A 230,686-nucleotide genomic window follows, 5' to 3' on the forward strand; every position below is an offset into this window, starting at 1 on the left:
GGGGGGAAAAGGAAACAAGCCCAGGAAAAAAGCCCCCCCCACCCTAGAGAACGGGGGGCGGGGCGGGCCCGCCCCCCCCCCCCGGCGGTCAGTCGGTACGGTTCAGGAACTCCCTGACCCGGGCCCGGACGGGCTCACGGTCGTAGCTGTTGACCATGGCCCCCGCCATCCTGACCGGATCGCCGAAGAAGAAGTACTCGTACAGCGACTGCCGGCCGGAGAATCCGGAGACCGAGGCATCGAACGCCAGCTTGAACAGCCGGACCCGCTCGGGCCCGGTCAGCGACTTGCCCTGCAGGTACATCTCGATGTCGGCCCGGGCGTCGCTGTTGACGTCGGCCTCGCCCGGAAGTGCCATCAGCCCGGAGGCGGAGAATTTCCGGATGATCTGCGGGAACCGCTGGGCGACCTTGGGGTACCAGTTGCGGGCGGCGTTCAGCGTGGACCACTTCGGCAGCATCACGCCCGCGTCGTTGAGCTGGGCATCCGCCTCGGAGGCCCGGACCAGCGCCTTGCCGATCTCGACGTCGACGATCAGTTCGGCGATGTCCTCCTGGATGTGCTGGAAACCGTCGATGCCGATCGAGTCGGCGAGTTCGGACGCCAGGCCCAGGAAGAATTCGCTCTTCGCGATCGTGCGGGTGACGACCTGGTGCGTCATCAGGGCGCCGGCGCCGGTTTCCGAGTAGAAGCCATTGCACAGCTGCGGGTTGCCCAGCATAAAGATGCGCTCGTTGGGAACGAAGACATGGTCGAAGACCGCGACGGCGTCCATTTCCTCATAGCGCGACGCGAGCGGCTCGTCGTGGGTGCTGCCGCCGTTGTACAGCGAGGTGCGGCAGAGGTAACGCAGGCCCGGCGCGTCGTTGGGGATGGCGAAGGCGTAGGAGTACGGTGCATCCTCCGGCGTGCCGCGGAGCACGGTGGAGGGAAAGACCAGGAGTTCGTCCGCGATCGGGGCGATGGTGGCCAGCATGCGGGCGCCCTGGATGACAATCCCGTCTTCACGCTCCTCGACAATCCGGGCCGAGAGCTGGCCGCCGAGCTGTTCGGAGCCGGACACCGATCGGTTCACCTGCGGCGGAATCAGGGTGTGCGTGGCGAGGACATCGTTTTCCCGGGCCCACTCGTAGTAGTTGCGGATATTCTCGCCGAACTTCGGGTCGGCCTGGGAAAACCACTTTCCGGCCGTGCTCAGCGCGGTAAGGGAGGAGTTCATGTAGTCGCCGGAGCGGCCCAGGAAACCGTTGGAGTCCTCGGCCCAGGTGGAGATGGCACGCCGGCGGCGCTGGAGGTCCGCGACCGTCTTCGGCACCAGGAAGGAGGCGTTGACGAGGTCGCCGGTGCTGGGCGAGGTGTACGTCAGCGCGTCCTGGTACCGGGGGTCGTGCTGCATGTCGAAGAGCTTGGCGTAGGAGCGGGCCACGTTGCGGAACGCGGGGTGCTCGGCGATCTTCTCGCTGACAACCTCCCCGTCGATCACCACGTGCGGCGTCATCTCGTTGAGCCTGTCCAGGTACTGCTGTCCGGTACGGATACCCATTACTGTTTCTCCAGTCGTCGTTGAGTCGAGTCGAAAGGGCGTAGGTGGTGTGCGGACGGGGCCGGTGCCGCGCGGCGGGTCAAAGCAGGTCCTCCATGCCCAGCTGGCTTTCCGGGATGGTGGTGAAGGTGCCGTTGGCGAACGCCAGCGCATCTCCATAGCGGTAGTTGAAGTCCACTACCTCGCCGACGTAAAGGGTGTGGTCGCCGCCGTCGTACGCCGCCCAGGGCTTGCATTCAAAGTAGGCGAGCACGCGGGAAAGCCGCGGAGCCGTTTTGCCCTCGACCCAGAGCGGTTCGGGCCCGGGACGGCCGGCAAAGTGCAGCGCGAGCTGCCGCTGCTCCGCGCCGAGGATATTGACGGTGAAGGGCCGCCCGGCGAGCTCGTCGTGCGACTTGGCCGTGCGGGCGATGCTGACGAGCACAAGGGGCGGGTCCATCGAGACGGAGGTGAAGGAATTGACGGTGATGCCGTGGCGCTTCGTGACGCCGTCGAAGGTTACGATCGCGACGCCGGTGGCGAACCGGCCCAGGCCCCCGCGGAAGTGCTGGGCCCCGGGCCCGGACGAGCGGCCCGGCACAACCGGGACAGGTTCGCTGCGGGGCTTGGCAATCATCGTTGATCCCTTGCGGTCGGTGCAGGCCACTTGCTGCCGGGCTGGCGTGCAGGCTCTTGCCTGAGCAGTCGTATGTTCTATAATCGAACACATAGTTCTTATATAGAACGCTAGCGCACCGTAATGCAGAGCACAAGGGCCACCCGGTGCCTCCCTGCAACAGATGACCGCCCGCGCCTAGGATGGACCAATGACCCCGATTGCCGGCAGCGCCCAGGCTTCCCCCTCCCAGACGTTGTCGCGCGGTATCCGCGCCCTGGAAATCCTCGCCGATGCCCAGCACCCGCTCACGATCGCCGAACTCGCCGACGCGATGGGGGTCCACCGCTCGGTCGCCTACCGCATTCTTCGCACCCTGGAGGATCACTCCCTGTTGGTACGCGACGACGGCGGCCGGGTCCAGCCCGGCCCGGGCCTGGCCGTCCTGGCCCGGGGAGTGTCGCGCAACCTGCAGACGGCGGCCCTGCCGGAGCTCACCCAGCTCGCCAACACCTTGACGATGAGCGCCTTTGTTGCCATCTGGGACCACGCCGAATGCGTCACGCTCGTTACCGTGGACCCGCGGCACACCGGGGCCACGGTGGTCCAGCACCCCGGCTCCCGGCATCCGATCAGCGCCGGCGCGCCGGGAATCGCGATCCAGTCGGCCATGTCGGAAGAGGAATGGGCCGCCGCCGCGCCGGGCATCCCGTACCGGGCCGAAGCGGCAGTGGCGCGCCGCCGGGGCTATGCCGCCAGCCATGACGAGGTCATCGCCGGAGTCTCCTCCCTTGCCGTCCCCATCCGGGTTCCGGGCGGGCGGCCGGCGGCCCTTGCCGTCGTGTACATCCGGGCCGACCAGAACCCGGAGGAAGTCGCCGTGGCGCTGTCCGTGAGCGCCGGGCGGATCGAGAGCCAGCTGGGCTGACGCGGCAGCGTCCCGGTTGGCCTATCACTCTGGGTCCTTATGAGGCCCTGGGAGCAACCACACGTGACAGGGCAACTGCCGGCATGCAGGGAATCAGCCGGCAACCGGACTGTTCCGTCGCCGAAGCACGACGGCGGCTGCCGCTCCCAGCAGGAACAGCGCCGCAGCCGCCCACACCGGCACGAGGAAGGCCGTCGGGTAGCCATGGGTCTGCGCCAGCTGCCCGGCTAGGGACGAGCCGATCGCTGTGCCGGCGACGATGCCGCTGGCCAGCGCGGTCATGACGGTGCCGAGCTTGCCGGCCGGGGCCACGCGTCCGCCGACCGCAAAGACCGTGACCATCAGCGGTCCCACCGGCAGCCCCAGGACCAGGAGCACAAGGATCATGGGCAGCGCGGTCGTGGGCAGCAGCAGCAACAGCGCCAGGCCTGCCATCAGCGCTGCGCAGGCCAGCCAGCGGGCATTTGAGGTGAACCCGCGGGGCCAGTACGCGACCGACAGGCCCGCTGCCGCGGAGCTCAGGCCCATCACTGCGTAGAGCAGGCCCGCTGCTTCAGAGCTGGCGAAGCCGGCGGAAAAGGAACTCAGCGAGGTCTGGGTGGAACCGAAGAACGTGCCCATGCAGACCATGGCCAGGACGGGAAGGGCGACGGCGGCAACGGCGCCGGCACGCTGCCCGGCCGTGCGCGTGGCCCGGAGCTGCCGGGTGTGTTCCTTCGCGGCCGCTGTCCGCCCCGGCGTCCGGGGCACCGCCTGATGCGTGGGATGCACGGCGAATGCCGGGACGAGGGTGAGGGTCAGGGCAGCGGCGAGGGCGAGCGGCAGCCAGGGTGTGGTCAGGCTGGCGAGGATTCCCACCAGCGCCGGTCCCAGGACAAAAGTCAGTTCGTCCGCCGTGCCCTCGTAGGACAGTGCGGTGTCAAGGTCCGCAGTGTTGGCGTCGCGCCCGTTTCGGGAGGTGAGTGCCATCCAGCGGACTCTGGCCAGTGGCCCCACCTGCGGGCAGCTTGCGCCGGCGACGAAGGCAGCGGCGAGGACCGGGATTGCTGCCGCCAGGTCCACGTCGCCGGGGATCAGGTAGGCGGCGAGAATCAGTGCGATGACGGCGGCTGCGTTGAAGACGGCGGCGAACAGCAGCACAGGGCGCTGGCCCAGCCGGTCCGCCAGCGCGCCAAGGACCGGGGCGCCGAGGGCCGAGCCGATCCCCACTGCGCCGGCCGCGACGCCGCCGGTTGCGTAGGAGCCGGTGACGGACGTGACCAGGGTGAGGGTTCCCACGGTGAGCATGGCGAGCGGGAGGCGGGCGAAGAGCCCAATCGGGAGGAAGCTGCGGCCGGCGAGCAGCGGGAGCCGGGCATACCGCCCGCCGGTACGTGTCGGCGGCGGGGCAGTGCCGGGACCCGGTGCCGTGGATGACGGGGTACTGGCAGCATCGGGTTCAGGAAAATGGGGCGCCGTGGAAACGGGCGCCTGGGGAGGCGTTGAGAGGGTCATGATTCCGGGTTCGTTCAAGGGTGCGCATCGTCCCTCCTCCCGATGCGCGCGACCCGGTAACGCACCTATTCTAGCCGCACGCGGTGCCGCCCGCGCGGTCCCTGGCGCCGCGGCACGGACCCAGGATGCGGCATGGTCCCTGGCGCCGCCCGGCTGCCGTGGCGCGGCCGGGCGGCGTCAGCCCTCGGCGTCGTCGGAGATGTGCAGGGTGGAACCGTTGCGCCCCTTGACCACCTGGAGCTGGGTGCTGATGCGCTGTTTCATTTCGCCGACATGGCTTACCAGCCCGACGACACGTCCGCCGTCGCGTAGCCCTTCGAGTGCGTCCATGACCTGTTCCAGGGCCTGTTCGTCGAGGCTGCCAAATCCTTCGTCCACAAACAGCGTCTCGATGTCCACGCCGCCGGATTCCTGCTGCACCACGTCCGCGAGCCCCAGGGCGAGGGCGAGGGAGGCCATAAAGGACTCGCCGCCGGAGAGCGTTGCGGTGTCCCGGCGTTGCCCGGTCCACTGGTCGACGACCTCCAGGCCGAGGCCGGATTTCGCGCCGCGGGCCGCCTTGGCGTCCGTGTGCTGCAGGGTGTAGCGGCCGTCGCTCATGCCAATGAGCCGTTCCGAGGCTGCCGCCGCGACCTGCTCGAGCCGTGCGGCGAGAACGTAGCTGTTCAGGCTCATCCGGTAGGTGTTGTCGCCCGCACCGCGCGCCGCGTCGGCGACGGCTGTCAGGAGGTTCGCCCGTTCCCGCGGTTCCCGTCCGGTCTCCGCGAGTTGCGCGTAGTTCGCGGCGATCGATTCCAGGGTCCGCACCGACTTTTCCGCGAGGCCGGCGGCGAGTTCCGCATCCCGGGCCGAGAGTTCGGCTGTGGCGGCATCCGTGCGGAGCTGGTCCACGACCTCCGCGGCGAGGGGGCCTTCCGTTTCCAGTTCGCGCGCCGCCAGTACGAGTTCCTCGCCGGCAAAGAGCTCCACGATCCTTGCCGCTTCGTCCTGGCCGGCGCGGACAGCGGCTTCCAGTGCCGCCGCGTCCGCAGCCGGAAGCAGCACGGCCCGGGCCGCCTGCGCGGACTCGAAGCCGGTGCCCGGAAGCGCCAGATCGAGCTGCTGCCGGGCCTCCGCGGAACGGGCCGTGGCCTGGTCCAGCCGGGTCCGCGCCGCTTCGGCGTGTTCCAGCACGGCGGTCGTGCCGTCCAGTGCCTGGATCCGGTCGGCCAGCACCTGGTGGCCCGCCCGGAGTGCGCCGAGGGCCAGGTCGAGGGTTTCGGCCTGCTCCTGGACTTCGGTGAGGGTCGATTGGGTCTGTAGGATGCCGGACGTCGCGGCGGCCTGGGCCCGCTCGCCGGCGGTGATCTGGTCGTCCAGATCCGCCTGCCGGGCCCGGCTGGCGGCAAGCCCGGCCGCCGCGTCGCGGGCCTCCGCGGCGCGTTCCCTGGCCAGGGCCGCCTCGAGGGTGGCGTCCTCGGGTGCCGTGTTGCCACCCTGGGCCGCCAGCACGGCGACGTTCTGCTGGGCTTCGGAGAGCTCGCGTTCAAGCGCCGCGAGGGCGGCTTCCGCGGCCTCGCAGGCGCGCTGCGCGGATTCCTCGGCCTCGGCCACGATCAACGCGGATGCCGCGGCCGGGGCGGGGAAAGGATGCTCGGGGCTGCCGCAGACCGGGCAGGCGACATCGGGCTGCAGCTGGGACGCAAGTTCCGCGGCAGCGTTGGCCAGCCGTTCCTCGCGGAGATCCAGCCAGCTCTGGCGCCGGTCCTGGTACTCCTCCCGGGCCCCGCGGTGGCGTGCCTCTACGGCTCCGCAGTCCGCCTCGGCCGCGGCGTAGCGCTTGACCAGGACGAGGAGTTCCGCCGCGGCGGCTGCTTCCTTCGTCCGCAGCTGCACTTCGGCGGCCAGTTCTTCGAGCGGACGCAGGCCGGCGAGCAGGGCTTCTGATTCACGGCGCAGACCGGCGAGGGCAGCCGCCCCGGACGTTTGTTGGCCTTCCAGCTGAGCCAGGCCCAGCCGAAGCTCGGCGGTGCGGCTCCGCAGACCGGCGAGCCGGGCTTCGTCGGGCAGCCGCTCCTCCAGCACCGCACGCAGGGAGCGCAGCCCGCGCAGCGCGGACCGCACGGTGTCTCCGTGAACGGCGGAACCGACGGCGGAACTGACCGGCGTTCCGTCCCGGAGGACGGCAAGTTCGGGGTCGGTGAGCGCTGCCGTGCGCAGTTTCTCACCGGCGGTGGCCATCGCGGCCGCAGCCAGTTTCTCCGCCGTCCCGGCGGCGTCGACCGCCTGCAGCTGGCCGCCCAGGACTTCGGCCTGGCGGTGCAGGGCGAGCTGTCCGCTCCTGGCGGCGACTGCGGGAGCGGCGGCGTCGGCCTCCAACCGCCGGCGTTCGGCCGCGGCCAGCCGGGTCTGGCGGGCGGCCCGCGCTGTGGCCGCGTCCCGGGCGGACAGGCGGCCGGCGCGCACCCCTTCTGCCTCCAGCGCGGCCGAGCGGCGCTGGGCCGCGGCCGAGCCGGCGTTCACCCCGAGCCAGGCCAGGAAGGAGTCCGGGTCGGCCCGGTCCGGGGCATCCGCCAGGTCCAGCTCCAGCGCGGCTGTTTCGGCTTCGGCCCGGGCGAGCAGCAGCTCGAGCTGCCCGCTGAGGCTGGCGACCTCGGCGCGGGCAGCCTGCGCCTTCCGGCCAAGTTCCTCCTCCACGGCCTCAAAACGCTGGGTGCCGAACAGGCTTTGCAGCAGGTCGAGACGGTCGGTGGCTTTGGATCGGAGGAAGGCGGCGAAATCGCCCTGCGGCAGCATCACGACGCGGGTGAACTGGTCCCGGTTCATGCCGAGGACTTCCGCGATCTCCGCGCCTGCCTCATCGTTCCGGCCGGACTTCTCGGTCCATTCGCCGTCGACCCGCTCGCGGAGCACGGTGTTGGCCTGCTGGACGGTGAAGCCCTTTTTCCCCCGGGCGCTGGGCTTGTCCCAGGCCGGCGAGCGGGAGACCTCGAAGTGCCGGCCGCGGGCGGAGAACTCGCAGGTAACCCGGGGCTCGACCCCTGCATCGGCGTGGTCGCTGCGCAGCCGCTTTCCGTCCTGCCGCGCACCGGGTACGGTACCGTACAGCGCGAAGCAGATGGCGTCGAGGACGCTGGTTTTGCCGGCGCCGGTGGGACCGTTCAGCAGGAACAGCCCGTGCGCGCTCAGTCGGTCGAAATCGATGTGTTCGGTGCCGGCGAAGGGGCCGAAGGCGGAGATCTCAAGACGGTGGATCCTCACAGCGAAACTCCTTCAAGACGCACGGATTCCAGGGCTTCGGCCAGCGCAGCTGCCTCGCGGTCGTCCGCTGTCCGGCCGCGGACGTGCTCCAGGAAACCGCAGCAGACGGAAAGGTCGTCCGCGGCCTCAGCGAGTTTGCTGCTGTAGCTGGTTTTGGCGGTAGCGCCGGCACCTTCAGGATCGAACCCCAGCACCAGGGTGTCGGGGAACCGCGAGCGCAGCCGTTCCATGGCCTGGGCCGGGCGCTGCGAGTCCGTCAAAGTGATCTGGCAGTAAGCGCCTTCCGCCCACGCGAAATCCTCGGCGGAGAGCAGGTCCTCGAGTTTGCCGCGCAACACGGCCAGGGTCCGGGGAGCCTGCCACAGCACCTCACGGATCTCACTGATCCCGTCCGCGGCGACGTCCAGCAGCCAGCTGCCCTTCTTGTGCTGCGCTTCGGAGAAGGAGTAGGCCAGCGGCGAACCGGAGTAGCGCACGGACGGCGAGAGCGCCTGCCGGCCGTGCAGGTGGCCCAGCGCCGTGTAGCCGAAGCCGTCGAAGAGGTCCAGCGGTACAGCACCGACGCCGCCGATGCTGAGGTCCCGCTCGCTGTCGGAACTGATCCCTCCGCTGGCAAAGGTGTGGGCCAGGACCACCGAATGGACCGTCCGGGATCCGGCCCGGGCCGCGAGATCGGCGCGGATCCGTGCGGTGGCGGCCCGGGTCACCTCAAAGTGGCTGGCGGTGTCGACGCCAAGCTGTTCAGCCACGAGCCGCGGTTCCAGCCAGGGAATGCCGTAGATGGCAAGCACCGGGCCGTCACCGTCACTGTCGGCGCCGGCGTCGAGCGGGAAGAGCACGGGCTGGTCCAGCTCGGCGAGGCGGGTGCGCAGGTGCACTCCCCCGCGTGCCAGCAGCCGGGAGGCGAAGCCGAGCCGGATCGCCGAGTCGTGGTTGCCGCTGGTCAGCACCACCTGCGCGCCGGCGCCGGTCAGGCCCACCAGGGCGTCGTCGAGCAGCCGGACGACGTCGACCCCCGGCAGGGCGCGGTCGTAGACGTCCCCGGCGATCAGGACGACGTCGACCGCCTCATCCCGCACGAAACTGACGAGTTGCTCGATGAACGCGCGTTGGGCCTCGAGCATCCCGACGCCGTGGAACGACCGGCCCAAGTGCCAGTCCGAAGTGTGCAATAACCGCATGCTCCTACGGTATCCGCTGGCACCGACGGTCTTGCGCCACCGCTCCGGGAACAGCAACGCGGGGTCACCTACGGCCCGTTCCACCCCGTGGGATGGGCCGTAGGTGACCCCGCGTTGGGGGTGGCGGGCTACTTGCCGCGCTCTCCGCGTTCGCCGTCGAAGAAGGCGCGCGCTTCCACGCCGCCGGCCGCCGGGACAGTGACGCGGCCGTCCCCATGGTCGCCGACCGCGACGTCGTCGCCGCCCGCTTCCCAGCCGTCCGTTTCGTCGTCCCCCGCAGCCGGGTCGGGCACCGGCCCGGCGGCCGGCGTCGTCAGCGCGAAGCCGCGGAACACGAGTCCCGCGAGGGCCGCGCCCACCAGCGGGGCGACCCAGAAGAGCCACAGCTGCCCGAGGACGTCCGGGCTGCTGAAGAGCGCGGACGCGGTGGCGCGCGCCGGATTAAAGGGAGCATTGCCCGGCGCCTGGCCGAACTGCAGCAGCACCGCCATGGTCAGGCCGACGGCGAACGGGGCGGCCAGCCGTGAGGGGTTCCGGGCGGAGGTGGCGCCCAGGTAGACCGCCACCAGCACGGCGGCGCCAAGCACCTCAATGAGCAGCACCCCGGCCATCGGCACCTGGATGACGGAATTCTCGCCGAATCCTGCGGCCACCGTGTCAAAGGCGGCCCGGGTGTCGGCGATGTTGGGGACGGTCCGCAGAATCCCGAACAGCGTCACCGCGCCCAGCAGGGCTCCCAGCAGCTGCGCTCCCACGTAGGCTGCGGCGTCGGCGAGCCGGATCCGTCCCGCAATCGCGTAACCCGCCGTCACTGCGGGATTGAAGTGGCCACCGGAGACATAGCCGAACGCCAGCATCACGGCGGTGAGCGCCAGCCCGGCGGCCAGGGCGGCGGAGAGCGGGTTCGACTGCGGAATGGTGAACAGCGGAACGCCCAGGCCGGCGACCACGATGAAGAAGGTCCCGAGGGCTTCCGCGGACAACCGGGCTGGCAGCCCGTGCCGCAGGGCACTGTCAGGGGCGGCGTCCGGCGGGACGGCCGGCTCGGGGGCAGACGCAGGCGTGAACATGTTCAGGCATTCCTTTGCTTGGGGGTCAGCGAGCAGTCTGACACCTGAATCTGGATGTTCTCTGGACCATGGCTGAAGACCCGGCTCAAGGCCTGGCTCAAACTCTGGCTGGCCGTCCTGTCCCGGCTGCCGGCGCCTCCGGCGGAGCGGGGTAAAATTGGAAGTCATGAGCACCGAGCCTGTCACCGCCCCCGGCCCCTCCCCCACCCCCTCGCACGCATCCCGGATCCACGGGTGCCTGCTGGGCGGTGCCCTGGGCGATTCGCTCGGCTACGCCGTCGAATTCGACGATATCTCCACCATCCGCGGGAAGTTCGGCGCGGCCGGGCTGCAGGACTTTTCCGCGCTCGACGCCGGCAGTCACTTCTCCGATGACACGCAACTCACGCTGTACACAGTGGACGGGCTGCTGGAGGCGCTGGAGTGGGCGAACTCGGGCGTGGGTGCTGACACCAACGCGTGCCTGTGGCTCGCCTACCTGCGCTGGCTCGGCACCCAGGACGTGCCGGTGCCGGAGGCGGCACCGTTCCAGCCGCCCCGCTGGATCGACTCCCACGCCGTCCTCAGGCACCGCCGGGCTCCGGGAAACGCCTGTCTCAGCGGCCTGGCCACCGGCGAGATGGGGACGTTCTACCGTCCGGTCAACCCGGATTCGAAGGGCTGCGGCACGGTGATGCGTTCGGCCCCGTTCGGCCTGATTCCCTACATCGAGGCGGCCGCCGTGTACAAGCTCAGCGCCGACGCCGCCTCGCTGACCCACGGGCACCCGGCTGCCCGGCAGAGCGCCGGGGTCTTCAGCCTTGTCATCCACGCCCTGACCGCCGGACACGGCCTGCGTGAAGCGGCACAATTCGCACTCGGGGAACTGGACGCGGGCCACCTGCGCAAGGGTGAGGAACCCGACCCGGACCTCGTCGCGCGGCTGGAGGCGGCCCTGCGGCTGGGCGGCGCCGGAGAACGGCTCACTCCTGAAGAACTGGTGCGGGAACTGGGCGAGGGCTGGGTGGCCGAGGAGGCACTGGCCGTCGCGCTGTACGCGGTGCTGGCCACGGCGCCGGATGGTGCGGCGGACCCGACGGCGGCTGCCGGGGACCCCGAGGCGCACTTCCGGGCAGCCATCGCGGTCGCGGTCAACCACTCCGGGGACAGCGACTCCACCGCGTCGATTGCCGGCAACATCCTGGGCACGTTCTACGGCGAGGACTGCCTGCCGGTGCATTGGCTCGCAGCGCTCGAGGCACCGGAGGTCATCCGTGGCATGGCCTCGCGGCTGGCAGCGGTGACCGGCGCCTAGGCGCGGCGGAGCGAAATGTTGTTGCAGGCCTCGCACACGTCCGCGGGGATCAGACCGCGGCGCTGCAGGAAGCCGAAGATGGTGCAGCCCAGGCAGAAGCCGGCGAAGGCTTCCAGGGACGCCGCGACAATCAGGACCGCCAACAGGATCCAGGCGGCCGGCGCGAGCCCCACGGCCAGCAGCACGGCGGCGGTGGTGGACATCGCGGCACCGATCCCTTGTGCAAAGCGCTTCGGCGGACCCGGGACCAGCCGGGTCTTCCCCAGCCGCGGCGTCAGGACCTTGACGGACAGCTGGGCGAGCGGCGAGATCCGCGGGCCAAACAGGACGCGCAGCCAGAATCCGGCGGCGATCACGGCCAGGCCCCAGCCGAAACCGGTCAGCAGCGTCAGCACGGACAGCAGCACCACAAGGGCGGCGGTAATCCGGGCCGCGTACTCGTTGACCGGGTTCGGAAATGCGAAGACCCCGCGCCAGTCGATGCCGCCGCTCCGTGCAGATGCAGATGCAGGTGCAGGTGCCGGTGCCGGTGCCGGTGCAGAAGTCAGTTTGCTCATCGTTCAAGGCTAGGAGCAGGCGTGCCCCGGGCGCACTGTTTGTTGCGCCCTGTGACCCTATGACCGCGCAACCCACTGCACGTTGGGGGGTCAGGAAAGCGCGGCGGAGGCCACATGGCCGCCCACCATCTGCAGGAATTCGCCTTCGGAGAGGACCTCGATCCGCTGGCCCCGATCGTGCAGCTCCAGTACCCGCCGGGCCTTGCCGGTGAGCCTGCCGGAGCGCAGGTCGGCGGCCACAAACCCGTCGCCGACCACCAGGACGGTCGTGCGGGCCGTGACCCGGCTCTCGGGCCGGGCGCCGAACTCGGCGGAGCGGATCTTCGCCTCGGGCCGGGGGATGGCGAGCTCGCCGGTGAACACCACAGTCTGGCCGAACAGCGGGTGGCCGGACTCGGCGAAGGCGTTCGGCGGCGGGTTCGCGCCCTCCTCGGGCCAGCCGGGCAGGTAGGCCCGGACCGGGGCCGTCGCGGCCCCTCCCCCGGCGAGTGCGTCCAGGGCTGACCGGCTGGCCTTGGAGAGCGGATCCCGCAGCGGGTCGAAGGCCGCCTGCCGGGATACTGCCAGGCCCAGGGACAGGAAAAGCTCCGCGATGCTGCCGGCGCCGTTGCGCGCGGCAATGTCAATCAGGATCCCGGCGCAGGCACGCGCGTCCTCGGCGGCGTCGTGGTGGTTCACCAGCGGGACACCGGCTTCCTCGGCCGCGTACGGCAGGGAATTGGACACCAGGGAATAGCAGCGGCGCGACAGCATCACGGTGCAGACGTAGTCGTAGGCCGGTCCCGGCAGGCCGGAGACCTCAAGGCCTGAGCGGATCACGCCGAGGTCGAAGGCGGCGTTGTGGGCGGCCAGCACGTCGCCGCCAATAAAGGCACCGATCTCCGGGAAGAGCTCACCGAAGCGCGGCAGCCCTGCCACCTGCTCGGGCCGGATTCCGTGGATCCGGACGTTGTGGTGGTCGAAGCGGTCGTGGTTCTCCGGCGGCCGCATCAGCCAGGAGGCTTCCTCAACCACCACGCCGCCGCGCACCTTGCTCAGGCCCACAGCGCACGGTGAACCCCGGAAGCCGTTCGCGGTCTCAAAGTCGATCGCCGTAAAGTCCAAACCCACGGTCCAAACTTTACCGCCGGATTCCGGCCCGGCCCGCACCGGCCACGCCCGAGGGCGGCCGACGGCGGCCGTCAAGTACGCTTGATGGGTGAACCTTTTAGCTTTGAGTGACTTTGCCGTGTCCACGATCGGCGGTGCGGGCCCGGTCCAGCCGCAACTGGCCTCCTTCCTGCCCGACTGGCTCAACCCCCAGATCTTCCTGGCCGACCCGGCCCTGGCGCCCTGGGTTGTGCTGCTGGTCTGCGGCATCATCTTTGCCGAGACCGGCCTGCTGATCGGCTTCTTCCTGCCGGGCGACTCGATGCTGTTCACGGCCGGACTCCTGGTGGCCACCGGGACCATCAAGTTCAACATCTGGGCTTTTGTGATGCTGATCATCGTCGCGGCGATCATCGGAAACCAGGTCGGCTACCTGATCGGGTCCAAGGCCGGCCCGGCCATCTTCAACAAGCCCAATTCGAAGCTGTTCAAGCGCGAAAACGTGGAAAGCGCCCACGCCTTCTTCGAAAAGCACGGCGGCAAGGCGCTGATCCTGGCCCGTTTCGTACCGATCATCCGGACCTTTGTCCCGGTGATCGTCGGCGTTGCCCAGATGAGCAAGCGCAAGTTCTTTGTGTTCAACGTGATCGGTGCCGTGCTGTGGGGCGGCGGCGTGACCCTGCTGGGCTTCCTGCTGGGCGATACCTTCCCCTGGGTCCGCGAAAACCTGGACATCATCTTCATCGTGATCGTCCTGCTCTCGGTGATCCCGATCGGCATCGAGGTCATCCGCGGCTTCATCGCCAGGAGCCAGGCCGAGAAGTACGGCACTGACGTCGTCGAGGAGTTCATCGAGGAACACGAACCCGAAGAGGAACGCAAGACGCCGTAGCACAGGCCCCCGGACATACCAGTGACAAGGAAGGCGCCCCGCAGTGCGGGGCGCCTTCCTTATTAACCGGACGGTTTGCGTCCACCGGGCGGTTTGCCGTTAGGCGCTACCTCCCGGCCAGGGCCTCGACAATCGCCGGAAGCAGCGCGCGGAACGCGTGCCCGCGGTGGCTGATCGCGTTCTTCTCCGCGGGGCTCAGCTCGGCGCAGCTGCGGTCCAGCCCGGCGGGCTGAAGAACCGGGTCGTAGCCGAACCCGCCGGCACCCCGGGGCTCGCGCAGCAGCGTCCCCTCAAGCTGCCCGTACTCCACCACCTCCCGGCCCTCCTCAGCGGTGCTGCCCGGGACGGCCAGTGCCGCGGCGCAGACGAACGCGGCGCCGCGGTGCCCGTCGGGAACGTCGGCCAGCTGGTCGAGCAGCAGCCGCAGGTTCGCGGCGTCGTCGCCGTGGCGTCCGGCCCAGCGGGCCGAGAAGATCCCCGGCGCCCCGCCCAGCACATCGACGGCGAGGCCCGAGTCGTCGGCGATCGCCACGAGCCCGGTCGCCTCCGCCACCGCCCGCGCCTTGAGCAGCGAGTTCTCGGCGAAGGTCACACCGGTTTCGGCGACGTCGGGCGCGCCGACAGCGCCCGCGTCCACCACCTGGGTGTCCACGTCGAGGCCGGGCACCTGCCCGCGGAGCAGCTCACGGAGTTCCCGGAGTTTGCCCTGGTTGTGTGTGGCGAGCACCAGCACCGGCGTGGGGCCGTGCTGTACAGCGTTTTGCTGTGCAGCGTTTTGCTGTGCAGCGTTTTGCTGTGCAGCGTTTTGCCGTGCGGCGTTTTGCTGTGCAGCGTTTTGCTGTGCAGCGCCCGCGGTCACGGGGCTTCGGCCAGGGTGTCGCGCTGGATGGCGGCGAGCTGTTCCGTGCCCATCAGGGCCAGGTCCAGCAGTTTGTTCAGCTCGTCCCGGTCGAAGGGGGCGCCCTCGGCGGTGCCCTGGACTTCGACGAACTTGCCGGACCCGGTGACGACGACGTTCATGTCGGTCTCGGCGCGGACATCCTCGACGTACGGCAGGTCCAGCATCGGGACGCCGTCGATGATGCCGACGGAGATGGCGGAGACGGTGTCGATCAGCGGCTGGGCGTTGCGCGCGAGCATCTTGTTCTCGCGGGCGAAGCGGATGGCCTCGGCCAGGGCCACGTAGGCGCCGGTGATGGCGGCCGTGCGGGTTCCGCCGTCGGCCTGCAGGACATCGCAATCCAGCACGATGGTGATCTCGCCCAGGGCCTTGGTGTCGATGATGGAACGCAGCGAGCGGCCGATGAGCCGGGAGATCTCGTGGGTGCGGCCACCGATCTTGCCCTTGACGGACTCGCGGTCGGAGCGGGTGTTGGTGGCGCGGGGCAGCATGGCGTATTCGGCCGTGACCCAGCCGCGGCCTTCGCCCTTGAGCCAGCGCGGCACACCCTCGGTCAGTGAGGCCGTGCACAGCACCCGGGTATTGCCGAACTCAATCAGGGCCGATCCCTCGGCCTGCTTGGACCAGCCGCGGGTGATGCTGATCGGACGGAGCTGGTCGGGGGTCCGGCCGTCGGCGCGGAGAACGGGGGCAGTTAGGGCTTCGGAAGTCATGCCACTAGCTTATCGACCCGGACCGGATCACCCGGTCCACGGACCGTCCGGACGGGACGGCGTTCCGTTCAGATCGTGTAGTGCACGCCGGCGACGGCGACGGCCACGTGCTGGCCGAAGACCCCTTTGGCTTCCGCCATCACGGTGGTCGGCGACGTCCAGACCGGGATGTGGGTCAGCAGCAGCCGGCGGGCACCGGCGGCCACGGCGGCGTCCCCGGCGCGTTTGCCTGTCAGGTGCACGTCCTTGATGCCGTCGTCGCGGCCTTCCTCGAAGGCCGCCTCACAGAGGAACAGATCGGCGTCGCGGGCCGCGTCTTCAAGCCCGCTGCAGGAATCGGTGTCGCCGGAGTAGCTGAGCACCCGGGTGACCGGCTTGCCGTCGTTGTCCGGCTCGGTGACCTCCACGCGGAGCGCGTAAGCCTCCTCCACGGGGTGGTTGACGGAGTACGGCGTGACCGTGAACGGGCCCATGGACACCGGCTTGCGTTCGGACCAGTTGCTGAAATCGAATTCCTCGTGCATCCCGGGATCCAGTTCCAGGCCGTAGGCGGTGGCCATCCGGTCGGCGGTGGCGGCGGGCCCCCAGACCGGGATCCGGCCCCGGCCCCAGCCGCCCGGCTTCCAGCGCACCGCGACGTGCAGCCCGCAGAGGTCCATGCAGTGGTCCGGGTGCAGGTGGGTGAGGAAGATGCCGTCGATGTCCTCGAGGTCCGTGTAGCGCTGCATGGCACCGAGCGCGCCGCTGCCGAGGTCCAGGACGATCTTCCAGTTCCGTTCGCCGTCGTTGGCCGTGAGCAGGTAGCACGACGCCGGCGAGCCGGGCCCGGGGAATGACCCGGTACAGCCCACGATGGTCAGCTTCACAGCAGTGTTCCCCCGCCCGCGGATCCGCCCACGAAGTTGGAGATCCGCGGCCGGCTGGCGCCCGCCTGCGCGGCGGCGATCATTTCCGGCGTGATTCTGGCGAGGCTGCCCGTGGGGTACTGCGCCGCGACGTGGTCGACGTGGCGGACGCTGAGCACTTCGGGTCCGAGGAAGCGGCGGGCCAGGTGCTCGAACTGTGCGGCGTCGCCGGTGGCGATGAAGTTGTGGGTCGGGCCGGCGGCGTCGGTGCGTTCCAGGCCGCGGGAGGCCAGCGCCCGGTACACGTCCTTGGCCGTCTCCTCCGCGCTGGAGACGAGGGTGACGTCTTCCCCCATTACGTAGGAAATGACGCCGGTGAGCAGCGGATAGTGGGTGCAGCCCAGCACCACGGTGTCCACCCCGGCGGCTTTCAGCGGTGCCAGGTATTCGCGGGCGACGGCGAGCAGCTCCGGCCCGGTCGTGATGCCGGCTTCGACATAGGGCACGAACGCCGGGCAGGCCACCGAGGTCAGGTGCAGGTCCGGGGCGGCGGCAAAGGTGTCCTCGTAGGCGCGGGAGCCGATGGTGGCGGAGGTGCCGATCACCCCGACCCGGCCGCTGCGGGTGGCGGCGACGGCGCGGCGCACGGCCGGCTGGATCACCTCGATGACGGGGATCCCGTAGCGGGCGGTGTAACGTTCGCGGGCGTCGCGCAGCACGGCGGCGGACGCCGAGTTGCACGCGATGGTCAGCAGCTTCACCCCGGAATCCACCAGCTCATCCATCACGCCCAGGGCGTTGGCCCGGACCTCGGCGATCGGGAGCGGGCCGTAGGGACCGTTCGCGGTATCGCCGACGTAGAGGATGGATTCGTTGGGCAGCTGGTCGATGATGGACCGGGCCACGGTCAGGCCGCCGACGCCGGAGTCAAACACACCGATGGGACGCGAACCCATCCGGCTGGCGGTCCCGCTGGCGCTGTTGCCCGCCGGGGAGTCCGCAACTGTTCCCGCTGCCGGCTGCTTGCTCGATGCTGAAGTCATGGTTATTCGAGGATAGGGCTTAGCCACCGGTGCGGCCATCTCATTGTGCCGCGCGACTCATGTCTAATGTGTCACACGCGGCGGCAGGCTCCGGCGCCGGGTCCCAGCCGGGGCGGCGGGTCAGGCGCGCGTCTCCAGCGCCTGCAGCATCGCCTGGACCAGGGATTCCTGGAGCCAGGTGGTGAAGTTGTAGACCAGGGCCAGGTAGCTTTCGACGTCCTCGGCCTGGGACCAGTCCTGCATCAGGTGCACGTGCCCGGCGTCCTCGTCGTCGCGGATGTCGAGGCGTTCGGCGAGTACCAGCCTTACATCGTTGAGCGCCGTGGACCAGTGCCGCGCGTCGGCCGGGGTCAGCACCAGTTCGTCCTTGTCCAGACCCAGGGACGCGGCCTTCAACGCGCCGATTTTGTTCTCCCGGAGCGACCGTTCGGTATACCGGCGGAACTCGAGGGAGGCGGCGCCGTCGGTCTTCGAGACATTCGGCAGCAGCCGGCGCAGGGCACGGTCCGTGGGTTCGCGGGCCTCGGAGTCGAGCCCGACAAGAGCGGCGAGGGGATCCTGGTTGGCGCGTTCCGCCGGCTCCAGCATGGACACGACATCGTCGAAAAGGCTGCGCAACAGTTCCCGCTCGGCCGGTTCCAGATAGCCGGTGATGCCCTTGACTCCGTATTTAAATGCCTTAGCCACGTTTTCCTTTGCCCTTGTTTGAACCCGGGCCGCCGCCGGTGGCTTTCTCCACGGTGGCCCAGAGACCGTAGCCGTGCATCGCCACCGCGTGCTGCTCCACCTGCTCCTTGCTGCCGTGCGCCACGATGGACCGTCCCTTTTTGTGGACCTCCAGCATCAGCTTGTTGGCTTTCGCCTCCGAATAGCCGAAGTAGCTGCGGAAAACGTAGCTGACATAGCTCATCAGGTTCACCGGATCATTCCAGATCACGAGGTTCCATGGGACGTCCGGGGCACTCAGGACATCGGTCGACGTTCCTGTTCCGGTCTGGGTGCTCTCCTGGGTGTCAGGGCCGAGCGCAACGCTGAGGGTCATCTGTCCATTCTATGGGGATGCGCACTAGAGTGAATTTGTGACTACCTCAGCTGGCTGGGACCGGCCCCGCACGTCCCTGTACACCGACCATTACGAGCTCACCATGCTGCAGGCCGCGCTGCATTCCGGCGCCGCCCACCGCAAGTCAGTGTTCGAGGCCTTCGCCCGGCGCCTGCCGGACGGGCGCCGCTACGGCATTGTGGGCGGCACCGGCCGGCTGCTGGAGGGCATTGCGGATTTCCGCTTCGGCGCCACCGAAATCGAATTCCTGCGCCGCACCAAGGTGGTCAATGAAGAGACCCTGGACTATCTGGCCGGGTTCTCCTTCTCCGGCGACATCTGGGGTTACGCGGAGGGCGAAGCGTACTTCCCCAATTCCCCTATCCTGATCGTCGAATCCACCTTCGCAGAGGCCTGCATCCTCGAGACCTATATCCTCTCGATCCTCAACCATGACAGCGCGATCGCCTCGGCGGCCTCGCGCATGATCACGGCGGCCGGCAGCCGCCCCTGCGTGGAAATGGGTTCGCGCCGCACGCAGGAGGAATCCGCAGTGTCGGCCGCCCGTGCTGCCATCATCGCCGGGTTCGACAGCACCTCCAATCTGGAGGCCGGGCTCCGCTACGGGCTCAAGACGGTCGGCACGGCCGCGCATTCCTTCACCCTGCTGCACGACACCGAGCGCGAGGCGTTTGAGGCCCAGATCGCCTCGATGGGCGCAGGAACCGCGCTGCTGGTGGACACCTACGACGTCGAGGCGGCGGTGCGCAGCGCCGTCGAACTGGCCGGCGACAAACTCGGTGCGGTGCGCCTGGACTCCGGCGACCTCGTCGCCCAGGCGCAGTGGGTCCGCCAGCTGCTGGACGACCTGGGCAACGAACGCACCCGCATCATCGTCACCTCGGACCTGGATGAGTTCGCCATCGCCGCCCTCCAGTCCGCCCCGGTGGACTCGTACGGCGTCGGCACCTCCCTGGTGACCGGTTCCGGCGCGCCGACGGCCAGTATGGTCTACAAGCTGGTCAGCCGCACCGACGACGACGGCGACTTCGTTTCCGTCGCCAAGGCCGCCAAGAACAAGACCAGCATGGGCGGGCGCAAGTACGCCCTGCGCAAGCTCAACGACCGCGGCACGGCCACCCAGGAGATCGTCGGAATCGGGCACCGCCCGGACGACGACGGCAACGACCGGCCGCTGTTGCAGCAGTTCGTGAAGAACGGCGCACTGCTGCCCGGCTGGACCGGCGCGGAGGGTGTGGTGCGGGCCCGCAAGCGTCACGCGGACACCATGAAGGAGCTTCCCGCTGCCGTGAACCGGCTGCAGCGCGGCGAACCGGCCATCCCCACCATTTACGAGGAGAACTGATGTCCCGCGCCCTGATCATCGTCGACGTCCAGAACGATTTCTGCGAAGGGGGCTCGCTGCCCGTCGCCGGCGGGGCGGCCCTCGCCGGCGCCATCAGCGAATACGTCGACGCCCACCACGGACAGTTTGACCACGTTGTGGCGACCCAAGACTGGCACGTCGATCCCGGCGCGCACTTCTCCGAGGACCCGGACTTCATCGACAGCTGGCCGAAGCACTGCGTCGCCGGAACCCGGGGCGCAGAACTCCACCCGGATCTGGACACCGAATACATCCAGGCCTACTTCCGCAAGGGCCAGTTCACCGCCGCCTACTCGGGTTTTGAAGGGCTCCTCGCCCCGGACGACGCCGTGCCCACCGGCGACCGGAAGCCCGGCGCCATGCCGGCAGCCGGCAGTTCCGCCAGCGGCCAAGGCGACGACGCCGGCGACTTCGCCGCTGGCGAGGAGACCATCGGGCTCGACGACTGGCTGCAGAGCCACGACGTGGAAGACGTCGTTCTCGTCGGCATCGCCACCGACCACTGCATCAAGGCGACAGCCCTGGACGGGGTGCAGGCCGGGTACTCCGTGACAGTACTGCGGGATCTGACCGTCGGGGTTGCCGAGGATCTCGACGACGCCATTGCCGAGATGGAGCTCGGCGGCGTCGATATCGCCTGAGCCTGCCGCGTCGTCGCCCTGGCAGTTCCGCTGCGCAGCGTCTGGGGCAAGAGGCCCCGGCACAACGCAATGTGGCGGCCCGGGGCCGGACCGCTGACGGAAAAGCCGCGCCCTCCCAGTAGACTCGAAATCCCTGCCAGTATTCGTCTGACCCGCTAGAACCCCGGAGTACATCATGAAGAAGACCCTGACCGTCCTGATCGCTGCCGGGGCTTTGCTCGGCGCCGCCGGCTGCTCGGCCGCCCCGTTAGACACCACCGCGGAAACCTGCGCCCGGGTCCAGAGTGTCGGTGCGGGACCCACCTCGAACGAGGACAAGGCGGGGATGATCCGCCTCGCCAACCGGCTCCGCCCCGTCGAGGCCAGCGCCGCCGAGCAACTGAAGACCCCGCTGCACTCCATCATTGAATTCCTGGACGAGTCGGCGAAGGAAACCCCGGACTCCGCCAAGCTGCAGGAGATGCAGGTCGCGTACACCTCCGCCGGGCAGGCCCTCAGCGGCGCCTGCGTCGCCGGCTAGTAGCCGCAGTCCCGCGGCTGGGAAGCCCCTAAAGCTGCAAAATAGTACGAAAAAGGGACCGGGTGACCCCGGTCCCTTTTTTGTGCCCCTTTTTTCGTACCGGCGGCGGTTACTTCCGGCCGATGAACCAGTCCTGAAGCTTCCGCAGCCGGGTCTGCAGCTGCTCCTCATCGGCCAGGGCCACGGCCGGGCCGCCGCAGACGGTCCTGAGCTTGGTGTGGATGACGCCGTGCGGTGTGCCGGTCCGTGCGGACCATGCCGCGACGTTTTTGGCCAGCTCGGTGCGCAGGTCCATCAGCATGCGGTGGTCCGGCAGGGCCGGAGCGGCAGCAGCGGCGGCCGCCGCGGCCTGCGGGGCGCGCGCATTCTTGCGGTTGAGCTGTTCGTGCTGGCGCTGGCGAAGCAGCGTGCCGACCTGCTCGGCGTCGAGCAGGCCGGGAATTCCGAGGAAGTCGAGCTCGTCCTCCGAACCCACCTCGCCGCCGGTGCCGAACTCGCCGCCGTCGAACAGCACACGGTCGAAGGAGGCCTGCGAATCCAGCGCCTCGAACTTGCCCTTGGTCAGCGAATCGGAGGCCTTCTCCTCGCGGTTCGCCTCGTCCATCAGCGAGTCTTCCGGGTTGAAGAGGCCGTCGCCGTCCTCCTTCTCGGGCCGGTCCAGGGCGTGGTCCCGCTCGGCCTCCATGGAGTTGGCCAGTGCCATCAGCTGCGGCACCGAGGGCAGGAAGACCGACGCCGTCTCGCCGCGCTTCCGGGCGCGCACGAAACGCCCGACGGCCTGGGCGAAGAACAGCGGAGTGGAGATGGAAGTCGCATACACCCCGACGGAAAGCCGCGGGACGTCGACGCCTTCGGAAACCATCCGCACGGCCACCATCCAGCGCTTCTCGCTGGCGGTGAACTCCTCGATCTTGCTGGAGGCCTTCGTGTCGTCGGAGAGGATCACCGTGGGTGACTCCCCCGTGATTCTCTTCAGCTGGCCGGCGTAGGCGCGCGCGTCGTCGTGGTCGGTCGCGATGACCAGCCCGCCGGCGTCGGGAACTGTGCGGCGCACCTCGCTGAGGCGCTTGTCCGCCCCGGCAAGCACGGCCGGGATCCATTCCCCGGTGGGGTTCAGCGCGGTCCGCCAGGCATGGGCGGTGACGTCCTTGGTGACCGCCGCCTCGCCGAGGGAGGCCGCCATTTCCTCGCCGCCGCTGGTCCGCCAGCGCATCTGGCCGGAGTAGGCCATGAACATCACGGGACGGACCACGTGGTCCCGGAGCGCCTTGCCGTAGCCGTAGGTGTAGTTTGCCTTGGAACGCCGGATGCCGTCCCGGTCCTCGGCGTATTCCACGAACGGGATCGGCGAGGTGTCGGAACGGAAAGGTGTGCCCGTCAGGGACAGCCTGCGTGCCGCGGGCTCGAAGGCCTCCCGGAGCCCGTCGCCCCACGAGAGCGCCTCGCCCCCGTGGTGGATTTCATCGAGGATGACCAGCGTGCGGGCGGCCTCGGTCTTGGCCCGGTGCAGCATCGGCTTGCTGGCCACCTGGGCGTAGGTGACCGCGACGCCCACGAAGCCGCGGCCGTGCTGGCCGTCGGCGTTCTTGAAGTTCGGGTCGATGGCGATCCCCACCCGGGCGGCGGCGTCGGCCCACTGCCGCTTCAGGTGGTCGGTGGGCGCCACAATGGTGACGCGGTTGATGACGTTGGCCTCGATCAGCATGGACGCCACCCGCAGCGCAAAGGTTGTCTTGCCGGCGCCGGGCGTGGCGACCGCCAGGAAGTCCTTGGGATGGGTACTGAAGTAGCTGTCCAGGGCTTCCTGCTGCCAGGCACGGAGTTTCGGCGCGGTACCCCAGGCGGCCCGCTCTGGATAGGCGGGCGGCAGGACGGGTCCGCCAAAGAGTGTCTCTGTCACTTAGGTGCCTTCCAGTCCGCGCACTGCTGCCCCCGCCGGAGGAACCCACTTAAGCACAAAAAACACCAATCTGTTATGGATGAACCGGAAGCAATCGCCGGCCGGCAGGCCGGGCATCATTCAGGGGGCGAACAGCTCTCCACGGTGCCAGGCAGGCATGCCCGGCGCCGGGGCGCTGGACCCCCGCGCCCGTCCGCACTCCCGCGTCCCGTGGCGGCATTACGTGGCCGCCGCTTTACGTGGCCGCCGCTTTACGTGGGCGCGCTTATTTGTCGCCGGAACCCTTGCCGCCGTCGCCGCCCGCGCGGAGGCCCTCGTAGACCTCTTTGCATTCGGGGCACACGGGGAACTTCTTCGGGTCGCGGCCCGGCGTCCAGACCTTGCCGCACAGGGCGATGACAGGTTCGCCGGACAGCGCGGATTCCATGATCTTTTCCTTGCGCACGTAGTGCGAGAAGCGTTCCCGGTCACCGGGCTCGACTTCCTGGCGCAGTTCCTCGCGCTCGATCGTGGCCGTCGACGCCCCGGCTCCGGAGAGCTCGCGCATCGGGTCGTTTTCGAGAGGATCGGTCATGCTGTTCATGTGACCCATCTTAGCCGCTGGATCGGACAGAGTTGCGACGGGAGGGGTGCGCGAGCGCGCGAACGGGTCGCTACAGCCCCTGCCACGACGGCTTGTTCTCATAGCTGTGGCGGTAGTAGTCGGCGAGCCGCAGCGACGATGCCGCCGCCTCGTCGACCAGGATCGTGGCGTGCGGATGCAGTTGCAGGACGGACGCGGCACAGATGGCGGCCACGGGCCCTTCGATCAGGTCCCGGACCGCCTGGGCCTTCTGCGCGCCGGTGGCGATCAGAATCACATGCCGGGCCGCCAGGATGGTTCCCAGCCCCTGGGTCAGGACGTGGTGCGGGACCTCGGACAGGCTTCGAAAAAACCGGGCATTGTCCCGGCGTGTCTGTTCGATCAGGGTTTTGACCCGGGTCCGGGAGGCAAGTGACGAACCGGGCTCGTTGAATCCGAGATGCCCGTCGGTGCCGACCCCCAGCAGTTGCAGGTCCACTCCCCCGGCCCCGCGGATTGCGTCCTCGAAGGCCCGGCAGGCGGCCGGGATGTCCGCGGCCAGGCCGTCCGGTCCGTGGACGTTGGCCGGGTTGATGTTCACCCGTTCGGTGAATTCGCGCCGGATCACCTCACGGTAGGACTGCGGGTGGCCAGCCGGAAGGCCCACATACTCGTCCAGGGTGAAGGCGCGCACCTGGCTGAAGTCGAGGCCTTCCCGTTCGTGCCGGAGCGCCAGTTCGGTGTAGACCGGCAGCGGTGACGAACCGGTAGCCAGTCCCAGGACGGCGTCGGGCTTGCGCCGCAGCAGAGCCTCAATCGCGTCCGCCGCGAGGGCCGCTATCGGCTTGGTGCCGGACAGAATGACGACTTCCATGGCCTGCCTTTGCGCTTGCTGTGCCCTGGGGCGGAGCTGCCCTAGTGGCAGGCTATCGCAGTCACGGCCACGGCGCGCGGGTCAGCGGTTGACGGCGAGCTGGGCGAGGAGTTCCGGCCCCCGGGCGTCGAGCCACTTCCCGCCCAGCCGTACCCCGACGACGAACAACCCGAGCCCCAGGACCGGGCCGACGACCAGGTTGATCCAGCCGGGCACGGTACTGCCGGTGACAAACTGCGCCACCATCAGCGCCACTTCCGGGACGACCAGCAGCATGAGTGCCGCGATCCCGCCGAACTGCACCGCCATGGTCTGCGCCACATTGCCTGGCGGTTTTTTGAACGGGCTGTCGCCCGGGAGCGGCACCACGACCGTGTAGCGCGCCGAGACCACCGAGGACAGGCCCATCCCGCTGAACAGGACACCGAGGGACAGCCCGAGCACGCCGGGGAGGAGCCGCCAGTCGGCGCCGAACAGGAAGGGCAGGACGCTGAGCGCCAGCACCACCGGCAGGGCGAAAACCAGGCACGCCACCGCACGGCCAAGCCGGTCATGGACCCCCCGCACGCCCGTGGACAGGTGCAGCGCGAAGGCGGTGTTGTCATAGGAGACGTCTGTGGAGATGGACCAGGCCAGCAGGAAAGCGGTCAGCGGACCGATGAAGAGCAGCAGCCCGTAGGATCCCGTCTGGGTGGCCTGGAACAGGAGCAGTACCGGCAGCAGCGGAATGACAACAAGGGCGCCTGCATACCGGGGGTCCCGGAGCCAGTAGGTCAACGACCGTGCGGCGACCGCACCCGTCGGCGTCGCCGGAAACAGCCGGAAAAAACCGAGTCCGCCGGCGCCCTTCTTGGACGTCCCGGCGAAAGGCGGCGTCACGAGGGCCCGCTGCAGCAGGAGCTTCCAGCACAGCGCCAGTCCGGCGAGGGTGGCCACCGCGATCAGGAACTTGAGGGCCGCGGTACCGAAGTTCCCGGCGGCCAGCTCACCGCCGAGAGACCATGCGGCCCCCGCCGGGGTCCACGACAGCGTGCGGGCGAGCCCGGTCAGGAAATCCCCGGATTCCGCAATCCCGGCGGCGACGCTCGCCACAATCGGACCCATCAGGACGAGCGGAATCAGGAAGATCAGCGCGCTGGCGTCCTTGAACCGGCGGGAACTCGCCAGCCCGGCGGTGGCCGTGGTGACCGCCTTGGACAGCACAATGCAGCTCAGCACACCGTGGACGGCGCCGACCAGGGCGCCCGCCGCGCCTGGGACGCTCCGGGACCAGGTCCCGACGGTAGCGAGTGCCACGAGCAGTGTCGCCGCGCCGGGTATTCCGATCAGCCCGCCCAGGGCCAGACCGGTCAGCAGCTGCGGCGTCGGCACGGCAAAGGTGGTGAACCGTGCCGGGTCGAGTGTCAGGTCGGCGGCCGAGGCAGCGACCGGGACGACGGCCCACCCCAGCAGGGCCGCGGCACCGCCCAGCACGACGACGGTCTGCGCCAGGCCGGCGTCCGCGCCGCGGAGGACCAGCAGCCCCGTGACTCCGAACCCAACGAGTCCCAGCGCGTACAGGGTGCCGAGGCCAAGGCCGACCAGCTGCCAGGGGCTGCGCCGGAGGCTGTTGCGCAGCAGGGTCAGCTTGAGCCTTAGAAGGTGCGCAACCATTCCAGTCCCTCCGTGTGGTTGCGGCCGCCGACCAGCTGGACGAAACGGTCTTCCAGGGACTCGCCGGCGCGGACCTCGTCCACCGTCCCGGCAGCGAGAAGCCGCCCGGCGGCGACGACGGCGACGTGGTCGCACATCCGCTGGACCAGGTCCATCACGTGGCTGGAAACAATGACGGTGCCGCCGGAGGCCACATACCGGTCCAGGATGTCGCGGATGTTGGCCGCGGACACCGGATCCACGGATTCGAACGGCTCGTCCAGCACCAGCAGCCGGGGCGCGTGGATCAGCGCCGAGGCGAGGGCGATCTTCTTGGTCATGCCGGCCGAGTAGTCCACCACCAGCGTCCCGGCGTCGGGGCTCAGGTCCAGGGCGGCAAGCAGTTCCCTGACGCGTACGGCCACCACGTCCCTGTCCATGCCGCGCAGCAGGCCGGCGTAGCTCACCAGCTGTTCGCCGGTCAGCCGGTCGAAGAGCCGGACGCCGTCGGGCAGGATACCCATCAGCTTCTTGGCCTCCAGCGGGTGCTTCCAGACATCCACCCCGTGCACCAGCGCCGTACCGAACTCGGGCCGGAGCAGACCGGTGGCCATCGAGAGTGTGGTGGTCTTGCCGGCGCCGTTCGGGCCGACGATCCCGTAGAAGGAACCGGCGGGTACGTCGAGGCTGAGGCCGTCGACGGCGATCTTGTCGCCGAAGCGCTTGGCAAGCCCGCGCAGCGACAGCGCCGGGACGGGCTGCCCCGGCTGGTTCTCAGTGGCTGGCGGATGCGGCTGCTGGAAAGTCATGTCGCTAGACTATCCGTCCCGGTGCCGATTCCGGCTAGAACGAGTGGCGGGGCATTGCCCGGTCGTACTGCGGCGGCCAGGCCAGCTCATGGCCCAGCTCGAAGGCGGCCCGCAGCCACCAGTGCGGATCGCGGAGGGCGGCACGGGCGATGAAGACCCCGTCGGCCTGCCCGGTGGCGACGGCATGCTCGGCCTGGCCGGCCGAGGTCAGCAGCCCGACGGTGCCGGTCTTGATCCCGGTTTCGCGCCGGATCCGGGCGGAGAAGCCGGTCTGGTAGCCGGGGCCCACCGGGATCTGCTGGTACGCCACGGCACCCCCGCTGGACACGTCCACGAGGTCCACGCCATGATCGGCCGCCGCCTTGGCCATCCGTACGGACGCCTCGACATCGATGCCGCCCTCGGCCCAGTCGGAGGCGGAGATCCGGAGCAGCAACGGCATGGCGTCGGGGATGACGCTCCGGACGGCATCGACAACGGCGAGCGTGAGCCGGTTCCTGCCGGCCTCATCGCCGCCCCAGCGGTCGGTGCGGTCATTGACGAGCGGGCTCTGGAACTGGTGCAGCAGGTAGCCGTGGGCGCCGTGGATTTCGATCGTGTCGAAGCCGGCTCCGACCGCCCGGCCGGCGGCGGCCGCGAAGTCGGCGATGACGCCGTCGATCTCCTGCTCCGTCATCGCGGAGGGTGCCTCGTAGCCGTCGAAGGCCGACGTGCCCGGCCCCACGGTGGGCCAGCCGCCGCCGGCTGCGGGCACCGTCCCCTGCTGGCCGGAGAACGGCCAGTAGGAGGATGCTTTCCGGCCGGCGTGCGCCAGCTGAGTGCCGATCTTGGTGTCGGCGGTGCCGTGCCGGTGCACGAAGGAGGTGATCCGTTCCCAGGCCGCCGCCTGGTCGTCGTTGTAGAGTCCGGCGTCCCGGGGACTGATCCGTCCCGCGGCGTTCACGGCAGCCGCCTCGGTGAGGATCAGCGCGGCCCCGCCGGTGGCAAAGGAACCAAGATGCATCAGGTGCCAGTCGTTGGGCACACCTTCCCCGGTTTCCGGCTCACAGCTGTACTGGCACATCGGTGACACCCAGCCGCGGTGCTGCAGGCGCATGGAGCGCAGTTCCAGCGGCGAAAAAAGCGCCGAACCCATCAGAAAAGCACCCGGGCCAGGTTTTGGCGCGCCTTCGCGACACGGGGGTCGCCCGTGCCCACGACGTCGAACAGTTCCAGCAGCCTGACCCGCGCGGTTTCGCGCTCCGGGCCGAAATTCCTGCCGATGAACGCGACGATCCGGCCGAGCCCGTCCTCGACGTGGCCGCCGGAGACGTCGAGGTCGGCCACGGCGAGCTGGGCCTCAAGGTTGTCCGGCTCGGTGGCGGCGCGCTGTCGCAGCGCCTCGGTATCCGCGGCGGAGAGCGGCTGGAGCCTGCCCATCAGCTCCACCTGGGCCAGTCCTGCCTTGGCGTCGGCGTCGGCCGGCATCTCCAGGAGGGCCTGGCGGTAGGCCTCCGCGGCCGCGGTGTAGTCCCCGGCCTCGATCGCGTCAAACGCTTTCTGGTGCAGGGGCGGCAGCGGCGGAGCTTCTGTTTCGGCTTCGGCGCCGGGTCCGCGCGCGCCGATCCGTCCGGTGACGCCGTTGGCGGCGGCGACCTTGAGGAGTTCATCCAGCAGGCTGCGGACCTGCGGTTCCTCGGCGCCGCCCTGGAAGAGGGGCACCGGCTGGCCTTTGACGAGGGCCACTGCGGTGGGAACTGCCTGCACCTGGAAGGCCTGGGCAAGCTGCGGGAACACCTCGACGTCAGCGGCGCCGAGGACCAGTTGGCCCGCATAGCTGTCCACGATCCGTTCGAGGACATCCACCAGTTCGGCGGAGCCGGGCGAGTACGCGGCCCAGAGCGCGACGACGACCGGCACCTGCGCCGACAAATCCACGAGTTCCTGGAAATTCGCTTCGGTAATGTCCACCCGCAGCGGACGGCCGGACGGTGCCGCATCGCCGCTGCCCGCGGCGACTGCCCCGGGTTCGCCGGGCGCCCCTGTGCTTCCCCCCGGGGCCGGCGCGGACGGCGGCGCCGCCGCCGGACGCTGTTTCAGGGCGGAGAGGTCGACGGCGCCCCGCAGGTTCAGCGGGTTGGCGGCAGCCGGCGGGACGGGGCGGGAAGCAGGCGAAGTCATGGTTCCACTCTAGCCACATCGGCCCCGTTGGGTCCTACTTGAAGCTGGCTCCCACGAGGCCGCGGGTGGCGGCCACGAGTTTCATCGGGTCCTGGGACCCTGCCGGCGGGATGTAGACGGCCACGGACTCGGCGAAGGTCAGCACCATGCCGGTGCTGGTCTCCTTGCCGCCGGCGAGGGCAGCTGCGTCGTCACCAATCGTCAGCTTGTCGCCGGCCGCCTTGGGTGTGCCGTCGAACGCGAAGTTCAGGCGGCCAAGGGCCAGTGCCCCGCCGTCGGCGGTTCGGTACACCACGACGCTCTCCGGCACCGGTTTGTGCGTAAAGGAGAACGTGCCGTTGACCCCCGAGTTCACCACGTCGGCCTGGTATGCCAGCGTGTCAGCGATATACGGCGAGGACGCCCCCTCGGTCAGCTTGTCCTTGAACGTGGACTCGGCGGAGTTCAGCCGGTCCCCCAGCGCGCCCAGCGCTTCCTCGCCGCTGTACGGCAGTCCCGATTTGTCCGCGGCTGCCAGCATCTCGGTGCCGCCGCGAGCGATCCCCGGGAAAGTCGTGCCCGGCTGCAGCGGCGTGGTGAGGACCAGCTTGTAGTTCTCCCGGGCGGAGGCCTGGGTGAGGGTGAGCAGTTGCGGAACAACGTTGCCCTCGCCCTGGGTGACCGCCATCACCGTGCGCGGCCAGCTGCGCTTGTCGGTGACCACCGTGGTGAGCAGCTTGGCGGCACGAACGGGCATCCGCGCCTCATAGGTGCCGACCTGGGATCGGATCTCGTAGTTCTGCGTGCGGACCTCAAGTTCGGGTCCGGCCAGGCGCGGCTCCAGCTTGCCCGCGTCCTTGGCCGCATCACCGGCGTCGGCAGCACTGGCCACTTGCTCCAGGATGCGGCGGAACTGGGCGTCGACCAGCACCGGTGTGCCGGCGGCCTGCCCGGCGGCAGCGGAGGAGGAATCGGTCGGCGATGGGGTCGGCGTCTGGCTGGCCTGGGCCGCAACGCCGCTGCCGGCGACGGCAGTGGCGGTCAGCACGGCGACGACAGCGCCGGAACGCCGCAGGCGCTGCGCCATCGTGGCGGGTCCGGCCATGCGCTTTTCGGATGGTTTGAGTTTTTCGGCGGCCTCAGGCTTTCCGGAGGCCTCGCCCTGTCCGGTGGCCTCGGGCGTTCCGGCGGCCTCGCCGCGCGCCGGTTCCTTGCGTGCCCCGGCTTTGGCCTGCGCCCGGCGGGCATACATGCTGCCGCCGGTGGGGCTGTCCACCGGCGTGCCTGTGCCGGCACGGGTGCCGGACTTGGGTTTGAGCAGCAGCAGGGCGGCGCCGGCCAGGATCAGCAGGCCACCAAGAACCATGAACGGGACGGCCCAGGGAGTGGAAGTGTCATTCGGGAAGGTCATGGTGATCGACGTGGGCGCCGGCTTTGTGCCGTCGGTGGCCAGCAGCAGGGCCCAGTCGCCGTCCGCCGGCGGGGTCCAGTTGTACTTGAGCTCGCCGCTGGCGTTTTCCGTGGTCACCCACAGGTCCGAGCCGGCCGGCGAGGGAGCGGTGGCTTCGCCGTCGGCATGCGTCAGCTGCAGCTCTTTGCCGTCCTCGGAGACGCCGGAGACCGTGTTGTGCGCGGTCGCGCCGACCCAGGCCTCGACGTCGTCCGGGCGGCCGGCCGCCAGCATAAAGCTGCCCTCGCCCTTGACGTTGATGGTGACCGTGCCGTCGTGCAGCGTGCGGAGCTTCTCGTCAAAAACGGTCAGCGGCGCGGCGGTGGCACCAGCCGGTGCCGTAGCGGTCACGGTCTCGGGCGGAGCCCAAAACGTATTCTGCCCGATACCGGCCAGCAGTGTCAGGAGGCCCAGCAGCACCAAGGCGACTGCAGTCTTGAAACGCAAAATTTTACCCATCATCAGCGGACGATTAGCTTCAATAGTAACCATTTTGTTACCACAGAGTCAGATCCGGCCTTTTGTCAATCCCTTCGCAAGCGCCGCGGGGAGCCGCTTAACCCCGCCATAACAAGCCTGCTGATAGTGTTTGCGGTGATCATCACACCAGGGCCGCGACGGCGGCCACGCCGGTATATACAGAGGACAAAGGGCTTTCAACGCAGTGACTGGACACACGGATTCGTCTCCCCTAGGACCGGAAGAAAGCCAGGAATCCGGCGGCGCGGCGGGCATTGCGCAGGAGCAGGTTTCCCACCGCCGGAAGGCCGTGGCAGGGATGCTGGTTTCGATGGCCCACCGCCTGCGCCAGCCCCTTCCCGGAGCCCAGCCCCGGCTCCGCTTCGAAATGCCCCCGGAGCAGCAGGAAGACGAGACCGAGCCGGAGTCCGAGACCAGCACCCGCTTCGGCGATCCCGGCCCGCGGATGTCCTCCCAGCACCCCCTCTACGTCGGCTTCATGGGCACGGTCGGTGTTGGTGTTGCCCTGCTCGTCTACTGGATCGGTTCCAATACGACGCAGCTGCTGCTCTGGATTGTGGCCGCACTTTTCATCGCTTTGGGCCTGGACCCGGTGGTGCGCTGGCTGGAGTCAAAGAAGTTCCCCCGCGCCGCAGGCATCGTGGCAGCGGTTTCCGCCCTGGCACTGGCCATTGCCGCCTTTTTTGCCACGCTGATCCCCACCATAGTCCAGCAGGTCACCCAGATCGTCGAGGAGGCCCCGCGCTGGATCACGGACTTCATTAACTCCGACTTCTTCCGCAGCATCGACGACCAGTACGGGGTGCGGGAACGCATCACCCAGGAACTGGAGAAGTTCGTCAACAACCCGGAGGCGATGGGCGGGATCTTCGGCGGCGTCGTCGGCTTCGGCTCCACCGTGGCCAACGGCCTGTTCGGCGCCCTGATTGTGCTGGTGCTGAGCCTGTACTTCCTGGCGGCCCTGCCCGCCATGAAAAAATGGGGCTACCGCCTGGCCCCGCGGTCCCGCCGGGCACGGGTCGAGGCCCTGTCCGAGGAGATCACCGGTTCGGTGGGCAACTATGTCATCGGCCAGGCCGTCGTCGCCTTGCTGAACGCAACCTTCGCGTTCATCGTGATGACGATCGCCGGTGTCCCGTTCGCCGTGCTGCTGGCCTTCGTGGTGGCCCTGCTGGCCTTCATCCCGCTGGTCGGCGGGATGATTGCCGGCATCATCGTGACCTTGATCGCCCTCACGGCCGGCTGGCAGACCGCCGTGGTCTACGCGATCTGCTACTTCGCCTACCTGCAGTTCGAGGCTTACTTCATCTCCCCGCGCATCATGCAGAAGGCCGTTGCGGTGCCGGGCGCCGTCGCGGTGATCTCCGTGATCGCCGGCGGCAGCCTGCTGGGCGTGCTGGGCGCACTGATCGCGATCCCCACCGCGGCCGCCATCATGCTGCTGGTCAAGGAAATCTTCATCGTCCGCCAGGACAAGCACTGACGGGTGCCGGCAGGACAGGCATTCCGCTACGGAAACGGACAGCCGCTACGAGGATCCTCGTAGCGGCTGTCCGTTTCTGTAGCCTTTAAGCGGTCGGCGGTCGGCTTTCAGGCGTGCGCCGAAGCGACCGGGCCGGCCCAGTCCTGCGGCAGCTCAGCACCGGAGCCGCCGGGCAGGCCGCCGGGCAGGACCTCCCCGACGATCTCGTTCAGCACCCGGCCGGCGTACTTCTCCCCCACCCACAGGTGCTTGGCACCGTCCACGCCCACGACCCGGGCCTGCGGCACCAGCGCAAAGCGCTCCGCGGCCTCGGCGGGCTGGAGGTAGTCGTCGTGCTCCGGGACCAGCACCTTGAGCGGCTTGCCGGCGGACGCCCATTCCTTGAGGTGGACGTCCGTGGCCCGGTGCAGCGGAGGCGAGAGCAGGATCGCTCCCTCCACCTCGGAGGCCACAGGTTCCGATGCCCCGTACATCAGCGCGAGCTCGGTGCCGAAGGACCAGCCCACCAGCCAGCGGTTCGGCAGGCCGCGGTCGACGGCGAACCGGACGGCCGCCTCGACGTCGAGCCGTTCGCCAATCCCCTCTTCGAAGGCCCCGTCGCTGGTTCCCCTGGGCGATCCGGTGCCGCGGGTATTGAACCGGAGCACGGCGATACCGGCCAGGGCGGGCAGCCGGTAGGAGGCCTTGCGGTAAATGTGCGAGTCCATGAAGCCGCCGTGGGTCGGCAGCGGATGCAGCGTGATCAGGGTGGCCTTTACCTCGCCGGATTCCGGGAGCGCCAGCTCCCCGACGAGCCGGTGCCCGTCGCTGGTGCGGAGCTCCACGTTTTCCCGGCGGGCCGGGAGGACGGTGGAGGCTCGGATCGCAGTTGGTGCGGAAGGCTGGCTGAAGACGTACGACGCCGGGTCAAAACTCATGCGTACAGCTTAGCGAAAGCGGCCGGCGGGTCGGTCAGCGGTACCGGTAACTGCGGGAGGTCCAGCAGTTTGTATGCCAGTGCCGCCGCTCCGCGAGCCCCGCTGCCGCGCCAAAGAGGTGGTCCTCGGACCACACCACGAGGTGCGCCACGCCGGGCAGCACCGCCGTCGAACAGCCCGGGCAGATATAGGTCTTCTCGGCCCGGCCCGCGGTGATCGGGCGGACCGACCACTCGCCGTCCGGTGCACTCTCCCGGCGGGTGAAGCCGGAGCGGGCGCGTTCCAGGTCCAGCTCCGGCACCGGGCCGCCCTTGGCACCGGGCTTGCCTGCCTTGCCGGCGGCTGGCTTGCCGGGGGTAGCCTTACCGGGGGCTGCCCTGCCTGGAGCGGCTCGGCGGGGGCGGTTGGAACGGGGCATGGTTCCATTCTGCCCCAGTCCGGGTGCTCCGCCTGCCCGCAGACGGTAGTGTGGACCGGGTGCGTTTAGTCATAGCCCGTTGCTCCGTTGATTATGTTGGCCGGCTCAAAGCCCATCTCCCGCTGGCCACCAGGCTCCTGCTGGTGAAGGCCGACGGCTCCGTTCTGGTGCATTCGGACGGCGGTTCCTATAAGCCGCTGAACTGGATGAGTCCCCCGGCGTCCCTGCGGGTCTCCACGCCGGACGAGGTCGACGTCGAAATCGGCGTGGTCGAGCAGTGGACCGTCCAGTCGGCCAAAACCGATGACCGGCTGATCATCAACATCCATGAACAGCTCCATGACACCTCCCATGAACTCGGCCAGGACCCCGGACTGATCAAGGACGGTGTGGAGGCGGACCTGCAGCGCCTGCTGGCTGACCAGATCGAACTCCTGGGCACCGGGTTCTCCCTGATCCGCCGCGAGTACTTCACCGCCATCGGCCCGGTGGACATTCTGGCCAGGGACGCCAAGGGCGCCACCGTGGCCATCGAGCTCAAGCGCCGCGGCGACATCGACGGCGTCGAACAGCTCACGCGTTACCTCGAGCTGCTCAACCGCGACCCGCTGCTGGCTCCGGTCCGCGGGATTTTCGCCGCCCAGCAGATCAAGCCGCAGGCCAAGGTGCTGGCAAACGACCGCGGCATCGACTGCGTCACCCTCGACTATGACGCCATGCGCGGCGTCGACGACGTCGAGTCCCGGCTTTTCTAGCCCGCTGGCGTCCCCGTCAGGATGATCCCATCAACAGGGCCAGTTGTTCACGCAGGCCGGCAGTGTCAACGGGCCGCGATGTGTCCACCGAGAGCGTCGGACCGACGCACAGGGGACCGGGATCTTCCGTCCACTCCGCCCAGGCCTTTGCGGCCGATCCCAAGGAGTGAACCCCATGCCGTCGGCGCGACGCATATCGGGCCCTCGCCAGCTTAGGGTCGATCTGACACCAGATCTCTACCACCGCCGGGCATCCGGAGCGAGCGATACCCGTGGCCACGAATTCCAGGTCGCGCGGCCGGTGCCACCACGATTCCACGATGGCGGTCCCCGGAATCGAAGCCGCCAGCTGCCACATCGTTTCGGACGCAATCTGACCCAGCCGGCCGCTTGCGACTTTCCCTAGAGCAATGTTTGCGAGTGCTTCCTTCAGGTCGTCCTTGGAGATGACCGGCAGGGACAATTCGTCACCAAGCTGCCGACTTAGCGTGCTCTTCCCTGAGCCAGGAAGTCCATTTATCAAAATGAGGGATTGGGCCACACTCCAGTGTCGCCGCCGGGCACAAAGACCTGCAGCAGCGGGTCACCGTGTCGGGCCTTAGGGAAACAGGGGCCGGCAACCCGATTTGAAAGCGTTCATCGACGCTTTGGACAAATTTTAGGGAATTGTGCGCCCTGACCGTTGACCTGCGGCGACGGTCATGAAATTCTAATACGAGTCTTTGTGTAGGTGTTTTTTCATGCTCGCAAGACATGTTGCGAGCGTGAAGCGCCTGCCGCCGAAGTCCGGTTGAACCGGTCCCACGGCCAAGGTTCTTCTCGCGGAGTGACCAAGTCCGGCACGCAGTGTGCCGGACCTAACCGGTATCCATAAATGAGGAGAAATACATGGCACAGGGAACTGTCAAATGGTTCAACGCTGAAAAGGGCTTCGGCTTCATCACCCCGGATGACGCCGATGGCGACGTCTTCGTTCACTACTCGGAGATCCAGACCGGTGGCTTCAAGACCCTCGACGAGAACGCCCGCGTTCAGTTCGAAATCGGCCAGGGCGCCAAGGGCCCCCAGGCCACCGGCGTGACGCTGGTCTAGTTCCCACAGCGGACCTGCCAGCGGCAGGCTCCGCGAACAGATGGTCCCCGGCTTTGATGCCGGGGACCATCTTTGTTAAGTCCGCCCGGGCGGTTACCAGCGAGTCGTTGAAGCCCACCTGCGAAGGGGGCCCTTTAGGTCAGCGGTCGGCGGTCAGCGGTCAGCGTACGAGGGTCCGGAGCAGCCGCGCACTTTGCCGCACGGAGAGGCCCGGCAGATAGGCCCGGCTCAGCGCCCTGCCCATGGCAGGCAGCTGCAGCGGGTCCTGGTAGTAGAGGTACAGGGTCCGGTAGTCGGGCTTGAAGCGGGATTTGAAGCTTGCCAGCGAGCGGAACCCGTACACGGGCTCCAGCGCCTTCCCGACAACGTCGAGGATTCCTGCCAGCCCTTCGGATCCGGCCTCACCGCCGGCGACCCCTGCGGCTTCCGCCGTGTCCTTCGCCAGCGGCGAGCCCGACAGCGAGATGACCTCCACCGAGCTCCGCAGCTCCTGCACCGCGGAGGCGATCAGGAATTCCATGACGCCGGGGAAGGCGTCTCCGCGCCGGCGCATGAAGTCAAGCGTCCAGCTCACCAGACGCCCGTCCGCATACACGGGCAGCCAGCTCGTGACTCCCTGGACCTGGCCCTCGGCGTCCACGGCAAGGCAGCAGAGCACCTCCTCGTCCTGCAGCTCATCGATGCCACCGAGGGTGAAGCCCATCTCCGGGACCGACTTCTGCGCGGCCCACTCCTCCGAGACCTCACTCAGCTGGGCGCGCAGCGCAGGCGCGAAGTCGGCGTAGCGTCCCCACACCGCGCGCACGCCGCTCTTGCCGGCCCGGTTCAGGGCGGTCCGGACGTTCTGCCAGTCCTTGCCCTTGAACTCCAGGGAGCGCACGGCCAGCCTGGTTTCCTGCGCCACGGCGACGCGCCGGAATCCGCGTTGCTGCAGCATCGGCCACAGCTCGTCCGTGCAGGAATAGAAGGTTGGAATGAGGGCATGTTCGGCGCAGTACCGGATGAAGCCTGCCGCAGTCTCCTCGTGGAACTGGGCCGGTCCGAACGGCCCGGCCAGCGTCAGGGCGACATTGCCGTGCTGCTGGTAGGCCACTCCCCCGCGCCCGTCGGGCGCGAACCAATATTTGTTCGGCTCCCACAGCGCCATCCAGGACAGCGAATCGCCGCCCTCGCGGATCAGGCCGCGGGCAACGTCCCGGTCCCCGGCTCCGGCGTCGGTGAGGTGCAGCCGGCGCTGCAGGACCAGCCAGACGGCTGCCAGGGCGACCGTCCAGAAAATTATGCCGGAAGTGGCGAAAATAATCGCCTCGGCAGCGTTGCGGCCCAGGAAGATGCGGCTGTAGATCCCGGGGATGGGCAGCGGAAGGTACTGCCGGGAAAGCTCTGCGGCCAGACCCAGCAGACCGCCGTCGCGGTCCATGCCCCCGGCGGCGAACCAGACCGCGGTGTAGCCCGTGGCCAGCACGAGCCAGGTGCCGCCGACGGCGGCGGCCAGGGCACGCCGGGCGCGCGGGTTCGTTTCCACCCGGAAGTGCCGCCGGTAGGCCACCAGCAACACCACGAGCACCAGCGGAACCACCACGAGGGGCAGCACATGGACGAACCCCGATCCCATCACTCCGGTGCGCGGCCGGTTGGGGTACTGCGGGATCCTGGCGATCAGGGAAAGGTAGACGGCCGCCAGCGCCGTCACGGCGAGCTGCAGGGTAACCGCAATCCGGAGGGCGAGCCGGCGGCCGTGCCGCATGCCGTCCGCGCAGATCAGCAGCAGCACGACAGGGACCACCGCCAGCGCGAGACCCAGCGGTCCCGCGAAGCCGGCCCGGCCGGCCTCCAGACAGGCAACGTCGATGGTGCCCCCGCAGTTCTGTTCCAGCTGGTTGAGCGTGGGCAGCGGGTTCAGGACAACATCCCGCAACAGGGCCAGCGGCCCCGTGGGGGTCCTGACGGTCGCCGTCAGGATGGGTCCGACGGCGAAGATCGCCACGGTGAGGGCGAGCAGGTTGCGGGTTTCACGCCCGGTGGAGCGGTGCCGGTGCAGGGTGCCCTTGTCGCCCTGGATCCACCAGCCTGCCGACAGTCCCGCCAGCGCCCCGGCGAACCCGACAACAGTCTCCGGATGCCCCACATACAGCACCAGCATCAGGGACAGCGAGACCACGCCCGTGCGCAGCCGACGCTGCCACAGCGTGGGCAGCAGTCCGCTGGAGGCCAGCGAGACGGCCAGAACCGCGGCGTACGGGCCCATAAGCCCCGCGTCCACCATCCTGCTCAGCCAGCCATCATCGACGTGGCCGGCGACCTGCGTCAGCAGCATGAACAGTGTGACCGCTGCGAACTGGGCAGCAAAAAAGAACACAGCCGTGCGCCGCGTTCCCAGCACCCGCTCCGCGAGGCCCAGCAGGACCAGGATCAACAGCGCCGCCGTGGCGTACGCCAGCAGATTGGTGGCGAAGAACAGCGAGGTGAACAGCGACCACCAGCGCCCGGCCTTCAGCGCCGGGGCACTGACGGATGCGACGTCCAGCAGGGATTCCGGCGGCCCGGCGAGGAAGCTTCCGGTGGCCGCGCCGGTGATCAGGAAGGCCGCGAGGACCATGAGGGTGAAGGGGATGGCGCGCAGATGGCCCAGCGATTTCCGCAGGCCCACACGGCTCAGTCCGCGAAGGGAGCCGGGCCCGGGCCCCTGCTGCGGTGCAGTTGCTGTCCCGCTCACGGCGCTATACCCCAGCGGGACGCCAGGAACTCAAGCCCGGCGGGCAGCCCCCGGGAACCGGTCTCCCAGGAATGCCCGGCACCAGGCACCAGGCCCGCCTCGACGGTGAACCCGGCGGCGCGGGCGGCCGCGGACAGGACTTCAAGATTGGCGATGAACTCCGGGTCCCGCTCACCGGCTGCGAAGTAGATGCCATGCCCCTCAAAGCGGCGGTCCGTCATGAGCCGAAGCGGTGTCTGGCTCTCAAAGGCCTCGATGTCGCCGCCGAAGGAGGCCGCGATGGTCTTGTCCCGTTCCTTGGCGAGGGCGGGTTCCTGCTCGCTTGAAAACACCAGGGCGGAGCTGTAGATGTCCGGATGCCGGGTCGCCATCTGCATCGCGCAGGTCGCACCGAAAGAGAAGCCCCCGGCCGCCCATTGCCGGTGGTCCGGATCGACATCCAGCGTCCGGCTGATCCAGGCCGGCACATCCACGGCGAGGAAGGTATCAGCCCGCGCAATCCTGCTGTCCATGCAAAGCGTGTTGCCTGCGGTGGAGCCGTTCGGGTCAACCACCGCCACCACCGGAGCCACGCCGTGGTGCTCTGCCGCGAACCGGTCCATCCGGCTCCGCAGCGCCCCGCCAGTGAGCCAGTCGGCCGGAGCGCCGGGCTGTCCGGAGAAAAGGACCAGGACGGGAAGGGCCGGCCGGGGTGTGGCCAGGTAGGCGGGCGGGAGGTAGAGGTAGGCCTCCCGGCTGGCGAAACCGGAGCTGGTGCCTGGTATCACTGCACGCCGCAGCACGCCGGCCTCGGGCAGGCCGGGTGGCGGCTGCCAGCCGGACAGGCTGACGCCCGTGGTGGCTCCGGTGGCGCGTTTCAACCCGTCCTCCAGCGGCTGGATCCGGGCCACGGCGGTGCCCGTCAGATCGCTCACGGTGTGGTTGAGGCCGAAGTAGCCGTTGATCTGGACGGCGGAGAGCAGGACGACGCCGAGCACGGCGGCCGTGGCTGCCGCGGTCGTCCGGGCAGGGTGTCGGCCGGCCGCGGCAGCCGCCGTCGTCCGGGCGTGGTCGGGTCCGAAGGCGTGGTCGGGTCCGGGGGCGGCGTCGGGTCCGGTGACCGGCGGGCGGGCGCCTCGCCAGGTCCGCAACAGGAGCAATATCCACAGCAGCAGCGCCGCGACCGCGGCAAGCAGCCAGGCAAGCACCTCGCGCGGCAATTCGCCGGGGAAGACCGGGAAGACATAGATCATCAGCCACTGCGTCGCGGCGAGCAGCGCGGCGGCGGCCAGCACGGCGGTGGCGACGGGAAGATAGAAAACGAGCACACGGGGGGCTGCGTTGTCCGGGGCGTGATGGCGCCTCCCCTGCCGCAGGAAGTAGGGCAGGCGCAGGAAGTAGAGCAGGCCGGCCGTACCGGCAGCCCAGGCAAGCCACAGGACGGGGCCGTCGACGAGCCGCAGCTCTTCGATGAAGTCCACCGCGGTTAGCGCCAGGTGCCGACGCCAATGACGGGCCCGGCCTCAAGCCAGGATGACAACCCGGTGTAGGCGTCGAACCGCATTGCCAGCAGGACATCCTGCCCCTCGTAGCGGAGTTCAACGATCACGGCGTCGGGCTGGACCTTGACAAGCTCGGATTCGGTGGGCTTGCGGCGGCCGATCAGCTCAAGCGAGCTCCGCCGGAAGGTGTGCTTCGGCCGCATGCTTAGCGAGGCAAGGCGGAACCACTCCAGGTCGTTGTCCTGATAACGACAAACCCCCATCTGCCAGCTGTTTCCAGCCGTGCAAATGGAGGCGTCCACCGTGCCCAGGGCGCGCCGCAAATTGAAGCGGCGCACCCCGGAAAGGCACAGTGCAAATACCAGCAACGCAAATACCGTCGCCAGGACGATGAACGGAAAGACTGTATCGTTCATCAAGGTCGTGCTAGCGGATCCCCGCAGTAGCCGCATCGCCCATTTGGGCGTTGTCGGCGACAATAACGACCCGGTTGTTATCGACGGAGAAGAATCCGCCGTCGACAACTACAGCAATGCGGTCACCGGAGACCGGCTGGATTGCCAGCTCACCTTCGGCCAGAATCGCCAGCAGGGGCGAGTGGCCGGGCAGGATTCCGATTTCACCATCGCTGGTGCGGGCCTTGACCATCGTGGCCGCTCCGGACCACACGAAGTGGTCCGCTGCGACAATCTCAACCTCAAGCTCAGCCATATTACTTGGTCTGTTCCTGGATCTTGGCCCACTGGCGCTCGACATCATCCAGGCCGCCGACGTTGAAGAACGCCTGCTCTGCGATGTGGTCGAGTTCGCCGTCGCAGATCGCCGTGAAGCCTTCCACGGTGTCCTTGATGGACACGGTGGAGCCTTCGACGCCGGTGAACTGCTTGGCGGTGTAGGTGTTCTGGGAGAGGAACTGCTGGATGCGGCGTGCACGCGACACGACGATCTTGTCCTCTTCAGAAAGCTCATCAACGCCGAGGATGGCGATGATGTCCTGGAGTTCCTTGTTCTTCTGCAGGATCTGCTTGACGCGGACGGCCGTGTTGTAGTGGTCGTTGCCGATGTACTGCGGATCCAGGATGCGGGACGTCGACGTCAGCGGGTCAACGGCCGGGTACAGACCACGGGAAGCGATTTCACGGGAAAGTTCCGTGGTCGCGTCGAGGTGTGCGAAGGTCGTGGCCGGGGCCGGGTCGGTGTAGTCATCGGCGGGGACGTAGATGGCCTGCATCGAGGTGATCGAGTGGCCCTTGGTGGACGTGATGCGCTCCTGGAGGAGGCCCATCTCGTCAGCCAGGTTGGGCTGGTAGCCCACGGCCGACGGCATGCGGCCGAGGAGGGTGGAAACCTCGGAGCCTGCCTGGGTGAAGCGGAAGATGTTGTCGATGAAGAGCAGCACGTCCTGGTTCTGCACATCGCGGAAGTACTCCGCCATGGTCAGGGCGGACAGTGCCACGCGCAGACGCGTTCCCGGCGGCTCATCCATCTGGCCGAATACAAGGGCGGTGTCCTTGAGGACGCCCGCCTCTTCCATTTCAACCCAGAGGTCGTTGCCTTCACGGGTACGCTCGCCGACGCCGGCGAACACCGAGGTGCCGCCGAAGTTGCGGGCAACACGGGTGATCATTTCCTGGATCAGCACGGTCTTGCCGACACCGGCGCCACCGAACAGACCGATCTTGCCACCCTTGATGTACGGGGTGAGAAGGTCGATGACCTTGATGCCGGTTTCCATCATCTCGGTGGAACCTTCGAGCGTCGCGAAGGCCGGGGCCTTGCGGTGGATGGGCCAGCGCTCGGTGATCTCGAGTTCGGACTCGGTAACATCCAGCGGCTGCCCGAGGACGTTGAAGATGTGTCCCTTGACGACGTCGCCGACGGGCACGGAGATGGGGGCACCGGAGTCCACGACAGCGGTACCGCGGACAAGTCCGTCGGTCGCCTGCAGGGAGATGGCGCGAATGACGTTGTCGCCGAGGTGCAGGGCAACCTCGAACGTGATCGTCTTGGTCTCACCGTTGAGAGTAATCTCGGTGGTGAGTGCGTTGTAAATCGAGGGGATTGCGTCAGCCGGGAATTCGACGTCGACAACCGGGCCAATAACACGTGCAATACGGCCGGTAGCACCGGTCGTCGCGGCTACGTGTTCGGTAGCTGTGGCAGTCATCTCTCTCACTTCACTCAGTAGATGGCGTTGGGTTAAGTTTCAAACTTTGGTGCAGGTACAGCTGGATCCAAGTCCTGGTGGCTAGGACGCGTTCAACGCGTCGGCACCGGCCACGATTTCGGAAAGCTCCTGCGTAATTTCAGCCTGGCGGGCGGTATTGCGCAGACGCGTGAACTTCTTGATGAGATCCGTGGCATTGTCGCCGGCGGACTTCATTGCCCGCTGGCGGGCAGCAAGCTCCGAAGCAGCTGCCTGCAGCATTGCGGCGAAGATGCGTGATTCGATATAGCGCGGCAGCAGAGCATTAAGAACCTGCTCCGTTTCCGGTTCGAATTCGTAGAGCGGCAGGAGGTCCGATTCGGACGCCGCCTGCTCTTCGACAACTTCAAGCGGGAGAAGACGGACAACCGTCGGTTCCTGCGTGACCATGGACTTGAAGCGCGTGTAGACGACATGGATCTCGTCGACGCCGCCCTCTGCGTAGTCCGTGGCAAAGTCAGCCAGCAGTGCGTTGCCGATTTCCTGTGCGGTGGCAAACTCCGGTGCATCCGTGCCGCCGGTCCAGACGCGGCCGTAAGGACGGTTCCGGAAGTCGAAGTATGCCTGCGCCTTGCGGCCGACCAGGTACATCTTGACTTCCTTGCCCTCCTCGACGAGCAGCTCGTTGAGGCCTTCCGCCTGCTTGAGCACGCTCGCCGAGTACGAACCTGCGAGGCCACGGTCCGAGGTGATTACCAGGACGGCGGCCCGGCGGATCTGCTCCGGCTCGGTGGTCAGCGGGTGGTCGATTTCACTCTGGCTTGCGACAGCAGAAACGGCACGCGTGATGGCGTTTGCGTAAGGCAGTGAAGCTGCTACGCGTGCTCGGGCCTTGCCGATGCGCGAGGTAGCGATCAGTTCCATCGCCTTGAAGATCTTGCGCATCGACGTCGTCGAGCTGATCTTCTGGCGGTAGACCCGAATCTGGGCTCCCATACTTATCCTTTCCTAAGATCCCGGTGGCCGGGACTGCCGGGACCCGGTGAGGTCCCGGCAGTCCCTGCCAGCGAAACTAGCGCTTCTGCTTGACGATTTTTTCCTGGTCGACCTGTGCCTCGTCGATGGGGGCGTGCTCTTCGTGCCCCGCACCAACCAGCAGGCTGTCCCCTTCGCCGAAGAAGCCCTTCTTGAAGTCCACGATCGCGGTCTTCAAGGCTTCTGCAGTGTCATCGCTCATGACGTTGGTCTGGGCCAGCGTCGTGAGGATGGAGGACTTGTGCTTCAGGTGCTCCAGGAACTCGGTCTCGAAGCGGTTGATGTCCTCAACCGGAACCTCGTCGAGGTACCCGTTGGTGCCGGCCCAGATGGAGACGACCTGGTTCTCAACCGGGAACGGTGAGTACTGGCCCTGCTTGAGCAGCTCCATCAGTCGGGCACCACGGGTCAGCTGCTGGCGCGATGCGGCGTCGAGGTCCGACGCGAACATTGCGAACGCCTGCATGTCGCGGTACTGGGCCAGTTCCAGCTTCAAAGTACCGGAGACCTTCTTCATGGACTTGACCTGGGCGGCGCCACCCACGCGGGAAACGGAGACACCCACGTCGACGGCCGGACGCTGGTTCGCGTTGAAGAGGTCCGACTGCAGGAAGATCTGGCCATCGGTAATGGAGATCACGTTGGTCGGAATGTAGGCCGAGACGTCGTTTGCCTTGGTCTCGATGAGCGGCAGGCCGGTCATCGAACCTGCACCGAGCTCGTCGGAGAGCTTGGCACAACGCTCCAGCAGACGGGAGTGCAGGTAGAAAACGTCGCCGGGGTAGGCTTCGCGTCCCGGCGGGCGGCGGAGCAGCAGCGATACCGCACGGTAAGCCTCTGCCTGCTTGGAGAGGTCATCGAACACGATGAGGACGTGCTTGCCGCCGTACATCCAGTGCTGGCCAATGGCCGAACCGGCGTACGGTGCGAGGTACTTGAAGCCAGCGGGGTCGGACGCGGGGGAAGCCACGATGGTCGTGTATTCCAGTGCGCCGTTGTCCTCGAGCGTCTGGCGGACCGCCGCGATCGTGGATGCCTTCTGGCCGATGGCTACGTAGATGCAGCGCACCTGCTTGTTGACATCGCCGGAAGCCCAGTTGGCCTTCTGGTTGATGATCGTGTCGATCGCGATGGCCGACTTGCCGGTCTGACGGTCACCGATGATCAGCTGACGCTGGCCGCGGCCGATCGGGATCATGGCGTCGATAGCCTTGAGGCCCGTCTGCATCGGTTCGTGGACCGACTTACGCTGGGTCACGCCGGGCGCCTGGAGTTCCAGGGCCCGGGTGGTTTCGGCCTTGATCTCGCCGAGGTCATCGATGGGCTCGCCCAACGGGTCGACAACGCGGCCGAGGAAGGCGTCGCCCACCGGTACGGACAGAACCTGTCCGGTGCGGTGTACTTCCTGGCCTTCTTCGATTCCGGTGAAGTCACCGAGGATGATGACGCCGATTTCGCGGACGTCGAGGTTCTGGGCCAGGCCCAGAGTGCCGTCTTCGAAGCGAAGCAGCTCGTTCGCCATGACCGAGGGAAGGCCCTCAACACGGGCGATGCCGTCACCTGCGGTTGTTACACGGCCGACCTCTACGCGCTCGGCGTTTCCGGGTTCGTAGGACGCCGCGAACTCGTTCAACGCATTACGGACGTCGTCGGCGTTGATGGTCAATTCGGCCATCTGCAGTCCCTGCTCTCCTGTTTTCGTGATCATCGTTGCTCACGATGACCGGGGTTTCGTTTCGTTTAGTTGTGCTGGTCCGGCTAGCCGGCAAGCTGACGGTGAAGCTGGCCCAGGCGGGCGAGGACCGAAGCGTCAACCACTTCGTCACCAACCTGGATCCGGATGCCACCGATCAGTGCCGGGTCAACGTTCATGTTGATCTTGAGCTCGCGCCCGTAAAGGGCATTGAGCCCCGCTTGCAGGCGGCTGGTCTGTGTTTCCGTCAGCGCACGGGTGACGCTGACCGTTGCAATCCAGCGCTGCTGGCGCTTGGCTGCCAGTTCGGCGAAACGACGGACCAGCTTGGTCACCTTGAGGCCGCGGGGCTGCGAAACAGCCTGTCCGATGAGGACTTTCGCTTCCTCGCTGGCGCCGGGTACAAGCTTTTCGGCGAAGACAACCTTCGCAGCCGGGCTCGCCTGCGGTTCGGATACAGCACGCTGCACCTCGTGGTTGGACTCAACGACCTGGTTGAAGGAGAACAGATCATTCTCCAGCGCTTCCAGCCCGGAGATTCCTGAGGCAGAGACGGCAGACTTGTTCTCAGCAACGGCGATGACCACCGAAGCAGCAAGAGTCTCGAGGGCATCGCCGATATCCCGAGCAGCAGCCCAGCGTGAGCCGGCCAGTCCGCTCGTGACGTCCACAGCGTCCGCGGAAACTTTACCGCCGAAGAGCTGCTTGATCAGCGCCGACTTTTCGTCAGCACTGCGGGACGGATCGGTCAGGGCACGGCGCAAGCCAGCTGAGCTGTCCACCGTTCCCAGGATTCCGAAGAGTTCCTTGGCCAACTGCAGCGATGCAAAAGGAAGCTTGGCCTCCAGTGCCACCAGTGCCGCGGTCAGCGATTCGCTCGATACACCTGCCATTACTTGGCTGCACCTGCGTTCTGGTTCTCCAGATCTGCCAGGAAGCGGTCGACAACACGTGCCGAACGAGCGTCATCGTCGAGCGACTCGCCCACAATGCGTCCTGCCAGCGTCGTAGCCAGGGTGCCAACCTCCGCGCGGAGCGACACAACGGCCGCCTGGCGCTCGGACTGGATGGCCGCGTGGGCCTGGGCCGTGATGCGGGCAGACTCTGCAGCTGCCTTTTCCTTCAAATCCGCAAGGATCTGAGCGCCTTCAGCACGTGCTTCCTCGCGGATGCGGTTGCCTTCGGCACGGGCATCAGTGAGCTGCTGCTTGTACTCTTCGAGTGCGGCGGAAGCCTCTGCCTGGGCCTTTTCAGCCTTGGCAATGCCGCCTTCAATGGCCTCGGCACGCTCAGCGAAGGTCTTCTCGAACATCGGGACAACAAACTTGACCACGATGAACATGAGGACAGCGAAGCCGGCGAGAACGACGCCCATTTCCCAGACATTGGGAACCAGAGGGTTAACGCCCTCTGCGGCGGCTGAGATGATCAGCTGATTCATAATTCACCCGTCCTTATCTACTCGGTTCTGGATGTTCGCTCGGGTTCTGAAGGTTTACTTGAGAACGAACGCGAAGACCAGGCCGAGGATGGCGAGGGCTTCAGTCAGTGCAAGGCCAAGGAATGCGATCGGCTGGAGAACCCGCTGGGCTTCCGGCTGGCGTGCGACGCCGTTGATGTAAGCAGCGAACACGAGACCTACACCGATACCACCACCGATGGCCGAGAGGCCGTATCCGATGAGGTTGAGGGAGCCGTTGATGGAGCCTTCCATTTTTCTTCCTTTCAAGATGCCACCTGTGTGGCAGGTTGTTTGGGTTGCTTCATCCCCCGGAGGGGAAGTTTGTGGGTGCCTAGTGGCTGTCCGCGTGCAGGGCGCCTTCGATGTAGATGGCTGCCAGCAGGGTGAACACGTAGGCCTGCAGCGCCATGATCAGCGCTTCCAGCATGTACATCGCAATCGCACCGACCAGCACGAGGACCGACGTTCCCTTGAGCAGGATGTTCTCCTGCATCACGAGGTACTCGATGCCCGAACCGGCGATCATCACGATCAGGTGGCCGGCCAGCATGGTCGCGAACAGACGGAGGCTGTGCGTGACGGGGCGGACCAGAAAGTTGGAGATGATCTCAATCGGGATGATCAGCGGAAGGATGTAGATCGGTACGCCGGAGGGAACGGTGGCCAGCTTGAAGTACCTCAGGCCGTTCTTCTTGACGCCGATGGCGATCCAGGTGATGTACACGATTCCGGCGAGCACGTAGGCGCCGCCGACGTGCGAGAAGCTCGGGAGCTGGATCACCGGGATGGCGCCGTAGATGTTGTTCACCAGGATGAAGAAGAACAGGCTGAACAGCAGCGGGACGTACTTCATGAAGTCTTTGCCGCCGATGATGTCCTTGGCAATGCCGTTGCGGACGAAGCCGTAGGCGGCCTCGCCGGCGAACTGCAGTTTGCCGGGAACAAGCTGCCCCTTGCGGGCAGCTAGCAGAAAGAATGTGGCGATAATAACGACCGAAAGGATTACCAGCAGCATCTGCTTGGAGAATCCGTCGACCGCCCCCCACGGCAGGATTGCCGGCAGGTGCATTTCTTCAATTCCAGGAGGCGTAAAGGGTCCTGAATCTTGGGCCGGGAGCGCAAGCGCGATCAACGCGTTTCCTCTCTGCAGTGTCCATCATTGGGCGTTGGTCGGGGAAGGTCGACGTTGCTGTCAGACTTTCCCCATGTGAAATTATTTGGCATTACTGATCCTCGTCCTGGGACGGGCCACGTGCAGGATTGTCCGCGCCAGCCGAATTATCCAAACTGGTGAGACCGTGCATATGAGAAAGATAGAACCCTCCAGCGGCTCCCAGAAGGGCGCCTGCGAGTACAATCCAGCGGGTTCCCCACAGATTATCCAGACCCCACCCTATCAAACTCCAGACCAGGATCCCGCCAACAATGTAGCTGAAGACGGCGATGCCGGCGTTGTATCCGCCGTCGCGTCCGTTGTCCGAAACACCGGGGGCGCCGGCAGTGGTTTTGCGGGTGGGGGGCTTGTTCTCGTCTCGCGCTTTGCGGCTAAACATCGGTGCCGCCTTCCGGGGTCTCGGGGTCGTTGTAGAGCTGGAGCCGTGCCTTGCTGAAACCGTAAATCTCGGCGGCCTGCCACAGCACCACTGTCACGACGGCGCCTGCCAGGAACCAGCTTCCGTTCAGCCAGTCGGGGCTGCCGATCACGAACAGCACCACGGCGAAGCCGACGACTTTGATGAAGTAGGTGCCCGCAAACAGGCCAATGGCTCCGGACGAGTGGTTGCGGCCGCCGAAATGGCCGACCAGGAGGCTGATTGCAAAGAACGCGATCACCAGGGCGCCGCCGAAAAGTGCCGACAGCGCGGCCGCCGTCCCGTCCAGCAGGAGCGCCGCCAGGCTCGTGATGAGCAGGGCGCCGCCGCCGACGGCCGAACTGGTGGCCAGCAGGCGCAGCCACAAGGATTTTGTGGGACCTGAGACACCAACGTCTCCGGCGCCGGACGTTGGTCCGGGTTCGGCGTTGGAGGTCATGGAATCCCAATCGTCGAGGGTGTGGCTGGTGGCAGTGGCGCGGCGAAGGACCGCACATGAATTCTACACGAGATAGAACATGGCGGCGTCCGGGTGGACATGGCGCCGCCTTCGGCCTAGGACACCGGTACCCGGGTGACCTTCCGGCGCCGCCGGAAATGCCGGATCAGGTCTGGCGACGCCAGATAGAGCGCCAGGACGGCAAGACTTCCGGCGACACAAAGCACCACGACGGGCAGCGCTGCTGTGGCGGCGATGAAGCTCAGCACCGTGACCGCAGCCGTGCACACTGCGACCGTGGCGGACGACTGCAGGTGCGAAAAGCCGACGTCGGTCAGCCGCTGGTAGACGTGCTCGCGGTGGGACGCGTACCACCGTTCGCCCGCGGTGATCCTGCGCAGCAGGGTATAGCCGGTGTCGGCCACGTAGACCAGGATCGGCGCCAGGACGTATTCCACATAAACCCCGCTGAAGAAACCTGCCACTGCCAGGGCCGCCACCGAGGCGCCCAGCAGGTAGCTGCCGACGTCGCCCAGGAAGACGGAGCCCCGGGACAGGTTCCAGGGCAGGAAGCCCAGGAAGGCCATGGCCAGCACTGCGCCCCCTGCGGCGAGCCAGGGTTGTTCGGACAGCTGCCCGGCCACGGCATAGGCCGCACCCGCGAGGACTCCGTGGAAACTGGAAATTCCGTTGACACCGTCCATGAAGTTGGCGATGTTGATGTAGGCGGCAATGGCCAGCGCAGCCAGCGGCAGCCACCAGAAGGACTGGCCGGTGAGGGAGATCAGCGCGGCAGAACCGGCGGCACCGATCCCCAACTGGGCCGCGGCGCGTCCACGGATGGAAAGGCCACGGAGGTCTTCGATCCAACCAACCGCAGCGCTTGCCGCGATGATCGCCAGGACCACCAGGAAAACTGACCGGTCCACCGTCACTGCCCCCAGGATGACGGCGGCCGCGTAGCCAACCGCGGTGGCCAGGAACACGGCCACCCCCATGCCACGGATCGTGATCCGGCCGTGCGATGACCGGGCCGACGGAACGTCCACAACGCCCATCCTGACCAGCCACGGCTTGACCGCGAACGGAAGCAGGACGCTCGCCAGCAGGGTGATCGCGGCAGCGAGCAGGACGGGCATCATGACGCCACCCTCATGTTGTCGCCCGGTTCGTCGGCTTCCTCGTCGGGGATCAACGCGATGTCGATGCCCTGCTCGGCCTCGCAGCGGGCCAGCCAGACGTCGACGTCCAGCCCGGCCGGATCCTGTTCGTGGGCCCTGGTATGCGAAATCTTGGGATGCAGGGGGCGCTCGTCCAGCTCGCCGGTGCCGACGAGTTCCTCGTGGAGCTTCTCGCCGGGCCGGAGGCCGGTGTAGACGATCTCAACCTTCTTGCCGGACATCGCGATCATGCGCTGGGCGACATCCAAGATCCTGACCGGCTCCCCCATGTCAAGGATCATGACTTCGCCGCCGCGTCCGATCGCGCCGGCCTGGATGACCAGCTGGCAGGCCTCCGGGATCGTCATAAAGAACCGGGTGACTTCGGGATCTGTGACGGTCACGGGTCCGCCGACCCGGATCTGTTCAGTAAAAAGCGGCAGCATCGAGCCGCGGCTGCCCATGACATTGCCGAACCGGACGGACACGAATTTGCGGCCGGTCTGGCCGGCCATCCAGGCGGCCAGCTTTTCGGCGACCCGCTTCGAATGGCCAAGCGCCGTCGTCGGGTTCGCTGCCTTGTCGGTGGAGATATTCACAAAATGTGACACACCGGCGCGCTCGGCCGCCCGGAGCACGTTCAGGGTGCCCAGAACGTTCGTTTTCCAGGCCTCGATTGGATACTGCTGCAGCAGCGGCGCGTGTTTGAGGGCAGCGGCGTGGAACACCACCTCGGGGCGGCGGTCCGCGAAGATTTCCTGGAGGGCTGCCCCGTCGCGGATGCTGGCCAGGACCGTGTCCCGGCCGGCGAGCAGTCCGCGGCCGGTGATGGAGATCTGGGTGTGCTGCAGCCCTGTTTCGTCATGGTCAAGCATGATCAGTTCGGCCGGTGAAAACTGGACGATCTGCCGGCACAGCTCGGAGCCGATGGAGCCCCCGGCTCCGGTGACGAGGACCCGCTTGCCCTTGATATAGCCCGCAATCTCGTCGACCTTAATATCGACCGGCCGTCGCCCGATCAGGTCCTCGACCGCCACATCGCGGAAATCGGAGAAACCCTCGGGGGCGCCGCGGCCGAGCATGTCCCGCAGCGGGGGAAGGACCAGCACCCTGACATTCATGCCGGCGACGGCATCTGAAATCCGCCGGACGACGGAAGCCTCGACATTGGCGAAGGCCAGCACCAGCACGGTGGCGCGGGTGCGGCGGATGATGGCCGGCAGATCGTCGCCGCGGCCCAGGACCTGGACGCCGGTGAGGCGCAGGTGCTTCTTGGTGGGATCGTCGTCAATCAGCCCGACCGGGAAATACGGCGAATCGGCGTCCTGCAGCATACGCGTCAGCAGGGAGTTCCCGAGGAAGCCTGCACCGTAGATCAGGGTGTTTTGGGCGCCATCGCTGGGACGGTTCTTGCCCTCGACATAGAGCCTCTTGACGTAGCGGGCGGCTCCCATAAAGAGGCACGCGAACGGGAAGGCAATGAGTCCGACGCTGCGGCCGATCCCGATGGCCTCATAGAGCACCAGCAGGCTCAGTGTGATGGAGGCCGCCACGATGACGGTGACGAAGACGAGGGCCTTGGCTTCCTGGAAGCTGCCGAAGGGATACCGGCCGCGGTACAGCGCCAGCGCATAGCCGGCGACGGCCTGCACCACGATGGCAACGGCCATGATGGTCATGGCACTGACGAGCTGTTCTTCCCGGATGCCCATTTCGTAGCGCAACAGCAGGGCAAGGACGATCGCCACGACCCACGACATCGAGTCGAGCAAAAGCTGGATCCAGATCCAGAGCGGGGGCTTTTTCTCGTCCAGTGCTGCGGCGGGTTCGCGCGCTTCAGATTTTGTAGTCAACAGAGATTGCAACCGACTTCCACTACCACGGCGGCCATGCGCCTGTTTCAAAAATTACCCGGCGTACGCTGTCGGACAGTACACGGGTCTCCCACGATACTAATCGCTGTCGCGCCGGAAACCGGGTCCGTGCCGGCCGGACGGGGATGGTTACGCGTCCCGGAGCCTGCGTCAGGCCGGTTCCGGTCCCGCCGCAGGGGGTACCGGCGGCATCGGCTGCCAGCTCCGGTCGGCGAGGATGACGCGCGATTCGCGCCAGCCCTGCCACAGCGCACCGGCGCCCTTCAGGCTGCGTTCTACCAGCACCAGTCGCGCAATTTCCTTCAAATACGTCAAGGCCGTCCCGGCGCCGAAACCGAGCCGGTTGTATTTGCCGTACCCCCGCAGGTAGTGCGCCACGTGGCCCCTGTTCCGCATCACGTAGCGCCGGCTCAGGTCCGAAGAATCGTTGAGGTGGCGCAGGCCCAGATCCACCTGGCGCTGGGCCCGGACTTTTTTGATGACAAAGGCGTTCACATAGACCACCGGCGTCTGCTGCGCCGCGAGCCAGCCGTAGATGAGGTCATCCCAGGTAATGAAGAACCGCGGGTCCGGCAGCCCGATGCTCCGGGCCAGGGGCGCCTTGATCAGCATCCCCTCGAAATTCCCCACGTTGGTGCGGAAAACATCGGAGTTGCGGAAGACATCACCCGAGACGGGCAGGAAGACGCCGAGCGCCTCGACGAAATGGTGCTGCCAGAAGAAGGGCTTCCCTGCCGCATCGTAGCGGCGGCCGATCATGCAGGAGTAGTCGGGGGTGAACCTGTCCAGCGCCTCGACGGCCCCCGGGAGCACCTCGACGTCGTCGTCCATCAGCCACAGCCAGTCGGCACCGGCCGCGAGGGCCAGCTCGACGCCGCGGGAGAAGCCGCCGGAGCCGCCCGCGTTCGCGGGCAGCCGCTCATACTGGATCGGCAGCTCCCCGGCGGCCATGGCGCGGGCGACAACCTCGCCGGTGTGGTCGCTGCTGGCGTTGTCCACCACCAGGATCCGGTCCGGCCGGGTTGTCAGGCGGCTGAAGGAGTCGAGCAGGTTCTCCAGGAAGTCGGCACGGTTGTAGGTGACGACGACGGCAAACAGGTTCTTCACGCCGGCCTAGCTGTTGCTGGACATCAGTTGGGCGGGTGAGCCGAAGCCCTTTCCGCGGAAACCCATCGAATAGGCGCGGAACCAGTGTGCGAGGCCCTTGAGGTCGCCGGTCTTCAGGAAGTAGTACGGGAACCCCACGATGTCCGCCCCGAACCAGCGCAGGTTGCGGTACTTCCGGGTGAGGTAGCCGCGGTTGCGGAAGTAGCAGTACCGCTTGAAGTCGCCCTCCGGAATGACCGGGGTGATGAAGCCGCCGAAGACGGGCTTCATTTCGGTCCAGGTGGCCGGGTGCTGGACGGCGACGGTGGCCAGCGTGCCGTACTTGAGGCCGGCCTTCTTGACCCGGGACAGGAAGTCGACCTCATCGCCGCGGATAAAGAACTTCACGTCGGGGATGCCGATCTTGTAGAAGACCTCCGTGCGGATCAGGGCGCCGTTGAAGAAGTGCACCATGTCCGGAAGGTAGCCCATCGGGGCCAGCCGGGAGCGGTCGTTGGTCAACAGTCCGTTGATCCGGAAGTTGAACGAGAGCCGGTTGGGGTCGGCCGTGGCGGCGACGAGCGGGCTCACGATATCGAGCTGGTGCTCCTCGGCGGTCCTGAGCAGCTCGGCGAGGCAGCTCGCGTCCTCGGGGTGGCCGTCATCGTCCATCATCCAGATCCACTCCGCGCCGCTGGCCATGGCAGCCAAAATCGCGTAGGCGAATCCCCCGGCGCCGCCGAGGTTGGCCTCGGAGCGCAGGTAGTTGATGTTGTCCCCGCCGGCGTTCACGACGTCGGTCGCCGGGACGGTGCCGGAGTCCACGAGAGCGATGGAGTGGATGGGGGCGGTCTGTTCGGCCAAACCCTTGAGCAGAAGGGTGAGTTCCTCGTGGCGGTCGAAGGTTACTGCCGCGACGGCGACTTTAGGCTGCATGTCAGTTCCTCGGGAGATCGTCGGCTGCGGTATCGCCGCTGCTGGCAGTGGTGCTGACAGTGTCGGCTGCGTCGGCAGTGTCAGGGTCGGTGTCGGCGCTGTCAGGGTCAGCGTCAGTGTCGGCTGCGGTTTTTTCGGGCTTTTCGGGTGTCGCGGGCGTTTCGACGGCGGACGGTTCCTCGCCGACGCCAAGCAGTTCCGGGACGACCTCGCGGAGCCGCGCCAGGCTGATGGCGCCCTGCCGGACCACGCGCAGCGGGAGAGCGGTGGCATCAACGATGGTGGACGGCAGCGCGTCGGCTCCCTCGGCCGGGCGCGGCCCGCCTTCAAGGTAAACCTCCACGGACTCCGCCAGCTGGGCCTCGGCCTCGGCGGCGGTCTGTGCCGCCGCCTGGCCGGTGCGGTTCGCCGAGGAGACCGCCAGCGGCCCGGTCAGCGTCAGGAGGTCCTGGGCGACGTCGTCCGCCGGGATCCGCAAGGCGACGGTGCCCTTGGTTTCGCCGAGATCCCAGTCAAGGGACGGCTGGGCGTGCAGAATGAGGGTCAGTCCGCCGGGCCAGAACGCCTCGGCGAGGCGGCGGGCCTCGGCCGGAACGTCGGTGGCGAGACCGTCGAGGGCGTTGAGCCGGGGAATCAGGACAGGCGGCGGCATCCTGCGGCTGCGGCCCTTCGAGGCCAGCAGCAGGGTCACTGCGAGCGGGGAAAACGCATCGGCGGCGATCCCGTACACGGTGTCCGTCGGGAAGACGACGCACTTGTGCTCCCGGATGGCCCGCTGGGCGTGTTCGAGTCCTGCAGCGCGTTGCTCGGCTGCCGTGCAATCGTAGCTAGTCGTCACTGGCCTATTCTTTCATCACGTTGGGCGTTGCCCCGGTCACCGCGGGCCGGCCGGGTCGGCGAGGACGGCACTGGTGGCCCGGTCCTTGCCGTTGAGATCCTGATGCGTAGCCACCGCGGTCCAGAGCCCGGAGCGCTCCAGCAGCGCGGCAATCGCGCCGGCCTGGACTTCGGCGTGTTCCATCACGAAGTAGCCGCCGGGCAACAGCAGCCTGGCTGCGGAGGCAGCGGCCGCCGTCGGGAGTTCCATGCCGTCCGCTCCCCCGCCGTACAGCGCCTCGGGCGGATCGTGCAGCGCCACCTCGGGTTCGGTGGGAACCGCTTCGGCGGGAATATAGGGGGGATTGGAGACCACGACGTCGAACGTCCCGTTCTGCCCGACGAGGGCATCGCGCAGGTCACCGCGGATCAGCCGGACACCGAGGGGCAGCAGGTTCCTGGCAGCCCAGGCGTGGGCGAACTCGCTGAACTCGACGGCATACACCTCGGCGCCGGGAACCTCATGCGCGATCGAACCGGCGATGGCCCCGGAACCGGTGCCAAGATCCACGACCTTGGGATGCGCCATGCCCTGCAGCCGGTCAATCACCAGCTGCACCACGGATTCGGTTTCCGGCCGGGGAATGAATACTCCCGGCCCGACTGCCAGCTCCAGGTAGCGGAAATGCGCGACGCCGGTGATGTGCTGCAGTGGTATACGCTCGGCCCGCTCGGCAACGAGATCCCGGTAGCCGCCCGGGGCGGGGGTGTCGCCGAGCATCAGGGCACGCAGCCGGCCGAGCCCCACGCCCAGCAGGTGCTCGGCGAGGAGTTCGGCGTCGTTCCGTGGACTCGGGACGCCCGCGGCGGCCAGGACGGCGGTGGCCTCGCGGACGGCGTCCGCGAGGCTTTGCCCGGTTCCTTCTGTCATCACAATCCGGGATCAGTCGCCGATGGCGTCGAGTCGGGCCTGTTCGTCCATCTCGATGGCCGACTGGATCACCGGTTCCAGGTCGCCGTTCATGACCTGGTCCAGGTTGTAGGCCTTGTAGCCGGTCCGGTGGTCCGCGATCCTGTTTTCCGGGTAGTTGTAGGTCCGGATCCGCTCCGAGCGGTCCATGGTGCGGATCTGCGACTTGCGCTGCGCCGAGTTCTCGGCGTCGATCTGCTCCTGCTGGTGCGCGAGGATGCGGGCGCGCAGGACGCGCATGCCGGCCTCGCGGTTCTGCAGCTGCGACTTCTCGTTCTGCATGGCCACCACGATTCCGGTGGGGAGGTGGGTGATCCGGACTGCGGAGTCGGTGGTGTTCACGGACTGGCCGCCGGGGCCGGAGGAACGGTAGACGTCGATTTTAAGATCGTTCTGGCTGATCTCCAGTTCTTCGGGCTCATCCACTTCCGGCAGCACCAGCACGCCGGCGGCCGAGGTGTGGATGCGGCCCTGGGACTCCGTCACGGGAACGCGCTGCACACGGTGCACGCCGCCTTCGAACTTGAGCCGCGCGTACACGCCTTCCGCCGGATCGTTGGAGTTGCCCTTGATCGCGACCTGGACGTCCTTGTAGCCGCCCAGGTCCGATTCGTTGGCCGAAATCATCTCGGTCTTCCAGCCGCGGGATTCCGCGTACCGGGTGTACATCCGGAGCAGGTCGGCCGCGAACAGCGCGGCCTCGTCGCCGCCCTCGCCGCCCTTGACTTCCAGGATCACGTTGCGGGCATCGTCCGGGTCGCGCGGGATCAGGAGCCGGCGCAGCTTGGCCGCTGCCGTTTCCAGCGCCGCCTCCAGCTCGGGCACTTCGGCGGCGAACTCGGGGTCCTCCCCCGCCATTTCCCGGGCCGCCGCAAGGTCATCCTGGATGGCGTGCCAGGCGTGGTACGCCTCGACAATGCCGTTCAGCTGGGCCGAGCGCCGCCCCAGCTTCCGGGCAATCTTCTGGTCAGCATAAACAGCAGGATCCCCAAGCTGCGCCTGGATGGCATCGTGCTCATCCAACAGGCCCTGTACGGACTCAAACATTTTCCAAACCCTCTTTCGACTCTCTCAAGTCTAGTTACTGCAACGCGGGGTCACTTACGGCCCATTCCAGCGGCCCTGATGGGCTCAAGGTGACCCCGCGTTGCGTGTGCAGCGGAGGGGACCGGTTAACGCAGGAACCGCCCGGGGAATTGGCGGCCCGGGAAGGGCCGCCAATTTCCGAGCGGTTACGCGTCGCTACTTGTCGTTATCGGACTTCGCACCAAGCGTGGTCTTCTGTACCTGCATGAGGAACTCGACGTTGCTCTGGGTCTCCCGGATCTTGTTGGTCAGCAGCTCAAGGCTCTGCTGCGTTTCGAGTCCGGAAAGGACACGGCGCAGCTTCCACATGATCTTGACTTCCTCGGGGGACAGCAGGTTTTCCTCGCGGCGGGTACCGGACGCGTTGACGTCCACGGCCGGGAAGATGCGCTTGTCCGCGAGCTGGCGGGACAGGCGCAGTTCCATGTTGCCGGTGCCCTTGAACTCTTCGAAGATGACCTCGTCCATCTTGGAGCCGGTCTCGACGAGCGCGGTGGCCAGGATGGTGAGCGAGCCTCCGTTTTCGATGTTGCGGGCTGCACCGAAGAAGCGCTTCGGCGGGTACAGCGCGGCGGAGTCGACACCACCGGAGAGGATACGGCCGGACGCCGGTGCCGCCAGGTTGTAGGCACGGCCCAGGCGGGTCATCGAGTCCAGCAGGACCACAACGTCCATGCCCATTTCCACGAGGCGCTTGGCACGCTCGATGGAGAGTTCGGCCACGGTCGTGTGGTCATCGGCGGGACGGTCGAAGGTGGAGGCGATGACCTCACCCTTGACGGTGCGCTGCATGTCCGTGACTTCTTCGGGGCGTTCGTCAACGAGCACCATCATGAGGTGGACCTCAGGATTGTTGATCGTGATGGCGTTGGCGATGGACTGCAGGATGAGCGTCTTGCCGGCCTTCGGCGGCGAAACGATCAGGCCGCGCTGGCCCTTGCCGATCGGGGCAACCAGGTCGATGACGCGGGGGCCGATCTTCTTGGGGTCCGTCTCGAGGCGCAGGCGCTCGGAGGGGTACAGCGGGACGAGCTTCGCGAACTCGACGCGGTCCTTGAGTTCCTCGGGGGTCTTGCCGTTGACCGAGGTGACGCGGACCAGGGCGTTGAACTTCTGCCGGGCGGTCTGCTGCTGGTTCGCCTGCTGGGACTCGCCTTCACGCGGTGCACGGATGGCACCGACGACGGCGTCGCCCTTGCGCAGGTTGTACTTCTTGACCTGGGCGAGGGACACGTAGACGTCGTTCGGGCCCGGCAGGTAGCCGGAGGTGCGGATGAACGCGTAGTTCTCCAGCACGTCCAGGATGCCGGCGACGGGCAGCAGGACGTCGTCCTCGGTGACCTCGACGTCGTCGACGTCCGGTCCCTGGACGCGTCCGCGACGGCGGTCGTTACGGTCGTTGCGGTCACGGAAGCGGTCGTTGCGCGAGGTGTTGTCGCGGCTGTCCTGGCCGCCGGAGCGCTCGGGACGGTCATTGCGGTCGCGCCGGTTGCGGCGGTTCCGGCGGCTGCCGCCGTCGCTGTCATCTGTGTCGCGGGTGTTGTCGCGGCTCGGAGCGTTGTCGCGGCTGGGAGCGTTGTCGCGGTTGCCTGCAGCCTCGTCGCGGCCGCCACGGGCGCGGGTGTTCTCCCGGCGCTGGCCGTCTTCGCTGCCCTGCTCGGCCTGGCGCTGCTCGGTGCGCTGTTCGGAACGCTGTTCCGTGCGCTCGGCCTGGCGCTGTTCGCCGGAGGCCTGTTCGGCCGGGGCCTCAGCGGCCGGTGCTGCACCCTGGCCGGCGGTCTGCTCGGCAGCTTCGCCGCGGCGGCGGTTGCGGGTCCGCGGCTGGCGGGTGCGGTCGCTGCCTTCCGTGCCGGCAGAGCCGGCCGGGGAAGTGCCGTTCTCGGCCGAAGCCACGGGAGCCTCCACGGCGGGAGCGGCTGCGGCCGGAGCTTCGGCGGCGGGGGTCGTGATGACACCGTCGCTGCCGGCGCGGCGGCTGCGGCCACGGCCACGGGCACGGGGGTTTTCCTGGGCCGGGGCTTCGGGCTCGGCGGCGGCAGGCAGGGCTGCCGGAGCGGCGGAGTGGGCGACGGTCCCATTGTCGGTCGCCTTTTCCGCAGCACGGGCCGGGGCCTTGCTCACGGGAGTACCGGCGCGGTGAGCGGAGATGGCAGTGACCAGATCGCCCTTCCGCATCCGGGAACCGCCGGAAATCCCCAGCTGGCTGGCAAGAGCCTGGAGCTGGGCGAGCTTGAGGCCGGCAAGGCCACTGCTCTTGGCGGGTGCAGCCGTTGACGATCCGGCAGCAGAAGATGATGTTTCCACAGCTGAAGACAGCTCAGTGGTTTCGGTCACGAAGGATCCTTCCCCCTCGACGGCGTCCAGACTAGGAGCTGGACGCGATGATTTGATCTGGGCTGCAGTTCAGATCTGCAGCCGGGATTTCGGCCTTGCCGGATGGATATTGGCCAGCACGGCCGGATGGAGCTTCACCTGGCGCGTTCCGATAGAGAAGGAACGGCGGACTGACGTTTCAGGGGTGCAGATAATATTCTGCGGATTCCTGCGTCAGACCAAAAGCAGGTGGCACCGAAAAGTATTGCGCAGTGAAAGATGAGAGAGGCAACTAGGCCAACATCGCGGTCTTTTGAACAGTAACTGAATTACCGCCTGCGTGATTACCGCCGGTGCACTTCCACTTTAGCACCTTCGACGTCCACAGCCAGCTTCATCACACGCCAGCCGACGTCGGGCGTGTTGCCGGCAGTGAAGGCGCCGATGAAGTCGACGGCGGCCGCGGCCTGGGCCTCCCCGTTGGCCAGAACCAGCACGGTCGGGCCGGCCCCGGAGACGACGGCGGCAAAGCCGGACTGCCGCAGGGCGGCGATGAGGTCCGCGCTGGGCCGCATCGCCTCGGCGCGGTAGCTCTGGTGCAGGTAGTCCTTCGTGCCGGCCAGCAGGAATTCCGGCTTCTGCGTCAGGGCGTGGATCAGCAGGGCCGCCCGTCCGGAGTTCATCGCCGCCGCGTGGTGGCCCACAGAGGCGGGCAGCAGTGCCCGGGCGGCTTCGGTGGAGAGTTCAAAGTCCGGCACTGCGACCACGGGGATGACCGCGGAAGCGACAGCGGCGCAGGTGCTGCTGTACTGGTCACTGTCCTGCCAGGACAGCGCCAGTCCGCCGAAAATCGCGGGTGCGACGTTGTCGGGGTGGCCTTCCATTTCACTCGTGAGCTGCAGGACCCAGTCCCTGTCCCGGCGTGAGCGCTCCGGAACGAGGGCATTGGCGGCGGTCACCGCGGCAACCACGGCACAGGCCGAGGAGCCCAGTCCGCGGCCATGCGGGTTGACATTGTCGGCCGTGATCCGCAGGCCGCTGTGCCGGAAGCCCAGCCGGTGAAGTGCCTCCGTAATCGCCCGAACCACCAGGTGGCTGGCGTCGCGGGGCAGGGATTCCGCCCCCTCGCCGCTCAGCTCGAATTCCAGCTCGCCGCTGTCCAGGGTTTCCACCGTCAGGGTGTCGAACAGCGTCAGCGCCAGGCCGAGGCTGTCATACCCGGGGCCGAGGTTCGCGCTCGTGGCCGGCACGCGGACCGTCACGAGCTGCCCGGCCGGAACCGCCGGCGTGTCGGCGGCGGACTCGGCCGGGATGGTGAGGGTGGTTTCCACGGTTACTTTTCTTCCAGTCCCAGGGCTGTGGCGACGGTGACCACGTCGTTCGAGACCTTGACGGGCTCCACTTCGCTGCCGTCCTCGGTGCGGAGCGCCCACTGCGGATCCTTCAGCCCGTGGCCGGTGACCGTAATGACGATGGTTTTGCCGGACGGCACTTCGCCGGCCGCGTGTTTCTTGATCAGGCCCGCGACGCCGGCGGCGGAGCCGGGTTCGACGAAGACGCCCTCGCGGGCGGACAGCCAACGGTGGGCGGAGAGGATTTCGTCGTCGGTCACGGCCTCAATCAAGCCGCCGGACTCGTCGCGCGCGGCGATGGCGGAATCCCAGGACGCGGGGTTGCCGATCCGGATGGCGGTCGCGATCGTGTCGGGTTCGGTGATCGGGTGGCCGGCGACGAAGGGGGCCGCGCCGGCGGCCTGGAATCCCCACATAACCGGGGTCCGGGTGGAGACCGGCGCCAGCGTGCCTGCCGTGGCGGACTCGAACGGCGCGCAGTACTCCTTGTAGCCCTTCCAGTACGCGGTGATATTGCCGGCGTTGCCGACGGGCAGCACGTGGAAGTCGGGAGCGTCCCCGAGGCTGTCCACCACTTCGAAGGCGCCGGTTTTCTGGCCCTCGATCCGTGCCGGGTTGACCGAGTTGACCAGGAACACCGGGTAGGACTCCCCCAGCTTGCGGGCGATGTCGAGGCAGTCATCGAAGTTGCCGTCGACCTGCAGCAGGGTGGCGCCGTGGGCGATGGCCTGGCTCAGCTTGCCCATCGAAATCTTTCCTTCGGGCACCAGCACAACGCACTTCAGCCCGGCAGCAGTGGCGTACGCGGCGGCCGAGGCGGAGGTGTTGCCGGTGGAGGCGCACACCACGGCCTTGGCGCCGGCGGCAACCGCTGCCGTCATGGCCATGGTCATGCCGCGGTCCTTGAAGGAACCGGTCGGGTTCATCCCCTCGACCTTGAGGTAGACATCGCTGCCGGTGAGCGCGGAGAGCTGCTGCGCGTATACGAGCGGGGTGCCGCCCTCCCCGAGGGTGATGACCTTGGTTGCCTCGGTGACCGGCAGTCGTTCAGCGTATTCGCGGATGACGCCGCGCCATTGGTGAGCCACTTAGACTCCTTCTACCCGCAGTACGGATGTAACGGAATTGATGACGCCCAGGCCCTTGACGGCCTCGACGGTTGCTGCCAGTGCAGCCTCGCTTGCGCGGTGGGTAACGATCCGGAGCTCCGCAGATTCGAGATGGGAATCCGTATCGCGGTGGATCGTCTGCCGCATGATTTCAATGGAAACGCCGTGATCGGCGAAGAGCCGGGCGATCTTGGCCAGCACACCGGGCTGGTCGGCGACGTCGAGGCCGATGTAGTAGCTGGTGACCGCGTCGGTGATGGGCAGTGCCACCACCTGGCCCGTCGTTGTCTCGGCGCGGCCGGGACCGCCCAGGACGATGCTGCGGGCCGCGGAGACGAGATCGCCCATCACGGCTGAAGCGGTCGGCTTGCCGCCGGCGCCCTGGCCATAGAACATCAGCTCGCCGGCGTTTTCAGCCTCGATGAAGACGGCGTTGAACGCGCCGTGAACGGCAGCCAGCGGGTGTTCACGCGGCAGCAGCGTGGGGTGCACGCGCACGGAGACACCGGTGTTTCCGTCGGCATCCGTCTCCTTTCCTGTTCCGCTGCCTGTGGCCCCCAGCTTCTCCGCAATCGCAAGCAGCTTGATGACAAAACCGGCGTCCTTCGCCGCGGCGATGTCCGCGGCGGTGACGGCGCTGATGCCTTCGCAGTACACATCGTCCAGGGAGAAGCGGGTATGGAAGGACAGCGAGGCGAGGATCGCGGCTTTGGAAGCAGCGTCATAACCCTCGACGTCGGCGGTGGGGTCTGCTTCCGCGTAGCCGAGCCGCTGGGCTTCGGCCAGCGCATCGGCGAACTGCGCCCCGGTGGTATCCATCTGGTCCAGGATGAAGTTGGTGGTGCCGTTGACGATGCCCAGCACGCGGGTGATCCGGTCGCCGGAGAGGCTGTCCCGGATGGGCCGCAGGATCGGGATCGCACCGGCGACGGCGGCCTCGTAGGACAGCTGCACGCCGGCCTTGTCCGCTTCCTCGTGGAGGATCGGGCCGTCCGTGGCTACGAGAGCCTTGTTGCCGGTGACCACACAGGCGCCGTTCCGGATGGCAGTGAGGATCAGGCTCCGGGCGGGTCCGATCCCGCCCATCAGCTCGATGACCAGGTCGGCGTCCTTGACCAGGCTCTCGGCGTCGGTGGTGAACAGTGCACGGGGCAGCTCGACCTCCCGGGGGGCGTCGAGGTTGCGCACGGCGATGCCGGCCAGCTCCAGCCGGGCGCCGGCGCGCGACGCGAGCATCTCGGCGTCGTCAAGGAGAATCCGCGCAACCTGGGCCCCGACATTTCCACAGCCCAGCAGGGCCACTTTCAGGGTTCGCAATTCGGTCATTCAGACTCCCATGTCGCGGTTGAGCAGATCTTCTTCGGTTTCCCCGCGGACAATGAGCCGGGCGGATCCGTCGCGCACAGCGACAACGCCCGGCCGGGCCAGATAGTTGTAGTTGCTTGACAGGGCCCAGCAGTAGGCGCCGGTCCCCGGTACAGCGAGCAGATCACCGGCTGCCACGTCCTCGGGCAGATATACATCTCTAACAACTATGTCGCCGCTCTCGCAATGTTTGCCCACCACGCGGGACAGCTGCGGGGCCGCGTCCGACGTCCGGGAGGCCAGAATCGCCGAGTAATCCGCGTCGTACAGCACCGGGCGCGGGTTATCGCTCATCCCGCCGTCCACCGACACATACCGGCGCGGGTACGTAACGTTTTCGGTCGGTTCGCCAGCGGCCGCTGGGGCATCGACCCGGACCGTCTTCAGGGTGCCGACCTCATAGAGCGTGAAGGTGCTGCTTCCGACGATCGCGCGGCCCGGTTCAATTGAAATCCGCGGCGCGGAAATACCCAGCTCGGCGCATTTGGAGCGGACGACGGCGGCCATCGCCTGCGCGATTTCGGCGGCGGGGCGCGGGGTGTCCACGGGCGTGTAGGCGATGCCGTAGCCGCCGCCGAGGTCGAGCTCCGGGAGCACGATCGAGTACTTGGTCTGCATCGCAGCGAGGAAGTCCAACAGCTTCTGGGCGGCGAGGGCGAAGCCGTCCGGCTCGAAGATCTGCGAGCCGATGTGGCAGTGCAGACCCAGCAGTTCGATGCCGGGGTAGCCCGACGCCGCGGCCACGGCCTCCTCGGCGGCCGACAGGCCGGCCTGCTCGGTGGAATCCGCGGCCATCGAGAGGCCGAACTTCTGGTCCTCGTGGGCGGTGGCAATGAATTCGTGCGTGTGCGCGTGTACGCCAGGGGTCAGCCGGAGCATCACCCTGGCGGTTTCGCCGCGGGCCTCGGCAATCTTGGCGACGCGTTCAAGTTCGGCGAGGCTGTCCACCACGATCCGGCCGAGTTTCATATCCAGCGCACGGTGGATCTCGCCGTCGGACTTGTTGTTGCCGTGGAGGGCTACGTCGGCGCCGGGGATCCCGGCGCGGGCGGCAACGGCGAGTTCCCCGCCGGAGGCCGTGTCCAGCCGCAGCCCCTCTTCCTCCACCCAGCGGACCACCGCGGTGCACAGGAAGGACTTGCCGGCATAGTAGACGTCCACTCCCCCGCAGATGTCGGCGAATGCGTCGTTGAAGGCGTCGGAAAAGGCGCGGGCCCGGGCCCGGAAATCGTTCTCGCTCATCACGAACAGGGGTGTGCCGAACTGGCGCTGCAGTTCGCTGACGGGGATGCCGTCAATGGCGAGTTCGCCGCCGTCGTTCCGGGCGACCCCGCCGGCCCACAGCGGCTCGTGCAGGGCGTTGAGGTCGGCGGGGACCTGCAGCCATTCCGGCGCGAGCGCGGAGGCGGCGGTGGACGGGTTGGTGGTCATGGCGGTTACATCCGTTCCGGCGCCGAGACGCCCAGCAGTTCCAGCCCGTTCGCCAGCACCTGGCTCGTGGCGTCGTTGAGCCACAGCCGGGTGCGGTTAAGGTCGGTAATCGGTTCGTCGCCCTGCGGGGCCACGCGGCAGGCGTCGTACCAGCGGTGGTAGGCGCCGGCGATGACCTCAAGATGGCGGGCCACGCGGTGCGGCTCGCGCAGTTCGGCGGCCCGGGCCACAATCGAGGGGTAGCTGCCGAGGTAGGAGAGCAGCTCGTTTTCAGTCGGATGCTCCAGCAGGGACGCCTCGAAGCAGTCTTTGCCGTCCACACGGCGCTCCACCCCGGCCGCGACGGCGTTGCGGGCCGTGCCGCGGGACCGGGCGTGCGCGTACTGGACGTAGAACACCGGGTTTTCGTTGCTGTGCTTCTTCAGCAGCTCCGGGTCCAGGGTCAGCGGCGAATCGGCCGGGAAACGTGCCAGCGAGTAGCGGACCGCGTCCTTGCCCAGCCAGGAGATCAGGTCTTTGAGCTCGATGATGTTGCCGGCGCGCTTGGAGAGCTTCGCACCGTTGACGGAGACCAGCTGGCCGATCAGGACCTCGATGTTGACCTCGGGGTCGTCGCCGGCGGCGGCCGCGATGGCCTTGAGCCGGTTGATGTAGCCGTGGTGGTCGGCGCCGAGCAGGTAGATCTTTTCGGTGTAGCCGCGGTCCTTCTTGGACAGGTAGTAGGCGGCGTCGGCAGCGAAGTAGGTCGGCTCGCCGTTCGCTCGGATCATCACCCGGTCCTTGTCGTCGCCGAAGTCCGTGGTGCGCAGCCAGACCGCGCCGCCGTCGTCGTACACGTGGCCCTGTTCCCGGAGCCGCGCGACGGCGTCCTCGATCGCGCCGGCGTCGTGCAGCTCCTGCTCGGAGAAATAGACGTCGAACGCGACGCCGAACTCGGCCAGGGTGCGCTTGATGTCGTGCAGCTGGGCCTTGTAGGCCGCACCGCGGATCACCGGCAGCGCGGCGGCGTCGGTCAGTTCGCGGATGTCCGGATGCTGCGTCAGCACCTCGTGGCCCAGCTCCGCGATGTACTCGCCGGGGTATCCGCCTTCGGGCACCCCCCGGCCGTGCAGCCGGGAGAGTACGGAGTGGGCGAAAACGTTCATCTGCGAACCGGCGTCGTTGATGTAGTACTCGGCGGTGACGTCGGCGCCGGAGGCCCGGAGGACGCGGGCGATCGCGTCGCCCAGGGCGGCCCAGCGGGTGTGGCCGATGTGCAGCGGGCCGGTGGGGTTGGCGGAGACGAACTCCATGTTGACCGTGTGGCCGGCGAGCGCGGTGTTGGTGCCGTAGTCCGGCCCTGCCTCGACGATGGCCTTGGCCAGGGCACCGGCGGCGCCGGCATCGACGGTGATGTTCAGGAACCCCGGTCCGGCGATGTCGACGGCGGAGACGCCGTCGATCGACTTCAGCCGGGCACCCAGGACCGAGGCGAACTCCCGCGGATTGGTGCCTGCCGTTTTGGCCAGCTGGAGGGCGATGTTGGTGGCCCAGTCGCCGTGGTCCCGGTTCTTCGGACGCTCAACGCGCACCTCATCCGGAATGCCGGAGGCGGGGAGGGAGATTTCACCGGCGGCGACGGCGTCCTTCAGGCAGGCGGAAATGGCGAGGGAGAGTTCTTCAGGGGTCACGGTTCCAGCCTACCGGTGGGCCGCAGTGCGGCGGAATTGGCGCCTGACATGACAGCGGGCTGCCCACAGCCCGGGGCGGGTGGGCTCACAGGATGAACCACTACGCTGATTTAGACGTTGTCCAGGTTGGATCCGGGGCGGACCTCCCGCCCGCGGATTACGGACTTCCGTCCCACCCCCCAGATCGCCCCCACCCGATCTCGAGAGAAATGAGCCGCCGCATGAATACCTCTTTCCGCAAAAGCGTAGTCGTCGGCATCGCCGGCCTTTCCCTGGGGTCCGCGGCCGGTTGCGCGCCCGGACAGGCTGCGGACAGCCAGGCCACCAGCGGTGCTCCAGCAGCGGCTGGCAGCACCAGCTACAAGGACGGCACCTACAGTGCGGATGGCAACTACGTCTCACCGAACGGCACCGAGACGGTGGGAGTGACCCTGACGCTTGCCGGCGGAGCCGTGTCGGACGTGCAGATCACCCCGCATCCGTCCAATCCCAATACCAAGAAGTTCCAGGGCGAGTTCTCCGGCGGCATCAGTTCCCAGATTGTCGGCAAGAAGCTCAACGAGATCAAGGTCTCCAAAGTGGCCGCTTCATCGCTGACCAGCGGCGGCTTCAACCAGGCCGTGGAGAAGATCAAGTCCGAGGCCAAGTAGCCACGAACCAGCAGCCACCAGGAGGAACCGTGCCGCATCCCGGCTGGACGGATTTCAGCTTCGACGGGATCGGTACCCGTTGGGAGATTTCCACACCGGTCCCGCTCTCCGGCGCGCTCCGCGGCCGTCTCCTGGCTGCCGTGGCGGACTACGACGCCGCCTGGTCCCGTTTCCGGCCCGACTCCCTGATCGCGGCAGCCTCGCGGCAGCCGGGACGCCACGTGTTGCCGGCCGGGGCAGCTGACCTGGGGCCGCTTTACGAAACCCTGTACCGGCTCAGCGGCGGGGCGATGACCCCGCTGATCGGCGGCAGCCTGGAACAGCTCGGCTACGACGCTGGCTACTCGCTCCGCCCGGGCGGACCGCCGATCCCCGCCCCGCCCTGGGACGAGGTGCTGGACTGGCAAGGCACGGTCCTGACCACCCGCGCCCCTGTCGTGATCGACGTCGGGGCGGCCGGAAAGGGGCAGCTGGCGGACCTGCTGTCCACTGAACTGCGTGCTGGCGGCGTCGGCGAGCACGTCATCGACGCAAGCGGGGACCTGGTCAACGCCGGATCCATGCCGGTCGACGTGGGCCTGGAGCATCCTTATGACCGGACCCGGGCCATTGGCATCGTCACCCTCGGCGCCGGGGCGCTCTGCGCGTCCGCTGCCAACCGGCGCGTCTGGGGCGACGGGCTGCACCATGTGCTGGACGGCACTACCGGGGCGCCGGTACGCACTGTCGTCGCCAGCTGGGCGATGGCGCCGACCGCAATGGTGGCCGACGCGCTGGCAACCGCACTGTTTTTCGTCGAAGGGTCCCGCCTGCGGGAGGAGTTCGAGTGTTCCTGGCTCACCGTCCACTCGGACGGCCACGCGGAATATTCGGCCGATTTTGAAGGGGTGTTGTTTTCATGACCGACATAACCTCCGCACCGGTCAGTTCCCGGCTTGACACGGCGCTGGGCCGGTTCACGATGTACCGGCTGGTCCTCTGGGTCCTCGCCGTGCTGGCCTGCTACAGCCTGCTGCTCGAACTGCTTGGCTGGCTGACGTTCGGCCTCCCGGAGATGCTCGCGCACCTGGCGCTCTGCCTCGGGCTGACCTACGCCTCCAACCGGGCGATCGCGGCGGTGTTCCACGTTCGTCCGCATGCTGAATCGTCCCTGATCACCGGCCTGCTGCTCTATTTCCTCTTCTGGCCAACGCAGTTCTCGGCGGGGTTGCAGTACCTGGACCTGGCCGGCGTTGCCCTCGCCTGCGTGCTCGCGTCGGCGTCCAAGTACGCCCTGGCCTGGCGCGGCCGGCACATCTTCAACGCCGCGGCGGCCGGCGCGTTCATGACCGGGCTGACCGGACTGAACATTGCCACCTGGTGGGCTGCAACCCCCGCGATGCTCTGGCTGGTGCTGCCCGGGATCCTGCTGGTGCTCTACCGGGTCCGGAAGCTCCTGATGGCTACGGTGTTCACGGTCGTGGCCGTCGTCATTGTCGCCGTGGAACTGCTGCGCACCGGGATGGGACTGGGCGACGCGCTGTGGCAGACCCTGGCCCAGCGCCCGGTCCTGTTCTTCGTCGGCTTTATGCTGACCGAGCCGCTGACGCTGCCGCCACGCCGGCGGCAGCAACTGGTGCTGGCCGCCGTCGTCGGGCTGCTCTTCGCCATCCCCTACAACTTTGGCTTCGTGGCCAATTCCCCCGAGCTGGCGCTGCTCGTGGGGAACGCGCTCGCCTTTTTTGCCGGGCAGCGTGGCCGCGTCCTGCTCCGCTTTAGTGGCTCCCGGCCGCTGACGCCGACGACGACGGAGTTCAGCTTCCAGCCCGGGCGCCCGCTCCGGTTCGCCCCGGGGCAGTCCATCGAGTTGAACCTGCCGCATGGGAAGGCAGACCACAAGGGCCGGCGGCGGGTGTTCAGCCTGACCAGCGCGCCGGACGCTGCGGAACTCACCATCGGGGTGGGAACGGCCGAACCGCGGTCCACGGCAAAACAGTCGCTGCTTGCCCTGCAGCCCGGCGAGGAGCTGACGGCAACCACCGTCGGCGGCGATTTTGTCCTGCCGCGGAAACCCGACGTCCCGGTGCTGCTGATAGCCGCCGGGATCGGCATTACCCCGTATCTGGCCCAGCTGTCCGGGCGGCCGGCCCGGGACCGGGACGTGGTCCTGCTGTATCTGGCCAAAAACGCCGCCGAGCTCGCCTACGCCGGGGAACTCGAACGCGCCGGTGTCCGGGTGATCGCCCGGCTTGCCGACGGATCCGCGCCGCCGCCGTTTATGCAGGATGCGGGCCCCGCCCGGATCGACGGCGACACCCTCAAGAAACTCGTCCCCGACATTGCGGGCCGGCATGTCTACATCTCGGGCTCCCCGGCAAGTGTCCGCTCACTCCGCGCCGCCGCCCGCCGGGCCGGGGCGCGCCGGATCCACGTGGACTCCTTTGCCGGCTACTGAACACGTTCGCGGGTCACTGAACACGCCGATTTTCCCTTGGACCCCACCTTCCTGCTAAGCTCTAGGACGTCCCGCCGGTAACGGCAGGAACCCTGACTGCCCTCGTAGCTCAGGGGATAGAGCGTCTGCCTCCGGAGCAGAAGGTCGTTGGTTCGATTCCAATCGAGGGCACAACCAAGAACCCCGCCACTTCATGAAGTGGCGGGGTTTCTCGTATGTTCGACAATCGGCATTGAGAGGCATGGGCATCCGTTCGACCACGCGGTACAGGCGCGGGCCGAATCCTTGGGTGCCGAAACGTAATCTGTACACCGTCAATTGGTGCCTGGCTCCAGCCTGCCCTAGATCGCTGAAAATGGTCATGATGGGGCGGCATTTTCTGAACACGTCACTGATCGCCGGCTACCTTTTCCTGTCTGTACGCAGTGACCGGAGGGCGCTTCGACATGCGGAACTGCGGCCGGTCGCTGCCGCCTCAAATTGTCTAGCTGGTCCGAAGGAAGTGCAGCGTGCGCGCGGGACCGCATGTTGAACGCGGTATCGCCATAACAGCAAGAGACCGCACGGCGTCCTGCGGATTGGTCCACAGGCAGTTGTGGAGCGCTTCTTGGCCTGATGGGATCGCCCTCGTCAGCCTGCAATAACGCTCTCAGCTCGAGGTGGACTGGGCCCCACGACAGTGTGCGAGCGGCGGACCGCTGGCTCCGGCAACCACGTCAGAAAGTTCCGGGACTTCTTGCAGCTGGCATCGTAAAGTGAGCAAGAAATAAATCGATCAACAACTCATAGCTTGGGCTCTGTTCGTTGCGTCGTAAGTGTTGGAAGGGGGCTCCATGACTGAACGAGATTTGACCGAGACTAAGAAGCCGACTTTTTGGAAAAGAGCTTTGACGGCTTTGGGGGGATTCGCAGGTTTAATTACGCTCCTGGCCTTACTTCAGGCAGTGACAGGGTTCACCATCGGCGGCCCTGGAGCAACCCCCTTGGATGCGCAGGTAACCGAGACACAAACAACTACTGTGAATCCAACTGCCCCCGTGGAATCTTCAGACGGCAAACCCCAAAGCCCGTCCTCACTCGGCCCAACAATCACGACCAGTCCGCCTGGTGGATCACCTACTCCGATACCGCAACCAGCCCGGAGCATCGTTCCATCGGACGCGTTGTCCTCGCTAGTGGTGGTGTCTGAGATGACGACCACTACCTATGGGAAAGTCGTTGGACTCAAGGAGAATCTGTACCAGATGGCGAACGGATGGGGTCATATACAGGTCGCCTATGGATGGTCGGGTCTACGCGCGGACGGAACAGAGATCAAAAGCAACGCTTGTCAGATATTGGTGACCATCAGGGGGCCCCAACCCATTCCGTCAGAGCGGTACGGTCAGTGCTCCAACTTTGAAACCAGCTTTTTCAAAGCCGACGACAACAAGCTCAAAATCAGCGTTCCGGGTGTGTACGAAGTGACCGTGAAGGACGAAAATACCGGGACATCCGGCACCGGCAGCTTCACGATCCTAAGTGAGTAGCCGGGGTACTCGGCACCCTTTGGCCTCTACAAGAAACACGGTACCAACCCGTTCTCAGCCTGCCTGCCCGCGCTGGTCAGGTGCCGTTCTTCTTCGCGCTTTTCACCCTTCTGTCCGGTATCACGACGGCGGACAACAGCGGAAAGGGCATTGGCATGGGCATGGGCATGGGCGCCATGAAGCACGAGCAGATCGGCGTCCCTGATCTACTGGACCACCACAAATTTATGGACCGTGGTGCAACACTTCATCGTTGACTCGCGGTCCCCCTTAACTCCTTGACCTGCGGTCCCCAATGGGCCCGGCAGGAGATCGGCCGGCTCAGATCCGGGACTCCACGATCTGCTTGAGTTTCGCCAGCGCCAGCGGCCACGCGTCGTCGAACATGGCGACAAACTCGTCCTCGCTGTCGAGCTCCACGTTCACTGTCGTCACTCCGCCGTCGCCGCTGAACGCGTATTTCTCATGGGTTCCAATGAATGCCTTCGCGGCCTCGCTCGTGGTGTCGTCCTCCCCGTTGACGATCTGCCCGATGTAGCGCAGCGCGACCAGCTCATGGGGCCGGTTTTCCTCGACGGTGGCGATCAATCCCGCGAATGAGCCGTCGCCGTCGGACCCGAGGAACCGGATCTCGCTGCCCTGGTTCCAGTCCCCCTCGTAGTAGGAGTCGCCGAAGGCGCTGGTCCACTCCCGATAGGTGGTATCGGCCAGCATCGTGGTCCAGACGTCCTCCACGGGGGCGTTGATCGTCACGGAGTACCTTAATTTTTTCATGCGTGATTGTACGTCCGGGCTGCTCCGCGGAACAGCCCGGGGTGCTTGTCGCGGAAGAAGAAGGCGTGCCACCCTGCCAAATGTCGCTGCCCGCTCGTAGGCTGTCTGCATCGGCAGCGGGGTTCCGGCGGCCGGGTGGCTGGACTGGGTGCCGGCCGCAGCACCACCCCGGGACCCCGCAGAAGCACTAAGGGGTCTCACATGTTCTGTTCCATCATTCCGCCGTACATGCTCCGGCGTCTGGCAGCCCAACGAGAACCGGAGCTCTCCCAGGCCGCCCGCGCGGCGAAGGAAGCCCTCCTGCACGTCCCGAGCTTCCAGGCCTCCCGCGCCGTGCCCGGGCCGGGCAGCCACCCCGGCCTGCGGGAGCCCAAGCCGTCCGCGCCGGAACGGACGGTCTACGACGCCAAGTTCGCCGAACAGCTCCCCGGCAGCGTGGTCCGCAAAGAGGGTGAACCGCCCACCGGCGATCCCGCCGCCGACGAGGCCTACGACGGTCTGGGACACACGCACCGCCTCTACGCCGAAGCGTTTGGCCGCAACTCGATCGACGGCAACGGCCTGCACCTTGACGCCACGGTCCACTACGGGCGCCTGTACGACAACGCGTTCTGGGACGGCCGGCAAATGGTCTTCGGCGACGGCGACGGGCAGGTCTTCCAGCGCTTCACCAAGTCGCTGAGCGTGATCGGCCACGAACTCGCCCATGGCGTCACCCAGTACTCTGCCGGGCTGGTCTACCGCAACCAGGCCGGCGCCCTCAACGAATCGATGTCCGATGTGTTTGGAGCGCTCGTCGAGCAGTACGTCCGGAAGCAGTCGACGGCGGAGGCCAGCTGGCTGATCGGCGAAGGGCTCTTCACGGACAAGGTCCAGGGGTCCGCGTTGCGTTCCATGAAGTCCCCGGGCACGGCGTACGACGACGACGTGCTCGGCAAGGATCCGCAGCCGGACTCCATGGACGGCTATGTGCACACAACCGCCGACAGCGGCGGCGTGCACATCAACTCCGGGATCCCCAACCGGGCGTTCTGCCTGGCTGCCACGAGCCTCGGCGGCCAGGCCTGGGAGGCGCCGGGCCGGATCTGGTACGAGACGCTGACGGGCGGCAGCCTGGCCCCGACCGCCACGTTCGGGGCGTTCGCCAAGGCCACGGCGGCGTCCGCCAGGGAACTGTACGGGGAGGATTCGCCGGAGCATGACGCCGTGCGGTCCGCGTGGGAAACTGTGAAGGTAAAGCTCCCCGGAGCCCGACGATCAGCACGCTCATGAAGATCCGAGACCCCTGAAAGGGACTGTCTCATGAAGCACCGAGTTCCATGAAAATCACCGTCCAGCGCAGCGGCGGTATTGCTGGCATGAAGCGGACGTGGACCGTGCAGCCCACGCCGCCGGAGGACACCGACGTCTGGCAGCCGCTCATTGAGGCCTGCCCGTGGGACGCCGTCCCCAAGTCGGGCAGGGCGGCGGCGGCCGGCCAGCCGGACCGGTTCCTGTACAACATCCGGGCCGGGCAGCACCGCGCCACCCTGCCAGAGCAGGCCGTCACCGGACCATGGCGGGACCTCGTGGAGACGGCCAAGGCGGCGGCCGAACCCGGGCCGCCGCCGGACGGGCTGCCGCTCCGCTGACGTCCGCGGGGCTTACTTCCGCTGGGCTGACTTCCGCGCCGACGGCTCCGCCGGCTGCCGCCACCTACACCGCGGCCAGGTGGCCGCGGAAGGTGCGGCGGTAGGACTGCGGGCTGGTGTCCAGCACTTTGCCGAAGTGGTGCCGCAGCAGCACCGAGTGGCCGAAGCCGGATTCGCGGGCAATTTCGTCGATGTTCAGATCCGTGGTCTCAAGCAGTTCCTGGGCCCGCAGCACCCGCTGGGAGTTGAGCCAGGCCGCCGGCGTCGCTCCCGTCTCGGAGCGGAAACGCCGGGCGAAAGTACGCGGCGACATGTGCACGCGCGCAGCCAATTCGTTGACCGAATGCTCCTCGCCCAGGTGGCGCACCATCCACTGCAGCAGTCGCTCCATCGGTTCGGAGCCGCAGGCCGGGATCGGCCGGTCGATGAACTGGGCCTGGCCGCCGTCGCGGTGCGGCGGAACCACCATGTCCCGGGCGATGGCTGCCGCCACGCTGGCGCCGTATTCCTCCCGGACCAGGTGCAGGCAGGCGTCGATTCCGGCGGCCGTTCCTGCGCTTGTAATGATCCGGCTGTCCTCGACGTAGAGGACGTTTTCATCAACGTGCGCTGCCGGGTACTTGCTGGCGAGCTCCTGGGAGTAGTGCCAGTGGGTGGTGCAGCGGCGGCCGTCAAGCAGCCCGGCCCGGGCCAGGGCGAAGGCCCCGGAACAGATGGACATAACCCACGCGCCGCGGGCGTGCGCGGCGCGCAGCGCCTCGAGCACGGATTCCGGGACGTCCTCGTCCCGTCCGTACGGAGCCATGATGACCAGGTCCGCGTCGGATGCGGCATCGAGTCCGAGCCCCACGTTCAGGGACAATCCGGACTTCATCGGGACGTCGCCCGGCGCCGGCGTGCAGACCCGGAAATCGAAGGCAGGAACGCCGGTCCCCCGGTCGGACCGGTCCACACCAAAAACCTCAAAAGCGGTGCCGAACTCAAAGACCGAGAAGTTGGGCACCAGGATCATTGCGACTGTTTTGATCATGACTCCAGTCTGGCAGAATTGTGGCAGAAATTATAGCTTTTTGGGCATTTCTGCCACTTCTTTTGGCTCTGATCCCGGAGAACCATGGAGGTATGGAACTCCTCGGAATCGCAGTCATTGTCCTCATTGTCATCGGCCTCGCGGCCACCATCGCCGCTCTCCGCAAGGACGGGCTGGGCCACAACCCGCCGGTCCGCTCGGAAGACTCCTGGTCCGCGCTGGACCTGCCCAGCGTCAACTACACCTTCCGGATCTTCTGAGCCTCCTGGCAGCGGTCACGCTGCACCCCGAAACTCCACCCGCCGCCCGGCCCCGCAAGGGACCGGGCACTTCTCTGTTCCGGAACCGCCGCAGGAACACTTCCCAGTAGACTAAGTGCAGCCATGACAATGCATATCTCCTACCCCGCCGAGCTGCCGGTATCCGAGCGCCGCGAGGACCTGATGGCCGCCATCGCCGCAAACCAGGTCACCATCATCGCCGGCGAGACCGGCTCCGGTAAGACGACCCAGATTCCCAAGATGTGCCTGGAACTGGGCCTGGGCGAAAACGGACTGATCGGCCACACACAGCCGCGCCGGCTTGCCGCACGCACCGTGGCCGAGCGCATCGCGGAGGAACTCGGCGTCGAGATCGGACAGGAAGTTGGCTTCCAGGTCCGTTTCACCGGGCAGGTCGGCCGCGACACCAAGGTCAAGCTCATGACCGACGGCATCCTGCTGGCCGAGATCCAGCGCGACAGGCTGCTGCGCAAATACAACGCGATCATTATCGACGAGGCGCACGAGCGCAGCCTCAACATCGACTTCATTCTCGGCTACCTCAAGCGGATCCTGCCGCAGCGGCCGGACCTGAAAATCATCATCACCTCGGCCACCATCGATCCACAGCGGTTCGCCAAGCACTTCGGCAGTGAGGACGAGCCTTCGCCGATCATCGAGGTCTCCGGGCGCACCTATCCGGTCGAGATCCGCTACCGGCCGCTGTCCCAGCCAGCTGGCGGCCCCGGCGCCACCAGTGACGACGTCGATGCCTCCGACGACGAGCTGGAAGAGGACCGCGATCCGCTGGACGCGGTCTGCGACGCCGTCGACGAACTCGCGCAGGAAGCGCCCGGCGACATCCTGATTTTCTTCTCCGGCGAGCGTGAAATCCGTGACGCCGCCGAGGCGCTCAACGGCAGGATCCAGTCCAACCGCAAGCTCGCCGGCACCGAGGTGCTCCCGCTCTTCGCCCGGCTGAGCCTGCAGGAACAGCACAAGGTCTTCCACCCCGGCAGCAAACGCCGGATCGTGCTCGCCACCAACGTCGCCGAGACCTCCCTGACGGTCCCCGGCATCAAATACGTCATCGACACCGGAACCGCCCGCATCTCCCGCTACTCGCACCGCACCAAGGTCCAGCGGCTGCCGATCGAGCGCGTCTCCCAGGCGTCGGCCAACCAGCGCTCAGGCCGGTGCGGCCGCGTCTCGGACGGCATCGCGATCCGGCTGTACTCGGCGGAGGACTTCGAGTCCCGGCCGCTGTTCACCGATCCCGAAATCCTGCGCACCAATCTTGCCGCAGTCATCCTGCAGATGACCGCGATGGGCGTGGCCCGCAGCCCGAAGGATGTGGAAAACTTCCCGTTCGTGGAGCCGCCGGACTCCCGTGCCATCAACGACGGCGTCTCGCTCCTCCGCGAGCTGGGCGCCCTGAGCGCCGTCCGCCCGCTGGAGCAGGTGGATGAGCCCGACGCCGGCGCACGCCCCGGCCGCCCGTCCGCTAGCGGACGAAGCAGCTCGGCCGCCGGCCGAAACGGCGGCGGGCTGACCGCCGTCGGGCAGCAGCTGGCGCAGTTGCCCGTGGACCCCCGGCTCGGCCGGATGATCGTCGAGTCCGGCAAGCGCGGCTGCGTCCGCGAGGTCATGATCCTCGCGGCGGCACTCACCATCCAGGATCCGCGCGAACGTCCGACGGACAAACAGCAGCTCGCCGCGGAGAAGCACGCCCGCTTCCGGGACGAGAACTCGGACTTCACCGGCTTCCTGAACCTCTGGAACTACCTCCAGGAAAAGCAGCAGGAGCTCTCCTCCACCGCCTTCCGCCGGCTCTGCCGTGCCGAGTTCATCAACTACCTGCGCGTCCGCGAGTGGCAGGACCTGTTCGCCCAGCTGCGCCAGCTCGCCCGGCCGCTCGGCATCAGCCTGGACAACAAACGCCTGGCCGATCCGGTGGGCAACCATGAGGGGATCCACATCAGCCTGCTGGCGGGCCTGCTGAGCCATGTGGGCATCCTCGACGAGCGCAAGCGCGAATACGCCGGCGCCCGCGGCAGCCGATTCGCGATCTTCCCGGGCTCGGCCCTGTTCAAGAAGTCCCCCACCTTCGTGATGGCCGCGGAACTCGTGGAGACGAGCCGGCTGTGGGCCCGGGTGGCTGCGAAGTTCGACCCCCTCTGGGTCGAGCAGGTGGCGCCGGACTTGGTCAAACGCAGCTACAGCGAACCGCACTGGTCCAAGAAGATGGGCTCGGTGATGGCCCATGAAAAGGTCACGCTGTACGGCGTGCCGATCATTCCGAGCCGCCGGATCAACTACGGCAAGGTCGATCCGGAGCTCTGCCGAGAGCTGTTCATCCGTCACGCCCTGGTCGAGGGCGACTGGCAAACCCACCACAAATTCTTCCACCGCAACCGGGCCCTGCTCCTCGAGGTCGAGGAGCTCGAGGCACGGATGCGGCGCCGGGACATCCTGGTGGACGACGAGACGCTGTTCGAGTTCTACGACGCCCGGATCGGCAAGGAGGTGGTGTCCGAACGCCACTTCGACAAATGGTGGAAGGATGCCCGGCAGCAGGATCCCGCGCTGCTCGATTTCGACCAGGCGCTGCTGATCAGCGACGACGCCGATGCCCTGGATGACTCGGCCTACCCGAAGACCTTGCTGCACAAGGGTTTTGAGCTGCCGCTGAGCTACGAGTTCCACCCGGTCGCCCCCGGCTCGCCGCCCAACCCGTCCGACGGCGTCACCGCCGAGGTGCCGGTGCTGTTCCTGAACCAGCTCGACGACGCGGCGTTCCGCTGGCTGATTCCAGGCCAGCGGGTGGAGCTGGTCACGGCCCTGATCAAGTCACTGCCCAAACAGGTGCGCAAGAACTTCGTTCCGGCCCCGGACGTGGCCCGCCAGGCCGTCGCGGCCCTCGAGGCGGACTTCGATCCGGCCACCGACGATCTGGAGGCCTCCCTGGAACTCGTCCTGCGCCGGATCCGCGGCCAGGTCATCCCGCCGAATTCCTGGCACTGGGAAACCGTTCCGTCACACCTGCGGGTCAGCTTCCGGGTCGTGGACTCCCAGGGGAAGATCCTGGACGAGGGCAAGGACCTCGGAGTGCTGCAGGAACGGCTGGCACCGGCCACCCGCCGGGCGATCGCCGAGTCGTTGGGCGCCACACCTGCCACGACGGCACCCACATCGAACGGCAAGGCCAGCGGGACGGCGGCCGGCAGCTCCAACGGCAAGTCAGCCGGCCGGGGCGCCGGCGCGGCAAAAGCGACGGCGCCGGCCCTCTCCGGCGCTTCGACCGGGTTCGCCGAGAAAACGGGCCTGACCTCCTGGTCCCTCGGAACGGTGCAGCGCCAGGTCCAGGGCACGGTGAAGGGGCATACCGTCACCGGCTATCCCGCGCTCGTGGATGAGGGCAGTTCCGTCGCCCTGCGGCTCTTCCAGACCGGCTCCGAACAAGAACAGGCCATGCGCGGCGGCGTCATCCGCCTGCTCGCACTGAAGGTTCCGCCGCCGGACCGCTACGTCCTGGAGCACCTCAACAATACCGAAAAGCTGACGTTCAGCCAGAACCCGCACGGCTCCGTCACCGCGCTGATTGCCGACTGCGCCCTCGCCGCCATCGACAAGCTCACCCCGGCCGAGCTGCCCTGGGACGAGGCCACCTTCAGCGCGCTCTACGAAAAGGTCCGGGCGGAACTGATCGACACCGTCTTCACCGTCACCGCCGTCGTGGAACGCATCCTGGCCAGCACCCGCCGGATCGAGAAGGCGCTGAAGGGCACCACGAGCCTGGCGCTGATCAGCGCCCTCAACGACATCAAGAGCCAGCTGGATCACCTCGTCTTCCCCGGGTTTGTGGCACGCACGGGCTACAGCCAGCTCAGCCAGCTGCCGCGCTACCTCGCAGCGATCGAGAAACGCCTCGAGAAGCTCCCCACCAACGTCCAGCGGGATGCCCAGAACATGGCTGCAGTCCAGGCGCTGGAGGACGATTACGACGACGTCGTGTCGGCGCTGCTGCCGGGGCGGCGGGCCGGAGCCGAGTTAACCCAGGTCCGCTGGATGATCGAGGAACTTCGGGTGAGCCTGTTCGCCGTCGAACTCGGGACCGCCTATTCGGTCTCCGAGAAGCGGATCCGCGCCGTGCTTAACAAGGCGCTGGCCCCGGCCTGACGCCCGGTAGGGACGGCCGGGCCGGCGCCAGCGGTTGGTAAGAGCCGGCTACGCCCCGGGCACGTGGGCCTCGTGTCCGGCTTTCCGGAGCCCGTCGCGGAGCTTCTCGGCGTTGGCGTCCAGCTGCGCGGGATCGGGGTGCTGGTCCACCGAACCGAAGTCGAAATCCGCCATGGTGTTGGACGGCCACACGTGGACGTGCAGGTGGTTGATCTCGTAGCCGGCCACGATCAGACCGGCGCGCGCCGCGTCGAACACGTCGACCTGAACGGCGCCGATCTTCTGGGCCACCTGCATCACGCGGCCCAGCAGCTCCGGCGACGCGTCGGTCCAGCGGTCGACTTCCTCGATGGGGACCACGAGGGTGTGGCCATCGGCGAGCGGACCCGCCGTCAGGAACGCCACGACGTCGTCCTCGCGCCAGACGAAGCGGCCGGGGATCTCGCCGTTGATGATCCTGGTGAAGAGAGTGCTCATGTGTCTGCCCTTTCCGAAGCTGAACCGAGGGTACTGGTGTCCAAGACAAAACGGTACTTCACTTCTCCAGCCACCATGCGGTCGTAGGCCTCGTTGAGCTGGTCGGCCCCGACCACCTCAACGTCCGAGGTGACGCCGTGCTCGGCGCAGAAGTCCAGCATTTCCTGGGTCTCGGCGATCCCGCCGATCAGCGAGCCGGCGTACGCGATCCGGCGCCGGATCAGCGCGGCGGGATTCACCGGTGGCATGTCCTCCGAGGGAAGTCCGAGCTGGAAGAGGGCGCCGTCAACGCGCAGGGTGCGGAAATACGGGTTGAGGTCATGCGGCGCGGCGACGGTATCGATGATGACGTCGATGCTGCGGTTCGCGGCTTCCATCGCTGCCGCGTCGCGGGACAGGATGACGTCATCGGCGCCGAGTTCTCGGGCGGCGGCGATCTTGGACTCCGAGGTCGTGAAGACTTTCACTTCGGCACCCATGGCCTTGGCCAGCTTCACGGCCATGTGTCCCAGGCCGCCCAGGCCGACGACGCCGACGACGTCCCCTTCCTCGACGTCGAAGTGGCGCAACGGGGAGTAGGTGGTAACTCCGGCGCACAGCAGTGGTGCGGCCGCGGCGGGGTCGAGGCTTTCCGGGACGCGGAGGACGTAGCGGCGGTCCACGACGATGGAACTGGCGTAGCCGCCCTGGGTGGTGGTGTCCCCGTTGCGGCGATCCTTCGAGCCGTAGGTCCCGGTCATGCCGTTTTCGCAGTACTGTTCCAGGCCGTCGAGGCAGCTATCGCATTCGCGGCAGGAATCAACCAGGCAGCCGACGCCGACCAGCTCTCCGGGCTTGAAGTCGTCGACCGCGGACCCGACCCGGCTGACCCGGCCGACGATTTCGTGGCCGGGAACCAGCGGGTAGTCTCTGTTCCCCCATTCGCCCCGGGTGGCGTGGACGTCCGAGTGGCAGAGCCCGCAGAACTCGATGGCAATCTCGACGTCGTCCTCCTTCGGGGCGCGGCGGGCAACGGTCAGCGGAACCAAGGCGCTATCGCTGGCGGTCGCACCGTAGGCGGCGGCCAGGCGCGCGCCCTGGCCCGGCGTCGAGGTTCCCGCGGTGTTCGTAGTGTCCGTGGTCAGATCGGGAAGCGGCTTGGCAAAGGGCGGCGGTACGGGGCGTCCAGGAGTCATGGTTCGACGCTACCCCCGGCTGCTGCCACTAAGCCATTTGGGCCCGCCGCGGCCGGTGGGGTCGAGTGTCAGTGCCGGGGAAAATCTGTAATCCATCAGCTGAGCGCAAGGACAAGGTACATGGCTGCGAGGACCAGCGCCACAGGGGTCATGATGAGGCGTTCCGGTTTGCTCCGGGAGATCCCATTCATCACCACGCCCAGTGCAAAGTATGCTGTCAGCCCCCATATGAAGACCGCGGTGACGGTCTCGTTGACCATGGGCGGGGACACGTTGGCCCTGGCCAGCGCCGCGTAGCCGAACAGGGCGTAGAGGGCAAGGGACACGGCGCTTCCGACCCTGAGCCTGACGGGGAGGACGTCGTGATGTCCTCCCCACGCCATTCTCCCGAGCGGCGCCCCGCCGATGAGGGCTGCCTGAAAGATGCCGAGGCCAACCAGAATGGCGCAGGCGACCAGGGCAGCGAACTGAGCTATCTGCATTGGATAACCAACCTGGGGTCCTGTCGCAAGCAATGTCGGGTCCGCGTTGCACTCGAGGTCATGGGCGTTCCTTGTCTTCAGCGGTGAGCTCGCGCAGGGCATTGTCGATAATCCGGTCGAGCTGTTGAATCAATGCTTTGACATCTACTCCCGCATCAACTCCGTCCTGATGGGACTCGAGGCCCTGCCAGGCGCGTTCCAGCAGCGCCGATCCCTTCTCGGACAACGAGATCGTGTTCGCCCGGGCGTCGTCCGGGTGGGGCCGTACTGTGACGAGATCCTCCTCGAGGAGCCGACCGAGCCGCTGGGTGATTGACGCCCGCGACACGTCAAGCCTGTCGGCAACTTGTCGTTGAGTTTGCTGGCCCGCTGTTCCGACGGTGAGCAGTACCAGGAAACCCGAATAGCGGATTCCGTGATGTTGCTGGAGGTAGCGGTCTGCAACCCGGTCCACCAGCGCAGTGGCGCGGTGCAGCTTGAACACTGCGCTGTCGACGATGGATTGTTGTTCCCTGTCCTTCATATCGTTAAGTAGTTAACTAAAATCCCTTGTTGTCAAGGGTGGCCTCGCGGCAAGGACTGGAGCACCGGAGCACCGACCTTAGCGGGCTGGCCTACTTTTTTGGCTTGCGACCGTCTCGGTTGCCTGGCGGGACAGCGCTAATTGTCACTGGTGCCTGATTGACTGTTCTTGTGGACGGCAATCAGGAAGCCGAGGTAGTCCCGGCAGCAGCTGACAGCGGCCCCCTCGGTGACCCGCTCACCGAAGGGACCTGCGGGCTCGGCGCGGTCCGGACCGCCGGCGACGACGCCGGGCTGGTCGGCCACCTCCATGAACGGGACGGCCTGAAGTACGCCGCGGCTGCTTTCTCCGCTTCGTCCTAGCGATTCCAGTGTCAGAGCCCCGAGGTTAACTGTCGGAGGCTCGAGGTTGAATAAGTATGTGGACGGAAATCAGGGGCCCAGAGTGGTTCCGGCAGCAGAGAGCAGCGGAACGGACCCTGGTTCGGTCGCCGGGGTGGCCCGTTACCTGGCCACGGACCGGCCTTCCGCTAACGACGGCGGTGCCGGCCTGATCGGGCAGCTCCATGAACGGGAGGACCGGAAGTACGCCGCGGCCGGTTCCTCCGCTTCGAGCACGGGCGATTCCAGTGTCAGAGCCCCGAGGTTAAGTGTCGGAGGCCCGAGGTTGAATGGGTCCATGGACGGAAATCTCGGGCCCGGAGTGGTTCAGGCAGCAGTGGGGTGCGACTGCGCCTGTGGTTGCGGGAAGCGGCCGTCCACGGAAGATGCAGGCACAGCGCTGTGCGGTGGCGGGCCGGAGCTGGACGGTGCGGGGTTGATTGCTGAAATCCGGGCCCTGGAAGACAGAAAGTCTGCCCTCGCTGCCCGACAGGCCCAGCTCTCGGTCGCCTTCGATCTGCGCCACCGCCGCGAACAGAGGGACCTTGGGGTGCCTCCGGCGGAGCTGGGCGCCGGGGTCGGCGCGCAGATCGCCCTGGCCCGCCGGGAATCCCCGGCCCGCGGCGGACGGCTCCTGGGCCTGGCCAAGGCGCTCGTCACCGAAATGCCGCACACCCTCGCCGCGCTGGAAACCGGGCAGCTCAACGAATGGCGCGCCACCCTGCTGGTGAAAGAAACCGCGTGCCTGTCCGCGGCCGACCGCTGCGCCGTCGACGAAGAGCTCGCCGCCGACACCGGGACCTTCGACGGCGCCGGGGACCGGCAAATCATCGCTGCGGCCCGGACCGCGGCGTACCGGCGGGATCCCCGCTCCGTCACCCAACGCGCCAGCCACGCCGCCACCGAACGGCACGTCAGCCTCCGCCCGGCCCCGGACACCATGTGCTACCTCACCGCCCTGCTCCCGCTCTCCGCCGGCGTCGCCGCCTACGCCGCCCTGACCCTGGCCCGCGGACACCCTGCGCTCCGGCGGGGACCCCCGCACCCGGGGCCAGCTCATGGCCGACGCACTCGTCGAACGCAGCACCGGAAAAGGCGGCGGGATCAGCGGCATCGAGATCCAGCTCATCATGACCGACCGCACCCTCTTCCAGGGCGACAGCGAACCTGCCAGACTCCCCGGCTACGGCATCGTCCCCGCAGGCTGGGCCCGCGACCTACTCAAAACCACCGCAACCGGCGCGGAGAAGACAGGGACGGGGCACGCCCGTGCCGGTGCCGGCGCAGCTGGCGCCGCGACCGGGAACCCTGCTGGGGACGTTCCCGGGGATGCTGCCGGAGATCGGGCCCTGAACGTCTGGCTCCGCCGGCTCTACACCGCCCCCGGCACCGGCGACCTCACCGCAATGGACTCCCGCGCCCGGCTCTTCCCACCCGGCCTGCGCCGCTTCCTCACCGCCCGCGACGACACCTGCCGCACCCCGTACTGCGACGCCCCCATCAGACATTTCGACCACATCGTCCCCTGGCACCACGGCGGCACCACAACCCAAATCAATGGTGCCGGGCTCTGCGAGGCCTGCAACCACACCAAAGAAACCCCCGGCTGGACCGCACGCCCGCGCCCCGGACCCCGCCACACCATCGAAACCACCACCCCCACCGGCCACACCTACCAATCCACCGCACCACCGCTCCCTGGTACCACGCCGGGACTGACGCCCGGCACGGTGCCCGGAACGGCGCCCGCAATGGCGGGGGCGGAAACACCGCCCGGAGCGACCGCCAACAGAACGGCGCCGGACCACCCCGTCGATCTCAACCGGCACCACCACCGCGAACTCCGCCGCCGGGCCAAGATCCTGGTCCGCGCGCGCTATCACGCCCGGTTGGCCGCCTAGGCAAGCTGCGTTGGCAAGCAGAGTACGGGGAGCGACAACTGCTGTGCCCAAAGACGTGGCCGCTCCTTACTGGGCGGTGGTTTCACCATTCGGCGCAGCCCCGGTCACCACGGGGTTCGAGGGTTCGTTGGACCACTCAGAGAAGGACCCCGGATAAAGCGCCGCCGGGAATCCGGCGATTTCGAGGGCCGCAATTTCGTGGGCTGCGGTCACGCCGGAACCGCAGTAAACGGCGGTCGGGTGGTCGTCGCGCACGCCGAGTCCGGCGAACCGGTCGCGCAGCGTCTCCGCGGGCAGGAACCTGCCGTCTGCGCCGAGGTTGGCTGTGGTGGGGGCACTCACGGCTCCGGGGATATGGCCGGCACGCGGGTCCACCGGCTCGAATTCTCCGCGGTACCGCTCCCCCGCCCGCGCATCCAGCAGAAGCCCCTGCCGCCCCCAACTCGCCGCCTGGCCGGCGTCGATCACGGTCATGGCCCCGTCCTTCAGCACCACGTCCCCAGGCTCTGCGTGCCGTTCCCCGCTTTCGAGGTCAAAGCCGGCGTCCCGCCAGGCGGCGAGTCCGCCGTCGAGCAGGTAGACGTCCGGAAGGCCCGCGTTCCGGAGCATCCACCACAGCCGGGCCGCGGCCAGGTTGCCGCTGTCGTCATAGGCCACCACAACGTCACCGTTACGGACACCCCAGCCGCGGGCGGACGCCTGGAACCGGGCCAACGGCGGAAGCGGGTGGCGGCCGCGGCCCGGATCCGCGGGGCCGGCCAGCTCATTGGCGAGGTCCACAAAGACCGCACCCGGGAGGTGTTCCGCGAGGTAGTGTGCCCGGCCGTGCGGGTCGCCCAGCGCCCATCGCACGTCCAGCAACACTGTCCGCCGTTGCGTTTGGCCGGTGCCGTCGAGACGGTCCTTCAGGGTGGCGACATCCATCAAGGTCTGCATCCGCCAACTCTATCCAGCGGGTCTGCGTGCCCGGGTAGGCTGGTGCGGTGATCAGAGTTCGACAGCAGGACAGGGATTGGGTCGACGCGGCCATCCGCCGCATCAACGCAGAGACGAACCGGTCCGCGGACACCCATCTGTACTCCATTCCGCTTCCGGCACCCTGGGGCGTCCAGCTTTACATCAAGGACGAGTCAACACACCGGACCGGCAGCCTCAAGCACCGCCTGGCCCGTTCGCTGTTCCTCTACGGGCTGGCAAGCGGCTGGATCTCGGAGGGAACCACCATTGTTGAGGCCTCCAGCGGCAGCACGGCAGTCTCGGAGGCCTATTTCGCCCAGCTGCTGGGGCTGCCGTTCATTGCGGTAATGGCCCGGACGACCAGCCGGGAGAAAATCGCCCTGATTGAGCAGTTCGGCGGATCCTGCCTGCTCGTCGACCACGCCTCGGAGGTCTACGACGCCGCAGCGGACCTGGCGCAGCGCACCAACGGCCACTACATGGACCAGTTCACCTACGCCGAACGGGCCACCGACTGGCGCGGCAACAACAATATTGCCGAGTCAATCTTCGGCCAGCTCGCCCTGGAAGAACACCCGATCCCCCGCTGGATCGTGGTGGGCGCCGGCACCGGCGGCACCAGTGCCACCATCGGCCGTTACCTCCGGTACCACTGCCACGACACGGGCCTTGCCGTGGTGGATCCGGAGAACTCCGCGTTTTACCCAGGCTGGCTGGAGAGCCGCGGAGGCTCCGACGGCGGACCCGCAAGCCATGCGGCCGCCAACCCTGGCACTGCCGGCACCCCCGGCGCGGCACTCAGCGCCGCCGCCGTGGGCAGTCAGCCCTCGCGGATCGAGGGAATCGGCCGGGCCCGGCTGGAACCCAGCTTTGTCCCGGCGGTGATCGACCACATGATCCCGGTCCCGGACGCGGCATCGGTGGCGGCAATGCGTCACCTGCATGATTTCGCCGGGCTGCAGGCGGGACCCTCCACCGGTACCAACCTGTGGGGCGTCTGGCAGCTGATCGCAGCGATGATCGCCGTGGGCAGCCGGGGCAGTGTCGTCACGCTGATGTGCGACGGCGCCGACCGTTACGCCGGCAATTACTACAGCCCGGAGTGGATCCGGTCCCAGGGCCTGGACCCCGCACCGCATGAAGCGACTCTCCGGCAGTTCTTCGCCGGCGGCGTCTGGCCGGCTTAGCGCCCGGCCGTCTCCAAGCCCTTAACTCCTGGACCTCGACTCCTACACCTCGACACTCTCCCCGCTCGCGAGGTGTCGGTATTCGGTGCCGTACTTGGCGCCGAACCGGGTCACATGCCCTTCCACCAGCCGGCGCCCGTTCTCGTTGAGCAGCGCATCGTGGATCGGGAAGGCCTTCGGCGCACGGACGCCGATCACAAAATCGACGACCTCGCCCACCTTGTTCCACGGAGCGTGGACGGGCACCAGCAGCGTCTGGACCTCCACGCCGTCGGGCACAATGAAGGAATCGCCCGGGTGGTAGACGTTGGAGTCCACGAAGTAGCCGATATTCGCCACCACCGGAATCTGCGGATGGATCAGCGCGTGCTGCCCGCCGAAGCACCGGATGGAGAATCCGGCCGCTTCGAATTCCCCGCCGGGCGCCACCGTATGGATTCTGGGCCCGGCGTCGGGCGCCTTTTCCCGCAGTTGGGCCGCGACGCCGGCCGGTGCAAAAAGTTGCAGCGACCCTCCGGCCGTCAGCGCGGCCGCGACGGCATCGACGTCGACGTGGTCGCCATGCTCGTGTGTGATCAGCACGGCGTCGGCGCCGGACAGCGCTACATCGGTTTCAGAGAAGTTTCCCGGGTCGAACACCAGCGCCTTCCCGTCCTTCTCGAGCCGGACACAGGCATGCGTGAACTTCGTCAGCTTCATCCGGCCAGCCTAGGGTGCCTTCCCGGCGGTGTCCACGGACCCGGCTGGTAATCTGGGAGCTTGCCACCACCCCTTTCGAGACCCCCCAACGAAGCGAGTTTGACGATGTCCCAGGGCGCCACAGCCGACGGCAGCAGCACGACGCTGCCGGTCCCTGCCGCGGTCAAGGAGCAGCGCGTCACGAAGCAGCGCCTCGCGGTCAGCGCCGTCCTGGACGAGCTGCCGGACTTCGTCAGCACCCAGGAACTGCACCGCATTCTGCAGGACCGCGGCACTTCGGTGTCGCTCGCCACTTCCTACCGCATCCTGCAGTCCCTCGCGGACGAGGGTCTGGTGGACGTGCTCCGGAACGCCGACGGCGAGGCCGTGTACCGGCGCTGCGCTGTCACCGGCCACCACCACCATCTGCTGTGCCGCAGCTGCGGTAAAGCCGTCGAAGTCGAGGCGCCCGCCGTCGAGGCCTGGGCAGCGCGGACGGCGGCCGAGCACGGCTTCACCGTCGTGGAACACACCGTCGAGATTTTCGGACTGTGCCCGGACTGCACGGCACGGGCTACCGGCGACTAGGCACAGGCCCCAAGGCGAACGAAATACACCGCAGGCCGGGCTGCAGAATCTGCAACCCGGCCCGCGGTGTAGTCGAACTTCCGCCGGTCATTCCCTGGAATTAGTGAGTACCTGGAACCGGTAGTCCATGGAGCCGGCTAGTGCCTGGCGCGCGTGGCCGGTACGAGGGCCTCGTCGTCGGCGTCGTCGGCGGTGATCAGGATGTTGCCTTCCGAAAGGGACTCGGAGAGCACATCGTGCTCGATTGCGGTGGCGAGCGGCTTCTGCTTGATGAAGCACATCAGCACCGCGGCGCCCAGCGCCAGCGGAACCATCCAGATGAAGATGGGGGTCAGCGCGTCATTGTAGGAGGAGATGATGGCCTCCTTGATCGGTGCCGGCAGGTGGCTGACCACCGCGGGAGTCAGCGAGTTGGATCCCCCCGGTGTGCCGCCGCCGGTCGCCGCGGCCGGCAGACGGCCGGCGAGCAGCTCGGCCAGCCGGCTCGCGAAGAGGCTTCCGACCACGGCGGAGCCAAGCGTGGCCCCGATCTGCCGGAAGAAGTTGTTCGACGCCGTGGCCGTGCCGACTTCGCGCAGCGGGAAGGAGTTCTGCACGATGAGCACCATGATCTGCATGCTCAGGCCCAGGCCCAGGCCCATCACGGCCAGGTAGGCGCAGATTTCCCAGAGGGGTGATTCCGGCTTGAGCGTGGAGAGGAGCACGAGCGCAATCGCGACCAGCACGCCGCCGGCGATGGGCATCCACTTGTAGCGGCCGGTCCGGCTGACCAGCTGGCCGGAGACCACGGAGGCTACCAGCAGGGCGCCCATCATCGGGATCATCAGCAGCCCGGATTCGGTGGCGTTGACGCTGAAGGCCATCTGGAGATATGTCGGCAGGTAGCCGATGGCTCCGAACATGGCCACACCGATGAGCAGGCCGGCAATGGTCGCCAGGTTGAAGTTGAGGTCCTTGAACAGGTGCAGGGGGATGATCGGTTCGGCCGTGCGGCGCTCCACCAGGACAAAGCCAATCGCGCTGACCACTGTGCCGGCGATCAGTCCAAGGATGATGGGGTTGGTCCATTCGTACTTGCCGCCGCCCCAGGTCGCGAACAGTACAAGGCAGGTCGTCGCGATCGCGAGCAGCACCATACCGCCCAGGTCCAGGCGCGGTTTGCCGCTGTGCTTGGGCAGCTTCAGGAAGAACACGGCACCGGCCAGCGCGAGCAGGCCCAGGGGGATGTTGATCCAGAACACCCAGCGCCAGCCGGGTCCCTCGGTGAACCAGCCGCCCAGCAGCGGGCCGGCGACGGAGGCAATGGCGAAGACGCCGCCCATCATGCCCATGTACTTGCCGCGTTCGCGGGCCGGTACAACGTCGGCGATAACGGCCTGCGAGAGGATCATCAAACCGCCGCCGCCGAGGCCCTGGACGACGCGGGCCGCAATCAGCACGCCCATGTCGTTGGCGAGGCCGCCGATGACTGAACCGATCATGAACAGGATGATGGCAGCCATCAGCAGGGCTTTGCGGCCCATCAGGTCACCGAGCTTGCCGTAGATCGGCATGGTGATGGTGGAGGCGAGGATGAAGGCGGTAATAACCCAGAGCATGTCACTGACGCCGTGGAGCTCGCCCACAATGGTGGGCAGTGCCGTGCTAAGCACGGTCTGGTTCAGCGACGCGAGAAGCATCGAGAGCATCAGGCCCACGAAGAGCAGCACCATGTGCTGCTTTCCTTCGGCCGGTCCCGCGGCGGGGACAGCTTGCTTGGTCATGAAATTTTCCTTAGTAAATGGTGGAGCAGTGTCAATGACGGCTCCAGGGTCTCCGCGGAGATTCCCTCGGCCGGGTCGAAATCAGCTGAAGTGATATTGAAGCGGATGGGGACGCCGGCGATCATGACGAGCATGCGCGCGGCCTCCTCGGGGCCGAAGCCTTCGGTGCCGTCCGACCACGCGGGATCCTGGGCCAGCAACGCGGCTATCCCCTGGGTGACGAGCCTTTCGGCCTTGACCATGTAGTCCATGTGGCGGCGGCTGAGATTGGGATCCCGGGTAATCAGCAGCCGGCGGCGTGCGCGGTTGGTACCGCCGATCGCCGTCCAGGCAACGGTCATCAGCAGCCGCGAGACCTGCCCCACCAGGTCATCCGCCGTGACGGAGATCCGGGACAGCTGCGCCGCATCGAGGACAGGCTCCCGCAGCCCCACGATGGCGTCTTCCTTCACCTCGAAATAGTTGAAGAAAGTCCGGGGGGAAACCCCGGCAGTGGCGGCAATGGCCTCCACTGTGGTCTGGTCAACGCCGTGTTCAAGGGCAAGGGATGCGGCCGACTCATGAAGCGCCGCCCAGGTCTCAGCTTTTTTGCGCTCGCGAAGGGGCATCGAAGCAACAAAAGTCATGCCTAAAATAATTGCACGACTGCAATGATTGCGCAAATGCAAACTTGCATTGATGCAAATCTGCAGCCCCGGCGCTACGGCGGGTCAGGCCGCCGGCACGGGCGCGGCGCGCAGTACCCGTCCGTTCCTGCCGCGCCTGGTCCGGAGACCACCGACCAGCCGGCAGATGACGTAGATCAGGAAGGACAGTGTGGTTACATACGGGCTGATCGGGATCCGGCCGCCAAGGGCCAGCAGGATGCCGCCGACCGTGGCTGTCATCGCGAAAACCACACTGAGAATCACTACCAGCCTCGGTGAGGATGTCACCCGCATCGCGGCCGCCGCGGGAGTGATCAGCAGCGCCAGCACCAGCAGGGCGCCGACAATCTGGATCGAGAGCGCCACGCTGACGCCGAGCAGCAGCATGAACCCGATAGCCAGGACCCGCACCGGCACACCGCGGGCCGACGCGACGTCGGGGTCCACGCTGGCGAAGGTCAGCGGACGCCAGATGGCCACCAGGGCAAGCATCACTACGACGGCGGCGACCGCCAGCACCTGGAGCTGGACAGTTCCGACGGAGACGATCTGCCCGGTGAGCAGCCCGAACTTATTGGCCGCGCGGCCTTCGTACAGGGAGAGGAACAGAATGCCCAGACCCAAACCGAAGGGCATGATGACGCCGATGATCGAATTCTTGTCCCGGGCGCGGACTCCCATCAGGCCCAGCACCAGCGCCGCCAGGACGGATCCGACCAGCGAGCCCAGGATGATGTCCGCCCCGATCAGCAGGGCAAAGGCCGCGCCGGCAAACGAGAGTTCGGAGATCCCGTGCACGGCAAAGGCCAGGTCACGCTTCATCACGAAGGTTCCCATTAGCCCGCCGAGCAGCCCGAGGACCGCGCCCGCCCAGAGCGAATTCTGGACCAGCACAAGCAGTTCGCCGTAGTTGTCGAAGTTGAAGATGGAGTTGAGCAGGCTCTGCAGATCCATCTAGCCGACCTCGCCCGCCACGACGTGGGCGTCCTCGTGGTGGTGCGTTGCGGCGTCGGGCAGTCCGACGACGATCAGCCGACCGTTCGCGTGGATCACTTCGACGTGGCTGTCGTAGAGATCGGACAGGACCTCGGTGGTCATGACCTCCTCGGGCGCGCCCACCCGGAACCGTCCGCCGGCCAGGTAGAGCACCCGGTCCACGTATTCCATGATCGGATTGATCTCGTGCGTCACGAACACCACGGCACTGTCCTGGTCGCGGCACTGCTTGTTGATCAGCGCACTGACGGCCTGCTGGTGATGGAGGTCCAGGGACAGCAGGGGTTCATCGCAGAGCAGCACCTTCGGGTCGGCGGCCAGCGCCTGCGCCACCCGCAACCGCTGCTGTTCACCGCCGGAGAGCTGGCCTACGGGAACTTTCGCGTAGTCGGCAGCCCCCACCAGCTCGAGCAGCTCATCGATTCTGCGGTTGACCTTCGCGGCGCCGAGCCGGATCCCCCAGCGGTGGCCGTCGACGCCCAGACCGACGAGGTCGCGGGCACGGAGGGGAGTATCCGGGTCGAACGACTTCTGCTGCGGGACATAGCCGATCGCCGGGTTGCCCCGCGCCACGGGCCGGTCGGCCAGGGTGGCCGTGCCGGAACTCAGCTGCTGCAGGCCGAGCAGGACTTTGAGAAACGTGGTTTTGCCACTGCCGTTGGGGCCGAGGACGGCAAAGAATTCGCCCGGGTTGATCTCCAGGTCCAGGCCTTCCCACAGGGTTCGCTCGCCGAACGACAGGGAGGCTCCGCGGAGGCTCACTACGGGTGTCAACTAGGATTTCCTCTAATTCTGCGTTCTACGCGAGCCCTCGGCCCGGGGTCTCGGGCTGGATTCTCGGGCTGGGTTATCTGCTGGTTGTCTGCTGGGTGGTCAGCTAATCCTAGGCCAGGGCCCTGGAGATGTGGTCAACATTCTCGGTCATCCACTGGAGGTAGGACAGGCCGTCCGGCAGGGTCTCACTGAAGTCCACCACCGGCACGCCGGCGGCCGCTGCGGCCTCCTTGACGGCGCGTGTCTGCGGGCCTTCGGTCTGCTGGTTGTAGGCAAGCAGCCGGATGCTGCCCGAGCCCATAAGGTCGGTGGCGGCCTTGAGCACCACGGGCGGCACGTCGCTGTCGTTTTCGATCGCGGCCGTGTACTCGGCCGGAGTCCGGTTTTCCAGCCCTGCAGCCTCGAGCAGGTAGAGCGGGACCGGCTCCGTGACGGCGACGGGCGCCCCGCCCGCGGACGCCTTGATCTCCGCCAGTCCGGTCTCCAGGCTGCCGAGCGAATCCTTGAAGGCTGCGGCGTTGCCGCGGAAGCTCTCGGCCGAGGACGGTTCGAGCTCAGCGAGCTTGGCCGCGACCGCGTCCGCGACACGGGCCATGGCGGGCAGGCTGTACCAGACGTGCTCATTGAAGCCGGCCGGGCTGTGGGCGTGCCCGTCGGCATCCGCGGTGGCGGACGGGCCGGCAGCTTCTTCCGGAGCCAGGCCGGAGAGCTCCACGGCATTCAGGACGCTGCCGTGGTCCAGTCCCGTGTCGTCCGCGAGCTTGTGCAGGAAGTCGTCATAGCCGCCGCCGTTTTCCAGAACCAGCTCGGCTTTGGAGACCGCGAGCTTGTCCTGCGTGGTCGCCTCATAGGAGTGCGGGTCCTGGCTGGTGCGCGTGATGATGGAGTTGACCCGCACCTTATCGCCGCCGATGGTACTGACGATGTCGCCGTACACACTGGTGGACGCGACGACGTCGACGATTCCGTCGCCGCTGCTCCCCTGTTGAGTTCCCGACGTCGGCGCGCACGCCGTCAGCAGCACGGCCAGGCCGGCGAAGGCGGCAGCGATGGCACGGGGAGCGGGATGGCGCACGAAAAACCTCGGATCTGTTATTGAGAATCAGCAGCAATAGCGACTTCGTTGAGTGTATCCCTAAATAGGAATGATTCCTATTTAGGGATCCAGCTCAAGCTACTGCTGGTCCTGCCCGAGCCGCCGGTAGCCAGTGGCCTGGGTGGCATCCCGGATCTCCCCGACGAGTTCCTCGATGACATCCTCGAGGAACAGCACACCCTGGGTGAGGCCGTCCGGGCCGATGACGCGGGCCAGGTGCGAGCCGGTCCGCTGCATCACGGACATGGCCTTCTCGATCTCGTCGTCCATGGCCAGGTTCGCCAGCGACCGGATGTGGCTTTCCGCGATCGGCTGGTGGTAGGCCGCGTCGGGGATGGACAGCACATCCTTGATATGGAGGTAGCCCGAGAGCATCCCGTCCTCGTCGAGCATCGGAAAGCGCGAGAAGCCGGTGCGGCTCACGGCCTTTTCGAATTCCACCGGCGTGGTGGCCGGCTTCAGCATCACCAATTTGTCCAGCGGGACCATAACGCGGGAGGCGGTTTGTTCGGAGAATTCGAGTGCACCGGTGATCAGGCCGGCGTCGTCATCCACGAGCCCGTGGCGGGTCGATTCCTGCACGATCGACTGCACTTCCTCCAGCGTAAAGGAGGATGTGACCTCGTCCTTTGGCTCGATCCGCATCAGTTTCAGGATGTGGTTCGCTGACCAGTTGAGCGCAAAGATCACCGGCTTCACCGCACGGGCGATGTAGATCAGGGGCGGCGCCAGCAGCAGGGCCGCTTTGTCCGCGACGGACACCGAGATGTTCTTCGGGACCATCTCGCCGATGGTGACGTGCAGGAAGGTGACCAGCAGCAGGGCGACGGCGAACGCCGCCACGTTGGCGATTTCCACCGGAACGCCGACCGCTTCCAGCGGCACTGCCATCAGATGGTGGATCGCCGGTTCCGCGACCTGCAGGATCAGCAGTGAACAAACGGTGATGCCCAGCTGCGCGCAAGCCAGCATCAGGGAGACGTTTTCCATGGCGCGCAGGGTGGTTTGCGCGCTTTTGGAGCCGGCCTCGGCCAGGGGTTCGATCTGGCTGCGTCGCGCGGACATGACCGCGAACTCGGCAGCCACGAAGAAGGCATTGCCGAGCAGCAGGATGACCAGCCAGAGAATTCCCGCCCAGTCGCTCATTCGGCACCCACCTCAGTCGTGGAGTGGTTCCCCTGGTGGGCACGGCCGGGCTTGAAGCAGATCCGGTCGATCCGGCGCGCGTCCATCCTGGTGACGCTCAGGGTCCCGCCGCCGACGTCGACAGTGTCTCCCACGGAGGCAATCCGGCCCAGCTTGCTCATGACGTAGCCTCCTACCGTTTCGTAGGCAGATTCGTCGGGAACGGTCAGGCCCGGGATCTGTTCGGAGAGTTCATCGGGGCGCAGCAGACCCGGGAAGTACCAGTCCCCCGAGGCGCTCTGCAGCAGACCTGGCCGGACCTTGTCGTGTTCATCGGCCACTTCCCCGACGATCTCCTCGACAAGATCCTCGAGGGTGGCGATGCCGGCAGTGCCGCCGTACTCGTCAAGGACCACGGCCAGCTGCAGATTGCCTTCGCGCAGTTCCGCCAGCAGGGCGTCCAGGTGGATGGTTTCCGGGACGCGGAGCACGTCGGTCATGATGGCTCCCGCCTCCAGGTTGGCCCGCCGGTCCGAGGGAACGGCGATGGCCTTCTTGATGTGCACCACGCCGCGGATATCGTCCGAGGATTCCCCGATGACCGGGAACCGCGAATACCCGGTGCGGCGCGCCGCCTCCACGATGTCGGACACCGGCTGGTCGCCGTCGATGGTTTCGACCCGGATGCGGGGCGTCATGACGTCTGCCGCGGTCCGGCCGGAGAACTTGAGCGTCCGGGCGATGAAGTTGGCGGTTCCTGCGTCCAGCGTTCCCATCGCCGCCGAGCGGCGCACGAGGGAAGCCAGCTCGGCCGGAGTCCGGGCACCGGAAATTTCTTCCTTGGCCTCCAACCCGAAGATGTTGAGCACTTTGTTGGAGAATCCGTTGAGCACCACGATGGCGGGCTTGAAGATGGCGGTAAAGACCAACTGCGGGCCGGCCAGGGCCTTGCCGACCTGGAACGATAGCGCAATGGCCATGTTTTTGGGAACGAGTTCACCGATCAGCATCGACAGCAGGGTCGCGAAGGCCATCGCCAGGATCAGCGATACCGAAGCCGCCGCGGGTTCGGGCAGCCCCAGGGCGCCCAGCGGCGCCTCGAGCAGCTTGCCGACCGACGGCTCCATGACATAGCCAGTCAGCAGGGTGGTGATGGTGATGCCCAACTGGCAGCTGGAAAGCTGCGTGGACAGGGATTTGAGGCATTTAAGCAGGGGCGCGGCGGCGGTGTCGCCGTCATCCACAGCGCGCTGGACCGTGGCCTGGTCCAGGGCGACGAGCGAAAATTCGACGGCTACGAAGAAGCCGGTTCCCAGGATGAGCAGCACTCCTGCTCCGAGAAGAAGCCACTCCATTTAGCGGCCTTCTTCCGGCGCAGCGGCGAGAAGCGGAGTGCCGCTGGCGGAGAAGCGAGGGGTGGGGTGCCGGAGCAATCGGTCCGGCGGAGGATGGTCGGCCGCGGCCGACCCTGTTTCCTGGAAGGCTCCGGACTGGTGGGTCACCGGAGAATGATGGGCACGTGAACGGGGTTTGCCGGCTCTTCGGGTGGACTGCGCGGTAACGGTTTCCGTTCCCCGCTGACAGCCCCCAGGCCGGCACCTAGATTTACTGTCCATAAGAAGTTCAGTCTACAGGAGCAGCTGGCGCCGGCCGCCGTCGGGTGACGCCCGACGGCGGCCGCGTCCGCTGCGATCGCGGCTCACCAGCTCTGCGGAACCGGGCGGCCTTCCTCGTAGCCGGCCGCGGACTGGATTCCGGCCACGGCGCGTTCCCGGAACGCCGCAGGGTCGGCCGCGCCGGCGTAGCTCATGGAACTGCGGAGCCCGGCGGTGATCATGTCCAGCAGGTCCTCGACGCCGGGCCGGACCGGGTCGATGTACATCCGAGAGGTGGAGATGCCCTCCTCGAAGAGCGCCTTGCGGTCCTTTTCGAAAGCGCCCTCGCGCTGGTTGCGGTTCTGCACGGCACGGGCCGACGCCATGCCGAAGCTTTCCTTGAACTGGCGCCCGCCGGCGTCCTTCTGCAGGTCCCCGGGGCTCTCGTGCGTGCCGGCGAACCAGGATCCGATCATCACCTGGCTGGCGCCGGCAGCCAGGGCGAGCGCCACGTCGCGGGGGTAGCGGACGCCACCGTCGGCCCAGACCCGCCCGCCGGCGGCCCGTGCAGCCGCCGAGCACTCCAGCACGGCGGAGAACTGCGGTCTGCCCACGGCCGTCATCATGCGTGTGGTGCACATGGCCCCGGGACCAACGCCGACCTTGACGATGTCCGCGCCGGCCTGGATGAGCTCGCGGGTCGCGTCGGCCGTCACGACGTTGCCGGCCACCACGGGCACGCCGGGGTTGAGGCCCTTCACAGCCGCCAGGGCGTCAAACATCTTCTGCTGGTGGCCGTGCGCGGTGTCGAGGACCAGCACGTTGACCCCGGCGGCGAGGAGTTCCGCGGCCCGGCCGGCAACGTCGCCGTTGATCCCGACGGCGGCAGCCACCTTGAGCCGGCCGGAGGCGTCCAGGCAGGGACGGTACAGCGTGGAGCGCAGCGCACCCTTCCGGGTGAGGACTCCGGCCAGCACGCCGTCCCGCTGCACCGGCACGAAGTCGGTGCCGGCCGCGTCCATCGCGTCGAAGGCGCGGCGCAGGCCGGACCCGTTCCCGGCACCGGACCCGTTGCCGGCGCTGGAGCCGTTTCCGGCGTCGGCGGAGGGGCCGGCGTCGGCGGGGCCGTTGTCCAGCAGGGCCGCATCGAGCACCAGCGGCTGGTGCCGCAGCACCGAGGCGAGCGAGGCGAAACGATCCTGGCCCTCGCAGTCCGCGGCCCGGACGATGCCGGTCACGGCACCCGAGTCGTCCACGACCATGATCGCCCCGTGCGGACGTTTGCCCATCAGGTGCAGGGCATCAATAACGGTGTCCGCCGGCGAGAGGGTGACCGGGGTTTCCAGAACGGGGTCGCGGGTCTTGATCCAGGCCGTCACATCGCGGATCACGTCGAGCGGCACGTCCTGCGGCAGCACCGCCAGCCCGCCGCGCCGGGCCATGGTCTCGGCCATCCGTTTGCCGGTCACGGCCGTCATGTTGGCCGCCACCAGGGGAATCGTGGAGCCCGTCCCGTCGTCCGCGGCCAGGTCCACGTCCAGGCGGGACGTGACGTCTGATCGGGACGGTACCAGGAAGAGGTCCGAGTAGGTCAGGTCGGTGGTGGGCTCCGTCAGGAATCGCACGGCTGCTCCTTTAAATAGGCATTCCGGTGCTAAAGGGTTCTCAGTGCGAGTCTAGCGAGGGTTCCCGGGGGCGGCGGTCGCCGCGCGACCTTCGCCCACTGACGGCTTTCGTACGGCTTTTGGACGGCGTTCGGAGAGCTTGAGGACGGCGTTGGATGGGCTCGAGGACGGCCCGGTGGTGTGTCGTGACGGCACTTTGAGCTGACTTGATGATTTGAGTCACCCTTATTGGCAGTTTGGCAAGAATCGTCACTAGACTGGCAGGGGTCTGGGTTCACTGGACGCGGAGACTGGTTCAATCGCCGTGCTGAAGCACCGTGAAACCAGTGGGAATCAAACTCATGGAAGAGGCGTAATTCAAGTGCCAGAGCAGCCTAGCCACCGTCTACCAGAGGAATTTGGCGGAAACGAGTGGCTCGTTGACGAACTGTACGAGCGTTATCAGCAGGACAAGAACACGGTGGACGCCAAGTGGTGGCCTCTGTTCGAGTCCTTCGACGCCGGAGACAGTTCCGCCACCAACGGAGCCTCAGGCGCAGCGACAGTTGCGCACCCCGCCACCCGCGAACTTCCCGTTGTAGCTCGGGCTGCCGCGTCGGCGGCGCAGCCGGCCGCGCCCGCCCCGGCAGCAGCCCCTGCCGCACCGCCTGCCGCCCCGGCCGCGGCTCCCGCCGCAAAGAAGGCCCCGGCCACCGTTGCCCGCGACGGCTCCAAGGCCACGGAAACCGGCCCCGGCGCCCAGCCGATCCCGGCCCAGCTGCCCAAGAACATCAAGGCCCCGACGGCCCCCGAGGAAGACATCGTCTCGGTCCTCCGCGGCCCGGCCAAGGCCATCGCCACCAACATGATCACCAGCCTGGAGGTCCCGACCGCCACCAGCGTGCGGGCGATCCCGGCCAAGTTGCTGATCGACAACCGCGTCGTCATCAACTCCAACCTGGCGCGTGCCCGGGGCGGCAAGGTGTCCTTCACGCACCTGATCGGCTACGCCGTCATCCGCGCCCTGGCCCAGTTCCCCTCGATGAACGTCTACTACGACGTCGTCGACGGCAAGCCTGTCGCCGTCCAGCCGGCGCACGTGAACTTTGGCATCGCCATCGACATGCCCAAGCCCGACGGCAGCCGCCTCCTCATCGTGCCAAACATCAAGAAGGCGGAGACCCTCGACTTCTCCGAGTTCTGGCACACCTACGAGGACCTGATCAAGCGCGCCCGCGCCGGCAAGCTGACCGCCGACGACCACTCCGGCACCACCGTGTCACTGACCAACCCCGGCGGCATCGGGACCGTGCACTCGGTACCGCGCCTTTCCAAGGGCCAAGCCACCATCATCGGCGTCGGCGCACTGGACTACCCCGCGGAATTCCAGGGCGCCAGCCCGAAGATCATCGCGCAGAACGCCATCAGCAAGGTCCTCACGCTGACCTCCACCTATGACCACCGCGTCATCCAGGGTGCCGGCAGTGGCGAGTTCCTGAAGCTCGTGCACCAGCTCCTGCTCGGCGCACAGAACTTCTACGACGAGATCTTCGAATCCCTGCGCATCCCCTACGAGCCCGTGCGCTGGAGCCCGGACCTGCAGGTGGACCCGGCCGACGAAATCAACAAGGTCGCCCGGATCCAGCAGCTCATCCATGCCTACCGCGTCCGCGGCCACCTCATGGCGGACACCGATCCGCTGGAATACGTCCAGCGCAAGCACCCGGACCTCGATGTCCTGACCTACGGCCTCACGCTGTGGGACTTGGACCGCGAATGGCCCACCGGCGGCTTCGGCGGCAAGCCGATGCTGGCCTTCCGCGACATCCTCGGCGTGCTCCGCGATGCCTACTGCCGCACCACGGGCATCGAATACATGCACATCCAGGACCCGGCCGAGCGCAAATGGTTCCAGGACCAGATCGAGCACCCGTACTCCAAGCCGAGCCGTGACGAGCAGCTGCGCATCGTCTCCAAGCTCAACGCGGCCGAGGCCTTCGAGACGTTCCTGCAGACGAAGTTCGTCGGCCAGAAGCGCTTCTCGCTCGAGGGCGGCGAGTCCCTGATTCCGCTGCTGGACGCCATCATCTCCGACGCCGCCGACGACGAACTCGACGAAGTGGCGATCGGCATGGCCCACCGCGGCCGGCTCAACGTGCTCACGAACATCGCCGGAAAGACCTACGCCCAGGTCTTCCGCGAATTTGAAGGCACCCAGGACCCGCGCTCCGTGCAGGGCTCCGGTGACGTGAAGTACCACCTCGGCACCGAGGGCACCTTCACCTCGGACAACGGCAAGGAGACCAAGGTCTACCTCGCTGCCAACCCGTCGCACCTCGAGGCGGTGGACTCCGTCCTCGAAGGCATCGTCCGCGCCAAGCAGGACCGCCTCGACCAGGGCGAGGCCTTCCCCGTGCTGCCGATCATGGTGCACGGCGACGCCGCCTTCGCAGGCCAGGGTGTCGTGGCGGAAACGCTCAACCTCTCCCAGCTGCGCGGCTACCGCACCGGCGGCACCATCCACATCGTGGTCAACAACCAGGTCGGCTTCACCACCGCCCCGTCCTCGTCACGGTCCTCCACCTACTCCACGGACGTCGCCAAGATGATCCAGGCGCCGGTGTTCCACGTCAACGGCGACGACCCGGAAGCAGTGGTCCGCATCGGCCAGCTCGCCTACGAGTTCCGCCAGCGGTTCCACAAGGACGTCGTCATCGACATGGTCTGCTACCGCCGCCGCGGGCACAACGAGGGCGATGACCCCTCGATGACCCAGCCGCTGATGTACAACCTGATCGAAGCCAAGCGTTCGGTCCGGAAGCTGTACACCGAGTCCCTGATCGGCCGCGGTGACATCACCGAGGAGGAAGCCGAGCAGCTGCTGCGCGACTACCAGGAACGGCTGGAGCGCGTCTTCGCCGAAACCCATGCCGCGCAGACCTCCCCGATTCCGATCATCACGGCGGATTCCGCTGCGGTGTCTGACCTGGAGCGCCCGATTGCCCAGCAGACCGACCTAGGCGTCAGCGCCCCGGCCTCGACCGCCATTTCCGCGGCAACGCTTGCCCGCATCGGCAAGGCCCACACTGACATCCCCGACGGCTTTACGGTCCACGCCAAGCTCAAGCAGTTGCTGGAGAAGCGTGAGGTGATGTCCCGTGAAGGCGGCATCGACTGGGGCTTTGGCGAACTCGCCGCCTTCGGTTCGCTCATCATGGAGGGTGTTCCCGTCCGACTCGCCGGCCAGGATTCGCGCCGCGGCACCTTCGTGCAGCGTCACGCCGTCTTCCACGACCGCGCGAACGGCGATGAGTGGCTGCCCCTGGCGCACCTCTCCGATGACCAGGCCAAGCTGTGGATCTATGACTCGCTGCTCTCGGAATACGCTGCCATGGGCTTCGAATACGGCTACTCGGTGGAACGCCCGGATGCACTGGTGCTCTGGGAAGCGCAATTCGGTGACTTCGTCAACGGCGCGCAGACCATCATCGACGAGTTCATCTCCTCGGCCGAGCAGAAGTGGGGCCAGCGGTCCTCGCTCGTGCTGATGCTGCCGCACGGCTACGAGGGCCAGGGACCGGACCACTCGTCCGCCCGGATCGAGCGCTTCCTGCAGATGTGCGCCGAAGACAACATGATCGTGGCCAACCCCACGACGTCGGCGTCGCACTTCCACCTGCTGCGCCGCCAGGCGTACAGCCGGCCGCGCAAGCCGCTCATCATCTTCACGCCGAAGCAGCTGCTCCGCCTCAAGGCCGCAGCCTCGTCCGTGGAGGACTTCACGACCGGCTCGTTCCTGCCGGTGATCCCGGACCACGAGCAGCTCCAGGGCGACGCCGTGGAGCGTGTCCTGCTGGTCTCCGGCCGCCTGTACTACGATCTGCTGTCCACCCGGCAGAAGACCGGCGACAAGACCACGGCGATAGTCCGGGTCGAGCAGCTTTACCCGCTGCCCGCTGCCGGGATCGCCGCCGAGCTTGCCAAGTACCCGAACGCCGAGGTTGTCTGGGCACAGGACGAGCCCGCCAACCAGGGTCCGTGGCCGTTCATCGGCCTGAACCTTCCGGATGCGCTGGACCGCCGGGTCCGCCTGGTATCCCGTCCGGCGTCGGCTGCCACCGCCGCAGGATCGATGAAGCGCCACGCAGCCGAGCAGGACACGCTGCTCAAGCAGGCATTCGCACGTAAGTAAGGTGAGCGCTGCCCGGCCGGAGATTGAAAATTGCAACTCCGGCCGGGCAGCGTTGTTTAACCTTTTAATGCACGCTCTGGAATGAAGAGGTAGTCGTGGAAGATCGAAAGCTGCGGATCGCAGCCGTGGGCGATGAACTGCTGGCCGGCCTGGGTGATCCCCGCGCGCTCGGCTGGCTGGGGCGGGTGCTGGCGCGAACACCGCAGGACGGCCTGACCCTCGAGTGCTATTCCCTGCCGTGCCCGGAGGAAGGCACGGAAGGGCTGGCTGCCCGCTGGCATGAGGAGGCCGGCCGGCGCTTCAACGCCCGTCATGAGAACCGCCTGGTGATCGGGCTGTCCGGCCGCGACGTCGAGTTCGGGCTCTCCACGGCCCGCAGCCGGCTCAACCTGGCCAACATCCTCGACTCCGCCTCGCAGAACAAGATCGAGGTTTTTGTGGTCGGGCCGCCACCCACCCTGGATCCTGCCCAGAATCGCAGGCTCGGTGAGCTGAACACAGCCTTCGCCGACGTCACGACCCGGCGCAAGCACCTCTATGTGGACACGTTCTCGCCGCTGCTGAACCATGAGCAGTGGCGCCAGGATCTCGCAGCTAACGGCGGGACACCCGGCCAGGCAGGCTACGGACTGATGGCCTGGCTGGTGCTGCACCGCGGCTGGTTCCAGTGGCTCAAGATTGACGCCCCGGAGTAGGCCACGGGCCACCCGGGAAAATCACGATATAGCTTGACCGCGCCGGGGGCGCGCTATATCGTGATTGCATAGTCGCGATATATCGTAACTGTGCGTCTGCAGAATCGCCTTCCCGGAGGAACCATGACAGAGAACAACTGGACCGTCACCGGTCCCCAGACCATCGACGTCGACGGCGTCACCTCGCTCAAGCTCGGCATCGTCCGGGGACGGTTCGACATTGTCGCGCACGATGAGGCTGTCGCCCGGATCGAAGTTTCCGAGGTGCACGGCGACCCCCTTGCGATCAGCCTCGTCAACGGCCGCCTGGAGGTGCGGCACCAGCTGCACGGACCGCAGGGCTGGTTCAAGAACCTGATGGACACCGTCAACAACAGCAGCAGCAACTCGGTGGTCATCAGCATCGCCCTGCCGGCTGGCGTCGACGTCGAAGCAGGAACCGTCAGCGGCGACGGCATGGTGTCCGGCATCGGCGGGCACACCCGGCTCAATACCGTCTCCGGCTCCGTCCTGGCCGACGGCACGTCCGGGAATCTGTCCGTCAACACCGTCAGCGGCGAGGTCATCGCCCGCAACCACCACGGCGTGCTCACGGCCAAAAGCGTCTCGGGCGAAGTCACCGCTTCCGGCGACTTCAGCAACATCCGGGCCAACACCGTCAGCGGGGACCTCAGCTTCGACCTGCACGGCTTCACCAATGACTTCGGGGCCAATTCCGTGTCGGGCGACGTCACCATCCGGCTCCCGCACGACGTCGGCGTGGACATCATCGCCAAGTCCGCCAGCGGCGCCGTCGTCATCGACGACCAGCGCTACAGCCAGCCCGGCGGCTCGGTGCAGACCATTGTCGGACCCGATGCCCAGCTCATGCTGGTCCGCACCAACTCCGTGTCGGGGAAGACGTCGATCTTCCACGGCCAGCCGGGCACGGACTCCGGCAAGGAGCACTGATGCCTCCGGTCTTCGCCCACGGGGCACTGCGGCTCTATCTGCTCGCACTGCTGGAATCGGGTCCGAAGCACGGCTATGAACTCATCAAGGCGCTGAGCGAACGCTTTGGCGGCACCTACTCCCCCAGCGCCGGCACCATCTATCCCCGGCTTGGCAAGCTCGAGGAGGAAGGGCTCGTCGCCACCCATACCGAGGGCCGCCGGACCTACTACAGCATCACCCCCGCGGGACTGGTGGAACTGAACAACCGCCGGGACGAGCTTGCCGGCGTCGAGAACGACATCTCCGCCTCCGTCCGGCGGCTCGCGGACAACCTGCGGCAGGACATCAGGGTCAATATGCGCGGTCTGCGTGCCGACCTGGCCGCAACGGCCGAGGCCGCACGTTCCTCGGCCCGGGCAGCCGGCTCCACGGTCGCCGCCCTGGCGGGGCAGCGTTATTCGCAGGAAGGCGACCGCCGGCTTCGGGAGGCGGAGATGCTGGTGCAGGCCTTCCGCGACGATATCCGGGTGGAACTGCGCCGCCACGGCGGCCGGCATCCGATCACTCCGGTCACGCTGGAGACGGTTAAAACGGTGCTGGACCAGGCCCGGATCTCCATCCGGAATTCCCTGCAGTAGATCAGCAGGGGGCACCCGTACCGCCGGTTCGCGGCGGGTGCCCCGATGTGGGAGACTTGAGGGCAGCTCTTTTGAGTACCAAAAATTAAGGAGGCCAGCTATGAGCAAACGTGCACGCAAACGTCGTGACCGTAAGCGTGGCGGCGCGAACCACGGCAAGCGCCCCAACGCCTAAGCAAAGCTGAATGACAGCTTGAAACAAATGACCCCGGAAACCATACGGTTTCCGGGGTCATTTGTCTTGATACCCAGGCTGGCATCCAGAGTCGCAGGTCCCGACGGGTCAGGCCTCCACCGGGTTGCTGGAGTGGATCCGGTCCAGGATCGAATTCTTGAGGTTCTCCGGGGCGGCCTCGGTGCAGGAACGCTTTACCATGACGCGGATGACACACTCGAGGTCGTACTGCTCAAAGCATTCCGGGCACCCGTCCAGGTGGTCCTTGATCTCAGCGATGTCATCATGGGTGAGGGCACCATCGAGATACTCGTAGATCCGTTGCATCCGGGCGTCGTCGCAGTCGCCCAGTCCCTGGCAGTCGCTCATTTCCTGTTCTCCTGTTTGTTGCTTCCGGCCGGTGCGGTGGCACTCGCGCCCTTGAATCCCCGCTCGGCGGCATAGTCGGCGAGCATGTCCCGCAGCATCTTCCGGCCCCGGTGCAGGCGGGACATCACAGTGCCGATCGGCGTGTTCATGATCTCTGAGATTTCCTTGTACGCGAAGCCCTCGACGTCCGCGAAGTACACCGCCAGCCGGAACTCCTCGGGGATCGCCTGCAGGGCGCGCTTCACGTCCGAATCCGGCAGGTGGTCCAGCGCCTCAGCCTCCGCCGAACGGAGGCCAGAGGAGGTATGCGACTCCGCCCGGGCGAGCTGCCAGTCCTCGATGGTGTCCGAGTTCGACTGCAGCGGCTCGCGCTGCCGCTTGCGGTAGAGGTTGATGTACGTGTTGGTCAGGATGCGGTACAGCCAGGCCTTCAGGTTGGTGCCCGGCTTGTACTGGTGGAACGCGGAAAACGCCTTGGTGTAAGCCTCCTGGACGAGGTCCTCGGCATCAGCGGGATTCCGGGCCATCCGCATGGCTGCGGAGTACAGCTGGTCCACATACTGCATCGCATCGCGTTCGAACCGGACCCGGCGTTGCTCCGTGGTTTCGGTGGCAACGTCCAGGGCCTGTCCGTCCACGATCGTCTCCCGGGCAGCAGGATCCAGCTCGGCGCCGGCTTCCGGGGCAGGTTCTGACAATGCGCCGGCGGGGCCGGCAGCAGGTGACTTAGCGGGCGTGGCGCCGTTTCCGGTCCCCTCGCGCATGGCCGCAACGGCCGGGTCCAAAGTGCTCATTGCCTTCAAGTCTACTGTCACCGTCCGGCGGGCGTCCGCCGTTGCCGGCACCGTTCCATCCTGCAGGGCCGCGGCCCACACGGCCCCGGCACCTGCCGGGAGCTCCCCTGGGAGCGTGAACGCAGTGTCCGTTACGGGAGTATCCTTCACCAGAATCAAATCTCCGCCTTCCTGCACCACGCCGGGGTACCCCAGCCGTGCCGCTATGTCCCCGCACGCCGGCGGGCTGATCTGAGCCAAATCCAGCCGCAAAAGACGGCTGGAACCTGTCTTTGACAACCCTGCCCGGCGGGCAAATATTCCGCAAAAGTGCAAGACTAGAACCGGTTCTCCCGCATCGATTCCGCGGTTCGTTCATCCAGGAGGAAATTCATGTCCTTTGTCCGCTTTGTCGCCCGGCCCATGCTCGCCTCCAGTTTCGTCCTCGCTGGCATGGACAAGCTCAAGAACGCGGATGACACTGCCACCCAGCTGTCACCCCTGCTGCGGCGCGCGGCGGAATCCCTCCCGTTCCAGACCGACGAGAAGGTCCTGGCCCGTGTTATCGGCGGCACCCAGGTCGGAGCCGGCGTCCTCCTGGCCCTCGGCAAGTCGGCACGTCTCGCCGCCACCATCCTGGCCGTCATCTCTGCACTCAACGGCTTTGTGGAATGGCGCAGCGCGGACATCAGCAGCAAGAACGGCCGCGATGCCCGCCGCAAGCAGCTGCTCAAGAACGTCTCGCTGACCGGCGGCGTACTGCTGGCCGCCGTCGATACGAACGGCCGTCCCGGCCTTGCCTGGCGCGCCGAGCACCTCGCCGCGGATGTCAGGAAGAACGCCGGCCACCTCACCGCCGATGTCCGGAAGACCACGGGCAAGCAGCTGAAGAAGGCCGACAAGGCCGTTCGCAAGGCCGTAGACCACACCGTCGGAGCCTAAGACCGCAATGGCAGGCACGCCCGCAGCTGCAACCCAGTCCCATCCGGCCGACGGCGTCCCGCTCTGGCGGGCGCCGTTCGCCGGACAGCCCGTCGACGCTACGGTCACCGTGCCGGGTTCGAAGTCCCTGACCAACAGGTACCTCGTCCTGGCGGCCCTCGCCGACGGGCCCTCGCGGTTGCGGGCTCCCCTGCATTCCCGGGACTCGGCGCTGATGATCGAGGCCCTGCGGCAGCTCGGGGCCACCATTACGGAAGTTCCGGGCGACGGCGCTTTCGGTCCCGACCTGGCCGTCACCCCGATCAGCCGGAACGCCCCGGAGGCACGGTCCGAGGTTGACTGCGGGCTTGCCGGGACGGTCATGCGTTTCGTTCCTCCCGTCGCCGCCCTGCGCCGCGGGGTAACGGTGTTCGACGGCGATACGCAGGCACGCAAGCGCCCGATGGGGCCCGTCATTGACGCGCTGACCGGGCTGGGCGTCGCCGTCAGCGCGCCCGACGGCGGTCCGGCCTCCGCGCTGCCGTTCGCGGTCCAAGGCACGGGCGACGTGCGCGGCGGGCATCTCGTCATCGATGCCAGCGCCTCCTCGCAGTTTGTGTCCGCGCTGCTCCTGGTTGGGGCCCGTTTCACCGAGGGCCTGCACCTCGAGCATCAAGGCACCGAACATCCCGGGAAGCCCGTCCCGAGCCTGGACCACATCAACATGACGGTCGCCGTGCTCCGCGGAGCCGGCGTGGCCGTGGACGATTCCCGTCCGAACCACTGGCTTGTCTCCCCCGGGCCGATTCGCGGCTTTGACCTCAGGATCGAACAGGACCTCTCCAACGCCGGCCCCTTCCTCGCAGCGGCCCTGGCCACCCGCGGCACGGTCCGGATCCCGAACTGGCCCACCCCGACCACCCAGGTCGGCGATCTGTGGCGCAGCATCCTCACCACCATGGGTGCCACCGTGACCCTCGCGGACGGCACGCTGACCGTGACCGGCGGCCCGGAGATCAAGGGCGCGGACTTCGACGACACGAGCGAACTCGCCCCCACCGTCGCCGCACTCTGCGCCCTCGCCTCCGGCCCCTCGCGGCTGGGCGGCATCGCCCACCTCCGCGGACACGAAACGGACCGGCTGGCCGCCCTCGTGGCCGAAATCAACCGCCTGGGCGGCGACGCGGAGGAGACAGCCGACGGCCTCATCATCCGGCCCGCGCCGCTGCACGCCGGCGTCGTACACAGCTATGCCGACCACCGGATGGCCACGGCAGGCGCCATCCTGGGCCTCGCCGTCCCCGGCGTCGAGGTCGAGGACATCGCCACCACGGCCAAAACGATGCCGGGCTTCCCGCAACTGTGGGAGTCCATGCTCGCCCAGGGCCACCACCGAAACGCAGCCCCCGCAGGCTCCCTCCCCACAGAGAAAGATGGCGCCGGTGGCACGCAGCACTGACTCCTGGGACGAATCCGATGTCCGGATCCGCCCCAACAAGAAGGGCACCCGGCCGCGGACCAAGGACCGGCCCGCCTACGAGGACGCCGTCACCGGACGGATCATCACCGTCGACCGGGGACGTTACACCGCCATCGTCGCCGAAGGAACCCCCGAAGAACGCAAAATCATCGCCGCCCGGGCCCGGGAACTGCGCCGCAACCCCGTGGTGGCCGGCGACTTCGTCTCACTCGTCGGCGACGTCAGCGGGGAACCCGACACGCTGGCCCGGCTCGTCAGGATCCAGGACCGCAAGACCCTGCTGCGGCGCAGCGCCGACGACACGGACCCGATCGAGCGCGCCGTCGTCGCCAACGCCGACCAGCTGGTGATCGTGGTCGCAGCCGCCAACCCGGAGCCGAGGACAGGGTTCATCGACCGCGCCCTGGTGGCCGCCTACGACGCCGGAATCGACCCGCTGCTGCTCGTCACCAAGGCCGATGTCAAGGATCCCGCGGAGCTCCTCGCCAATTACCAGCACCTCGCTTTCCCGGTCATCATCTCCAAGACGGCGGACTCCGAGGCCTCCGGCATCGATGCCCGTTCCGATGACGGGCTGTCCGCCCGGCTGGACAAGGACGCCGTGTCGCAGCTGCGCGACTACCTCGACGGGAAGGTCACCGTCATGCTGGGTCATTCCGGCGTCGGCAAGTCCACCATGGTGAACGCGCTGACCGGCGCCGAGCGCGCCACCGGCGGCGTCAACGCCGTCACCGGTCGCGGCCGCCACACCTCCTCCTCGGCGCTGGCCCTGAAGGTCAACGATGCGCCCGTCGGCAGCTGGATCATCGACACGCCCGGCATCCGCTCGTTTGGCCTGGCCCATGTGGACCCCGACCGGATCCTGCGCTCGTTTCCGGACCTTGAGCCCGGAACCGACGACTGCGAGCGGGGCTGCAAGCACGATTCCAGCGCCGTCAACTGCGGCGTGGACGCCTGGGTGGCGGCCGGCCATGCGGGCGAATCCGGCCCGGCCCGGCTCGGCTCGCTCCGCCGGCTGCTGGGGACCGACCCGCGGATGGAAGCCCAGGACGTCAAGGAACTCGGCACCGTCTCCTGACGGTGCGTTCCGGGCCCAGCGTGGACGGGCGCGGGCCGCCCCCGGCGGCGCAGCAACGCGGCCTCCCGCCGCGCCGTCCGCTTTGGCGGTAGTTTGGAACCATGAGTCAACCCGCTTCGAGCTACAACGATGACCTGCGCCTTGCCCATGTACTGGCAGATTCCGTAGATTCCCAGACCATGAGCCGCTTCAAGGCGCTCGACCTTCGCGTGGAGACCAAGCCGGACCTCACACCGGTGACGGATGCCGACAAGTCCGTCGAGGAGGCCATCCGCGGCCAGCTGTCCCGGTCCCGGCCGCGCGACGCCGTCCTCGGCGAGGAGTTCGGCAGTTCCGGCCACGGCTCCCGGCGCTGGATCATCGACCCGATCGACGGGACCAAGAACTTCGTCCGCGGCGTCCCCGTCTGGGCCACACTGATCGCACTCGTCGACGAGGGCGAGCCGGTCGTCGGCGTCGTAAGCGCCCCGGCACTGGGCAAACGCTGGTGGGCCGCCAAGGGGGCCGGAGCCTATATGGGCCGGTCGCTGGCGGCCGCCACCCGGCTGAAGGTCTCCAATGTCTCGAACCTCTCGGACGCGTCGCTGTCCTACTCCAGCCTGGGCGGGTGGAAGCAGCGCGGCAACCTCGATGAGTTCCTCGGCCTCACCGAGGAGGTCTGGCGCACCCGGGCCTACGGCGACTTCTGGTCCTACTGCCTGGTGGCCGAAGGCGCCGTCGATATCGCCTGCGAGCCCGAACTGAACCTTTACGATATGGCCGCCCTGGTCCCGATCGTGACGGAGGCCGGCGGACGCTTCACCTCGCTCGAAGGCGAAGACGGACCCTTCGGCGGCAACGCCCTGGCCACCAACTCCATCCTGCACTCGGAGGTCCTCAAACGCCTCAACCCGGGGCTGGACGACCTCCTGTAGGACGACCTGCTGCAGGACGACCCGTTGCAGACCAACCCGGTCTGGCCCGCTGTGCGCCATTCCGCCGCCGTCCTCCACCGGGCCTCCCGGCGCGTTCCGTAACAAAGCGCTTCACATAAGAGCGCCCCCTTTTCCGCTTCCGCGCAGATGTCCTAGGCTCGATGCAGGTCACGAGTGCCAGCGCTAAACCCCGGTTTGCTGGCCGGCAACCCTCCATTCGCGGTGGGGTGCCCCGGGTGACGACCTGGCCGGTCCGGAATGGACCCGGCAAGCGCGGATCCCCGGTATGTGGGGTCCTTTTCGAGCGAGGTCCCATGTCGACTGCCACGTTTTCTTCCACTGAACTCCAGCCCGGCGCGGGCCAGGCCCAGCCCGATCCGCGCCTCGCCCTCGCCCGCCGGCCGCTGGCCGCGGTGACCGGCGCCGAGATCGAGGCACCGCTCATTCAGGGCGGCACCGTACGCTACGCCAACCTTGACTACGGCGCCTCGGCGCCGGCCCTGTCCGTGGTCTCCGCCTATCTCAACGAGATCCTGCCGTACTACGCCAGCGTCCACCGCGGCGCCGGCTATGCCTCCCAGATCAGCACCTCGGTCTACGAGAACGCCCGCACGATTGTCCGGGAATTCGTGGGCGGCCGTCCGGACGATTCGGTGATTTTTACCCGGAACACCACTGATTCACTGAACCTGCTGGCCGGCTGCCTGCCCGTCGTGGACGGCGTCCACACCGGCGAGGTGCTCTATCTCGACATCGAACACCACGCCAACCTGCTGCCGTGGCAGAGCGTGCCGCACCGCAGCGTCATTGCCGCCCCCACGCTCGCCGCCACCCTGGAACTGCTTCGCGGCGAACTCGCCTACGGCGGCGTCAGCCTGCTCGCCGTCACCGGAGCCTCCAACGTCACCGGAGAGATCCTCCCGGTCCGCGCCCTGGCCGCCCTGGCGCACGAGTACGGCGCCCGGATCGTCGTCGACGCCGCGCAGCTGGCCCCGCACCGGCGGATCGACATCGCCGCGGACGACGTCGACTATCTCGCCTTCTCCGGGCACAAGCTCTACGCACCGTTCGGCGCCGGTGTGCTGATCGGCCGTCCCGACTGGCTCGACGCCGGCACACCGCACCTGGCCGGCGGCGGAGCGGTCCAGGATGCCCGGGTCGACGCCGTCAGCTGGACCACCGGTCCGGCCCGGCACGAAGGCGGCTCACCGAATGTCCTCGGCGCAGCCACCCTGGCCCGGGCCACCCAGGTGATCGCCGACCTGGACGTGGAACAGTGGCACGCGCACGAGAACGCCATCCGGTCCTTCCTTGTCGAGGGCCTCAGCCGGATCGACGGCGTCAAAGTCCACCAGATCTTCTCGGACAGCGCCTCCTTCGAGGCACCCGCCGGCCCCGGGGCAGGCACCGGCACGATCGGCGTCGTCAACTTCTCGCTCGAAGGCTACGATGCGGGCCTGGTGGCGGCATATCTGTCGGCCGAGCACGGTATCGGGCTGCGGGACGGACGGTTCTGCGCGCATCCCCTGCTCCGGCGGCTCGGGCTGCCGGCCGGCTCGCTGCGGGCCAGCTTCGGGCTGGGGTCGCGGCTGGAGGACGCCGAGCGGCTGCTCGCCGGGATCCGGGAACTGCGCCAGACCGGCCTCGGATCGGACTACGTGGTGGACGCCGGCAGGTGGGTGCCGTCCAACGACACCCGCAGCTACCCGCACTGGGCACCCAACACACCGGGAACCGCCGGCGCGGCCCCCTGCACCCTGGAGTAACAGCACGGCGGACTAACAGCACGGCACAGCCGCCCAGTGGACGGAAGCCGCCGAGCACCGACCCTGCCGCGTGCGGTAAATTCGAAAGGTACCCATCCAGACCTGCCGAAGGAGATCGCACGTGGCACGCGGCGGACCCAAGCTGTATCAGGAGCGCCGCCTGGAGCTTGGCCAGAGCTTCCAGGACGGCGGCGAACACTACGAACGCGTCCGCCCCGGCTACCCCGCCGATTCAGCCGACTGGCTGATCCCCGCGGGCGCGAAGGACGCCGCGGATCTGGGCGCCGGAACCGGGAAATTCACCGCGCTGCTGCTCGAACGCGGCCTGCACACCGCGGCAGTGGACCCGTCCGCCGACATGCTGGCGCAGCTGCGCCGGGCTCTCCCGGGCGTCACCGCCGTCGAGGGCACCGCCGAGATCAGCGGGCTGGCCGCCGCGGCCTTCGACGTCGTCACCGTCGCCCAGGCCTGGCACTGGTGCGATCCCCTGCTGGCCAGCGCCGAGTCCGCCAGGATCCTGCGCCCCGGCGGTGTCCTGGGGCTGATCTGGAACCAGCTGGACACGTCCGTGCCGTGGGTGCACCGGCTGACGCGCATCATGCATGCCGGCGACGTGCACAAACCGCATTTCAGGCCGCCGCTGGGTCCGGAGTTCACCGGCCTGGAAAGCCACCTCACCCGCTGGGAGGATCCGGTGCGCACCGGAGACATCCTGGAACTGGCGAAGTCCCGCAGCTATTACCTGGCGGCCGGCGAGGCGACCCGCGCCAAGGTGCTCGGCAATCTCGACTGGTACCTGCACGAGCATCTGGGCCACCACCCCGAAGACGTCATCCCGCTCCCCTACCTGACGCAGAGCTGGCGCGCCGTCCGGGCCTAAGACCGCCGCACCCCTGAGCGGACATTGCCCCGGACGGCACTCTGGCCTAGGGTTTCGGTATGCCTAATAATTATAGGTAGGCACTTGCAAACCTCCGGTGCCGGCACCAAGCCACCGCCACCGGTGCGTCGACGTCGACGCCCCTACCCAGGAAGCACACCGTGCTGGACGTATCAGGACACCAACCGCAGGCCCCGGCAGCGCCGGCCCGGCATAAACCCGGTGGCCGCCGCGCCCTGCTCGGACTGCTGGGACCGGCGTTCGTGGCCGCAATCGCCTACGTCGATCCCGGCAACGTTGCCGCCAACCTCACGGCCGGCGCCCAGTACGGCTACCTCCTGGTGTGGGTGCTGGTGGCCGCCAACATCATGGCGGTCCTGGTGCAGTACCAGTCCGCCAAGCTTGGAATTGTCACCGGAAAGAGCTTGCCCGAGATCCTGGGTGAGCGCCTCAAACCGTTCTGGCGGCGCGCGTTTTGGGTCCAGGCCGAGATCGTTGCCGCCGCCACCGACCTGGCGGAGGTGGTCGGCGGCGCGATCGCGCTCTACCTGCTCTTCGGGCTGCCGCTCCCCCTCGGCGCCCTGATCGTCGGCGGCGTGTCCATGCTCCTGCTAGCAGTGCAGGCACGGAACCGGCAGCGGCCCTTCGAGTTCATCATTATGTTCCTGCTGGGCATCATCACGATCGGGTTCCTGGCCGGCCTCTTCATCAGCCCGCCCGACCCAGCGGGCGTGGCGGCCGGGCTGATCCCCGGCTTCCAGGGGCCGGACACCGTGCTTCTCGCCGCCAGCATGCTCGGCGCAACCGTCATGCCGCACGCCATCTACGTGCACTCGGCTCTCTCCAGGGACCGGCACCGCCCGAACCAGCACCTGCACGTCCCCCCGCAGGCCCTGGCCCGCCTCGTTCGGGCAACCCGCTGGGACGTCGTGGCGGCCCTCGCGGTCGCCGGGATTGTCAACATCGGGATGCTGCTGCTGGCCGCCTCGACCCTGGGTGGCGAGGAGGGGACGGATACGATCGAAGGCGCCCATGCCGCGATCACCACCAACCTGGGTCCGGTCATCGGCGTGATCTTCGCCGTCGGCCTGCTCGCTTCCGGACTGGCCTCAACGTCGGTGGGCTGCTACGCCGGCGGATCCATCATGCAGGGCCTGCTCAAGATCCGGATCCCGCTGATGACCCGCCGGGTCGTCACCCTGATTCCGGCCGTGGTGCTGCTCAGCATCGGCTTCGATCCGACGTGGGGCCTCGTCCTCAGCCAGGTCGTCCTGAGCTTCGGGATCCCCTTCGTGCTGGTCCCCCTGGTGGTCCTGACCAGCAACAAGACCCTGATGGGACGCTTCACCGACGGGATGGCCCTCCGAATTGCCGCCGTCATCAGTGTGATCCTGGTCGTGGCGCTCAACCTTGTCCTGCTGTGGTTGACCTTCTCCGGCGCCGCCTGACGGTAGGCTGGGGCTGTGAAGACCAGCCTGCCCTCCTCCTCGATTGAGGACTACGTCAAGGTCATCTACTCCTTCACGGAGTGGCAGGACAAGCCCATCACCTCCACCCAGCTGGCCCAACGCCTCGGCGTGGCCAACTCGTCAGTCTCCGAAATGGTCCGCAAGCTCAAGGACCAGGGGCTGGTGGACCACCAGCCCTACAGCGCCATCACGCTCACCGCCGACGGCGTCCGGCTGGCGCTGTCAATGGTCCGGCGGCACCGGCTGATTGAAACGTTCCTGGTCCGGGAGCTCGGCTACCGTTGGGATGAGGTCCACGACGAAGCCGAACTGCTGGAACACGCCGTCTCGGACACCTTCATCGAGCGGATGGCGGCGAAACTCGGGAACCCGGTGCGGGATCCGCACGGCGATCCGATCCCCGCCGCGGACGGCTCAGTGCTGGTGCCGGCGGCTCACCGGATGAGCGAACTCGACGACGGGCACACCGGCCGGATCACCCGGATCAGCGACGAAAACCCCGAGCTGCTGCGCTACCTTTCCGCCGAGCAGATCGGGCTGGACGCCGACGTCGAAGTTGTGGGCCGGAAACCTTTCGGTGGCGCCCTGGTGGTGCGGATCGGCTCCGGCACAGCCCGGCAGGAATTTGACCTCGCCGACGAAGTCGCGTCCGCCCTCTGGGTCCACAGCGAGACCGCCCATTCCGGCTGCAGCCTCAAGCGGCCGTGAATGCGGGCCGCACCGGCCGGAGCCGCTGCATGAAACGCGGGGCCAGACCTACATCCCCGGCGGTCGGTGCGCCATCGCCGCGGGTTGCTGCGGCGCTGCCGGGCTGGCGCGCGTGGGCTGCCGTCGCCGTCGGCGGCCTGATCGGAACGGAGCTACGCTACGGCGCCGGAGTCATGTTCCCCGAAACCCCGGGGACGATCCCGGGGACGACCCTGGTGATCAACGTTCTTGGCAGCTTTGTCCTGGCCGCCCTCACCACCGTCTGGATCGCCCGGCCGAAGACCGCCTTCTGGCTGCGGGCCGGCCTCGGCCCCGGGCTGCTGGGTTCCTTCACGACCTTTTCCGCCGTGGTGTTCTCCATCGACCAGCAGGTCCGGGCCGGCTCCCATGCCAGCTGGCTGGCCTACCTCGGCCTTTCGCTGGTCCTGGGACTCGGCGCCGCAGCGGCGGGTTGGAAGACCGGCAAGGCCCTGGCCGACCTGGGCGGGACGGCGTCGTGATCACCGCACTGCTGGTGGGAGGCTTCGGCGTCGCGGGTGCCCTGCTGCGTTTCGCCGTCGACTCGTGGTTTGCGCACCACCCGGGACGGCATCCGCACTGGCCCTGGGCGACCCTCACGGTCAACGTGGCGGGATCCTTCATCATTGGCGCGGCGATCGGGCTGACGGGCCAGCTGGGCCTGGGGTCCGAGTGGCAGGCCGGACTCTCGACCGGGCTCGCCGGCGGCCTGACGACCTTCAGTTCCTGGACCACCGCCACGGTGCGGCTGGTGAGTGAGACGCGCTACCGCGCCGCCGCCGTCAACGTTGCCGCCAATCTGGTGGCCGGGCTCGCGGCGGCAGCGCTCGGCCTGGCCCTCACCGCTGGGTGACGCCAACGCTGGGTGAGGCCAGGACTGGGTACGGCACTGCGGTGTGACGAGCCTAACGCCGGCCCACCGGCCGCGTGCCAGCGCCGGGGATGGGGCCCTGCGGGACGCCCCTGCCGGTGCGGTTTCGGCGAATCGGTGACCCTCTGATCCCGTATCGTTGAAGGATGGTTACCCGACGTGAAGCAGCCCAGGTCCTCGACATCTCGCTGGAAATGGCCCACCGTCACGGCATCCCGCCCCGGCTGAGCGACGCGGAGCTCGGCGAGCTCCTGGACAATCCGCCGGCCTGGCTCGTCCAGTCCAAAGCCAACCGCACCGGGAAACGCCCCATCTGGGTGCAGCTGACCTGCGCGGTCTGCGGCTTCTCGGAGGCCGCCCGGCCAAAGAAATGGTGGCCGGAGTTCACCTACGTGTGCTGCGCGGACCACGCTCCCTACGAGATCCCCAGCATGGCAGCCGGGCTGGTCCGCAGCGAATATGAGGGAGTGGGCAGCCGCTTTGTCGGTATCGTGGACGTTGCCGTGCCCGAGGCGTAACTTAATACCAACGGGGGCCATCCCGGCCCCCTGGTGTTAGGGAGCGCCCACATGCCTGACAAAACGCCGCACCGCAGCACGGCCAAGAAGGCCGTGAAAACCATCAAGGAAAAACGCGCCGAGAAGAAGACCAAGAACGTCGCTGAGACGCATGCGGACCCGGTAGCCCACATCAAGAAGCGCTGAGCGTGGACCGCCTGTCGGGCGGCAGCCTCAGCAAACAAACGGCAGACAACAAACGAGCAAAACAAAAGGCCGGAAGCTGAGCTTCCGGCCTTTTGTGTGGAACGTACGGGGTGGAGCACCGTTGCCGGGGCTCCGATGGTGGAGATGGGGGGAATTGAACCCCCGTCCGATGTCGTGTTGTCAGGGCTTCTCCGGGCGCAGTTTGCGTTGGATTTTCTCGGCCCCAGCCACGCTACAAACAGCTGGCTGATCCGGGCCCAGTCATCTAAGAGTCCCGTTCACCCCGATGACGGGGGTAAACAGCAGTGGCTATCTAAATGACGCCAGGATCCGGGGCAATAGCAACCTCGGGCTGACGGACTGTCTTACTGCTTAGGCAGCGAGAGCGAAGTCAGTGCGTTTTGATTCGGCACTTATTGGTTTGCAGACAGCGTTTACGAGATAATTCTGCATCCTCGGCCCGCTTCACCTGTCGCGACTAACATCGTCGAAACCGATCATCCCCGTATTTTTTTATCAACCGGTCGGGCACTTTGCTGAACCGCTTTCGCGGACTCGGCGCCGTAATCCTTCCCGGACTACCTAGCATAACGCACAGACCCGCCGAATCATTCCAACGGGTCCGGTACGTCCCTAGCGCCGGTTCCGCTCGCGCATAACGCGCAGGGCTTCGCGCTTGTCCTGTTGCTCACGCAGGGTCTGCCGCTTGTCGTATTCCTTCTTACCGCGGGCGACGCCGATTTCCACCTTCGCGCGTCCGCCCAGGAAGTACAGCTGGAGGGGGACGATCGTGAAGCCGGATTCGCGGATCTTGTGCGAGATCTTGGTGAGCTCGTCGCGGTGCAGCAGCAGCTTCCGGCGGCGTCGAGCGGCGTGGTTCGTCCAGCTCCCCTGGTGGTACTCGGGGATGTGGATGCCCTCCATCCACAGCTCGTCGTTGTAGAAGGTGCAGAAGCCATCGACCATGGAGGCGTGGCCCTCGCGGAGGGACTTCACCTCCGTGCCCATGAGTGCGATCCCGGCCTCATAGGTGTCGAGGATGTGGTAGTCGTGCCGGGCCTTGCGGTTGGTGGCCACTACCTTACGGCCACTTTCTTTCGGCACGGTAGAACTCCTTGGATCGATGGGTGGGCCGCCGCCGGGAGGGCGCGGAGTGCTACCAGTTTACGGCAGGGCCGGAGCCCGGGCGGGAGGCTTCCGCTCCGGGCGGATCAGAGCAGGTTCATCGGATCCACGGCCCGGCCGTTAAGCCAGGTCTCGAAGTGCGAGTGGCAGCCGGTGGAGTTGCCGGTGGTTCCCGAATAGGCGATCAGCTGGCCCTGGCTGACCCGCTGCCCGGGGGAAACTGTCACGCTGGTGTTGTGGTAGTAGACGGTTGTCAACGAGTTTCCCTGGATGACACCGTGGGCGATTTTCACGTTGTTGCCGCCGCCGTCGTTGGCCCAGCCGGCTGAGACCACCTCGCCGGCCGCCGCGGCATACACCGGCGTGCCGCAGGCCGCGGCGAAGTCGATGCCGGTGTGCATGTAGCCGCCCTGGCCATAGAAGTCGATGGTTCCCGGCGGCGTCGCGCGCCAGCCGAAGCCGGAGCTGATCGGCACACCGTTGAAGGGGTGGCGCAGTCCGAAGGCCGACGGGTTTCCTGGCGGGGCGGGGACGTACGGCACCGGCGCCTTGATCTGGCCCTGGGCGCGGGCGGCCGCCGCGGCGGCTGCCGCGGCTGCCTCGGCGATCCGGCGCTGTTCGGCTTCCCATGCCTCGCGCAGCTTGCGGTCACGTTCGGCGATGTCCGCCGCGACAGCGTCCTGCTGGTTCTTGACCTGGGCGAGCTGGGTCTGGATGCCGGGCTTGGCGGCCTGGAGTTCGGCGTCGAGCCGGGTGGTGTCGGAGATGAGCTTGTCCACCTGGGCCTTTTTGGCCTCGGCCTCGTCGCGGGCGGCCTGTTCGCGGGCCAGCGCGGCGTCGGCCTTGGCCTTGAGGTCGGTAATTTCTGCTTCCACCGCTTCAAGCCGGGCCTGCGAGTTGACGTTGGTGGCGCTCTGCTGGGTGAGCTTGTCCATCGCGGAATTCTGGCTGCGCATGGCCTGGTCGGCCAGGTCGATGGTTTCGGTGAGGCTGCCACCACCGTTCGCGCCGAAGAACAGGGAAAGGTTGGAAGGCACGCCGCCGGACTTGTAGGCCTGGGTGGCGATCTGCCCGATCAGCTTTTTGGTGTCAGCGATCTTTTGCTTGTCTGTCTCGAGTTGCTGGGTGATCTTGGCTTTGTTCTGCTGCGCCAGGTCCACGCGCGCGGCGAGGGCCTCGGCCTCTTTAACCGCGGTCGCCACGCGGCCCTGGGCGTCCAGGAGGGCCTGCTGCGCGCCGGGGAGCTGGCCCTGGTAGATGAAGAGGTCAGAGGCGGCCTGCGCGATCCGGGAGTCCACGAACTCCAGGGAATGCTGGACCCGGGCGGCTTCCTCACGGAGTGCGGCCTGCTGGTCTTCCAGCGTGTCGGCCAAGGCCACCGGAGTCGAGGCGCCCATGCTCGCCGCCAGGACAAGCGCCAGGGCGGCGCTGATCATGCGGCTGCGGCGGCCTGCCACGGGGCGCCCGGGCGGGGCCGGACGCGGGGCGAGTCGATGCATCGGTGTCATGGGCCTTCTCATTTCGTTGCGAACGCTAGACCCGCAAATATCGACGGAGGGTCAGGAGTGATGATACGCCTGCCAGCAGGACGCCGAGTCCGATCAGGGCCGGCGCCAGGATCAGCGTCTGAGCTGCGGAGATAAACGCTGTGTCCGGATACTGCTGGGACAGGTACCCGCCCAGGAAGAAGTGCGCCACCGCCCACAGGGTTGCCGAGGCCAGCGCCGCGCCAATCACCGCGGCAATCACACCCTCAAGGATGAACGGCAGCTGGATCACCATTTTCGAAGCCCCGACGAGGCGCATGATCCCGGTTTCCCGGCGACGGCTGAAAGCCGAAAGCCGGATCGTGGTGGCAATCAGCAGGATGGCGCAGACGATCATCACCCCGGCCACGCTGACGGCCACAAGGGACGCGGCATTCATGACCGAGAAGAGCCGTTCCAGCAGCTGGCGCTGGTCGATGACGGTTTCCACGCCTGCCTGCGAGGAGAAGGTCTCGCTGATGATCTGGTACTTCTCCGGGTCCTTCATATTGATCCGGAAGGAGGCGGGGAGCTGGTCCGGCGTCACGGAGTCGACGATCGGGGAATTGGAGAACTGCTCCTTGAAGTGCTTGTACGCGTCATCCTTGGATTCGAACTGGAAGTCGTTGACGTACTGGGCCACCGCTGGAGATTCAAGGAGTTTGGCGACGTTGTCCTGCTGTTCCGGGGTGGCCGGGCCAGTGGCGCAGCCAGCCGCCGTCGAACCGTCACTGCACAGGAAGATGGCGACCTGGACTTTGTCGTACCAGTAGCCCTTCATCTGGTTGATCTGCAGTTGGAGCATGCCGGCGGCGCCGACAAAGGTCAGGGACACGAACGTGACGAGGATGACCGAGACCACCATGGAGAGGTTGCGGCGCAGGCCGCTGCCAATTTCGGAGAGCACAAATTGGAGCCTCACAGCTGGCTCTCCCCTGCGGCAGGCGCTTCGGCGCGGGGGGAACTGCGGGTGGCGGCTGGAGGGGCGGAGGGTTCGGGTTCCCGTCCGCTGGCGTCCCGGAGGCGGCGCGAGGCTCCGACGACCGGAATCATGGAGGTGTAAAGGGCCTTCGCTTCGTCCCGAATGATGACACCGTTGCGGAGCTCGACGACGCGTTTGCGCATCTCGTTGACGATGTCGTCGTCGTGGGTGGCCATAACCACGGTGGTGCCGTTCTGGTTGATCTTGTCCAGCACGCCCATGATGCCCATGGAGGTGGTGGGGTCCAGGTTGCCGGTCGGCTCGTCGGCCAGCAGGATTCCCGGACGGTTGACGACTGCGCGGGCGATCGCCACACGCTGCTGCTCGCCGCCGGAGAGTTCGTGCGGAAGGCGGTTTTCCTTGCCTTCGAGGCCGACGGTCTTCAGCACCTCGGGAACGGTGTCCCGGATGACGCTGCGGCTCTTGCCGATGACCTGCATGGCGAAGGCGACGTTGGCGAATACGGTCTTCTGCGGCAGCAGGCGAAAGTCCTGGAACACGACGCCGATGCCGCGGCGGAGCCGGGGCACGCGCCAACTGGAGATATTTGCGACGTTCTGGCCGGCGACGTAGACCGCGCCGGAGGAGGCCCGGTCCTCTTTCAGGACCAGGCGGAGGAAGGTCGACTTGCCGGAACCTGAGGCCCCGACAAGGAAGGCGAATTCGCCACGGTCGATCTCAAGATTGATCGAATCCAGCGCAGGTCGCGCCTTCTGGTCGTAGACCTTGGTGACATTTTCGAAACGGATCATGGCCCTAAATACCCTGCAGGACGTGGACGGGTACAGCCCAGTTCTGCCGCCGGCGCGCGGGCTTTCTTTTGGGGGAAGTAGAGCTCCGGCTTCTCGACTATACGCACGGGCCCCGGCGCTTCCGCCCGACTGAGGGGGCGTGTCGCGCGATTAGGCGGGAGGGGCGGATGTGACGCAAGAGGCAGAAGGGGGTGCTCCCGGCACCCTCCGGTCCGGGATGTATTCTCCCGGCCGATGTCGCCCGTCCGTTATCTCCCTGAAGGTGCGAACTGCGGCCAGCTGGGCGTCGGGCTATTTTTCGGCGTTGCGGTTGTCTGTCCGCCAGCGGATGCCGGCGTCGATGAAGTCGTCGATTTCGCCGTCGAACACGGCCGAGGTGTTGCCGACCTCGTGCTCGGTGCGGAGGTCCTTGACCATCTGGTAGGGGTTCAGGACGTAGGAGCGCATCTGGTCGCCCCACGAGGCTTTGACGTCGCCGGCGAACGCTTTCTTCTCGGCGTCCTCCTGCTCCTTCTTGAGCAGCAGGAGCCGGGACTGCAGCACACGCAGGGCCGCGGCACGGTTCTGCAGCTGGGACTTCTCGTTCTGCATCGAGACGACGGTGCCGGTGGGGATGTGGGTCAGGCGCACGGCGGAGTCCGTAGTGTTGACCGACTGACCGCCCGGACCGGAGGAACGGAAGACGTCTACGCGGATCTCGTTGTCCGGGATGTCAATGGAGTCGGTCTGCTCGATCAGCGGGATGACTTCGACGGCGGCGAACGAGGTCTGGCGGCGGCCTTGGTTGTCGAAGGGGCTGATCCGGACCAGGCGGTGGGTGCCGGCCTCAACGCTGAGCGTGCCGTAGGCGTAAGGGGCCTTGACCTCGAACGTGGCGGACTTGAGGCCGGCTTCTTCGGCGTAGGAGGTGTCCATGATGGTCGTCGGGTAGCCGTGGCGTTCGGCCCAGCGCAGGTACATCCGGAGCAGCATTTCCGCGAAGTCCGCGGCGTCCACACCGCCGGCGCCGGCGCGGATCGTGACGACGGCTTCGCGCTCGTCGAACTCGCCGGACAGCAGGGTCACGACTTCGAGGTCCTTCAGGGCCTTGCGGATCGATTCCAGTTCGGTGGCGGCTTCGTCCATGGAAGCGGCGTCGTCCTCGTCCTGGCCAAGTTCCACGAGAACTTCGAGGTCGTCGATCCGGGAGGTGAGTGAGTCGAGCCGGGCCAGTTCGGACTGGCGGTGCGAGAGCCTCGAGGTGATCACCTGGGCGGCCGCGGGATCGTCCCACAGATTGGGTTCGCCGGCCCGTTCGCTGAGTTCGGCGATGTCTTCCTTCAGCGCGTCCACATTCGAAACGTTCTCGATCGAGACGTAGGTGGCGCGGAGGGCGCGGATTTCTGCGGGAAAATCAATGTTTGCCATGGTTTTTTAAGCCTACGCTATCCCTGCGGGCCGCCTGACTGGGTCCGGGGGCCTGCTCTGGCACGGGCAGGCCGCGGCAAGGTCGGGCGCGACAAGGCCGGCGTCAGCGCAGTCGTCAGCGCGGGAGGCCGGCCCGTCCGAGGTCAGATCGAAAGGGGACGACGGCGCGTCAGCGCGTGAGCCGGGAGCGCGCCGTCGACGTCGCTTCAATCCTGATGCCGTCGGGGACCAGGAAGTTGACGACGGGCGGGTGGACGGCGGCGCTGAGCACCACAACGGCGGTGGAACCGTCCGGGCTTCCCGTTTCCGGCCCCACGGCGAGACCGCTGATCCGCGTGGAGGCGCTGCTGCGGTCCAGGAATTCGACGGCTGCGCTCCGCACGCGGGCACCGGTCAGGACGGCGGTGGGACTGCCGCCAACCGTTTCGAGTTGTCCCAGCGTGAAGCTGTCCGCGGCGGCCACCGAGGCGCCGTCGGCCAGTGACAGGAGCTTCTTGTGCTCGATGTAGATGCTGGAGGCGGCGATGACCACCGTGGTGAGCAGCAGGGCGAGCAAGGCGAAGCCGATAATCAGCACCATCAGCTGCCCGGCGTCGCTGCGTTGCGCCGCGCTCTGCGGATCCGTTTGCTGCGGTAGCTGTGGTAGCTGCGGTAGCTGTGGTTGCTGCGGGCGGAGCGTGGTGCAATGCTTCCCCGGACGTCTCATCGGAAGCGGCCCACCAGTTGCGTGGCGGAGGCGCTGAGTTGCCCGGCGTTCAAGTCGAGCACTTCGCTGAAGGGGACGAATGGCAGCGGCACCGTGAGATGGACGGTGACCGTCACGGCCGTGCCGGCGGCCATGCAGTCCGCGGGGGCACAACTGGTCTCGACCCGGGCATTCACCGCCGAATGACCCTGGTCGGCGAGCGCCAGCAGCACAGCCTGCTCGGCGGCTGCCTGGCCGCCAGCGGCATCTGTCTGGGCAACAAAGACTTTCGCGGCCTGATCAGCGGCGCCGACGACCGCGAACGAGCCGCCCTGAAGCTGGCCCATCGTGATGATGAAGTAGACCAGCGGCACCATCAGCAGCAGCGACAGGAACGTGAATTCGACGACTGCGCTTCCCCGCTCGCCGCCTTCCGGGACCCGGCCTTCAGCCGTCACCGGCGCTCTCCCGGGACGTCGGTCCGGTTGGTCAAGGCGGGGGTTGGCCCGTGAGTACGAATCGGGAGAACAGGCCGGCGGGTCAGGGCTGGATGGCCGCATGCCCCTTCACCTCCAGGACTGCCCGCGGGCCGATGAGCCCGATCACGGGCAACGGCGCACGGACCGTGACTTCCAGAGTCCGAATCCCTTGGAAGGTGGCTTCGCTCGTGGTCACGTCCCGGGCGAATTCCGGGTTGAGCGCTACGCCGATCAGCTCCGCGGCCCGGTCCCTGGCATCCGCCGGACCGCGGTCCGCGAGGGTGCCATAGCGGGCGCCGGACGCCGCGGCGTCGATCAGTGTGTTCCGGACGTGCAGGACAAGGGTGAGCTGAACGATGGCGAGGAAGAACAGGGTCAGCAGCCCGCCCACCAGGACAAAGTCAACCACCGCCGAACCCCGTTCGTCAGTCTCGCCCCTGCTGGCGCCGCGGAGGCGCACGTACTACTGCCCGACCTTGTCCATGGCCTGGTTGAACAGTCCTTCCAGGGCCGGGCCTGCGAGCGCGAGGAGCGCGGCGACGAGAACAGCCGACATCAGAGTAATCATCACCCAGCCCGGCACATCGCCGCGCTCGCGATGGTCACGTGGACGGCCAGGCTGCCGCCGCGTGCCCTCGAGCGCACCAGCGTGCCTGGGAACCAGGCTGATGGTGCAGAGCAACAGCGCCATGCGGATCAGGATCTGTTTCACGTTCTCCCCTTAGATCGGTAGTTCTGATGTCTTCCTTCTGCTCCGTGCTGTTCCTTTTTTTGCTACAAGCCCATGCTGATGGCAGCCAACCCGGGGAAGACTGCGAAGACAACCGTCAGCGGCAAGACGCCGAAGACAACGGGAATCATCATTCCGATTTCCTTCTTGCCTGCCGACTCCATCAGCTCGCGCTTCGCCGTGTCCCGGGCGTCCTGGGCCTGGGCCCGCAACACTTCGGCGAGTGGTGTCCCCCGTTCAACCGCCACAACCAGCCCGTCCACGAAGCGGAGCAGCGGACCGAGTTCCGTCCGTGAAGAGAACTCCTGCAGGGCTTCCACGAGCGGCTTCCCTGCCCTGGTCTCACCCAGGACTCGGGTGAAGTCCTTGGAGAGCTCCCCCCGGGCACTGCGGCACACCCTGTCCAGGGCGCCTGTGGCGCTCTCTCCCGCACTGACGGCGAGTGCCATGAGTTCGGCGACACTGGGGAACTCTGCCATCATGCGGGCTTCGCGTTTCCTGATCCGGGCCCCCAGCAGATAGTCCGGCAAGATGAAACCACCTGCGGCGCTGCCGATCACGAGCACCACAGCGAGAACGGGGCTGAGCCGTCCTGCCGCGCCGAACAGCATGACTCCTCCGACGGCTGCAACAAAGCCGCCCGCGCCCCAGAGGAGCTGTTCCGCCCGGAAGTCTGCGGGCGATTTGGCGGTCCCGGCCCTGGCAAGGCGACGGTTCAAGGCGGAGGAACCGGGGTTCAGCTTCCCGACCCAGGCGACGGCGTCGCCGATGACCGGCCGCAGGATTCGTTCCAGCGGCCCGAACGGGGTGAAGCTCCTCGGCACGGCGCGCAGGAGCCGGGATTCCAGGTTGTGGGACTTCAGTTGCGGACCGATGCGTGCAACGAAAGTGATTGGCCGCATAAAGGGCAGCCTGATCAGCAGCAACCATATGCCGCAGCCCAGCACCACTCCGCAGGCGACCGCAGTCGCCATCAGCCCCGTCATCGGAGGACCCTCTCGTCTGCCGGCAGCGCCCCGATGCGCAGCATGACGGCATAGGAGATCAAGGAGACGGCCAGTCCCCCGATCAGGACCGCGGCGCCAAGCGGCGTGTTGTAGGCAGCCACAGCTTCCGGCCGGCTGGCCAGCAGCATCAGGACAAGCCAGGGGGCGGCCACGGCCAGCCGCGCGGCGTTGACCGTCCAGGACTGCCGGGCCTCCAGCTCGCTTCTGGTGCGGGCACTTTCCCGCAGGAATTCCGCCAAGGTACCCAGCAGCCGGCCGAGATCCGAGCCACCCACTCGCCTGGTCAGCCGCAGTGCTTCGACGATCCGGTCCGCCACAGGATCCGCCAGCCGGTCCTTGAGCCTGGTCAGGGAGGGATCGAATTGCCCTCCCGAGCGGTAGTCGGAGCCGAAATCGCGGAACACATGACGGAGCTCCTCCGGACCCTTGTCGCCTAACTGGATGAGGGCTTCCGGCAGCGAAAGGCCTGCGCGGATTGCCGACCGCAAATGGTCCACGACGTCGGGCCACAGTTGTCGCAGCACAGCGGTGCGCTTCCGGGCGCGCCATTTCACGACTGCCATGGGAAGCCACCCCCCGAACAGACCAAAACAGGCCGCGATCGGCCACGACCTGGTCACGGCAAAGAAGATGAGCATCGTGAACGCCCCGACACCCAAGCAGCTTGCCAGCAGTCCGGCGCCGCTGACCTTCTCAATGCCCGCCGAACGCAACAGGTCCTCCAGACGGCTGGGCCTGGGCGTTCGTTTTGCCGGTTTGGGCTGTTCCCAGGCAGACCGCCAGATCAGCAGGAGTCCGGCACCGGCGAGCATGCCCAGCAGCGCCGCCATCAGCGCGGCTCCAGCAGGGCAGCCACGTCATACCCCGCACGGGCGAACTTCTCAGCCGACGGCATCGAGTTGGCCTTCGGTTGCAGCTGGCCGTCCTCGAAGGCGAACACCATGGAGGACTCGATGATGCCGTTTTCAACGCGGCGGCCCAACGAAAGGATCTCTGTCACCTCTCGGCGTCCGCTGGCGTGGCGGGCACAATGGACCACGAGGTCGATGCAGGACGCAACCGTCGGAACCACAAAGGCGCTTGAGATGTTCTCGCCTGCCAGCAACGGCAGCGTGCAGATCTTGGTGACGGCGTCGTGGGAAGAGTTTGCATGGACGGTGCACATCCCGGGAAGCCCGGAGTTCAACGCAATGAGCATGTCCAGGCTCTCGGCCTCACGGACCTCGCCCACCACCAACCGGTCGGGGCGCATGCGCAGCGCCTCCTTGACCAGCCTTCGCATGGGAATTTCGCCTTCACCTTCCAGGTTTGGCTGCCGGCACTGCAGGCCCACGACGTCGCGCAGCGGAAACTGCAGCTCGAAGATCTCTTCAACGGTGATGACGCGCTCTCGGGTTCCGATGCTCGCCGCCAGACAGTTGAGCATTGTCGTCTTGCCGGCCTGCGTCGCGCCCGAGACCAGAATGTTCAGGCCGCTGGCCACGGCGGCACCAAGGAACCGGGCCGACTGCGGCGTTAGTGTACCCAGTTCCACCAGGTGTTCGAGCCTGCTGGCCTTCACCACGAACTTGCGGATGTTGATAGCCCAGTGACGCCGCGTCACGTCCGGAATGACGACGTGCAGTCGGGAACCGTCCGGTAGCGCTGCATCGACGAAGGGCGAGGACATGTCGAGACGGCGCCCTGAGCTCTTAAGCATCCGCTCCACAAGGTCCCGCACATGCTGCTCCGTGAGCGAGACCGAGGTCAGCTCGGATTCGCCGTTCCGCGCCACGTAGATCTCGTTCGGCGCGTTGAGCCAGATTTCTTCGATGGCAGGGTCGTCAAGGAGTGGTTGGAGTGCGCCGAACCCCGCCACGGCGTCGAAGACGAACCTCCGGGCCGTCTCCAGCGGTCCGATTGGCGGGAGGGGTGCCAACAACGCGCGCTCGTCGTAGTCCAGGACGGCTGCCTCGACGAGACGTCGGACTTCACCGGATTGACTCAAGGGATCGAGGCCGCGCCGGCGGATCAGCTCGCGGACTTCGTCCTCGACAATGCGTACAGCCTCCACAATGGCCCCCAATATGACTGCCGCCGCCCTGTCCCCGGGCCACTGCAATTGGGTTAAAGCTAGAGGAGCATGGTCATTCGAACAAGGGCGCGAGACGTCGGTTGTGGATAAGCCACTCGCAGCAGCCCGCGTCGGAGCGGGACGCTGCGTTGGGAACCTATCTGGTCCCGACCCCGTCAGCTTCGGTAACCGCGTCGTAGCCCTGCGGGTTGGTGCTCTGCCAGCGCCAGTGGTCTTCACACATCTGCCGAAGGTTCCGGCGCGCGGACCAGCCAAGATCCGCAAGCGCCGCCGAGGGGTCGGCGTAGCTGACGGCAGCGTCCCCTGGCCGCCGGGGAGCGAATGCAAAAGGCACTGCACGCCCGGCCGCCCTGCCGAAGGCCTCAATGACCTCCAAGACGGAGGAGCCTCGGCCTGTGCCAAGGTTCCAGCGGAACACGCCGGCATTAGCACTGAGGTACCCCAACGCGGCCAAGTGCCCGCCGGCTAGGTCCATCACGTGGATGTAGTCGCGCACTCCGGTACCGTCCGGCGTCGGGTAGTCGTTACCGAACACCATGACCTTTTCGCGGCGGCCCACAGCCACCTGGGCGACAAACGGGAGAAGGTTGTTTGGGATGCCGCTCGGGTCCTCGCCGATCAGGCCGGACTCATGGGCGCCCACCGGGTTGAAATAGCGGAGCAGGGCGACGCTCCACCGCGCGTCGGCAGCGCCCATATCCGAAAGGATGTCCTCGATCTGTTCTTTCGTGCGGCCGTAAGGGTTGGTAGCGTCCAGCGGGGCTTTCTCGACGAGAGGGACTTCCTCCGAGGCGCCGTAGACGGTGGCAGACGAGCTGAAGACCAGGCGGCGCACGCCGGCGGCGTCCATGCTGTGCAACAGGTTCAGGGTGCCGACCACGTTGTTCTGGTAGTACCACAGGGGCTTCTCGACAGACTCACCTACAGCCTTCAGGCCTGCGAAGTGGATTACAGCCTCGAAGCCGCCCTCGGCGAAGACGGCGTCGACGGCGGCCGCGTCAAGCAGGTCAACCTCGCGGAAGTCCACGTTCTTGCCGGTGAGCAGCTCCACCCGGCGCAGGGATTCGGGATTCGAATTAATCAGGTTGTCGAGGACCACGACCTCGTGCCCCTCCTCGAGCAGACAAAGCGTCGTGTGAGATCCAATGTAGCCGGCGCCGCCGGTAACCAATACCTTCATATGCTCCAGCTTAGAAGGGTCCTACGGTCACAGCGAACCGGCTGAGTTGTCCCTTATCCTTAACTCTAGTCACATGGTTCACATCTATAACTGTGGAAACACCCGTTGTGCGATGTTATGGTGAGCGCGATAACTAGCGAATCCCAGCGTCGCTTGTCGTCTGAAGGCCATCAGAGTGACGCGACACCTGTCATGCAGCGCTAAGAAGCGCCCCAGCGTTCCGGAGCACACCATGAAGCGGACCTCAATACCTCGCACCAAAAACGTCAGCACCCGAGTCACCCTCGTCTTGGCCGTGGCAACGCTGATGACCAGCGTCGGCCTCACCACACCGTCGCCTGCCCTCGCGTCCCCTGCCCCGGGGCCGAGTGGCACGACCGCCTCCGCGCTTCCGACGCCCAGTCCCGCTCCGTCGCCCGCTCCCGCAGGTACTGCCGGTACTGCCATGGAAAGCCTCCAGGCGACGGCACCGACGGCGACGGCGACGGCGATGGCGCCACCTTCCTCCCCGACGGGGACCGCCGCGCCGAGTCCCTTGGCGCGGCCGGACGGCGCGACCCTGGCTGCCGCGATAGGTGCCGGCGCCGAAATGGGGCAGCGGTCTCTACGCGTGATGGGATCTACCAAGGGATTGCCGGCAGCCGGCCCGGCAACGGTCACGACCGAATCCCTGGCCACAGAAGGAACATGGAACCCGACATTCGGCGTGCAGGGCCTTGACGTCAGCAGCCATCAGCCGTCCGTGGATTGGCAGCAACAGTGGAACATGGGGGCCCGATTTGCCTATGTAAAAGCAACGGAGGGCAATTATTACCCCACGGAGATGGACAATCCGATTTACAAGCAGACTTTCGACTCCCAGTACGCGGGGGCGCGGAACGTCGGAATGATCCGCGGCGCTTACCACTTCGCCATCCCTAACTGGTCCTCCGGGGCGGACCAGGCACGCTACTTCGTCGAAAACGGAGGCGGCTGGACCGCAGACGGTTACACGCTGCCCCCGGTTCTCGATTTCGAGTTCAACCCCTATGCCGGCCGCACTATTAGCGGCTTCTACTTTGGCGATACGTGCTACGGCATGTCCCCGGACAAACTTGCCTCCTGGGTCCGCGACTTTGGCAACACCATGCTTTCCATGACAGGTCGTTTGCCGGTCATCTATACCAACACGTCGTGGTGGAATCAGTGCCTGGGCAACGTGTCAGGACTTGGCAACTACCCGCTCTGGGTGGCCAACTACCCGGCCGGTCCCAGTAACGACGCCGGGCCGATCCCAGCGGGCTGGAGCGGCTTCAGCATTTGGCAGTACAGCAGCACCGGACCTTTCGCCGGGGACTCGAACGTCTGGAACGGCGACTATGCCGGGCTGAAGAGTTTCGCGTCAGGGTATGTAGTCAACTTGCGGGGTGCAATCGGTTCCACTTGGACCGCAGCAGGGGGTGGGGACGGCAAACTCGGTTACCCCATCACCAACGAAATCTGCGGACTAACCAATGGCGGCTGCTACCAAGGCTTTCAGGGCGGCACCATCCACTACGCCCCCGGCATCGGCGCCTACGCCACCTGGGGCGGGATCCGGGCCACCTGGGGAACCCTCGGCTACGAAAAGGGCAAACTCGGCTACCCTCTCACCAACGAAATCTGCGGACTAACCGGCGGCGGCTGCTACCAAGGCTTCCAGGGCGGCACCATCCACTACGCCCCCGGCATCGGCGCCTACGCCACGTGGGGCGGGATCCGGGCCACTTGGGGAACCCTCGGCTACGAAAAGGGCAAACTCGGCTACCCCGTCACCAACGAAATCTGCGGGCTCGCCAACGGCGGCTGCTACCAAGGCTTCCAGGGCGGCACCATCCACTACGCCCCCGGCATCGGCGCCTACGCCACCTGGGGCGGCATCCGGGCCACCTGGGGAACCCTCGGCTACGAAAAGGGCAAACTCGGCTACCCCGTCACCAACGAAATCTGCGGACTCGCCAACGGCGGCTGCTACCAAGGCTTCCAGGGCGGCACCATCCACTACGCCCCCGGCATCGGCGCCTACGCCACTTCCGGGCCAATCCGCGCCGCCTGGGGTAACCTCGGCTACGAAAACGGCAAACTCGGCTACCCCATCACCAACGAAATCTGCGGACTCGTCGGCGGCGGCTGCTACCAAGGCTTCCAGGGCGGCACCATCCACTACGCCCCCGGCATCGGCGCCTACCCAACCTGGGGCGCCATCCGCGCCACCTGGGGAACCCTCGGCTACGAAAACGGCAAACTCGGCTACCCGGTTGAAATTCCCCGTTGCGACGTCACCGGCGCAGATTGCGTTCAAAGATTTCAGCACGGCAGCGTTAGCGACACAGGCACGGTTTCGTTCGGTTGATTGACTTCCAGTAACGTTGTAGTGGACGCCGCCCACACTATCTGCGGCGTCCGCTGTCGTCTCCGCGAACCTAATCGGGCCGGGACGCCTCTCCCCAACCAATACAAGGAACGTCGCCAATGACTACGGATCAGAAGCCATACGTGTCGGTCGTGGTACCCGCGATCAGACTCGACTCATGGCTCGATCAAGCCCTGGACTCGCTACTCTCCCAGGATGAGGTCGACCTGCAACTCATAGTCATTCTCGACGGCGTCGAGGAAGATGGACACCGCCCCTGGATGGATGATTCCCGTGTGACGCTCCTAAGAAACCCGACCCGGCTTGGTGTGGGTTCGACGCTCCGTAGGGCCATGGCCGAGGCGCGCGGCGAGTTCGTCGCCCGGCTTGACGCGGATGACATCGCCAAGCCGGGACGGCTGATCCAGCAAGCCAAGTTTCTATGTGATCACCCCGATGCCGTGGCCGTAACTTCGCAGACGGAACTGATCAATGGCGCCGGTGCAGTCACCGGCAAGATGCCTTTTCCTGCAGGTGCCGATGTCCGGCCCCGACTACTCCTTCAAAACGTGGTAGTCCAGTCCGCGGTGATGTTTCGGCTCAGTGATTATCAACTGGTTGGCGGCTACGAGCCGTTGCGGCAGATGGAAGACTATCTGCTTTGGCTTCGGCTCGCGCAACGCGGGAAGATCGCCATCCTTCCACAGACCCTCGCGCAGTATCGAGTTCACGGTGCTCAGCTAAGCCGCGGGGCCAAGCCCTACGGCAGCCACATCTCCAAGGTGCTCACCGCGCGTCGAGAATTGCGACAAAAGCTGGGCACACCCGCTGTCGTGGCGTTGGCGAAGGACATCACTTGGATCGGCGTTCAGTACGTCCGCTATTACGTCATCACCCCCCTTCGAGGCATCACCACGAAGGCACGGGGAAGATGATCCGGAGCACAATCTGGCTCACCCTGGCGTTGGCAACTAGAAGTCTCGGGCAGGCCGGGTTGTTAATTGTCTTCGCCAGGCTCGGGTCACCGGAGACCCTGGGGAGCTATTCGCTGGCGTTGGCTGTGACCGCTCCCATTTTTGTTTTCTGTGAGTTCGGCCTGCGCACCGTCTATCTGACCCATAGAGGTAACCAGCCGTTCAGTGCGTACCTACGCGTCCGGCTGGTGACCCTCAGCGTGGCGATGATTTTGACGGCGGCAATCGGTGCAATATTTGTGCCCGAAATGATCGCAATCCTGCTGCTGGTCAGCCTTCTGCGGGCAGCGGATTCGGTGGGCGAACTATACTCTGCGCCCCTCCAGCGTCACGGGGAGTTACCGACCATTCTGTGGGCTTTCAGCACGAACGCCGTCATCACGATTGGAGCCGGAATCGCCGTCCTGGTTGCGTTCCACAACCTGTACGCCGTCATCGCGGCGCTGATCGTAGTGTCAAGCGCCACGACTTTGCTGCTCATGAAACGGCCCACGGATGCCCTGCTCGCCAAAAAAGAGTCGGCAGACGCCGGCACCGGACCACAATGGCAAGACCATGTGTCCGTTGTTAGGGCCGGCCTTCCCACGGGAATCTCCTGGGGGCTGTTGTCGCTGTTGTCTTCGATTCCGCAGTACTTCCTGGCGGCCTATTATTCCCAAGTTGAAGTCGGCTACTTCGCCATTATTCTCTACGTCGTTGTCGTCGTAGAGATATTCCTAAACGCCGTCAGTCAGTCATGGATCCCCCGAGCAAAGGCGATGCTTGCCGAGGCTCCATCATTCTTCCGCGCCGTAGTCAAAACAGCCCTGCTTTGGACCGCAGCGTTCGTTCCACTGTCTGGCATGGTTTGTGCCGCAGCCTACCTCATGCTGCCAATAATTTTCGGCTCCGCGTACCGGATCGACTGGGCCGAGATCATCCCGCTGTTCGGATCTTTGGTGGTGCTTCCGCTGGTATTTTTCTCCGCAATGGCGCTCAATGTTGCAAACAGCTATGTAAAGGCGCTGACTACAAGCGTCGTGGCGGTAGCCCTGGCCAGCGCGGTTGCCTTCTTCGTCATCCCGGGCGGCGGGGTTTCAGGTGCGCTCTGGGTCAGCTGCGCGGCTTTGGCGAGTCGAAGCGTCCTCTCCATGGCAGCCTTGTCCGTGGGCCACAGTAAAAGAGCTCCGCAGCTGGTGCCCTAGATGAGAGTCAGTATTCGTTTAGTGGTCGCAGGCGGTAAGTGAGCGTTTGCGGGGTGCAGTCAGCGTCGCGGGTGTGATCCACGACCCCGGTGACTATCCCGGTGCCGGGCGGCCGATGCGGGCCCCGACATGTTCGTCGACGCCGAGCGCGTCCAACGCCATTCAGTTCGCCTATTTCAGTGATCCCCGGCGCGGGCCTCGGCCCGGATCCCGTGCCATACGGTGTGCCAGGACACGCCGACCCGGTGGGCCAGTGCCGAGACCGAGGAGTCGAAATGCTGGAGTGCTTCGGTCGGTTCACAGCACGATCGGTGAGTTTCGCCCGGGGCCGGCCAGGCGGATGCTCCTCGGTGAACGTCGTCCTCGGGCAGTCCTGCTCCGGGCAATGCCAGAGACGTTTGGCCGCTCGCACAAGTGCTCGTCATAGAACCAGCGGCGCTTGTCCCAGAAAGCATCACCGCGCCGGCGACCGGAATGTCACGTAGCCGCTGGCACCGGCGTATCTTCACCCGGGACGCGATCACCCCGCAGCTCCGGCACCCCGGCGGGAACATCGACTCCACTGTGACATGGCGGGCACCATCCGGGAGCTGGATCGTTGCGGTGACAGGATAATCAGGCAGGTTGAATAATAAGCTGGCAGCATCTCCGGCCGCCACAGTAGGCTCTAACAAGGCTCGTGGTTCCTGTTCAGGTTGAATACGTAAGCAACGCTCATCCCAGCAGGACCACGAGTCTCTGCTAGCTACAACACGGAACTATTCCCCCGGGATCCTTGAAGAGTCCAATTACCCACGGACCACCCCGACTCGCGGGTTTTTCGATGCCGGAACGAACATGCCGGCGTGCCCGCATCCGTCGAGGCTGAAGGTCTGCGATTTAAAAGGTGTGGGCTACGTAACGGGTTATCGGATTTTTTGCGCTTCCGCGGCTCCATCGAGAATTTGTATGTACTCGCGCGACCGCGTCGACCAATCGAAGGACAATGTGAGCTCATTCGGGATTTGCGTCCTGGGCGCCATTAGGACGCGTCGGCACTCGTCAATCCATGCTTCCGGGCGGACGTCCTCAACGATCGTGACTGGGGCACCGTTTTCAGCCAGGAACTTCGCGGCCGCCACTGGGGTACTGACGACCGCGGCGCCCGAGGAAACGGCCTCCAGCAGCGTGGTCTGAAAGCCTTCAGCGAGAACGGTCGGATTCAGGAGGACTCCGTCGGCCAATATCTCCTGAATTTCATCTCGCTGGAGGTATCCGTGGATCCTTATGCATTCCCTTATCGGCGAAGATTCGGCTGCAGCTTCAAGAAGCGGACGTTGGGCGCCGTCGCCAATGAAGTGGACCTCCAGACTGGGAAAGTCCGTGGCGAGACTTTCACCTACACTCAAACATGTTTGCCACCCCTTACCCTCGACGAGGCGCCCGAGAAAAATGATCCTGGGCAATAGCGGACCGGTACCGGTCCCGCGAACCTTGAAGGCAGCGGTATCAATCGCATTCAGAAAAACGGTGCTTTGCACCTGAGCGAGGGACTCCACAAAATGCTGCGTAGCAGAAGAAATAGCGAGAACACGTGAAGCATGACGGAGAACGTACTTCCCCATCGTGCGGTCAATAACACGGCTGGCGTAGGCAATAGCATTGGAAACACCCCGGACATGGTCCGACCCGTGTTCCGTGTGTATAACCGGCACTCCGAGACTCCGACCGGCTCGAACACCTAAGAATGACATGGGAAAGAACCTTGTATGAGTCGACACAATCGTAACGCCGCGTTGCTGCATTTCCCTGCGCAGCTTCCGTCCCGTGCCAGGCCAAGGAATCGACAACACACCGCCGATCATTGCAGTGCCGGAATACCTCACAACCTCGATGCCGTCGTACGTACCTGACGGAATGTCGTTATTCAACGTTAGAACAGTGACATCCAGCCCCTGCTCTTTCAAAGCTGCCGCCAAGTGCGACACATGCGACTCGACTCCTCCGACCTTCGGCGGATAGTTATTAACCACGAAGGCGACATGGTGGCGTTTCGGTAGTTCCTGCACAGGGAGGCGATCACTCTTACCAGATTCTCCGCTCATCGGATCCGCCCACCCTCCGGAGACTCCGGCTCAGCCCTGGGCGGTATGCGGCCCAGAGTCTCCGTGTCATCCCCCGACATTGACTCGATACGGAAACGAAGCAATGCAACTTCTTCGGCGAGCACACGGGTTTGATCCTCGACTTTGGTGAGTGCCAGGGACAGATGGAGACAGACGCCCATAAGGAGGAGGATCGAGAGCGCAAACAGAAGATTCGCAGGTACCTGCACCCCAAGGAGGCGACTTGCGAGTTCGAGTAGTTGAGGGAATCCTGCCAACACAAGAGTGGCAATTCCTATGACGAGCCACAATACTGCGAACTTCTCTCGCAGGTGCTTGCGCCTCGACAATTCGACCACCGCACTAACGAAAATGAGGGCCACGACAAAAGCCGTTACGGTGTTCATCGGGAAGAGTCCTCACTTTTTAGGGATTTCGGTTTCTGCCGCGTTAGTGCGAAAAGTAGCGCAAGGAACGATCTTGCCAAGTAGAGGGCAGATTTGAACGGAGCGTGGCTTGGAGTTCCCCCCTGCCGTTTCCGCATTTCAACAGGTATCTGCGTAACCGTGCAGCCTGACCGCAGAGCCACAACCAGAGAATCAATCGTGTCCCCCAAGTATTCGGCTGGATAGTGATCCAAGTACTGCGCCATGGCCTTCATATTTGCAGCCCTGAATCCCGATGTTACATCGGTCAAGCGAACGCGTGCCAGCCTCGAAATCGTGACGGCCAAGAACTTCATAGCCCATTTACGAGGCCCACGCACCTCATAATTACCTTTATCTGCAAATCGGGCTCCAATGGATATGTCCGCAATGTCAAGTCCAGCCAAGACGCGCCCGATATCCCGCGGGTTGTGTTGACCATCTGCATCGACTTGTATAACGGATTTGTAGCCGTGTTCAACCGCGAACTTAAAACCAGCCCGCATTGCCCCGCCAACGCCGAGGTTGAAGGGGAGGATGAGCACCTGAGCCCCAGCGTCCTTGGCTACATATGCCGTTTGGTCCTCTGATCCATCGTCGATGACCAAAATGTCCAGACCAGGGTTCCACTTCGCTATCTCGCGGACGGTGTCCCCCACGGACTCCGACTCGTTCCAGGCGGGAGTGATAACGAGCGCATCACTTGTGTTCAACCTATTCATAACGGTTCACTTCTGTCATTGGTTAAATTCGCGCTAACTATTTCATTGAACAGACTGCAGGAGTTCTGATCTGTTGCCGACGGCGTTGGGTCGCGATCGTCTGCGATATCTACAAGGGTTCTGATGTCAATCTCAGTTGCACGCCTCGATCTTGTACAACTTCGCTTCACCCTCCGAGTCTATTAGCCTTCCGACCCCTGCCGACTCCAGACCGTCGAGTCCGTAGTAGCCATGGTCAGCACCGTGGACCTCACGGTGGCCGAAGTCCAGCACATAACCGACTCCCAGGGCCCGCACCGAGGGGCAGACCTCAGGATCGCTCTTGGCATCTCGGAGATGCTGGTTGATTTTCATTGCGTCCGGAGAGATCTCGCTGATGAGGTGGAGCTGAAGGGTCTTCCGATCAGCCAACGCGAATGCAAGCGAGCTTCCATTCCATGGGTTTGCCGCAATAGTCACGCCAGCAGGAACTTGGTTATCGAGCCGTTGGATGAGCCTCATTTCGTCGAGTGTCATTAGCGACGAATCGGAGGATAACGCGTATCCGCCAGCTGCGTTTCGCGCGGCAGTCTTGACATTGGCTTGTTGCGTTCCAAGTGCGAGGAACACAATAATGACACCAACGCTGGCGCCACTTATCCAGAACTTAACTTTCAAATTAAGATTCCCGACGTCCAATAGTTTCGGAGCGACGGCCTTCAACTTTTTCCTGGCCGCGCTGACGAAGAACATACTGCCGACGACGGCGAGCGGAAGCGTGGCTGTGGGAAGCAGTGCCGCAAGACGGGGCGAGTCATTGTACCAAACGCCTGTGAAAAATGACCTCACCCCGCCAATGGGAAACGACGCCGCGACAACGAAGAGTAAACCCAGGACCGCGTACATACCAACTAGCCAGAGTCGCTGGCGGCGGGCAATGGAGACTATCAAGCCCGTCATTGCGAGGACAGACATCACCAGCGAGATCGGCTGGCCGATTTGCGATCCCAGCAATAGTTCTCCGACTGCTCGGCCTGTCGTTTCAACTGGCGGCCAACCTGAAGCTTCGGCCGCGGGCCGAACGACTCTCCAGAGGACAAGAGCGGCAGCGGCAGCGGCCCCAACGCCGAGAACGGTAACAGCTGCCACTCGGATGGTTGGCACCCCCCGATCTTGGGCCTTCAAAACAGTGCGCCGGCTGAGGCCGAATATCGCGGGCACTAACAAAGCCAGCAGCGTCATCAAGATACTCGGGTGCGCCAGCGTCAAGCCTGGGAGCGACATCGCTAAGAGAAGCCAGCTGGTGGCCCGCGGCGGGCCAGCTTTGACTCCGGCCCCAAGCGCACCCACTGCAGTCGCTATGGTCGCCGGAAGCAGGCTGATGCCCAGGGCATACGGGTAAAGCACCCCGTAATCCATCATGAGAATCGGGAAGGCACCAAAACCGGCAGCAAGAACTCCGGCAATCAATGTGGGAAGCACTCGTCTGCCCAATGCGCGATGGACGAGCAATATGCATCCTAGCGGCCAAACTATAGCCCCTATACACATATTCACAGCAATCACGGCGGTCGGAATTTGTGCTCCCGTAACTTGCACAAGGAGTGATACGGCGTCATGCCATGCCGCCGGATAAAAGGCACCGCCGGTCATTGCCCCAACAGTCAATGACGACGCATTGCCGGTATCGAGAATGTAACGAACTGCATTTAGGTGAAAAACATTGTCAAATGTTTGAGATATGGCGTCAGGTCGTCCAAATACGCTTACGAGTCGTCGACCAATGAGGACGGCGGCCAGCGCCACTGCCCCTGCTTCAGCCAGAAGCTGCCACCATTTCCTTCCGGCCGACAGTCGAGTTGGCTCCCGACGAGACAGCAATCGCGTCACGACATGGACAACTCCAGCCCCAATAATCGTAACGACGACGACGTCTATCACGGACCACTCGACTCCAGCCCACGGAGCCACCACAGCGGCTATGGATATCAGGGATATCGATATCACGGGGGAAACCGCAATCAGGGCGAAACCTCGAGCCCGCGCAAAAAAGCCGACGATGGCCCCCGGCACGATGAAAATCGCCAAAGCAACGAGCAAGGTCGGGAGAATTGACCACCAGGACACGTAATACCTTTCGAAATTATTAACAAAACTTAAGGGATACTGAGTTTACTGTCCTCGTTCCGGGGCCGAAAATGTAAAATCGGCACGTACGAAAGAAGCGATCGAGCATATATCTACGAAGCTGCCCCAAGTTGGGCTTCGAACTTTGGCACCAGCAGTTCCACGACTTCTCTGTTGAGGTGGTCCTTGTCGAAGTAGATGGAAACGCCTCCCACTGCCGCGTGACACTGCTCTCCGTCGCAGAAGTATCTGCTCATGTCGAGTCCGCTCACTGTAGGCAGATTTAAGGCCTGAACTGCGGACTTCATTGGGTCGGCGGGCAGTGCTGACGAGACGTCTGCGGCACATTTCGCCGGATCATCAGAGTGAACCGACAAACAGTCGACGCTGCGTACAGCCTCATTAAGTGGCGGGTCGTAGATGGCGAAAACCTGGACACCCGAAGCGGAAAGTCGAGCCCAGTCCCGCATCAGACCGTCGCGGAACTGTTCAAACTGGCCTCGGCCGGTGCCATCGTCGATCTGTTCTCCCGCACCAAACATGGAGACGAAAATTCTTGCCGGACTGTCCTTTTCAATGGCGTTCAATGCCGCACGACTCCATCGCATGCATGCCTCCGCGGTCCCGGGGTCTGCTGGCTGGCCCTGGTATCCGACATACTTGGCATCGACGATTGGGCAGGCGCCGAAGTAGCTCCATTTGACTATCCAGTGATTCCGACGTCCAAGTTCAAAGATTGCGGCCTGCCACTGTTGCGCATGTGAGTCTCCTACAAGCCAAACAGTTTCAGGGTTGGGGGAGCCCGCTGAGAAATCACACACTGTGGGACTCCCGCTTGGATCATCATGGAGCGTGTTGCCGTCATTGGGACAATCGGCGGGCCTCGTAAAATACTCGTTGGACGCACCCATATTTGGCAGGGCAACGGCCTGGGCAAAAGGCGAACTGCAACCTTCAGTGTCAATGGCGGCTGGGCCGTGGCAGGGGCCCGACGCAAGATCGGCGGCCGTTGCCTTGGCAGACTCCGCTCTATCATCAGCGAGGGCGATCAGCCCGACGCCGGCCAGGCTGACGGCGAGCATGGCAGCGAGGGTTCCCGTGAAAACCCGCTTGCCTTGCGGGGCGCTGCCCGGTACTTGGAGAAACCGGTCTTCCACCCGCGCCTTGGTGACCCACGCCAGTGTGATGGTAAGCACCAAAATGGCAAACTTCACCGGCGCCGAAAGTTCTACCCCAAGCACGAACGGGGCCAGTACGATAAGCGGCCAGTGCCAGAGGTAAACCGAATAGGAAATATTCCCGAGGAACTGTACAGGCGCCAGGCTCGTGACTTTGTCATGCCACAGCCCAGGCCCTAGAGACCGGCGTGACCCCGAAAGTATGACCATCGCTGTACCGACTACGGGCACGAGAGCCGTCCAACTGGGAAATGGGGTCGAGTGATCGTACAGCGCGGAGGATCCGATGATCATGACAAAACCTGCCAGCGAAATCGCATTCCGCACGATGGGTGTCAACAACTTGGGAACCCCCACCAACGCGACGAGGGCCCCGATACCGAACTCCCAGACTCGTACCGGGGTGACGAAGTACGCCTGGTTATGGGCAACGCTCGTGAAGTAGATACTGAAAGCTAGGCTCAGTCCACTGACCGCAGACACTCCGGCAATCAGCAACGACTTCGATCCCCAGTGACGCCGCTTCGAGAGCATCGAAAGCAGAACGAGCCCCACGGGCCAGACGAGGTAGAACTGTTCTTCAACCGACAATGACCAATAGTGCTGGGCTACAGTAGCTGCTTGGTTCATGGCGGAGTAGTCAACTGCCCTGACGGCCAGAACCCAATTTTCTATGTAGAAGATGCTGCCAAGGACCTCGTGGACCGAGGCCGCCCAGCGTGTATAAGGAAGGAAGAGCCAGACACCGATGAGCGAGACGGCCAACACGGTAAGAGCCGCGGGAAGCAGGCGCCGAGCCCGCCTGGCATAAAACGACGACAATTTGATGCCGCCCGTTTGGACGAGCTCTTTGGTCAAGTGGGACGTGATCAGAAATCCAGAGATGACAAAGAAGACGTCGACGCCAACATAGCCCCCGGGCACCCGATTCGGCCATAAATGGTTCATGACTACCAGGGCGACAGCGAGTGCCCTGAGGGCTTGGACGTCTGTTCTGAACCCGACTCGTCTAGTGGCGCGCCGTGCAAACTGATCGGCTTGCTCATGGTTAGTCGGGGGCTGAATGGTCGTAGTCATAGGTTTCACGATTCTACCCCATAGGGGAATTTCGAACTTTGCCTCTTAGTACGCGGTCGTCCCGGGAGGTATCTTTTTGGGTGTGTCCCGTTGGCAATTTCGGGTAGCCCGTCGTCGTGGTCCCGCAGGCCCTCATTGGTTTCTCGAGCTGGACCGCCTGTCGGAACTGGCTCCTGGAGCGTATCGTCGCTATGAACGGATGCGCTTAGTGTGCGCCGAGGCCGGGCCGGGCGGTTCGCAGTGGAAAGGCCGTCTCATGGACCCCCGACGGATCCGTGGCATGCCAATAGCCTATAGAGCCCATAGCGAGGTCTGCGTGTACAGCGCAAATAGGGGTCAGGAACCACCTAAGTGTAAACCTCGGCCGATGACCGAGAACATCTACCTCATCGCATCGGGCGGAAACCCGAATTATGGCGACGAGCTCATCGTGGCCTCTTGGCTGCGATTTCTAGCCCGAGTGCGCCCCGACGCGACAGTGTGGCTGGATTGTCCGCAGCCCGGAACGGCAAGCGCACTTTTTGGTGAAATTCATCCCAATCTCCGCGTCACGAACACCCTCTGGCGCTCCTGTGCCGACGCTCCGGACCAAACGGCCCGGGGTGTTTGGGAGCACGTTGACCGTGTCGTTTCGCACGGCGGGACACCAATGTACGACGTCGCCCTGATGACGCTGGCGGAGGCGCACTTAATGCACATTTTGGGGGGCGGCTACATCAATGGCGTTTGGCCGGATCATGTAGGACTGGTTTCAGGAATGATGGCGGCCGCGAAACTCAGCGGATCCCGGCTACTCGGCTCCGGGCTCGGCTTGATGCCCTTTCCCGAAAACGGAGAGCAACTCAAAGACGCCTTCTCGTCATTCACCAGCATCAGTGTGCGGGACACCGACAGCGCCGCCATGTTGGGTGTCGACGTGGGGCTCGACGACGCCTTTCTCGGGCTGCCGCACGAACTGAGGCGGAGCCGCTCTCATGCTGTCCAGGCGCGGGCGAAGGACATTATGCTTTGCATACAGAGCGACATGATCGACGAAGAGGTTTTCACAACGCTGACGGAAAAGCTTCGTGTAGTCGTTAAAGCAGCCCTTGATAGTGGGATGTCGGTTGGCTACGTCGAGGCCATCCCGGGATCCGACCGCCGGATGTTCGATGCGTTTGACGGTCTGATCCCCAGAGAGAACTTCGTTCCCTTTGTCCAAGTCTGGAACGACGGGCTGCCGGTCCGCCCCGGCCAGTCCTGGTACACCTCGAGGTTCCACCCGCACATGGTTGCTGCAGCCTCCGGTGCAACCGGCGTGGCCATCGGAATCCTGGAGGACTACTACGACATCAAGCATCAGTCGCTGCTTGATCTGGGGACCGGGTGGACGTGCGCCTCCGCAGCGGCCAGAGCTGCGCTTCCGGAACCAACAGGCGATGCGGACTTTGCTGTAAGAGCACTCACTTTGGCCGCCCGGAAGCGTACCGAGGCGCTGGCACTGTATCCCCCGTCATGATCCACCGTCGCGGCTGAACAGCAGCGGCCCTGTCGCAACCGGAGATCGGGTGACGACAAGGCTGCTGTTTGGCGCGCTAAACGGGGTTCACAGCACGCTGCGGACCTGCTTCGGCGCCGGGTTGAACTTGATGCCTTCAAACACCTTCTTGGCAACGCCGAGCTGCAGCCGGCGACCCACGCGACCGCGGCGCATCCAGACATAGGTGCTCACGACGAACCTCAGCCAGTCCAGCTTGTTGTCATGATGCCAGCGATACGAGGACTCGTTGCGGGCGCCGTAGTAGAACTTCCAGGCATTGGCTTGGTTTAGGTCACCGAAGTTCACCCCTCGGTTGTCCGGCATGTCGTGCGTGACTGTGCTGTCCAGAACCTGTACGCCGGGACCGTCAGCGCTGATCCGCAGGGTGTACTCCATATCATCGAACCAGATGAAGTACTCCACCAATGGCAGACCGTACTTGGCGATCGACCGGCGCGGGATGAGCACGGATACGAAGGAGCAATTGGTAATGACCACCGTGTTCTGACCCTTGGCGATGAGCCGCCCCCAGTCCCAAGCGGCGCCCGGGTTGTTCATTTCGCAAATCGAGCCGTCGGTGTAGCGCACCAGTGAACAGCTGTAGGGAACCGGGCGTCCCAGCTCGGTCTCGGCCGAGGCATGGCCTGCCATCAGGTTTTGGAGGGCGGTTTCGTCCGTGTAGCAGTCGTCGTCCATGATCCACACCCAGTCCGCACCCCGCTCGTAGGCCCGTTCCATTCCGGCTGCAAAGCCTCCGGCGCCACCCGTGTTGGTCTCAAGACGGACGACCTCGACCCGCGGGTCGTCTTGATAGACGGCTAGCAGCTGCGGGGTTGAATCGGTGCTGGCGTTGTCAATCACGATCAGCTGATCGACGCCACGGGACTGTGCCAGGATCGAGTCCAGCACCCGTCCCAGCTTGTCCACCCTGTTATAGGTCACGACTACGGCCGCTACCTTGTCGGTCATACTTTCCATCCTTCGTAGAGTGCTTTCGTCCAGGCCCGAGCTTCGGGCAGCTGTTTCAAGGACGTGATCTTTTCTTGTTGGTCAGTAAGAATCTGCTGGCGGAGGGTCTCCGACGCCATGATTTCCTTTGTCAGCTTCACCGCATCCTTCACGAATGCGAAGGGTTGCCGCGGCAGAAGTGCTTTGCCCGAAACGAGGGAAGCCTGTGAACCAACATCGGTCGACATAACGGCAACATCCATGGCAGTGGCCTCAAAGGTCGTTAACGTCAGTCCTTCGTTGTCGGACGAAATGACCAAAAGGTCCGACTCAGCCAACGTGTCGTCCACAGACTGCGGCGGGCGACGAAGCTCCGTACAGTCTGAAAGTCCGTACTGCCGTACAAGCTTTTCCGTCTCGTCTGAGAGCGCGCCGTCACCGTGCACTATGAATCTCACATCGCCGCGGACGGCTCGCTTAAGAGCAGCCGCGTATCGGAGGAAAAGAAACGGACGCTTCTGCTGACTCAGGCGGCCGACAAAGGCAATGGTGAACGGTCGATTCGATCTCGGCTCTCGCGTTGGCACCGAGAGGTCGCTGGAGAGGCCGTAGAGAGGCGCGAGGGCGACTCGCCCCTTTGGCACGTCACGCATGAGCGTCATGTAATCGCGAAGCTGCGGGGAAATGACGTGGTGGACGTCTATGGTGTTGGACAGCTTAACTGAAACCTCAACAAATCCGCCTGTCCGCCACTCGAGGATGTGCAGGGTGTCAACAATGTGGATAGAGGGATCCATGGCCCTAAACCAAGCCAGTCGGTGGTAAAGCCAACCGTTGTGGTGTACATGGACGCCCCGGACGGAGAATTCCGACATCAACGTCAGCAGTAGATCTGCTTCCTCCCTGCGAGGAATGGGTGAGCTCAATGGCAGCACCAGTGCACCATCAAGTTCGGGCCGACCAATCCACGGATGGGACGAATCACGGTCCGTCAGAACGATGGGGAGAAAGCCGGCTTGCTTAGCCAGTTCAATCGACTCCAGCGCCCACCGCTCGGCACCGCCCATTTCCAGCCAATGCATCCCGAAGATGATTGCGGGGGTCTTATCCCGCGCCCATGGAATCACCGAGGACGGCGTCGACTGGAGGGAAGCCATACGCTGCGGCCTCCGATTGGGGACAACGTGCTTTTCGTAAACGTCAGTGAGACCCTGCCGCAGGGCGTCAAAAGCGATGGGCGCGCCGAACCTCGCTCGCCTGAACACCTTGCCCTTCAGCCCGGCCCGGTCGTAGAGAGTCGTACCGCCCTCCGACCTTTCGCCGCCAAGGTCAATCACTAGCGGCAGAAGTGCGCTCTTTCCGGGCAGGGCTCCAGATACCGAACTTCGGACATCTACTGAACAAATCACCGTCCGGTCAGACTTCCACTCAAGTCGATGACATGCTTCGTCTGTCAGGCTAGGGAATTCTCCGTCCGGAGCGCGGAGGACGACTGCCTTGAACTCGCGACCTGGCTGAACCAGCGAGTGGTAGTTCAGTGCGCCGACCAAAAGGCCTATTTCGCGTTCGGACAGGCGCCCCTCGCCGCCGGACAGACCGGATCCGCCGTCGTCGACGATCTCGAAGAGCCTAAGGGCTTTGTTCAGGGATATTTCCGCTGTCATCGTATCCATCCGTAGTGGCTGCACTAGTTTTCCCTCAGAAGACGTACGGCGTCGGTAATTGGGCCGTCAGAGACCTTAGTCCCCTGGCGCAGCACCACTCCCCGATCGCAGACCTTGCTCACCATGTCGAGGTCGTGGCTGACAACCACGAGCGTGCACCCGGACTCTCGAAGTTCCTGAATACGCGCCAGGCATTTCTTCTGAAACGGCTCATCACCGACAGAAAGAATTTCATCGATCAAAAAGACATCAGGCTTCGTGTGCACGGCGACTGAAAAAGCCAAACGCAGGAACATACCGGAGGAGTAGAACTTCACCTCGGTATCGATAAATTTACCGATCTCTGAAAACTCGACGATCTCGTCAAATCGGTCGGTTGTTTCCTGCTCCGTCATCCCCAGAATCACGCCATTGAGGTAGACGTTTTCGCGCCCCGTCAGGTCCGGGTGGAACCCCGCACCGACTTCGATCAGTCCGGCGACCTTGCCTCGCGTGCGGATGCTACCGGTGTCCGAACTCATGACGCCGGAAATCAGCTTGAGCAGAGTTGACTTCCCCGATCCGTTGAAGCCAAGCAACGCGACCGATTCACCCACATCCACGCTCAGATCGATACCGTCCAAAGCCATGAAAGTGGATGAGAGGTCCCCCCGGCGTCCCTTGAACAGCCAGACCACGGTCTCTTTCAGGGAGCGCGTATGGCGAAGGTTGAATCGCTTAGAAACGTTTTCAACAATTATTGCCTCATTACCCATTACAACTCCTGCGCAAATCTGCCCTCAAGGCGACGAAATACGGACTGCCCCAAGACCAGGATAAAGAGAGAAATCAACAAGCCAATCGGGAGCCACTGTGACATCAAGTGCTCCGGGAGCCTCGCCCCTTCCGGCGCAGCCTGTACTGCTGCGGTGGGCGCCCAGAAAGCGGCATGGAAGATCTCGACGGCGATCGTCATTGGATTGAGTTGATAGAAGAAGTAGAAAGTTTCGCCCAGCGTGTCCCGCACCAAATACCACGGGTATAGCACGGGGGACAGCCACGTCGCCATCATCAGCATGAGATCCACAATGTTCTCAGAGTCGCGGAACATCACATTGGCGGCTGCAAAGAGGAGACCCAATCCCAACGACAGCATGGTCACCATGACGAATGCGGCTACAGCACCCACCAGTTGGACGGGAGAAGGAGTCCAACCGAAGAAAAAACAGGCCGTCAGCAAAATCAGCAACTGCGGGAGGAAATGGACTATGGCGACCCAAACCGACGCCACTGGGAAAAGCTCCCTAGGCAAATAAATCTTCTTTACAAGTGCACCGTTGGCGACGACTGATCGTGTTGCCTGGCCGAATGCCTCCGAAAAGAAGTTCACGAGAATGATCCCCGAAAACATGTAAATGACAAAGTTCGGCTGTTTGTTCAGGCCGAGGAAGACTCCCAGCGCGAAATAGAAGACCACGAACTGCACGCCAGGTCGGACGTAGGACCACAGCAGGCCCAAGACTGAGCTCCGGTACCGAACCTTGAGTTCTTTGCGGACGATCAGTCGCAGCAGGTCACGGCGCCGAAAAACGTCAAACAGCCCGCCGCCCTTATCCGGCGCAGCCAGCAATTCTGCGCTCACGCGTCGACTCCTCCGCTTTCCAGTTGCACTCCATTTTCGAAATGTGGGCGAATCTGGTTGTCGAACATCGTCAGGGCGGATCCGATGGCCATGTGCATATCCAAGTACTTGTAGGTGCCGAGCCGTCCGCCGAACAGGACGTCCTTCTCGGCAGCAGCAAGGTCGCGGTATTTCAGCAGGCGTTCGCGGTCCGCGGCGGTATTAATCGGGTAGTAGGGCTCGTCGCCCTCTTCCGCGGCACGGGAGAACTCGCGCATGATGACGGTCTTTTCCGTCTGGTAGTCGCGTTCCGGGTGGAAGTGGCGCGGCTCGATGATGCGGGTGTAGGCCACATCGGCGTCGTTGTAGTTGACCACCGACGTTCCCTGGAAGTCCCCGACGTCGAGAACTTCCTTCTCAAAGTCGATGGTGCGCCAGGAGAGGTCGCCCTCGGAGGAGTCGAAGTAGCGGTCAACAGGCCCGGTGTAGATGACCGGGATGTTGCCGACGACTTTATCCTTGCTGTACTCGTGCGACTCATCAAAGAAGTCCGTGTTGAGCCGCACCTCGATGTTCGGGTGCTCCGCCATCTTCTCGATCCACGCGGTATAGCCGTTCGTCGGCAGACCCTCGTACTTGTCGTTGAAGTAGCGGTTGTCGTAGTTGTAGCGCACCGGGAGGCGGGAAATGATGCCTGCGGGCAGGTCCTTGGGATCTGTCTGCCATTGCTTGCCCGTGTAGTGCTTGATGAACGCCTCATACAGCGGACGGCCGATCAGCTGTATGCCCTTGTCGTTCAGGTTCTGCGGATCGGTCCCGGCAAGTTCCCCGGCCTGTTCCTTGATCAGTTCCTGGGCCTCGCCCGGAGTCAGGTTGGCGCGGAAAAACTGATTGATGGTGGCAAGATTGATCGGCAGGGAGTACACCTCGCCCTTGTGGACGCCGTACACCTTGTGCACGTAGTTGGTGAACGTCGTGAAACGGTTGACGTACTCCCAGACGCGCTCGTTCGAAGTGTGGAAGAGGTGGGCGCCGTAGCGGTGTACCTCGATCCCGGTCTGCTCGTCCTCCTCGCTGTAGGCGTTGCCACCGATGTGGTGGCGGCGGTCGATGACAACGACCTTCAAGCCCAGCTCCGTGGCGGCCTGTTCTGCGATTGTCAGGCCGAAAAAGCCCGACCCTACGATGACAAGGTCAGCGGTCACAAAATCTCCTGATTCGAATGCGGGCAGCGCAATGTTGTGCATTGTCTGCTGGTCCAGCCTACCCGAGTCAAAGTGCGAACCGGCGAATCGGGACCCTGGGCAGCGCCCTCGGCGGGCGGCGTCCGCCGGCCGTTTCCCCGATTGATGTTGGCTGTCCACATAGGCCGAATCCCCCACTCCCGGTCGCCGCTCACGCGCCTAGCGTGGGATGCAAACGACGACGCGGAAAGGATCCCCCTCCATGATGCTGCACTGCACCCTGGTTGCGGCGGCGGGGTCCGCACTCACGTCCGGGCCGCTGGAATTGTCCGTCGAAGTGCCGGCAACTTGCTCCGGCGCGGAACTGGAGGCGGCAATCTCCCGGCGCTACGGGACCGGGAAGCTGTCAGTGGACGGCGTGCGGGCGGCTGCTTTGAATGTTGGCGATGGTCCGCTCACGCACGGTGCCGTCCTGGTGGACGGCGTCGCACCGGCAGCCGCTATGGAAGCGGCGCCGCTCGCCCTGGTCGTGCACAGCGGGCCGGGCGCCGGCCTGGTCGTCCCGCTGCGGCGCGGGCGCTTCCGGATTGGCCGCAGCGGCACCGAGATCGTCATCCCGGATGCGGAGCTGTCGCGCGAACATGCGCGGCTGGAAGTGACTGATTCCGCCGTCACAATCTCCGATCTCGGGAGTGCCAACGGCGTGAGCATTGATGGAAGGAAGGTGCATTCGGCGGCTGTCTCTACGGAGTCCTCCATTCAGTGCGGCGCCTCGTTGATGTCCCTGGTGTTCACCGGGACGGTGGACCCCGGGATTCCGGCCACTGCGGGGGCCGACGTCTCGGCGCCGTTGGTGGTCAGCAATCCCACGGCGCACAGCAACAAGGCGGCCCTGCTGCTGGCTGCGGGTCTGCCGCTGGCCATCGGAGTCGGCCTGGCCCTCCTGACGGGCATGTGGATCTTCCTGGCCTTCACCATCGTCTCAGCGGTTTCGGTTCTGGTGCCCGTCGTTGCCGGCAGAAGGCAGCGCCGCGAACTGTCCGCCGCCGTCGCAGCTGCAGCGCGCGAGGACAAGGAACGACGACGGCGGGGCGCGCCATCCGCTGGCGATATATCCCTATGCTGTGCGGTGACGGGGGCCGACCCGGTGAAAGCTACTGCCGCCACGGGCCCCGTGTGGCTACGGCTGGGACAAGCACGGCAGGACGCAAATGTCCGGCTGGAACCGTCGGAGTCCGGATTCCGGCCACCGCCGCTCGGAATGATGCCGGTGACCCTTGACCCCGGGACGGCTGTGACGACTCTTCGGGGGCCGGAACCCGCCGTCGCCGGGCTGGTCAGATCCATCGTGCTTCAGCTTGCCTGCTACCCCGCGGCCCGGCGGACCCGGATCGTTATTCACGATCCAACCCCAACACTTCTTGCCGCCCGCTTCCTGGCAGCTGCGACCCTCTCCGCGCAGGAGGCTGCAACCCTCGAATCGCTGTCCGCCGGCTTTGGTCCGGACTACGAGCGGGGCGTGCTGATCATCGTCAAGCCCCAGGGAACCGCTGCCCTGCGCGCCGCGGCGGTCAGCCTGGGCTGGCAGGTCCTCGACTGCTCCGGCGATCCGGCTCCGGCCACCGGCGCGGCCATCGTCCTCATGGAGCGCTCCGCTCTGCTTTCATCTGCCCGCGCCCCGCTGGAATTCACTCCCGATCTGCTTCCGTCCGGAATCTTCGACCGCAACTGTCGGCGGCCTTGGGCAAGAGCGCAAGCCTCAGCTCCCGTCGCCGGCCTCCCAGAGGCCCGTTCCCTTGGCGAGCTGCTTCCGCTCTCGGCAGCCGACATCGCCACGCGGTGGGCCGTATCGGCCAGCACTCCGGGCTTACGCGTCCCGATCGGCGTCGCAATTTCAGGCATTGTGCGGCTGGATCTCCTGGCGGACGGTCCGCATTTCCTGGTGGCGGGCACCACCGGATCCGGCAAATCGGAATTCCTCCGGACCCTGGCCGCAGCGCTGGCCGCCGCCCACCCACCTGACCGGGTCAATCTGCTGTTCATCGATTTCAAGGGCGGCTCCGGCCTGCGTCCGCTGGCCGGCCTCGCACACTGCGTGGGGCTCCTCACGGATCTGGACGACAACGAGGTGGCGCGCACCCTGGTCTCGCTCGCGGCCGAGGTACGCCGCCGGGAAGAGCTCCTCGCCACGTACGACGCGGCCGATCTCACCGCCTACGAGATCCTTGCTCCGGCCGGCCCGCCGCTGCCCCATCTGGTCCTCATCATTGACGAATTCAGGATGCTCGTCGACGAAGCTCCCGACGCACTGGCTGAGCTCATGCGGATTGCTGCGATCGGACGCTCTCTCGGGATACACCTGATCATGGCAACCCAGCGGCCCCAGGGCGCAGTGTCCGCGGACATCCGCGCCAACGTGACCAGCTGCGTCGCCCTGAGGGTCCAGTCCGAGCTGGAATCGTTCGATATCATCAACTCGAAGCTGGCGGCGGCCATCCCTATTACGAGTCCGGGCCGGGCCTACCTTATGCGGGGACACGAAGCTCCGGAACAGTTTCAGACGGCAGCACTGGCGTCAGCGGGCGAGCCGGTGGTCCGCTGCCCAACCGTCATGGAGGCAGTGGAATTCCTCCACCGCCCCTTAGCTGGAGAGTCCCCCGGCGTGGCGGGCGGCCCCGCCCCGCAACCTTCCCGGGCGGTCTCCGAACTGGAGGAAGCAGTAGCCGCGGCGTGGGCTGCGACCGGCGGCGACCGGCCGCGCCGTCCCGTCGCCGAGCCACTCCCCAAGCAGTTGCCTTTCCCGCCGGACGGGAGCCTCGGCCGCATCAGGCTCGGGCTGCTGGATATCCCCGAAGAACAGCGCGTCTCCGAAGTCTGCTGGCATCCGGGAACCCAAGGCCATCTGGCGCTGGTCGCCGGGAATAGCGGCGGCACGGATGCCGTCCTGGGACTCATCGCTAATCAACTCCTCGGCTGCCCTGACGAATCACATCTCTACCTCCTTGATGCCGGCGGGACATTCAGCCCATTGACATCCCCGCGGGTCGGCGCGGTAGTGGGACTGCACGAACTCCGCCGTGCAGTCCGGGTGCTGGAGCGTGTCTCCGAAGAAATGACAACGAGACTGGGTGCCGCTTCCACGCACGGCGCCCCTGCTCTCGTTCTGGCGCTGTGCAGCTGGGGATCCTGGGTTTCGGCCTTTCGGGCGGGGCCTCTGGCATGGGCCGAAGATCTGGTCCAGGACATCGTGCGGGACGGCGCCCGGGCGCGGATCACCGTCCTGGTGTCCGGTGAACGCGAGCTCGTGACCTCACGGTTCTTCGCTGCCATTCCCAACCGGATCTTCCTACCTGCCGGCTCGACCGAAGAGGGACGGTTGGCGTGGCCCCGGATGCCCATCACCGACGCGGTCGCCGGCCGGGCCGTGGTGTTTGGGCCGATATCCGGCGCCGCGTCCTCCGGGCACGTCGGACAGCTCTTTGCGCCGTGCGCCGCCGCTACCCGGGGCGCGGCCACCCTGACCGTGCGTTTCCGGCCGTTCCGAGTCGAGCCCCTTCCCGGACTCGTGACGGTCGCGGAAGTCCTGGCTCGGGACGGACCAAATGCCGCAATCTGTGCCGAAGCACCATCGACTGGTGCCGGGGCCCGGGAAGCACGGACCTCTCCTCCCTTCCCGGGACACCTGTGCCTCGGGGTCGGCGGCGACGAACTCCTTCCGGCGGGCGTGCCGCTGCCTCCCGGCGCCGTCCTGGCCGTCCTCGGCGGCCCCGGCGCCGGGAAGACGTCGCTGCTGTCGGCCCTGCCGGGTCTTAACCCGGCCGTCAACTGCCTGCGGGCGCCAGCCTATCCTGAACGATACTGGATCGGGACGCATGAGGCTGCTCGGTCCGGCGCGCTGGACCCGGCGGCACTTCTCCTGGTCGACGACCTCGACCTGCAGTCCCCCGAAACTAATGCGCGGCTGCTCCTGCTAAACAACATGGGCTGGCGTGTGGTCCTCACCGCCGGCTTCGGACCGGGCATCCGGCAGCGGGTCCCGGTGGCTCAGAACGGAGTCGGCCAGGGGCGGGGCGTTCTTATCGGCCCACGGGGGCTTATGGACGGAGAACTCTTCGGAGTCAGGTTTGAACTCGAACAGAACCCTCCGCCAGGCCGCGCCGTCGTGATTTCAGACGGGCGGGCCCGGGCAGTGCAGCTGGCGGTCGACCCCGCCGCGGGCAGCAGTGGAGGAAGAGAACCGTAGGGAGCCGGCTACGGGACGGGCCCTCCCGGCTGGGCGCGGACCTGGGGCAGGGGAAGCCGACGGCGGCGCGGGCATGGCGGCGCGGCGTCCATGGCGGCACCGGAGCACGGCGTCCATGGCGCCACGATGGAGCCGCCTACAGGGCGGGCGGTGCCCCGCCGGTGCGGGAGGCGAACGCGATGACACGTTTGTCAAACAGCAGGATGATGGCGAGAACAGCCGGGACCAGCATGGCCAGGCCTGCCAGCGGGTATCCGCCTGTCATGGTGGGAAAGCCGATGGTCAGCGTGAACAGCTGCGCCACCAGCGCAGCCGCGCGCGGCCAACGGTATCCCCGGAAGAGGAAGAGGGACACGGCAACAAGCCAGGCGGAGAAGGCCAGCAGAAGCCCCAGGGTAAACACCGCGCCCCAGAAGGAGAGCACGGGAGCACCCGTGAGCAACTGGCTTCCGTACCAGATGGCCGCCACCAGCAGCGCCGTCGCTTCCAGTGCCACGATGACAGCTATCACCCGGATGCCCGAGGGCCGCCCTGAGGAAGCCAGGGATCCGGCCTTTCCTGCCTGGTCGGCGGCGCTGCTGCCGGCAGCTTCGGAGGAGTTTTCTGGGTCTCTTGACACATTGGCACAGTACCGGACATAGTCGTTCAGATGTGAGGGCGCCGCCAGCCAATGTGATGCATCGCTCACGATTCCGAGGCATTTTGCAGCCAATTACCCCTTGTTTACGCAGCGTTAACATGACACGCTTAATCCAGATGACCGAGGGGGCCCCAGAGGGCCCCTTTCTTATGAAGCCTCTAGTGAATAATTTCACAAAGGCATTTAACGTGTGCCCAAGAAATGGAGTGACTGATCAGCATGGATTGGCGTAACCGCGCAGCGTGCCTTGACAAGGACCCGGAGCTGTTCTTCCCCGTAGGAAACACCGGTCCTGCCCTCCTGCAGATCGAGGAAGCCAAAAGTGTCTGCCGACGGTGCCCCGTCGTCGACACCTGCCTGCAGTGGGCACTGGAGTCCGGACAGGATGCCGGCGTCTGGGGCGGCATGAGCGAGGACGAGCGCCGCGCCCTGAAGCGCCGCGCTGCCCGCGCCCGCCGCGCCTCCTGACACCGAACTTCTGACGCCGGGAACGCCGGCGATCCGCTTCATCCACAACAGCAATGGCCGCAGACCCCCGTCTGTGGCCATTGCTAATTAACCGGAAGACCCGCCCCCCTGCTACCGCGGGGCCAGGCTCAGTACGATCTGGACCGCGGTTCCGCCGCCTTCCCGGGCCCTCCACTGAATGCTGCCGCCCAGTTCACTCGTCACCAGGGTGCGCACGATCTGCAGGCCGAGTCCCTCCACGTAGGGCGTGGCCGGGATGCCGACACCGTCGTCCTCCACCGTCACGGTGAGCAGTTCGTCGCCGTCCTCGCTTTCGGAGCGGTCCGCGATCAGCCAGACGGTGCCGGTCCGGCCCTCGAGACCGTGCTCGACGGCGTTCGCCACCAGTTCGTTAATCACCAGGGCCAGTGGGGTGGCAAAGTCGCTCGGCAGTTCGCCGAAGAGTCCGGAGCGCGCCGTCTTCACCTGCTGCGACGGGGAAGCCACCTCGGCGGAGAGCCGGAACTGGCGGCCGATGAGCTCATCGAAGTCGACGCTCTGGGTCAGGCCCTGCGACAGCGTTTCGTGCACCAGGGCAATGGTGGCCACCCGCCGCATCGCCTGCTCCAGCCCCTGCTTGCCCTCGTCGCTGACCATGCGCCGCGACTGCATCCGCAACAGGGCGGCCACGGTCTGCAGGTTGTTCTTGACCCGGTGGTGGATCTCCCGGATCGTGGCGTCCTTGGTGACGAGCTCCATTTCCCGGCGCCGCAGCTCGGAGACATCGCGGCACAGGACCAGGGCGCCAAAGCGCTGCTGCTCGTCGCGGAGCGGAATGGCCCGCAGCGACAGGCTGACGCCGCGGGACTCGATTTCGCTGCGCCACGGCATGCGTCCGGTGACAACCAGCGGCAGAGTCTCGTCGACAAGCCGCCGGTCCTTCAGCAGGCCGGCCGTCACCTCGGCCAGGCTCCGGCCCTCCAGCGACTCGCCGTCGCCGAGCCGGCGGAACGCCGAGACCCCGTTGGGGCTCGCGTACTGGACGATGCCCTCGGCGTCGAGCCTGATCAGACCGTCCCCCACGCGGGGCGCGCCGCGGCGGGAACCCGTGGGCGAGGCGAAGTCCGGCCACAGGCCCAGCGTCCCCATCCGCAACAGATCATAGGCGCACTGACGGTACGTCAGCTCCAGCCGCGAGGGCATACGCGAGCTGGACAGGTCCATATGCGTCGTGACGATGGCCAGCGTCCGGCCGTTGCGGACCATCGGCACGGCCTCCACCCGGAGTGCCATGTCACTGCTCCAGTTGGTCTCGTTGGACCGCTCGATGATCCGGCTCTCCCACGCCTTGTCGACCAGCGGCTTCAAGTCGGACCGGATCCCCTCCCCCACGAAGTCGGAGTGGAACACCGTATGCGTGGTGGAGGGGCGGACGTGGGCGAGCGCCACATAGCCAAGCTCAGGATGCGGGAACCACAGCGCCAGGTCGGCGAACGCCAGATCCGCGACCATCTGCCAGTCGCCGACCAGGAGGTGCAACCACTCGGCATCCCCCGGCCCGAAATCAGCATGCTCCCTGATAGGGTCCGTAAAGATTGCCACAGCACCTCCATTTGCGACGGCGGCAGCGTCGGCTGCCTAGCGTCGGACGATTGACCTCAAGAGCCTCAATGCTACCGACAGCGAAGCCATGTCATCGGCCTCGAGGGCGTTCACCTCGTCAAACATGCTCTTCGCCCGGCCCAGCTGCTCAACATTCTGGCTTTCCCAGGCGACGAGGCGTTCCTCCGCGGGCAGGTCCGAAGGCGTTGACTCCAGAACCGCCGTGGTCATATCCGAGACCGTTGAGTAAAGATCATCACGGAGCGCGGCCCGGGCCAGGGCCTGCCAGCGATCCCGCCTTGGCAGCTTCGTAATGCGCTCCAGCAGCGAATCCGCATGGAAGCGGTTGAACACCGTGTAGTAGACATGGGCAATGTTCTCCACGGGTTCCGGGCTGACATGGACAATCTTGGCGATGTCCAGCAGCACGAAGCTCTCGAACAGTTCCGCCCAGCGGTGGGCCAGGTCCTCCGGAAGATCCCAGCGGCGCGCCTTTTCCAGCCATTCGGCCACCCGGGCGCGGTCATCGCCGCGCAGGTAGTCCAGCAGGCGTGCCCGCATCGGATCCATCAGCGGCTTGAACTCCCCCACGATCTCGGCAATGGGCCGGGACGCGCTGCTCTCGCCCAGGACCCACCGCACGGCCCGGTCCAGGAGCCGCCGGATGTCCAGGTGGACGGCGCTCCAGTGCTCTGTCGGGAACGACGCCGGCAACTCGTTGAGTTCGCCGATCATGATGTCCAGTTCGTAGACCTCCCGGAGCGCTACGAAAGCCTTGGCGACGGCGGCCTCGGTGGCCGAGGTCTCTTCCATGGCACGGAACGCGAAGGTGATGCCGCCCATGTTGATCATGTCGTTCGCCACCACCGTGGCGATGATTTCGCGCCGCAGCGGATGGGTGTCGAGCTCGGCGTCGAACCGGTCCCGGAGCTGCAGCGGGAAGTAGTTCCGAAGGACTCCCCGGAACCACGGGTCGTCGGCCAGGTCGCTGTCCCGCAGTGCCGAGGCCAGCTCGATCTTGGCGTAGGCCGCCAGCACCGACAGCTCAGGCGAGGTCAGCCCCTGGCCCTGGTCCAGCCGCTCACGCAGCGTCTCGGTGGTCGGAAGCGCCTCCAGCTCGCGCTTCAGATCGGCAGATTTCTCCAGCCAGTCCATCAGGCGCTCATAGCTGGGGCTCCATTCGGCAACCCGCATCCGGTCATTGAGCAGCAGGATGTTCTGGTCGATGTTGTCCTCGAGCACGAGCCGGCCGACTTCGTCCGTCATCGAGGCCAGGAACTCCGAACGCTCCGCCGGATCCAGCTTCCCCGCGGCCACCATCCGGTCCACGAAGATCTTGATGTTGACCTCGTGGTCGGAGCAGTCCACACCGGCGGAGTTGTCGATCGCATCGGTGTTCAGGATGACGCCCTGGAGGGCAGCCTCTATGCGTCCGCGCTGCGTCATGCCCAGGTTTCCGCCCTCACCGATGACCTTCACGCGCAGGTCGCGGCCGTCGACCCGGATGGTGTCGTTGGCCTTGTCGCCGACCTCGGCGTGGGTTTCCGTGCTTGCCTTGACGTAGGTTCCGATTCCGCCGTTGTAGAGCAGGTCGGCCGGAGCGAGCAGGATCGCGCGCAGCAGTTCGGGCGGGCTGAGCTGCGTGGTGCCGTCAGGGAGTCCGAGCGCGGACCGGACCTGGTCGGAGACCGGGATGGACTTCGCCTGGCGGGCAAACACACCGCCGCCTTCGCTGATCAGGGCCTTGTCGTAGTCATCCCAGGATGAACGCGGCAGCTCGAAGAGCCGCTGCCGCTCGGTGAAGGACACGGCTTCGTCCGGGGCGGGGTCGAGGAAGATGTGCCGGTGGTCGAAGGCCGCAAGCAACCGGATGTGCTTCGACAGCAGCATGCCGTTGCCGAACACGTCGCCGGACATGTCGCCGACGCCGACGACGGTGAACGGTTCGGACTGCGTGTCCAGGTCCAGCTCGCTGAAGTGGCGCTTGACCGACTCCCAGGCCCCGCGGGCTGTGATGCCCATGGCCTTGTGGTCATAACCGACGGAGCCGCCGGAGGCGAAGGCATCGCCGAGCCAGAATCCGTATTCCGCGGCGAGGCCGTTGGCAATGTCGGAGAAGGAGGCCGTCCCCTTGTCGGCCGCGACAACGAGGTACGAATCGTCGCCGTCGTGCCGTACGACGTCGGCCGGCGGCACCAGCTGCTCGCCGTCCTGCGTCGTGACGAGGTTGTCGGTGACGTCAAGGAGGCCACGGATGAACGTCTTGTAGCTTTCGACGCCCTCCGCCATCCACGCGGTGCGGTCCGCAGCAGGGTCCGGGAGCTGCTTGGCGTAGAAGCCGCCCTTTGCGCCGGTCGGCACGATCACGGCGTTCTTGACCGTCTGGGCCTTGACCAGGCCAAGGATTTCGGTGCGGAAGTCCTCGCGCCGGTCGGACCAGCGCAGCCCGCCACGGGCGACCTTGCCAAAGCGCAGGTGCACGCCCTCGACCCGGGGCGAGTAGACCCAGATCTCGAACATCGGCCTGGGGAACGGCAGTCCGTCAATGGCGGCGGGGTTCATTTTGAAACTCAGGTGCGGTTTGTTCTGGTAGTAGTTGGTCCGCAGCGTCGCCTGGATCAGGTTCTTGAAGGTACGCAGGACGCGGTCGGCGTCGAGGGTCGCGACCTGTTCGATCGCTGCGTCCAGTCCGGCGAGGACCTCCTCCTGCCGGCTCCGGCGTGCCTCCTCGCCGAGCGAGGGATCGAAACGGGCCTCGAACAGGGCGCTCAGGCCGCGGATGACATCGGGGTTGGCCAGCAGGGTGTCGGCAAGGAAGCCGTAGGAGTTGGTGTTGCCCATCTGCCGCATGTACTTGGCGTAGGCGCGCAGCACGACAACCTGGCGCCACTGCATCCCCTCGCGCAGCACCAGCCGGTCGAAGCTGTCCGATTCCACCGCACCGGACACCGCAGCGCCGAAAGAGTCCGCGAGCAGCTGCCCCGTCCTGACCGGGTCCACCCCTGCCGGGTACTTCAGGCCCAGGTCATAGAGGAAGAAGTCACGCTGGTCCGCCGTCTCGATCTCGAACGGGCGTTCGTCCAGGACCTCGAGGCCCAGGTTGTGGAAGTAGGGCAGGATCTGGCTCAGGCTCTTGGGCTCAAGCATGTAGAGCTTGACGCGGGCGTCCTCTTCGAGGGTGGCTCCGGCGCCGTCGGGGAGGTAGACGTGGACTCCGGGGTGTTCCTTGGCCGTTTCCCCGGCCGGAGCGGCGGCGGCACCGTACTTCTCAAAGCGGGCGATGTCCTCCAGGGCATCCTCCACCTCGTAATCGACGCGGTAGCTCGCGGGGAAGGCCTCGGCCCACTCGGCGGCAAGTTCCTTGGCGCCGGCACTCCTGGTGCCACCGTTGCCGTCGGCGCGGGCGCGCAGCACCTCGGCGATGCCCTCGCCCCAGGAGCGCGCGGCGCGGACCAGGCGCTTCTCGAGTTCGTCGCTGTTGACGTTGCTGACATCGGCGTTTTTCGGAAGCCTGATCCGGAAGAAAAGCCGGGCCAGGGCGGACTCGGTCATCCGCGCCTCGAAATCGATGGACACCGCATCAAAGGTCTCGCGGAGTTCTTCCTCAATGCGCAGGCGCACGTTCGTGGTGTACCGGTCACGCGGAAGGTAGACGAGCGCCGACATGAAGCGGCCGTAGATGTCCGGGCGGAGGAACAGCCGGGTCCGGCGCCGTTCCTGCAGCCGCTGGATGCCGGTCGCAATGGCGGCCAGATCGGGTATTTCGATCTGGAACAGCTCGTCGCGGGGGTAGGTTTCGAGGATGCCGAGCAGGTCCTTGCCGGAGTGGGAGTCGGGCGGGAAGCCGGCCTGGCTCAACACCGCGGCGACTTTCTCGCGGACCACCGGGATCTCACGCACGGAGCCCGCGTAAGCCGTCGTGGCGAAGAGCCCGATAAAGCGGCGCTCGCCGTTGACGTTGCCGGCTGCGTCGAAGCTCTTGACGCCGATGTAGTCCAAGTACGCCGAGCGGTGGACCGTGGAACGGGAGTTGGCCTTTGTGATGACGAGCGCGCGCTTTTCGCGGGCTTTCTTCCGGCCCGTCTCGGTGAGGTGCTGGATCTGGTGCGGGGTGTCGGCGCCGCCGCGCAGCAGCCCGAGACCGCTCTCTTCCCGCGGTTCCAGGACATCCTCGCCGGATTCGTTCTTTAGGTCATATTCGCGGTAGCCCAGGAAAGTGAAGTTCCCGTCATCCATCCAGCGCAGCAGCGCCTGGGCCTGGCGGAGTTCGGCGATCTGCGCTGCATCGGCCAGCGTGTCCAGGTCCTGCGAAATCTGGAGTGCCCGGTTCCGCATCTTCTGCCAGTCTTCGACGGCGGCACGCACGTCGCCGAGCACCCGCCCGATGCCTTCCACCAGGGAGGCGCGCTTGGCGTCCTCGACCCGGTCGATTTCGACGGCGATCCAGGATTCCATGTGCGAGGCATTGTCACCCTGGGCGATCAGGTGCGAAAGGTTGGGCATCGCGGCCGTGTCCCCGCTGGAGATGCCCAAGTGTGAGGGCACCCGGTCGACCCTGACGAGTTCACCGCTCTCACGGTTGCGGGTCACCACGAACAGCGGATGCATGACCAGATGGATGGGGGCATTCTGCCGGACAAGTTCCGCGTTGACGGAGTCTACGAGGAAGGGCATGTCGTCGGTGACGATGTAGACGACGCTGCGGTCGGCCTCGTCGGAAATGGAAATATTAGCGACGCCGGGGAACCGCTTTGCCGCCGTCTCGCGGTGCGTCTGGGCGCGCGCTGCCAGCAACTCCGCCGAATACGCCCGCTCGTCTTCCTCAGCGAGGTGCTCGTAGTAGTCCTTCAGGTAGCCTGCTCCGGCACCGATCGAAACGGGTTGATCCTCCACGCTGGACCCAGACGACATCGACAAACGCCTCCATCAAAAAGTTCACGGCCGCTTCGTTGCGGCCCTCAAGGCGAGCCTAGCCCTTAAATAAACGCTTCGCTGTGGAAGAAAATACAGAGGATCGGCCGTTCCGCTGGACAGGTGCACAAACCAGGGCTGCGATCCTCTGCCGCAGGGGTGAGTCGGGCGCGGCCTCCAACAGGAGGGACCCCGAGAGCAGTGCCGCGTCAGCGGCGACCGGATCGGCCGGCAGGAACGCCCCCAGCGGGACGGCGGGGCCGAACCGCTCCCACGCTTCGCGGAGTTGTCGCTCGGGCGAGCGTCCCACGGCGGACTGCCGGACTTTGTTGAGCACCACCCGCGGGGACGCGTTCGGGACAGCTAATTCCAGCTCCGCCAGGCCGCGGACCAGCCTGGGGACCCCGATTGAGTCCGCCGCCCCGACGGCAAACACGGTGTCCGCCAGTTCAAGGCTCCTCAGCGTTGCGGCATTGCGGCGCGGCGCCATCGTGTCGAAGCTCAGCTCTTCGTCACTTTCAAGGCAGAAACCTGTATCAATGACGGTCACGTCGAAATCATGCCTGGCCCGGGACAGGACCAGGGACAGCGCGGCGGCGCGGAGTTCGGTCCAACGGTCCGCGCGGGTGATGCCAGTCAGTACCCGCAAGGTTCCCGCTCTGGTGACTACAGGAACAGCAATCCTGAGCAGCGCCTCGGAGTCAAGGAGGCCCTGGTCCGCCAGCCGGCAGGCCTGCGCCAGCCCGGCCGATTCGTCCAGCAGTCCCAGCATGGCTGCGACACTGGCACCATAGCTGTCGGCATCCACGAGCAGTACCGACTGTCCCTCCGCTGCGAGTTCCGCCGCCATGTTGGCCGCCAGCATGGTCCGGCCTGGCGAGCCGGCGGGTCCCCAGACCGCAAGGATCTGACCCGTGCCGGATCGTTCCGTCCCCGCAGCGGCCCGGCCGCCGGTCGGAGCCCGCGCCGGACCGGCCGCAGCGTGGCCGCTGACGTCTCCCTGCCGGAGCCACGGCTCAGCTGCGGCCAGCTGGGCAACGGCGCCCGAGATGCGGTGGGCCAGCGCGGCGGCGTCCACCCCGGTCAGTTCGGCAGCGACGCCGATTCCCTCCAGCCGGGCCATTTCCTCCGGACTGTCAGTCAGGGCCAGGACGGCGACGCCGACGGCGGACAGCCGGTCAACGAGCGACGCCGTCAGCTCCCCGCTTCCCTCCGCCACGACTGCCGCCCGCGCCAGACCGCCCTGGCAGGCAGCCAGCAGTTCCGCCAGCTCGGTGCACCTCCGGACAACGGACACCGGCCCGTGGAGCCGTTCGAGCCTGCCCACCAGGTCTTCCCGCGAGTCCCCGACCGTGACGACCGGGATGCTCATTGGCCCGCACCACCCGGGTTCCAGACCACGGAAATCTTCGCCTTGTTGGCCTGTGCGCCAAGCAGGTTTGGCATCTGCCCGTCTGTCACCAGCACCATCACGACGGTGGACCGGGCGGACCCCAGGGCGGTGCTGCCCGCAGTGATCTGGGCGATTTCCGCCCCCGGCAACAGCAGCGTCGGCTGGCTGAACCCGTTCCGGGCATCAGGCAACGCCACCCAGACATCGACCCGGGAGCCAGCAACTGCCTGGGCCGGCAGAGACTCCTCGATCGTCACCGCAACCGGCTTCCGGTCCAGGCCGTCGGCCTGTGCCAGACTCTCTCGCGGCACCAGCTGGTCCTTGCCGATCCGCTGGACGGCAACAAGCCCATCGGCCACCCCTGCTGCGGGGGTGAGATAGCGCGGTTCGACGTCGCCGAGGCGGACCTTAACGCGGTTCAGTTTGTCCGCCGACAGCGTTTCGCCCACCGCGATGGCTTCCCGAGCCGTGTAGGCCTCGGCGGTCTGGTCTGCCGCCCCGACCAAGGAGGTAACGCCCGCCACCGAGGCCAGAACCAGCAGAAGGCCCACGAGGAGCCGGGGATCCTTCCACGACGGTTTCTTCAGCCGCGCCCCGCCGCCCACCGTGGTCACACCCATGCGCCCGCTCCCCCTGTAGTCGCAGCCCCGGATCAGGCCGGGCAAGATCATTGTTGCTTCTTCCCGTCCGGACCGGAAGACGCGGGAACAAAGATGTTCAAACTGTGGATAACGGCCCCAGTCGGAGTCTTCGGTGGCAAAATGGAGTCATGCCCCGATTCCTCACCCTCGCCGACGTCGCAGAGCAGCTCCAGATCAACGCCCCGGCTGCCTACGCGCTGGTTCGCAGCGGCGAGCTCAAGGCCATTCAGGTCGGCGGACGCGGCCAGTGGCGTGTCGAAGAGAAAATGCTCGAGCAATACATCGAGGAACGGTATGCGGAAGCCAGCCGGATGATCGAAGAGGCAAAGTCCAAGACCCGCTGAGACGGGCGTGCCGGCTTCCGTGCGTCTGCTGATCAACCACGGCCGTGCCGCGGAGCCCCGGCCCCGCAGGCCCGTCCCGAAGACCCTTCGCCGACGTCCCCGTTCGCTTAGGCGCCCGTCCGCTTAGGTGCCCGTCGTCCGGGCCGACCTGATTCCGGCCAGCGCGGTGAACGGAATTGACGCCAGCTCACGGACATTGGCTGCCCGACGCTCCTCGCCTTCCCCGGTGACCGCCAGGTCCAGGTGATCGCGCCCCACCCTGTCAATCACGCCGTGGAGCATCAACTCTCCCGCTGAGCCGCCGGAAATCAGGACGACCAGCGCGGCCCGGTCCCGCGCAAGCCCGCGCAGGGCGTTCGCGAGGCCAAGTCGTTGCCTGACTCTGGACGGCTCCGACACGGCCAGCCGGGAGAGCCCGCGGTAGCGGACCGCCGAGGCATAAGGAACCAGCACCTGGTGCCTGGGCTCATCCAGCACAAGCGCCTGGCTTCCCGCATGGCTCAGGGTCCCTTCGAACGTCGATCCGGACGCAAGCTGCACCACAATCAGTCGCCCCAGCGAGCCGCGCAGGCGATCCGCCAGTTCCACCGCTGCCGCCTCCGCACGCGTCCGTTCGGAGACTTCCGCGTCGAGATCCAGACGCTCGCTGGCGGCCACTTGTGTCTCGAGATCGTCGAAGAGGGCATCCCACCGCATGGCGACAGCGTAGGCGCGCGATCTTTGGCGGTCAATGCGCGGCCCAAAGAACTGGGTCTGGACAAAAGACTGCTTACGAGCTCAAACTGAACTAAATTGCATCAAACAACATCAAAATACTCCAAACGACACCAATGACTCAAAGCAGTCGGCTGTCAAACAGAGAGGCGGAGATGATGGATAACGCTGCAGTACCCCGCCGCAGGGCACCCCTGCTTCCTGGGGACGCGGCAATGGCCGCAGCCATCCTGCTGCTGGGGGTATTCCTTGCGGGAACCGGTGGCAGCATAGTCCGGCGCTGGCAGGCGTCCTCGGCACGGCAGCAATCTCTGGGGTTCGAAGACCAGCTCGGCATTGTGGCGAACACAACCGGTCTGATCGTGATCGTCTGGTGGGCCATGTCCTTTGTCATCGCCCTGGCGGCGGCACTCCTCCAACGCGGCGGCAAGGTCCGCGCGGCCTCGGCTGCCGGAAAGTTCATCCCCGGCTTTATGCGCCGCCTGGTCATGGCGGCGGTCGGACTTCAACTGCTCACCGCTCCGCTGGCAACGGCTTCCACCCAGCCGCCTGTCCCGGGAACGGCCTCGGCCACACCCGCGGCATCCGCCGCGTGGACTCCGGAACCGGCCACGGCCGACGCTGCCCCGCCGTCCGCCGAGGGACCAACGCTGACGCCAACCCCGGCGCCGGCGCCAACGCACGGCTCGCCGGCCCCAACCCCGGCCGCGGCGCCAACGCCGGGCTCGCTGGCCGTCGTGAATCCGCAGTGGCGGCCACTCAGCCCGGTGGTCGAACCCGGCCCGCTGGCGGGGCGCCCGCTGCGACACCCGGAACCCGCTGGCCAGGCAGCGGTCGTGACTGTGCTCCCCGGGGATTCGCTGTGGAGCCTGTCCGCGGCCCGGGTGGGACCTTATGCCTCCGACGTCGACATCGCGAGGGACTGGCCCCGGCTCTACCAGGCCAACCGGGACGTCATCGGAGCCAACCCACACCTGTTGCGGCCCGGTCAGCTGCTCAGGCTTCCGCCCACACCGTGAAATTGAAGACCCGAGTCCCAAGACGCCCCGCCGCAGAGAGCGACAACTCCCCGGGGATGCACCAGCAACAGCTCTGCGGAATTACTGATCAGCAAAACCAAAAGCAAAGGAAGCACCATGAGCGCCAGGACCAACCCCCGCGCCGCCGCCGAAGCCCCCGTCTCCCCCGCTGCGCCACTGCGTCTGCTCCCGGGAGGTGCGCCACGGCCAGGTCACAGCGGGGCTCCTCCGGTTCCGGTGGCACCGCTGCCCGGGCTGGCGCAGGAAGAACGAGAGATCTGCGCAATTTCGCGCAGCACGGTTCAGGCGGCCATCGAGGTGCTGGCCGGCACCCGGCCGGCGCAGCAGCTGGCCCGGCGGCTCGACGAGCGCTGCCTCTCGGCACTGCAGCACCGGGCTGCCCTGACCCGGCGGGTGCCGTGCGGGGCGGCACCGACTGCGGGACGGCTGCACCGAAACGCCTCCGTCCGGTCTGTCCGGGCTTGCCGGGTGTCCGCGGATGTCTATGAGGCAAGCGCTGTGGTGGTCGAGGAGTTGCGCGTTCGCGCGGTCGCCTTGCGGCTGGAGCGCAGCCGGCTCGCGTGGCGGGTCACCGTGCTGGAAATCGGTTGACATCCGACGAAGCCGATCCAGGAAGTCGCGTTGGGGGGCCCATCGACGGGAACGAGGGAAGGAGGAGTCTGCAGCATGGAAAGAGGACCGGAACATGTTCCGGTCCTCTTTCGTCAGTGTCCGTTAAGGCCAGGTGCCGTCACTGCCCCATAACGCCCGGCGGCAGCCGTGCTGTCAGCCGATCCGCTAGCGGCGTTTCTTCTTGTTCGCCCGGCGCGTGCTGTCCTGCGCCGCGGCCTTGGCCGGGTTGCCGGAACGGCCGGAGACTTTGGCTTCCACGCGGGTCTGGGCGGAACCGTCTTCACCGGGGGCCGTGTACTGAAGCTGGGCCGGCTTTTCAGGCGCCTCCAGGCCGGCGGCCCGGATCTGCGGCTCGTGATGTTCGGTGTGCTGGCCGGCGGCGTCCGCGACGACCACGTCCTCGGCGGGGGTCACCTCGACCTCAAGGTTGAACAGGAAGCCGACGCTTTCCTCCCGGATGGCCTCCATCATGGCCTGGAACATGATGAACCCTTCACGCTGGTACTCCACCAGGGGATCGCGCTGGGCCATCGCGCGCAGGCCGATGCCTTCCTTCAGGTAGTCCATCTCGTAGAGGTGTTCCTGCCATTTACGGCCGATCACCGACAGGACAACCCGGCGCTCAAGTTCCCGCATGCTCTCATGACCGATGGTCTCTTCGCGGGCCTGGTAGACCAGACGTGCGTCGGAGAGGATCTCTTCCCTGAGGAAGTCCACGGTAATCCGGGATTTTCCGCCGGCCTCGTCGATGAGGTCGCGCGGGGTGACGCTCACCGGGTAGAGGGTCTTGAGGTTTGACCACAGGAGGTTAAAGTCCCAGTCGTCGCCGGTGCCCTCGGCGGTGGCCGCGTCGATGAAGGCATTGATCGTGTCCTCGAGGAAGTACTGGACCTTCTCGTGGAGGTCGCCGCCTTCGAGAATGCGGCGGCGGTCTCCGTAGATGGCCTCGCGCTGGCGGTTCAGGACGTCGTCGTACTTGAGGACGTTCTTCCGCTGTTCGGCATTACGGCCCTCCACCTGGCCCTGGGCCGAGGCGATGGCGCGTGAGACGAGCTTGGATTCGAGGGCAACATCGTCCGGCACCGAGCTGTTCATCAGCCGTTCAGCAGCGCCCGAGTTAAACAGGCGCATCAGGTCGTCGGTGAGCGAGAGGTAGAACCGGGACTCGCCCGGGTCGCCCTGGCGGCCCGAGCGGCCGCGCAGCTGGTTGTCGATGCGGCGGGACTCGTGCCGTTCGGTACCAAGAACGTACAGGCCGCCCAGCTTGAGGACCTCCTCGTGCTCGTCCTTGACGGACTGCTTGGCTGCCTCGAAGGCTTCGGGCCAGGCCGCTTCGTACTCGGCGGAGTTTTCTTCCGGATCCAGCCCGCGCTTGGCGAGTTCGGCGACGGCCGTGAACTCGGCGTTGCCGCCCAGCATAATGTCGGTACCGCGGCCTGCCATGTTGGTCGCCACGGTCACGGCGCCCTTGCGCCCGGCCTGGGCGACAATCGCAGCTTCCCGGGCGTGGTTCTTGGCATTGAGGACCTCATGCCGGACGCCTTCCTTGGCGAGCAGCCCCGAGAGGTATTCGCTTTTCTCGACGCTGGTCGTGCCGACCAGGACGGGCTGGCCATCGGCGTGGCGTTCGGCGATGTCCTTGACGACGGCGTCGAACTTGACAGCCTCGTTCTTGTACACAAGGTCAGCCTGGTCAATCCTCGTCATGTCCCGGTTGGTGGGGATGGCAACGACGCCGAGCTTGTAGGTGCTCATGAACTCGGCGGCTTCGGTCTCGGCGGTACCGGTCATGCCCGCAAGCTTGTCGTACATGCGGAAGTAGTTCTGCAGCGTGACCGTGGCGAGCGTCTGGTTCTCGGCCTTGATCTCGACGCCTTCCTTGGCCTCGATCGCCTGGTGCATGCCTTCGTTGTAGCGACGGCCCGCAAGGATGCGGCCGGTGTGCTCGTCGACGATCAGGACCTCGCCGTTGAGGATGACGTAGTCCTTGTCGCGTTTGAAGAGTTCCTTGGCCTTGATGGCGTTGTTGAGGAAGCCGATCAGCGGCGTGTTGGCGGACTCGTAGAGATTGTGGATGCCGAGGTAGTCCTCGACCTTTTCGATGCCGGTCTCCAGCACGCCCACGGTTCGCTTCTTTTCGTCGACCTCGTAGTCCTCGTCGGGCTTGAGCCGGGTGACGACCTTGGCGAACTCGCTGTACCAGCGGTTGGTGTCGCCCTGCGCCGGGCCGGAAATGATGAGCGGCGTACGTGCCTCATCGATGAGGATGGAGTCCACTTCATCTACGATGGCGAAATGGTGGCCGCGCTGGACCAGTTCGGATTTGTCCCACGCCATGTTGTCGCGCAGGTAGTCGAAGCCGAATTCGTTGTTGGTGCCGTAGGTGATGTCCGCGGCGTACTGCTCGCGACGCAGCGTGGGGTCCTGGTTGGACAGGATGCAGCCGCTGCTCAGGCCGAGGAACCGGTACACACGACCCATGAGGTCCGACTGGTATTCGGCCAGGTAGTCGTTCACGGTAATGACGTGCACACCGTTGCCGGCGAGGGCGTTGAGGTAGGCCGGGGCGGTGGCAACGAGGGTCTTGCCTTCACCGGTCTTCATTTCGGCGATGTTGCCCAGATGCAGGGCGGCGCCGCCCATCAGCTGGACGTCGAAGTGGCGCATGCCGAGCGTGCGGGAGGACGCTTCGCGGACAGCGGCAAACGCCTCCGGGAGGAGGTCGTCGAGCTTCTCCCCGTCAAGGTGGCGTGCGCGGAGACGGTCGGTCTCTTCGCGCAGTTCAGCGTCGGTGAAGGTCTGGAAGGAGCTTTCAAGGGCATTAATGGAATCGGCATAGTTCCGCAGTTGCCTCAGGGTTTTTTTGTCACCCGTACGGAGTAGTTTTTCGATAAGTGATGCCACGTGAAGTTGCTCCCAGTCTCAAGCTGCCGAATTCTGGCGTGTTCAGTCTACGGGAGAGACGCAGGGCCGGTTACGCCTGTTCCCTCTGAGCGGATACACCATTTACCGCCCCGGACATGGCGTCCGCGAGTGCCGGCGCCAGGTCCCCTTTCGGGGAGACAATAACCTGGTCCAGCTCCAACCACTCTGCCATGAGCTGCAGTTCCGCGGCGAGTTCGACGGCGGTGTCGGCGGGAGCGTCGGGTTCAGCATGGGCGGCCCTGGCAAGCAGCAGGCCGTTGGCCCGGTCGGCTTTGAGGTCGACCCGGGCAACGATGCCGTCGCGCAGCAGGAACGGCAGCACGTAATAGCCGAAGCGGCGCTTCGGCTCGGGTGTGTAGATCTCGAGGCGGTAGTGGAATCCGAACAGGGATTCCAGGCGCTGGCGCTCAAAGACCAGTGAGTCAAAGGGGCTCAGCAGGGCGCGGCCAGTGGCGGTGCGCGGGAGTCTTGCCTCGGTGTGCCGGTAGACGGGCTTGTTCCAGCCGGCCACCGTGACCGGCTGAAGCCTGCCCGTTTCGACGAGCTGGTCCACGGCGATGGCGGACGCGCGCAGGGGCGTCCGGAAGTAATCAGCAAAGCACCGCACGGTGCCGATCCCGTGGGCGCGGGCGGCGGCTTCGATCAGCCGCTCCAGCGCAGCAGCCGGGTCGGGACCGGTGTCCCCGGCACCCCTACCTGCCGGCGGCCTTACGGGCAGCACCTTTGCGGTGAGAGTGTAGCGGCGTTCAAAGGAATCGGTCCGGGACGCGGCCGAAATGAGGCCGGCTTCGAAGAGGTGTTCCAGGACCCGCTTCACGGCGTTCCAGTTCCAGCCCCAGTTGTCCTGCTGCCGGTCCTCGATGTGACCCAGGCGTGCGGTGAGTTCGGCGGCGGTCATCGGACGGCCGGCCGCGAGCGCCTCAAGCACCCGGGAGGCGACGTCGCTGCGTAGCTCGGCGTCCATGGAGTGCGCCCCGACCCATTTCCTGTTCTGCCAGGGGACGAGGTCATGGAAATGCTCTGGACGGATGAAGCTGGCCTCGTGGGCCCAGTACTCCATCATTCGGCGGGGGCGGCTTTCCGCCATCCGCTGCAGGATGGCGCGGTCGTAGTTCCCCAGACGGGAAAAGAAGGGCAGGTAGTGGCTCCGGGTCAAAACATTGACGGAGTCGATCTGGACCAGCTGCAGGCGGGCAAAGGTACGGCCCACCGTCCGTGCGCTCACGGGTCCGGCGGGCCGTACCTTGTCCAATCCCTGGGCTGCCAATGCGATTCGCCGGGCCTGCTGAAGGCTCAGCCCTTCGTGCACGTCAGTCCCTTCGGTGGATGGTCAGCACTAGCTTAGGCGCTGGCAGGCTCATCCTCGGAGCGGTAGGCGAGGATCTTCTCTTCGACCGGAGCCTTACCTGGTTCGCAGGTCTGGTCGAGGGAGATGACCCCGTATGTCCATCCGTCGCGGCGGTACACGACAGAGGGCGCCTTGGTCTCCTTGTCCACGAAGAGGTAGAAGTCGTGACCCACGAGCTCCATGTTGTCGACGGCGTCGTCGAGCGTGAGGGATGCGGCGGGAAAGACCTTCCGGCGGATGAGCACGGGCGAGTCTCCGGCCGGAATGTCGTTTTCGACCTCGTACGGCGATTTCTCGGCGGGAGCTTCTTTGGGCTCGAGCCAGTGGTTGGCCTCTTCGTAAATCGGCTCGCTGGTGCTGGCGGGCTCAAGGGTTGCCGTCGCCTCGGTGACGGACTTTGGGGTGTGCCTGCCGTGGTGGACCTTCTTGCGGTCCTTCGCCCGGCGCAGTCGCTCAAGAAGCTTGTTGTAGGCGAGATCAAACGCGGCGAACTTGTCTGCGGCGCTGGCCTCGGCGCGAATTACGGGGCCCCTTCCCAGGACTGTGAGCTCAACCGTGAGCATCTCGTCGGTCTGCCGGGCCTTGGTCTCCTTGGATACCTTTGCGTCCACCCTCTGGACCTTGTCCCCCAGCGACGCGATCTTCGAGATCTTCTCGTCGGCGTACTCGCGGAACCGGTCTGAAACCGTCAAATTGCGTCCGCTGATCATGAACTCCATGGTGCCCTCCAAATGACTTCGGTGACACGACGGCGGCACTTCCCGGGGCTGATCTGACTGACAGTCGAGCCCCTTTCCGAGCCGCTATCGACAGGTACATCTATTCTTGGTACCCATCTCCGACGTTAGTTCATAGCCACCCCTTATTCATCCTTTCTTGGTTTATTTTTTTCGTTCACGGGCCGCCGCCCCGCCAATCCGCGGTCCGATTGCCCGTAGTCGAGAGTGCCCGGCGGGCGTGTTGCGGCCACGACGACGGCGCCCGTCACCAGCGCTCCGGCTGCACCCAGTGCACGGGAAGCCTCGGCCAGCGTGGCCCCCGTCGTGAGCACGTCATCAATGATGAGGCAGTTCCGGCCGTTCACTGCGGGGGCGAACAGCCCCCGGCGGACCCGTATGGATCCCCGGACGCGTTGCGCGCGGCCTCCGCGTCCCAGCCCCTTTTGTCCGCCGGATATTCCCTGCAGCCCGGCGAAGCCAGCGGCGGTCTGGCCGGACCGCCGGGCGCTGCCCCGCAGGCCCTTCTTCCGGAGGGCATGGACGGTGGCGAAGCCTGAGCGCGGGCCGGCTCCCGTCGCCCGGGGGCGGTCGAGCCTGCCGAGCAGCATGTGGATCGGGCTGAAGCCCCGCTTCCGGTAGGCACCGCTGCTGGTCGGCACCGGCACGAGCAGCAGCCTGGGGGCGTCCCCGGCCGCTGCCCGGATGGCACCGGCAAGGCCCTTGGACAACACCTCCGCGAGCTGACCCTGGCCGTGCTTCTTGAAAGACAACACAGCCTGCGCCAGCTCCGCACGGTATGCGCCGGCCGCCACGACCGGAAGGAGCACGGCGCCGTTCACGTCCATCAGTGCCGGGGCCTGCGTCTCGGCCCTGAACGGCTTGCTCATCAGCTGCCGGACCTGGCGTTCGCAGCCGCTGCAGAGCGCCCGGTCTTCCGCCCCGCAACAGACGCAGTCCACCGGCACGGCGAGTGCCACCACTTCGGCCGCGGCAGCCGCGGCCCGGTCCGCCAACCGCGCCAACGGCCGGCGGTAGTCACCGCGGTGCTTCACCGAATCCGGTGCCGCTGGAGCAAGGTCTGGGTCAGCTGTCCGCTGGCTTCGCCGTCCGGCGTGACCCGCCCGCGGGGTCCGGCTCGCGCCGGCGCCGGGGCCAGCCCGTGCAACGGCCCCCTCGCTGGCCCAGGTCCCGGCGCGGGGAATACGGTCCTGGTCGCGAAGTTGCCTGCGTGTTCCCATAACCCAAGGCTGCGGCTCCAACGGAGGTAACGCGACGCCTCTCGGGGGTATGTGGAAAAGCGTTGCGCGGCTCAGCTCAGGAGCCGGTCCGATGCTGGTCACAGGTCCGTGCCGGATCCGCCCCGGAGGCTGCAGGCCCGGGTAAGACGGATCGACCGGTCGCCAGCCCGGATGGGACGGATCGACCGGTCGCCACCGGACAACACGGATCGACGCGTCCCTGGCCTTGTTCGATCCGTCCCTATCCCGGATAGGACGGATCGACCGGACCCTTGAGCTGCGGGGACCAGCCGTTGCCGATCCGCAGGAAGATCCCTTCCGCAGACTGGCCGTATATTTCCTCGCCGCCGTTTCCCGCACTGAGTGCAGTCAGCCCCGGCCACGGCGCCAGCTGCTGGGGCTCGGAAGAAGTGAGGGACAGCAACTCGGGAGTGACGGCGCCACTCGGGGAGCCCTGCATCACCGCGACGGTGGTGTCGTCCACCCAGACGCCGTGATCCGGATCGTTCGACGCCAGCAGAGTGATCGGCACGGTGAGGTCCTTGGGCGTTCCGTCGGCTCCCCGGACAATGCCCGTCACCTGGACTTTGGTCTTGCCGTTCTGTTCCGAAAGAACGAGGGCGCGGGTCCCCTCGCGTGAGACCCGGAACTCCCGGACGGACCGTCCGGCGAGCCACGCCGGCGCCATCGTCACTGCGGGGATGGTGCCGCCCTCCGCGACGCCGACCGGCCGGTGGGCGATCATTTCCGTGCCGCCGTTGGCCCCGGGCCCGGCCGTCCAGACCCAGTCGTAGCGGTCGAAGGAGGGCCGGGTAAGGGTGGCCCGCGTGGTCAGCGCCCTGGCGGGTTGGCCGGGCACGACCGAATACAACGTTCCGCGGTCGGCGTTGAGGAAGGCCGCGGCCTGCGAGACGGGCGACTCCGCCGGGGCCCGTGGCGCCAGGGCCGCGACCGGCTGGATGTCGGGAAGCGGCGAGATCCGGTTGTTCTCATACCGGACCAGATCGTTATCGCTCACGGCGATCTGGTGGGCCGGCACATTCAGGTCTCGGATCGGCGGGAGGACCGACCCGTTGTCCTCCACCCGCACAAGGTCCTGGTTGGCGCGCAGCTCGACGTTGACGACGCCGGGCTGGCTGCGGAAAGTGAGGGCAAGCTGGGTCTGCATCCGCAGCCGGTCCTCGTTGGAGGCCTCCACGAGGTCTTTGGCGGTAAGGTCCACCTGGGCGGCACCGGAGACAACCGGCACCGATTCCCGGGCCAGTTTGATGCCAGCGGGGAAAGCGCTGACGACGGCGCCCTTGAGGTACGGGGCCGGACCACCGAGGAGGGCGCTGGTCATGGCCTTGACGGTCTTTTTCTTGATGAACCACCGGACATCGGGTACCGCGTAGGTGAAGGTGGGGTTATAGAAATAGATCGGGTAGGCACCGTAGATGACCTTGAACGTTTCTTCGGGGATCGCCGTGCCGTCGGGGAGTTCCGCTATCCGCCATTGCCCGTCCACCTGGGTCAGCGTGGCGGGAATGTTCTCCTTGCTGCCCTCCGGCAGCCGGGTCGCCACCCCATCCGCATCTACGGTGTAGGCCACGTCCAGTTCGTAGTTGAAGACGTTTTCGACGCCGGTCGGCACTACACGCGCAGCGCGGAAGACGAGCACACGCTGGTCCGGCTTCCAGGTCACGGACGATGCCTGGGTCAGATACTGGCGTGCCACCGCATAGTCGTCCTCGTAGCCGCTGCCCGCAAGGTAGAAGTCCTCGATCACGGCGTCCGGACCGGCCCCCTCGCGCGGCGCGGACGGGAAGAACACGGGCGCATTCTTGGGGTTTCCGGCGCTCTCGTCGGTGCTTTTTCCGACCGGGCCCGAGCGCGGGATCTGGGCGCAGGACGTGATCAGGATCAGCAGCACTGCCAGCAGCGCGGCCACCGCGCCGCCGGCCTTTCGCGAGGCTCCGCTCATGACCCCTCCTTCGTTCCGGGTGCCGTCGTTCCGGGAGCCGTTGAGCCGGGCTCTGTGGTTCCCGTTTCGGCCGTGCCGGCACCGCCCGGCACACGGCCGGGTGACTGCTTCCCGTTGTCGGCGCGGGCTGCCGGGGAGGGGTCCACCAGCAGCATGGTCCGTTGGCCAACCGCGCCCTGAAGCCCGACGTCGACCGGCTCCAGCTGGAGCGGGGATTTCGTGACGGTCTCGCCCTGGCGCAGCGGAAGGGTGAGGCGGAAGTTGGCGCCGCCGCCTTTTCGTCCCCACGCCTGGAGCCAGCCGTTATGGAGTTTCGTATCCTCGGCGGCGATGGACAGACCCAGGCCGCTGCCGCCGGTCGTCCGCGCCCGGGCCGGATCGGCGCGCCAGAACCGGTCAAACACGCGTGCCGCTTCACCGGGGGTCATGCCGATGCCGTGGTCCCGTACGGCGACGGCCACGGCAGTGTCGTTGGCGGCCACGGAGATGTTCACCGGGCGGCCCTCGCCGTGTTCGAGAGCGTTCAGGACGAGGTTGCGCAGAATTCGGTCGATCCGGCGGTCGTCCATGTCCACGATGATGCTTTCGACGGGTGCGTTGAGGGTGACCTTTGAGCCGTACTCCGCGGCGACCGGGGCCACGCCTTCCATCACGTGCGACACGAGCTGCACAATGTCTCCTGGTTCGGCGTCGAGCGTTGCCACGCCGGCGTCGAAGCGGGAGATCTCCAGCAGGTCGGCCAGCAGTGACTGAAAGCGTTCCACCTGGTTGTAGAGCAGCTCCGCGGAACGCTTGTTGATGGGGTCGAAGTCATGGCGGGCGTCGTAGAGTACTTCGGCCGCCATCCGCACGGTGGTGAGCGGGGTGCGGAGTTCGTGGGAGACGTCGGAGACGAACCGTTGCTGCATTTGGGACAGGGTGGCGAGCTGGGTGATCTGCTCCTGGAGGCTGGCGGCCATGTGGTTGAAGGAAGCGCCGAGCCGGGCCACCTCGTCCTCGCCTTTGACTACCATGCGTTCCTGCAGTTGTCCGGCCGCGAGTTTCTCGGAGACGAGCGCCGCGTGGCTGACCGGGCTGACGACGTTCCGGGTGACGTACCAGGCCACGGCACCGATCAGCAGCGCCAGCACCGCGCCGCCGGCCAGCAGCACGTTCTGTATTTCGTCGAGGGTTTTTTGCGCCGTATTGAGGTCATAGATCAGGTACATCTCGTAGACCGTGCCGTTGAAAGTGACCTTGTTGCCAACGGCAATCCCTGGCCGGTCTTCGGTGCCCACCGGGAACTCCGTGGAGGCCCAGAACTGCTCCTTGCCTGAGTTCTGCACCGCTGTGCGCAGTTCGGTCGGGATCACGCTGATCGTGAGCTGGTCGGACGCCCGTGATTCGACCCAGCGGTTGCGCGGTTTGGTTTGTTCCGGCATCGCTTCGAAGACGTAGCGCCGCTGGATCACATCGCCGCGGCCCTCGACGGCATTCAGGGTGTCGTAGACAAGCGTGATGACGCTGGACTGGTCGGTGACCTGCGCGCCGTCAAACGTGTCCTGTACCTGTTTGACGTTATAGCGCGTCTCCGATTCGGCCTGGACGAGCCGTTCCTGAAAGAGGTTGTTCGCGATCTGGTTCGACAGGTAAGCGCCGACGACAGCAAAGGACGTGATGGCGAGCATCAGGGTGGTCAGCACGGTCCGGAACTGCAGCGACCGCCGCCATTTCCGGTGCAGGGAACGGAGCAGGTAACGGATTCCCGGGAGCAGGCGGGAAGCGCCGGTGGCAACCAGCGTTGCCACCCGCATTCCCACGATCCGGGCGCGTTTGACCCAGATCCGGCTGCGGAAGAGCATGGCCCGCCAGGCGGCGGCGGGACTCCCCGGGTGCCGGGCGGGAGGGGCAGCAACGGGTTCGACGGCGGCGGGTTCGACCGTGCCGGATTCGACGGCGGCGGCGGGCTCGGCGGGCGGGACAGCCGTAACGGGTCCGGCCGCGCCGGGTTTGGGCGCCGTCATCCCCGGCGGGTGAAGGTCAACTGAGGTCCGGGCGGCATTCTCCGGGGCGCCCCGGTCCGGCGGGGCGCTCACCGGACCGGCTCCGGGGTGGCCGTCCGACGGCTCAGGAACCTGCTTTATAGCCGACACCACGGACCGTCAAGACGACTTCGGGAGCCTCCGGGTCACGTTCAATCTTTGACCTCAGCCGCTGGACGTGGACGTTGACCAGCCGCGTATCCGCGGCGTGCCGGTAGCCCCAGACCTGTTCCAGCAGAAGTTCCCGGGTAAAGACCTGCCATGGTTTTCGCGCCAGTGCGACCAGCAGATCAAATTCGAGCGGCGTCAGCGAGATACGCTCGGTCCCCCGGCTGACGAGGTGGCCCGCAACGTCAATCGTGACGTCGGCAATGCGCAGCGTTTCCGGGGCCTTCTGGTCCCCGGGCCGGAGCCGGGCGCGGACGCGGGCGACGAGTTCGGCCGGTTTGAAGGGCTTCGGAACATAGTCATCGGCTCCGGACTCGAGGCCGCGGACCACGTCCGAGGTGTCTGCCTTGGCGGTGAGCATCACGATCGGGACATCGGACTCGGCGCGGATCTGGCGGCAGACTTCAATGCCATCGATGCCCGGAAGCATGAGGTCAAGCAGCACGAGGTCCGGCTTGGCGGAACGGAAGATGTCCAGCGCCTGTCCGCCGTCAGCGCAGAAAACGGGTTCAAACCCGTCATTGCGCAACACAATACCGATCATCTCGGCAAGCGCCTCGTCATCGTCCACTACCAAAATCCGTGCCTTCATATGTATATATTCCCTTATTGCAGTGGCTTTGTCGTTTTCTGCGGTGCCCCGGCATGGCGCGGCGGCACCCCGGGCCGCCCGACAACTCAGCCTGCGGACGGGCGGCGCACGGCCGGTCCACTGTGACAAAGCGGCCTCCGTCCCGCATGCTGTGGACAGGAACCCGTCAACACTCCAGCAACCCAGGAGGATTCTGTGCGCACCCCGATCTACCAGCTTGCCCTCGGCTCTGACTTTGCCCGGCTGCAGCCGGAGCTGCAGGAGTACTTCTCCCTGACTCCCGGCTCCGGCCATTACGGCGTCGGGGAAGGAGTCTTTGAGGTGGTCGGCTGCCGGCAGAACTGGCTCCGCCCCCCGCTGCGTCTCGCAACGGGCGAACAGGCCTTCTTTCCGGAATACGGCGAGGGCATCCGGTTCCGGATCGAAAACCACGCCCATCTCGACCCGTTCGGCCGTTCCAGCCTCACCGCCCGGCGCGAAATCTTCTTCCCGGGCACCACCCGGTTGTTCCACGACACGACAAGCTTCGATGATTCCGGCGGCCGGCACGGCCTGCTGGACTACGTCGGGCGGTACCGCCGGCTCGTCACGGACCTCAATCTCAGCGTCACCGCCAACGGCCGGCTGCGCGGGGTCTCGGAGGCGTCGAGGCTTTTCCTCGGACCGCTGCGGCTATCCCTGCCGGCCGCCGTCGACGCCAATGCATACGCCGAACAGTGGTGGGCGCCCGAGGAGGGTGCCGCCGGAAAGCACCGGATCCAGGTCAAGGTGATCCAGCCGCAAATCGGTCTGATCCTGGTCTATGCCGGCTACTTCGACTATCGGCTGGAACCGTACCCCGGTCGCGTGGCGGCCCCGGGGTTCCTTCCGGACCGCGCCAGACCGGACCGCTGGGAAGCCCGCAGCTGACGGCGGCACGTGGCAGTGGCGCCGAGCGGCGCTAGCCGAGCGCGAGCTGGTTGAGTCCGTCCGCCACCTGGGTCAGCCGCGTCAGGACGGCCGTCGCGGAGGACGGCGAATATCCGGCCAGCCCGCCCGAGGGCGTGACCCGCAGCCCGCCGAGAGTCGGGGCGGTCAGGCCCAGTTGCCGCCATGGCCGCCAGACGGTTTCTACGACGTCGGCGACGCGGGGCAGCGCTGCTGCGGGGTTGGAGACGTCCAGCGCCCCGGCCCACAGCCGTTTGCCCGCCTCGACGGCGCCGGCCAACTGTTCCCACTGGCGGGACGTGAGGGCGCGCAGGGGCACGGCGATGCCGTCCGCCCCGGCGGCCATTATCCGGTCGAAGGGCGCCTCGACTTCCGGGACGGCGATGACGACCTCGACGGCGCCGGCCGCCCGCAGTGCTTCGATGACAAGCTGCCAGGCCTCCGTTGCCTCCTGGCCGGGCACCGAGCGCAGGGTCCGATATCCGCTTGAGGTGGAGATGGTCCCGGCCAGCACCGAGGCGATGTCCGGCTCGTCGATCTGGACCACAATGCGGGCACCGGGGGCCGCAACAGCCACCCGGCTGAGGTAGCCGCCGACCCCTGCCGCCAGGGAGGCCGCAAGGTCCCGCCGGGCGCCGTAGTCGATCAGGGCGCGCTCCCCGTTGTGCAGGTGCAGTCCTGCGGCGAGGCTGAGCGGCCCGCAGAGCTGGACCTTGATGTCCTGCGCCGGAGTGTCCTCGGCGCCGATCACGTCGGCGAGGATATTGACGTCGGTGGACAGTGCCGAACGCGCCCGCTTCAGGTCCTGGCCGGGGCGGTCCACGATCCGCCAGCCGTAGGGCTGCACGTCCACGGAGAGGTCAACCAGCAGGGACGCTGTCCGGCCGAGTGCGTCGGAGCCGACCCCGCGGTCCGGCAGTTCGGCGAGGAACGGCAGGTGCGGGCTGCCGAGCTCTCCGCGGATGATGCGGGCGGCCTCAACCGGGTCCTCGCCCGGCCAGGTGCCCAGTGCCGTGGCGGTGACCTGGTCCGGCTCTGCTCTCTGTTGGGTGGCCACGACTAAGCGGTGGCGGAGACGGCCGGGCCGGCGGCGCCGGGGACTTTGCCGGCGTCCCGGGCACGCGCGGAATCTGCAGCCTGGGTGTCGGCGGCCAGGGCCGCCTCGTGGCCCTCGGCGATGGCTTCGTGGTGCCGGATGACCTCGCCAATGATGAAGTTCAGGAACTTCTCGGCAAAGGCGGGGTCCAGGTGGGCCTCGGCGGCGAGCCGCCGTAGTCTTGCGATCTGGGCAGTCTCACGGCCGGGGTCCCCGGCGGGAAGCTTGTGGGTAGCCTTCAGGAATCCGACCTTCTGGGTGGCTTTGAAGCGCTCGGCGAGAAGGTAGACGAGGGTGGCATCGATGTTGTCGATGCTGGAGCGGATCGACAACAGCTCCGCCATCACCGCGGGATCCACCTGACCTGCCAGCGAGCTGGCCCCCGGGTCAAAGGAATCGGCATCGGGAAGAGTATGGTTCTGCTCGGTCATTGACCCAGTCTAGGGGCACCCGCCCTAATCAGTTCTGCTGTTAAGCGCCGCCTGCAGGACGCCGCACCGACCCACTCCGGTGTAGCCCGGTGCAGTCCGGCATGCCAAAGGACATGCCCACCGTTCCAGCTGAACGGTGGGCATGTCCTTACGTGTGCGCCCAAACAAGGCTAGCCGTGGAGCACGTCGCGGAAGGCCTCGCGGCGCCGGGCCTGCTCGTCCGGATCCGGGACCGGCAGGGAGGCAATCAGCTTCTTGGTGTAGGCGTGCTGCGGGTTGCCCATCACCTGGTTCCCGAGCCCCTGTTCGACCATTTTGCCCTTGTAAAGCACCCCGACCCAGGGCGAGAGGATGTCCACCACGGCGAGGTCGTGGCTGATGAACAGCGCCGCGAACCCGAACTCGCGCTGGATTTCCTTGAAGAGCTCCAGCACCACGGCCTGCACGGACACATCCAGCGCCGACGTCGGCTCATCAGCGATGAGCAGCTTCGGGTTCAGGATGAGCGCCCGCGCCAGGGAGGCGCGCTGCCGCTGGCCGCCGGAGAGCTCGTGCGGGAACCTGTCGGCGTACGACGCCGGCAGCTGCACTGACTCGAGCAGCTCGCCAACGCGCTTGCGCGCCTCCGCCGGGGTCGGGTTGCCGTGGATGATGAGCGGTTCGGCGACGCAGTCGCCGATGGTCAGCTGCGGGTTGAAGGATGCAGCCGGGTCCTGGAACACGAAGCCGATCTCCTTCCGGAGCGGCTTGAAGGTGCGCTCCTTGAAGTTCAGCATTTCGTAGCCCAGTACCTTGAGGCTGCCGCCCGTGGTCCGGTTGAGGCCGGCGATGGCCCGGCCGATGGTGGTCTTGCCGGAACCAGACTCCCCCACGAGTCCGAAGACTTCGCCTTCGGACACCGTGAAACTTACACCGTCGACCGCCTTGAAGGCCGGAGTGCCCAGCCTTCCCGGATACTCAATGGTCAGGTTCTTGGCCTCGACCAGCACTTTCCCGCCCTGATGGGCGCGCTCCGTCATACCTTCGGACGCGGAGTTGCGGCCCAGGTGCGGGACGGCGGCGAGAAGTTTCTTCGTGTACTCCTCCCGGGGCTGGGCGAACAGGACCCGTGCGGGAGCTTCCTCCACGACGTCGCCCTGGTACATGACCACCACTCGGTCGGCGAGGTCGGCGACAACGCCCATGTTGTGCGTGATCAGCACGATGGAGGTACCGAATTTGTCCCGCAGGTCGCGCAGCAGCTCCAGGATTTCCGCCTGGACAGTGACGTCCAGGGCGGTGGTCGGCTCGTCGGCCACGATCAGACCCGGGTTCAGGGCCAGCGCGGCGGCAATGACGACGCGCTGTTTCTGGCCGCCCGAGAACTGGTGCGGGTAGTAGTTGACCCGGGTATCCGGGTCCGGGATACCCACTTTCCGGAGGGCTTCGATGGCCCGCGCCTTGGCTTCCTTGGCCGAGATCTTCTTGCCGCTGCCGGTGTCCGCATGCGCCCGAATGCCCTCGGCGATCTGCCAGCCGACGGTGTAGACGGGGTTGAGTGCCGTGGACGGTTCCTGGAAGACCATGGCGACGTCGCGGCCGCGGATCTGCCGCAGTTTGGCCGCGCTGACGCTGATGACGTTGTTGCCGTTGATCAGGACCGCGCCCTGGCTGGTTGCCGTTTCCGGCAGCAGGCCCAGGATGGTCTTGGCCGTCACGGTCTTGCCGGATCCGGATTCGCCAACGATGGCGACAACCTCGCCGGGATTGACTTCGAGGCTGACGTCCTTGACGGCGTAGACATCGCCGGCATCGGTCGCGAACGTGACCTTGAGGTTCTCGATGTCCAGAACGGGGCCGGGCCGGTCGATGTTCGTGGTCATAGCACTCTCGATTCTGCTTCAAGGGCGGCCTGCGCGCCGGCGGTGGAGTCCGGGCCTCCGGCGGGCGTCTTGCCGCCGGACTTCCTGCGGCCCCTGAGCCGTGGATCGTTGAGGTCGTTGATGCTCTCACCAACGAGGGTCAGCCCAAGCACGGTCAGGACGATGGCCGTACCGGGGAAGATACCCGTCCACCAGATGCCGGATGATGCGTCGTTGATGGCCTTGCTGAGGTCGAAGCCCCACTCCGCGGCGGAGGACGGTTCGATGCCGAACCCCAGGAACCCCAGGGCCGCCAGGGTCAGGATCGCCTCGGAGGCGTTCAGCGTGAAAATCAGCGGCAGCGTGCGGGTTGCGTTCTTGAAGATGTGTCGGCCCATGATGCGGACGCTAGAAGCGCCCACCACCTTGGCTGATTCGACATAGGGCTCGGCCTTCAGCCGGATGGTCTCGGCACGGATCACCCGGAAGTATTGCGGGACGAACACCACCGAGATGGCGATGGAGCAGGAAACAATTCCTCCCCAGAAACTGGACTGGCCGTGGCTGATGACGATTGACACCACGATGGCCAGGAGAAGCGACGGGAAAGCGTAGATCGCATCGGCGATCACCACCAGCACCCGGTCAAGCCAGCCGCCGAAGTAGCCACTGACGAGACCCAGGGCTACACCGAGGAATATCGACATGGCCACGGCGACGATGATGACCAACGCGGCCGCCTGGGCACCCCAAATCACGCGGGAAAAGACGTCGTACCCACTCACGGTGGTGCCCCAGATATGGGCTGCGCTGGGGGGCTCTTGGGCCGGGAATGTGCCGGACGCATCGCTGATTTGAGCGAAGCCGTACGGAGCGATCACCGGCGCCAACACTGCCGTCAGCAGGAAGATAACGGTCAGCACGAGGCCGGTGACGAGCATGCCGCGCTGCAGCCCGACGCTCGTCCGGAAATGCGAGATCACCGGCAGCCGGTAGATGAGGGGCTGCTTGCGTCCGCTTACTGTGGTTGCATTCATGGCTAGTACCTCACTCGCGGGTCGATCAGAGCTGCGGCTACGTCCACGATGAAGTTCGTGACGGCAACAATGACCGCCAGCAGCACAACAATGCCCTGGACGGCGACGAAGTCGCGGGCGTTCAGGTATTGCACCAACTGGTAGCCGAGGCCCTTCCACTCAAACGTGGACTCCGTGAGGACGGCTCCGCCCAGTAGGAGGGCAATCTGGAGTCCCATGACGGTGATGATCGGAATCAGGGCAGGCTTATAGGCGTGCTTGGTCACAAGCCGGAAATTGCTGACGCCTCGGGACCTTCCGGCCTCGACATAGTCCTTGCCCAGGGTGCCGATGACGTTGGTCCGGACCAGCCGGAGAAACACCCCGGCCGTCAGCAGCCCCAGGGTTAGTGCGGGCAGGATCGAATGGGCCACGACGTCGCTGAATGCTGCCATGTTCCCGCTGCGCAGCGCATCGAGCCAGTAGATCCCGGTCGGTGCGGCCAGGCTTCCCATGGCCAGTTCGGTCCTGGTGGAGGCCCGGCCTGCGACGGGAAGCCAGCCGAGCCAGACCGAGAACGTCAGCTTCATCAGCAGACCCGCGAAGAACACCGGCGTGGCGTAGCAGAGAATAGCAAAGAACCGCAGGACGGCGTCGGGTGCCTTGTCGCGCTTGTAGGCGGAGATGAGCCCGAGCGGGATGCCGACCAACAGCGCCACGATGAGGGCATTGATGGCCAGTTCCAGCGTTGCCACACCAAAGGTCATGACCATTTGGACGACGGGTCGCCGGTCGGTGATGGTGGTGCCGAAGTTCCCGGTCGCCAACTGGCCAACGTATTCAAAGTACTGCACGAGGATCGGCCGGTCGTAGCCGGCCTCGTGGATGCGCTGTGCCAGCACCTCGGGCGGGAGCCGGCCGCCCTGGGCGGCCGTGATGGGGTCGCCAATGACCCGCATAAGGAAGAAGACCATAGTCACGAGAATGATAACGGTCGGAATGATCAGGAAGAACCGGATCAGGAGGTAGGTCCCCAAACCCCCACCCGAGGATTTTTTCTTGGACGGAAGGAGTCCGTCGGCGTCGCTTGGCGGCGCCTCTATCAGTGTTGTCATTACTACCTAGAATTCTGCTTTCGCGGCCATGGGCCGGCCCCGTGAACTGCTACGTGCTGCAAATGACCAGGGAAGGCGGGGCGCGATGAGAACGCCCCGCCTCCCAGGCTGGTCAGAACCGCAGGAATGCAGCCTTACTTGGAGACAGTTCCCAAACGGAACTTAAAGGAAGCATCGAGGGTTGTGTCGACACCCTTGACACTGCTGCCGGAAATTGCAACCTGTGCGCCCTGGAGCAGCGGAAGCGTGGAGATATCCTTGGCCAGGGCATTCTGGGCATCCTTGATCGCGGATTCGCGTGCGCTCTTGTCCACGGTGGTGAGCTGCTTGTTGATCAGGTCCGTGACCGTGGGGTTGTTGTAGTGGTTCTTCAGGAAGCCGCCGTCCGGGAAGAACGGGGTCAGGTAGTTGTCGGCGTCGCTGAAGTCCGGGAACCAGCCAAACTGGAACAGCGGGTACTCATCGGCACGGCTTGCCTTGCTGTAGGTGACCCATTCCGTGGACTGCAGGTTGACCTTGAACAGGCCAGACTTCTCCAGCTGGTCCTTGACCATGGCGTATTCGTCGCCCGAGGACTTGCCGTAGTGGTCCGGGTTGTACTGCAAGTTCAGGGACACCGGGGCGGTGATGCCGGCATCGGCCATGACCTTCTTGGCCTTGTCCAGGCTGGGCTTGCCGCCGTCGCCGTAAGCGTCCTTGAACGATTCGTTGGCGCCGAGGAAGCCGCTGGGGACGTTGGAGTACAGGGGCAGGTAAGTGCCCTTGTAGACCTGGTCCGCGATCGCCTGGCGGTCCACGAGGTTGGCGATGGCCTGGCGGACTGCCAGAGCCTTGGCCGGAGCCGCGTCCGGGGCCTTCGCGCCGAACGGCATGGTGTCAAAGTTGAACGTGATGTAGCGGATTTCGCCGCCGGGGCCGACGTTCACCTTGACCTTGGAGTCCTTCTTCAGGTCATCGATGTCGGTGGCGCTCAAGCTGCGGTTGGCCACGTCAATGTTGCCCTGCTGGATATCCAGCTTCATGTTGGTGGGATCCGCGTAGTACTTGATCGTGGCACCATCGTTGGTCGGCTTGCCCAGCACGCCCTTGTAGTCGGGCCACGCTTTGAAGCTGATCAGCTCGTTCTTCTTGTACGTTTCGATCGTGTACTGGCCATAGAAGGCCTTCGCCTTGGCGATCGAGTCGTCGTCGAGCAGCTTGTCGGCCGGGAAGACTTCGTCGTCCACGATCGGCGCGGCAGGGCTGCTTAGGATCTGGGCGAAGGTCTGGTCATTGGCCAGCTTCAGCTTGAACACGACCGTGTTTGCATCCGGGGCGGTGACGCTGTCCACGTTGGCCAGCAGGCTAGCCGGCCCGGCGGGATCGTTGATCTTCGTCTGCCGGTCAAAGGAGAACTTGACGTCCTTGGAGTCCAGGGTGTGGCCGTTGGCCCACTTAAGTCCGGACTTGAGCTTGACCGTGTATTCGGTGGGCGTCGTGAAGGAGCTGGACTCGGCCAGGTCCGGCACGGGATCGGCGCTGCCCGGCTTCGAGTTGAGCAGGAAGGAGTAGATCTGGTTCATCACCATGAAGGAACCGTTGTCGTACGCGCCCGCGGGATCCAGGGCCGTGACCTTGTCCGTAGTGCCGTAAGCGATCGGGCCCGTGGCCGCGGCCGTTGACCCGCCACCGCCACCGGACGGGCCGGTGCACGCGGTCAGCGCAAAGGCGGATACCCCGACGAGCGCGATGGCGCTCTGAAGGGCCTTTTTGTTCATTGCCATCTGTGAACTTTCTGTTCGATGAGTCCCCGTGCGCAGCCCGTCATTCCTGATGTGACCCGACGGGCGACACGCTGTCCTGATGCCTCGATTCAATCAGACGGCCACCAAGGTGAATCGTTACATCATGTGAGATGAGACACAAAATTTACACGAACGGCCTGAACTCATCATTATCTTCAGGCAACCCGCCGGAATCCGGCAGGCTGCCGGGCGCCAGCGAAGCCAGCGTCAGTGGCCCGAGCCTCGACGCCAACACAAAAAACCACCGCAGCACCGGTCCGCGGCTTTGTCCCGGCGGCATCGAAAAAGCCGCGCACCACCGGTGCGCGGCTTTGTCCCGGCGGCCGGAATGGCCCCGGAAATCGGGACGCCTAGAGTGCGGCCCGCTGCAGTGAACGCGCTGTGTCTATGGTGGCCTGGCCCAGCACCCGGCTGCCCTGGTACAGCACCACGGTCTGCCCCGGGGCGACGCCGCGCAGCGGCTCCGTCAGGGTCACCACGAGGTTGCCGTGCCCGCCGGCGCCAGTACTGCCGCCGTCGCTGTTGCGTGCAGCGCCAGGGCCTTCCGTGCCGGCGCGCTCCATCCGCGCCGTGGCGGGCACGGGGTCGCCGTGGGCGCGGACCTGGGCGTAGCAGTCGAATTCCTTGCCGGTCTGCACCTCGGCAATCGGCAGACCGGCCCAGGACACCTTGATGCCGCGGATTTCATCGATGGCCAGCAGGGCCTCCGGGCCCACCACCACCTTGTTCTCCTTCGGCCGGATCTCCAGCACAAAGCGCGGCTTGCCGTCGGCGGCCGGCGTGCCAAGCTTCAGGCCGCGGCGCTGGCCCACCGTGAACGCATTGGCGCCGGGGTGCTCGCCGACCTTTGAGCCGGACTCGTCGACGATGTCCCCCGTGGTCATCTCGATCTTCTCGGCCAGCCAGCCGGCCGTGTCGCCATCCGGGATAAAGCAGATGTCATGGCTGTCCGGCTTGTTGGCAACGGAGAGCCCGCGGCGTTCGGCCTCGGCGCGGACCTCGGCCTTGGACGGGGTGTCCGCGAGCGGGAACATCGAGTGCTTCAGCTGTTCGTGGGTGAGCACGCCGAGAACATAGCTCTGGTCCTTGGCCCAGTCCGCGGCGCGGTGCAGTTCCGGGTTGCCGTCGGCGTCGTTGATCACCTTGGCGTAGTGGCCGGTGCAGACTGCGTCGAACCCGAGGGCGATCGCCTTTTCCAGCAGCGCGGCGAACTTGATCCGCTCGTTGCAGCGCATGCAGGGGTTGGGCGTGCGTCCCGCGGCGTATTCGTCGATGAAGTCCTGGACCACATCCTCCTTGAAGCGCTCCGAGAAGTCCCACACGTAGTACGGAATTCCGAGCACGTCACAGGCCCGCCAGGCGTCTCGGGAGTCCTCGATGGTGCAGCAGCCGCGACTGCCGGTGCGCAGGGTCCCGGGCATCCGGGACAGCGCGAGGTGGACCCCGACGACGTCGTGCCCCGCCTCGACGGCGCGGGCTGCGGCAACGGCGGAATCGACGCCGCCGCTCATGGCTGCAAGAACTCGCATACTGACTTTCGTTGGGGTTCGGGGGTGGTGCCGGCACTGGCGGCCGCTGGCCGCAGAAATAGCGCAATGCCTGCCGCACCATTCTATCGCCACGCCGATTCCTCCCCAAAAGACCTTGACCGCACCATCCGCGGGCTTCTAAAGTCAAATGCAATGGTTTTAGATTCATCCCGTGACATGCGGCACCGGAGCGACGGCGGCCGCAGGAATCGAGTACATCATGGCCACCGGAAACATTGTCATCGTGGGCGGCGGGCTCGCCGGCGCGACCGCCGCAAAGTCCGTCCGTGCGCAGGGGCATGGCGGGCCGGTGATCCTGCTGGCAGCGGAGCAGCACCATCCGTACCTGCGCCCGCCGCTGTCCAAGGAATACCTGCTGGGCAAGGCCGAGGACGAAGCACTGCCCGTGGCTCCGGCGGACTGGTACGCGGAGAACGACGTCGACCTGCGGCTCGGAACCTCCGTCGCGGGGATTGATCCGGCTGCCCGGACCGTGGCCGTCGGGGACGGCCAGACGCTGGAGTACGCCTCGCTGTTGCTGGCCACTGGCGCACGTCCCCGGCGCCTACCGCTGCCGGGCAGCGACCTGGCAGGCGTCGGGACCTTCCGCACGGTGGACGACTGCCGGCGCCTGCGAACCGACCTGGCCGGCGGCGGCCGGAACGTCGTGATGATCGGGTCGGGCTGGATCGGAATGGAACTCGCCGCGGCGGCGAGCGCCTATGGGAATTCCGTCACCCTGCTGGGGCTGGAGAAGGTGCCGCTGGCCGCTGCGGTCGGGCCCGAACTGGGCGGCTTCTTCCGTTCGCTGCACGAGTCGAACGGCGTCCGGTTCCGGCTTCCCGCCTCGGCCGCCGGGATCCTGGGGCAGTCGGGCCGGGTCAGCGGTGTGGAAACGGATTCCGGTGAGGTTCTTCCCGCGGATCTGGTGATCATCGCCGTGGGTGTGGTCCCCGAGGTGTCGCTGGCGGAAGCAGCGGGTCTTGCCCTGCGGAACGGCATCCTCACCGACGCCTCGCTGCGGACCTCCGCGCCCGGAATCTACGCGGCCGGGGACGTCGCGAATGCGCTCCATCCGTTCACCGGGGAGCACCACCGCAGCGAGCACTGGTCCAACGCCCTCAACGGCGGCAAGGTCGCGGGCCGCGCGATGCTTGGCCTGGACGCCGCGCTGGACACGATTCCCTACTTCTACACCGACCAGTTTGATGTCAGCATGGAGTACTCCGGATTCCCGACGCTCGTCGACGGGCCGCCCACGCTCCGCGGCTCCCTCGAGGGAAGGGAATTCCTCGCCTTTTGGCAGCGCGATGGGCGGGTGGTCGCGGGAATGAGCGTGAACTGGCCGCGCGCCGGCAAGCCCCAGAAGATCATCAAGCAACTCATTTCAGCGAAATCCGCTGTCGATCCTCGGGCGCTCGCCGATCCGGCCATCCCGCTGGATCAGCTCGTGCCGGCCGCGTAGCTGTTGCCCTGGACCGTTCCTGCGGCATGGCACGCGCCCGCCGCCTGGCCCGTGCCTAGCTTGTGCCGGCGGCGGAGTGGCGGGCGAGAGTTCCGGCGGTCTGGATGCTGGACTCGTGGCCGGCCATCCCGGCCTGGCGCGCCCGGCTGTACGCGCCGGGCAGGGCAGCCAGGAGTGCATCGACGTCCGCTTCGGTGGAGGCATGCCCCAGGCTGAACCGCTGGGCGCCCCGGGCCGTGTCCTCGTCCAGCCCCATCGCCAGCAGCACATGGGAGGGCCTGGGAACTCCCGCCGTGCAGGCTGAACCGGTGGAGGATTCCACCCCGGCCAGATCCAGCAGGAAAAGCAGCGAATCTCCTTCGCAGCCACGGAAGGTGAAGTGCGCGTTGCCCGGCAGCCGGCCGGCGCCGGGAGCCCCGCGCAGCACGGCGTCGGGCACCGCGGCCAGCACGCCGTCGATCAGCCGGTCCCGGAGGGCCGTGATCCGCGCTGCCTCCTCCGGAAGTTTGGCCGCGACGGCTTCGGCCGCGGCGGCAAACGCGGCAATGGAGGCGGTGTCAAGGGTCCCGGAGCGGACGTCCCGTTCCTGCCCGCCGCCGTGCTGGACCGGGGTCAGTTTCACGGCGCGGCCCAGCAGCAGGGCCCCGACGCCGACGGGGCCGCCGATCTTGTGCCCGGAGATGGACATGGCATCGAGCCCGCTGGCGCGGAAATCCACGGGCAGCGAGCCGAACGCCTGGACGGCGTCGGAATGGACGGGAACGCCCGCCCGGTGGGCCAGTTCGACGATCTCCGCAATGGGCTGGATGGTGCCGACTTCGTTATTCGCCCACATCACCGTGACGAGGGCGATCGACGCCGGGTCCCGGGCGAGCTCCGCCTCCAGCACCGCCAGGTCCAGCACACCATCGGCTCCCACCGGCAGCCAGCTGACCTCGGCGCCCTCATGCCGCGCCAGCCATTCGACGGTGTCCAGCACGGCGTGGTGCTCGACGGCGGAACACAGGATGCGCGTGCGGGCCGGGTTCTCCGCCCGCCGGGCCCAGTACAGGCCCTTGACCGCGAGGTTGTCCGCCTCGGTCCCGCCCGAGGTGAAGATGACTTCGGAGGGGTGTGCCCCGGCGGCGGCGGCCAGCGCCTCGCGGCCGTCCTCGACGGCGCGCCGGGCGCTGCGCCCCGATCCGTGCAGCGACGAGGGATTGCCGGTGCGGGCCAGCTCGCGGGTCAGCGCAGCCAGCGCCTCGGGGGCAAGGGTGGTGGTGGCGGCATGGTCAAGGTATACGGGCACGGGACAATTCTACCTGCGGGCCCGGAGCGGCACTGGTGTAGATTCGAGCGGTGAAAGCGCCCTTGTACCTGGTCCTGGCCACCCTCTTCTGGTCCGGCAATTTCGTCGTCGGCCGGGCCGCTGTCGCTTCGATGTCCCCGCTGGACCTGACCTACTGGCGCTGGACCTTCGCGGCCGTGCCGCTGCTGCTGCTGGCCCACTTCGTTGAAAAGCCGGACTGGCGGGCCGTGCTCCGCCGCTGGCCGGCGCTCCTGCTGCTGAGCGCGCTGGGCATGAGCGCCTACACCCTCCTGCTGTACGCCGCGCTCGGCCACACCTCCGCCGTCAACGCATCCCTGATCACTGCGGCCAACCCTGCCCTGATCGTTGTGATGGCCATCGTCCTGCTCGGTGAGAAGACCACACGCCTGGGCTGGCTCGGCATCTGCTTTGGCCTGGTCGGGGTGCTGCTGGTCCTGACCCGGGGCGAACTGCAGCGTATTTTCAGCCTTTCGATTAACACCGGTGAACTCATCATGATCGGCGCGATCCTTGTCTGGGGCTGTTACACGATCATTGCCCGCAAACTGGATGTTCCTGCCATCGCGGCCACCGCCATGCAGGTGGTGATTGCGTCGGTGACACTGACGCCGTTCGCGCTCGCCCTGAATGTGCGGCTGCCGGAGACGCAGGCCGAGGGCTGGTCGCTGGCGTACATCGTGGTCTTCCCCTCCCTCGGCGCGTACCTGTTCTGGAACCTGGCCCTCAAGACCACCCCACCGGGAACCGCCGGGAACTACCTGAACCTGATTGCAGTGTTCACGGCGATCATCACGGTGGTCCTGGGGACGCCGCTCACCACCGCCCAGATCCTCGGTGGCGTCCTGGTGATCGCGGGCGTGCTGCTGACCGGGATGAAACGGCGGGCCAACCGTCCGGTGGCGGCAGCAGCCTCAAGCCCGGGCGCTTAGGATCAAGGCGTCCGGGCTGCGGGCTGCTGGCCCGGTCTGATCCGGGCGCAGCACTGCGCCGGCAGCGCGGCCCCCTGCGTGCGGAGGTCCTCGATCGCGAGCGCCTGGACCCGGTCCGGATCAATACCGCAGCCTGCCGCGGCCCCGGCCAAAAAGGCACCGTTCATGGCGCAGACAACTTCCGTGTGGCCCGCGGCGATCCGGTGGAACGGGCAATTGAGCAGCACCAGACCACCCTCGGCGTCACGCTCCGGACGGTAGCCCTCCGCCGTGAGGAAGTCCGCGAATCTGTCGCCGGCGGCTGCTTCCCGGGCATCGGCCGGGTCCGCCGCCTCGCCCGCGGACCGCGCCGCCGATTGTCCCCGGGCAAAGGCGGTCCGTTCAAGCGCGTCGCGGGCGGACCCGCCGTCGGCCGTTGACACCTCGATGGCGGCGACCAGCAACTCGGCGGCGAGGTCGTAGTTCCGTTCAGGCACCGATGCGGTGACCTCCCGGACGGCGGCCACGTACAGCTTGGCCGGGCGGCCGGAACCCGGCCCTACCCTGTCACCGAGTTTCCGGAATTCCACGGCCAGGAGGCCGTCCTGCACGAGCCGGTCCAGCTGGAAGGACGCGGTGCTCCGGGGCAGGCCGATCGCCCCGGCGGCGTCGTCGCGGCTGACCGCGCGCCCGGAGGATGAGACAAAGGCGAACAACCTGCGGCGGGTTTCATCCCCCAGTGAGGCGACGGCAGCGATCCTGCGGTTCCAAGGGGTTCGCGTCATAAAATCAGCCTAACTCTAAAAACAAGATCCGTTGCTTAACTACTCCGGCCATTCTAAAATGAAGTTATCCACTTTTAGAAGGAGTAACTCATGAATTCCTCTGCAGCCCTCGTTACCCCCGCCGGGACCCGCGCCCCGGCCTACCAGCGGCAGGCGTTCCTCCTGCTGCGGACCGTCTTCACCGTCGCACCCGTGGTGTTCGGCCTCGACAAGTTCACCAACCTGCTGACCGACTGGACGATGTACCTGGCCCCCGTGGTCACGGACGTTGTGCCGCTGCCGGCGCAGACCATCATGTACGTCGTCGGCGTCGTGGAGATCGTCGCCGGACTGGCGGTGGCGCTGAAGCCGCGGTTCGGCTCGCTGCTCGTGGCGGTCTGGCTGCTCGGCATCATCGTCAACCTCATCGTCCTGGGCGGCTTTTTCGACGTGGCCCTGCGCGATTTCGGTCTGCTGGTCGGGGCGCTGGCTCTGAACCGGCTCTCGCTGGCGCAAGGGCGCTGAGCCCGACGATCGGCAGTCAGTCCGACGGTGGAACGATGGCGAGCCGGGCCGCGACGTCGGCCCGGGCCGCCGCGAGGGTGGCGGCGTCCGGGCACGACACGGAAATGTACACGGAGGAGCCCGCCCTGCTGAACATCCGCGAGTAGACGGCTGTTGTCCGTGCGTCGGCGGCGGCGCGGCCCTCAAACACCAGCACCTCGACACGCGGGCCGGGCTTGTCCGGGTCGCCGCCCCAGCGCAGGGTGTCCGTCTTGAGGTACGACGGCAGGATGCTCGGGTCCAGATACTGGAAGAGCGCCGCTGTCGAGGCCTGGTCATCCCCGGGGACGGTGAGCGCCCCCTGGTTCGTCCGGACCTTGGCCCAGACCACGCAGCCGTCTGCCTTCAGGTATTCGCTGGCGCCGGCGACATCCTGTTCGCCCGGCTTCCAGCCCGGGGCCTCGCGGAGGCCGTCGGAGAGCTGGACGGGGACGCCGGCGGCCAGGGTACCGCCGGCGGCGAAGGGCATGTCCTTTGCCGCGACAGCCGCGGAGTCGTGGCCCGGGGTGACGGTCGGGGTGGCGAGAGTCGGCGTTGCCGGTGCCGCTTTGGGGGCAGCGGGGTCAGGGATGCCGACGCTGCAGCCGGCCAGCGTGGCCGCTGCGGCGAGCGCAAGGAGGATGGACGTCCCCCGGGGCGCACGCCGGGCGCGGCGGGGACGCCGGCCAACGCACGCTCCTGCCGTTATCCCGGTTTCCCGCTTCCTTGCCATACCGCTCCGCCCCAATTCGCCGTAGTGCCTGTGCCTGTGCCTGTGCCTGCCCGAGTCTGCCCGTGCCTCCGGACGATTCTAGGCTCTCGGCGCGAAACCCTCGCCGCGTGTCCCCCGACGCACCACCTTCCGGGCGCCCCTCCGTTCCAGGCCCTCCGCTTCCAGCCCCGTTAGGCCAGGACGCGGACCGCTCCGGGAACCACCTCAATTGTCAGCGGCAGCGGACCGATCCGCTCCCCGTCGGCATAGGCCACGACTTTGTCCGCCGTCAGTTCGACCTGGCGGACCCGCCGGATGTGCACGGCCGGATGCCCGAGGTGGCCGCCGGAAAAGACCTTGGGAAACACCCTCAGCAGGCCCACCCTGGAGAGCGGGTCGACGATGAACAGGTCCAGGTAGCCGTCGTCGAGGACAGCGTCCGGGGTGATCTTCATGCCGCCGCCCATCGACTGGCTGTTGGCCACGGAGATCAGCATCGCTCCCTGCCGCCAGCTCTCGCCGTCGGCCGTCACGGTGTAGTTGATCGGCCGGAACGACGTCAGCTCACGGACCATGGCAAGGGGGTACCGGGCCTTCCCCCGGGGCCACCGCCAGGCGTTGGCCCGTTCGTTGACGGCCGCGTCGAATCCTGCGGACAGCACACCGGCGAACCAGGAGGACTTCCCGCCGGAGGTGGCCCGTCCGACGTCGATCAGCCTTCCGCCGGCGGACAGGGCAGCGAGCGACCCCGCGCACGCGCCGGGGACGTCATGTGCCGTCACACCGAGCGCCCGCGCCGTGTCATTTCCGGTCCCGGTGGGGACAATTCCCAGCGGAACCGCGCCAACCGGCAGCCCCGAACCGGCGAGCGCATTAACACCGAGGTGAACCATTCCGTCACCGCCGACGACAACGAGAGCGTCCACGCCGGACGCCAGCGCCTTGTCCACAGCCCGCGCCAGCGCCCCGTAGCTTTCCTCGCACAGCAGGAGGACCTCGGCACCGGCCGCCCGGAACAGGTCCGCAGCCTCGTTCCCGGCGTGCCGCCCCCGGCCAAAGGAAGCCCGCGGATTGACGGCAACGGCGATGATCATGCGCCGAATTATGCCAGCCCACGGGAACGATCCGTGCCGGTGCGCTCGTTGATCCCCTAGCCGGTTAAACTGGCCGGGCCGGACGGCCAGGCCGGGCTGGCACCATCGATGCAAAGGATTCTTGCTTGACGCAGGGCAACAGCTCGCATTACCAGGTCCTCCGGATCCCTGTGACGGCGACGGACAAGGAGATCAAGGTGGCCTACCGCAGGGCCGCCCGCACCGCGCACCCCGACCACGGCGGCGACCCGGCCGCCTTCCGCCGCGTCACCCTCGCCTACGAAACGCTGATCGATGCCAGGAGCCGGGCGGACTACGACCGTTCCTACGGCAGCGGCCGCGGCGGCTTCGGCGTTCCGCCCGCGGACGAGGGGGCCCACTTTGACGCCCCGGCGGCCGGAAGCCACGCCTCCGCCAACGTCCGGCGCCCCAATACACCGCGCAATACCGCGGCCGACGCCCCGGTCTTCGTTCCGGCCTTCGAGCAGTACGCGTTGACCGGCGAGGTGCCGCTGATCCCAGAGGACCTGGCCCGGCAGCAGGTTCACGGCCTGCCCCGCAAGCGCGGGATCTTCGGCGCGGAAGCCAGGATCCAGCGGGAAATGCGGACTGTTCAACTCATCAGCCGGCAGATCCTTCCCGCCATCCCGGCGGCCCGGCTCATCAACGGACTGCAGTCCCCGGCCGACAACAGCCATATCGACCATGTGGTCCTCTCCGGCTACCGGATGGCGATCATCGGCTCCATGCTGCTGCCCCCGGGCGCCTACGCCTGGAACGGCAGCGCCCTGACCCACGGCGGCCGGTCAATCGCCCCGCCCCAGCTGGCCCACGTGGTGCGCCGGATGCAGGACATCTTCCCGGAACTCAACGTCACCGGCTGGACCGTGGTGCACAGCACGAACGGCAACCTGCACGAACCGGTGATCGACCGGCACCGCAATGCCGGTCCGCACGAGACCGTTCAGGTGGTCAACGCCGCCGGACTGGCACGCGGCCTCAAGCAGTTCCTGGGTTCCGGCCCTGCGCCCAACACCGTGATCGTTCCCGTGCTGGCCCGGCTGCTGCGCGGAATGCACTAGCGCCGTCGCTAGGATGGAACAGTGTTCCGCATCCTCTTCCACACCCCAGAAATTCCCGGCAATACCGGCAACGCCATCCGGCTGGCTGCCATCACCGGCGCCGAGCTGCACCTGGTCAAGCCCCTTGGCTTCGATTTCTCCGACGCCAAGCTGCGCCGGGCCGGGCTCGATTACCACGACCTCGCAGTCGTGACCGTGCACGAGGACCTCGAGGCGGCCTGGGCGGCCCTCGCTCCGGAACGGGTGTTTGCCTTCACCTCCGACGGCGAAGCCTCCTACACTGACATCAGTTACCGTCCCGGGGACGTGCTGCTCTTCGGCCGCGAATCCGTGGGCCTGGCCGAGGAAGTCAAACACGACCCGCACGTCACGTCGCGGGTCCGGCTGCCGATGCTGCCCTCGCTCCGCTCGCTGAACCTTGCGAATGCGGCGTCGATCGCGGTCTACGAGGCTTGGCGCCAGAACGGATTCGCCGGCGCCAAGCTGTAGGCAGCGCAATTCTTTGCGCCGCACCGCCCATCCGTGATCCCTGCTGTCCCGAATCACTGGTGAAGCCCTGTTGAGCGAACGGGCGCCGGAGCGGGGAAGGGAGCGAGGAGCGGCGGGTGACAACAGTGCAGGTGGACAGACACCCGGGCCTGCGGGTTCCGGGCGGCTATTCCTCAGCGGAGAGCCATCCTGACCCGCGATCGACGGCGGGCACCTTATGCTTGAAGGTGATGGAAACTCCCAACGCCCCGAACCCCGAGGCCGCTGCTCCCCCGGGCACTCCGACCGACGTAAACCGCCGGCTGGGCGCACTGCTGGAACAGATCGCCCGCGGCGACCAGGCCGCCTTTGCAGAGTTCTACGAACTCACGTCACGGCGCGTCTTCGGCATGGCGCGGCGCGTGCTGATCGACGTGGAACTCAGTGAGGACACCACCCAGGAGGTCTTCCTCCAGGTCTGGCAGAACGCCTCCAAGTTCAATCCCGACGCCGGCAGCCCGCTCGCCTGGCTGATGACGATCTCGCACCGCAGGGCCGTGGACAAGGTCCGTTCGTCGCAGTCATCCACGGACCGGGAAGCGAAATACGGCGCCAGCAGCCAGGACATCGATCACGATTCCGTTTCTGACGAGGTGGGCAGCCGGCTCGAGGCCGAGGCTGTCGTCCGCTGCCTGGACACGCTGACCGCTACCCAAAAGGAGTCAGTGCGGCTCGCCTACTACGGCGGCCTCACGTACCGGGAAGTCGCAGAAAAGCTCAATGCTGCAGTGCCCACCATCAAGTCCCGCATCCGCGACGGACTGATCCGACTGAAGACCTGTCTGGGGGTGAGTTGAGATGACCGACATGAACGCACCGCACCAAGGCCGTGTCCCCGGCGGCTTTGCAGCCGATATCGCCACCGACCTGGCGTCCGGCCGTGCGGCTGACCTCGCCGAGGTGTACGCCCTGGATGCCGTGGACGACGCCGACCGTGCCGCCATCGAGGCCCACCTCGCTGCCGCTCCGCCGGCGGAACTCGCCGACTTCAACGACCGGGTCCGCCAGGCCCGGGAAACGCTCGCCACCAGCTTCACCGTTGAGGAGGAACCCCCGGCAGGCCTGCTCGACCGGATCATGGCCTCGCTGCCCGCGCAGAACTCCGGGCCGCACCCGGGACAGGAGGCGCCGGCGGTTCTTCCGGTCGTGGCCCGGCCGGTCCGGGAGGCCTCCGGGCTGCCCGTCAGCGACGAGCTCGGCGCCGCCCGCAAGCGCCGGGACGAACGACGCCGGCCGCAGGGAATGCGCAACTGGCTGGTCGGCGTAGCCGCTGCCGCTGTTATCGCCCTGGGCGGCGTCGGTGTCGGGGCCTACATGGCAAACCAGAACGATCCGCTGAACCAGGTCCTGCAGGCCGGCGACGTGCGGCAGGCGACCGTCAACGTCACCGGCGGCGGCACGGCCACCGTGTCCCTGTCGACCTCGAAGGACGCGATCGTCGTCAAGATGAACGACGTCCCGGCTCCGCCGCCGGGCAAGGTCTATCAGATGTGGCTGATCCCCAAGGACGGCTCGGCCCCGGTGTCCCAGGGGTTGATGGATGCGGAAGCACTTTCCAAGCCGGCCGTCGTCAAGGGCGTCCACATTGCTGCAGCCCTGGGCATCACGGTGGAACCGACCGGCGGTTCGCCGTCGCCGACCACGCCAACCGTGGCCGAGGCCCCGCTGGGCGCCTAGCGTCTGGTCCGCGACCTGATACAGCCGCGCCGGCCCGGAACCCTCCCGCGGGTTCAGGGCCGGCGCGGTTCGCGTTTAAAGCCCGTGCTTAAAGCAAGATTGTCCCCACATGACGGCGAAGAAACTGGCTGGCTACGGCCGGCCGGTGTTGCCGGCGGCGAGCTGGAGCCGGTCGATGATTTCCTGCGCTTCGTCCGTCGGTGCCGAACTGACGCTCAAAGTAATGGCGTTTTCGTCCGCCGTGGGGGCTTCGAGGGCCTCGAACTGGGACTCGAGCAGGGCCGGGGGCATAAAGTGCCCGAGCCGCAGTGCCAGCCGGTCCGAGATCCGGTCCCTGCTGCCGTCGAGGAACACAAACACGACGCCCTCGCCGCGCAGGACATCCCGGTAACGCTTCTTCAGCGCCGAGCACGTGATGACGCCCGGCGTGCCGGATTCGGTGTGCGCCCGGATCCAGCCCGCGATGCTCGCCAGCCAGGGCCAGCGGTCCTCGTCCGTCAGCGGCTGGCCGGCGAGCATCTTGGCCACATTGGCTGCAGGGTGCAGATCATCGCCTTCGGCGAAATCCCATCCCAGCCGGTCGGCCAGCAGGCCGGCCACGGTGGACTTTCCGGATCCGGAGACGCCCATCACGACGACAACAGGGTGCTGCGCAGTCTTCGCCATCAAAGTCTGCCTTCCTCAATAAATATGATTTAAACTGGGGCTAGCTTATGGGAAGAGGACGTCCGCGGGCAAGACTAAAAGCCGGCGATGGTCTCCGGGCCGTTGACTGGGACGACGTGGAAGGCCTCGGCGCTGCGGCCCGCGGGCAGTCCGCCCCGCTCAGCAGTCCGGAGCATCAATCCGCGGACCGTCCGGTCCATCGCCTCGATGTCGGGGTGCTGGCTGACGTGGACGTGGATTGCGGCGAGTTTGGGCTCGATCCGGTCCGTCACGTCCACGAAGTGGTTCTCGCGTTCTTCCGGCCCGGCATACAGCCAGAGCCATGGCAACTTGTACGCCGCCAGGCCTGCCGCGGCCAGCTCCGGGTACGCAAACGGGTTCTCCAGCGCCGGATACACCGCCCGCGTCACCGCCTCCCCCACGGCCAGATGGTCGGGATGGCTTTTCTGGATCCGATTCCAGTTCCGTTCCGGGTGCATCGAGAGCACGACGTCGGGCCGGAGCTGCCGGATCAGGCGCACCACGTCGCGGATCACGCCGTGCGTGGGTTCGAGGTAGCCGTCGCGCTCATGCAGGTAGTGAATGTCGGTCACCCCGACCAGGCCGGCGGCCCGGCGCTGCTCCTCGTTCCGCAGGCGGACGATCTCGTCCCGCTGCCCCGGGTCGAAGCCGCCGGCGTCGCCGTCGGTCATGATGCAGTAGCTGACCTGCACGCCCGCGGCGGTCCACGCCGCGATCGTGCCGGCGGCGCCGAAGTCGATGTCGTCCGGGTGCGCGGCGAAACAAAGCACCCGCTCGATCCGGTGGTGGTCCGGATCGAACGGGCTGCGCGCCTGCGCGGCGGCGGTGCTCAAGGACTCAGCCCCGGCGCTTTTTGATTTCGGCGGTGGCCTGCGGCAGGACCTGGAAGAGGTCCCCGATGATGCCGAAGTCGGCGATCTCGAACACGGGCGACTCCGCATCCTTGTTCACCGCGACGATCACCTTGGCGGTCTGCATCCCGGCCTTCTGCTGGATGGCCCCCGAGATGCCTGCCGAGATGTACAGCTGGGGCGAAACGGTCTTTCCGGTCTGGCCGATCTGCGCGTCGTGGCCGATCCAGCCGGCGTCCGTTGCGGCGCGGGAAGCGCCGATGGCCGCACCGAGGGCGTCGGCGAGGTCTTCCACCGGGCCGAAGTTCCCGTCGACGCCACGGCCGCCGGCCACAACGATCCGGGCCTCGGCAAGGTCCGGGCGTCCGCTGGCTGCCTTCTCATTGCGCGCGGTGATTCTAGCCGCGGCCGCGGTGGCAGCTTCCGGCACCTCCACGGTGACGGAGGCCGGCGCGGTGCCCGTGACGGCGGGTTCCGGCGTGATGCTGTTGGCCTTGACGGTCAGGATGGCGACCGGTGTCGTGGCCTTCGCCGTCGTCATGTAGGAACCGGCCAGCACGGACTTGTGGGCTGTTCCGTCCGGGTCCACCGCGACGACGTCGGTGATGACGCCGGCTCCAAGCTTGATGCCGAGTCTCGCAGCGATTTCCCTGGCCTCCGCCGAGTTCTCGGTCAGCACCACGGTGGCACCGGCGGTCTGCACCGCGGCGGCCAGGTAGGAGGCCTTGGGGCCGACGAGGTAGTCGTCCAGGTCCGCCGCCGAGGGCCGGTAGAGCGCTTGCGCGCCGTACGCGGCCAGGGTGGCCGCGACGTCGTCGTGCAGCTCGCCGTTGAAGGCCACCGCAGGCTCGCCCAGGGACCGGGCAATGGTGAGCAGCTCCAGGCTGGGCTTTTTCAGCGCCTGGCCGGGGTTGTCGATGAATACCAGTACTTTTGCCATGTTCGAGAATCCCCTTAGAGCAGCTTCTGGTTGGCCAGGAACTCAACCAGTTTGATACCGGCGTCGCCTTCGTCGGTGATGATGGTACCGGCGGTGCGTGCCGGGCGCAGTTCAGCGGATTCGACGGCGGTCCAGGACCCGGACCGTCCGACCTTCGCCGGGTCGACGCCGATGTCGGCAAGGCTCAGCGTCGTGATGGTCTTCTTTTTGGCCGCCATGATGCCCTTGAAATTCGGGTACCGGGGGTCGTTGACCTGGTCGGTGACCGAGACGAGGGCGGGCAGCGTCGCCTCGATGGTGTCGGAGTGGGCATCGCCGTCGCGGCGGGCCGTGAGCCGGCCGCCGTCGAGTTCGAGAGCGGCCGCGAAGGTGAGCTGCGGCACGCCCAGGCGTTCCGCGAGTTGCGCCGGGACCAGCGAGGTCTCGCCGTCGGTGGAGGCCATGCCGGTGAGGATGAGGTCGACGGGGGTGTCCGCACCCAGGTGGCGGATGGCGGCGGCGAGCGCCAGCGAGGTAGCGGCGGCGTCGGAACCGGCCAGCGCATCATCGCTGAGGTGGACGCCCTCGCTGGCGCCGATCTGCAGTGACTTCTTCACCGCGTTGACGGCACCGGCGGGTCCCATGCTCAGCGCGATGACCTTGTTGCCGGCCGCTTCGCCGCCGCGGGCCTCGATTAGCTGGAGTGCGGCCTCAAGGGCGTACTCGTCCAGTTCAGACAGGATGCTCTCGGCGCGGTCCGTGGTGTTGCCCTCGCCGGTGAGGTGCCGGTCGAACTGCGCGTCAGGGACGTGCTTGACCAGCACGATGATCTTCAGAGTCTCTTCCACTGTATTGACAGCAGCCTTCCATGCGGTGGACAGCCAGCCGGGTGGGTCGTGGCCACGGAGCACCCGGGGGTGCCGGGTTTGTTCCTAGCTAACCATATCGGGGCTCGCCGGCGCGGACCGGGTTAAGCGCTGTGTCAGGCCGGCGCTGTTCGCGGCAGGCGAAGTGCCTGCCGGACAGAGCGCACAGCCGGCAGAGCGCACAGCCGGCGCGGCGCACGGCGAAGGCCGGGTGGCACCTGACGGCTTGAAACCGCCACCGTGCTGCCCGGCCTTCGGGTCGGAACGCTGTGCGCTGCCCTACTGCTCGGCGGCTGCGCCGAGGGTCACGTCGAGCTGCTGTTCCTTGCCGCCGCGGAGTACGGTGACCTTCACCGATGCCCCTGCGGGCTGCTCACGCACGGCGGCGGTGAGCTGGTTTGGATCACTGACGGTGAGATCCTGGAACTTCGTCACGACGTCGCCGACCTTGACGCCGGCCTTGTCGGCAGCGGAGCCGGGCTCGACCGTGGCGACTTCGGCGCCGACGGAGAAGCCGGAACCTGAGGAGCTTGCGGTCTTCTGCTTCACGCTCACGCCGAACTGGCCGTGTGTGGCCTTGCCGGTGCTGATGATCTCCTGGGCGATCCGCTTGGCGTGGTTGATCGGAATGCTGAAGCCAACGCCGATGTTCCCGCTGGCCGAGGAGTCGCCGCCGGCCGAGGCGATAGCGACATTCACGCCGATGATCTCGCCCTTGGTGTTAACCAGGGCGCCGCCGGAGTTGCCGGGGTTGATGGCGGCGTCGGTCTGGATCACGTTGATCGAGATGCTGCCCTGGCCGGCCGTGGCCTGGCCCTGGCCGCCGTCCGGCGGTGCGAACTGGAAGCCCTGGTCGCCGCCCTGGGAGTTGTCCGCTTCATTCTTGGGAGCGGCCGACGAGGCGACGCTGATGGTTCGGTTCAGGGTCGACACGATGCCGTCAGTCACGGTTCCCGTGAGGCCCAGCGGCGAACCGATCGCGACGGCGGTGTCGCCGACGTTCAGCTTGCTGGAGTCGCCCAGGACTGCCGGGACGAGCCCGGAAGCGTTCTGGATCTGGACAATAGCGAGGTCCGACAGCGGATCCGTGCCGATGATCTTGGCGCTGTAGACCTTGCCGTCGCTGAGCCGGACCTCGATCGCGGCGTTCGCCGCTGTGCCGTCGAGGGTGACGACGTGGGTGTTGGTCAGGACGTGGCCCTCGCCGTCCAGGATGATGCCGGAGCCGGTGCCGCCCTCGCTGCCGTTCGTGGCCTTGATGGTCACCACACTCGGAGTGGCCTTCACCGCGGCCGCGGTGATCGCGTTCACGTCATCCTTGTTGTTTACGATGACCGGGCCGGCCTGGCTGCTGCCCGTGGAACCCGTGGACGTGATCGCCCGCTCCCCCAACAGCTGGGTGGTGCCGGCGACCACCCCGCCGCCCACGAGTCCGGCGGCGAGGATGCTGGCCACCAGGGTCGGGACGCCGAAGGCAGCCTTGCGCTTTGGGGCGTGGGCAGCGTTGGAAGCGTACGGCGACGCGGGCTGGTTGCCGCCGAAGCCGCCGTGCTGCTGCTGGCCGTAGGGGCCCTGGCCGTAGGGCGCCTGGCCGTACCCGGGGCTCCCCTGCGGGTTCGGCTGGCCGGAAGCCTGGCCCTGCTGAACGTGCTCCTGCGGGCCACCGAACTGCTGGGTCTGCGGTGTCTGGGGGCCGCCATAGGAGGGCTGGTGCTGGGGGTAGACCGGCTGCGGGGCCTGGTCCGCTGCCCGGTCGAGCCGGAGGGTCGGATTCTCGTGCGCTGAGTCCGGCGCCGGGGCCACCTGGGGGCGCTCTGAAGTGCCCTCGTTCGGCGCGGCCGGCTCCCTGTCCTCTGGTGACGGGCCCTGCGCTGGGTTCTCAGTCATAAGACTTCCTTTCATCCTCGTTTGTATTAACTATGGAGGATCTCACTGATACTAGAGCGGACGTTTGCTGGGAGGTTACTGAACGCCCGAAGGCGCTACTGCCAGAGCTGCTGCGGCGTTATTTCCAAGGGTAAGCGCTTTTCGCTGGTGGCATATTCCCCCCGGTGGACGGCCAATGGGGTGCACCATAGAATCAAATGGAATTGCCACAGCGACCTGCGGCTTTACATCTGCGTGGGGGCGCTGCTGCATTCTGTGACGACCGGTTCGGCCCGAACTGGTCGCAGAAGTGCCGAAGGGTTGCACATGCGGTCTACCTATAAACGTCTCCTCGCCGCTCTTGGCTTCGCCGGACTGCTGGCGTTTCCCGCCGCTCCGGTTCTCGCCGAGAGCCCGGTGACACTCGACCCCGTCACGAAAATCGTTGACTCCGCCGGCGTATTGGGCGACCGGAAGGGCGACGTCGAACAGGCCATCAAGCAGCTCGGTACCGATCACGCCATGACGTTCCACGTCGTGTACGTAAAGAAGTTCGAGAACCCCGCCGACCGGGTTGCCTGGGCCGCTGCTGTGGCGGACAAGGCAAACCTGGGCCCCAATGCCATGTTGCTGTCGGTGGCCACGGAAACCCGCCAGTACCAGTTAAGCAAGCCATCCAACAGCAAGATCACGAACGCCCAGCGCGACACCATTGTGACCAGCGCAGTTGACCCGAACCTTCGCAACGGTGACTACGCCCAGGCGGCCATCGATAGCGCCGCTGCCATCGGTGATGCCGCCGGCGGCGGCAAGGGCACCGTCCCTTCCCAGGGCGGCGCCGGGAATGCCGTGCTGGTGGGCGTGGGTGTCGTCGCGGCGGGCGGCGCGGGCACCTACCTCTACCTCCGCAACCGCCGCAAGAAGGCTTCCGTGGCAGCCGGCGCCGGAGGACCGCAGGGTGCCGAGCTGGATCCGCTGGCCGGGCTCACTGTCGAGGAATTGCGCCGGAAGAGCGGCTCACTCCTGATCGAGGCGGACGACGCCATCAAATCCAGTGAGCAGGAGCTGGGCTTCGCGCAGGCACAGTACGGCGACGCCGCCGTCGGGAACTTCACGAAGGCGCTGCAGGACGCCAAGGGCCACATGTCCGAATCCTTCAAACTGCAGCAGCAGCTCGATGACCACATCCCCGACACCGAGGAGCAGCAGCGGGCCTGGCTGACGGAGATCATCCGCCGTTCCGAGGCCGCACTGGCCTCCCTACAGGAGCAGAAGGCTGACTTCGATTCACTGCGGGAGCTGGAGAAAAATGCCCCGCAGGCCCTGGCCGCGGTCAGCGCCGGCGCGGGTGAGGCGGAAGCCAGGATCGCCAGCGCCGAGGGTTCTCTCACCGAGCTGCGCGGCAAATACGCCGAGAGCGCGCTGGTGCAGGTGTCCGACAACATCAGCCAGGCCAAGGAACGGCTCGCGTTCGTACAGAACGCCTCCGTCACCGCCCAGGAGAAACTCACCGCCGGCGAACGCGGGCTCGCCGCCGTCGCCGTCCGGGCAGCGGAAGAGAGCCTGCACCAGACGAACGTGCTGATCGGCGCCATCACCAAGGTCGCCGGCAACCTCGATGGGGCGCGCACCGGCCTGGAGTCCGCCGTCGTCGACACCTCCCAGGACCTGGCCCAGGCCCGGGCGCTGATCCAGTCCGGGGCGCACCCCGAGCTGGCCGGGCCGGTCGCCGCGGTCGAAGCCGCGCTGGCCCGGGTCAAGGCCGAAATCCAGGGCGGCAAGATCGATCCGATCGCCACCTTGGAGCGGGTCGAGACCGCCCACCAGTCGCTGGATGCGGCCCTGTCCGGCATCCGCGACCAGCAGGAACAGATCCGCCGTGCGCAGGCATCGCTGCAGCAAAGCATCATGTCCGCGCAGGCGCAGATCAGTGCCACCTCGGACTACATCACGGCCCGCCGCGGCGGCGTGGGCACCGAAGCCCGAACCCGCCTGGCTGAGGCCCAGCGGAACCTGGACTACGCACTGTCCATCTCCCGCACCGATCCGGTCACTGCCCTGCAGTACGCCCAGCAGGCGCACGGGCTGGCGGCGCAGGCCGCTCAGCTGGCGCAGTCCGACGTCGACCACTTCGGCGGCTACGCCAACCAGGGCTACGGCCGGGGCGGAATGTTCGGCGGCGGCGGGGGCGGCGGCCTCGGCGGCGCCATCCTGGGTGGCATCCTGATCAACTCCATCCTGCACGGCGGCGGGGGCGGCCTCGGTGGTGGCGGCGGCGATTCCGGCGGCGGCTGGGGCGGCGGCGGATGGGGCGGCGGCGGCGGCGATTCCGGCGGCGGCTGGGGCGGCGACTTCGGCGGCGGCGGCGACTTCTAGACGGGCACTGGCCCACCACACCGGGCACACAGACTAGGCGCCGGCGGGAACGTTCCGGCCGGCGGATAGAAGCGGTACATTTCACTGTTCACCGAAATTCAGTGGGCACCACTGAGCAGGACGAAAGGTAACACCATGAAGCAGTCCATTTTCGGCCGCATGGCGCAGCTGGCGAAAGCCAACATCAATTCCCTGCTGGACCAGGCGGAGGACCCGCAGAAGATGCTGGACCAGATGGTCCGGGACTACACCAACAACATCGCTGAAGCCGAGTCGGCCGTGGCGCAGACCATCGGCAACCTGCGGATGCTCCAGGATGACTACAACGAGGACATCAAGAACGCCCAGGACTGGGGCAACAAGGCCCTCGCTGCCTCCCGCAAGGCTGACGAATACCGGGCCAAGGGCGACGTCGGCGACGCCGAAAAGTTCGACAACCTCGCCAAGGTGGCGCTGCAGCGCCAGATGTCCGCGGAAAACGAGGCAAAGTCCGCCGAGCCGAGCATCGCCTCCCAGGCAGAGGTGGTGGAGAAGCTCAAGAACGGCCTGGGCCAGATGAAGGGCAAGCTTAACGAGCTCACCAGCAAGCGCAACGAACTGGTGGCCCGTTCCAAGACCGCCGCGGCCCAGACCCAGGTGCACGATGCCATGAAGAGCATCGACTTCATGGATCCCACGTCCGAGGTGGGCCGCTTCGAAGAGAAGATCCGCCGCGAAGAAGCCAAGGTCCGAGGCCAGCAGGAGCTCGCCGCCTCCAGCCTGGACGCACAGTTCAACTCGCTGGAGGACCTCGGCGAGCAGACCGAGATCGAGGCCCGGCTCGCCGCACTGAAATCCGGAGTGTCCCCCGCCGCCATCGGTGCCGGTGAAGGCCGCACCTCCGGCAGCACCGTCGAGGAAGCAGACTTCGACAAGCTGTAGGCTCTCGCCGGCGCGTTCCGCCGGAATCCTGACACCGGACCGACGAGGCCGGGCCCGACCGTCCACGGACGGGCCCGGCCTCCGTTGTCCTTGCTCCGTTGTCCCGCTCCGCGTGTACCGTGGATCCATGTCTTCCGGAACCCTGTCTTCGACCCTCGTCTGGCTCCGCGATGATCTCCGGCTGGACGACAACCCGGCTCTGAGTGAAGCGGCTTCGCTGGGGCGGCCGCTGACGGTCGTCTATGTGCTGGACGAGGTCTCCCCTGGTGTGCGGCCCCTCGGCGGTGCCGTGAAGTGGTGGCTGCACCACTCGCTGACGGACCTTGCCGCCGCGCTGGAGGCCACCGGATCTCGGCTGCTGCTGCGCCGCGGCCCGGCCGCGGACATCATCCGCGACCTCGCACTCGAAACCGGGGCCTCGTCGCTGCTCTGGAACCGCCGCTACGGCGGACCCGAACGCTGCGTGGACGCGGGCATCAAGGACTGGGCCGCCGAACGCGGTCCCACCGCGACCAGCTTCCAGGCCAACCTGATGTTCGAGCCCTGGACGGTGCGGACCGGTGCGGGCGGACCGTACAAGGTCTTCACGCCCTTCTGGCGGGCCTGCCTCGACGGCAACGAGCCCCGCCACCCCTTGGATGCTCCGGAGTACCTTCCGGCCCCTGCGGTAGCCGCGTCGGGCACGCTCCCGGCCGGGGACGCCCTCGACAGCTGGGAACTGCTCCCCCACACGCCGGACTGGAGCGCCGGCCTCGCCGCCACCTGGCAGCCCGGCGAAGCCGGGGCCCACCGGCGCCTGGAGGACTTCCTCGACGGACCCGCAGCGGACTACGGCACCGGACGGAACATTCCGGGCACCGAGGGGACCAGCCGGCTTTCCGCGCACCTGCGCTTCGGCGAAATCAGCCCCTTCCGGATCTGGCACGCGTTGCGCGAACGCTTTCCGCACAGCGCCCCGGCCGATGTCGGGATCTTCCGTTCCGAACTGGGCTGGCGCGAGTTCTGCTGGCAGCTGCTCTACGAAAACCCGGAACTGGCCACGCGGAATTACCGGCCGGAGTTCGACCGCTTCGCCTGGCAGACGCCCTCCGGCACCGAACTCGAGGCCTGGCAGCAGGGCCGCACCGGCTATCCGCTCGTAGACGCCGGAATGCGCCAACTCTGGCAGACCGGCTGGATGCACAACCGCGTCCGGATGGCTGCCGCGAGTTTTCTGGTGAAAAACCTGCTGGCCGACTGGAGGCTCGGGGAGGCCTGGTTCTGGGACACCCTGGTGGACGCCGACGCCGCGAGCAACCCGGCGAACTGGCAGTGGGTGGCAGGATCCGGCGCTGACGCCTCGCCGTATTTCCGGATCTTCAACCCCGTCACCCAGAGCAAGAAGTTCGACGCCGGCGCCCGCTACCTCCGCGAGTACCTCCCGGAGCTCGCCGGGCTGGACGACAAGGTGATCCACGAACCGTGGAAGGCGGCCGGCCCGTCCGCCGGCTACCCGGATCCGATCGTCGGGTTGCCGGAGTCCCGCGCCCGGGCGCTCGAGACCTACCAGCGGCTCAAGGACAGCTAGCCGGCGTCCGGTGCCGCCCCACCCCTGTTGCACCAACGGCAGGTGGGGTAGGTTGCTCGGATGGAGGACAACTATCAGGTCATCGTGGTCGGGGCCGGGTTCGCCGGCATGACGGCTGCCAAGGAATTAGGGCGCAAGGGCGTCCAGGTCCTGCTCATTGATTCCAACAACTACCACCAGTTCCAGCCTCTCCTTTACCAGGTCGCGACGTCACAGATCGGGGTATCGGCCATAGCCCGGCCGCTTCGATCCGTATTCCGCCGCCTCAAGACGGTGCGGGTGCTCACTGCGAAGGTGGCATCCGTCGATGCGGCCAGCCGCGCCGTCACGACCGTCGACGGCGAAACATTCACGGCGCGGATCCTCGTCCTGGCGGCAGGCGCTGTGCCGAACTTCTTCAATACGCCGGGCGCGGAGGAGCATGCTTTTCCACTGTATTCAGTCACCGACGCGACGCGGCTGGGTGCCCGGCTGACCCAACTGCTGGACCAGGCCGACCGGGAGTCCGGCGGCTCCGTGGACGTGGTCGTCATCGGCGGCGGCCCGACAGGCGTGGAGACCGCCGGCGCCATGGCGGAAAACGTCAAGTTCGTGGTGCCTAAGTACTTTTCGCCGGAACTCGCAGCACGGTGCCGCGTCCATCTGGTGGATATGGTCCCGGTGGTACTGAATGCATTTTCGGAAAAGTCTCAGGACTACACCAGGAAACGCCTGACGAAGATCGGGGTCCGGCTGCACCTGGGATCCGGCGTCACGGAAGTCCGCGCTGACGGCGTGACGCTCGCCGACGGAACCACCATCCCCAGCCGGGTCGTGGTGTGGGCCGGTGGACTGAAAGCCGGAGACATGATTGCCGGCTCCGGCCTGGCCCAGGGCCGGGGAGGTCGCATCGATGTCCGTCCGGACCTGACCGCACCGGATCACGAGGACGTCTATGTCCTCGGCGACGCGGCCAACATGACCGATTCAACCGGGGCCAAACTGCCGCAACTCGGCTCCGTCGCGCAGCAGGCCGGCAAGTGGGCGGCCCACAACATCCATGCCGACCTCACCGGCGGTGACCGGCGGCCCTTCGAATACGTCGACAAGGGATACATGGCGATGATCGGCCGGGGCGCCGCAGTCGCCGAGATCGGCCGTAAGCGCATCCAGCTGCAGGGGCCGCTGGCTTTCGTGTCCTGGCTGCTGGTGCACCTCGCCCTCCTGTCCGGATTCCAGCAGAAGGTCCGCGCACTGTTTTCCTGGCTCAACGGCTACATCACGCACAGTCCCGCTCAGGTCGTCGTCGGCCGCCCTGAGTGACAGCGGCCGCCCGCCGGACCGGTCTACGCAAGCTGCGGACCCCTGGCTGCGGCACCCCCCGGGCTATTGTTCGTCGTTTACCGCGCCATTAGGCTGATCGGGTCAGGCACAGGAATGGCGAGGCGGCGCGACCGGAAACCGTGGTCGAGGCGCTTTCGAGAAGGAGGAAGCCATGCACGACGAGCAGGTTAACCCGAACCTCAAGGGAATGGACGATCTCGACTTCGACGGTTGGAACAAGGCCGACTGGGACGGCGTTTTTGCCCACCATCACACCGATGACGTTCTCGTGGACTGGAAGGGCCAGGAAACCACGCGGGGGGTGGAGGAACACATTGCCGCGATGAAGGCCTTCGTCGATTCCGTCGGTGGCACTCCGCCAACGATCACCTCCCACCCGATCGCGTTCGGATCCGGTGAGTGGACCTGTGTCATCGGCGAGTTCGAGGATGGCAGCCGCATGGTCACGGTCGCGAAATGGCGCGACGGGGCAATTGCCGAAGAGTACATATGGGCGTAGACCCATCCCCAATCCAACGCAAAAGAAAGGCCCGGATCATCAGATCCGGGCCTTTCTGTTCTTCTTCAGTTGCGGGGACAGGATTTGAACCTGTGACCTCTGGGTTATGAGCCCAGCGAGCTACCGAACTGCTCCACCCCGCGTCGCTTGATCAACACTACCCTACTTTTGGGTCCGTCCGAACCACCGGGCAGCCCGCGGTCCCCACACCCAACGCCGGCCCGTGGTGTTGCCTTAAAGCAGAAGGTCCGGAACGCTGTTTCCAGTGTTCCGGACCTTCTCTTCAGTTGCGGGGACAGGATTTGAACCTGTGACCTCTGGGTTATGAGCCCAGCGAGCTACCGAACTGCTCCACCCCGCGTCGCAAGATCAACTCTACCTGCCGGTGAACTTGAGGCCAAATCGAGGGGGCGTGATGTGGGTCTCGCCGCGCCCTGGCCACTCCGGGCAGGAAAGGGGATCCACGGCAAAGGCCGGGTACGAGCTCCAGAGAGCGCCGGACCCGGCCTTCGGCCGTGCATCAGTTAGACCCGCAGGGACGGGCCGTTCGTCAGCTGCTCGGCGTGGGCGCCGGGGTTGCCGCCGGGGTGGTAGCCCCCGGCGTCGGGGTGGCCGACGGGGTGGTGGCCCCCGGCGTCGGGGTGTCCGACGAAGCCGGTGTCGCGGCGACCCGGGCTTCCGCATCGATTGCACGCTGCAGGGCCGCGGAGAGCTTCTTCTGCTGCTCGCCGTACGCGGCGAAGTCGCCCTTCGCGAGGGCCTCCTGGCCGGCCTTGATGGCAGCGTTGGCCTCCTCGAGGGCCGCCTTCAGCTCGGCCTTGGCGTCGGTGCTGCCCGGAACCGCCGGGGTGCCCGGTGTTGCCGGCGTCTGGCCGTTGTTGGCGGAGTCGCCGGCGCTGGCTCCCGACTCACCACCGAACAGCTGGTTCAGGGCCTCGTCCAGCGTCGGTGCGAATCCGATTTTATCGCCGAACGCCACGAGGACCCGCTGCAGTGTCGGGTAGGACGTCTCCCCGGTGGACCGGAGGTAGACGGGCTGCACGTAGACCATTCCCCCACCGACCGGGAGCGTGAGCAGGTTGCCGTTGAGGACCGCCGAGGCCCCTTGGCGCAGCAGGTTCAACGCCTGCGACACAGTGGGGTCAGAGTTGAACTTGTTCTGCGCCTGGCCGGGGCCGGGGACGTTGGCTTCCGGCGGGATCTGCAGGAGCCTGAGCTGGCCATAGCTTTCTGCCTTCACACCCTTCTCGTTTCCCGCATCGGAGTCTGCGGCCAGGAAGCCGTACAGCACGTTGCGGGCGTTGCCATTGACTACCTGCGGGATAAAGGATGACGTCAACTGGAAGGCCGGCTTGTCCTGGTCCGGCATCTTGAGCGACATGTAGTACGGCGGCTGCTTGACGTCGTTCTGGACGGTCGGGTCGTTCGGGACGCTCCAGGCGTCATTGTTGGTGTAGAAGTTGTCCGCCTGGGTGACGTGGTAACGGCCCAGGAGTTCCCGCTGGACCTTGAACAGGTCTTCCGGGTAGCGGACGTGGCTCATGACTGCCCCGGACATCTCCGAGAAGGGCTTCAGCGAAGACGGGAAGACGTTCTGCCAGGCCTTCAATATCGGGTCCTGGTCGTCCCACGCGTAGAGCGTCACCTTCCCGTCGTAGGCATCCACGGTGGCTTTGACCGAGTTGCGGATGTAGTTGACGGACGTGTTTGGCAGGGTGGCCGTCCGCCCTGCCGTGGTCTGCGAGTCTGCCGTGGCCTCGGAGAGTTGCTCCTGCTGGGAGTAGGGGTAGTACTGGCTGGTGGTGTAACCGTCCACGATCCACTTCACCCGTCCGTCGACAACGGCGGGGTACGCGTTGCCGTCCACGGTGAGGTACGGGGCAACCTTTTCGACGCGTTCCCGGGGATTGCGGTCGTAGAGGATCTGGGATTCGGGGTTTACGCCGTCAGAGAGCAGCAGGTCCGAAGACTGGAACTTGATCGCGTAAAGGATCTTGTTGAAGAAGCCGCCCACGTTTGGACCGCCGTCGCCGGTGAAGGTGTACTGCGTTTCGCCGTCGCCTTCCTTGGCGGCGGGCCGGTCCTGCTCACGGTTGACCGCGCCATCAGGGGCTCCGACGATGGAGTAGTCCGGCGAGTCCTCACCGAAGTAGACCCGCGGCTGGTAGGTCGAATCATTGCCGAGCACGCCGGTGGACGGGATTCCGGACTGCAGGAAATCGGGTTTGCCGTCGACGGTGAACTTGTTGCCCTTGGCGGCGACGACGCCGTAGCCGTGGGTGTAGACGACGTGCCGGTTCAGCCAGGACTGCTGGTTGGCGCTCAGCCCGTCCGGGTTGAGTTCGCGGACGGCAATGACGGTGTCCTGGATTTTGCCGTCAATCTCGTACCGGTCCACGTTCAAGGCGCTGGGGAACTGGTAATACGGCCGGTACTGCTCGAGCTGGGAAAAAGCGTCGGAAATCAGGTTCGGATCCAGCAGCCGGATGTTGGCGGTGGTCTGCGCATCGGGAGCCAGGGCGCCTGTGGTGGCGTTCGTGGTGGCGTTGTACCGGGTCTCCTGGATCTTATCCAGACCGTACGCCGAGCGGGTCATGGCGATGTTGCGCTCGATGTACTTCTTCTCCAGTGTCTGCTCGGACGGGCGGACCTGGAACTGCTGGATCACCCAGGGGTAGACGCCGCCTGCCAGGATCGAGGTGATGACCAGCATGGCGGTCCCGATGACAGGCAGCCGCCACTTGCCGATCACGGCAGCGACAATAAAGAGCACCGCGACGAGGGCCGCGGCCACGGCCAGGATGGATTTGGTGGGGATGACGGCGTTAACGTCCGTGTACAGCGCACCGGCCCAGCGGCCGCCGCTGTTCTGCACGGAGGAGTAGCGGTCGAGCCAGAAGTTGACGGCCAGCAGCAACAGGAAAGCGGCACCGGACACGGCGAGATGGATCTGCGCTGCGCGGCTGGTGAAGATGCCGCGCTCCATGATCCGGATGCTGCCGTACAGGTAGTGGGTCAGGATGCCCGCGATGCCGGCGACGATGATGACGCTGATCAGGAATCCGGAAACGAAGCCCAGGAACGGCAGGGTCATCAGGTAGAAGCTGATGTCCAGGTTGAACTGCGGATCCTGCTGGCCGAAGGACTCCTGGTTCAGGAACAGGAGTACCTTCTGCCACTGGCTGGCCGCGGCGCTTCCGGCGAACAGCCCGAAGAGGATGGGCAGGCCGATCATGACGACGCGGCGGACCGGTTCAAGCTGGACCTGGTACCGGTTGAGGTTATCCCGGATGTCCGAGTCCGGCGCGTAGACCGGGCGGGCGTGGTAGGCGATCCGGATGGCGAAGAAGACGGCCGTGAACATCAGCGCGAAGCCGGCCAGGAAGATGACGATCCGTGCCAGGTTCTCAATCAGGAAGACTTCGAAGAAGCCCAGCTGCTGGTACCAGAGGACGTCCGTCCAGACATTGGCGAAGAAGATGAAGCCGACCACAATCAAGGCGACAACAATCAACGTCGGCGTCAGTGCGCCTCGTCGTTGCTGGGGTCTTCCGGGCGGGACTGGGCTGGCTGGACGGGACAAACTCGGTACCTCATAGCTGGTCGACAGTAACTGGTTTTTAGTTATCAGTGCGGCGCTTCCTGGCCGGAACTCGAAGTTGCTGCCGTGAAGCGACTGTCGGCCTCACCCCAGCTGGGCGGCGAAGCCGTCATAGGTGCCACGAGTGGCGGCGGATCTTAGTTCCGCGGCCAGTCTAGTGGCTGGAGCAGGCCGGAAGGCCCGATGTGTCGGCCCCTGACGCGGCCAGTTCCACGGCCTGCCGTGCATCGGCCAGCTTCTCGACCCGAACCACCTGCAATCCGTCCGGAATATGCCCGACGACGTCGTCGCAGTTGGCGGCCGGGGCAAGGAACAGGGTGGCGCCGCCGGAGCGGGCGCCGTGCATCTTCTGGCTGATGCCGCCGATCGGGCCCACGGCGCCGTCGGGGGTGATGGTCCCGGTTCCGGCGACGTGCTTGCCGCCGGTGAGGTCGCCGGCGGTGACGGTGTCCACGATGCCCAGGGCAAACATCATTCCGGCGCTCGGGCCGCCCACCTTGTCCAGGGAGATCTTGACGTCAAAGGGGAACGTGAACTGGTACTGCAGCAGTACCCCGAGAATGAACCGCCCGGCGGCGGTCTTGGTCGGTGTGATGCTTGTGGTCATGTTGCCGCCGTCGCGGCTGGCAACGACCTCCACCGGGGCACCGTTGCCGGCCGCCAGTTCGTCCTGGACGACGCTCAGCGCTGTTGCCGGCTTGCCGTTGACGGACACGAGCACGTCGTTTTCCTGGAGCTTTCCGGTGGACGCCGAGCCCTCCGGAACACCGGCGATCTGCAACTTCTGCTCAAACGGGATGCCCAGTTCCTTGAGGGCAGCGGCGACGGCGTTCTCCTGCGAGGTCGTCATCGCGACCGCGCTCTCCTGCTGGGACTGCTCCTTCGTCACCCCGGTGGGAAAGATCAGTTCCTCGGGGTAGACGGCTTTAGCGCCGTCCAGCCAGGCCGAGAAAGCCTCCATGACGGTGACCGGCCCGTTCGGGCCGCCGTCGACGTAGACGGTGGTGAGGTCCAGGTTGCCCTTCGCGGGGAACGATTCATGGCCGGTGACACTGATGACGGGCTTGCCATTGTCAATGCCCAGTGTGTTGAAGGTCGGGCCAGGCGATTCCACGACGTACGGGACCGGCAGGCTCAGGGCAGTGAACCCGAGCGCCAGCGCCAGCAGCCCCGACACAACCATGGCTGGTGACCGGTTGTCCCGTTTTCCCGCGGAACGCGGTCCGGCGAGGAGAGCCCGGCGGCCCCGGAGCTGGCCGGCGGCCGGCTCTCTGGCGGGCTGCCCGCCCTGGGTAATCGTCAATGAAGGACCTCTCCGTGCCGGCGCCGGGGACCCTGCGGACCCCCTGATCAGCGCAACGCGTCCGCAGCCTCCGCCGCGGCTGCCGCCTGCAAATATTCCAGTTTCCAACACTACGCGCTCGGCTGCCGGCCGGGCTCTTTGCCGACAGCGAACGTGGCGGGGTTTCAGCAGACAGCCCGCTGGCCGCGCGGTACCGTGAACGTGAGAAGCACCCACACCGACGATCGGCGGGATCATGACGTCCAACCCACTTAATCCGTCCAATGGCGACGAGGAACCCCAGGATCCGTTGGCAGAAATGCTGAAGAACCTGATGGGCGGCAAGGGCATGGGGAACATCGACCCTGCGGAACTGGCTAAGGCCGCGGGGCTTCCGGACGATCCGAATCTCCTCGCCCAGATGTTCTCCCAGGTCCAGGCCATGATGAGTGCCACCTCGGAGGGTCCCGTCAACTGGCAGCTGGCGCATGAGAACGCCCGCCGGGTGGCGGCGAGCGGCTCCGACCCGTCCGTCACGGCGAAGCAGTCGCGCGAGGTCGACGAGGCCCTGCGGCTTGCCGAACTCTGGCTTGACCAGGTCACAGGCCTGCCGGCCACCGGGCTGATCGGCCGGGCCTGGTCCCGGGCCGAGTGGGTCGAGGAAACACTCGGCACCTGGAAACGCCTGACCGAGCCGGTCGCGAACAGCATCGCCAACGCGCTGTCCACCGCCATGACCGAGCAGATGCCGGAGGAAATGAAGGCCATGATGGGCGGCGCGTCCTCCATGCTGCAGAACATGGGCGGCGCGATCTTCGGCATGCAGCTGGGCCAGGCCATCGGTGCGCTGTCGGCCGAGGTGGTCAGCTCGACGGATATCGGTGTTCCCCTCGCCGACCTTGAAATGGCGCTCCTGCCCTCCAACGTGGCGAAGTTCGGCGAAGGCCTCAGCCTCCCGGAGAACGATATCCGTTTGTTCCTGGCCGTCCGCGAGGCCGCCCATGCCCGGCTGTTTGTCCAGGTTCCCTGGCTGCGCGGCCATCTCCTCGGCGCGATCGAAGCGTACGCCCGCGGCATCCACATCGACACCTCGAAGATCGAGGAACTCGCCCGCGAGCTGGATCCGGGCAACCCGGAGGGCATCCAGGAAGCCCTCTCCCAGGGGGTGTTCATGCCCCAGCGCACCCCCGCCCAGGACCAGGCGCTGGAGAAGCTGGAGACCGCCCTCGCGCTGGTGGAAGGCTGGGTCGATGAACTGAGCTGGGCCGCCACCGAAAAGATGCTGCCCTCGGCGGCGGCACTTCGTGAGACGGTACGGCGCCGCCGCGCCACCGGAGGACCGGCAGAACATGCCTTCTCCTCCCTGGTGGGGCTGGAGCTGCGTCCGCGCCGGCTCCGTGAGGCCGCCGCCCTGTGGGCCTCGCTCAAGGACGAACGCGGCACCGAAGGCCGCGACGCGATCTGGCAGCACCCTGATCTGCTGCCCACCGCCGAAGATCTGGAGGACCCGAAAGGTTTCAGCCAGCGCCGCAAGCTGGCCGAGGCCAGCGACACCGAGGTCGACGACGCCCTGCAGAAGCTGCTGAGCGGCGGATTCGACGAGCCGGAGGAGACGCCGGCGGCGGAAGAGGCCGGGAAACCGGGCGGCGACGGCGAAGCCGGTCCTGACGACGACGCTTCAGGCGACGGCGACAGCGCCAAGTCCTAGCAAAATGGCGGGCAGCCCCGGCCGGAACTTCTGATCCGGCCGGGGCTTTTCCGTGCCGCCGTACCGGCGTCCCCGCGTTCCGGCGGCCCGGCGGTCTTAGTCGGAGATGTCGGCCAAGTCGGCGTCCGCCGCGTCGACACCGACCACGTCATCGTCGCCGCCGTCCGGAGCAATGCCGCGGGAGGTCGCGAAGGAAACACCCTCGAGGAAGGCCTTGGCCCGGGCAGTGTCCGGGTAGGCCTCGAGGAGCCGCCAGAACGCGGCGTTGTGCCCGGCCACGAGCAGGTGCGCGAGTTCGTGGAGCAGCACATAGTCAATCACCCACTGCGGCATGGGCTGAAGCTTGTCCGACAGCCGGATGGACCCGTCCGACGGCGTCGCGGACCCCCAGCGGGAGTTCTGGTTCCCTACCCAGCGGACCGAGGACGGTACTGCCCGGCCGCCGAAGTACTGGGCGGAGAGCTCGGTGGCGTGGGCCGCCAGGGCGGTGTCGCTGCGCGGACGGCGCCGTCCGGCGCCGCGGCTCCCCCGTTCCCCCTGCCGCCGCAGCTTCTCGAGCATCCGGTGCACCCACTCGTGTTCCTGGGCCCGGCTGAAGGAGGCAGGGATGGCGACGACGGCGGTGCCGTTTTCCCAGAACGCGGCAACGGTCCGGCGGCGGCGGGCAGAGCGCCGCACTTCCACCGGTGCGCCGTCGGCAGTGGTCAGCGGTGCTCCTGCCGGTGATACCTGGCTGCCGGCCATCAGAGGGTGGTGCTTTCGACCAGCACTGCCAGCACCGCTGCGCCGTACTTCTCCAGTTTGGATGGTCCCACCCCGGGAAGGGTGGCGAGCTGTTCGAGGGATTCGGGCTTGGCTTCGGCGATGGCGGTCAAGGTGGCGTCGGTGAAGACCACAAACGCGGGAACGTCGGCTTCCAGCGCTATGTCCTTGCGCCACTGCCGCAACGCGTCGAAGGTCTGCTCCTCGTAGCTGGGCGGGCACTGGTTGCAGCGGCCGACCTTGCGTTCTGCGCCGGACGAGAGCATGGTCCCGCAAACCCGGCAGGTAGCCGGTACGGCAGCCTTGCGGCGAGGCGCCGCCCCCTTGCCGCGGACCGAGGAGCTCGCCACCGAGTCGGGGCGCAACCCGTCCAAAAAGCGCGAGGGCTTCCTGTTGGCGCGCCCGCCGGGGGTCCGTGCGGTGGACCAGGACAGGAACAGGTGTTCCCGGGCCCGGGTGATCCCGACGTACAGCAGCCGGCGTTCCTCGTCCACGGATTCGGGGCTGTCGGCGAACGAGATCGGCATCAGCCCCTCACTGAGCCCGACAAGGAAAACGGCGTCCCATTCCAGGCCCTTGGCGGCGTGCAGCGAGGCCAGGGTGACGCCCTGGACGGTCGGGGCGTGCTGGGCCAGGGAACGTTCCTGGAGTTCGTTGACGAAGTCCGAGAGGGTGAACTGGCTTCCGCGGCTGATCACGAGTTCGTCGGCGAGCGGGACGAGTGCCGCGAGGGATTCCCAGCGTTCTCGGAGCGCACCGCCGTTGTGCGGTGCAGCTTCCGTGTAGCCCAGCGAGGCGACGATGTCGCGGACCACCTGCCCCAGCGGTTGGGGGCTGGCATCCTCGGCGACGGCCCGGGTGGCGGCGCGCAGCTGCAGGATGGCGTCGCGGACTTCCTTGCGGGCAAAGAACCGTTCCCCGCCGCGCAGCTGGTAGCCGATCCCCGCCGAAGCCAGGGCCTGCTCGTACGCAGCGGACTGGCCGTTGGTGCGGAACAGCACGGCGATCTGGCTGGCCGGAGTGCCTGCGTCGAGGAGCCCGCGCACCTTGACTGCAACGGTGGCGGCTTCAGCCTCGTCGTCGGAGCATTCGGTGAACTGCGGAACCGGTCCGGCCGGACGCTGCGCCACAAGTTGCAGCGGCTTGGCCCAGGCGGCATCGGCGGCGGGACCCCCGCTGCGCCGGCCGGCCAGCAGCTCGTTTGCCAGCTTCACCACCTGCGGGGTGGAACGGTAGTCGCGGATCAGCTTCACCACGGTCGCCTCGGGGTACTGGGCCTTGAAGCCGAGGAGGTGCTTCGGCGAGGCGCCGGTGAACGAGTAGATGGTCTGGCTGGCGTCGCCGACGACACAGAGCTCGTCGCGGCCGCCGAGCCAGAGTTCCAGCAGCCGCTGCTGCAGCGGCGAGACGTCCTGGTACTCGTCGACGACGAAGTGGCGGTACTGCTCGCGGACGGTGGCAGCGACCTTGGGGTCCTCCTGCAGGATCCCGACAGTGATCAGCAGCACGTCCTCGAAGTCGATCACGTTCCGGTCGGTCTTGACGTCCTCGTAGGACTGGAAGACGCGGGCAACGGCGGTCAGGTCGAACCCGCCGGGGGTGCCGCGGTCCTGGGCCTTTTCCAGATAGTTGGCCGGCGTCAGCATGGACACCTTCGCCCACTCGATTTCCGAGGCCAGGTCGCGGATCGAGGCGCGGTCGGTGCTAAGACGCAGCCGCCGGGCCGCCTCGGCGATCATCTGGGCCTTGTGGTCCAGCAGGTTGGGCATGACTCCCCCGACGGCCATCGGCCAGAAGTACTGGAGCTGGCGCAGCGCGGCGGCGTGGAAGGTGCGGGCCTGGACGCTGCCGACACCGAGGTCGCGTAGGCGGCTGCGCATTTCGGCCGCTGCCCGCGAGGTGAAGGTGACGGCCAGCAGCCGCTGCGGGTTGTAGACGCCGGAGTGCACCCCGTAGGCGATGCGGTGGGTGATGGCCCGGGTCTTGCCGGTGCCGGCGCCGGCCAGCACGCAGATCGGTCCCTGCAGGGTGCTGGCAACTTCGCGCTGTTCGGCGTCGAGGCCGCCGAGGATCCGCTCCTCGAGGGAGCGGTTGTCCGGCGCCGGGGGTTCGTCCTCCGGAAGGCCGTCATTGGACTGGGCGGGAGGGAAAGCGCTGGGCTGGAAGAGATCTGTGTTCACGAGTGCTGCTCAGTCGTTTGAGGGTGTCCGGTGGATGCTCCGCGGTGGTGGAACCGCGCAGCGGGGGTGCCGCTGCGTGGTGTCACGAAGGTCTCATGCGCTGTCGGCGCGGTCCTCGATGCGGCCGCCGTACCAGTGCTCGATCAGTGCCCGGGCGATGGACAGCCTGCTGGAGATGACGATCTCGCCGCTGAGCACCGCTTCCTGCAGTTCGCTCCGGCTGAACCAGCGCGCCCGGGTGACCTCGACGCCGTCGGGCGTGGCCTCGGTGTCCGCGGTGGTGGCCGTGAAGCCGAGCATCAGCGAGGCGGGAAAGGGCCAGGACTGGGAACCGAGGTACTGGCAGGCGGTAACCCGCACGCCGACCTCCTCGCCGATTTCCCGGACCACGGCCTGTTCCAGGGACTCCCCCGGTTCGACGAAGCCCGCGAGGGTGGAATAGTTTCGGGCGTCGAGGGGGCCGCCGCCGCCGAGCAGCAGCCGGTCGTCCGGCCCGACGACCGTGACAATGATGGCCGGATCAGTGCGCGGGTAGTGCTCTGAACCGTCCGAGGGGCACCGGCGGACCCAGCCGCCCGCTTCCGGCTCGGTGGCGGCCCCGCAGCGCGGGCAGTGGGTGTGGGTGGCGTGCCAGTTGGCGATGGCGCTGGCCTCGATAAAGACGGCGGTGTCGGTGGGGCTCAGCGTGGCCGCGACGTCGCGGAACCCCGCCCACTGTGCATCCTCGGGGATGCCGGCGATGTGGGCTTCGAATTCCTCGGCCCGGACTTCGAACTGTTGTGGCAGCAGGAAGAGGACCAGGGCCGTGCCGGCCTCAAGGTCCGAGCCGGGCAGGGCCGAGCCCAGGTAGATCAGCTGGTCCGGGGCGTAGGGCGTGTCCCGCAGGTGCCGGGCGAGTTCGGCCGCATCCAGCAGGACCAGGCCGTTGCCGTTGATGAGTGCCTGCCGGCCGGACAGCACCATGGCCAGTGCAGTGCCGGCCTCCAGGAGCTCGGCGAGCATTCCGGGCTTCAGCCGCGCGGCGGATCCGCGGTCAATCAGCGCCGGCCGCACCGGAAGAACGTTGTCCGTCAGCAGGTCGGCCGCCGGGCTGCCGGGCGAAGGGATCGGCGCGCCCTGGTTCGACTGGGTCAGGTCTGGGCTTTCCTGGGCGTGACTTTCCTGCGCTTGATTTTGTTGGGCTGGGCTTTTGGGTGCCGCCGACTCCGCAAGACTCATGTACCCACCGTACTGACTCCCGCCGACAATTGACATTTTCCGCCGGCATATGTGGGCATCCGCACGTGCCCGGCGGGCGGCCGGCGTGCGGCTTCGCGGGATGCTCCGTGATCGGTATCCGGGCGGAATTTATTGCTGATCTTTCAGACTCGCCGTGGTGCATCGCTGTCTTGGGCGCCGCTCAACCTACCGTGGAACGGTGAGAAGAAAACCAATCGAACTGGCAGCTGTGGCAACCGCGGCAGTCCCCGGACTGACCCCGACTGCCGTCAGCTCTGCGCCCGACGATCCGGCAGACTTCGATTCGGCGCTCCTCCTGGACTCCGAAGGCAAGCGCTGGCGTGTCCGCTCGCCGCGCCACCCCGAGGCCAGCGCCCGGCTGGAAACCGAATTCCTGGTGCTGCGCGCCTTCGTCCCGGGCATCCGGGCCGAACTTCCCTTCCTGATGCCCACGGTGGCCGGCACCGTCCGGCAGGGCGCGCTGAGCACGTTTGTGTACTCGCACCTGGCCGGGTCGACCAGGTCCGTTGAGGAACTCGGCGCGGCATCCCCCGGCGTGGCGCGCGAGATTGGTGCAGCCCTCGCCGCCATCCATGACCTGCCCCACTCGCTGGTCAGCAATGCGGATCTGCCGAGCTACACCCCCAATGAGTTCCGCCAGCGCCGCCTCAACGAACTGGACCAGGCCGCGACCACCGGCAAGATTCCGCCCTTGCTGCTCCGCCGCTGGGAACACGCCCTCGAGGACGTCTCGCTGTGGCGCTTCAACCCGTGCGTGGTCCACGGGGACCTGCACGAGGACAACCTGCTGGTCGACGGCGACCGGGTGACGGCCGTTACCGGCTGGACCGACCTGCGCATCGGCGACCCGGCCGATGACATGGCCTGGCTGGTCGCGTCCAACGATCAGGACTTCGTGGACGCCGTCCTGGCACACTACACCGCGTCACGGCGCGATCTGCCCGACGCCCATCTGCTGCGGCGTGCCGCCCTGTCCGCCGAATTCGCCCTGGCGCAGTACCTCGTCAAGGGCCTGGCGGCCGCTAACCAGGACATGATCGACGAGGCCGAGTCCATGCTCACCGCCCTTGCCGAGGATGTTGCCGAACACGGCGGGCAGCCGATCAGCGTGGAGCCGCTCCCCCAGCCGGCCCCGGTTGCCGGCCCCGAGGCTGCTCCGGCAGTTGCCCCGGCAGTCGGGAACCCCGGCGTTGCCGCCGGCGACGTAATGCCGGCAGTACAGGTAGCGCCGATCCCGCTCGAAGCGGGCCAGGGTGCCACGGCACCCGCCGACCGGGCAGGTAGGGACGACAGCGTGGTGGACGCCGGGCGCGTCGGGACCGTCGGCAGCAAGGTGTCCGGTGTTTCGGTGACGGCGATCCCCGACGACGAACCGGCCACCGAGGATGCTCCCGGCGACGACACCGCAACCAAGTCGATCGCTGTGATTCAGGCCGGCACGGCGGCCGCGGCAGGCCCCGACACAGGCGGTAGCACAGTCGCCGGCACAAATGCCGCTTCCCCGGCTGACCCGCCGGCGGATGCCACCTCAACGACCGCCCTCACGGTGGTCGAGGCGCAACCGCGCTAGCCATCGTCGAGGCGCAACCGCGCTAGCCATCGTCGAGGCGCAACCGCGCTAGCCGTTCGCGAGGGCCGCGGCGACAATCTGTTCGAGCCGTTCCGCTGAGCCCAGGTCGTGCGGTCGGACCACCGCATCGTCGGCCACGTAGTAGAACGCCGCCCGGACCTGTTCCACCGGGACACCCTTGAGCCGGGCCCAGGCCAGCCGGTAAACGGCCAGCTGGACGGCTTTGGTTTTTAGTTGCGCGGCGGACGGGCGGCGGCCGGTCTTCCAGTCCACCAGGTCCCAGCCGCCGTCGGCATCGCGGAAGACGGCATCGATCCGGCCGCGGACCACCACGTCGCCGATCCGGGTTTCCACCGGTACCTCAACGTGGGCCGGGGCGCGGTTGGCCCACTCGGACCGGCGGAACGTTTCCACCATGGTGTCCAGACCGTAGGCCGCGTCGATGTGGTCATCTGAGCCCGCCGCCTCGCCGAGGTCCAGCATGCCGGCCGCGCCGAAATACTCCTCCACCCACGCGTGGAAAGCGGTGCCCTTGCGGGCGGACATCCCCGGTTCCCGCGGGACCGGGCGCCGCAGCCGGGCGACGACCGAGCCGGCGTCATCCTCCAGATCCACCAGGGTCGACGCAGAGATGTGGCCCGGCAGGTGCACTTCCTGCACCGTGGTCCGGCGGGAGCGGCGTTCCAGCAGGGTCGCGGCCTCGTGGGCCCAGCCTCCGGCCGGGCCGCGCAACGGACGGCGCACGGCCGGTTGGGCAGTGGCACCGCCAGCGGCGGCGTCCGTCCCGGCCACCTCCATCAGCACCTCCGAGCCCAAAGACTGCAGCACCCGCGCCGCGGCGGCCCGCATGGCCGCCCGCCGGCCCGGAACCAGCCGGAGCCGGTGTCCGGTGCGCGGATCGGTTGGCCCTTCGAGCGGGTCGTACGGCCATCCGGCGACCTCCAGTTCCGAGGTCAGCGGGCTCTCCTCCGGCAGCGCCTCCTCCACAACGGACAAGGGGTGGATCCCGGCCGCGCCGTCGGCAACGAGCGCCTCGAGTTCAGCCAGGAAAGGCGACATCTCAGCCAGACCGGCGCGCGAGCCCACCCAGGCGGCGCTGGACACCCAGAGCACGTGTTTGGCCCGGGTGTAGGCCACATAGGCAAGCCGCCGTTCCTCGGCCTCGCCGTGGACCTGAGCGGCGGTCTTGAACTCCTTCTCCGCGTCGAGCCAGCCTTTTTGGTCCGGCTGGTCGAGGTCCCACTGCGGCAGGTCCGCGCGGTCCCCGCGCAGCGGCCAGGGCAGTGCGGCGCTGCCGCTGCTCCAGCGTGAATCCCGGCTGCTGGGGAAGGCCCCTGCGTTGAGTCCGGGAACGAACACCACATCCCATTCCAGGCCCTTGGAGGCGTGCACGGTGAGGAGCTGCACCGCTTCATGGTTCACTTCCGGCGCGGCGGCATCCAGGCCGTTCTCCTCGGCGGCCGCGGCTTCCAGCCAGGCCAGGAAGGCCAGGACGTCCACCCGCTGGGAGGTGTGCAGGAACCCGGCGGCGGCGTCCTGGAATGCGTCCAGGTTCCGGCGGGCCTGGTGAATGCTGATGCCTGGCCGCGCGGCGACCTCGATGTCGAGAAGCATGGCCCGCTCCACCTCGCCGAGCAGGGTGGTGAGGTCATCACCCATGTAGCCGCGCAGCTGGCGGAGTTCGGCCGCGAGCCGGTGCAGCCGGTCCAGCCCCTCCGGGCTGAGCTGGCGGCCGTGCCCGGAGGTCCACCCTTCGCGCGGCAGCCAGTCGAGGGCCTCGACCAGGCTGGCGGCGTCCGTGAGGTCACCCTCGATCACCGCAGGATCCGCGCCGTCGTCGGCGACAGCGTCATCGTCTGTGCCGCCGGGGCGGCCGCGCCGCCGGGCAAGGAAGCTGGACCAGTCCCGCAGGGCCATCAGGTCCGCGGGGCCGATCCGCCAGCGCGCCCCGGCGAGCAGGCGCATCAGCGAATCCGAGCGGCCCGGATCGGCCAGCACGCGGAGGGTTGCGACGAGGTCCACGATCTCCGGGGTGTCCAGAAGACCGCCGAGTCCGACGATCTCGTAGGGGATCCCGCGCACCTCAAATTCCCGCCGGATGACTTCCATCTGGGCGCGCCGGCGGCACAGCACCGCCATGGCGGGAGGTTCGGGCTCCGCTGCCGACCCGTCGAAGTCGGTCACCCGGAACTTCAGCACGTCGCCCGCGATCGCCGAGGCCTCGTCCTCATCGGTGCCAAAGCGGCCCATCACCACGCGGCCCTGGACCGCGGCCGGGCTGGGCTGCAGCGGCGGAACCTCAACGCTCCCGGCGGTGTCCCGCTCGCCGGCGGGGCCGGTGGCGGCGGCGGCCCTGCTGAGGGGTGCTGAGATGACGTTGGCCGCTGCGAGGATGTTCCGGCCGTTGCGCCACGCGGTGGTGAGGTACGACGTCGGGGCGACGGCGAAGCGCGCAGTGTTGTCCGTGCCGCGCGCGGTGTTGTCCGTGCCGGCAGCGCCGGCAGAGGCTTCAGCCCCGGCAGCGCCGGGAGCATCGCCAGCGGCTGCAGTGCCGCCGTCGGTGTCGACCCGGACCGGGAATTCGCGGACAAAGTGGAAGAGCTGGCCGGCGGAGGCGCCACGGAAGCCGTAGATGGACTGGTTCGGATCCCCGACCGCGGTGACCGCGTGCCCGTCGCCGAACAGCCTGGAGAAGAGGACGAGCTGGGCGTGGGAGGTGTCCTGGAATTCATCCAGCAGCACCACCTTGTAGCGCTGGCGTTCGGTCTGGGCGGCGACCGGGACCTCGCTGGCGACCCGGGCGGCGAGCGCCACGAGATCGCCGAAGTCGAGGGCGCCGCGGGCCCGTTTGGCGTCCGTGTAGCGTCCGACCATCTCCGCGACGCTGGCCCGGGTGCGAAGCAGCCCGCTGAGTTCGCCCACGGCCTGGCTGGGGTTCTTTTTGGCGGTGGCGAGGTAGGGCAGCGCCTCGAACTCGGCCACCCGTTCCAGCAGCCAGCTGCGCACCCCGGCCGGGTCCTGGAGATGTTCGGCGCATTCGCCGGCGAGTTGGATGACCGCCTTGACCAGGGTGGACTTGGCCGAGCGGAAGTGTTCGTAGTCGCCGTCGAACGCCTCCACCACCTCGCTCGCGAGCTGGAAGGACTGGGCGCCGCCGAGCAGCACCACGTCACGTTCCACGCCGAGCCGGAGACCGTAGTCGGAGACGATGCCGCTGGCATAGGAGTGGTAGGTGGAGACCTTGGGTTCAAGGGCGTCGGTGCTGAGCAGCCCGGCCGGGAACACCTGGTTCCGGGCGTCGGCCACGGCGATGCGCTGCAGGGCGGCCAGCTTGGCGCGGATCCGGGTGGCGAGCTCCCCGGCGGCCTTCCGGGTGAAGGTCACCCCGAGCACTTCCTCCGGCCGTACCCAGCCGTTGGCCACGAGCCACACCACGCGGTCGGCCATCGTGGCGGTCTTGCCCGAACCGGCGCCGGCAATCACCAGCCGGGGTGCCAGAGGGGAGGAAATGATGTGCGACTGTTCGGCGGTGGGGCTGTTCTTCTCCCCCAGCATCGCGGAAAGCTCCTCCGGGCTGAACCGGGCGGCGGGAAGATCCCGGGGAACGGCAGCGGGAATCGTCGTGTCGGCGCTCATTCGGTGACCTGCTTTCCCCGCAGGCACAGCGGGCAGACTTCGGGAAGGCGGCAGCCGTGGCCGCCGTGCCCGCTCTTGGACGGATCGTGGCGGGCCTCGAAGGTGTTCCCGGACATGACCCGGGCGGCGTCGCCGACCATGTCGAGGGCCCAGTTGTCGGCCGGCTCCAGCGGCGCCTGGGCCTGGATGCCCGGGCTCTTGGTGCTCGTGCCGAGCTGCGCGAGGACGGCCCCGCCCGGCAATGGCGGCGGGCCGTCGTCGGATCCGGCGAAGCCGCCGGCGAGCACTGCGGCCTGGTAGGCCCCCAGCTGGGGATGCCGCGCCAGGTCGGCCTTGCCCGGCTGACGCTTGCCCGTCTTGAGGTCCACGACGACGAGCCGGCCCTCGGCGTCGATCTCCAGCCGGTCGACCTGGCCGCGGAGCACTGCCGGGCGGGCCGGCCAGGGCTCGCCGTCAGGGCCGGCGACGGTGTCGGCGCCGGCCGGGGCGGGCACGTCCGCGAGTTTCACTTCGAAGTCCTGCTCGACGCCGACCAGGGACCGGCCCTCGCTGCGCATCACCAGCACGTACTGGGCGAGCTTGCGGACCATGGTTTCGGCGCGCTGGAAGTCCAGCTTGCCCTCCCAGTTGTCCTTCATCCCGAGCGCCGGCCAGCGGCGGACGAGCTCGGCCAGGTATTCGCTGCCGGAGGCATCCGGAAGGTCCTGCGCGATGGCATGGACGAGCGTGCCCAGGCTGCGGGCAAAGTCCGTCGCGGCCTCCCCGCCGGCGGCCTGGACAAACCAGTCCAGCGGGGATTTCTGCACGGTCTCAACCTTCGACGGCGAGACGTAGACGGTGCCGCCCGGCGGAACGACAGGCTCATCGGTGGACAGCGGGGCAAGGCCCCACCAGCTCGCGGGGTGCGCCCCGGGCACCGACGGCTCGGCCGCCGCCAGGGCACCGAGAACGGCGCTGGCCTGCAGGGCTTCGGGGGTCCCGGCGTCGAGCTGGGCGTACTGGCGCAGTTCGGCCACGAGGGCCCGCAGTGTCAGCGGACGCTCCACCGGGGTGAAACCGCGCCGGTCCTGGTCCGGGCCCAGCGGCGCCACGTAATCCAGGAATGAGGACGGCTGTTCGTCCGCCGAGGAAACGGCCGTGCAGATCAGCACCTGCCGGGCCCGCGACACCGCGGTGGAGAAGCTGCGCAGCTCGTCGTAGCGGATTTCGCGCAGCCGGCTGAGGGGGTCCAGTTGCAGCGCGTAGTCCACCCCGTGCTCGACGGCGTCCGCGAACAGTGTGCTGCCAAGGAGTTCGCCGCGGAGCCGGGTGTTCGGCCACACGCCTTCCTGCAGGCCGGGGACGATGACCACAGGCCACTCCCGGCCGGCGGCGCTGGCCGGGGTCATCAGTTCCACGGCGTCCTCCAGCTGGGCCCGGGCGGCAAGGGTGTCCATTGGAAGTTCCTGGCTGAGCAGGTACTCGAGGAACTGCTCGGGTCCGGAGCCGGGCAGCTGGTCCACATAGCGCTCGGCGGTGTGGAACAGGGCCATCATGGCATCGAGGTCGCGGTCCGCCCGGGCGCCGGCTGCGCCGCCGGCCAGCGCCGCCTCGGTCCAGCGCGCGGCGAGGCCGGTGGAGTTCCAGAGCGCCCACAGCACGGTTTCGGCGTTGCCGCCGGGAGCCTGGGCGGCGTCCCGGCCGGCCTGGATCATCCGCGCAATCCGGCGGGCGGAGTGCCCCTCGATGCCGAGGGTCGCCAGTGCGCCAGGTTCCAGCAGGGCTTCAACGAGGAGCACGTCGCTCGTGCGGCCGCTGCCGCCAAGCAGCTCCTCCCGGCGCAGGGACTGGCGCAGCCTCCGCAGCTCGATCGCGGTGGCTCCGCCGATCCGTGAGCCCAACAGCCCTACGGCCGCCTCGGGGCTCAGCACTGCGGGGTCCAGGACCACGGCGTAGGCGTCCAGCAACGGCCGGACGGCGACCTCATCGCGCACGGCGGATTCAGCCACCGGGATCCGGACCGGGATGCCCTGGCCCGCGAGGTAGCGTTGCAGCTGGCTGAGCTGGCCGCCGTTGCGCACGATTACGGCGATGTCACCAAGTTCACGGCCGTCCTTGAGCTGGGCTTCCAGAATCCGCTGGGCCACGTAGCGCAGTTCGTGGACCGGGGACGGCAGCAGGTGCGCTTCCACCGAGCCGCCGGCGGACGAACTGCCGGGGCGCGACGTTCCGGCCCGGGCCGGATCCCCTGTTTCTGCGGTCATGGCCGGCTGGGCGGGAGCCTGGGGCTGGTCAAGCCGGCGCGCGGACTGCCCGCCGGCGCGCTGTGAGATCCGGCCGGCGACGGAGAGCCAGGCGTTCGCGACTGCCGGGGCATGGCGGTGGGCGGTCCGGAGCGGCCGCTCCAGTACTGTCCCGGCGGGGGCCAGCAGCCTCGGGAGCTCGGCCACGAGGTCCGGACGCGCGCCGCGGAAGCCCTGGACCACAGTGTCGGGCGAGAAGCTGATGAGGGCGTCCTTGCCGGCGGCGATATCCGCGAGCAGCTCGAACACCGCGGGGTTGGCTTCCTGCATGTCGTCCACCAGGACCAATTGGAGCCTGTCCCGCTCGGCGGCCAGGAAGTCGGGCTCGTCCTGGAAGATCTGGCGGGCGGCCGTGATGATGCCGGCCGGGTCGAAGGACTCCGGCATCCGCAGGTCCAGCACGTCGCGGTACTCCGCGTACAGGGCGGCGGCGGCGACCCAGTCCGGCCGGTGGCAGCGCCGGGCGAGGACTGCCAGGTCCTCGGCGGTCCGCCCGGATTCGATGATCCGGTCGAAGAGCTGGCGGACTTCCTGCCGGAAGCCGCGGGTCTGCAGCGCCGCACCGAGGTCCGCCGGCCAGGGCAGCTCCAGTCCGGGCTGGGCGTGGCCTTCGAGCAGTTCCTTGATGATCAGGTCCTGCTCCGGGCCGGACAGGAGTTTCGGCGGGCGGGGCAGCGGCAGGATCCCTTCCGCCCTGGCGCGCCGGATCAGGTCGAAGGCGTACGAGGCCCAGGTGCGGGCCGGCGTCGTACTCAGGCTGCGGTCCAGCCGGGCGGTGAAGCGGTCCCGGAGTGAATCGGCGGCGAGTCGGCCGGGGGCGAGGATGAGCATCCGTTCCGGATCCAGGCCGTCCCGCTGCGCACGCCGGACGGCGGCCTCGACGAGCACGGTCGATTTGCCGGTGCCGGGCGCTCCGGGGATCAGCACCGGGCCGGAGCCGTGCGGCACGTCGACGGCGGCAACCTGGTCCGCCGACAGCACGGGGACCGCGCTGTGCAGCTGGCGGGGCGGCAGCAGGCGGAGGCCGGATTCGGCAGTGCGCAGGCCGGCAGCGCGTGGGCCGGCGGGACGCTTCCTGACCTTTCCGGGACCGCCTGAAGCAGGCCGGGCCGCCGCGGGACGCGGTGATCCGGTCGGTGCTGATGCGGGAAGCCCTGATGTGGGCAGTTCTGCGGGAAGTGCTGATGTGGGCGGGACGGACGTTGGGTTCTTGCTGGGAAGGCTCACACGGTCATTTCATCATCGGGGGCCGACAGTTTGCGCAGGGTGCGTTCCAGCCGCTCGGCCACGGCGTCGATCCGGTCGAATTCGCCGTCGCTTGGTGCCCAGCGGGCGGCCATCAGGTCCACGCGCCATCGTCCCTCACCGCTGCGGAGGTATTCGGCGTAGTTGCCCAGCAGCGGTGTTCCTTCCGTGAGGTACCGGGCGAGCGCATCGCGCTCGTGCCCCGGGGGCGCATCCCCGCTGGACTTCAGGACCCGCCACCAGGGCACCGCACTGCCGTGGTGGCTCATGACGGAACCGATCTGCCGGGCACCGCCGGAACCGAGCAGTTCGGCCACGTCACCGTAGGCCACCGCGGCACCCGCGGGGATCAGTGCCACCACGTCCAGCACCGCCTCCACATACTCCATCCGCATACCACCAGCCTAGCGTCCGGGCCGCCGACCGGGCCGCCGTCACGGGCCGCCGTCAGCGCTGTCCGGCCGCGCCCGGGCAGTTCCTGCGCCGAGGGCCGGGGCCCCGGAGTGGTGGCGCATTACCGTCGGTGCCAGCAGGTAGCGTTGACGCATGAGCACTTGGAACACCCTCCCCCGCGCAGCCTTCGACCTGGAAACCACCGGACGGAACTCCCGTGCAGCACGGATCGTCACGGCGTCCATCACCGTGGTTGACGCCGGCGGCGGGATCATCAAGGAACACGAGTGGCTGGCCGATCCGGGAGTGGAGATTCCGACGGAGGCCAGTGACATCCATGGCGTCACGACTGAGCGGGCCCGCAGCGAGGGCCGGCCTGCGGCCGATGTCACGCGGGAGGTCGCCGCGGTGCTCCAGGAGCTCTTCGATACCGGGGTGCCGGTCATTGCCTTCAACGCCAGCTATGACTTCACCGTGCTCGCCGCCGAGTCCGCCCGGTACGGCGTGCCGCAGCTGAGCCGGTTCCCGGTCCTGGATCCGTACATCATGAACAAGCAGGTCGACCGGTACCGCAAGGGCAAGCGCACCCTGACTGCCCTGTGCGAGGAATACGGCGTGAACCTGGACAACGCCCACACCTCGGCCGCAGACGCCCTCGCCACGCTCCGCATGCTCGACGCGATGGCGGGAAAGTTTCCGAAGCTTCGGATGCCGGCCAGCCACCTGCACCAGCTGCAGATCGAATGGGCCACGGCCCAGGCCTCGGACTTCCAGAGCTACCTGCGCAAGACGAAACCGGCGGCCGTAATTGAAGGCGACTGGCCGGTGCTGCCGCCCGAGGACGCCAGCCGCGGCGACTTCTAGCCACCGGCAGCCGGCAGCCGCAGCCCGCCATCTCCTTCCCCGTAGGGCAGGGAGGGACCTACCGCAGGAGAGCCCCGCTGCGGCCACTTTGGGAGGTAAATCACACGCCCGGCGCGCCCGCGCCCGCCGGCTGGGACCGGTGGGGATTCCGCCGTGGGGCTTGCCTCCCCGCGGCGCCCCCGGGCGGCATCGGTATTTGGCGAATTTTCCGCACCGCAGCTCGCTATATTACGAACATCGTGCGCAAGTAGCCGCCAATTGATACCGCTGACATAATTTAGTTCAGAACGGGACGTGTGTTATGCCGCCCGCACACCCAACCGCCAAGGGATCAATGATCACAATCACCGACCTGCGCAAGGTCTACCAGCAGGGCAAAAAGGAAGTGGTGGCCCTCGACGGCGTCACGCTCTCCGTGCCGAAAGGCTCGATCCACGGCATCATCGGCCATTCGGGCGCCGGCAAATCAACGCTGGTTCGCTGCCTCACCCTGCTGGACCGTCCCACCTCCGGTTCCGTCAGCATCGGCGGCACCGAGCTCAGCTCCGTCAAGGACTCGGAGATCCGTGCCGCGCGGCGGCGCGTCGGGATGGTCTTCCAGCACGCGAACCTGATGGACTCCCGGACGGCAGCCGGGAATGTGGCCCACCCGCTGGAACTCGTAAAAACCCCGAAGGACCAAATCCGGACCCGGGTTGCCGAACTCCTGAAGCTCGTGGGACTGGAGGGGTTCGAGAATGCCTACCCCTCACAGCTTTCCGGCGGCCAGCGCCAGCGCGTGGGCATCGCCCGGGCACTGGCGTCGGACCCTGACGTCCTGCTGTGCGACGAGCCCACCTCGGCGCTGGACCCGGCCACCACGGACGAAATCCTGGACCTGATCCAGGACCTCACCAGGCGCCTCCAGCTCACCGTGCTGATCATCACGCACGAGATGAATGTTGTGAAGCGTGTCTGTGACTCCGTATCCCTGCTCTCCCGCGGCCGCATCGTCGAGCACGGCGCCCTGCAGGACGTGGCCGGCGACCTCGACAGCCAGCTCGCCCGGGCCCTGCTGCCGCTGCCGGCATCCGAGCCCCTGCCCGGCGCCCTGCAGCGCGGGCCGGTGCTGGAGATCCTCTTCTCCGGCGACAGTGCCAAGGAACCCGTCCTCACCGGCGTCGCCCGGCATTTCGACATCGACATCAACGTCCTGGCCGGCAGCGTCGAAACCCTCGGCGGCCAGCAGTTCGGCCACCTGCGCGTTCAGCTGGCGGAAACCGCCGACCTCGAGGCCGTCCTTGCCTACCTGCACGAGCGCGGCATCGCCGCGAAGCGTTCCGCCCCCTCGGCCCCCGCCGCAGCTTCGCAGCCCGACCTAGCCCCTTCTGCTCTCCCAACCTCTGTCCTCCCCACCGGGGAACAGGGAGGTAACTCATGAACGACATCTTCAGCAATCCCGTCCTGGTCAAGGCGCTGCCCGAAGCCATCATCGAAACCCTGCAGATGGTCGGCATCTCGTCCTTCTTCACCGTGCTGATCGGCCTGCCGCTGGGCGTGTTCCTGCATGTCTCCGCACCGGGAGGCCTGCGCCCCATGCCGGTGATCAACCGGATCCTCAGCGATGTGATCGTCAACATCACCCGGTCCATCCCCTTCGCCATCCTGATGGTCGCCCTCATCCCGGTGGCACGCGCCTTGACGGGCACAAGCCTCGGCCCGGTCGCTGCGTCGGTGTCCCTCTCGATCGGCACCATCCCGTTTTTCGCCCGGCTGGTGGAAAATTGCCTGCGCGATGTGCACCACGGCAAGATCGACGCCGCCCAGGTGATGGGGTCCACGAATATGCAGGTCATTAACAAGGTGATGCTGCGCGAATCCCTTCCCGCCCTTGTCGCGGCTGCCACCACCACGGTGGTCACGCTCGTGGGCTACTCCGCCATGGCCGGGCTTGTCGGCGGCGGCGGCCTCGGCAAGCTTGCCTACAACTACGGCTTCCAGCGCTTCGACGTCACGGTCATGCTCGTTACCATCGTGCTGATCATCGTCCTGGTCCAGGTCATCCAGCTGGTCGGCGAGCGGATCTCCCGCAGCCTCGACCACCGCTGACAGCCCCGGTTCCAGCGGCCCCTGACCCGGGCACTCCGGCCTGACCCCGGCCGGCCCGCCAGTCCCCATACCACCCCACCTGCAGCGGGTAGCCGCCCTCTGCATCTGCGCGGATCACGGCCACAGCCGTGAATCCAGCTATTTCGAAAGGAACGCATCCAATGCGTAAGTCACTCACCCTCTTGGCCACCGGCATCGTCACCGCCCTGGCGCTGACGGCTTGCGGTGGTTCGTCCACCCCCAGCGCCCAGAGCACGACCCTGGATCCGGCGAAGCCCGCCACGCTCACGGTCGGCGCCAGCCCCGTGCCGCAGGCAAAGATCCTCGAGTTCATCAACCAGGACCTCGCCCCGAAGGCCGGCCTGAAGCTGGACATCAAGGAAATCGAGGATTACCAGACGCCCAACACCGCGCTGAGCGACGGCAGCCTGGACGCCAACTACTACCAGCACCTGCCGTGGTACGAGGACCAGGTGAAGACCAAGGGCTACAAGTTCGGCCACGGCGAGGGTGTCCACATCGAGCCCTACGCCGCGTTCTCCGAGAAGGTCAAGGACATCAGCGAGCTGCAGGACGGTGCCAAGGTCGCCATCACCAATGACCCCTCCAACCAGGTCCGCGCCCTCAAGGTGCTCCAGGTCGCAGGCCTGGTCAAGGACATCAAGGACGACACCTCGGTCCTGACGCTGACCGATGAGCAGAACCCGAAGAAGCTGAAGTTCTCCGAGAACCAGCCGGAACTGCTGATCAATGACCTCAAGGACCCGTCGGTTGACCTGGCCCTGATCAACGGCAACTTCATCCTGAAGGCCGGCCTGAGCACCAAGGACGCCCTGGCGGTGGAATCCGTGGAGAACAACCCGTACGCGAACTTCCTGGCCTGGCGCGAGGACTCCAAGGACGACGTGCGTATCAAGAAGCTCGACGAGCTCCTGCACTCCCCCGAGGTCAAGGCCTTCATCGAGAAGGAATGGCCGAACGGCGACGTGACCGTGGCTTTCTAGTCCCGGACTGCAAAACAGATAAAAAACTCAGGGCACCCGCCGCGGCGGGTGCCCTGGGTCGTTTAACCGTTGCCGCGTTCGACGACGGCGCTAGGCTTTCGCGGCGGCCGCGGCTTTGGCGGCGGCCGGCAGCGCGTCGAAGATCCGGTTCATCGCGGCGTCGTCGTGCGCGGCGGACAGGAACCAGGCTTCGAAGACCGAGGGCGGCAGGTAGACGCCGGAGTCCAGCATCGAGTGGAAGAACGGTGCGTAGCGGAACACTTCCTGGCCCTGGGCGTCGTCGTAGTTGTGCACGCCACGGGCGGATGTGCCGAACGCCACCGAGAACAGGTTCCCGGCGCGCTGGATCGAGTGGTCCACGCCCGCCGTCGACAGTGCGGAGGACAGGGCGCCGGAGAGCTCCAGCGAGCGGGCATCCACGAAGGCGTAGACCTCCGGGGTGGCATGGGTCAGGGTGGCGACGCCGGCGGCCATCGCCACCGGGTTCCCGGACAGCGTGCCGGCCTGATAGACCGGGCCCAGCGGTGCGAGATAGTCCATGACGTCGGCCCGGCCGGCGAGTGCCGCCGTCGGCATCCCGCCGCCGATGACCTTGCCGAAGGTCAGCAGGTCCGGTGTCCACGGCTGGGCCGCGCCGGCCGCCCCGCCGGTGAGTCCCCAGTAGCCTGAGTACCCGGTCCGGAAGCCGGTGAGGACCTCGTCCAGGATCAGCAGCGCGCCGTGTTCCCGGGTGATCCGGGACAGGCCGGCGTTGAAGCCGTCAGCCGGGGTGACCACGCCCATGTTGGCCGGCGCGGCCTCGGTGATCACGGCCGCGATGTTCCCGCCGTGCTTGGCGAAAGCGGCTTCGACGGCGTCGAGGTCGTTGTAGGGCAGCACCAGGGTTTCGGCGGCGGTGGCGGCCGTGACACCGGCGGAGCCGGGCAGGGCCAGGGTGGCCAGGCCGGAGCCGGCCGCGGCGAGCAGACCGTCGAGGTGGCCGTGGTAGCAGCCGGCGAACTTGATGATCAGGTTCCGGCCGGTGAAGCCGCGGGCCAGCCGGACGGCGGTCATGGTCGCCTCGGTGCCGGTGGAGACCATCCGGACACGTTCGGCGGCGGAAACCCGTTCCTGGACGATCGCGGCGAGGTTCGCCTCGTCCGGCGTCGAGGCGCCGAAGGACAGCCCGCGGTCGACGGCGGCGTGTACCGCGGCGAGGACCTCCGGGTGGGCATGCCCCAGCAGGGCCGGCCCCCAGGAACAGACCAGGTCGACGTACTCGTCGCCGTCGGCGTCGGTCAGGTAGGGTCCCTTGGCGGAGACCATAAAACGCGGGGTCCCGCCGACGGAGCCGAACGCGCGGACCGGGGAGTTGACGCCGCCCGGCATCAGCTGGCGGGCGCGTTCGAAGAGTTCCTCGTTGCGGGGGTGGCTGGAAGTCATGGTTGTCATTCTTTCAGTAGGGTGGCCACCCGGGGCGCCACCTCGGTGCCGAACAGTTCGATCGAGCGCATCATCGCCTTGTGCGGCAGCGTGCCGTTGCTGTACTTGAGGTCGAAGCGGTCCACGGCCAGGTTCTTTTTCAGCAGCGCGATCTTCGCTGCCACCGTGTCCGGCGAGCCGACGTACAGGGCGCCCTCGGGGGCGCACATGGCGTCGAACTCGGCGCGGTTGCCCGGCCCCCAGCCGCGCTCGGCGCCGATCAGGTTGCGTTGGCCGAGCCAGTGCGGGAAGAACTCCTCCCGCGCCTCCTCGTCCGTTTCGGCCACATGGCCGGGTGAATGCGTGGCCACCTGCTGCATCGGGTGGCCGTATTTGGCCATTGCCTCGCGGTAGAGGTTCGCCAGCGGGGCGAAGGACCGGGGCTGCCCGCCGATGATGGCGAAGATGATCGGGTAGCCATATTCAGCGCAGCGCAGCACCGACTCCGGGGTCCCGCCGACGCCGATCCAGGTGGGAAGCAGATGGTTTTCCAGCGGCGGGTGGATGCTGAGCCCGTTGATGGCCGGCCGGGTGCGGCCCTCCCAGTGGATCGGCTCCTGGGCGCGGGCCTTGTCGAAGAGCTCGAGCTTCTCCTCAAACAGGACCTCGTAGTCGGCCAGGTCGAGGCCGAAGAGCGGGAACGACTCGACGAAGGAGCCCCGGCCCAGCATGACCTCGGCCCGGCCGTTGGAGAGGGCGTCAACGGTGGAGAAGCGCTGGAACACACGAAGCGGGTCATCGGAGCTCAGCACCGTCACGGCGGAGCCGAGCCGGATGTGCTTGGTCCGGGCGGCCGCCGCGGCGAGGAACACCTCGGGGGCGGAGACGGCAAAGTCGCGGCGGTGGTGCTCCCCCACGCCGAAGGCGTGGAGTCCCACTTCGTCCGCGAGTTCG

196 protein-coding genes, 3 tRNA genes, 1 other RNA gene, 2 pseudogenes and 1 riboswitch (1 of these 203 cut by a window edge) are annotated in these 230,686 nt (G+C 66.7%); of the genes and pseudogenes, 68 read left to right on the plus strand and 134 right to left on the minus strand.

What is annotated here, in order from left to right:
* Positions 1 to 88: 88 nt before the first annotated feature.
* Entirely contained in the window at positions 89 to 1,543 is a 1,455-nt protein-coding gene (gene hpaB / locus AC50YM_RS02430; RefSeq protein WP_494955426.1) for a 4-hydroxyphenylacetate 3-monooxygenase, oxygenase component, read from the minus strand.
* Between the two features lie 79 nt (positions 1,544 to 1,622).
* Positions 1,623 to 2,159 carry a flavin reductase family protein gene (locus AC50YM_RS02435; RefSeq protein ID WP_494955427.1) on the minus strand — a complete coding sequence of 179 codons (537 nt, stop codon included), beginning with the start codon at positions 2,157 to 2,159 and terminating at the stop codon, positions 1,623 to 1,625.
* Between the two features lie 190 nt (positions 2,160 to 2,349).
* Between AC50YM_RS02435 and AC50YM_RS02440 the strand changes: the two genes are divergently transcribed.
* Complete coding sequence (locus tag AC50YM_RS02440; RefSeq protein WP_494955428.1) at positions 2,350 to 3,066, plus strand: IclR family transcriptional regulator; 717 nt, start codon at positions 2,350 to 2,352, stop codon at positions 3,064 to 3,066.
* 93 nt (positions 3,067 to 3,159) lie between these two features.
* Here the strand turns inward: AC50YM_RS02440 and AC50YM_RS02445 are convergent, their stop codons facing one another.
* The 4 genes from AC50YM_RS02445 to AC50YM_RS02460 all read right to left on the minus strand — a co-directional run bounded on the left by AC50YM_RS02445 (position 3,160) and on the right by AC50YM_RS02460 (position 10,051).
* Positions 3,160 to 4,560: an MFS transporter gene (locus AC50YM_RS02445; protein WP_494955429.1), complete on the minus strand. Its 1,401-nt coding sequence runs from the start codon at positions 4,558 to 4,560 to the stop codon at positions 3,160 to 3,162.
* Positions 4,561 to 4,737: 177 nt separating this feature from the next.
* Entirely contained in the window at positions 4,738 to 7,800 is a 3,063-nt protein-coding gene (locus AC50YM_RS02450; RefSeq protein ID WP_494955430.1) for an AAA family ATPase, read from the minus strand.
* Positions 7,797 to 8,981 carry an exonuclease SbcCD subunit D gene (locus tag AC50YM_RS02455; protein WP_494955431.1) on the minus strand — a complete coding sequence of 395 codons (1,185 nt, stop codon included), beginning with the start codon at positions 8,979 to 8,981 and terminating at the stop codon, positions 7,797 to 7,799. The genes AC50YM_RS02450 and AC50YM_RS02455 overlap by 4 nt, the downstream gene beginning before the upstream one ends.
* A gap of 128 nt (positions 8,982 to 9,109) precedes the next feature.
* Entirely contained in the window at positions 9,110 to 10,051 is a 942-nt protein-coding gene (locus AC50YM_RS02460; protein ID WP_494955432.1) for an MIP/aquaporin family protein, read from the minus strand.
* Between the two features lie 166 nt (positions 10,052 to 10,217).
* On the opposite strand from AC50YM_RS02460, the gene AC50YM_RS02465 reads away from it, so the two are divergent.
* The gene (locus AC50YM_RS02465; RefSeq protein WP_494955433.1) at positions 10,218 to 11,345 is read left to right on the plus strand and encodes an ADP-ribosylglycohydrolase family protein; all 1,128 of its coding nucleotides are present in this window, start codon (positions 10,218 to 10,220) and stop codon (positions 11,343 to 11,345) included.
* On the opposite strand, the gene AC50YM_RS02470 is transcribed toward AC50YM_RS02465, so the two are convergent.
* On the minus strand, positions 11,342 to 11,902 hold the full coding sequence (locus tag AC50YM_RS02470) for a DUF4395 domain-containing protein (protein WP_494955434.1): 561 nt from the start codon (positions 11,900 to 11,902) through the stop codon (positions 11,342 to 11,344). The two genes, AC50YM_RS02465 and AC50YM_RS02470, sit on opposite strands and share 4 nt — an antisense overlap.
* 90 nt (positions 11,903 to 11,992) lie before the next feature.
* The gene (locus AC50YM_RS02475; protein WP_494955435.1) at positions 11,993 to 13,012 is read right to left on the minus strand and encodes a 3'-5' exonuclease; all 1,020 of its coding nucleotides are present in this window, start codon (positions 13,010 to 13,012) and stop codon (positions 11,993 to 11,995) included.
* A 103-nt stretch (positions 13,013 to 13,115) separates the two neighbouring features.
* Between AC50YM_RS02475 and AC50YM_RS02480 the strand changes: the two genes are divergently transcribed.
* Entirely contained in the window at positions 13,116 to 13,883 is a 768-nt protein-coding gene (locus AC50YM_RS02480) for a VTT domain-containing protein (RefSeq protein ID WP_494955436.1), read from the plus strand.
* A 106-nt stretch (positions 13,884 to 13,989) separates the two neighbouring features.
* Here the strand turns inward: AC50YM_RS02480 and rdgB are convergent, their stop codons facing one another.
* The 6 genes from rdgB to clpS all read right to left on the minus strand — a co-directional run bounded on the left by rdgB (position 13,990) and on the right by clpS (position 18,427).
* Positions 13,990 to 14,610, minus strand: coding sequence for an RdgB/HAM1 family non-canonical purine NTP pyrophosphatase (gene rdgB, locus AC50YM_RS02485; RefSeq protein ID WP_494955437.1), 621 nt, complete (start codon positions 14,608 to 14,610; stop codon positions 13,990 to 13,992).
* A 128-nt stretch (positions 14,611 to 14,738) separates the two neighbouring features.
* Entirely contained in the window at positions 14,739 to 15,497 is a 759-nt protein-coding gene (gene rph, locus AC50YM_RS02490) for a ribonuclease PH (protein WP_494955438.1), read from the minus strand.
* Positions 15,498 to 15,565: 68 nt separating this feature from the next.
* Positions 15,566 to 16,363, minus strand: coding sequence for an MBL fold metallo-hydrolase (locus tag AC50YM_RS02495; RefSeq protein ID WP_494955439.1), 798 nt, complete (start codon positions 16,361 to 16,363; stop codon positions 15,566 to 15,568).
* A complete protein-coding gene (murI, locus tag AC50YM_RS02500; RefSeq protein WP_494955440.1) occupies positions 16,360 to 17,385 on the minus strand; it encodes a glutamate racemase in 1,026 nt (341 codons plus the stop codon). Before murI ends, AC50YM_RS02495 begins: the two co-directional genes overlap by 4 nt.
* Before the next feature lie 120 nt (positions 17,386 to 17,505).
* On the minus strand, positions 17,506 to 18,072 hold the full coding sequence (locus AC50YM_RS02505; protein ID WP_494955441.1) for a DUF2017 domain-containing protein: 567 nt from the start codon (positions 18,070 to 18,072) through the stop codon (positions 17,506 to 17,508).
* Positions 18,065 to 18,427, minus strand: coding sequence for an ATP-dependent Clp protease adapter ClpS (gene clpS / locus AC50YM_RS02510; RefSeq protein WP_494955442.1), 363 nt, complete (start codon positions 18,425 to 18,427; stop codon positions 18,065 to 18,067). Before clpS ends, AC50YM_RS02505 begins: the two co-directional genes overlap by 8 nt.
* A 37-nt stretch (positions 18,428 to 18,464) precedes the next feature.
* On the opposite strand from clpS, the gene AC50YM_RS02515 reads away from it, so the two are divergent.
* From AC50YM_RS02515 to AC50YM_RS02525, 3 genes are all read left to right on the plus strand, one after another.
* The gene (locus AC50YM_RS02515; protein WP_494955443.1) at positions 18,465 to 19,793 is read left to right on the plus strand and encodes a nicotinate phosphoribosyltransferase; all 1,329 of its coding nucleotides are present in this window, start codon (positions 18,465 to 18,467) and stop codon (positions 19,791 to 19,793) included.
* Complete coding sequence (locus AC50YM_RS02520; RefSeq protein WP_494955444.1) at positions 19,793 to 20,455, plus strand: isochorismatase family protein; 663 nt, start codon at positions 19,793 to 19,795, stop codon at positions 20,453 to 20,455. The genes AC50YM_RS02515 and AC50YM_RS02520 overlap by 1 nt, the downstream gene beginning before the upstream one ends.
* Positions 20,456 to 20,630: 175 nt before the next feature.
* A complete protein-coding gene (locus tag AC50YM_RS02525; RefSeq protein WP_494955445.1) occupies positions 20,631 to 20,975 on the plus strand; it encodes a hypothetical protein in 345 nt (114 codons plus the stop codon).
* Positions 20,976 to 21,084: 109 nt separating this feature from the next.
* On the opposite strand, the gene AC50YM_RS02530 is transcribed toward AC50YM_RS02525, so the two are convergent.
* From AC50YM_RS02530 to AC50YM_RS02565, 8 genes are all read right to left on the minus strand, one after another.
* On the minus strand, positions 21,085 to 22,875 hold the full coding sequence (locus tag AC50YM_RS02530; protein WP_494955446.1) for a DEAD/DEAH box helicase: 1,791 nt from the start codon (positions 22,873 to 22,875) through the stop codon (positions 21,085 to 21,087).
* A 265-nt stretch (positions 22,876 to 23,140) separates the two neighbouring features.
* Positions 23,141 to 23,449, minus strand: a complete 309-nt coding sequence (locus AC50YM_RS02535) for a DUF3039 domain-containing protein (protein WP_494955630.1) — start codon at positions 23,447 to 23,449, stop codon at positions 23,141 to 23,143.
* 79 nt (positions 23,450 to 23,528) lie between these two features.
* Positions 23,529 to 24,311 carry a glucosamine-6-phosphate deaminase gene (gene nagB, locus AC50YM_RS02540; RefSeq protein WP_494955447.1) on the minus strand — a complete coding sequence of 261 codons (783 nt, stop codon included), beginning with the start codon at positions 24,309 to 24,311 and terminating at the stop codon, positions 23,529 to 23,531.
* 81 nt (positions 24,312 to 24,392) lie between these two features.
* On the minus strand, positions 24,393 to 25,964 hold the full coding sequence (locus tag AC50YM_RS02545; protein ID WP_494955448.1) for a transporter: 1,572 nt from the start codon (positions 25,962 to 25,964) through the stop codon (positions 24,393 to 24,395).
* Positions 25,946 to 26,752, minus strand: coding sequence for an ABC transporter ATP-binding protein (locus tag AC50YM_RS02550; RefSeq protein WP_494955449.1), 807 nt, complete (start codon positions 26,750 to 26,752; stop codon positions 25,946 to 25,948). The genes AC50YM_RS02545 and AC50YM_RS02550 overlap by 19 nt, the downstream gene beginning before the upstream one ends.
* 34 nt (positions 26,753 to 26,786) lie before the next feature.
* Positions 26,787 to 27,887, minus strand: a complete 1,101-nt coding sequence (locus AC50YM_RS02555; RefSeq protein WP_494955450.1) for an NADH:flavin oxidoreductase/NADH oxidase — start codon at positions 27,885 to 27,887, stop codon at positions 26,787 to 26,789.
* Positions 27,887 to 28,912 (minus strand): co-chaperone YbbN, encoded by a 1,026-nt coding sequence (locus tag AC50YM_RS02560; protein ID WP_494955451.1) that lies wholly within the window; start codon positions 28,910 to 28,912, stop codon positions 27,887 to 27,889. Before AC50YM_RS02560 ends, AC50YM_RS02555 begins: the two co-directional genes overlap by 1 nt.
* Before the next feature lie 34 nt (positions 28,913 to 28,946).
* Complete coding sequence (locus AC50YM_RS02565) at positions 28,947 to 30,803, minus strand: hypothetical protein (protein WP_494955452.1); 1,857 nt, start codon at positions 30,801 to 30,803, stop codon at positions 28,947 to 28,949.
* A 316-nt stretch (positions 30,804 to 31,119) separates the two neighbouring features.
* Here AC50YM_RS02565 and AC50YM_RS02570 point away from each other — a divergent pair, with 316 nt between their 5' ends.
* Complete coding sequence (locus AC50YM_RS02570) at positions 31,120 to 32,304, plus strand: AI-2E family transporter (protein ID WP_494955631.1); 1,185 nt, start codon at positions 31,120 to 31,122, stop codon at positions 32,302 to 32,304.
* 107 nt (positions 32,305 to 32,411) lie between these two features.
* Here AC50YM_RS02570 and AC50YM_RS02575 read toward each other — a convergent pair whose 3' ends face one another.
* Complete coding sequence (locus AC50YM_RS02575) at positions 32,412 to 33,221, minus strand: alpha/beta hydrolase (RefSeq protein WP_494955453.1); 810 nt, start codon at positions 33,219 to 33,221, stop codon at positions 32,412 to 32,414.
* Positions 33,222 to 33,255: 34 nt separating this feature from the next.
* Positions 33,256 to 33,639 (minus strand): Rv1322 family protein, encoded by a 384-nt coding sequence (locus tag AC50YM_RS02580; RefSeq protein ID WP_494955454.1) that lies wholly within the window; start codon positions 33,637 to 33,639, stop codon positions 33,256 to 33,258.
* A gap of 59 nt (positions 33,640 to 33,698) precedes the next feature.
* Between AC50YM_RS02580 and nucS the strand changes: the two genes are divergently transcribed.
* Positions 33,699 to 34,394: an endonuclease NucS gene (gene nucS / locus AC50YM_RS02585; RefSeq protein WP_494894326.1), complete on the plus strand. Its 696-nt coding sequence runs from the start codon at positions 33,699 to 33,701 to the stop codon at positions 34,392 to 34,394.
* Positions 34,395 to 34,410: 16 nt separating this feature from the next.
* Here the strand turns inward: nucS and AC50YM_RS02590 are convergent, their stop codons facing one another.
* Positions 34,411 to 34,935 (minus strand): P-loop nucleotide/nucleoside kinase family protein, encoded by a 525-nt coding sequence (locus tag AC50YM_RS02590; RefSeq protein ID WP_494955455.1) that lies wholly within the window; start codon positions 34,933 to 34,935, stop codon positions 34,411 to 34,413.
* 347 nt (positions 34,936 to 35,282) lie between these two features.
* Between AC50YM_RS02590 and AC50YM_RS02595 the strand changes: the two genes are divergently transcribed.
* Positions 35,283 to 35,486 carry a cold-shock protein gene (locus tag AC50YM_RS02595; protein WP_069952225.1) on the plus strand — a complete coding sequence of 68 codons (204 nt, stop codon included), beginning with the start codon at positions 35,283 to 35,285 and terminating at the stop codon, positions 35,484 to 35,486.
* A 160-nt stretch (positions 35,487 to 35,646) separates the two neighbouring features.
* On the opposite strand, the gene AC50YM_RS02600 is transcribed toward AC50YM_RS02595, so the two are convergent.
* From AC50YM_RS02600 to argS, 26 genes are all read right to left on the minus strand, one after another.
* On the minus strand, positions 35,647 to 38,202 hold the full coding sequence (locus tag AC50YM_RS02600; RefSeq protein WP_494955456.1) for a bifunctional lysylphosphatidylglycerol flippase/synthetase MprF: 2,556 nt from the start codon (positions 38,200 to 38,202) through the stop codon (positions 35,647 to 35,649).
* Positions 38,199 to 39,662, minus strand: a complete 1,464-nt coding sequence (locus AC50YM_RS02605) for an alpha/beta hydrolase (protein WP_494955457.1) — start codon at positions 39,660 to 39,662, stop codon at positions 38,199 to 38,201. The genes AC50YM_RS02600 and AC50YM_RS02605 overlap by 4 nt, the downstream gene beginning before the upstream one ends.
* Before the next feature lie 5 nt (positions 39,663 to 39,667).
* Positions 39,668 to 40,099: a DUF2550 domain-containing protein gene (locus AC50YM_RS02610; RefSeq protein ID WP_494955458.1), complete on the minus strand. Its 432-nt coding sequence runs from the start codon at positions 40,097 to 40,099 to the stop codon at positions 39,668 to 39,670.
* A gap of 10 nt (positions 40,100 to 40,109) precedes the next feature.
* Positions 40,110 to 40,394 (minus strand): F0F1 ATP synthase subunit epsilon, encoded by a 285-nt coding sequence (locus AC50YM_RS02615; RefSeq protein WP_024366377.1) that lies wholly within the window; start codon positions 40,392 to 40,394, stop codon positions 40,110 to 40,112.
* A gap of 1 nt (position 40,395) precedes the next feature.
* Positions 40,396 to 41,850: a F0F1 ATP synthase subunit beta gene (gene atpD, locus AC50YM_RS02620; RefSeq protein ID WP_494955459.1), complete on the minus strand. Its 1,455-nt coding sequence runs from the start codon at positions 41,848 to 41,850 to the stop codon at positions 40,396 to 40,398.
* 81 nt (positions 41,851 to 41,931) lie between these two features.
* The gene (locus AC50YM_RS02625; protein WP_494955460.1) at positions 41,932 to 42,825 is read right to left on the minus strand and encodes a F0F1 ATP synthase subunit gamma; all 894 of its coding nucleotides are present in this window, start codon (positions 42,823 to 42,825) and stop codon (positions 41,932 to 41,934) included.
* 76 nt (positions 42,826 to 42,901) lie between these two features.
* Positions 42,902 to 44,539, minus strand: coding sequence for a F0F1 ATP synthase subunit alpha (gene atpA / locus AC50YM_RS02630; protein ID WP_494955632.1), 1,638 nt, complete (start codon positions 44,537 to 44,539; stop codon positions 42,902 to 42,904).
* Between the two features lie 83 nt (positions 44,540 to 44,622).
* The gene (locus AC50YM_RS02635) at positions 44,623 to 45,450 is read right to left on the minus strand and encodes a F0F1 ATP synthase subunit delta (RefSeq protein WP_494955461.1); all 828 of its coding nucleotides are present in this window, start codon (positions 45,448 to 45,450) and stop codon (positions 44,623 to 44,625) included.
* The gene (locus AC50YM_RS02640; RefSeq protein WP_494955462.1) at positions 45,450 to 45,998 is read right to left on the minus strand and encodes a F0F1 ATP synthase subunit B; all 549 of its coding nucleotides are present in this window, start codon (positions 45,996 to 45,998) and stop codon (positions 45,450 to 45,452) included. Before AC50YM_RS02640 ends, AC50YM_RS02635 begins: the two co-directional genes overlap by 1 nt.
* Before the next feature lie 54 nt (positions 45,999 to 46,052).
* Complete coding sequence (gene atpE, locus AC50YM_RS02645) at positions 46,053 to 46,271, minus strand: ATP synthase F0 subunit C (RefSeq protein WP_003804776.1); 219 nt, start codon at positions 46,269 to 46,271, stop codon at positions 46,053 to 46,055.
* Positions 46,272 to 46,350: 79 nt separating this feature from the next.
* Complete coding sequence (gene atpB / locus AC50YM_RS02650) at positions 46,351 to 47,151, minus strand: F0F1 ATP synthase subunit A (RefSeq protein ID WP_494955463.1); 801 nt, start codon at positions 47,149 to 47,151, stop codon at positions 46,351 to 46,353.
* A gap of 91 nt (positions 47,152 to 47,242) precedes the next feature.
* Positions 47,243 to 47,572 carry a hypothetical protein gene (locus AC50YM_RS02655; protein WP_494955464.1) on the minus strand — a complete coding sequence of 110 codons (330 nt, stop codon included), beginning with the start codon at positions 47,570 to 47,572 and terminating at the stop codon, positions 47,243 to 47,245.
* Entirely contained in the window at positions 47,565 to 48,050 is a 486-nt protein-coding gene (locus AC50YM_RS02660) for a Cg1360 family ATP-synthase-associated protein (RefSeq protein WP_494955465.1), read from the minus strand. Before AC50YM_RS02660 ends, AC50YM_RS02655 begins: the two co-directional genes overlap by 8 nt.
* A 116-nt stretch (positions 48,051 to 48,166) precedes the next feature.
* The gene (locus AC50YM_RS02665) at positions 48,167 to 49,192 is read right to left on the minus strand and encodes an MraY family glycosyltransferase (RefSeq protein WP_494955466.1); all 1,026 of its coding nucleotides are present in this window, start codon (positions 49,190 to 49,192) and stop codon (positions 48,167 to 48,169) included.
* The gene (locus AC50YM_RS02670) at positions 49,189 to 51,063 is read right to left on the minus strand and encodes a polysaccharide biosynthesis protein (RefSeq protein ID WP_494955467.1); all 1,875 of its coding nucleotides are present in this window, start codon (positions 51,061 to 51,063) and stop codon (positions 49,189 to 49,191) included. Before AC50YM_RS02670 ends, AC50YM_RS02665 begins: the two co-directional genes overlap by 4 nt.
* Positions 51,064 to 51,234: 171 nt before the next feature.
* A complete protein-coding gene (locus tag AC50YM_RS02675) occupies positions 51,235 to 52,191 on the minus strand; it encodes a glycosyltransferase (protein ID WP_494955468.1) in 957 nt (318 codons plus the stop codon).
* A gap of 6 nt (positions 52,192 to 52,197) precedes the next feature.
* Positions 52,198 to 53,106 carry a glycosyltransferase gene (locus AC50YM_RS02680; RefSeq protein WP_494955469.1) on the minus strand — a complete coding sequence of 303 codons (909 nt, stop codon included), beginning with the start codon at positions 53,104 to 53,106 and terminating at the stop codon, positions 52,198 to 52,200.
* Between the two features lies 1 nt (position 53,107).
* Complete coding sequence (locus AC50YM_RS02685; protein ID WP_494955470.1) at positions 53,108 to 53,944, minus strand: L-threonylcarbamoyladenylate synthase; 837 nt, start codon at positions 53,942 to 53,944, stop codon at positions 53,108 to 53,110.
* 36 nt (positions 53,945 to 53,980) lie between these two features.
* Positions 53,981 to 54,853, minus strand: a complete 873-nt coding sequence (gene prmC, locus AC50YM_RS02690; RefSeq protein ID WP_494955471.1) for a peptide chain release factor N(5)-glutamine methyltransferase — start codon at positions 54,851 to 54,853, stop codon at positions 53,981 to 53,983.
* Between the two features lie 12 nt (positions 54,854 to 54,865).
* Positions 54,866 to 55,939, minus strand: a complete 1,074-nt coding sequence (gene prfA, locus AC50YM_RS02695) for a peptide chain release factor 1 (RefSeq protein WP_494955472.1) — start codon at positions 55,937 to 55,939, stop codon at positions 54,866 to 54,868.
* Between the two features lie 195 nt (positions 55,940 to 56,134).
* Positions 56,135 to 58,312: a transcription termination factor Rho gene (rho, locus tag AC50YM_RS02700; RefSeq protein ID WP_494955473.1), complete on the minus strand. Its 2,178-nt coding sequence runs from the start codon at positions 58,310 to 58,312 to the stop codon at positions 56,135 to 56,137.
* 323 nt (positions 58,313 to 58,635) lie between these two features.
* Entirely contained in the window at positions 58,636 to 59,622 is a 987-nt protein-coding gene (thrB, locus tag AC50YM_RS02705; RefSeq protein ID WP_494955474.1) for a homoserine kinase, read from the minus strand.
* Positions 59,623 to 59,624: 2 nt separating this feature from the next.
* Complete coding sequence (gene thrC / locus AC50YM_RS02710; RefSeq protein WP_494955475.1) at positions 59,625 to 60,731, minus strand: threonine synthase; 1,107 nt, start codon at positions 60,729 to 60,731, stop codon at positions 59,625 to 59,627.
* Positions 60,732 to 62,078: a homoserine dehydrogenase gene (locus AC50YM_RS02715; protein WP_494955476.1), complete on the minus strand. Its 1,347-nt coding sequence runs from the start codon at positions 62,076 to 62,078 to the stop codon at positions 60,732 to 60,734.
* A complete protein-coding gene (gene lysA, locus AC50YM_RS02720; RefSeq protein ID WP_494955477.1) occupies positions 62,079 to 63,548 on the minus strand; it encodes a diaminopimelate decarboxylase in 1,470 nt (489 codons plus the stop codon). It abuts the gene before it with no gap.
* Between the two features lie 5 nt (positions 63,549 to 63,553).
* The gene (gene argS, locus AC50YM_RS02725) at positions 63,554 to 65,218 is read right to left on the minus strand and encodes an arginine--tRNA ligase (protein WP_494955478.1); all 1,665 of its coding nucleotides are present in this window, start codon (positions 65,216 to 65,218) and stop codon (positions 63,554 to 63,556) included.
* Between the two features lie 221 nt (positions 65,219 to 65,439).
* On the opposite strand from argS, the gene AC50YM_RS02730 reads away from it, so the two are divergent.
* The 6 genes and pseudogenes from AC50YM_RS02730 to AC50YM_RS02755 form a co-directional block, all read left to right on the plus strand.
* Positions 65,440 to 65,868, plus strand: a complete 429-nt coding sequence (locus tag AC50YM_RS02730; protein ID WP_494955479.1) for an FMN-binding protein — start codon at positions 65,440 to 65,442, stop codon at positions 65,866 to 65,868.
* A 29-nt stretch (positions 65,869 to 65,897) separates the two neighbouring features.
* Positions 65,898 to 66,770 (plus strand): FAD:protein FMN transferase, encoded by an 873-nt coding sequence (locus tag AC50YM_RS02735; RefSeq protein WP_494955480.1) that lies wholly within the window; start codon positions 65,898 to 65,900, stop codon positions 66,768 to 66,770.
* On the plus strand, positions 66,767 to 68,302 hold the full coding sequence (locus AC50YM_RS02740; protein ID WP_494955481.1) for an FAD-dependent oxidoreductase: 1,536 nt from the start codon (positions 66,767 to 66,769) through the stop codon (positions 68,300 to 68,302). The genes AC50YM_RS02735 and AC50YM_RS02740 overlap by 4 nt, the downstream gene beginning before the upstream one ends.
* 98 nt (positions 68,303 to 68,400) lie before the next feature.
* A tRNA-Arg gene (locus AC50YM_RS02745) sits at positions 68,401 to 68,473 on the plus strand.
* A gap of 662 nt (positions 68,474 to 69,135) precedes the next feature.
* On the plus strand, positions 69,136 to 69,831 hold the full coding sequence (locus tag AC50YM_RS02750) for a hypothetical protein (protein WP_494955482.1): 696 nt from the start codon (positions 69,136 to 69,138) through the stop codon (positions 69,829 to 69,831).
* A 24-nt stretch (positions 69,832 to 69,855) separates the two neighbouring features.
* A pseudogene (locus tag AC50YM_RS02755) lies at positions 69,856 to 70,025 on the plus strand (YidC/Oxa1 family membrane protein insertase); the annotation flags it as partial.
* Between the two features lie 127 nt (positions 70,026 to 70,152).
* Here the strand turns inward: AC50YM_RS02755 and AC50YM_RS02760 are convergent.
* Complete coding sequence (locus tag AC50YM_RS02760; protein WP_494955483.1) at positions 70,153 to 70,605, minus strand: SRPBCC family protein; 453 nt, start codon at positions 70,603 to 70,605, stop codon at positions 70,153 to 70,155.
* A 201-nt stretch (positions 70,606 to 70,806) separates the two neighbouring features.
* On the opposite strand from AC50YM_RS02760, the gene AC50YM_RS02765 reads away from it, so the two are divergent.
* A complete protein-coding gene (locus AC50YM_RS02765) occupies positions 70,807 to 71,877 on the plus strand; it encodes a M4 family metallopeptidase (protein ID WP_494955484.1) in 1,071 nt (356 codons plus the stop codon).
* 47 nt (positions 71,878 to 71,924) lie between these two features.
* Positions 71,925 to 72,236 (plus strand): protealysin inhibitor emfourin, encoded by a 312-nt coding sequence (locus tag AC50YM_RS02770; RefSeq protein WP_494955485.1) that lies wholly within the window; start codon positions 71,925 to 71,927, stop codon positions 72,234 to 72,236.
* A 64-nt stretch (positions 72,237 to 72,300) separates the two neighbouring features.
* Here the strand turns inward: AC50YM_RS02770 and AC50YM_RS02775 are convergent, their stop codons facing one another.
* On the minus strand, positions 72,301 to 73,266 hold the full coding sequence (locus AC50YM_RS02775) for a GlxA family transcriptional regulator (protein ID WP_494955486.1): 966 nt from the start codon (positions 73,264 to 73,266) through the stop codon (positions 72,301 to 72,303).
* Positions 73,267 to 73,358: 92 nt separating this feature from the next.
* Here AC50YM_RS02775 and AC50YM_RS02780 point away from each other — a divergent pair, with 92 nt between their 5' ends.
* Positions 73,359 to 73,526, plus strand: coding sequence for a hypothetical protein (locus AC50YM_RS02780; RefSeq protein WP_494955487.1), 168 nt, complete (start codon positions 73,359 to 73,361; stop codon positions 73,524 to 73,526).
* A gap of 123 nt (positions 73,527 to 73,649) precedes the next feature.
* Positions 73,650 to 77,705: an ATP-dependent RNA helicase HrpA gene (gene hrpA / locus AC50YM_RS02785; RefSeq protein ID WP_494955488.1), complete on the plus strand. Its 4,056-nt coding sequence runs from the start codon at positions 73,650 to 73,652 to the stop codon at positions 77,703 to 77,705.
* A gap of 48 nt (positions 77,706 to 77,753) precedes the next feature.
* Here the strand turns inward: hrpA and AC50YM_RS02790 are convergent, their stop codons facing one another.
* The 4 genes from AC50YM_RS02790 to AC50YM_RS02805 all read right to left on the minus strand — a co-directional run bounded on the left by AC50YM_RS02790 (position 77,754) and on the right by AC50YM_RS02805 (position 80,362).
* Positions 77,754 to 78,182, minus strand: coding sequence for an HIT family protein (locus AC50YM_RS02790; RefSeq protein ID WP_494955489.1), 429 nt, complete (start codon positions 78,180 to 78,182; stop codon positions 77,754 to 77,756).
* The gene (locus tag AC50YM_RS02795; protein WP_494955490.1) at positions 78,179 to 79,357 is read right to left on the minus strand and encodes an NAD(P)-dependent alcohol dehydrogenase; all 1,179 of its coding nucleotides are present in this window, start codon (positions 79,355 to 79,357) and stop codon (positions 78,179 to 78,181) included. The genes AC50YM_RS02790 and AC50YM_RS02795 overlap by 4 nt, the downstream gene beginning before the upstream one ends.
* 95 nt (positions 79,358 to 79,452) lie before the next feature.
* The gene (locus AC50YM_RS02800; protein WP_494955491.1) at positions 79,453 to 79,839 is read right to left on the minus strand and encodes a hypothetical protein; all 387 of its coding nucleotides are present in this window, start codon (positions 79,837 to 79,839) and stop codon (positions 79,453 to 79,455) included.
* Positions 79,840 to 79,897: 58 nt separating this feature from the next.
* A complete protein-coding gene (locus AC50YM_RS02805) occupies positions 79,898 to 80,362 on the minus strand; it encodes a MarR family winged helix-turn-helix transcriptional regulator (RefSeq protein WP_494955492.1) in 465 nt (154 codons plus the stop codon).
* Positions 80,363 to 80,532: 170 nt separating this feature from the next.
* On the opposite strand from AC50YM_RS02805, the gene AC50YM_RS02810 reads away from it, so the two are divergent.
* Positions 80,533 to 80,724, plus strand: a complete 192-nt coding sequence (locus AC50YM_RS02810) for a hypothetical protein (protein WP_494955493.1) — start codon at positions 80,533 to 80,535, stop codon at positions 80,722 to 80,724.
* Positions 80,725 to 81,040: 316 nt separating this feature from the next.
* Positions 81,041 to 82,643 (plus strand): annotated as a pseudogene (locus tag AC50YM_RS02815) (HNH endonuclease).
* A gap of 66 nt (positions 82,644 to 82,709) precedes the next feature.
* Here the strand turns inward: AC50YM_RS02815 and AC50YM_RS02820 are convergent.
* Complete coding sequence (locus AC50YM_RS02820; protein WP_494955494.1) at positions 82,710 to 83,579, minus strand: sulfurtransferase; 870 nt, start codon at positions 83,577 to 83,579, stop codon at positions 82,710 to 82,712.
* A 47-nt stretch (positions 83,580 to 83,626) separates the two neighbouring features.
* On the opposite strand from AC50YM_RS02820, the gene AC50YM_RS02825 reads away from it, so the two are divergent.
* Positions 83,627 to 84,787, plus strand: coding sequence for a PLP-dependent cysteine synthase family protein (locus AC50YM_RS02825; RefSeq protein ID WP_494955495.1), 1,161 nt, complete (start codon positions 83,627 to 83,629; stop codon positions 84,785 to 84,787).
* A 42-nt stretch (positions 84,788 to 84,829) separates the two neighbouring features.
* Here the strand turns inward: AC50YM_RS02825 and AC50YM_RS02830 are convergent, their stop codons facing one another.
* Entirely contained in the window at positions 84,830 to 85,486 is a 657-nt protein-coding gene (locus AC50YM_RS02830; protein WP_494955496.1) for an MBL fold metallo-hydrolase, read from the minus strand.
* Positions 85,487 to 85,591: 105 nt separating this feature from the next.
* On the opposite strand from AC50YM_RS02830, the gene AC50YM_RS02835 reads away from it, so the two are divergent.
* Entirely contained in the window at positions 85,592 to 86,053 is a 462-nt protein-coding gene (locus tag AC50YM_RS02835; protein ID WP_494955633.1) for a Fur family transcriptional regulator, read from the plus strand.
* A 137-nt stretch (positions 86,054 to 86,190) separates the two neighbouring features.
* Here AC50YM_RS02835 and AC50YM_RS02840 read toward each other — a convergent pair whose 3' ends face one another.
* From AC50YM_RS02840 to AC50YM_RS02875, 8 genes are all read right to left on the minus strand, one after another.
* Positions 86,191 to 87,816: an MDR family MFS transporter gene (locus AC50YM_RS02840; RefSeq protein ID WP_494955497.1), complete on the minus strand. Its 1,626-nt coding sequence runs from the start codon at positions 87,814 to 87,816 to the stop codon at positions 86,191 to 86,193.
* A complete protein-coding gene (locus AC50YM_RS02845; RefSeq protein ID WP_494955498.1) occupies positions 87,813 to 88,442 on the minus strand; it encodes a TetR/AcrR family transcriptional regulator in 630 nt (209 codons plus the stop codon). The genes AC50YM_RS02840 and AC50YM_RS02845 overlap by 4 nt, the downstream gene beginning before the upstream one ends.
* An 84-nt stretch (positions 88,443 to 88,526) precedes the next feature.
* On the minus strand, positions 88,527 to 89,417 hold the full coding sequence (locus tag AC50YM_RS02850; protein ID WP_494955499.1) for a metal ABC transporter permease: 891 nt from the start codon (positions 89,415 to 89,417) through the stop codon (positions 88,527 to 88,529).
* Positions 89,418 to 90,233 (minus strand): metal ABC transporter ATP-binding protein, encoded by an 816-nt coding sequence (locus tag AC50YM_RS02855; RefSeq protein ID WP_494955500.1) that lies wholly within the window; start codon positions 90,231 to 90,233, stop codon positions 89,418 to 89,420.
* A 109-nt stretch (positions 90,234 to 90,342) separates the two neighbouring features.
* Entirely contained in the window at positions 90,343 to 91,308 is a 966-nt protein-coding gene (locus tag AC50YM_RS02860) for a metal ABC transporter solute-binding protein, Zn/Mn family (RefSeq protein WP_494955501.1), read from the minus strand.
* Positions 91,309 to 91,407: 99 nt separating this feature from the next.
* The gene (locus tag AC50YM_RS02865; protein WP_494955502.1) at positions 91,408 to 92,475 is read right to left on the minus strand and encodes a hemolysin family protein; all 1,068 of its coding nucleotides are present in this window, start codon (positions 92,473 to 92,475) and stop codon (positions 91,408 to 91,410) included.
* Positions 92,472 to 93,809: a hemolysin family protein gene (locus AC50YM_RS02870; protein ID WP_494955503.1), complete on the minus strand. Its 1,338-nt coding sequence runs from the start codon at positions 93,807 to 93,809 to the stop codon at positions 92,472 to 92,474. The genes AC50YM_RS02865 and AC50YM_RS02870 overlap by 4 nt, the downstream gene beginning before the upstream one ends.
* 344 nt (positions 93,810 to 94,153) lie before the next feature.
* Positions 94,154 to 95,674, minus strand: coding sequence for a GuaB1 family IMP dehydrogenase-related protein (locus tag AC50YM_RS02875; protein ID WP_494955504.1), 1,521 nt, complete (start codon positions 95,672 to 95,674; stop codon positions 94,154 to 94,156).
* A 361-nt stretch (positions 95,675 to 96,035) separates the two neighbouring features.
* Between AC50YM_RS02875 and AC50YM_RS02880 the strand changes: the two genes are divergently transcribed.
* The 5 genes from AC50YM_RS02880 to AC50YM_RS02900 all read left to right on the plus strand — a co-directional run bounded on the left by AC50YM_RS02880 (position 96,036) and on the right by AC50YM_RS02900 (position 102,286).
* Complete coding sequence (locus AC50YM_RS02880) at positions 96,036 to 99,845, plus strand: multifunctional oxoglutarate decarboxylase/oxoglutarate dehydrogenase thiamine pyrophosphate-binding subunit/dihydrolipoyllysine-residue succinyltransferase subunit (protein WP_494955505.1); 3,810 nt, start codon at positions 96,036 to 96,038, stop codon at positions 99,843 to 99,845.
* Positions 99,846 to 99,940: 95 nt separating this feature from the next.
* Entirely contained in the window at positions 99,941 to 100,540 is a 600-nt protein-coding gene (locus AC50YM_RS02885; protein WP_494955506.1) for a GDSL-type esterase/lipase family protein, read from the plus strand.
* A gap of 123 nt (positions 100,541 to 100,663) precedes the next feature.
* Positions 100,664 to 101,491 (plus strand): DUF4097 family beta strand repeat-containing protein, encoded by an 828-nt coding sequence (locus AC50YM_RS02890; protein ID WP_494955507.1) that lies wholly within the window; start codon positions 100,664 to 100,666, stop codon positions 101,489 to 101,491.
* Positions 101,491 to 102,111 (plus strand): PadR family transcriptional regulator, encoded by a 621-nt coding sequence (locus tag AC50YM_RS02895; protein ID WP_494955508.1) that lies wholly within the window; start codon positions 101,491 to 101,493, stop codon positions 102,109 to 102,111. The genes AC50YM_RS02890 and AC50YM_RS02895 overlap by 1 nt, the downstream gene beginning before the upstream one ends.
* 100 nt (positions 102,112 to 102,211) lie before the next feature.
* Positions 102,212 to 102,286 (plus strand): 50S ribosomal protein bL37, encoded by a 75-nt coding sequence (locus AC50YM_RS02900; RefSeq protein WP_104061284.1) that lies wholly within the window; start codon positions 102,212 to 102,214, stop codon positions 102,284 to 102,286.
* Positions 102,287 to 102,394: 108 nt separating this feature from the next.
* On the opposite strand, the gene rsrA is transcribed toward AC50YM_RS02900, so the two are convergent.
* Positions 102,395 to 102,655: a mycothiol system anti-sigma-R factor gene (gene rsrA / locus AC50YM_RS02905; protein WP_346927964.1), complete on the minus strand. Its 261-nt coding sequence runs from the start codon at positions 102,653 to 102,655 to the stop codon at positions 102,395 to 102,397.
* Positions 102,652 to 103,449: a sigma-70 family RNA polymerase sigma factor gene (locus tag AC50YM_RS02910; protein ID WP_494955509.1), complete on the minus strand. Its 798-nt coding sequence runs from the start codon at positions 103,447 to 103,449 to the stop codon at positions 102,652 to 102,654. The genes rsrA and AC50YM_RS02910 overlap by 4 nt, the downstream gene beginning before the upstream one ends.
* Before the next feature lie 372 nt (positions 103,450 to 103,821).
* Here AC50YM_RS02910 and AC50YM_RS02915 point away from each other — a divergent pair, with 372 nt between their 5' ends.
* The 12 genes from AC50YM_RS02915 (at position 103,822) to AC50YM_RS02970 (ending at position 114,237) form a co-directional block, all read left to right on the plus strand.
* Positions 103,822 to 104,370, plus strand: a complete 549-nt coding sequence (locus tag AC50YM_RS02915) for a DoxX family protein (RefSeq protein ID WP_494955510.1) — start codon at positions 103,822 to 103,824, stop codon at positions 104,368 to 104,370.
* 7 nt (positions 104,371 to 104,377) lie between these two features.
* Entirely contained in the window at positions 104,378 to 105,808 is a 1,431-nt protein-coding gene (gene aroA / locus AC50YM_RS02920; RefSeq protein ID WP_494955511.1) for a 3-phosphoshikimate 1-carboxyvinyltransferase, read from the plus strand.
* On the plus strand, positions 105,792 to 106,907 hold the full coding sequence (gene rsgA / locus AC50YM_RS02925) for a ribosome small subunit-dependent GTPase A (RefSeq protein WP_494955512.1): 1,116 nt from the start codon (positions 105,792 to 105,794) through the stop codon (positions 106,905 to 106,907). Before aroA ends, rsgA begins: the two co-directional genes overlap by 17 nt.
* Before the next feature lie 101 nt (positions 106,908 to 107,008).
* Positions 107,009 to 107,821: a histidinol-phosphatase gene (hisN, locus tag AC50YM_RS02930; RefSeq protein ID WP_494955513.1), complete on the plus strand. Its 813-nt coding sequence runs from the start codon at positions 107,009 to 107,011 to the stop codon at positions 107,819 to 107,821.
* Between the two features lie 166 nt (positions 107,822 to 107,987).
* Positions 107,988 to 108,101, plus strand: a riboswitch (SAM riboswitch).
* Between the two features lie 34 nt (positions 108,102 to 108,135).
* Positions 108,136 to 109,587: an aminotransferase class V-fold PLP-dependent enzyme gene (locus AC50YM_RS02935; RefSeq protein WP_494955514.1), complete on the plus strand. Its 1,452-nt coding sequence runs from the start codon at positions 108,136 to 108,138 to the stop codon at positions 109,585 to 109,587.
* A 121-nt stretch (positions 109,588 to 109,708) separates the two neighbouring features.
* Positions 109,709 to 110,467 carry a class I SAM-dependent methyltransferase gene (locus AC50YM_RS02940; RefSeq protein WP_494955515.1) on the plus strand — a complete coding sequence of 253 codons (759 nt, stop codon included), beginning with the start codon at positions 109,709 to 109,711 and terminating at the stop codon, positions 110,465 to 110,467.
* A 161-nt stretch (positions 110,468 to 110,628) separates the two neighbouring features.
* Positions 110,629 to 111,915, plus strand: coding sequence for an Nramp family divalent metal transporter (locus tag AC50YM_RS02945; RefSeq protein ID WP_494955516.1), 1,287 nt, complete (start codon positions 110,629 to 110,631; stop codon positions 111,913 to 111,915).
* Positions 111,916 to 111,930: 15 nt separating this feature from the next.
* Positions 111,931 to 112,644: a metal-dependent transcriptional regulator gene (locus AC50YM_RS02950; RefSeq protein WP_494955517.1), complete on the plus strand. Its 714-nt coding sequence runs from the start codon at positions 111,931 to 111,933 to the stop codon at positions 112,642 to 112,644.
* Positions 112,645 to 112,673: 29 nt separating this feature from the next.
* Positions 112,674 to 113,144, plus strand: a complete 471-nt coding sequence (locus AC50YM_RS02955; protein WP_494955518.1) for a fluoride efflux transporter FluC — start codon at positions 112,674 to 112,676, stop codon at positions 113,142 to 113,144.
* A complete protein-coding gene (locus tag AC50YM_RS02960; RefSeq protein WP_494955519.1) occupies positions 113,141 to 113,515 on the plus strand; it encodes a fluoride efflux transporter FluC in 375 nt (124 codons plus the stop codon). The genes AC50YM_RS02955 and AC50YM_RS02960 overlap by 4 nt, the downstream gene beginning before the upstream one ends.
* Positions 113,516 to 113,679: 164 nt before the next feature.
* Positions 113,680 to 114,051 carry a hypothetical protein gene (locus AC50YM_RS02965; RefSeq protein WP_494955520.1) on the plus strand — a complete coding sequence of 124 codons (372 nt, stop codon included), beginning with the start codon at positions 113,680 to 113,682 and terminating at the stop codon, positions 114,049 to 114,051.
* 51 nt (positions 114,052 to 114,102) lie between these two features.
* Positions 114,103 to 114,237: a hypothetical protein gene (locus AC50YM_RS02970; protein WP_463963903.1), complete on the plus strand. Its 135-nt coding sequence runs from the start codon at positions 114,103 to 114,105 to the stop codon at positions 114,235 to 114,237.
* Positions 114,238 to 114,373: 136 nt separating this feature from the next.
* Here AC50YM_RS02970 and ssrA read toward each other — a convergent pair.
* The 14 genes from ssrA to galE all read right to left on the minus strand — a co-directional run bounded on the left by ssrA (position 114,374) and on the right by galE (position 126,184).
* Positions 114,374 to 114,742: a transfer-messenger RNA gene (gene ssrA, locus AC50YM_RS02975) on the minus strand.
* Between the two features lie 128 nt (positions 114,743 to 114,870).
* Positions 114,871 to 115,341: an SsrA-binding protein SmpB gene (gene smpB, locus AC50YM_RS02980; RefSeq protein ID WP_494955521.1), complete on the minus strand. Its 471-nt coding sequence runs from the start codon at positions 115,339 to 115,341 to the stop codon at positions 114,871 to 114,873.
* A 107-nt stretch (positions 115,342 to 115,448) separates the two neighbouring features.
* Positions 115,449 to 116,870: a peptidoglycan DD-metalloendopeptidase family protein gene (locus AC50YM_RS02985; RefSeq protein WP_494955522.1), complete on the minus strand. Its 1,422-nt coding sequence runs from the start codon at positions 116,868 to 116,870 to the stop codon at positions 115,449 to 115,451.
* A 25-nt stretch (positions 116,871 to 116,895) separates the two neighbouring features.
* A complete protein-coding gene (gene ftsX, locus AC50YM_RS02990; RefSeq protein WP_494895286.1) occupies positions 116,896 to 117,810 on the minus strand; it encodes a permease-like cell division protein FtsX in 915 nt (304 codons plus the stop codon).
* Positions 117,807 to 118,622 carry a cell division ATP-binding protein FtsE gene (gene ftsE / locus AC50YM_RS02995; RefSeq protein WP_494955523.1) on the minus strand — a complete coding sequence of 272 codons (816 nt, stop codon included), beginning with the start codon at positions 118,620 to 118,622 and terminating at the stop codon, positions 117,807 to 117,809. Before ftsE ends, ftsX begins: the two co-directional genes overlap by 4 nt.
* 291 nt (positions 118,623 to 118,913) lie before the next feature.
* Positions 118,914 to 120,029 carry a peptide chain release factor 2 gene (prfB, locus tag AC50YM_RS03000; RefSeq protein ID WP_494955524.1) on the minus strand — a complete coding sequence of 372 codons (1,116 nt, stop codon included), beginning with the start codon at positions 120,027 to 120,029 and terminating at the stop codon, positions 118,914 to 118,916.
* Positions 120,030 to 120,198: 169 nt separating this feature from the next.
* On the minus strand, positions 120,199 to 120,609 hold the full coding sequence (locus tag AC50YM_RS03005; RefSeq protein WP_494955525.1) for a pilus assembly protein TadG-related protein: 411 nt from the start codon (positions 120,607 to 120,609) through the stop codon (positions 120,199 to 120,201).
* 122 nt (positions 120,610 to 120,731) lie between these two features.
* On the minus strand, positions 120,732 to 121,172 hold the full coding sequence (locus AC50YM_RS03010; RefSeq protein WP_494955526.1) for a hypothetical protein: 441 nt from the start codon (positions 121,170 to 121,172) through the stop codon (positions 120,732 to 120,734).
* 82 nt (positions 121,173 to 121,254) lie between these two features.
* Entirely contained in the window at positions 121,255 to 121,602 is a 348-nt protein-coding gene (locus AC50YM_RS03015) for a TadE family protein (RefSeq protein ID WP_494955527.1), read from the minus strand.
* A 54-nt stretch (positions 121,603 to 121,656) separates the two neighbouring features.
* Positions 121,657 to 121,905, minus strand: coding sequence for a hypothetical protein (locus tag AC50YM_RS03020; RefSeq protein ID WP_494955528.1), 249 nt, complete (start codon positions 121,903 to 121,905; stop codon positions 121,657 to 121,659).
* Between the two features lie 62 nt (positions 121,906 to 121,967).
* Positions 121,968 to 122,909 (minus strand): type II secretion system F family protein, encoded by a 942-nt coding sequence (locus AC50YM_RS03025; protein WP_494955529.1) that lies wholly within the window; start codon positions 122,907 to 122,909, stop codon positions 121,968 to 121,970.
* Complete coding sequence (locus AC50YM_RS03030) at positions 122,906 to 123,760, minus strand: type II secretion system F family protein (protein WP_494955530.1); 855 nt, start codon at positions 123,758 to 123,760, stop codon at positions 122,906 to 122,908. The genes AC50YM_RS03025 and AC50YM_RS03030 overlap by 4 nt, the downstream gene beginning before the upstream one ends.
* Positions 123,760 to 124,983, minus strand: a complete 1,224-nt coding sequence (locus tag AC50YM_RS03035) for a TadA family conjugal transfer-associated ATPase (protein WP_494955531.1) — start codon at positions 124,981 to 124,983, stop codon at positions 123,760 to 123,762. Before AC50YM_RS03035 ends, AC50YM_RS03030 begins: the two co-directional genes overlap by 1 nt.
* A 157-nt stretch (positions 124,984 to 125,140) precedes the next feature.
* Positions 125,141 to 126,184: a UDP-glucose 4-epimerase GalE gene (gene galE / locus AC50YM_RS03040; protein ID WP_494955532.1), complete on the minus strand. Its 1,044-nt coding sequence runs from the start codon at positions 126,182 to 126,184 to the stop codon at positions 125,141 to 125,143.
* Between the two features lie 232 nt (positions 126,185 to 126,416).
* On the opposite strand from galE, the gene AC50YM_RS03045 reads away from it, so the two are divergent.
* The 3 genes from AC50YM_RS03045 to AC50YM_RS03055 all read left to right on the plus strand — a co-directional run bounded on the left by AC50YM_RS03045 (position 126,417) and on the right by AC50YM_RS03055 (position 130,713).
* Positions 126,417 to 128,555 (plus strand): GH25 family lysozyme, encoded by a 2,139-nt coding sequence (locus AC50YM_RS03045; RefSeq protein WP_494955533.1) that lies wholly within the window; start codon positions 126,417 to 126,419, stop codon positions 128,553 to 128,555.
* A gap of 119 nt (positions 128,556 to 128,674) precedes the next feature.
* Positions 128,675 to 129,490 (plus strand): glycosyltransferase family 2 protein, encoded by an 816-nt coding sequence (locus AC50YM_RS03050; protein ID WP_494955534.1) that lies wholly within the window; start codon positions 128,675 to 128,677, stop codon positions 129,488 to 129,490.
* Entirely contained in the window at positions 129,487 to 130,713 is a 1,227-nt protein-coding gene (locus tag AC50YM_RS03055) for a lipopolysaccharide biosynthesis protein (protein WP_494955535.1), read from the plus strand. The genes AC50YM_RS03050 and AC50YM_RS03055 overlap by 4 nt, the downstream gene beginning before the upstream one ends.
* Positions 130,714 to 131,618: 905 nt before the next feature.
* Here the strand turns inward: AC50YM_RS03055 and AC50YM_RS03060 are convergent.
* The 5 genes from AC50YM_RS03060 to AC50YM_RS03080 form a co-directional block, all read right to left on the minus strand.
* Positions 131,619 to 132,797 (minus strand): glycosyltransferase family 4 protein, encoded by a 1,179-nt coding sequence (locus AC50YM_RS03060; RefSeq protein ID WP_494955536.1) that lies wholly within the window; start codon positions 132,795 to 132,797, stop codon positions 131,619 to 131,621.
* Entirely contained in the window at positions 132,794 to 133,204 is a 411-nt protein-coding gene (locus tag AC50YM_RS03065) for a DUF2304 domain-containing protein (protein ID WP_494955537.1), read from the minus strand. The genes AC50YM_RS03060 and AC50YM_RS03065 overlap by 4 nt, the downstream gene beginning before the upstream one ends.
* Positions 133,201 to 133,944 (minus strand): glycosyltransferase family 2 protein, encoded by a 744-nt coding sequence (locus AC50YM_RS03070; protein ID WP_494955538.1) that lies wholly within the window; start codon positions 133,942 to 133,944, stop codon positions 133,201 to 133,203. Before AC50YM_RS03070 ends, AC50YM_RS03065 begins: the two co-directional genes overlap by 4 nt.
* 132 nt (positions 133,945 to 134,076) lie before the next feature.
* Positions 134,077 to 136,023: a DUF6541 family protein gene (locus tag AC50YM_RS03075; protein WP_494955539.1), complete on the minus strand. Its 1,947-nt coding sequence runs from the start codon at positions 136,021 to 136,023 to the stop codon at positions 134,077 to 134,079.
* A gap of 140 nt (positions 136,024 to 136,163) precedes the next feature.
* On the minus strand, positions 136,164 to 138,305 hold the full coding sequence (locus AC50YM_RS03080; RefSeq protein WP_494955540.1) for an acyltransferase family protein: 2,142 nt from the start codon (positions 138,303 to 138,305) through the stop codon (positions 136,164 to 136,166).
* A 367-nt stretch (positions 138,306 to 138,672) separates the two neighbouring features.
* Between AC50YM_RS03080 and AC50YM_RS03085 the strand changes: the two genes are divergently transcribed.
* Positions 138,673 to 139,803 carry a polysaccharide pyruvyl transferase family protein gene (locus tag AC50YM_RS03085; RefSeq protein WP_494955541.1) on the plus strand — a complete coding sequence of 377 codons (1,131 nt, stop codon included), beginning with the start codon at positions 138,673 to 138,675 and terminating at the stop codon, positions 139,801 to 139,803.
* An 87-nt stretch (positions 139,804 to 139,890) separates the two neighbouring features.
* Here AC50YM_RS03085 and AC50YM_RS03090 read toward each other — a convergent pair whose 3' ends face one another.
* The 5 genes from AC50YM_RS03090 to glf are packed head-to-tail and all read right to left on the minus strand — an operon-like array spanning position 139,891 to position 145,241.
* Entirely contained in the window at positions 139,891 to 140,793 is a 903-nt protein-coding gene (locus AC50YM_RS03090; protein ID WP_494955542.1) for a glycosyltransferase family 2 protein, read from the minus strand.
* The gene (locus AC50YM_RS03095; protein ID WP_494955543.1) at positions 140,790 to 142,445 is read right to left on the minus strand and encodes a glycosyltransferase; all 1,656 of its coding nucleotides are present in this window, start codon (positions 142,443 to 142,445) and stop codon (positions 140,790 to 140,792) included. Before AC50YM_RS03095 ends, AC50YM_RS03090 begins: the two co-directional genes overlap by 4 nt.
* A 14-nt stretch (positions 142,446 to 142,459) precedes the next feature.
* Positions 142,460 to 143,191, minus strand: a complete 732-nt coding sequence (locus AC50YM_RS03100; protein WP_494955544.1) for an ABC transporter ATP-binding protein — start codon at positions 143,189 to 143,191, stop codon at positions 142,460 to 142,462.
* On the minus strand, positions 143,191 to 144,057 hold the full coding sequence (locus tag AC50YM_RS03105; RefSeq protein ID WP_494955545.1) for an ABC transporter permease: 867 nt from the start codon (positions 144,055 to 144,057) through the stop codon (positions 143,191 to 143,193). The genes AC50YM_RS03100 and AC50YM_RS03105 overlap by 1 nt, the downstream gene beginning before the upstream one ends.
* The gene (glf, locus tag AC50YM_RS03110; RefSeq protein WP_494955546.1) at positions 144,054 to 145,241 is read right to left on the minus strand and encodes a UDP-galactopyranose mutase; all 1,188 of its coding nucleotides are present in this window, start codon (positions 145,239 to 145,241) and stop codon (positions 144,054 to 144,056) included. The genes AC50YM_RS03105 and glf overlap by 4 nt, the downstream gene beginning before the upstream one ends.
* Before the next feature lie 241 nt (positions 145,242 to 145,482).
* Between glf and AC50YM_RS03115 the strand changes: the two genes are divergently transcribed.
* Complete coding sequence (locus tag AC50YM_RS03115) at positions 145,483 to 149,463, plus strand: FtsK/SpoIIIE domain-containing protein (RefSeq protein ID WP_494955547.1); 3,981 nt, start codon at positions 145,483 to 145,485, stop codon at positions 149,461 to 149,463.
* Positions 149,464 to 149,599: 136 nt separating this feature from the next.
* Here AC50YM_RS03115 and AC50YM_RS03120 read toward each other — a convergent pair whose 3' ends face one another.
* Entirely contained in the window at positions 149,600 to 150,082 is a 483-nt protein-coding gene (locus tag AC50YM_RS03120) for a hypothetical protein (protein WP_494955548.1), read from the minus strand.
* A 240-nt stretch (positions 150,083 to 150,322) separates the two neighbouring features.
* Between AC50YM_RS03120 and AC50YM_RS03125 the strand changes: the two genes are divergently transcribed.
* Positions 150,323 to 150,571, plus strand: coding sequence for a WhiB family transcriptional regulator (locus AC50YM_RS03125; RefSeq protein ID WP_003804966.1), 249 nt, complete (start codon positions 150,323 to 150,325; stop codon positions 150,569 to 150,571).
* Between the two features lie 111 nt (positions 150,572 to 150,682).
* Here AC50YM_RS03125 and AC50YM_RS03130 read toward each other — a convergent pair whose 3' ends face one another.
* The 4 genes from AC50YM_RS03130 to AC50YM_RS03145 are packed head-to-tail and all read right to left on the minus strand — an operon-like array spanning position 150,683 to position 159,076.
* On the minus strand, positions 150,683 to 152,152 hold the full coding sequence (locus AC50YM_RS03130; RefSeq protein ID WP_494955549.1) for a sensor histidine kinase: 1,470 nt from the start codon (positions 152,150 to 152,152) through the stop codon (positions 150,683 to 150,685).
* Between the two features lie 36 nt (positions 152,153 to 152,188).
* Positions 152,189 to 157,063 carry an NAD-glutamate dehydrogenase gene (locus AC50YM_RS03135; RefSeq protein WP_494955550.1) on the minus strand — a complete coding sequence of 1,625 codons (4,875 nt, stop codon included), beginning with the start codon at positions 157,061 to 157,063 and terminating at the stop codon, positions 152,189 to 152,191.
* A 58-nt stretch (positions 157,064 to 157,121) separates the two neighbouring features.
* Positions 157,122 to 158,435 (minus strand): CpaE/TadZ family protein, encoded by a 1,314-nt coding sequence (locus tag AC50YM_RS03140; protein WP_494955551.1) that lies wholly within the window; start codon positions 158,433 to 158,435, stop codon positions 157,122 to 157,124.
* The gene (locus tag AC50YM_RS03145; RefSeq protein ID WP_494955552.1) at positions 158,432 to 159,076 is read right to left on the minus strand and encodes a hypothetical protein; all 645 of its coding nucleotides are present in this window, start codon (positions 159,074 to 159,076) and stop codon (positions 158,432 to 158,434) included. The genes AC50YM_RS03140 and AC50YM_RS03145 overlap by 4 nt, the downstream gene beginning before the upstream one ends.
* A 149-nt stretch (positions 159,077 to 159,225) precedes the next feature.
* Here AC50YM_RS03145 and AC50YM_RS03150 point away from each other — a divergent pair, with 149 nt between their 5' ends.
* Positions 159,226 to 159,441 carry a helix-turn-helix domain-containing protein gene (locus AC50YM_RS03150; protein WP_056425852.1) on the plus strand — a complete coding sequence of 72 codons (216 nt, stop codon included), beginning with the start codon at positions 159,226 to 159,228 and terminating at the stop codon, positions 159,439 to 159,441.
* Positions 159,442 to 159,564: 123 nt separating this feature from the next.
* Here the strand turns inward: AC50YM_RS03150 and AC50YM_RS03155 are convergent, their stop codons facing one another.
* Positions 159,565 to 160,137: a hypothetical protein gene (locus AC50YM_RS03155; RefSeq protein WP_494955553.1), complete on the minus strand. Its 573-nt coding sequence runs from the start codon at positions 160,135 to 160,137 to the stop codon at positions 159,565 to 159,567.
* 233 nt (positions 160,138 to 160,370) lie between these two features.
* On the opposite strand from AC50YM_RS03155, the gene AC50YM_RS03160 reads away from it, so the two are divergent.
* Both AC50YM_RS03160 and AC50YM_RS03165 read left to right on the plus strand, forming a co-directional pair.
* Positions 160,371 to 161,174 (plus strand): LysM peptidoglycan-binding domain-containing protein, encoded by an 804-nt coding sequence (locus tag AC50YM_RS03160; RefSeq protein WP_494955554.1) that lies wholly within the window; start codon positions 160,371 to 160,373, stop codon positions 161,172 to 161,174.
* 117 nt (positions 161,175 to 161,291) lie between these two features.
* Positions 161,292 to 161,786 (plus strand): Rv3235 family protein, encoded by a 495-nt coding sequence (locus AC50YM_RS03165; protein WP_494955555.1) that lies wholly within the window; start codon positions 161,292 to 161,294, stop codon positions 161,784 to 161,786.
* Between the two features lie 186 nt (positions 161,787 to 161,972).
* On the opposite strand, the gene secA is transcribed toward AC50YM_RS03165, so the two are convergent.
* The 7 genes from secA to mtrA form a co-directional block, all read right to left on the minus strand.
* Positions 161,973 to 164,711, minus strand: coding sequence for a preprotein translocase subunit SecA (gene secA, locus AC50YM_RS03170; RefSeq protein WP_494955556.1), 2,739 nt, complete (start codon positions 164,709 to 164,711; stop codon positions 161,973 to 161,975).
* 70 nt (positions 164,712 to 164,781) lie between these two features.
* On the minus strand, positions 164,782 to 166,041 hold the full coding sequence (locus AC50YM_RS03175) for a winged helix-turn-helix domain-containing protein (protein ID WP_494955557.1): 1,260 nt from the start codon (positions 166,039 to 166,041) through the stop codon (positions 164,782 to 164,784).
* Positions 166,042 to 166,073: 32 nt separating this feature from the next.
* Complete coding sequence (gene hpf, locus AC50YM_RS03180) at positions 166,074 to 166,799, minus strand: ribosome hibernation-promoting factor, HPF/YfiA family (protein WP_494955558.1); 726 nt, start codon at positions 166,797 to 166,799, stop codon at positions 166,074 to 166,076.
* A 143-nt stretch (positions 166,800 to 166,942) separates the two neighbouring features.
* Positions 166,943 to 167,851 (minus strand): ComF family protein, encoded by a 909-nt coding sequence (locus AC50YM_RS03185; protein ID WP_494955559.1) that lies wholly within the window; start codon positions 167,849 to 167,851, stop codon positions 166,943 to 166,945.
* A gap of 427 nt (positions 167,852 to 168,278) precedes the next feature.
* On the minus strand, positions 168,279 to 170,000 hold the full coding sequence (locus AC50YM_RS03190; protein ID WP_494955560.1) for an LpqB family beta-propeller domain-containing protein: 1,722 nt from the start codon (positions 169,998 to 170,000) through the stop codon (positions 168,279 to 168,281).
* Positions 169,997 to 171,841, minus strand: coding sequence for an MtrAB system histidine kinase MtrB (gene mtrB / locus AC50YM_RS03195; protein ID WP_494955634.1), 1,845 nt, complete (start codon positions 171,839 to 171,841; stop codon positions 169,997 to 169,999). The genes AC50YM_RS03190 and mtrB overlap by 4 nt, the downstream gene beginning before the upstream one ends.
* 265 nt (positions 171,842 to 172,106) lie before the next feature.
* Complete coding sequence (mtrA, locus tag AC50YM_RS03200) at positions 172,107 to 172,781, minus strand: MtrAB system response regulator MtrA (protein ID WP_494892220.1); 675 nt, start codon at positions 172,779 to 172,781, stop codon at positions 172,107 to 172,109.
* Between the two features lie 195 nt (positions 172,782 to 172,976).
* On the opposite strand from mtrA, the gene AC50YM_RS03205 reads away from it, so the two are divergent.
* Positions 172,977 to 173,690 (plus strand): DUF4166 domain-containing protein, encoded by a 714-nt coding sequence (locus AC50YM_RS03205; protein ID WP_494955561.1) that lies wholly within the window; start codon positions 172,977 to 172,979, stop codon positions 173,688 to 173,690.
* Positions 173,691 to 173,721: 31 nt separating this feature from the next.
* On the opposite strand, the gene AC50YM_RS03210 is transcribed toward AC50YM_RS03205, so the two are convergent.
* The 7 genes from AC50YM_RS03210 to mnmA all read right to left on the minus strand — a co-directional run bounded on the left by AC50YM_RS03210 (position 173,722) and on the right by mnmA (position 182,520).
* Complete coding sequence (locus AC50YM_RS03210; RefSeq protein ID WP_494955562.1) at positions 173,722 to 174,765, minus strand: uroporphyrinogen decarboxylase/cobalamine-independent methonine synthase family protein; 1,044 nt, start codon at positions 174,763 to 174,765, stop codon at positions 173,722 to 173,724.
* A 2-nt stretch (positions 174,766 to 174,767) separates the two neighbouring features.
* Positions 174,768 to 175,235 carry a chorismate mutase gene (locus AC50YM_RS03215; RefSeq protein ID WP_494955563.1) on the minus strand — a complete coding sequence of 156 codons (468 nt, stop codon included), beginning with the start codon at positions 175,233 to 175,235 and terminating at the stop codon, positions 174,768 to 174,770.
* 170 nt (positions 175,236 to 175,405) lie between these two features.
* Positions 175,406 to 177,097: an ABC transporter ATP-binding protein gene (locus tag AC50YM_RS03220; RefSeq protein ID WP_494892228.1), complete on the minus strand. Its 1,692-nt coding sequence runs from the start codon at positions 177,095 to 177,097 to the stop codon at positions 175,406 to 175,408.
* On the minus strand, positions 177,094 to 178,113 hold the full coding sequence (locus AC50YM_RS03225) for an ABC transporter permease (RefSeq protein WP_494892230.1): 1,020 nt from the start codon (positions 178,111 to 178,113) through the stop codon (positions 177,094 to 177,096). The genes AC50YM_RS03220 and AC50YM_RS03225 overlap by 4 nt, the downstream gene beginning before the upstream one ends.
* A gap of 2 nt (positions 178,114 to 178,115) precedes the next feature.
* Positions 178,116 to 179,207, minus strand: a complete 1,092-nt coding sequence (locus AC50YM_RS03230) for an ABC transporter permease (protein ID WP_494892232.1) — start codon at positions 179,205 to 179,207, stop codon at positions 178,116 to 178,118.
* A gap of 134 nt (positions 179,208 to 179,341) precedes the next feature.
* A complete protein-coding gene (locus tag AC50YM_RS03235; protein WP_494955564.1) occupies positions 179,342 to 180,970 on the minus strand; it encodes an ABC transporter substrate-binding protein in 1,629 nt (542 codons plus the stop codon).
* 371 nt (positions 180,971 to 181,341) lie between these two features.
* Positions 181,342 to 182,520 (minus strand): tRNA 2-thiouridine(34) synthase MnmA, encoded by a 1,179-nt coding sequence (gene mnmA / locus AC50YM_RS03240; protein ID WP_494955565.1) that lies wholly within the window; start codon positions 182,518 to 182,520, stop codon positions 181,342 to 181,344.
* Between the two features lie 220 nt (positions 182,521 to 182,740).
* On the opposite strand from mnmA, the gene AC50YM_RS03245 reads away from it, so the two are divergent.
* Complete coding sequence (locus AC50YM_RS03245; RefSeq protein ID WP_494955635.1) at positions 182,741 to 183,985, plus strand: NAD(P)/FAD-dependent oxidoreductase; 1,245 nt, start codon at positions 182,741 to 182,743, stop codon at positions 183,983 to 183,985.
* Positions 183,986 to 184,040: 55 nt separating this feature from the next.
* Here AC50YM_RS03245 and AC50YM_RS03250 read toward each other — a convergent pair whose 3' ends face one another.
* Complete coding sequence (locus tag AC50YM_RS03250; protein WP_494955566.1) at positions 184,041 to 185,273, minus strand: cysteine desulfurase family protein; 1,233 nt, start codon at positions 185,271 to 185,273, stop codon at positions 184,041 to 184,043.
* 50 nt (positions 185,274 to 185,323) lie between these two features.
* On the opposite strand from AC50YM_RS03250, the gene AC50YM_RS03255 reads away from it, so the two are divergent.
* Positions 185,324 to 186,223, plus strand: a complete 900-nt coding sequence (locus AC50YM_RS03255; RefSeq protein ID WP_494955567.1) for a DMT family transporter — start codon at positions 185,324 to 185,326, stop codon at positions 186,221 to 186,223.
* Positions 186,224 to 186,225: 2 nt separating this feature from the next.
* Here AC50YM_RS03255 and AC50YM_RS03260 read toward each other — a convergent pair whose 3' ends face one another.
* Positions 186,226 to 186,987: a helix-turn-helix transcriptional regulator gene (locus tag AC50YM_RS03260; RefSeq protein WP_494955568.1), complete on the minus strand. Its 762-nt coding sequence runs from the start codon at positions 186,985 to 186,987 to the stop codon at positions 186,226 to 186,228.
* 90 nt (positions 186,988 to 187,077) lie between these two features.
* Here AC50YM_RS03260 and AC50YM_RS03265 point away from each other — a divergent pair, with 90 nt between their 5' ends.
* The gene (locus AC50YM_RS03265) at positions 187,078 to 187,491 is read left to right on the plus strand and encodes a DoxX family membrane protein (protein WP_494955569.1); all 414 of its coding nucleotides are present in this window, start codon (positions 187,078 to 187,080) and stop codon (positions 187,489 to 187,491) included.
* Positions 187,492 to 187,507: 16 nt separating this feature from the next.
* Here the strand turns inward: AC50YM_RS03265 and AC50YM_RS03270 are convergent, their stop codons facing one another.
* The gene (locus AC50YM_RS03270; protein ID WP_494955570.1) at positions 187,508 to 188,242 is read right to left on the minus strand and encodes a hypothetical protein; all 735 of its coding nucleotides are present in this window, start codon (positions 188,240 to 188,242) and stop codon (positions 187,508 to 187,510) included.
* 170 nt (positions 188,243 to 188,412) lie between these two features.
* Positions 188,413 to 189,315, minus strand: a complete 903-nt coding sequence (locus tag AC50YM_RS03275; RefSeq protein WP_494955571.1) for a diacylglycerol/lipid kinase family protein — start codon at positions 189,313 to 189,315, stop codon at positions 188,413 to 188,415.
* Between the two features lie 125 nt (positions 189,316 to 189,440).
* On the opposite strand from AC50YM_RS03275, the gene AC50YM_RS03280 reads away from it, so the two are divergent.
* The 4 genes from AC50YM_RS03280 to AC50YM_RS03295 all read left to right on the plus strand — a co-directional run bounded on the left by AC50YM_RS03280 (position 189,441) and on the right by AC50YM_RS03295 (position 192,602).
* The gene (locus tag AC50YM_RS03280; RefSeq protein WP_494955572.1) at positions 189,441 to 190,397 is read left to right on the plus strand and encodes a J domain-containing protein; all 957 of its coding nucleotides are present in this window, start codon (positions 189,441 to 189,443) and stop codon (positions 190,395 to 190,397) included.
* A gap of 21 nt (positions 190,398 to 190,418) precedes the next feature.
* A complete protein-coding gene (locus AC50YM_RS03285) occupies positions 190,419 to 190,886 on the plus strand; it encodes a tRNA (cytidine(34)-2'-O)-methyltransferase (protein ID WP_494955573.1) in 468 nt (155 codons plus the stop codon).
* 230 nt (positions 190,887 to 191,116) lie between these two features.
* Complete coding sequence (sigK, locus tag AC50YM_RS03290) at positions 191,117 to 191,722, plus strand: ECF RNA polymerase sigma factor SigK (RefSeq protein ID WP_494955574.1); 606 nt, start codon at positions 191,117 to 191,119, stop codon at positions 191,720 to 191,722.
* 1 nt (position 191,723) lies between these two features.
* Positions 191,724 to 192,602 (plus strand): anti-sigma factor, encoded by an 879-nt coding sequence (locus tag AC50YM_RS03295; protein ID WP_494955575.1) that lies wholly within the window; start codon positions 191,724 to 191,726, stop codon positions 192,600 to 192,602.
* A 132-nt stretch (positions 192,603 to 192,734) separates the two neighbouring features.
* Here the strand turns inward: AC50YM_RS03295 and AC50YM_RS03300 are convergent, their stop codons facing one another.
* The 5 genes from AC50YM_RS03300 to AC50YM_RS03320 all read right to left on the minus strand — a co-directional run bounded on the left by AC50YM_RS03300 (position 192,735) and on the right by AC50YM_RS03320 (position 197,812).
* A complete protein-coding gene (locus tag AC50YM_RS03300) occupies positions 192,735 to 193,268 on the minus strand; it encodes a gluconokinase (RefSeq protein ID WP_494955576.1) in 534 nt (177 codons plus the stop codon).
* A gap of 74 nt (positions 193,269 to 193,342) precedes the next feature.
* On the minus strand, positions 193,343 to 194,122 hold the full coding sequence (locus AC50YM_RS03305) for a PIG-L deacetylase family protein (protein ID WP_494955577.1): 780 nt from the start codon (positions 194,120 to 194,122) through the stop codon (positions 193,343 to 193,345).
* 4 nt (positions 194,123 to 194,126) lie between these two features.
* Positions 194,127 to 195,080, minus strand: coding sequence for an electron transfer flavoprotein subunit alpha/FixB family protein (locus tag AC50YM_RS03310; RefSeq protein ID WP_494955578.1), 954 nt, complete (start codon positions 195,078 to 195,080; stop codon positions 194,127 to 194,129).
* Between the two features lie 14 nt (positions 195,081 to 195,094).
* Positions 195,095 to 195,895, minus strand: a complete 801-nt coding sequence (locus AC50YM_RS03315; protein WP_494955636.1) for an electron transfer flavoprotein subunit beta/FixA family protein — start codon at positions 195,893 to 195,895, stop codon at positions 195,095 to 195,097.
* 309 nt (positions 195,896 to 196,204) lie between these two features.
* The gene (locus AC50YM_RS03320) at positions 196,205 to 197,812 is read right to left on the minus strand and encodes a S1C family serine protease (protein WP_494955579.1); all 1,608 of its coding nucleotides are present in this window, start codon (positions 197,810 to 197,812) and stop codon (positions 196,205 to 196,207) included.
* A gap of 306 nt (positions 197,813 to 198,118) precedes the next feature.
* Between AC50YM_RS03320 and AC50YM_RS03325 the strand changes: the two genes are divergently transcribed.
* From AC50YM_RS03325 to AC50YM_RS03345, 5 genes are all read left to right on the plus strand, one after another.
* The gene (locus tag AC50YM_RS03325) at positions 198,119 to 200,167 is read left to right on the plus strand and encodes a TPM domain-containing protein (RefSeq protein ID WP_494955580.1); all 2,049 of its coding nucleotides are present in this window, start codon (positions 198,119 to 198,121) and stop codon (positions 200,165 to 200,167) included.
* Between the two features lie 135 nt (positions 200,168 to 200,302).
* On the plus strand, positions 200,303 to 201,088 hold the full coding sequence (locus AC50YM_RS03330) for a PspA/IM30 family protein (RefSeq protein WP_494955581.1): 786 nt from the start codon (positions 200,303 to 200,305) through the stop codon (positions 201,086 to 201,088).
* A gap of 127 nt (positions 201,089 to 201,215) precedes the next feature.
* Positions 201,216 to 202,655 (plus strand): cryptochrome/photolyase family protein, encoded by a 1,440-nt coding sequence (locus AC50YM_RS03335; RefSeq protein WP_494955582.1) that lies wholly within the window; start codon positions 201,216 to 201,218, stop codon positions 202,653 to 202,655.
* A 60-nt stretch (positions 202,656 to 202,715) separates the two neighbouring features.
* A complete protein-coding gene (locus AC50YM_RS03340) occupies positions 202,716 to 203,957 on the plus strand; it encodes an NAD(P)/FAD-dependent oxidoreductase (protein WP_494955583.1) in 1,242 nt (413 codons plus the stop codon).
* 172 nt (positions 203,958 to 204,129) lie between these two features.
* Positions 204,130 to 204,477 carry a nuclear transport factor 2 family protein gene (locus AC50YM_RS03345; protein WP_494955584.1) on the plus strand — a complete coding sequence of 116 codons (348 nt, stop codon included), beginning with the start codon at positions 204,130 to 204,132 and terminating at the stop codon, positions 204,475 to 204,477.
* A 69-nt stretch (positions 204,478 to 204,546) separates the two neighbouring features.
* On the opposite strand, the gene AC50YM_RS03350 is transcribed toward AC50YM_RS03345, so the two are convergent.
* From AC50YM_RS03350 to AC50YM_RS03365, 4 genes are all read right to left on the minus strand, one after another.
* Positions 204,547 to 204,620 (minus strand) — tRNA-Met (locus tag AC50YM_RS03350).
* Between the two features lie 144 nt (positions 204,621 to 204,764).
* Positions 204,765 to 204,838 (minus strand) — tRNA-Met (locus AC50YM_RS03355).
* Positions 204,839 to 205,027: 189 nt separating this feature from the next.
* Positions 205,028 to 208,060, minus strand: a complete 3,033-nt coding sequence (locus tag AC50YM_RS03360) for a UPF0182 family membrane protein (protein ID WP_494955585.1) — start codon at positions 208,058 to 208,060, stop codon at positions 205,028 to 205,030.
* A gap of 172 nt (positions 208,061 to 208,232) precedes the next feature.
* The gene (locus tag AC50YM_RS03365; RefSeq protein WP_494955586.1) at positions 208,233 to 209,381 is read right to left on the minus strand and encodes a YlbL family protein; all 1,149 of its coding nucleotides are present in this window, start codon (positions 209,379 to 209,381) and stop codon (positions 208,233 to 208,235) included.
* Between the two features lie 235 nt (positions 209,382 to 209,616).
* On the opposite strand from AC50YM_RS03365, the gene AC50YM_RS03370 reads away from it, so the two are divergent.
* The gene (locus AC50YM_RS03370; protein WP_494955587.1) at positions 209,617 to 211,068 is read left to right on the plus strand and encodes a zinc-dependent metalloprotease; all 1,452 of its coding nucleotides are present in this window, start codon (positions 209,617 to 209,619) and stop codon (positions 211,066 to 211,068) included.
* 96 nt (positions 211,069 to 211,164) lie between these two features.
* Here the strand turns inward: AC50YM_RS03370 and AC50YM_RS03375 are convergent, their stop codons facing one another.
* The 3 genes from AC50YM_RS03375 to nudC all read right to left on the minus strand — a co-directional run bounded on the left by AC50YM_RS03375 (position 211,165) and on the right by nudC (position 215,228).
* A complete protein-coding gene (locus AC50YM_RS03375) occupies positions 211,165 to 211,812 on the minus strand; it encodes a M48 metallopeptidase family protein (RefSeq protein WP_494955588.1) in 648 nt (215 codons plus the stop codon).
* Positions 211,812 to 213,902, minus strand: coding sequence for an ATP-dependent DNA helicase UvrD2 (locus AC50YM_RS03380; protein ID WP_494955637.1), 2,091 nt, complete (start codon positions 213,900 to 213,902; stop codon positions 211,812 to 211,814). The genes AC50YM_RS03375 and AC50YM_RS03380 overlap by 1 nt, the downstream gene beginning before the upstream one ends.
* Positions 213,903 to 214,103: 201 nt before the next feature.
* Complete coding sequence (nudC, locus tag AC50YM_RS03385; protein WP_494955589.1) at positions 214,104 to 215,228, minus strand: NAD(+) diphosphatase; 1,125 nt, start codon at positions 215,226 to 215,228, stop codon at positions 214,104 to 214,106.
* Between the two features lie 199 nt (positions 215,229 to 215,427).
* On the opposite strand from nudC, the gene AC50YM_RS03390 reads away from it, so the two are divergent.
* The gene (locus AC50YM_RS03390) at positions 215,428 to 216,819 is read left to right on the plus strand and encodes a macrolide 2'-phosphotransferase (RefSeq protein WP_494955590.1); all 1,392 of its coding nucleotides are present in this window, start codon (positions 215,428 to 215,430) and stop codon (positions 216,817 to 216,819) included.
* 48 nt (positions 216,820 to 216,867) lie between these two features.
* Here AC50YM_RS03390 and AC50YM_RS03395 read toward each other — a convergent pair whose 3' ends face one another.
* The 3 genes from AC50YM_RS03395 to AC50YM_RS03405 all read right to left on the minus strand — a co-directional run bounded on the left by AC50YM_RS03395 (position 216,868) and on the right by AC50YM_RS03405 (position 224,377).
* Complete coding sequence (locus AC50YM_RS03395) at positions 216,868 to 220,455, minus strand: ATP-dependent helicase (protein ID WP_494955591.1); 3,588 nt, start codon at positions 220,453 to 220,455, stop codon at positions 216,868 to 216,870.
* Entirely contained in the window at positions 220,452 to 223,781 is a 3,330-nt protein-coding gene (locus tag AC50YM_RS03400) for an ATP-dependent helicase (protein WP_494955638.1), read from the minus strand. Before AC50YM_RS03400 ends, AC50YM_RS03395 begins: the two co-directional genes overlap by 4 nt.
* Before the next feature lie 179 nt (positions 223,782 to 223,960).
* Entirely contained in the window at positions 223,961 to 224,377 is a 417-nt protein-coding gene (locus tag AC50YM_RS03405) for an MGMT family protein (protein ID WP_494955592.1), read from the minus strand.
* A gap of 151 nt (positions 224,378 to 224,528) precedes the next feature.
* On the opposite strand from AC50YM_RS03405, the gene AC50YM_RS03410 reads away from it, so the two are divergent.
* From AC50YM_RS03410 to AC50YM_RS03425, 4 genes are all read left to right on the plus strand, one after another.
* Positions 224,529 to 225,239, plus strand: coding sequence for a 3'-5' exonuclease (locus AC50YM_RS03410; RefSeq protein ID WP_494955593.1), 711 nt, complete (start codon positions 224,529 to 224,531; stop codon positions 225,237 to 225,239).
* Between the two features lie 334 nt (positions 225,240 to 225,573).
* Positions 225,574 to 226,659: a methionine ABC transporter ATP-binding protein gene (locus AC50YM_RS03415; protein ID WP_494955594.1), complete on the plus strand. Its 1,086-nt coding sequence runs from the start codon at positions 225,574 to 225,576 to the stop codon at positions 226,657 to 226,659.
* Positions 226,656 to 227,327, plus strand: a complete 672-nt coding sequence (locus AC50YM_RS03420; RefSeq protein ID WP_494892310.1) for a methionine ABC transporter permease — start codon at positions 226,656 to 226,658, stop codon at positions 227,325 to 227,327. The genes AC50YM_RS03415 and AC50YM_RS03420 overlap by 4 nt, the downstream gene beginning before the upstream one ends.
* A gap of 161 nt (positions 227,328 to 227,488) precedes the next feature.
* Entirely contained in the window at positions 227,489 to 228,331 is an 843-nt protein-coding gene (locus tag AC50YM_RS03425) for a MetQ/NlpA family ABC transporter substrate-binding protein (protein ID WP_494955595.1), read from the plus strand.
* Positions 228,332 to 228,421: 90 nt separating this feature from the next.
* Here the strand turns inward: AC50YM_RS03425 and hemL are convergent, their stop codons facing one another.
* Positions 228,422 to 229,753, minus strand: coding sequence for a glutamate-1-semialdehyde 2,1-aminomutase (gene hemL / locus AC50YM_RS03430; RefSeq protein WP_494955596.1), 1,332 nt, complete (start codon positions 229,751 to 229,753; stop codon positions 228,422 to 228,424).
* Positions 229,754 to 229,758: 5 nt separating this feature from the next.
* A protein-coding gene (locus tag AC50YM_RS03435; RefSeq protein ID WP_494955597.1) for an LLM class flavin-dependent oxidoreductase crosses the window boundary here: on the minus strand, positions 229,759 to 230,686 show its 3' portion. Its footprint extends 161 nt past the window's final position; 928 of the gene's 1,089 nt are visible here — the last part of the coding sequence; its start codon lies off the right edge, out of view; it ends in the stop codon at positions 229,759 to 229,761.

The organism is Pseudarthrobacter sp. RHLT1-30-1 (assembly GCF_059383415.1).

Bases quoted from the DNA above. Each gene is read 5' to 3' on its own strand.
- AC50YM_RS02840 (WP_494955497.1), bottom strand. From the start codon at position 87,816: ATGACCAAGCAAGCTGTCCCCGCCGCGGGACCGGCCGAAGGAAAGCAG.
- AC50YM_RS02570 (WP_494955631.1), top strand. From the start codon at position 31,120: ATGCTGGTTTCGATGGCCCACCGCCTGCGCCAGCCCCTTCCCGGAGCC.
- AC50YM_RS03395 (WP_494955591.1), bottom strand. From the start codon at position 220,455: ATGAGCGCCGACACGACGATTCCCGCTGCCGTTCCCCGGGATCTTCCC.
- AC50YM_RS03425 (WP_494955595.1), top strand. From the start codon at position 227,489: ATGCGTAAGTCACTCACCCTCTTGGCCACCGGCATCGTCACCGCCCTG.
- AC50YM_RS02915 (WP_494955510.1), top strand. From the start codon at position 103,822: ATGTCCTTTGTCCGCTTTGTCGCCCGGCCCATGCTCGCCTCCAGTTTC.
- AC50YM_RS03270 (WP_494955570.1), bottom strand. From the start codon at position 188,242: ATGGCAAGGAAGCGGGAAACCGGGATAACGGCAGGAGCGTGCGTTGGC.
- AC50YM_RS02635 (WP_494955461.1), bottom strand. From the start codon at position 45,450: ATGGCAGGTGTATCGAGCGAATCGCTGACCGCGGCACTGGTGGCACTG.
- AC50YM_RS02525 (WP_494955445.1), top strand. From the start codon at position 20,631: ATGAAGAAGACCCTGACCGTCCTGATCGCTGCCGGGGCTTTGCTCGGC.
- aroA (WP_494955511.1), top strand. From the start codon at position 104,378: ATGGCAGGCACGCCCGCAGCTGCAACCCAGTCCCATCCGGCCGACGGC.
- AC50YM_RS03300 (WP_494955576.1), bottom strand. From the start codon at position 193,268: ATGGCGAAGACTGCGCAGCACCCTGTTGTCGTCGTGATGGGCGTCTCC.
- AC50YM_RS02660 (WP_494955465.1), bottom strand. From the start codon at position 48,050: ATGACCTCCAACGCCGAACCCGGACCAACGTCCGGCGCCGGAGACGTT.
- nagB (WP_494955447.1), bottom strand. From the start codon at position 24,311: ATGGAAGTCGTCATTCTGTCCGGCACCAAGCCGATAGCGGCCCTCGCG.
- AC50YM_RS03065 (WP_494955537.1), bottom strand. From the start codon at position 133,204: ATGAACACCGTAACGGCTTTTGTCGTGGCCCTCATTTTCGTTAGTGCG.
- AC50YM_RS03145 (WP_494955552.1), bottom strand. From the start codon at position 159,076: ATGGGTGTGACCACGGTGGGCGGCGGGGCGCGGCTGAAGAAACCGTCG.
- AC50YM_RS02680 (WP_494955469.1), bottom strand. From the start codon at position 53,106: ATGCAGCCTAAAGTCGCCGTCGCGGCAGTAACCTTCGACCGCCACGAG.
- AC50YM_RS03220 (WP_494892228.1), bottom strand. From the start codon at position 177,097: ATGACCACGAACATCGACCGGCCCGGCCCCGTTCTGGACATCGAGAAC.
- AC50YM_RS03005 (WP_494955525.1), bottom strand. From the start codon at position 120,609: ATGGTGCTGATTATCGGCTTCGCCTTGCTCGCCCTGCTGCTCACCACG.
- AC50YM_RS03260 (WP_494955568.1), bottom strand. From the start codon at position 186,987: ATGACGCGAACCCCTTGGAACCGCAGGATCGCTGCCGTCGCCTCACTG.
- AC50YM_RS03335 (WP_494955582.1), top strand. From the start codon at position 201,216: ATGTCTTCCGGAACCCTGTCTTCGACCCTCGTCTGGCTCCGCGATGAT.
- AC50YM_RS03215 (WP_494955563.1), bottom strand. From the start codon at position 175,235: ATGACCGAGCAGAACCATACTCTTCCCGATGCCGATTCCTTTGACCCG.
- AC50YM_RS02955 (WP_494955518.1), top strand. From the start codon at position 112,674: ATGAAACGCGGGGCCAGACCTACATCCCCGGCGGTCGGTGCGCCATCG.
- AC50YM_RS02595 (WP_069952225.1), top strand. From the start codon at position 35,283: ATGGCACAGGGAACTGTCAAATGGTTCAACGCTGAAAAGGGCTTCGGC.
- AC50YM_RS02730 (WP_494955479.1), top strand. From the start codon at position 65,440: ATGAATACCTCTTTCCGCAAAAGCGTAGTCGTCGGCATCGCCGGCCTT.
- AC50YM_RS02805 (WP_494955492.1), bottom strand. From the start codon at position 80,362: ATGAAGGACAGGGAACAACAATCCATCGTCGACAGCGCAGTGTTCAAG.
- AC50YM_RS03085 (WP_494955541.1), top strand. From the start codon at position 138,673: ATGACCGAGAACATCTACCTCATCGCATCGGGCGGAAACCCGAATTAT.
- rph (WP_494955438.1), bottom strand. From the start codon at position 15,497: ATGACTTCCGAAGCCCTAACTGCCCCCGTTCTCCGCGCCGACGGCCGG.
- AC50YM_RS02820 (WP_494955494.1), bottom strand. From the start codon at position 83,579: ATGCAGACCTTGATGGATGTCGCCACCCTGAAGGACCGTCTCGACGGC.
- AC50YM_RS02890 (WP_494955507.1), top strand. From the start codon at position 100,664: ATGACAGAGAACAACTGGACCGTCACCGGTCCCCAGACCATCGACGTC.
- AC50YM_RS03345 (WP_494955584.1), top strand. From the start codon at position 204,130: ATGCACGACGAGCAGGTTAACCCGAACCTCAAGGGAATGGACGATCTC.
- AC50YM_RS02455 (WP_494955431.1), bottom strand. From the start codon at position 8,981: ATGCGGTTATTGCACACTTCGGACTGGCACTTGGGCCGGTCGTTCCAC.
- hisN (WP_494955513.1), top strand. From the start codon at position 107,009: ATGAGTCAACCCGCTTCGAGCTACAACGATGACCTGCGCCTTGCCCAT.
- prfB (WP_494955524.1), bottom strand. From the start codon at position 120,029: ATGGCAAACATTGATTTTCCCGCAGAAATCCGCGCCCTCCGCGCCACC.
- AC50YM_RS02835 (WP_494955633.1), top strand. From the start codon at position 85,592: ATGTCCCAGGGCGCCACAGCCGACGGCAGCAGCACGACGCTGCCGGTC.
- AC50YM_RS02850 (WP_494955499.1), bottom strand. From the start codon at position 89,417: ATGGATCTGCAGAGCCTGCTCAACTCCATCTTCAACTTCGACAACTAC.
- AC50YM_RS03330 (WP_494955581.1), top strand. From the start codon at position 200,303: ATGAAGCAGTCCATTTTCGGCCGCATGGCGCAGCTGGCGAAAGCCAAC.
- galE (WP_494955532.1), bottom strand. From the start codon at position 126,184: ATGAAGGTATTGGTTACCGGCGGCGCCGGCTACATTGGATCTCACACG.
- AC50YM_RS03150 (WP_056425852.1), top strand. From the start codon at position 159,226: ATGCCCCGATTCCTCACCCTCGCCGACGTCGCAGAGCAGCTCCAGATC.
- rsrA (WP_346927964.1), bottom strand. From the start codon at position 102,655: ATGAGCGACTGCCAGGGACTGGGCGACTGCGACGACGCCCGGATGCAA.
- AC50YM_RS03060 (WP_494955536.1), bottom strand. From the start codon at position 132,797: ATGAGCGGAGAATCTGGTAAGAGTGATCGCCTCCCTGTGCAGGAACTA.
- AC50YM_RS02665 (WP_494955466.1), bottom strand. From the start codon at position 49,192: ATGATGCCCGTCCTGCTCGCTGCCGCGATCACCCTGCTGGCGAGCGTC.
- AC50YM_RS03410 (WP_494955593.1), top strand. From the start codon at position 224,529: ATGAGCACTTGGAACACCCTCCCCCGCGCAGCCTTCGACCTGGAAACC.
- AC50YM_RS02565 (WP_494955452.1), bottom strand. From the start codon at position 30,803: ATGATGGGTAAAATTTTGCGTTTCAAGACTGCAGTCGCCTTGGTGCTG.
- mnmA (WP_494955565.1), bottom strand. From the start codon at position 182,520: ATGCGAGTTCTTGCAGCCATGAGCGGCGGCGTCGATTCCGCCGTTGCC.
- AC50YM_RS03420 (WP_494892310.1), top strand. From the start codon at position 226,656: ATGAACGACATCTTCAGCAATCCCGTCCTGGTCAAGGCGCTGCCCGAA.
- AC50YM_RS02870 (WP_494955503.1), bottom strand. From the start codon at position 93,809: ATGGAGTGGCTTCTTCTCGGAGCAGGAGTGCTGCTCATCCTGGGAACC.
- AC50YM_RS03375 (WP_494955588.1), bottom strand. From the start codon at position 211,812: ATGGCCGGCAGCCAGGTATCACCGGCAGGAGCACCGCTGACCACTGCC.
- AC50YM_RS02865 (WP_494955502.1), bottom strand. From the start codon at position 92,475: ATGAGCGACTGGGCGGGAATTCTCTGGCTGGTCATCCTGCTGCTCGGC.
- hemL (WP_494955596.1), bottom strand. From the start codon at position 229,753: ATGACTTCCAGCCACCCCCGCAACGAGGAACTCTTCGAACGCGCCCGC.
- AC50YM_RS03230 (WP_494892232.1), bottom strand. From the start codon at position 179,207: ATGACAACACTGATAGAGGCGCCGCCAAGCGACGCCGACGGACTCCTT.
- hpf (WP_494955558.1), bottom strand. From the start codon at position 166,799: ATGGAGTTCATGATCAGCGGACGCAATTTGACGGTTTCAGACCGGTTC.
- AC50YM_RS02610 (WP_494955458.1), bottom strand. From the start codon at position 40,099: ATGAACGATACAGTCTTTCCGTTCATCGTCCTGGCGACGGTATTTGCG.
- AC50YM_RS03055 (WP_494955535.1), top strand. From the start codon at position 129,487: ATGATCCGGAGCACAATCTGGCTCACCCTGGCGTTGGCAACTAGAAGT.
- AC50YM_RS02910 (WP_494955509.1), bottom strand. From the start codon at position 103,449: ATGAGCACTTTGGACCCGGCCGTTGCGGCCATGCGCGAGGGGACCGGA.
- AC50YM_RS03325 (WP_494955580.1), top strand. From the start codon at position 198,119: ATGCGGTCTACCTATAAACGTCTCCTCGCCGCTCTTGGCTTCGCCGGA.
- AC50YM_RS02895 (WP_494955508.1), top strand. From the start codon at position 101,491: ATGCCTCCGGTCTTCGCCCACGGGGCACTGCGGCTCTATCTGCTCGCA.
- AC50YM_RS02965 (WP_494955520.1), top strand. From the start codon at position 113,680: ATGGTTACCCGACGTGAAGCAGCCCAGGTCCTCGACATCTCGCTGGAA.
- AC50YM_RS03125 (WP_003804966.1), top strand. From the start codon at position 150,323: ATGGATTGGCGTAACCGCGCAGCGTGCCTTGACAAGGACCCGGAGCTG.
- AC50YM_RS03080 (WP_494955540.1), bottom strand. From the start codon at position 138,305: ATGACTACGACCATTCAGCCCCCGACTAACCATGAGCAAGCCGATCAG.
- atpE (WP_003804776.1), bottom strand. From the start codon at position 46,271: ATGGAAGGCTCCATCAACGGCTCCCTCAACCTCATCGGATACGGCCTC.
- AC50YM_RS02545 (WP_494955448.1), bottom strand. From the start codon at position 25,964: ATGGTTGCGCACCTTCTAAGGCTCAAGCTGACCCTGCTGCGCAACAGC.
- AC50YM_RS03405 (WP_494955592.1), bottom strand. From the start codon at position 224,377: ATGCGGATGGAGTATGTGGAGGCGGTGCTGGACGTGGTGGCACTGATC.
- AC50YM_RS02440 (WP_494955428.1), top strand. From the start codon at position 2,350: ATGACCCCGATTGCCGGCAGCGCCCAGGCTTCCCCCTCCCAGACGTTG.
- AC50YM_RS03235 (WP_494955564.1), bottom strand. From the start codon at position 180,970: ATGGCAATGAACAAAAAGGCCCTTCAGAGCGCCATCGCGCTCGTCGGG.
- hpaB (WP_494955426.1), bottom strand. From the start codon at position 1,543: ATGGGTATCCGTACCGGACAGCAGTACCTGGACAGGCTCAACGAGATG.
- AC50YM_RS02760 (WP_494955483.1), bottom strand. From the start codon at position 70,605: ATGAAAAAATTAAGGTACTCCGTGACGATCAACGCCCCCGTGGAGGAC.
- AC50YM_RS02770 (WP_494955485.1), top strand. From the start codon at position 71,925: ATGAAAATCACCGTCCAGCGCAGCGGCGGTATTGCTGGCATGAAGCGG.
- AC50YM_RS02555 (WP_494955450.1), bottom strand. From the start codon at position 27,887: ATGGGTTCGGCGCTTTTTTCGCCGCTGGAACTGCGCTCCATGCGCCTG.
- AC50YM_RS03320 (WP_494955579.1), bottom strand. From the start codon at position 197,812: ATGACTGAGAACCCAGCGCAGGGCCCGTCACCAGAGGACAGGGAGCCG.
- AC50YM_RS03295 (WP_494955575.1), top strand. From the start codon at position 191,724: ATGACCGACATGAACGCACCGCACCAAGGCCGTGTCCCCGGCGGCTTT.
- AC50YM_RS02460 (WP_494955432.1), bottom strand. From the start codon at position 10,051: ATGTTCACGCCTGCGTCTGCCCCCGAGCCGGCCGTCCCGCCGGACGCC.
- AC50YM_RS02715 (WP_494955476.1), bottom strand. From the start codon at position 62,078: ATGACCGAATTGCGAACCCTGAAAGTGGCCCTGCTGGGCTGTGGAAAT.
- AC50YM_RS02765 (WP_494955484.1), top strand. From the start codon at position 70,807: ATGTTCTGTTCCATCATTCCGCCGTACATGCTCCGGCGTCTGGCAGCC.
- mtrA (WP_494892220.1), bottom strand. From the start codon at position 172,781: ATGAAGGCACGGATTTTGGTAGTGGACGATGACGAGGCGCTTGCCGAG.
- AC50YM_RS03030 (WP_494955530.1), bottom strand. From the start codon at position 123,760: ATGGCGGCGCTGCTGGGCATGCTCGCCGGTGCCGGACTCCTGCTGATC.
- AC50YM_RS02740 (WP_494955481.1), top strand. From the start codon at position 66,767: ATGACCGACATAACCTCCGCACCGGTCAGTTCCCGGCTTGACACGGCG.
- AC50YM_RS02790 (WP_494955489.1), bottom strand. From the start codon at position 78,182: ATGAGCACTCTCTTCACCAGGATCATCAACGGCGAGATCCCCGGCCGC.
- AC50YM_RS02580 (WP_494955454.1), bottom strand. From the start codon at position 33,639: ATGCCCCGTTCCAACCGCCCCCGCCGAGCCGCTCCAGGCAGGGCAGCC.
- AC50YM_RS03050 (WP_494955534.1), top strand. From the start codon at position 128,675: ATGACTACGGATCAGAAGCCATACGTGTCGGTCGTGGTACCCGCGATC.
- AC50YM_RS03225 (WP_494892230.1), bottom strand. From the start codon at position 178,113: ATGAATGCAACCACAGTAAGCGGACGCAAGCAGCCCCTCATCTACCGG.
- prfA (WP_494955472.1), bottom strand. From the start codon at position 55,939: ATGTTTGAGTCCGTACAGGGCCTGTTGGATGAGCACGATGCCATCCAG.
- AC50YM_RS02750 (WP_494955482.1), top strand. From the start codon at position 69,136: ATGACTGAACGAGATTTGACCGAGACTAAGAAGCCGACTTTTTGGAAA.
- AC50YM_RS03100 (WP_494955544.1), bottom strand. From the start codon at position 143,191: ATGGGTAATGAGGCAATAATTGTTGAAAACGTTTCTAAGCGATTCAAC.
- AC50YM_RS02775 (WP_494955486.1), bottom strand. From the start codon at position 73,266: ATGATCAAAACAGTCGCAATGATCCTGGTGCCCAACTTCTCGGTCTTT.
- AC50YM_RS02445 (WP_494955429.1), bottom strand. From the start codon at position 4,560: ATGACCCTCTCAACGCCTCCCCAGGCGCCCGTTTCCACGGCGCCCCAT.
- AC50YM_RS02625 (WP_494955460.1), bottom strand. From the start codon at position 42,825: ATGGGAGCCCAGATTCGGGTCTACCGCCAGAAGATCAGCTCGACGACG.
- AC50YM_RS03155 (WP_494955553.1), bottom strand. From the start codon at position 160,137: ATGCGGTGGGATGCCCTCTTCGACGATCTCGAGACACAAGTGGCCGCC.
- AC50YM_RS02435 (WP_494955427.1), bottom strand. From the start codon at position 2,159: ATGATTGCCAAGCCCCGCAGCGAACCTGTCCCGGTTGTGCCGGGCCGC.
- AC50YM_RS02845 (WP_494955498.1), bottom strand. From the start codon at position 88,442: ATGACTTTTGTTGCTTCGATGCCCCTTCGCGAGCGCAAAAAAGCTGAG.
- AC50YM_RS03245 (WP_494955635.1), top strand. From the start codon at position 182,741: ATGGCCACCGGAAACATTGTCATCGTGGGCGGCGGGCTCGCCGGCGCG.
- AC50YM_RS03265 (WP_494955569.1), top strand. From the start codon at position 187,078: ATGAATTCCTCTGCAGCCCTCGTTACCCCCGCCGGGACCCGCGCCCCG.
- AC50YM_RS03025 (WP_494955529.1), bottom strand. From the start codon at position 122,909: ATGACGGGGCTGATGGCGACTGCGGTCGCCTGCGGAGTGGTGCTGGGC.
- AC50YM_RS03340 (WP_494955583.1), top strand. From the start codon at position 202,716: ATGGAGGACAACTATCAGGTCATCGTGGTCGGGGCCGGGTTCGCCGGC.
- AC50YM_RS03115 (WP_494955547.1), top strand. From the start codon at position 145,483: ATGATGCTGCACTGCACCCTGGTTGCGGCGGCGGGGTCCGCACTCACG.
- AC50YM_RS03310 (WP_494955578.1), bottom strand. From the start codon at position 195,080: ATGGCAAAAGTACTGGTATTCATCGACAACCCCGGCCAGGCGCTGAAA.
- AC50YM_RS02800 (WP_494955491.1), bottom strand. From the start codon at position 79,839: ATGCAGATAGCTCAGTTCGCTGCCCTGGTCGCCTGCGCCATTCTGGTT.
- AC50YM_RS03135 (WP_494955550.1), bottom strand. From the start codon at position 157,063: ATGTCGTCTGGGTCCAGCGTGGAGGATCAACCCGTTTCGATCGGTGCC.
- AC50YM_RS03370 (WP_494955587.1), top strand. From the start codon at position 209,617: ATGACGTCCAACCCACTTAATCCGTCCAATGGCGACGAGGAACCCCAG.
- AC50YM_RS02655 (WP_494955464.1), bottom strand. From the start codon at position 47,572: ATGTTTAGCCGCAAAGCGCGAGACGAGAACAAGCCCCCCACCCGCAAA.
- AC50YM_RS02550 (WP_494955449.1), bottom strand. From the start codon at position 26,752: ATGACTTTCCAGCAGCCGCATCCGCCAGCCACTGAGAACCAGCCGGGG.
- hrpA (WP_494955488.1), top strand. From the start codon at position 73,650: ATGACAATGCATATCTCCTACCCCGCCGAGCTGCCGGTATCCGAGCGC.
- AC50YM_RS02520 (WP_494955444.1), top strand. From the start codon at position 19,793: ATGTCCCGCGCCCTGATCATCGTCGACGTCCAGAACGATTTCTGCGAA.
- AC50YM_RS03190 (WP_494955560.1), bottom strand. From the start codon at position 170,000: ATGAGCGGAGCCTCGCGAAAGGCCGGCGGCGCGGTGGCCGCGCTGCTG.
- clpS (WP_494955442.1), bottom strand. From the start codon at position 18,427: ATGACCCTCAGCGTTGCGCTCGGCCCTGACACCCAGGAGAGCACCCAG.
- AC50YM_RS02560 (WP_494955451.1), bottom strand. From the start codon at position 28,912: ATGACTTCGCCTGCTTCCCGCCCCGTCCCGCCGGCTGCCGCCAACCCG.
- AC50YM_RS02985 (WP_494955522.1), bottom strand. From the start codon at position 116,870: ATGACACCGATGCATCGACTCGCCCCGCGTCCGGCCCCGCCCGGGCGC.
- AC50YM_RS03140 (WP_494955551.1), bottom strand. From the start codon at position 158,435: ATGAGCATCCCGGTCGTCACGGTCGGGGACTCGCGGGAAGACCTGGTG.
- AC50YM_RS03095 (WP_494955543.1), bottom strand. From the start codon at position 142,445: ATGGATACGATGACAGCGGAAATATCCCTGAACAAAGCCCTTAGGCTC.
- AC50YM_RS02535 (WP_494955630.1), bottom strand. From the start codon at position 23,449: ATGACCGATCCTCTCGAAAACGACCCGATGCGCGAGCTCTCCGGAGCC.
- atpA (WP_494955632.1), bottom strand. From the start codon at position 44,539: ATGGCCGAATTGACCATCAACGCCGACGACGTCCGTAATGCGTTGAAC.
- AC50YM_RS02575 (WP_494955453.1), bottom strand. From the start codon at position 33,221: ATGAGTTTTGACCCGGCGTCGTACGTCTTCAGCCAGCCTTCCGCACCA.
- AC50YM_RS02935 (WP_494955514.1), top strand. From the start codon at position 108,136: ATGTCGACTGCCACGTTTTCTTCCACTGAACTCCAGCCCGGCGCGGGC.
- AC50YM_RS02970 (WP_463963903.1), top strand. From the start codon at position 114,103: ATGCCTGACAAAACGCCGCACCGCAGCACGGCCAAGAAGGCCGTGAAA.
- AC50YM_RS02615 (WP_024366377.1), bottom strand. From the start codon at position 40,394: ATGGCTGAGCTTGAGGTTGAGATTGTCGCAGCGGACCACTTCGTGTGG.
- AC50YM_RS02780 (WP_494955487.1), top strand. From the start codon at position 73,359: ATGGAACTCCTCGGAATCGCAGTCATTGTCCTCATTGTCATCGGCCTC.
- AC50YM_RS03070 (WP_494955538.1), bottom strand. From the start codon at position 133,944: ATGAATAGGTTGAACACAAGTGATGCGCTCGTTATCACTCCCGCCTGG.
- AC50YM_RS03415 (WP_494955594.1), top strand. From the start codon at position 225,574: ATGATCACAATCACCGACCTGCGCAAGGTCTACCAGCAGGGCAAAAAG.
- lysA (WP_494955477.1), bottom strand. From the start codon at position 63,548: ATGACCACCAACCCGTCCACCGCCGCCTCCGCGCTCGCGCCGGAATGG.
- AC50YM_RS02795 (WP_494955490.1), bottom strand. From the start codon at position 79,357: ATGACTCCTGGACGCCCCGTACCGCCGCCCTTTGCCAAGCCGCTTCCC.
- murI (WP_494955440.1), bottom strand. From the start codon at position 17,385: ATGACTTCAGCATCGAGCAAGCAGCCGGCAGCGGGAACAGTTGCGGAC.
- AC50YM_RS03275 (WP_494955571.1), bottom strand. From the start codon at position 189,315: ATGATCATCGCCGTTGCCGTCAATCCGCGGGCTTCCTTTGGCCGGGGG.
- AC50YM_RS03165 (WP_494955555.1), top strand. From the start codon at position 161,292: ATGAGCGCCAGGACCAACCCCCGCGCCGCCGCCGAAGCCCCCGTCTCC.
- AC50YM_RS03045 (WP_494955533.1), top strand. From the start codon at position 126,417: ATGAAGCGGACCTCAATACCTCGCACCAAAAACGTCAGCACCCGAGTC.
- nudC (WP_494955589.1), bottom strand. From the start codon at position 215,228: ATGAGTCTTGCGGAGTCGGCGGCACCCAAAAGCCCAGCCCAACAAAAT.
- sigK (WP_494955574.1), top strand. From the start codon at position 191,117: ATGGAAACTCCCAACGCCCCGAACCCCGAGGCCGCTGCTCCCCCGGGC.
- AC50YM_RS03160 (WP_494955554.1), top strand. From the start codon at position 160,371: ATGGCCGCAGCCATCCTGCTGCTGGGGGTATTCCTTGCGGGAACCGGT.
- AC50YM_RS02465 (WP_494955433.1), top strand. From the start codon at position 10,218: ATGAGCACCGAGCCTGTCACCGCCCCCGGCCCCTCCCCCACCCCCTCG.
- AC50YM_RS02470 (WP_494955434.1), bottom strand. From the start codon at position 11,902: ATGAGCAAACTGACTTCTGCACCGGCACCGGCACCGGCACCTGCACCT.
- AC50YM_RS02640 (WP_494955462.1), bottom strand. From the start codon at position 45,998: ATGAATCAGCTGATCATCTCAGCCGCCGCAGAGGGCGTTAACCCTCTG.
- mtrB (WP_494955634.1), bottom strand. From the start codon at position 171,841: ATGCTCTTCCGCAGCCGGATCTGGGTCAAACGCGCCCGGATCGTGGGA.
- ftsE (WP_494955523.1), bottom strand. From the start codon at position 118,622: ATGATCCGTTTCGAAAATGTCACCAAGGTCTACGACCAGAAGGCGCGA.
- AC50YM_RS03090 (WP_494955542.1), bottom strand. From the start codon at position 140,793: ATGACCGACAAGGTAGCGGCCGTAGTCGTGACCTATAACAGGGTGGAC.
- AC50YM_RS02830 (WP_494955496.1), bottom strand. From the start codon at position 85,486: ATGAAGCTGACGAAGTTCACGCATGCCTGTGTCCGGCTCGAGAAGGAC.
- prmC (WP_494955471.1), bottom strand. From the start codon at position 54,853: ATGACAGAAGGAACCGGGCAAAGCCTCGCGGACGCCGTCCGCGAGGCC.
- atpD (WP_494955459.1), bottom strand. From the start codon at position 41,850: ATGACTGCCACAGCTACCGAACACGTAGCCGCGACGACCGGTGCTACC.